We start from the raw sequence: 230686 nt of genomic DNA on the forward strand, positions 1-230686 counted from the left end.
GTTTTAAGAATTGATAAAGGAATATCTCCATTTTTAATGATTTCTTTGTGAAACTTTTTGAAGTTAAAATTTTTATCTCTTTTAGCTTTTTCAAGAAATTCTAAAAATAAACTGGCTCCATACTTATATGTAATTACTTGAGCTGGCCAACGTTTCATTCTATTAATTTCTCGTATTCCAATATCATCTTGATCCTTGATGTGTTGTTTCCAAAATTCTAAAGCTTTTTGATCGGACGATCCATAATAATTAATGGCTATGTCTAAAGCTACTCTAACTGAACGAATTAAATCCCACTCCCATTTACCATATTCGTCATATATCGTTTCGTATACTCCTAATTCATTACCCAAATATTCTACATATGCTCCCCAACCTTCAGCAAAACCTGGATACCAAAACAAATTTTGAATTTCTGTTCTTTTAACAATATTATTAACCATAAACTGATAATGATGACCTGGAATTGCTTCATGAATATAAAACCAACCTAATTGTCTTTTATTAAATGATTCTTCAAAAAAATTGAAATAAAATGTACTATTGTTATAGTATGCTGGAACTTGCGATAGTGAATTATTGGTGCCTCTTTCAATTCTTACGTCTGAAATGTCATTTATATAAGGAAACATTTTATCAGCTTTTACAGCAACCTTCTTTTTAATATTAACAAAAGCAGTTTTTACATCATCTGGATTTTTAAAAAAGAACTCATCATTACTTAAGTATGTCTTGAAATTTGATTTTGATAAACCCGATGCTTCTTGTAGCCTTTTCATATGTAACTTGACCTTTTCTATTTCGGCTAAACCAAACTTATATAACTCCTCTGGAGACACTTCTTTATCTAACCAACGCTTTAGTAAATATGCATACCATTGCTTTCCATCTTGTACTGTAAAAATACTTTTAGAATCATCCAGTTTTGAGTTATAATTCCATTTTTTTTCAAGTTCAATTCTTTCTAAGTTTAATTCAGTTTCATAGCTAAGTATATTATAGTCGACTTTTTGATTATCGGTTAGTTTAGACTCATCTATTTCTTTTAATTTCTCTTTCAGTTTAGTGAAAAATAGTTTTTGAATCGCAATGCTGTCTTTACTCTTTATGCTATTTAATGTATTCACATAGTTAATTTGCAAGTTTGGAATTCTTAATAAGGGATATTGCTTTAAAAAATCGTTTTTAACCCTGTTAAATTGTTGACGTTGTGAAAAACCAATTGTTGATTCATTTATAAAACCTCCATCAGACACAGTAAACTTTTTAATTACTGAACCAGTTTTTTGATTTTTGGTATAGTATAGTTCATTCGTAGAAGGCACAAATACACTGTTCCATTCCAAAAAGTTGGTAGAGAGGCTTCTTTTTACTAAAACCTGTGGAGCAGTAGTTTTTTCAAATTGTAAAAATGAGGAGTTATTGTTTGTACATCCTGTAAAAGAAATTAGTACTATTAAGGATAAGAATATACTTTTTATAGAATTTAGTTTTTTATCCTTCTTTGAAATTATAAAAAGCTTTTCTTTTTGACTTATTAAAAATTTCATATTGATGATTTATTTGTTGTTATTAATTACATTTTTGAAATAACTCAAAGAAGCTGGTTCAAAAACATATTTCTGTTTCTTTTGATTAAAATACCCCATTGAAACAATACCAACCAATTTACCATGTGTATCTAAAACAGGACCACCACTACACCCTCCATAATTACCTTTTGGTACATTTAAACTTAAACTACCTTCTTTAGTGTAATTAATAAATGTTCCTCCTACTCTAATTGGTTTTTCTTTATCATATGAATAGCCTAAAAAATAAAGCTTCTCTCCTTTTTTTATAGGTGAATCTCGAAGTGTATATACTGCTATATTTTTTGGTATTACACTGTTAACTCCAAAGATTAACCAATCTCCTTTAGGTGGCATTGTAATAGCTTCATCCGTATTTTCATTAATAAGCTTTCCGACTGTGATTTTATTTTTACTTTCTTTAGAATAGAGCGTCCAAGCTTTTAGTTCGTTACCAAAACTGATGTTTTTCATACGATTTGTTTTTGCAAAGAACAATACGTGTTTTGCAGTTATGGCATAGATTTTACTTTTGTAACGAAGTAAAAAACCACTTCCTGCATGAGCGTTATCAAACTTTGAATTTTTAAATTCAGCTTTACAGACTAGAACAGAATCTATTTGAGCAAAAACATTTGTAAATGTTATTAGTATACAAACAAAAAATATTTTTTTTAAAGACTTCATAATATTAATATAGGTAATTATTCAACTTTTAGATTTAAGTTATTCCATTTTATAGTTTCAATTTTTATCTTTCCTGAGGAATTTTTACTGTATTTAAGAAAAACATTTTCAATATCTGTAGAAAGAATGCCTTCTGACTGATAATATAATTCAGTACTGATTTCAAAAAAACTTCTTATTCGTCTAGACATTTTTAAATACAATTTTCCGTCTGTCTCTCTAATACGTAGTTTTCTTTTTTCAACTTTATATTTACCTTCAAGTTGCTTTCTTAATTCTTTAGGAATAGGTTTCTTCTTAGCCTCTATTGAATAAGCTTCTGTTGCCTTAATCCAAGGGTCAATGTTTGCTTTTTTGTCAGTAAAAGAATAATTAACTTTTAAATGTGGCAGCAATGTTTTATTAGAATCCTGTTTCCAACTAGTCGCCCACAATGTATGAGTAATCGATACTTTTAAACCAGAGTTTGGTAAAGTAATGTATTTAATGTCTCCAACGGTATTTACGCCTTCTGCTGTTGGTTCTCCTACAAGAATTGCCTTAGTATTTAGATTTAAAATTGATACCAATTCTAATAGAGCTCCTCTTGTTGCTTTACTTGTTAATACAAATAAATGGCCTTCTTTATTAATCGCTTTGGAAACTCTTAATAAATCTGTTAATCGTTTTAATTTAAAGCCGTTTCCACCTCCCCCATATCTAACATCAATAATAATTTTATCAGTTTTATTGGAAGTTATATTTTCTTCTATTTTATCGATAAAATTAGAAAACGAATATTCTTCTTTATTATTTACAACTGCTTGTAGCTGTACAAATAGGGTTTTAGTATTTGGTATAAAATCCAACCAATAGTTCTTTCCTTTATAATTTTTATTAGTGTAACTAAAAAACTCATCGTTTGGTAATTTTCTATTTAATTTTACATATTCATTAATTGATTCACTTTTTATAAGTGTTGTTTTCCCTGATGCAAACTCTAGTTTTACTTCGTTGTCGTTAATTCCTAAACCTACTGTCTTAAGTATAGAGGGCATAAATCCATACACCTGAAAAAGGTGTTTTTTATAATGTAGACTATCAGCATTTAGGAAAATTTTTAGCTTTTCAAACACTTTTTCAATAGGAGTATTATTGATTCTAATTACTTGTTTATCAATAATTTCCTTATAATTATTTGAAGCATCTAAAACATACAAACCATTTGAAAACCAATAAGTTTTAATAGGTAAAACTTGTAATTCAAGTCCTTTTTGAAATAGTGGCACATTACAACCTTCGTCATTTAGAGTGTTCATTAATTTTTGAATACTAAACATTGCTTCATAACCATTAAAATCTAAAGTCAATAGGTCGTTATAAACTGAATTGAAGTTTTTTTTGACTGCTTCATATTGATACATAGGTGCGATTTTCTCAACTCTTTGTTTTAAATATTTAAAGTCTTCTTGCCATAACTTTTTTTCAATTTGTAGGTTTATCTCTTGTGAATTTCCAGAGTAAGAAAATAGTAAGTAACAGGTAAATAGTAATATTTTTCTCATTAATCTACTTTTCGAGTTTAGATTTCATCCACTTTACAGTTTCTTTTCCTAAATCTGTACTGTAATTATTTATGGCGTGTCTTAAATAGTTACCACTACCAAGAGTTTCAACATTATGCTGCATCGAATTGAAGTTTACAAAGCCATGGTCTGCTTTATTAATCAAAATAAAATCCCCTTTACCCCCATTGTTATTTACTATTTCTGCTATTCTTTTGGCTCCTTTTGGACTTATAGCCTGAATATCAAATTCACCATGCATTGCTAAAACTTTGGTATTTACTTTTGACCATGCTCTAGGAATATCTACATCAGATAAGTTTTGCCAAAAATCGAAATGACGACCTATGTATTGGTTTTGTTTAAAATTAGTGATGTTTGCACTGAAAAAGTCTGCATAAGATTTGTTAGCCAATATTTCTTCACCTGATAGTTTATTGATTAAAAAGTCCTTGTTAAATTTTAAGTTAATTTTGTTATCTTCCTTGATCTGTTCATCAGATACTCCAAAATGCTTAGGTTGAATAGTATACAAGTCTACCATATAATCATACCAATTTTGAGCAATACTTCCATAGGTTACAATACCACGTGGTGATTTAAGTTCGTTTAAAAGTGGTGCGATGACACCTCCCATAGAATGCCCAAACATAAAGATGTTATCAGTATCAATAGATTTTTGTTTTAGCAAATCTTTATAACCTTCTTGAAACGCCTTTAATTCTTCATTAAAACTTATTTGCATACAATGTTTTTTACTTTTACTATCTCCAACTCCAGGCTTTTCAATACGGTAAATAGCAAACCCTGCTTCTAACCAATCATTCATTAATTTTTTCATAGGGTACTGGTCCGAAACTGTCTCTACAGAGCCACATGTGTAGCCTTGTAAAAAATATACAACTGGTGGATTTTTTATAATTTTTGGAGTAACCAAAATGGTTCTTAGCGCATTGTCTTGATATACAACCTCACTATATTTAACATTAGCATTTTTAAAGACTTCAATTGGTTTACCTAATAAAGATGTAGTCTTTTTCTTTCTTTTATTTTCTGAATAATAATCAGCTTCGATTTTATCACCCTCATAAAGCAATCTAGTAATTGCTAAAACATCTTGAACGGTTGTTACTGATATTCCATTTAACTTAGAAAGTACATCACCTTCCTTGACTCCTAAATTAAAAAAGGTTGAGTTCGGCATTACAGTATTAATTAGTACTCCAGAGTTGATTTTTAAATTTTCTTGTTTAACTATACTATCATTTAATGTTTGCATAGTGATACCTAGAAGACCTTTTCTTTTTAAGGTTTGTGCTTCTAAAATATTCTGTACCAATAACATTATAATTATTAGACTTATGTATCTTGTTTTCATCTTTTACTTTGGTTTTATTAAATATTAAAAAATGATAAAATGAGAAGGAACTCAAACTATTAAATGAAGAAAACATCAACCTTCTCTACCTTAGTCACTTCCGATTTAATTTTGAATAACTATATTAGTTTCTGGGTAATTTATATGTTCCCGTTTCAATCTCTTTTATAATTTCGTTCAATCTGGATTGAAATTGTTCTGGTGCTGTTTTTAGTACTTTTCTGATATCTTTTAACGCTGCTTTCTTATTATTCAAAAAATATTGGCTTATACCTCTATTCAACACTAAAAACCATGTATTAGGGTTTGATTCAAGTAAGTCATTGCAGTACTCTAATGCATCCTGATATAAACCATTTTGAATTAAAAACCTACTAAAACCATTTGCCTCATATAAAGTCGCGTTTATTTCCTTTGCTTCTGCAATGGTAGTTTTAGCTTCTTCAGTTTTATTTAGTTTTCTTAACAATCTTATCTTAGTTGACATATTCGTTAAATTCTTATCAGCCGCGTAACCACCATATCCGCCATTTATGGAACGGTTTGCCCATTGTAAAGCTTCTTCTAAATTGGTATTGTGATTTAAACACCATAAAGCAGCATCATTCCATGCTTGCCAATGGTAAGTATTAATACCTCGTAGTTCATTTCTAAAGCTTTCTACAACAGTTCTATTTAAATCAACTTCTACTTTAAATGGAATTCGTTTTTCACCCCATTCTAATCCAATAACCAATGAGTTTTCAGTTCTGTTTAAGAATTCATAGTCTAGCTGTTCTGACTTTGCGCAAGGCTCAGGCTTTACAGTTACTTTTAAGCTTACATCCTTATCTTTATCTAAGTAATAACTTCCCCATTGATTGTGATTATGAGCAAATAATAAAGTATATGTGTCATTGTCAGGAATAATATGAATCCCATAAATGCCTGCTTTTAAAGACTGCCCTTCAACTAACACATCGGTTGTGAATTCAATAGTTGTAGCCATATTGGCTCCAGCTCTCCAAGCTATAGGATTTCCACCCTGAGGTATAATATTAGGATTCTTCCAAACATCCCTATTACGTAATGCAGGACTTCCATAATCTAATGTAATCTCGGTTATCCCTAATTTTTGGGTTTCTTGAACTCTCGGACTCCCTTGAGGCATATTTAAGGTGTGAAATTGTGCCATTAAATTCTGCATTAAAAATGCTGCAAATAGTAAAGCTATTAACTTCTTCATTTCTTTTGTGTATTTTACTTTATTTATAATTAATTTTAAAATCGAGAAGAACTATTCAAGGCTCTCTATGCTAGATAGAATGAAATAGTAAATCTTGTACAAACCTAATTTTTAAAGCGTGTTGAGTCGTCCTAATACCTGTAAAAACAGAAATTAGTACTTACTTTTAAGAGTGATTTAACAAAAATTATCTACATCAACAGAAAGGAAAGTAATAAGTAGTGAAGATTATCCGTACATAGTAGAAATATAATTCTTTCTGTAATTAGATGGTGTTTGACCAACAGTCTTTTTAAAAACAGAGTTAAAAACAGACTTACTATTAAATCCAGATTCATATAAAATGGTTAGGATTGTCATTTCTTCGTCTCCATTTTTTAAAAGAGATTTTGCTTCTTCTATTCTATAGAAATTAATAAAGTCGTAAAAATTACCTTTATAATACGTGTTTATTAAAATTGAAATGTTTCGCGCAGATTCTCCTAAAGCATCTGATAAATCACCGATCTTTAAATCGGTTTTTTTATAGAGTTTTTTCTCTACCAACAAATCACAAAGCTTGTTATAGTTTTCCTTATTGATTTTAGAATTGACAGTTTCCTTTCGGAGTTTTACCATTAGGTTATTATAAAAAAATTCTGGATGATTTAATAGTTGAAATAAAGTAATATTAGACAATCCCAACAATAGTAATATTCCTATAAATGTAAAGGTATAAGAAATTTTCGGTAAGCTTTCCATTAACGAACCGATAAGAAACATCAACCAAATCATAATAAAGAAAACTAAAGTTTGTTTTAGCCATTTGGAAATTTTTACAAACCTTAGGTTGTCGCTCTTATGCTTGTATATCACCCAAAAAGAAATAAAAGTATAGCTAATAACTTGCACGAAATACAGTTTATCAAAAGAATTTCTAAGCCATAAAATGTTTGAAGTTACTTCACTATCTCGTTTCAAAAGAAACAGAAGAACCAGTAATATATTCAATACCAAAAATATTACAAAAGGTATAAAATGAATGACATGTTTTTTTATTGAGATGCTTCCTTTAATAATACTTAAAGCAAAAAGATATAAAATGGGAGCATAAAAAAACAGAAACGAATTAAGAAAGATACCTGCTAGAAAAACAACTTTACTTTCTGGAAAAATTGCTCTTGTAATAATTAGATTACTTAGTAAGGTTATTCCTTTTCCTAACAAAAAGAATGAAAAAACATAAACCGAAATGTCTAACTTTTTTCTAAAATACCATATGATAATTGAAAAAAGTAAAAAATTAAATACCGTTATTCCTTCTAAAAACTCTATGCTCCTCTGTTTTTTTTGGTAAATATCGTGAATTCAAAGCTTAAAATAAAGTTAATTATTCTTAATAAAAAATTCATTTTTATAATATTAAAAACATAAAAGCGAGATTAAATTAAAATTAATCTCGCTTTTTAAATTTATACTGTCTTTTGATTACTCCTATACCAAAACCTTATACTCCATAGTTTCATGTAGACGGATAAGAAATATAAAAAAAGAGATGTCTTTTGGGCTAATAATATTTGTAATTTTTTATTATTTGTTTTTTCTAAAAAATCAAACAAAAGAAAAACAAAATCTTCCATCTATAGGAGGGTATAAGATAATTGAAATTTATCTTTAGGTCTCATTTATTTCTAATGTAGTTTCAATAATTTTTGTCGTAAAAGTAATATTTTTATTTTTTATTCTAGTTAATAATAACTGTACAGAATTTTCTCCTATTTCTTTTGCATGTTGGTTAATTGTAGAAAGTTTTGGATAAGAATATTCAGATAAAACTCCTTGACTAAAACTAATAATGGTTAACTCTTCAGGAATTTTAAATGATACTGTTCTTGCTATGTTTAAAGTTATAATACCAGATAACTCATCCAATGCTAAAACGGCATCTATACGTTTATACTTAATTAATTTTAGAAACGCTTCTTCTAACTCTTCCTCTTTTTCAAATTCTAGTAATCTAATTTTCTTAGATGAATCAAAAGCTCCTCGCTTTCTTAATTCTCCTACACTCAAATGTTTTATTAAAGAAACAATTACTATTTCTTCTCTTCCTTCATTGATTAGATACTTTACCGTTTTTTTTGCAGAATCAAAATCATTAATAATTACTTTATCTGAATTCAATTTTTCTGAATATCGATCAAATAATACAAACGGAACCTCCTTTTGATGTAAGGCTGAAATATGCTTATAGTTCCCTAATTTTTCTGTTTCTTCTGAAGGTGCTAACAAAATTCCGTCTACACTTCCATTAGAGAAAAAAGAAATACCTTCTTTTTCTGAAGAAACTGTTTCATTAGATATCGATACAATAACTTTATAATTATTCTTCTTTGCCTCTTGTTCTATTCCTGAAAGAATTTTAGTATAAAAATGATTGAAAATATTAGGTATAATAACTCCAATCGTTTTTGTAGATTTCGCTCTAAGATTAACAGCTACATTATTTGGACGATAGTTGTATTTCCTAGCTAATGCTAGTACCTTTTTCTTGGTTCTTTCACTTATTTCAAAGCTATCACTTAAAGCTTTAGAAACAGTTGAAATTGATACTCCCAACTCTTTAGACAACTGTTTTAACGTAACCATTTTTAATACTTTAACTTTTCATTTTTATCCCAAATTCCCCAATATGCTCCTACATCTCCTTCATCTCCAACCTTCCAAGATTCATCAAAAGAAGAGAAATAGAACATCGGTATATTATCTTCTGAAGACCATTTTTGAGCATTTATCAAATACTTTAAAGCATTCTCATAAGAAGGGATTGCTCCTTCTAAACCTTCTCCCTTACTTGGCCAACCTGTTTCTGTAATAATAACTGGTTTTCCATTGGCCGCATCTAAAGCTTGGTAATACATTTGCTTCATATACATTAGAGAATAATCTATATGACAACCTTCCCAATAAGGATAACAGTTGGTAAGTATAACATCACAAGCTTGCGTAATTTTAGGTCTTTCAGTAAACTCATAATAGGCATCAACATAGCCCATAGGAATATTTGTAGGTAACTCTTTTTTTACTTGTTGCATGTACGCTAGTAATTCTTCTTCTGATAAATCTTTCCTATACATTACCTCATTACCCACCGCAGCAATATCAACATATCCTTCTTTTGCCAATTTTAACAGACCCTTAATCTCATTTTCATTGATTTCTAAATCATCTCCTAACCAAGCTCCCACTAAGGTCTTAATTCCCATTTTTTTAGCTATTTTGGGAATTAGCTCATTTCCTTCGGTACAAGAAAAAGAACGAATCCATTTAATATGAGGTTTCATAATGGCTAGTCTTCTTCTTATTTGTTCTTCGGTTAGTTGATCTCCTGGCTCCTGACCTTCTTCATAAAAACTGGCACATAAGCCATACATTCCATTCGTTAAAAAATCATTGAATAATTCCTTCAAATCTTCTGTAGATTTCCCCTCAAAAGATATTCCTGAACTTCCTGTTAAAGATTTTATTTTTCCCGTTCTAAATGACATTGCAATTCTTTGTTTTAATATTTTAACTTTTCATTCTTGTTCCAAATTCCCCAACGTGAACCAACATCTCCTTCTTGATGTACTTTCCAAGATTCATCAAAAGAAGAGAAATAAAACAACGGTATATTTTTTTGTTGAGACCATACAATGGTATTTATAAAGTATTTCATCGCATTACTTTCTGAAGGCTCTGCTTTCTCTGTATTATCTCCTTTATTAGGCCATCCAGTCTCTGTAATAACTACTTGTTTTCCATTAGCTACTTGTTCTGTAACTGCAAACATTTTTCTTAAATACTCTGAAGCTTCTTTAATAGAACTTCCTTCCCAGAACGGATAACAGTTTACCAAAATAACATCGCACACCTCAACCAATTTAGGCCTTTCTACAAATTGGTAATAAGCATCTACATATCCTATCGAAATATCTGGCAAGGCTTTTTTTACTTTGAGGATATTGTTTATGAGTTCTTCTTCGCTTAAATCTTCACGTAATAAAACTTCATTTCCTACCACGGCAACATCTACATATCCTTCTTTAGCCAATTTGATTAAATTATCAATCTCTACTGCATTCTTATCGCTATCACTTCCAATCCAAGCTCCCACCATTGTTTTTAAACGTCTACTTCTTGCTACTTTTGGTATGAGCTCATTTCCGTCTGTACATGAAAAAGAACGAATCCAGTCGGTATAAGGAGCAACAATATCCATACGTTGTTGAATTTGGTTTTCAGATAATTGATCTCCTATGTTTTGTCCTTCTAAATACGGACTAAAACACAATCCGTGCATTTTATTTTGCAATGTGCTTCTGAACATTGTTTTGATTTCTTCTGCTGATTTTGATTTGAAATCGATCTCTGTAGAATTATCAATATTCAAATTAGAAGAAAATAAAGATGCCAATTTATTTGTTTGATAGTATGAAGACCCTACTGGTTTCTTTCTACGATCTAGTTGTGCACGAATTTCATTAGCTCTTGCTTCTGAAACACTATAATTACGCATTACATACATCGCTGCTACTGTTCCTATAATTGGGAAAAAGCAAAAAAATGCATGTAGTCCATCTACTGAAGCTTGCTGCTCTACAGTTGGCAACTCTGCATTAAAACCAACCGCCCATATGATAACACCACTCAATGCTCCTGCAATTGCAAAACCAACTTTTACCATCCACCAATAAATTGCTCCAAAAATTCCTTCTCTACGTTTTCCTGTATTCAATTCATCAATATCTATTACATCGGCTGTCATTGACATCATAATGGTAAATAAACTCCCAATACCGAAAGAAAAGAATGGTAAGGCTATGATATACATCCAAGGTTTTCCTGGGATAAACAGAAAATACATCATAATATACCCTAGAATAGAGATTGTTTGGCATAACATAAAGGCCTTTTTCTTACCCATTCTTTTTGAAAGCCAGGCTACAACAGGTATTACTATAAAAGTGGTTCCCAAGGCTCCTAAAGCACCAAATAGGGATATCCATATACCCGATGCTTCTGCACTACCATTAAATAATTTATAGACTATTACAAAAAATGTTAATGAGGATACAGCCATAAAGGCATTGTAAATAAAGAATGTAGCAAGACATAACTTTCTAAACTCTTTCATTTGAAATGCTTCTACAAAACTCCTCAGTATTTTCTTTAAGCTACTACTAATATTTAAAAGGTTTAATGGTTCATAATCTTTATCTAAGGTAGATTCACTTTTAATAAACAATGCGGGTACAATAGCACAAATAGCACATGGGACGGCTACCCATATGGCTAACTTTCTGGCAGCTACATCTGCAGAAGGGAACCATTCTGGATCGTACATAATAATCCAAAATAAGGGTGCTATTACCCAAGCCCATTGCCCAATCCATTGAGCAATTGCCATAATATTTGTGCGTTCATGGAAATCATCACTCATTTCATATCCCATAGCTACGTAAGGAACACTAAAAAGCGTAAGTCCCAAGTAAAACACAACAGACCAAAGAAAGAAATACCAAAAATTGTATTGTACCGTATTCTCTTTAAAGAGTTGCCACATAAAAACGTATGCAATTCCCATTACAATTCCTCCTGCTAAAACATATTGTCTACGTCTTCCCCATTTAGATTTCGTGTTGTCTGAAATAAACCCCATTAAAGGATCGGTGATAGCATCAAACAATCTTGGGAATAAATAAATCATTCCCCACATAAGTCCTGTAAATTTTAAATCTTCTACCAAGACTACCATGAAAATACCCAATATTGCAGGAAACATTTGATTGGCAAACATACCAACACCAAAAGCGACTTTTTGACCGAATGGAACTTTTACTGATTGTGACATTGTTAGTTTCTTTTAATTAGTAATGATGATAGTTTGTATTGCTTGCTTTCCTATTGAAATGTTTTTCGTTTTATTATTTAACTCAATTGTGAACTGCTTCTTCTCTTGAGTAGGATTAAATAATATTACTGAAACGGTCTTATCAGGATTGAGTGCTGCGGTAACCATAACTTGAGCATCATTTGTTTGTGAGTCTATGATTACTGCCTTAGGACGAATGTATTTGCTGAAATGAGCAAGTGTATAATAAATTGGTGTTAAGTATACCTCATCTGCTTCTTCGTCTACTATAACCGGTGCTACGCACCAATTTTTAAACCAATTAGGGCCTCCTTTTTTATTTAAAACCATATTCCAATCTACCCAGCCATCTACCCAATTATTTAAACAACCAATGATATCTCTTGCGTAGCGGTATACAGGTACATACTTAGGATGCCAACTTTTCTGATGTTCTGGTGCCCAATCCCATCCCCAATCTGTAGCTTCTTTACTCCAATACCAAGCATCATCTTTCCATTTAGGAACTTCTGAATCTACACAAGCTTCTGTTTGAATTAGATACTTATTAGGAGCTTTCTTATGTGCATATTGCAATGCTTTTGGAAAATAGTCAACCGTACTCTCATACCAATGAATTGCAGTTCCTGCATAGTATTTAGAAGAATTTTCATCTTTATACATTTCATCTACCCATTCCTTTAAACCATCTCTATTCTGATCATATCCAAAGATTTTCACCTCTTCTAAGCCTTCTTTTTCTAGTTTAGGGCCTAGATGATATTGTACAAAATCAGTCATCTCTTTCGGTGAGAAATGCATACTCTCCCAATTGTTTCCATTTCCATGTGGTTCATTAACAACTGTTACTCCCCATATATCAATTCCTTCTTTTTTATAGGCTTTTAAATACTTAGAAAAGAACAGCGCATAGCTATCATTATATTTCGGTAACAGCTTACCCCCAACCCAATGGTTATTATCTTTCATCCAAGGTGGAGCTGTCCATGGAGATGCTATAATCTTAAACCCTTCATCAGAAATAGACATAGCATCTTTTATCATGGGTACCAAATCTTCTTTATCCTCTTCTATACTAAAATGTTCAAGCTCCATATCTTCAGCTACTGGAGCATATGTATAGTTACTTAATGAAAAATCACAGGAGCTTATATGCGTTCTTGTTAAGGAATAATTTGCTCCTTCCCTTCCAAAATATGCTTGTAATACTTTATCTCTATTTTTCTTACTTAGTTTGTTTAACAAATAGGCAGATGCTTCTGTAAAAGAGCCTCCAAATCCGGTTATTGTTTGATATTTTTTTTTAGGATTGATACTTATTTTCGATAAATTTCCTTCTATAGAAAATTCAGATATTGGTGTTAGTTTATTCCCACTAGCTGATGTTTCTAGTACTTCTAGCTTTAATTCTGAATTATTTTTACATTGAGTCATCATTATAAAAATTAGAACGAAAAATGTTAATCTCTTTATAAGTATCATAATCGTTATGGTGTTATTACCAGTTCCTTTCTTAAAGGAGGCATTAATACATCTACCAGAAGATTTTCTTTACTTCCGTTATAGGTTTTAATTATTGTATTTCCTCCTCGTTTTAATCCTTTAAAAACTCCTTTATCTACTAAATCCCACAAGGCATATTTTGCTTTTCCATCTACAGTAAATAAACCAAAGTGGTTTTCTGATCCTTCGGGGTTTTGAGCATCTTTCCAAGTTTCATCAAAAGCTTCAAAATAGAAACACGACATGCCTTCTTTAGCTGTCCAATCTCTCATATGCTCATAAAAAAGTGCTTCTTTATATTCATCTGTGGCTTTAGAACCTTTATTTCCATAAAACTCATTTGAATAACTAGCCCAACCTGTTTCTCCTATATGAATCGGTTTGTCAACTCCAATACTTTTCATATACCGTTCAACACCATGGTATTGAGATTCTGCATAGCGACGTGCACGAAGCATAGCGGCTTTTATTTTTTCTAAGCTAGAAAGTGTGTCTTCTTTTTGACTAACACCCCAAAATCGTGGGTTATAATGGGTATCGTGCATCGGATAGGTGTGCATAGAAATAAAATCTACAGCAGCTATCAGTTTATTTAAATCCTCTACATGATATTCATTACTTCCTCCTCCCCAAGAGGCAAAATTATCTGAACTTGTAATCCATAAATCTTTATCCAGTTTCTCTTCTCTTTTTAAGGTTTGAAGATGATTTACCCATTTTAAAATTACCCAAGGTTGTACATAATAACTCGTGGCCCACTTTACCATAGCTTCGTTACCAACGGCTATTATTTTTACTATATCTGGGTATTGATTTGCTAGTCTAACAGCTTCATCTATTTCTTTTTTATTTTGTTCGCTTTCTTGTGTATGGTCTACTGGTAAGCCTGTCCATGCGTTTTTACAATCTATCCAAGCACCTAACATGACATACATTTCAAAGCTTTCTTCCTCCTTCTTTAACTCGCTAATTGCTTGCAATAAATTTGAAGCATGTGGTAAATGCACATTATAGGTTCTTAATAATTTGACTCCCATTGCATGAAGAATTTTCATATCTTCTTTCAACTCATCAATTGTTGGTTGTATCTCTCTCGTATTCTTACGATATCCTCCGTAAGATATAGCTAGGTAATTAGGGTTTCCTAGTATGTCTTTCGCTTTCACTTCTTTATATGGTTTCTTTAAGGGCTTAGTATTTGTTTTCTCTTTTCCACAAGAAATCAAGAGGACAATGAGTAATATGATATGGCTTCTTGACTTCATATAATTACTTTAAATATTCTTCTGTTATAAACACATTAAGTTGTGCCACACTATTTGTTCTATTAAATATTTCTGAACTGGTTGTAGCATCCATACTCAATTCTTCTATAGTTCTGTAGTCTCCATTACTATATTGAATTTCTATTCCTATCTTTTTTGAAATGATATATACAATAGGTATTTGACAGTAAGAAAACAGTAAAGACTCTGTAGGTAATAACACCTTTCTTTTATTTCCTGAAACTGTTAAGAAGTTAATTTCTTTAGCTTCTTGTAAAAATTCGTTTCTCCTAAGTAAATTCGGATTAAAGTGTAGTTTTCCTTCAGAAGCATACACTCCTAGTTCTCCAAAACGGCATAAAATATCTTCTTTTACTTGACCCGTCATTCCAGGTTGCTGAGCTCCTTTACCTTCAGGTGTATGAGAATAAGGGTCTGTTGGGAACGCACCATACAATGTTGGTGATTTATGTACTCCAATGCCTTCATTAATTTCATAATAATGCTCTAACAGTCTTCCTATAATTTCTTTGCTTTCATTTTCTTTAATAGCTTTTAAACAACATTCTTGAACCGCTAATAGTAATTTAGAAACCATATGCCAATATATAGACCCTAAACCTTCGTACCCGTAAAAAGTTCCTGAACGTCCAGTAAATGCTTTGTGATTAAAAACTTCTTCAAAGATTTTGAATACTTCATTTTTATCTTTTTCTGAAATTTCCAACGAAAAATTATCCATAGCAATAGCCAAATCATTTGCATTTTTAAAATTCCCGTTAAAATGAAACCCTCCAAGAATATCTTTTTCTATGATAGTTGTTTTTCAGTTGATTTTCCTAAAGCTTCATTAGGAATAGTATTTCTTTCTATAAAGCCTTTTAATTCCTTATTTGGATATAATAAATAACTGTATTGATCTTCTCTAAAAAGACGACTCTGCTTTAAGGCATCTAATACTTGTAAAGCCTCTAATGAAGTTAAACTTCCTGAACTTAGTACAGCAACTTGTCCTTCTAACATTTCATCTAAATATGCTATTGAAACTGATTTTTCACTTTCTACAGTCATCAAATTATAGGCATGGTACAAATTGTCTGCTCTTTTATTAGCTTTTATCGTATGCTCTAGATAGGCCAAACTTAGATTTATAAAAGTTCTTAATGATTCTAAGCTAACCGAGGTTTTTCTGCCCGAAAAAGAGTTTTGATAAATATGTAATCTATATTCACTTGCTACTTGGCCCAAACCATCCAAAACCTGTTTCCTTTGTTGGTTTGTAAAACTATCTGAAAGGAAGTCTTTATGTGTTTCAAAAATATGTAAAACCTCTTCGTAAAAAGTTGCTAGTTCTTTTGAAACTTCTACCGATTTTAATTGAGAATTTTCAAAAATTTCTTGAAAGAAACTTAAAAATCGTCTTAAGTAACATAAGGTAACCAACGATACTCCGTTACCTACCAAGGCATTATTTGCATCATTCCATTCAGGTCGTTGTGTATTCATCCATATTCCTGCTTCTGGAATAAAGTTGGATAATTTAGCCAGTACTGTGGCTAGTATTTTTTCTATAAAATTGACTTTGTGTATAAACCTATTTTCATCACGTAGAAGCGCTCCATCGGCACCTAACTCATCGCGTTCTTGTCTTATTCTTAAATCAGAGTTTTCATCAAATTCAATAGTGTCTTTCGGATTTTTTAACAAATCCCGATAAGGCTTAATTCTATAAGGAACATTTGCATATACAAACAAATCTTTATTGAAAAAGCTTTCCAATTTTCTTGGCTCATAACTTTCTATAAGTTCTAAAAACTTTAGCAAGTAAATGATTTGATGATCTCCCCAATATCCTATATAACTCCAGGGGTCATCTGGTTCTATCGTTTCCCAATCGAAACCATCTTTAGTTACCCTGTAAGGGTTATAACCATCAAAAGTGGTTGCATTCAAAAACTTATGAATCATACTTTCAATAAAAGCCGGATAAGAATGTGCTAAAGCTTCCCAATTTTGAAAAATATCTCTCCAATTCCCTTCATAATCTAATTTCTTAGAACCATCTTCATTTCGTGTATTGATAGAAAACTTGTTCCATGGTCGACTAGGGTCTCCATGACGACGGCTAAACTTTAAGGGCATGTATTCTAAACACAATCTTCTAAAATTCTTATCCGTTGTTTTTGCAACAATCTCTTTTAGTTTAGAAACCATAAAGTTTTCAGGTAAATTATCTATAACAATCTCATTCTTTCTAGCTACTTTTTTATTTGCTTTTGTGATATATGCTTTAAAATCCCATTTTTCAATGGTATAATTATCATCAAAGATTCCTCCTCTCATGATATTGAAAAGCACATTTGAAAAATGACGTGTATTCCTTAATTTATCTGCTGAAACTTGTATACCATCTGATGCTGTATTTAATTGCACCAAATGCTCTGTACCAAGATTGATATCTTGTTTTACTTTTTTTAATAAATCCTTGTCTTTTTGAATACTTTCAGATAGCTTAATGATTTCTGAATGGTTTTGATTAACATTCGCTACTATATACCATTCTTTACTACTATTTGAAGCTAACTGCACTTTGGTTGTGATATAATAGGCTCCTTTTTCTCCTTTTATATCTGTTTCTTCAAATAAGCTTTCTTTTCTTCTGAAATTTCTTAACTGTTTTGAAGAAAGTAGATAAGTAGGATTTTCTATTCCCCAACTCCAAACAATATTTGATTTTAAAGCTTCACTAGGTTCTGCTTTGTCAACTATAATCGCACTTAACGCAAAAATTCCTAAGCCAGATTTCTTATCTAATTCATTTCGTTTATATGCATCTACAAGATTACTGCTTGCATTTTGTAAATCACTACCAACTCCATATGGTAACACGTTTTGAATTCCATCAAGAACGTCAACATTTACAGAGTGTAAAGAGTTATTTATAAGCTTACTAGTTCGTATAAATCCATATTTATCACTCGTATTCCATCCATATCTAAAAGTGATTTCTAAATCGTGATTAACCTCTTCAAATAATATCTTATTTCCGTAACTATTTTTATAAATATTTCTAGTGATGTTAAACATTCCTTCTCCACGTTCTGAAAAAGGCTCCCACAAATATGTTCTATCTTCTCTATGTACTTGAAAGATTGATTTGCTACCTGTAACCTCAATGCTTTCCGTTATTTTATCGTCTGTATAATACGGAAATAGAGCAAACTCACTGTTTTGTCTACCCGCAGTAATACCGCCATTGCTTGCAATAAACATCCAATGATTAGATGCACTTACAATACTCATAAAAAAAGGACGCATCTCGTCATTATTGCTAATCTTAAAAAAAGCTTCTCCTTCTATAAAAACCTTTTCTAACTTAACTTCTTTGACTGCTTCTTGTGCTAAAGTTAAATTCATTTTATTGTAACTAGTGTAACTTATAATTTTGTTTAAAAAGGTCAAGTAGTACCTCGACCTTTCTATTAATTCAAACTGAGGTGCTATAATTACTCGCTGAAGTAGATATTGTCTATTGTAATATTTACTCCTTGAGTTGTATCTGCTCTAGCTGCAGAAATTACTATTTGTGCGATTGCATTTCTTATTAAATTTTGAGGATCACTAGCAGCAACAAAGTCTGCTAAAGGAATAGACAATGAGTTTACATCTGTACTTGTTGGTACATGAGTATACTGAATTGCACTTGTTTCACCACTTCCGCCTTCATGGTTCGATAACTTAATGTTAAATACCTGACCTGGTAATAAAACGTCTACTTTATAATCTATATGGAATGTTGTAAAGCTCGTTGCATCAAATGCAGATGATGAAAAGTCAATTCCTGCAAATGTCTTGCCTCCTTCCATATTGATCACTTTCGCTGGACTACCATTAAGAGTTCCATCTACAATTCTAGCAGAAGAATCTCCCCAAAATGGTCCCCATTCATTTACTGAAATATCTGTAAAATCATTGTTATAAATCGAAACTACATTTCCTGAACTTCCTCCTCCTCCAGAACTTGCTTCTTTATAAAAGTAAAAGTTATCTATAAATACATCTCCAGAAGGAATACCATCTGAATCTATTAAAATTTGAGTGATTTTTTCTTTATTAGCTAAGTTACCTCCATCAAAACCAGACATATCTATGTCTATACTTTGCCAAGATCCGCTTACTGTTGTTCCTAGAGATTCGATATCTTCTCCTCCATCAATTGTATTTACAATTTTTACCAATAATTCATTGGTAACACCCGATGGTACCCAATAATCAATATGCAATTTTTCCATAGATGAAACATCTATACCTGTTGCATAATTTGTTACAATTCCTAAGAAATCTAAGTTAGATAGTTTCCATACATTATCACTACCTACTGTTGTAGCTTCAAAAGAGGTTGCTGACCATGAAGTTGGCAACTCATTTAATGTTACATCTGCATAAGCATCACTAAAAATAGAGATTACATCTCCTGCTTCTCTAGCTGGTGGAGTTGGCGCTGGATTCGTTGGTGCTGTAGGTGCACTAACTACTTCAACTGTTCTTGTCACTTCTGCTGCTGCATTGCCTGCTACATCGCTAACATTATAGGTTATTGTATAGGTTCCTAAGGCTGAAGTATCAACTGTATCTCCTCCCACCATAATATTTCCAGAAATATCACCATCAACATTATCGGTTGCAGTTGCACCTGGATCTGTAAATGTAGTTCCTTGAATAACCGACATTGAAGCATCTCCATTTAATGTAATTGTTGGTGGAGTTACATCAATTGTTGGTACTTGTTCAATATTGTCTATATAGAATTTTCCTGCGGTAGTTCCTGGACCATCAACAAACAAGGTTAGTCTATTATATTTTGCATCAGAATCAAATGTGAAAATTAATTGTTCCCATCCTGTTCCTCCATGAGTAACTGTTATTTCTATATCTGCCGAAGAACCTTGTTCAAGTTTTAATAATACTGGTACTTGTACATTAGACCAAAGATCCATTACAATAGTTTTATTTGTAGTAAAATCTATCGGAGCATCTAAGTCGTAAAAGAATCCTTCCCAATTAACTCCATTATTTGTTAATTCTGCCACCATTGAACTTGTAGCATTACTTCCTGAAGGATCTGGGTTTTCAACTAGTTTAAACGTTCCGCCTGTTGGAAATAAGGTTATCTCATCGTATTTAACATTAGCGGTATCAAAATTAATTGGTAATCTAACTGGTATTGGTATGTTTATATAAACTTTATCTTCAAAAGTTTCTGACGCTCCTGATACATTGGTTGATTTTAGTACCACCGTATATTCTCCCGTAGGATATATTTTTGTTGGATTAATTTCTGTTGAAGTAGTTCCATCTCCAAAATCCCATTCATAATTATCGGCATTTTCGGATATATTGATAAAAGTAACTTTTCCTAAATCTTGATTAACAGTGTACGTGAAACCCGAGGTTACTTTAGGTAAAGTAGCATCATTCTCTTCACATCCTATAAAAGTTATAATCAAAATAAAGATTGATAATACCTTAACGTTTTTAATTAATTGTTTCATCTTTTTAGTCTTTTGAATTAATTATTGTTTATACACTCTAACATAATCTACCAGCATACTTTGTGGGAAAACCGTTTCGCTATTTGGAGCCCCCACAAAACTTCCTCCAACAGCTAAATTTATGATGATATAAAAAGGATGGTCTAATACCCAATCTCCTGTTACATCTGCTTTAGTTATCTGATTATATAAAACATCATCTACATAAAAATTTACATAGTCTGGCGCCCACTCTATACCAAATACATGAAAACCTGTATCGAATCTATCATTTGTTAACTCGTAACTTTTGGTAATGGCATTTCCTGCTGAATACCCAGGACCATGAACACTACCGTGTATTTTTGTAGGTTCTTGTCCTCTGAATTCCATAATGTCAATTTCTCCGCAATTAGGCCATGTAAAACCTGGTTCATTGCAATTGTTTCCTAATAACCAAAATGCTGGCCACATGCCTTGTCCGTAAGGCACTCTAATTCTTGCTTCAAACCTTCCATAAGCTTCTTCAAATAAACCTTCAGTTTTTATTCTTGCTGAAGTATAACCTGAACCATTAAATGATTCTTTCCTTGCGGTTATGATAAGTATTCCATTTTGTACGGTTACATTTTCGGGTCTATCTGTATAGTATTGTAATTCACTGTTACCCCAACCATTTTGCCCAGTACCTATATCATAAGTCCAAAAAGAATTGTCTAAAGCTCCATCTACATTAAATTCATCATTCCAAACTAAATTAGAAAAGGTAGCCACCGTTTGTTCTTCACTTTTATTGCATGCAAAACACATTAGTATCACAACTAACAATACATACTTTGACAAATTCTTTTTAACTATTAAATGATTTATATGACTCATATACTTAGTTTTTATTTGTTATTTATAGAAGTAAATATTATCAACTGTAATATTCGAAATGGTACTCGAAACGAATGTAACCTGTGCCAAATTGGTTGTATTGGTTAACCCTGTAAAACCTGCTCCAGTTCCTCCTGTAAAGCTATTAATAGGTATATCTACGCTTAGCCATTGTCCTTCTGTAAAACCTGTAATTGGTGTTGCAGAACCTGCTGAATCATCTGAACCTACTCCTCCAAAAACTCCATCTCCTCCAAAGTCTCCCAACTCTATTGTAATAGCATCTCCTCCTGCAACCGATTCATCTACTTTAATATCTAAATGAAGTGTTGTCATTTGAGATACATCTACGGTAGGGTTACTAAACTGTACTGTTACAAAATTTAAGTTGGTATATCTAATTACATTTTCCGCTCCTAAATCAACTGCTCCTCCTTCTGTGGTTTGTCCTCCAAAAAATCCGTTATAGAAATCTATGTTTATATTGGCATAAGCATTACTAAAAACGGAAACAACATCTGCTGAATTTCTCGTTGGAGGTGTTGGAGCTGGTGTAAAATCTCCTGAAGAATTTAGTGTTAAAGATCCTTTTGCTGATACTCCCCCTAATTTTGCAGTAATTACTGATGTTCCTTGGGTAAGTATAGTAACTTTACCTAACTCGTTGACTATGGCTACATCTGGATTTGAGGATTCAAAACTAAAATATGACGGTGCTACATTTGTAGTTATATTTTCTCCCGAACTTACATTAAAGGTTTGTGTTCCATTGATCTGAATTGTAGAGCCATTAAAGGTGTTTTGTACAACATCTACCCCATTTAAAATCTTTGGTTGCGGTTGTGCTACAGTACCCAATTTTTCAAACTGTAATTCGTCAATCCAAAATGTATATCCTCCTTCATCAAATTGATTCTCTGCTCCTTCAGCATACCAAAACATTCCTCTTTCTTGATTCAATTTTGATGGATCTGGTATTGGAATAATATACTTCTTCCAAGCTGTTGATACCTGTAAATTTTGTAAAGTAACTTGGTATTTATTCTCTGTATCTCCATCTATACCAAATCCTATTTCGTTTATATCTGCTCCTTGAGAGGCTTTTGCCCAAAAAGTCAATGCATCATAACCTGATAAATCTCGAGGTCCTAAGCTTTGAAAAGTAGCACCTCCAAAACCTACTCCAAAAACAGGAATATCAAAACGCATCGAAGCTGTACCTAAATATTTTTCATTAGTATCTACTGAAAAAGCTTCTGCAAAAGATCCTCCGAAAGGAAAATAATCTAAACCTCCTACAAAACCATCAAAAAAGATTCCTCCATTTGTTGGATAGGTTGCAAACTCAGCTTCTTCCGACAAACCTCTTTCACAACTTGTTGCTGTAAATAAAATTACCCCTAAAACACAGGCAATCTTTGAATAAATATATTTCTTAGTCTTCATTATTTAGTTCTTTATTTTCCTATGTTGATATGTATATATGTTCTTATTTCCCACTCTGAACCATTACCAAATCCTACTGGACTAATAATTGGTGAATTTGCAAAAGGTAATGCCTCATTTGGTAAATATCTAGGAGAAAACTCGTCTAACGAACGCCATGTTCCTCTAATACCAATTTTTGTACTTGGTAGTATAAACCAATCTTGTTTTCCTACGGAAGTTGAAAAATCTAACATTAATTGAAGTGGGAATGTTAAGTTAAAATCTCTGTGATAATCAAAAGGTCCCCAATCATTTACTTTCACAGCTCCAGTTATCTTCATTTTTTTATAGATGACTCTTACATCTGTTCCAAAGCGGTCTATGGTACGTTGACTATCTCCATTTCCTTGTCCATTACCTGCATAAATATTAGCTATTAATCCGAAGTCTGGACTAATTTTAGATACCACTCTTGAATGTACTTCCCATAAATCTTCTGCGGGTGCAGAGTTATTAAAAGCAAAAATTGTACGATCGGCTAAAAAACCAACATGTGCATCTTGAGTCGTTGGTAAATGTCTGTATACAAACCCAAGGTTCATAGCAAATTTTGCATCTTCTTTTCTATCATTATCCCATTGATACATCCAGGTTCCTGGTGTTGGATCATAGGTAAATAATATTTCTCCTGCGGTGGTTTCTCTATTTGCTCTTACAACAAAAGGGTCATCTATCACATTTCTTAATCTACCTGGACCTGTTACATCATTCGGCATTGCATCTACAATTGGTTTTTGCCATAAAAAGTTGGGTGCTACTTGAAAGTCTCCAAAACTGTAGGTAAACCCAGATAAAAAGTTGGTTTGATTCCCGCTTCCATTGTCTCTCAATTTCCAACCAGTAAATGTTTGTGTTTGATCTGCTCCTCCATTAGCTACCAATCCCATAATACTTCCTTGGGCATACCAATTAAGGCGTCCTTTTTGATAGGTTACTTTTGCTTTACCTCCCCAATTATCATCTGAATTAACCTTATCTGTATATACTACGTAGTTTCCAGAAGTTCCTCTTACATCTTGAAATGAGCTTCCATTTAACGGACTACCTGCCCATATTCCTCCTAAGGTTACTCCTATACTTCCAAACTTCTTTTCTAATACTAAAGTGGCTCTTTCTGTTGGCCAAGGTGGTATAACACCACTTCGAACCTGATTATTATTTAAAATTCGTCTTCCAGTTTGATCAAATTCTAAATCAGTATTTACATCTCTATGATATATTCCCGTTACATCAACACCCGCTACATTCTTTGTATATTTAAGTAGCATTGTTGGATTTGCTCCCCACCATAGTTGAGGACCAGCTGCCACCTTCAATCCTTTAAGGGATCTCTTTCCATCAATTTCAACTCCTAAAATCTCTCCTCCATAAATATCTAAATTAGGTCCATAATTTGCTTCTGGATATAATCCGAAAAAATCTCCTTCATATCCCCAATGATAATGTCCTGTTCTATAAAATCCTCTTAAATTAAAATCTTGAGCATTCCATTCAAAAGATGCGTTGTATACATTTACTTTATTTACATCACCTAAAGTAACGTTTCCATTTGCGGTATTGACATCTTCCACCGGTCTCGCTCTATTTTCATAGAAAATTTCATCGATAGGATTCTCTGCAACTTCTCCTATAACGTTAAAATTAACTTCTGCTCTCATATTGTCAGAAGGTTTTCCTTCGACACCTATGTAATACGAATGCATAAAGTCAAACCCTGTCTGATTCGGATATCTATTCTGTGCTGTAGGATCTGGCATATCTGGTGTAGTTAATAAACTTCCTCCTGTATAAAAAGTAGTAAACTCTGCCCTTAATTGGCTTATTTTTATTTTTCCTCCTTCTTGTGCTTTTAAAGCTGCTTGATCTCCTCTTGCTTTCAAGACAGCATCCATTACATTAATTCCTTCAAAATAATTATTGAGGAAATCCAAAGTCATTCCTTTATCATACGGATTCAGTTTATGAACTTGTTGTAATGCATAGTAAGCAGCTCTCGGATATAATTGATATAATCCACGAGCATCGGTTGGTCCTTTTGCACAAATACCAAACCATTCTTCATTCATATTATTATCTCCTGGTTTTGCCATATCTCTTGCATATCCTCCATTACTCCAAGACGCATTATTATCATGTACATCTAAATTTTTAGTTTGACCGTATTTCCACCAACCATCACTAAACTGAAACGTAAATCCTCCTAGTGAATTCCCAGCTTTTCCCAAACCAGCAGCATTGGCATAAATATCTTTCCAGTTTTCTACGTCATAATAAGCTTGCATTCCCTGATCTTCTTTGCCATCTCTTGCATTATATGCATCTGACCCAAATTCAGCCAGTAAAACCGGAAGACCTAATTCTTTTTTAACTCTCTCGAAAGCATCGGTAAAGTTCTTACCTCTGTACATATTAGTTCCATAGATATCAATATCAGTACATTCTTCTTTAACGATATCTAAAAACCCTAAATCTCCATTACAAATAGCAACTGGATGTGATTGATCTATTTTTTTTACTTCTTTAACGGCATTATTAAACGCTCTATACAATGCTCTTGCAGCTACTCTAGTTTCTTCTCCTTTACTTTTTGGAATAGGTATATCTTCTGTCTCCGTTCCCTTCCATACTAAATGATAGTTGTTTTCATTTCCAATCATGTAAAGTAGTAATCCACGAGTATTTTTGTATTTATTCGCCATATCTATAGCCTCCTTCATTAATACCTTTTTGGTTGCTGGATCTGCATAATCTGTTTCTGGTACCCAAGCCCCATTTATGGTTAAACCATATGCTCCAAAAGTGATGTTTAACATGGTATAAATACCATACTTATCATATATATATGTAATCCACTTTGGTTGTAAATTATAGGTTCTTATTGAGTTGACTCCCATATTTTTAAGAAGTGACATTTCAGAGTCTAATGCAGCTTTAATGATATCATCGGATTGATTCCAAATTCCTGAATCTGTAATGGTGTTACCTATAGGTACATAATCCCAATTGACACCATTAACAATAAATGGTTTTCCATTTACTGTTAACATAATTCCTTCATTATTTTTTACAACAGCTACTTTTTGTGCCTGACTATAAAAGTTTAGTGTAAAAAGAAGTAATGTTAATTTTAAAATTACTTTCATTATATGTTGAGTTTTAATCTTTTCTGTGATTGTTACTAATGGTACTGTGATAGCAATTCCGAAACAGAATGTTACACAATAAAAGTACAGTTATAATTTACAGAATTGATAAAAAAGACCTCAACAAAAAATATACACATTAAAAAAAATAAAGTTTTTTTATGTTTTTAACAACAAAACCCATACAAAACCAAGAAACAAACAAACATCGCATTTTTCCTGAAAAAACAAGAAAAAACGACTTTGTATAGGTAATGTATAGGTGAAAACCGTATTAAAAACGAATGTGTAAAGTTTTTATAGGTTCAAAATATAATCAACTAAGTTGTTTTCGTGTTGAAGGTTCATTTTTTTACGTAGCCTATAGCGTTTAATTTCAACACTTCTTACAGATATATTAAAAAGTGGGGCTATTTCTTTAGAAGATAAATTTAAGCGTAAATATGCACAAAGTTTTAAATCATTAGGAGATAAATTAGGATGTAATTTCTTTAGGCGCTGTAAAAATTCACTGTCTGCGTTATTAAAGGCCTCTTGAAAGAACTCCCAATCATCATTGTCTTTTAAGTTTTGGTCTATCAATTTAATTACAGCCTTTAATTGTCCATTATCAACACTAACAATTTGATTTTTTATAGATGTTAATAATTCATTCTTTTTTACAACACTCATAATAGATGAGGCTAGTTCTTTACTCTTATCTTTAAAATCCTTCCTTAACTTTTCATTTCTAATTTTAATGATTTCTTTTTCATTTTCTATTTGTGCTATTTTCAGTTCTTTTTGATTTTCCTGTATAATTCTTCTTTGTTGTTTTTTATAATATCTTCTATACATCATATGCATTGCTATGGAAAATAACACAAAAGATATGACATAAATTACTAGCATAAAATTACTAGCATACCAAGGTTTTTTTATTTCAAATGAATAACTAGCTTCATTTTTAGACAACATATTTCCTACTCTACCTCGTACTAAAAAAGTATAGTTTCCGTTTGGTAGACTTTCAAAAGTTTTTGAATAATTAGTAGACCATTTACTCCATTCTTTTTCCAACCCTTTTAATCGATATTGATACTCTGGTAAAAAGAACTTATCAAATTCTGCAACATTATACGTAAAGGCTAAATTGTTTTGATGATTCTTAAAAACACCATTGACCTCATGGTCTATTTTATTCTCTTTCAAAGAAACTTTATTAAGTGTTACTTCGAACTCTTTTTGAGGTAACTTTGCTGTATTTATAACAATATATCCAGAAGAGGAACATAATAAATATCGGTTCTTAACAATTTTTAAAATATTCTCATACCCAACAACACTATTTCTTTTAATATTATCTAAAGGAATTTTCTTTACTTCAAATCCATTTGAAAGTTTACTTGGTGTTATTTGAACTAAACTAGATTGTGTAAAAGCCCACATTTCATTATCCTGAATAATTAATTTTCCTGAAATAAAGTCGTCCTTATAAATATTACTTAAGGTAGTATCTCTTACAAAAGATGCATTTTCTTCATTATATTCAAAAACGCCCTTTTTATATGCTAAATAAATTTTGTTCTGGAATGAGGCAATACTTGAGTGTACCCCCAAATTTACCGTGTCTTTTTTTATTTCAAATGTACTTGTAAAATCTTCATTAACCTTTAACTCATATACTCCCTTATATTCGTGATTCACAAAAATCTTATCAGTTTTAAAAATTTCAAACTGTTTAGATGAAATATTAAAACCTTCTATTTTGTTTCTTAAATTCCAATTATTGTTTTCTCTTTTTAAAACATATAATCCATCATAGTTACCTTGTAATACTAAAGAATCATTTATCTTCTTAAAATCCCAAGTTCCTTCTATATTCGATACTAAATTTATCTTTCCTTTGTTTACTGTAAAGGTTCCTAAATTATGTCCGCAAAAAAGTGTTTCATCAATTACTTTTAAACTCCATACTTGACCTTTTGTTCCTTGAATTAATTTAAAATCATCTGCCGAATTCATTCTTTTGAAAAACAAACCTTGATTTGTTCCTAAGTATAAATAATCTTTAAAAATTGCAGAAGCATAAATACTTCCTAAATCTCCTATAAAATCATTAAATAATATAAAAGGTGATTCTTCATTGACTAGGCTAATTCCGTTGTCTAAACCTAACCAAATATCATCATCTACATCCTCATATAAAGAAAGTACTGTATTATTATAAAGTCCTTTTTCTCTATTTAATTGGTATAAAAATTTACCATTTTTATCAAGAAGAATAAATCCATTAGATATGGTTCCTAAAGCATAGTTTTGATTTTTTAATCTTATAGCATTATATACACTTACGTCTTTAAAACTCTTATCTAAATCACTTCCCCATTTTTCTACATTTCCATTAAATAGCGTAAAAAAACCTTTATTTTCAGTTAAAACTAATAGTTTATCTTCCTTTTGAAATACATTAATAATCCTTTCATCAACAAAAATTTCGTTAGTAGAAATAAGTAACTCCCTCCCCTTATCTATTTTATAAAGTCCTTTATTAGATTTCTGAAAGAAAATAGAACTTGCTGTTTGATAGGTTTTAGTAATTAAATCATTACTACCTAAAATAATAAAATCTTTACTAGATAAATCGTAAATAAATATTCTATTTAAAGATTGAAAAACAACTTTGTTTTCAAAAGATAAAATATTCCAAAACTGTTCATCTTCAATAATTTGATTTTCTATTTTTTCTGATAATGAAGTATACTTTAATTCTTCTAAATTGTCTTTTTCCCAATAACCAAACTCCATGTAACACCCTGTAAAAATCTTGTTTCCTATTACTTTTACAGATCGAATTATTGTTTCATTAGGTGAATCATATAACCTCCAAGAAGCACCATTATAGGATAAGAGCCCCCTATTATTAGCTATGTAAATTGTTTTTTCTTTATCCTGAGAAATTGCCCAATTCTGTTTTTCTCCTGTATATATTTTTGGAGAAAAGTTAGTTACTGGAGGTAATTCTTGAGCAAAAAGACAAGAATAACTTAAAAAACAAAGAAAAAATGAAAGTTTTATAAATGATTTCAACTTGCAGTATAAAATAAAGTTATTGACTAAATGTACAAATAATACTTCTCTTATTACAAAAATGTAACTAAAGAAGATAATATCTTACATCTCTATTCCACCACAAATGTCTGTTCTCACTTATTTTACTAATATTATTATTTTCTGTATTCGGGAATAAATTTAAATTTTTAAACTACTATCACTGAATAATGATAAATTCTTTTCTAAAAACTAAACTTTTTTAGTCTACTAAAAACTACTCTTTATATATGAGCTACTACTCTTTATCTATTATTTCATAATGATAATGCTTTACAGTTTAAGTTTACTTTGTAATTAAACTGTTTATAAAACCTCATTTATGAAAAATAAAACTACCTCAATCTTATTGTTGTTTGTTACGCTATCAAGTATATTTAAAATAACGGCTCAAGAAATAAATGCAAATCAAAAGGAAGCAAACGAACTAGTACATCAAATTGTAACTGAACTTACTAAGCTCCCCACTACTCCTCCAGGAGTTTCAGTTGCAATTAGTAAAAACAACAGTATTGTTTACTCCAAAGGTTTTGGTCATTCTGACTTAAAAACTAAGAAAAAAGTTACTCCTAAAACACAATTCAGAGCTGGTAGTTTGTCTAGGGCTATTACTACCACTGCTCTAGCAAAGCTAATTGAGAAAAAAAGCATCAATTTTAATGATTTAGCTCAAAAATATTTATCAAACTATCCTAAAAAAGAGTATAAATTCACTGTAAAACAACTTGCAACGGGACTTTCTGGTATGGGGCATTATTCTAAAAATGATCAATTAGAAAATCGTTACTATACTAGTGTTAAAGACGCTGTGAATGTCTTTTCTCATATTCCTCTTTTACATAAACCTGGAGATAAATATCAATATAGTATTCATGCATATACATTGCTCTCTTGGGTTATGGAAAAAGCTTCTAATAAAGATTTTCTAACCTTACTTGACAATGAAATTTTCAAGCCTCTAAAAATGACTTCTACGGGTATAGAATTAACCAAAAAAATGACCAAACTATATAATTTTGATGCTAAAAAAGAGGGAGCTCATTTTTTAGAAATTGAAAAACCTAAAAACTACAGCTATAGTTTAGCAGGAGCTGCTTTGATTTCTACACCAACAGACTTAGTAAAATTAGTAAACGCTTATAATAATGGCTATATAAAAAAAGATATTGTTGATACTTTTTATGAAGTTCAAAAATTAAATTCTGGTGAAACAATTCGAGAAGGAATTGGTTGGGATAATAATTGGGATATGGCTGATAGAAAAGTATTTGAACAAGATGGTGCTGGGGAAGGAACTCGTTGTATTGTTAGTAGTTTTCCTAATCAAAAAGTAAGCATTTCTTTAATGACCAATGCTTTACGTCTTTGGGCTATAGAAGAAACTGCTCATACTTTGGCTATTCCCTACTTAACCAAGCCAATGGTTTACAAACAACCTAAAGGAAAATTTAAACTAATTGTTGAAGAAGATGTTCGAGGAAAGTGGGTAAAAAGAGATGGTTTTTTAGAACTTGATGGTAAAAATGATAAGCTTACTATTAACTCTAAAGAAAAAAATGAAGAAATATATAAATTAATCTATCTAAAGAGAAAAAACATATATGCCTTGATACACCCTGACGGTGTCTTGTATACTGAAATTGACTTTCATAACAATATAATTTCAGGCAAAGTAATGTATTATAGAGGTCCTAATATTCATAAAACTTCTACTGAGCCTCCTTACTTAAGGTTTAAAAGTAGCTTAAGCTAATAGGCAAAAACAATCAATTAAAACTCAACATTAAAAACCAACTATACTAACTAAAAGAGTTAAGATTTTAACTAATAAAATTTTAAAACATGAAAAAATTAATAATTATTGCTCTATTCTTAATACCTGTTAGTCTATTTTCACAATTAAATAAAAAGCAAAAAAAGTTACTTATGGTGGTAAGTAGCTATGGGAAAGATTTAGGAGCAACTAGACCTGGTTATGAATTTGACGAATTCTCACAGGCCTATCTAATCTTTAAAAACAACAATTTAACTATAGACTTAGCTAGTCCAAAAGGTCGAAAAGTTGAAGCTGACAAATTCAATAAAGAAAAACCGTACAACAAAGCTATTTTAGAAGATAAAATTGCTTTAAGTTTATTAGAAAATACTAAAACCACAGCTAGTATAAATCCTGAAAATTATGATGCTATTTATATTATTGGTGGCAAAGGCGCTATGTTCGATTTGCCCTTCGATCCTTCTCTTCAAGACATTGTATTAAACCTTTATAAAAGAGATAAAACTGTTATTTCTTCTGTTTGTCATGGTCCCGCATCTTTTGTAAATATTAAAAATAATGATGAATATATTATCAAAGGAGTTGAAATAACCGGATTTTGTAATGTAGAAGAAAATCTATTCGGTAAAAAATGGGTAAAAGAATTCCCTTTTAGTTTAGAAGATAAATTAACTTCAAGAGGTGCTATTTTTAAACAAACGGATTTTATGCTATCAGAAGTAGCTGTATCCGGAAAATTTATTACTGGTCAAAACCCCTTTTCAACAACAAAATCAGCTGAAGCTGTTGTAAAAGCATTAGGATTAACTCCTGTTAAAAGAACTTTATATAAAGATGAAAAAAGCGTGTATTTAATTCAGGATCTTTTAGATAAACGTAAAACTTTTAAATGGGCAGAGAATGAGTTAGCAAAAAATAAAGCTAACTATGATATACAAATCATTGCTGTTTATGGATATTATAAAATTTTAGCTGCTGAAAACAATAAAGAACAACTGGCAAAAGGAATAGAATTGGTAGAATTAACCTCTCCTCACTTTTTTAATGAGAACCTACAATTACTAGTTGCTCAGACTTATGTTAAATTAGGTAACAAAATTAAAGCAAAGAACATTTTAAATAATTTAATAGCTAAAAACTTAGTAAAAAAACAAGCTGAGAAATTATTAAAAGACCTAAATTAATTATATAATTCATATGAAAAGTAACCTATTTGAATTATCAAAAAGGTTACTTTTTTATCATTTCTAAAATACACTTACAAGGGCAACTATTCTATACTGTTAGTAACAACTTTCCTTTTACCAAACCAGTCTGTAGCTTTTCATGAGCTAATTTTGCTTCTTTTATAGGCATGGTTTCATAAATAGGACTGATTTTATCTTCAGCTAACCATTGAAATAGCTCTTTCATAGCACTGTCGACCATATCATATCTATTAGTGAATGTAGCATAGATTTCAGAAAATGAAATTGAAGGTGCTTTTCCAAAATATTTTACACTTTCTTCCATTAAGTTAAAGTTTCCTAGTCCTGCTAAGAATCCAAAAATTACGATATGTCCTAATGGTGCTAATAATTCTAAATCGTCTTTAATAGTATCTCCAACTACCGGATTAAACACATAATCAATACTATTTTCTCCAATAGTACTTTTTACTTGCTCTTTCCAATTCTCATTTGAAGTATTAAATGCATAATTAGCTCCCATACTCAAAGCATTTTTTACTTTTTCGTCTCTACGTTCTAATGCTATAATAGTTAGATTTAACAATTTTGAAATTTGTACTAACGCTGTTCCAACTCCTCCTGATGCTGCATAAATCAAAACAGTTTTTCCTGCTTCTACTTTAGCTACATTCTTTAACATATGGTAAGCTGTAAAATAGTTTACTGGCAATACTGCAGCCTTTAATAAATCGGCATTATCATTTAAAACAATCAATTTATCTGCATCTACTAATGCATATTCTGCATATACTGAAGAACCTATAACTCCTAAAAAAGCGACTTTACTCCCTTTTTTTAAATCAGTATTATTAGCATCTTCAATTATACCTGTTCCTTCTACACCTGGTATAAATGGCAACTCTGGCATCATTCCAGGAGGCATATTACCTTCTCTTATGATTGTGTCTATAAAATTTACTGGTGCTGCATGCACTTTTACTAATACTTGACCTTTCTGTGGTTTTGGGCAACTTACTTCTTTATATTCTAATACCTCTACTCCACCTGTTTTTGTAATTTGAACTGCTTTCATCTATATAAAAAATTATGATACAAAAGTAGTTTACATATTGAAATACACTCTAATACAAAAAAAGGTTATAATGGTACTTTTTACTGATTTACTCTAAATAATTTTGGTGTAGTTTGTGTGTGTTTTTTAAAAAATTTACCAAAATATGAAGGCTCATTAAATTGTAAAATAAAACTAATTTCTGCAACGTCCATATCTGTATACAATAACATATTCTTTGCTTCAAGTAATATTCTATTGGTAATATGTTCTTTCGCTGTTTTACCTGTATACTTCTTTATTCTATCATTCAAATAATTGGCTGTTAAATTTAATTTTTGTGCATAAAAACTAACCGATTTTTCTTGTATAAAATGATTTCTAACTAGTCTTTTAAATGAGTTTACTAATTGAATTTCAGACGAAATAGTTTTTTCTATAGCTTGATGTTTTTGTTGAATTAATTTGCTTTTCTCCAATAATGCTAACAGTAAATATTTACTCAATTCTTGATTTTCTTTTTCCTTTTTTATTAATTTAAACAACTCTTCAATTTCTTCTTTTTCATTTCTATCTAAATGATATATATTATTTTGAAAGCTATTAAAAAATGAGTATTCATCTACTACGTCTTTAATCTGTGGTAATAAGAATTCTGGCTTAAAAAAAAGTATAAAACCTTTCATTTCATTTCCTCTTACAAAACTGAAAATATGTTGTGATGATTGAAAAAATAAAACATCTTTTAAGTTTGAATGCACATCTTGGTTGATATGCATTTCTCCATCTTGCTGATTCTCTAAATAAATAATTGAGCAAAAATTCCTTCTGTGAGCTGAAACCATTTTGTAAACATCTGGATAGGTATCTTGATGCGTTAAAATATCAAAATGCTCATGACAAGGAATACGTTTTAGGCCAATAAAATCATACAATTCTGCTATGTTATTTATTGTTCTTATCATTTTTTACTGACTTGAATATTCTTTATTACATTGTTCTTTCTTTTATCAATTTTACATAGTCATTTGTTCTTTCTAACTCTGGAAAATGCCCACAATCTTTGAATTCTATTATTTCACAATTATTAATATGACTTTTAATTGATGTTTTATCCGTTTTACGATGTGTAAAATCTGATGATCCCCAAACTAACGTTGTTGGTACTTCGTTTAATTTCAATAAGGTATTACTATCTTTTTTTAATCCTTGTACCAAAGATGAAAGACAAAAACAGCCTCCTTTATGTATAGATGTTTGGGCTATTTCTGTAAAATTTAGTTGATGTAAACTCTCTTTTGGTAGTGCATATTTATACCAAATGCCAGCAAATTTCTTGGCATAAAAGGCATTGGTTAGTTGTCCTATAAATGGTGTTTTAATTAAACTCGGAATAGACTTTTCTGTCCATTTTAACAACCCTTCTGTTGATGGTGTTTGGGATAAGAATATATGATTAAACTTATCGGGGTTTTTCATAGCTGCTTGGATTGCATAGTAACCATTTGAACATGAAAATAACAATGAAACTTTTTCTAACTTCAGTATTTTCATCACCTGATTCAATAAATTGGCACCACTTTCAAATGAATAATCATACTTATTATTTGGAAATGAAAATCCCAACCCTGGATACTCAAAGCATATTACCCTATAATCTTTTGACAAACTTTTAATCAAATGAAACTGATGTTCTATAACATTTGGCCCATCTGGAACATTAATGATAACTGGAAGATTCCCTTTTGTATCAAGTACTCTAATCTTACCATAATCTGTATTTAAATAAAAAAAGTCTTCTCCAAATTTTGGAGGAGACTTCCATGTATATCTTAAGTTATCTATAATATTTCCTGTCATCTTATTTTAAGGAGATTATCTATTAAATTAAACTTTGTATTGAATGTCTAATCAACTTTAATTTTATTCACTGTAAATTCTAAATCTGAAATATCTCCTGATGCTTCATGAATTCTAGAGTTTGTATAATATAAATAACCGTTATCTAAACTAAATGTATCTGCCCATTTTACCTTATTTCCTGATAACAGGGTCGTTATTTTTTTAGTTTTCAGGTTATATGTTTGTATTAAATGTTGTTCTAAATCTCCGTAATATAAATTCCCTTTGTTGATAAGCATTCCATCTGGTGCTGCTGTTTTTGTTACTAATTGAACTGCTTCTTCAATCTCTTTTTCTGAACCTTTTATTAATGTTTCTACTGAAATTCCATATAAGTTATATCCTGTTAAAGCATGATAATACAATATTCCTGATGCTACGTCTAAAGCAATTCCATCTGAATGCACTGTATTATTCCATTTCTTTCCATTAATTGTTAAATAGGCTTGCTCGCTTTTTGTAGAAAAATGTTCGTCTAATACTCTTTTTATTTCACCTGTTTTTAAGTTCAATATAACCAATCCTGCCTTTCCTGAATCGGTACAATAAGCATAACCTCTTTGATTATCAATTCGAATATCATTGATATACGAATTCTTGTGAAATGCTTCTTTTGGTAATTTATAACTCTTTACTAGTTTATTAGTTTTTAAATCAAAAACAAAAATAATAGGCTGATCTATAACTCCTTCAAATAGTGGATTTCTTGTATCTACTACATATAATAAATCATTAGAGGCTACTACAGATTGTACTGCTACAAAAACAGAATCATTAACTGGTTGTCCTATATTCCATGTATTCCATTGTTTATTTGGGTAAGCTGAAAAATTGTTCTTCTTTACTTCTGCTACTGAAAACTTAACATTTTTTCTCCAACGTGGAAAATTGACTAATACTCGACTTTTGCTTACTGTTACTCCCGTAAGTTGTTGACCTCTGATTGTTGCTACTTGAGTTACTTTAGGCAATTGTTCTTTTTTTTCTTCTTTTTTTGATTTACTCTTACAAGCTACTAAAATGCTTAGCGCTAATAAAATGGACGCTATTTTTTTCATGATTACTAGTTTTAACTCAAAATTATCTAATTTACTTGATAAATACTACCTGATGTTTCAGATTCTATAGCTTGCAAATAAAGTTTTGCGAACTCTATAGCTGGTGTTCCTGATGAAGCATCTATTCCCATAAGCTCCATAGTTTCTTTTGCAAACGATGGACTTACCACATTTACATACTTATCTTTCATTTCTAAAGCTACTCCTCTAACAAAAGCTTCTATACCTGCGTTTATGATTCCTAAAGACAAACCACCTTCTATTGGGTATTGCGCTAATATTCCTGATGTAAGTACAAACATTGCGTTTGTTTTAGCATATTTTCTTCCAATCATTACCAAGTTAACTTGCCCCATTAACTTACTATTTAATCCATCGTGAAAATCTTGAATAGTATGTTCTTCAATACTTCCCCATTTTCCATAACCACTTGTTGCTATTAATACATCAAAACTTCCTATCTCTTTAAACATTTCCTCAACTGCATTTTCATCAGACATATCTAATTGATAATCGCCACTTGTTCTATTAACAGTAACTATTTCATAATTTTTTGCTACTAACTCTTTTACTTTACTTCCTATAACTCCTGTTGAACCGACTAAAATTAATTTCTTCATACTCTACTTATTATTAAACTTCTTGTACTTTATATTCTTGAATCTTTATTTTCTCTTCTTCTATTTTTACTTTCCAATTTTCCTTCACATTTAATTGAATTTTTTCATTGGTATAGGTTTCTGCTTTAAGTTTTACAGCTAAATCAACATCAAAATGATTCTTATTTTCCTTGATATGTAATGACTCTATTATATGTTCATTATTGGGTTTTATACTTTTTTTAATATTGGTATACCATTGATTAAATCCTATGCTTCCTACAAACTCTCCTTCGGGAAAGTTAAACTTTGTACTTTCTGAAATGTATTGAGTAAAATAGTTTTCCTCAGCTAATGCATCAAAATTCCCAAACCATTGTTTAACAAATTTTTGAATTGTCTTTTCTGGAGTTTCAATTTGTAACTCTGTAAGTACATTTACCAATTTTTCTATTTGTTTATCTGCTCTTTCCTCTACTATTTCCTTTGTATTATAAACACCAGGAATATATACTAAGCCATGTTCATAAATTGGTGGTAAGTAGTTCATTTGAGCTAAATAAGCTGTTTGTTCTAATGGTTTGTTAAACTCTTCTATTTTGAAGTGATTGTATCCAAGTGGTGTATATGATTCAGCTGGACCTCCTACAGTTATACTCTGTAAAAAGTTTTTTCCTTTAAGTTTATTTCCTTCTGCACCATAAGCAAAATTGTAACTAAACACTTCATCGAACCATAGTTTTAATATCGCTGGCATATTATACCAGTAAAATGGATATTGAAAAATAACAGTATCTGCTTCAATTAGTGCTTGTTGTTCTGCTTCAACATTAATTTTATAATCAGGATTTAATTCTAAGATATTTCTAACTTTTAAATTCTTAATATACTTAGGTAGTTTTTCTGAAATTCGTTTATTGGCCACCGAATTTTCTAAATTCGGATGTGCCACAATCATTAATATTTTCATTTAATTATTAGTTGTACATACAAGTTTATTATAATAAAAAAAAGTAGCTTTTTTTAACTACCCTTATTAAGCATTTCATTTGCCTTATGAATATCAGATGTTAATTTTATTGCAAAATCTTTTCCTAATACCTTACAATAGGTATCAAATAAATTTGATAATGCCTCATCTATTTTTGGTTTAAGATTAATTCCTTCCTCTGTTGGATATACAAATACGTTTCTCCCCTCTTGCTTACGTTCTACATAACGCATCATAATTAGTTTATCTATAAATCTTGTCATTGTAGAAGCTTTAACATTGATTCGTTTACTGAGTTCATTTTGACCTAAACCAGGTTCGTCTATCAATAATAACATTAAATGTGCATAAGAAGCTGACAATCCTGTTATTCTAAATGCTTCATCAGCCATTGTACTTATATACCTAGTTAAGGAGTTTGCTGTAAAATAAAGACAACATTCTTGATATGAAGGTTTTGATTTACTCATTATTAAATTTTAACATTACAAAGATATAAAATTTTTAGTTGTACATACAAGTATTATTGATTCAAAAAAAAACAACTATTTCTAGTTGTCTTAAAGGGGAATTGAAAGATCAGCTAGTAGTTAAATTATTATAAGGGGAAAATAACTTGTAAGCACCTATTATAATACACAATAGAGAACCAAATACTAGCTGTCTTTATTTTTTAATCAAATCCGCTTCCTGGATCGTCTGGACTTTGTGCTTGTGCTTTTTGTGGGTTTAATATCATATAGGTACCTAAAGCTGTTAATGCTGCGTATTTTCCATATTTCCCTAGCTTTTTTAAAGCTTCTTCTCTAGTTATTTTAGGATCTTGGTTTTGTATATTTTGATTTTTCATCGATGACTATTTTTTAAGAATTATCTTCTTATTCTTTGTTCCTTCAGTAGTTTCCAACTTTATTAGATATACTCCTGTTTCTACCTTTGGTAAGTCTATCTCATTTTTATTTATTCCTTCATATGTTCCTTTGAAAACTTCTGCTCCTAATAGATTATACATCGAGATATTAAAATTGTCTCCTAAAATACCTTCTACAATTAGTGTTCTATTTATACTGTAAATTTTGATATCAGCAACTGTATCCTCAGGTACCTTTCCTTGTACTTGTGTGTGTAGATAGAATCTTCCTATTCCATTTTCGGGCTTAGACATTGTTATAGTATAATTTTCTTTGCTTAAATCAATATATTTGTCTAATTCTTTATCTTCTAAAATAACCTTCATTCCTTCAGATGCTGTTGCTTTTGCTGAAATAGTAACTTCTAATCCTTCTTTAGCTTTTACTCCTACCGGAATTATATTCGCTTCTCCATTATTAGGTAATGATTGATAAGTAAAGTTCTTTTCTGATGAGCCATCTATAAGTTGAGTATAAATATCTAAACTTGCTCCATCAAAGTTTCCTACATCATACCCCATATCTAAACCTTTGGTAGCTTCATTTCTATAACTTACAACTGTATTTACTTTTACTCCTTTTGTAGCTATTAATAACTCAACTGCTGATTGACTCTCTCCTACTCCTTTGCTAAAGATTCCACCACTTGCTGGTTGAATTTTTCTTTGAGCTTCTTTAAATATGAGTGAGTTTGCACCTGCTGCTGTCTTTACAAAGAATCCTTGTCCGGGTGCTAATGAACTTTCTGCACTTACTAATGTATTGGCTTTGTATTTATTTTGTGAATTATCCCATACATAAGCTCCTACATAAGTTGGATCAAAATTAGCAAGATTATCATTGATAAAGTTTACTCCACTATTTTCATTAATTGGTAAAAAGGCTGTAAACGGATTTCCAACAGCATTCCATTCTGATGTAGCCACCGGTTTACTAACATCTATAGTTTCTACAGTCCCAGTAAAACTTACTTCACCATCTGTTGCTCTTGAAATTGCATAACTTCTTCCTTTTTCAAATACAATACTATTTGATGCTAAATCGTCTACTGTATAATATACCCATTTTGTTCCATCTGGTTTGCTATCATCATAATAACCTACTGCATAACGATTGGGAGTTACTGTAGTATTCACTCGAATATTATTGGCTGAATTTTCTACAAACTCTTTAATACTTTGTCCAGAAACTGGTGCCGAAACAATACTCCATTTACCAGCTTTTAATCCTCCTCTTTTGTAAGTAACTTCACCATTTGCTGATCCTTCTACTAATAAACTTGCACTATTAGAAGCTGTTGATGTCATTGTGAATGTTCCTGAATTATTAAAGTTACCATCAACCTTTACTGATCCATTTTCTGTAATATCAAATGATGAAAATTCTGCAATTCTCAAGTCATTTATTTGTTCTGATGAAGTTAATCTTGGAGTGTTTGTTCTGTAAGGTATAATCACATTACTAGTAGTTTGTGGTTTTGCATTTGCAACCCAGTTACTTGTTTCATTCCAATTATCGTTATTTGTCCCTAACCAAACTGTAGCATTACAATTTTCACTAAAGTTTGTTGTTGCATCTTTTTGCCAAGTTGCTAAATAAGCCGCAGCTGCATCATCTACTTCTATACAGGTTAAACTTGAATTATATAAGGCTACAAAATCTGTAATATTAGCATTGTTTCCATTTCTAACATCTAAAGACACTAATACATTTTGATGTACTGCTAACTCTTCTAATTGCGTACAAGCTGTTACATCTAAAACTGCTAATTTATTTTTACCAACTCTTAACTTTATTAAGTTTGGATTATTAGAAACAATTAAATTTTCTATTGAGTTTGATCGCAACTCTACTTCTTCCAAAGCTAAATAACCTGATAAATCCAATGATGTAAAATTATTTTCTGCCGCATCTAAGATTTTTAAATTTGTATTACTACTTAAATCTAATGAAGTTAAATTATTATAATCAATATTTAAGGATTCTAAAGCTGTAAAAGCCTCAATACCTGTTATATTTGAAATATTTTGACTACTAATATCTAATGTAGTTACATCTTTTATTTTTGAAGTTGCTACTTGATTGTCATTAGCGATTCCGTTCCCCATGCTTAAAACATTTCCTACAGCAACGGTATTTCCATTCGCATCGTGAGTTTCTAAATAGTTTTCAAAATTAGCATCTGGTATATTAGTAAGATCACAATACAAGGCATAATTTGCTGTAGCATCTTTATGCCATATACCAGAATCTGGATTAATATTATCAACAGTAATACAAGTTAAATCGGCATTTCCTTGAGCATCAAACCATGTAAAATTAGTATTGTTTCCATTAGCTACATTTAATGATGTTAATTGATTATTGACTATTCTTAATTGTAAAATACTTGGATATGTTGATAAATCTAATGATGTAAAACTGTTATCGTTAAGGTTTAATACTCTTAATAATGGGTTATTTGAAATATCTATACTATTAATTCCTGTACTTGAAACATCTAATGTATTTAATTGTGATAGCGGAGCTATATTGACGTCTCCTAAATTAGTATTATTGTCTAGATATGCTTTTTCTAAAATGGTATTTTTACTTAAATCTAAACTTGAAAGATTGTTGTTTGCTAAACTCAGTGTAGTCAATTTAGTATTCTGAGTTAAATCGATACTTGTTAAATTTGGATTGTTACGAATTACAAAATACCATGCATCTCTAAAGTCTTCAATTCCCGTTAAATCCGAAGCTGTTTTATTTTGGAAAACTATTCCTTCTGAAACTTCCACCAATGCTGTATAAACATAGTTGTCATTTGCTATTCCATTTCCATAACCATTGCTTTCTAAAAAAGCTTCAAAAACATCATCTGGAACATAGGTTAATCGACAATATTGAGCATAGCTTGCTGTAGCATCTTTTAACCAACCCGCCAAAACACTTGCTGAAGGATCATCAACAGAAATACACGTCAAATTTGGATTTCCTGTTACATCTACATTATCTAAATCTGAATTATTACCACTACGTAAATTTAACCTTGTTAATAAACCATTCTTACATGATAAATTATCTAGCGTATTCTGATTACTCAAATCTAAAGTTGTAAGTTGTGTATTATCACAAACTAATCTACTTAAGTTCGTGTTTTTACTTAAATCGATGGTAGCAATATTCGTATTCAAAAATGATAGATAGAATAAATCTGTTAAAGCAGTTACATCTATAGCTGTTAAGGAGTTTTGACCACATTCTAAGTTTTCTAATAAAGTATTATTTTGAACATTTAATGAAGAAATATTTGTGTTTTCGCAATACAATGATGTTAAATTAGTCTGGTTACTTACATCTAAAGTTCCTAACTGATTATTTGTAACTGTTAAACTTGTTAAATCATTATTACTTACATCTAAACTAGTCAAATTGTTATCTCCTAAATTTAAAAATTTCAGCCCTGTATTGGTTGTTATGTTTAGACTAGTTAAACTATTGTTTGCTGCTTCTAATGATTCTAAGGCTGTTAACCCTGTAACATCTATACTTGTAACTCCTGTATTCTCTAGGGTTAGACTTTCTAATAATTTATTATTTGTTAAATCTAAACTTGTATTCGTTAATGTATTGTTATCTATCCATAAACGAATTAAGCTAACAAAATCTTCAATCCCAGTAAAATCTTGGATTCCTTCATTTCTAGGTGTTAATAATTGAATCGTTTCAATTTTTGCTGTTGGAACTAAATTATCATCAATAACTCCATTTCCTAAACTATTAGAACTTCCTAAAGCCACTGAACCTCCATATTGGTTGTGTGTTTCTAAATACGTTTCAAAATTTGCATCTGGTATGCTAGTAAATCTACAATACTCTGCATAATTAGCGGTAGCATCTTTACTCCATCCCGATAAAAATGCGGCAGAAGGATCGTTTACTTCTATACATGTTAAATTTGGACAACTATCAACTTCAAATTCGGTAAAACTACTATTGTTGCCATTTCTTACATTTAGTTCTACTAATTCATTGTTATTTCTTGCACTAAACTCCTCTAAATTTGTGTTCTTACTTATATCTATTGATGTAATACTTGTTTCGTCTAAATTTATTTCTTTCAAATTTGTCAGATGACTTAGATCATAAGAAGTAAAAGGGTTTTTAGCCAAGTTTAATCTCTCTATAGCTGTGTTTTTCTCAAGATTTAATGTTGTAAATTGATTTAATGAAGCTATAATTCTTGTTAAATTCACGTTAGCACTTACATCTATAGTACTTAAAGTGGTTTCATGAATTTGTAAATCTTCTAGCAAGGGATTTTTACTTACATCTAACCCTGATAAGTTATTAGAAGAAATTATCAAGCCTTTCAAACCTGTATTAGTAGAAACATCAATATTCGTAAGACTATTACGGGGTACATTCAATTGCTCTAAGGCAGTTAAACCAGTAACATTAATACTAGTTATTCCCATATCTCCAGCATCAATTCTTGTTAACTTTGTATTACTTGTTACATCTAAACTAGTATTAATTACATTATTAAAAATGAATAATACTTCTAAATCGGTAAAGTCTTCAAGTCCTGTAAAATCAGTTATCCCTTGAAATTGAGCGAATAAGTTTACAACATTTTTAATCTTTGCTGTAGTCACATAATTATCGTTAGCTATTCCATTCCCCATACTGGTTGGGTCGCCAACAGAAACAAAACCGTTATTAGCGTCGTGAGTTTCTAAATAATTTTCAAAATTATCGTCAGGAACATAAGTCCAATTACAATCTTCTCCAAATGCTGTACTACTCTCTTTACTCCAACTACTTAAATAACTAGCTGATGCATCATCTACTTGGATACATAATAAATTAGAATTTCCTGTAGCATATAATTCTATGCTATTACTATTATTTCCATTTTTAAGATTTAAAGAAGTAAGCACTCCATCTTTACATTCAATATATTCAACATCTGGGCTATTGCTAAAATCTAAACTAGTTATGGAAGTATTGTTAGCATAAACCTCTATCAACTTTGTATTATTAGTTAAATCTAAAACTGTTAATCCTGTATTATTTACTCCAATGTCTTCTAAATTTAAATTATTAGTTACATTTAGTGTTGTAAGCGTTGGAGTATCATCAATAAATAAATCGGTTAAACTTGTTAATCCGCTAACATTAATGGATGTAAACTTGTTTTTACTACAATTAAGTGTTCTTAAAAGTGTATTATTTGAAACATCTATAGTCGCTAATAAATTATCGTCACAGTATAGGCTAGTTAAATTTGTATTGTTAGCTAAATTAAGTGTTGTTAACGAACTTTCTCTTACTCTTAAATCGACAAGAGCAGTGTTTGTACTTACGTCAATAGCGGTAAGATTGTTATAATCTAAATACAAATACTTCACCCCTGTATTTGTACTTAAATTAATAGTAGTAAAATTATTACTTCGTAATCCAACTTTTTCTAATTTAACTAAACCTGAAATATTAATAGAACTAAGTCCCATATCAGAACAAGCAATCTCTGTAAGGTTTACATTACCTGTTAAATCTAAACTTCCAGAAGTTACTGTATTATTAAAAGCACGTAACTCTTCCAATGCTTTAAATTCTTCAATTCCTGTAAAATCTGTAATTCCTTGATTAGAAATATTTAAATAAGTAATATCTTTAATTTGTTCAACTCCAACAAAATTATCGTTTGCAATACCATTCCCCATACTTGTTGGGTCTCCTACTGGTACCACTCCTCCTGTACTATTATGTGTTTCTAAGTATGTTTCAAAGTTATCGTCCGGCACGTTAACTTGTGTACAAGAAGTTTTATACACTGTATGTGCATCTTTATCGGTTAAATTAGCAGTAGCATAAGTAGGATCGTCTACAGAAACACAAGTAAGATTTGGGTTATTGGTTATATCAAAATCACCTGAGTCTAATATTGCATTATTTCCATTTCTAAAGTTTAAATACGTTAACTGATTGTTATAACAAGACAAATCTACTAAAGCTGTGTTTTTTGATAGGTCTAAACTAGTAATCTGATTATACTCTGCATAGAGTTCTATTAACTTAACATTATTACTAACATCTAAACTTGTTAATGAGTTTTCATACACTTGTAATTCTAATAATTCAGTATTTTTAGATACATCAATACTAGTTAATTGTGTATTTACACAATCCAAGTCTTGTAACAACAAATTTTTGGTTACATCCAGGCTCCCTAAAGGATTGTTATAACAAGATAAATTCAGTAAACCAGTATTTTTCGTAACATCTAAACTGTTTAATTGATTACTACTACAACCTAAAGTTTCTAATTGTGTATTTTGAGAAACATCTAAACTAGTAAGTTGATTTTTACTACAACTCAATTTAGTTAAGACTGTATTATTAGTTATATCTAAACTGGTTAAATTGTTTTTTCCAACATTTAAATCATTTAAGGCAAAGTTTTGTGATAAATTTATACTTGATAGTGCATTATTAAAACAGCTTAATACCTCTAATGAGGTAAAAGCTTCTATTCCTGTTGCATCTATAATTGTTAGGTTAGAAATATCTAAACTTACTATATTGGCTATTTTTGAAGTAGTTACATAATTATCGTTTGCAATTCCATTTCCCATACTTGTAGCTGCTCCTAAAGCGACTACATTTCCATTTGCATCGTGGGTTTCTAAATAGTTTTCAAAATTATCATCGGGGACTAAAGTTTCTTGGGCTAAGACTAAATTACTAAGGAATAAAAATAAAATAGTTAGTTGTTTTATTTTCATGAAGTGGAGTTTGAAAGGGTTTGTGTAAGTAGTTTGTTTTATGGTAATCAAATATACACTTACTCTTTCATTTCAGGTTGATTTTAGTGGTGGCAAAAAGTGGCAAAACAACACTAAAAACTGATTAACAGCGCTTTAACAAAATACTGTTTTAAAGTATTAAAATAAATTTTGAATGAATTTTTCAAGCTCTTCTCCTGAGTTAAGCTTTAATTTTTTGCGGATTCTATACCTTGCAGACTTTACAGAATCTAATGATGCATTCCTAACAATCATGATTTCTTTGATAGATAAATTCAAACGTAATAATGAACATATCTCTCTTTCTGTTTTTGTTAAAGTAGGATACAATTCTCTTAATTTTAAATCAAAACCTTTGTTTACTTCTGATATTTTTGTTTGAACCTCTGAAAGTTTATTTTCTGTTTGTAATTGAGCTTGTAATTCTGAAGTTAACGTGTTTATTTTTTGTTTAATTTCTTTAACTTCTCCCGATAATACATCTTCTTTTAATCGACTTAAAAGTTCTTGTTTAAACTCCAAACGCATTGTATTATCAGCTATCAAACCTTTTATTTCTTCTTCGTTTACTTTTATTTTTTTGTTAAGCTCCTCTTTTTGTTCTTTCTCTTTTTCTACTTCATTTTTTAGGATAACCGTTTTATTCTTATAATTTTTATTCAATAAAAACCCTATAAATAGCGAACTCAATACAATTATGAGTAAAATAATAGTATACAGTTTATTTTTTGCCTTTTCTGACTCCGCTAATAATTCTATTTCTTGTTTTTCTTGTTTAAACTGATAATTAAGCTCTAATGCTTGAATCTTTTTAATATTTTCTATGTTAAACAATGAATCTGAATATCTATTAAATTTTTTATAATCTTCATAAGCATTTTTATAATTTGACAATTTAGCTGATAAAAAACTTTTTCTAAGGTATCCTTTGGCTATTAAGTCTTTAAATTTCTCTCTTTTGGCTATTTGTATTGACGAATCTATATAAGCTAATGATTTTTCGTATTCTTTTGTTTTTTTATAAATATTTGAAGCATTTCTATAAGCGGTACACAATGAATATATTTTGTTGTTTTTCTTGGTAAAAGCTATATTTTCATTTACTAACGCTATGGCTCTATCGTACTCTTTTCTACTATGATATAGTATCGCCATGTTATTATATACTCTTTGTATATTTTTTATACTTCCAACTTTACTAAATAATTCTTTTGCTTTTTGATAGCAAGTTAAGGCTGAATCTAATCTTTTCGATTGACGATACGATACTCCCATCATATTATAACTAGCTGCCATACCATGATAGTCATTTACCAATTCTTTTCCTTTGATTGATTTTTTATAAAACGATATTGCTTTATCATGCTCTTTTTGATGCCTAAACACCATTCCCATATTATGATATACATCAGAAACTTTCTTAAAATCTTTTTGCTCTTGGTATATTTTTTTGGCTTTGAGGTAATATTCTATGGCTTCTGGATGATTGGCTTCTCTCCTTTTTACTATCCCTTTGAGTACGTATGCTTTTCCTAATTGTTGCTTGCTGATACTATCATCTTTGTTACCTATTAATTCTATAGCTTCCTCTACTCTTTTCTCTGAAAAATTTAAATCGTTTTCATACTGATTTTCTGCTAGAAGTAACAATAATTTAATTTTCTCTTGATCGTTGATAGCATTTCTTACTTTTTCATGTAATTGAACTGCATTTAATACTTCCTCTTGTGAAAAACTTTTGGTAATTATTAAGGCGAAAAAAACGGTAACTAAATATCTCATAATTGAAACAAATTTAATTAGAATTTTGTTAGATATTTTTATTGTTTTAGGTTAAAAAAAATTAATGTTATCCAATTTCTATTTTATTAAAATCTTTGGAGCATTAAACATAGCTTACTGCTCTCTTTAAATGATAAAAATATTTTTTGGAATATTCATTCCAACTGATATATATTTGCAATATGAATAAAAAGGAAAATATTTTGAATGCAGCTCTTGAACTTCTTGTTACAAAAGGTGTTCATAATACTCCAATGTCAGAAGTAGCTAAAAAAGCGGGAACTGGTATGGGAACCATTTACAATTATTTTCCTAACAAAGAAGCTTTGATTAATGAAATCTATATAGGCATTAAAGAGCAAGAGGAAACCTTATTTTTAAAAGTAAATACTGATGCTACTATAAAAAAACAGTTTGTAGATTACTTAAAAGTTATCATCAATTTTTTTATTCATAATCCATCTTATTTTAACTTTCTTCAACAACTAGAAGCCTCTCCTATAATTACGAAAGAGAATAAAGTGAAAGGACAAAAATCTGTAGAAATTGTAGCTATCCTCTTAGAAAAAGGAAAGCTTAATAAAATAATTAAAAACATTAGTACACAAGAGATACTTGTTTTTATAGGTGGAGGTATTTCATCTTACTTAAAACAAAATCTAAATAATTCAGAAAATACAACGACATCCTTAAAAAATCACATACAAATGATTTGGGATGGAATTAAAGAATAAAATTTTTTACAATTAATTTGGAATGAACATTCACTCTATAAAACAATAAACCATGATAAACTTAAAATTTAAACGAAATATTAATAAACCAATTCAAGAAGTTTGGAGATTTATTATTGATGATTTTTATGATGCTCATTTATGGGCAGCAGGAACTCCAAAATGCAGAAAGGCTAAGCCTAACGAAGACTTTGATAGAGTTTGCGAAACTGAAAGCGGTAGACTTATGGATACTATTATAAAAATAGATGATGAAAATTATGAATTACAATTTTCTGTAAAAGGTTTGCCCTTTTTTGTTCGTTCTGTAGTTAGTACCTGGAAGTTAAAAAAACTAAGTGATACTAAAACTGAGATTACACTTGGTCCACGTATTGAAGTAAAACCTCTAATTGGAACTATTGCACAGATTCCAATGAAAATGGCATTGAAGAAAATATATCCAGGTATATTAGATGATTTAGTAATTTATGCTGAAACGGGACAACCCTCTCCGAGAAAACAAAAAGAAATAAATAGTAAACAATAAATTAATTTATATTTTAATTATACCACAGCGATTTATTCTTTTCTAAAGCTTTTTTACTCTTTCTTTTATAAAATAAAAAGACAGCTAAAATTAGCTGTCTTTTTTTGTGTAAACTAAACCCCTAATTTTAGTTTACTAAAACCCATCCCCTGGATCCTCTGGGCTTTGTGCTTGTGCTTTTTGTGGATTTAAAAGCATGTAAGTTCCTAAAGCTGTTAGGGCTGTATATTTACCATACTTTCCCAACTTTTGCAATGCTTCTTTTCTAGTGATTACTTCTTTTTGTGATTTTATATTGTTTTTCATGATTTCTACTTTTTAATAATAATCTTCTTACTCTTCTTACCTAATTCTGAAGTTATTCTTACTACATAAACTCCTGTTTCTAAATCTGGAAGACTTATTGTGTTTCTTCCTTTTCCTTCAACTGTTTTACTTAGTACTGCAGCTCCATGAATAGCATATAAAGTCATATCAAAAGTACCTTTAGAAATTCCTTCTATAATTAAGGTATTACCTGATGTATTGTAAATCTTAACATTATTAATGTTTGTATTTATTTTGGCTTTCTGCTGAGTGTGTAAGTAAAAACGACCTACTCCATTTACTTTCTCTGTAATTGTTACCGTATAAAATTCATTCAATTCAGAACTTAACTTTGTAAAAGTATTTTCTTCTTTATCTTCAATAAATACTTCTACTCCTTCTGGTAAATTATTATAGTTTACAGTAAACCTTACCTCAGCTCCAGCTGTAGCACTTAAACCTATTGGAAGAACTGTTCTGTCAATACTCTCTACTGGTAAAGATTGAATTGTAAAGTCTTCTTCTTTATCATTTCCAACAAATCTTGTAAATACATCAAATGTAGCTCTTGCATAGTTTCCTAAATCATAACCTGGATCTAAACCTTCAGTTGCATTTTCGAAGTATTTGATATTCGTATCAATTGTTACACCTTTTGATGTTGCTAATAATTGAATGTTTGGAACTACCGCTCCGCCTTTACTAAAGTTTCCTCCTGTTAATGGTTGTACTTTTCTTTGTGATTGATTAAAAGTAACATTTGATACTCCTGCTGCTGCTTTTACAAAAAATCCTTGTCCAGGTGCTAAAAAACTTTCTTCCGTAATTAATGATTTCCCTAAATACTTAGCTTGTACGTTATCCCAAACGTATACACCAACATTTGCTGGATTGAATTTACTTACGTTACCATTGATAAAGTTAGTTCCTGCATTTTCATTGATTGGTAAAAATGCTGTATATGGATTTCCTATAGCATTCCATTCTGAAGCCACAATTGATTTTGCTACATCTGTAGTTTCTACAGTTCCAGTAAATGTTACACTTCCATTCGTTACTCTAGATATTGCATAGCCTCTACCTTTTTCAAAGGTTAAAGTATTTGTAGCTAAATCATCAGTTGTATAATATACCCATTTAGATCCAGTTGGTTTACTATCATCATAATATGCAATAGCATATCTATTTGGTGTTACGCTAGTATTTAAGTGAATATCATTTGCTGGATTTTCAACAAAATCTTTGATACTTTGCCCTGATACTGGAGCAACTATAATACTCCATTTATTAGCTACCAAACCTCCTCGTTGGTAAGTAACCATACCATTTGAAGCTCCTTTTATCAATAAACTTGAACTATTATTTACTGAAGAAGTCATCGTTACTGTTCCATTATTATCAAAATCAACATTTACGATTAAACTACCTTCAATGTTCAAAGAAGATGAGCTATTTAAGGTCAGATTATTAATTTCTGCATTTGTAGCTGCGGCTATTAATGGTGATACAGCCACATTAGGTATAGTTATATCACTTCCTGAAGATGGCACTACACCTCCATCCCAATTCGTTTCTTCTGCCCAATCTGCACTAGTACTTCCATCCCAGGTAATTGCTAAAGGGTTTAAAATTGTTAAATTATTAGAAACAAATGATATATTATAATTTTCATTACTTAAAGTACCTAAATTAATAGCATAGCTACCTGCCATTTCTCCTGACACTCTGCTTAAGCTCCCGGAAAACGTATCTCCATTAATAAGAGCTCCTGAAGTAATAGTATAGGTAAATTCAGGGTCAACAGCACCTACATATTTGTTTTTTGCATCTGCTGTAATTTCAATAGGTAATGTATTTACGGTAAGTGTTTGTGGTACATCTATAGCTCCATTAAAAATGGTATTACCAGCTTGAGAGGCTGTTATTGTAGTTGTACCTGCACCAACTATAGTAACCGTATTTCCTGAAATAGTTGCTACAGATGTGTTAGAGCTAGTATATGCTACTTCTAAACCAGAAGATGCTGTAGCTGTTAAATTAAAATTAGCATTACCATATGTAACATCTGAAAGAGCATCAAAAGTAATTGTTTGGTTTTCTACTGCATCAATAAAATTACTTAAGGTACCATTTAAATCAAACTGTTTTAGTGTTCCATTATTACCACTAGCAGAACTATCCATTACTTCAGTTATACTTGTGTTATTTCCACCTGCTGTACCTTGATTATATTTATAATATAATACTAACCCTGATTCACTCCCTGTTAGTTCGCTATTCATACTACCTTTAATTTCAGCTTCTGATCTAGCATAATTCCATAAACGAGTTTCTTCTAGAGTTCCATCTAAAGGATATGGATCCCCTCCACCTGTTGATCCTGCTCCAATTTGTAATGGATTGTTATTAGGATTAACACTTCCACTAGCTGCCGTTTGAGAAGCTACTTCAGAACCATTAATATAAATGGCCGTTTTTGTTCCATTAAATGTTACAGCGATATGGTACCAAGTATTTGCAATTAATGAACCTGTCCAATTATAATCTGTATGCCCTGTCCCAAATCCATTATGGTAGAATCGTAATATTTTAGTTCCTTCTGTTAATAACATTAGCCCATACGATTCTGTATATCTAGATTTTGCAAACAAACACTCCCAATCCCATCCGTCACTAAAACGAGTAATATGATCAAAGTTTACCCAAGTTTCAAAAGTAAAACTTGTTGTAAAATCTAAACTTGCATCATCGGGTACTTCTATATAGTCATAGGTTGAATTAACCGGCCCTTCAAAATTTAAGGCGTTTTCTTGTGCAGAAATAGTAGTTATTCCCACAAAAAGTAGCATCATTAAATAACATGTTTTCATGTTAAGTTTACTGGTGTAAATTTGTTTCATTGTTTATTTTAATAGTTAAAAATTTGAATATTTATACATTGTTTTTTACCTGTATATATTTTAAAAAAAGTACAAGCCAAACAGCTCCTTTTGTTTGACTTGAACTATATATAAACTTGATTTTTATTGTTTAAAAATTATTTCCTGGATCTTCAGGACTTTGAGCTTGTGCTTTCTGTGGGTTCAAAATCATATAGGTTCCTAAAGCTGTTAAAGCGGTATACTTTCCATACTTACTTAACTTCTTTAAAGCTTCTTTTCTGTTGATTTTATTTCCTTTAGTGTCTAAATTTTGAGGATTCATTATTTTTATTTTTTAAGGATGATTTTCTTAGTTTTTATTCCAACATTCGTAGCAACTCGCACAATATAAACTCCTACCTCAACAGCAGGTAGATGAATGCTGTTTTTACCAGTTCCTTCAAAATTATCTTTGTATACTAATATTCCTGCAGTGTTGTACATCGTAATTTCAAACTGTTCTCCTTGCACTCCTTCCACAAACAGTCTATTATTTGTATTGTACAGTTTGATATCTGCCAATGTTACTTCTGGAATTTCAACTTGTGCTTTGGTATGTAAATAGAATCTTCCTACTCCGTTGATAGCTTTATCTATTGCTAACGAATAGTTTTCTTCATTTAAATTGATAAACTTCCCTAATTCTCTATCTTCTAAGTATATTTCTATACCCATTGGTAATGAAATTCCTTTTCCTGAGATAGTTATTGAAGCTCCTTCTTTTACCTTAATTCCTACCGGAATAATAATAGCTTCTTTTGAATCATTTGGTAACGATTGATAGGTAAAGTTCTTTTTTGATGAACCATCTAATAATCTGGTATAAATATCTAAACCAGCTCCATCAAAGTTTCCTATATCATATCCTGCATCCAATCCGTTGGTAGCAGTACTTCTATAGCTAATTGTTGTGTTTACTTGAACTTTTTTAGATGCTATTGATAACTCAATGGTTGGAATACTTAATCCTTTACTAAATGTTCCTCCTGTAGCAGGTTGTACCATTCGTTGAGCTTGTTTGAAAGTCATACTACTTCCACTATTTGCTGTTCTTACAAAGAATCCTTGCCCAGGTGCTAACGAACTCTCACCGTTTACTAAAGTTTTAGCTATGTACTTACTTTGTGTATTGTCCCATACATACACTCCTACATATGTTGGATCAAAACTAGTCAAGTTATCATTGATAAAGTTAGCTCCTGCATTTTCATTGATTGGCAAAAATGCTGTATATGGATTTCCTACCGCATTCCATTCAGATACTACTACTGATTTATCTACATCTGCTGTTTCAATAGTTCCTGTAAAACTCACGGAACCATTAGTTGCTCTTGAGATGGCATAACTTTGTCCTTTTTCGAAAGTAATGCTGTTTGAAGCCAAATCGTCTGCCGTATAATACACCCATTTGTTTCCTGTTGGTCTATTATCATCATAATATCCTACTGCGTATCTATTTGGTGTTACCGTAGTATTTACACGGATATTATTAGCTGGGTTTTCTACAAAATCCTTTACACTCTGACCTACTACTGGTGCAGCTACAATACTCCATTGATTTGCTACCAAACCTCCTCGTTCATAAGTTACTTGTCCGTTTGACATTCCTTTTATAACCAAAGCTCCACTTGAACTTGAAGACGAAGTAATAGTTACCGCTCCACTATTATCAAAATTGTTCTCAATAACAGCTGCTCCATTCGAAGAAATAGTTAATGCTGATGAGCTTTCAACTGTTAAACTGTTCATTTGTGCAGTTATCCCTGAAGTAATATTTGGAGTTGTTGTTACATTCGGAATTATATAATCATCTGTAGCTATCGGTGTTATATCATCTTCCCAGTTGGTTGCTATATTCCAAGCTGAACTTGTAGTTCCATCCCATCTTGCTATTGCATCTCTATTAATAGTAAATGTATTTCCAATATAAGTAAGTGTATAATTTGAGTTTAATGCTAAACTACCTTGTGTAATTGCATAATCTCCAAAAGTCTCACCTGCAACTCTTTCTAAATTCCCTGTAAAAACATCACTTCCAACTAAACTACCGGAAGTAATTTGATAGGTCAACGCTGGATCTATTGCTCCTTCAACCTTAGTCTTTGCATCTGCCGTTACTTCAATAGGTCTTTCGTTTATGACAAAAAAACCTGGAAGGAACGTAATATTATAATTTGGACCAGCTGTAAGTGTTCCTTGATTAACCACATAATTTCCAATATCTTCTCCTACTGCTCTTGTTACTGTACCTGAAAATGAGTCTCCAGCTACTAAGGCAAAAGGTGGAGCTAATGAAGGTTGTATTTCTGGATCGGCTTCTCCATATGTCTTCGAGCCACTTGCATTCACAAATAATGTTCTTTGTGAAACTTGTAACTCCTGACTCACATTCTTAGCGGCAACAAACATTCCATTTCCAACTTGACTAGCAGTTATATTGGTTGTTCCAGCACCAACAATGGTTACCGTATTTCCACTAATAGTAGCTACGGAAGTGTTAGAACTTACATAAGTAACATCTAAACCTGAACTTGCGGTAGCAGTTAAATCGAAACTAGTATCACCATAAGTTTTGGTACTTAAAGCATCAAACATAATCGTTTGTCCCTGCACATTTGTAATTGTTAGGTTTGCTCCTACATAACTAATATCATAATTAGAGTTATCTAAGGTTCCTTGATTAATAGCATAATCTCCAGAAGTTTCACCTGTACTTCTTGCCAAACTTCCTGTGAATATATCACTGCCTATCAAGTTACCTGAAGTAATTTTATATGTAAAGTCTGGATCAGCTTCTCCTAAGTTTTTGGTTTTAGCATCTGCTGTAACTTCAATAGGTCTTTTTGCAATTGTAAGATTTCCTGTAAATATGTTTAAGGAATAATTATCATTAACAGCTAATGTACCTTGATTAATTGTATACGTACCTACACCTTCTCCTGCTTCTCTTACTGCATTACCTGTAAAACTATCTCCTGGTAATAAACTTCCAAATCCAATTGTAATAGTAAATTCAGGATCTACATCTCCATAGATCTTTGTTTTAGCGTCTATAAAAACTAATAAACTTCTTTCCGTAATCGTAAGATCATTGCTTACATAAGAAATGACATAATTATTGTTCAAAGCTAAAGTTCCTTGGTTAATTGTATAAGTTCCTAACACTTCTCCCGGTTCTCTAGTCAAGTTTCCTATAAAAGCATCTGTTCCCACCAAACTACCTGTAGTTACTTTATAAGTAAACTCAGGATCGGCTTCTCCAAACTGTTTGGTAAGGAATTCATCTACGGTAACTGTAATAGCACGCGTAGTAATTGTTAAATCTTTAGAAACAAATGTGATATCATAATTAGATTGACTCAGTGTTCCTTGATTAATAGCATAATTCCCTATGTTTTCTCCTATGACTCTAGATAAACTTCCCATTAAAGCATCGCTTCCAAATAAACTTCCTGATGTAATTTGATAGGTAAAAGCTGGATCTGTTTCTCCGTATACTTTAGTTTTTGAATCAGCGGTAATGGTCAAAGGTGCTCCATCTATTGTGAAGGTACCTGTTGCTTCCGATGCTGTATAATTGGTCTCACTTGCATCCAAGTTTACTCTAACATCATAAGTCCCTGCATCTATTGGTAACGTAGTACTAAAAGTTCCAGTACCTTGTACGCTATATTCAGTAACTAGCGTTAGTGTTGGATTACTACTTAAATCATTAGCCGTTGGAGTAATTCCCTGTCCAGATCCTGTATACGTTGGATTGCTACTAGGTAAATTCAATGAAATGGTTGTATTGAACGGATCAACAGTAAGTGTTTGATCAACATTAATAGCAGGTAAATGAGTATTTGTATTTCCTGTTTGAGAAGCTGTTATTATCGTGGTACCAACTCCAACAATAGTCACTGTATTACCTGAAATAGTAGCTACCGATGTATTAGAACTTATATAAGATACGTCTAGTCCAGAAGAAGCTGTTGCTGTTAAATTGAAGTCTGCATCTCCCAGATTACTATTTGGTAGCGCTGCGAAATTAATGTCCTGAAAATTCATCGTTTGTGAAGGTCCCGCCGCATTCGCTGCTCCGGTACCCGATGCATTATCGGCTGTTCCTGCTGCTATACTTATACCTATATTTCCATTACTTCCTGTAATATTTGATAATGTAACCGTTCTAGTATTTGTTCCAGTACCTGAAACTGCAACGGAGGCTGAGCCATCTCCGCTTGCATTCACTGTAATATCTGAAGATGTTAACGATATGGTGGATGCAAATGTGTAAGATACTTCATAGGCAATGGTCGTTCCATTATAAGTAGGAGCGCCAATTTGAGCGATCACAGTAGCATTCGGATCACATACATCTCCTATTCCGTTCATATTGGCATCTGTTTGATCTGAGTTACTTGTCAACCTACAGTTATCAGTAGTATCAGGTACTCCATCTCCATCATCGTCTGTATCCACATTATTGAGAATACCATCTCCATCAGTATCTACTCCATGAAAACGTACTTTACCAAGACCTATAAACCCTGCTCGGTTAATGATCATTCGAATAGATTTTACCTTTTCTAAGACCGTACCAAACATCTTCGCTTCTGGTGCAAGAGTCCCTACTCCTGTTGATTTGGTTAATGAATAATCCCCTATATTATTCCAAACACCTGGATTGTCTATAGTTTCATATTCTAATGTAAAATCTTCTACTCCAAGAGATGAACCACCTGGATCACTTCGGTGATAATTCCAAAAGAAAGCTCCATCTATATCAACTCCTTCTGCTCCAAAACCAAAAGTTACTATTACTTGACCCGCATGCGTACTTGAAGAGACCCATTGAAAATTAAGATTTGGATACGAATTATACGTTCTATAAAGAGGTAAACTACCCGACTCTACAGCATTCAAATTTTGATCCGTAATTAAGTAATCAGCTATTGTAGCACCATTTAAAACACTATTAGCTGTTACCGTAGTTGCATTAACTAATTTATCAATCGGTTCCGAACTAGCATCTAATGGATTGGTTCCTTCTGTAATCTCAACAATATCAAGAAACCCATCATTATCATCATTGTCATCACAAGCATCTCCTCCGTCATTGGCTCCATCTGTATTCAATTGATCAGCATTCGCTATGGAAGGACAATTGTCATTATTATCTAAAATTCCGTCTCCGTCAGTATCTTGCAAGCTAAATGTAGCAGATGGTCCTACTGCTACTGCTAGTCCATTTCCAGTAGCATTGTTTGCTGTTCCAGTATTTATACTAATGCCTAATGTTCCTGAACTTCCTGTTATATTGGTTAAAGTTACTGTTCTAGTTGTCAAACCAGTACCTGTAACTTCAATAGTAGCTCCTGCATCTCCTGTTTTTTGTAATACAATATCCGATGGCATTAAGGTAATTGTTGCAGCATTGGTATAGGTAATAATATAAGAAATATCCTCACCTCCACTGGTAACTGCACTTGGAGCACTAATCGCTGCAACTACATTTACAATTGCATCGCAAACATCGCCGATACCATCATTGTCAGTATCAATCTGATCTGCATTAGCATTAGATGGACAGTTATCCACTTGATCCCAAAGTCCGTCACTATCTGTATCTGTTAAGTTGAATGTTAAAGAAGGCCCTGCTGCATTAGCTAAACCATCACTCGTACTATTATTGGCTGTATTTGCTGCAATGCTGATACCAATAGTTCCATTAGTTCCTCCAAAAGAAGTTAGTGTAATTGTACGTGTACTTAATCCTGTTCCGCTAATAATAGCTGTAGCTGTTGCATCTCCCGTAGTATTAATCGTAATATCTGAATCCGTTAAACTAATAGATCCAGCATTTTTATATGTAACAATATAAGAAATATCCGCACCTGTAGTACCTGCTGCACTTGGAGCACTTATTTCTATTGAAGCATTCACTATTGGGTCACATACATCTCCAATACCGTCCAAATCTGCATCGGCCTGATCTGTATTAACTGCAATAGGACAATTATCTGAAATATCTAATACGGTATCATTATCATCATCTTCATCTAATACCAATCCTCCAGTACAAGTACCTCCAACACAATCATCTGGCATACCATCTGAATCCGTATCAACTGATGCTGATGCATTTAAAGGGAATGCATCATTTACATCTAATACTGTGTCATTATCATCATCAGTATCTATTATCAATCCTCCAGTACAAGTACCTCCAACACAATCATTTGGCATACCATCTGAATCCGTATCTATTGATGCTGATGCATTTAATCGAAAAGCATCGTTTATATCTAATACTCCATCATTATCATCATCTGTATCGATACTATTAATTGTACCATCTCCATCGGTATCTACTCCATGAAAACGCACTTTTCCAAGTCCAATCCATCCTGATCTGTTTATAATCATTCTAATAGACTTTACTTTTTGCAAAGTGCTACCAAACATCTTAATTTCTGGTGCAAGATCTCCAGTTCCTTGTGATAAAGTTAAAGAGTAATCTCCAATATTATTCCAGACACCTGGGTTGTTAATAGTTTCATATTCTAGTGTAAAATTTTCTACTCCTAAGGTTGAGGCTCCATCACTTCGGTGATAATTCCAAAAGTAAGCTCCATCAATTTCAGCTCCTTCAGTTCCAAAATTGAAGGTTACGATTACCTGACCTGCATGATTATTTGTAGAAACCCATTGAGAATTAATGTTTGGATAAGGTCTGTAAGTTCTATAAAGAGGTAAACTACCAGTTGCTACTGCATTGAAATTCCCTTCTCCAATTAAAAAATTAGGTGATGTAGAACCATTATAAAAACTGTTTGCAACAACACTTGTAGCATTTATCAATTTATCAATAGGTTTAGAACCTGCATCAAGAGGTGCTGTTCCTTCTAATAATTCTATAGCATCATTAACTCCGTCATTATCATCATCCATATCCAGTACTAATCCTCCTGTACAAATACCCCCAACACACTCGTTTGGCATACCATCAGCATCCGTATCAACAAAAGCAGAGGCATTTAATGGGAAAGCATCGTTTATATCTAGCACACTATCATTATCATCATCTGTATCTACTACTAATCCTCCTGTACAAGTTCCGCCAACACAATCATCTGGCATTCCATCTGTATCTGTATCAATAGAAGCAGAAGCATTTAAAGGAAATGCATCATTTACATCTAATATACTATCATTATCATCATCTGTATCTAATACCAATCCTCCAGTACAAGTACCTCCAACACATTCATTAGGCATTCCATCTGAATCAGTATCAACGGAAGCGGAAGCATTTAGAGGAAATGCATCGTTTATATCTAGTACCCCATCATTGTCATCATCTGTATCTAACACTAATCCTCCTGTACAAGTACCTCCAGCACAATTATCGGGCATTCCATCAGCATCAGTATCAACGGAAGCGGAAGCATTTAGAGGAAATGCATCGTTTACATCTAATACTCCATCATTATCATCATCTGTATCAATACTATTAATAATACCATCTCCATCGGTATCTACTGCTTGAAAACGGACTTTCCCCAATCCTGTAAAAGTTGTGGTACCAGCGTGGTTACTATTCACAGTCATTCGAACATAACGTACTCCTTCAATAGGACTAAATGTGATGGTTTCAGCCTGAATATCAACTCCGCCTGGAGCTACTGGAAGCGTATAGTTTCCAATACTAATAAAATTGGTAGGATTTGCTACTGTAGCATATTCCAAATCAAAGTCTTTTGACCCCCATGCAGTGGTAAAACCGATTCGATTTAAATTCCATATATACATACCATCTATTTCAGTACCCGAAGCTCCTAAATCAAAAGTTAACGTGTAAGGAACTGCAAGCGCAAGAAATTGATCAAAATTATTAGGCTGTGGAGGATATTTTCTATACTTAGGAAGGCTTCCTGTCTCAGTAGGTTTTAGTGTTGAATTGAGTCTTAAATTCACTGGAGGTGATTGCGCAAAAACACTAGAAGCTGTAACATCTACTGCAGTAATCATTTTATCTACTGGAGTATCATTAGGATTATTAGGATCTGTTCCTTCTAATAGTTCAATAGCATCATTAATACCATCCATATCAGTATCCGTTTGTGATACTAAACTTATAGATGTAAGGAAAAATAATAATAAAAATATCTTTCTTAAAATTGAGATTGAATAGTTTTGTTTCATTACATAAAGTTTGATTATTTAAATAAGGGCTACATAAATTGTATGAGTAACTTTTATCTTACCACATTTTTAGTTTGAAAAAATTATGATTTTTGAATACTGATAATCATCATTCTATATCCATTAAATGCTTTTTCTAATTTTACATTAGACAACCAATGGAGTTTACCTCGATGAAGAATAGGTATTAGTAAAAATTTTTTTACTTTTTTTCTAACAGTAAACTTTTTAGGCCTTTTATACTTAAGTAACATCATGGTTAAATTTAAGGGTTACAACTATTGTACAATTAACCTTATCATCACCCTATTTTTTTTTACAAAAACTATTTTCCGCCTCTACAAAACACCTTACAAAATTCTATACAAAACCCTATACAAAAACTCGAAAACACACTAAATAACAACCTCTTAAATACAACTCCATTGATATAATTAAGGATTTGATTTCATAAAAAAAAGAGCAATGTATGCTCTCTTTTTTATCTAAGTATTTTATTTGGATTTTTACATCTAGAACAAAAACCTTCTCTCTAAATCCATTCTTTTATTAAAAAAAACATACACTATTCCATAATAATTTGGTTATTTTAATATTATACAGCCTTAGCTTTCCTAGTAGTTTTAAACTTTCTATTTTACTCTCAACAATCTAAATTGCTCTTGAAAGAATCAACTTTAATTTTACTTTGAATCCAATATATTTTAAGTAAAAACCTTATAAAATAAAAAAAGCGCAAACCGTAAGACTTGCGCTTAAAAATTCTATTGTTTTTTGAAAATTACTTCTTGAATTTTCAGGACTTTGAGTATTTATCTTATGTAAGCTTCTAAGGTTATTAATGTCGTATATTTCTCATACTTACCTAACTTTTTTAAAGCTTCTTTTCTATTGATTTTGGTTTATTTATGCTTCATATTTCATTTATTCATTATTTTAATTTTTTAAAGATGATCTTCTTACTCTTTATTCCAACATTGGTAGTTACTCGTACGATATAAACTCCTACCTCAACAGATGGTAAAGTAATACTGTTTTTACTAGTTCCTTCAAAACGATCTTGGTATATTAATATTCCTGCAGTGTTATACATCGTAACTTCAAACTGCTCACCTTGTAGACCTTCTATAAATAAGGTATTGTTTGTATTGTAAAGCTTAATATCAACTAATGATATTTCTGGAATTTCCACTTGTGCTTTATTATGCAAGTAAAATCTTCCAGCTCCATTAGTTGTTTTTCCTATTGTTAATGAATAGTCTTCTTCATTTAAATTAATGAACCTTCTTAATTCTCTATCCTCTAAATACATTTCTACTCCTACTGGTAATGAAAGTCCTTTTCCTGAGATTGTTACAAAAGTTCCTGCTTTCACGTTGACTCCTACTGGAATAATAGAAATCTCTTTTGAATTACTAGGTACGGATTGATAAGTAAAGTTCTTTTTTGAGGAACCATCTAAAAGTCTGGTATAAATATCCAATTCAGCTCCATCAAAGTTTCCTATATCATATCCTGAATCTAATCCTTTTGTAGCATTATTTCTATAGCTAATACTTGTATTTACTTGAATTCCTTTAGAAGCTATAGATAATTCAATAGTTGGAATATTTAATCCTTTATTAAAAGTTCCTCCACTAGCTGGTTGTAACATTCGTTGTTCTTGTTTGAAAGCCATGTTATTTGCACTACCTATTGTTTTTACAAAGAATCCTTGTGCTGGTGCTAATGAACTCTCTCCACTCACTAAAGTTTTAGCAATGTATTTACTTTGTGTATTATCCCATACATACACTCCTACATAAGCTGGGTCAAAGCTAGCTAAATTATCATTGATAAAATTGGTTCCAGAGTTTTCATTGATTGGTAAAAATGCGGTATAAGGATTTCCAACCGCATTCCATTCCGATACCATAACTGATTTGTTTACATCTACTGTTTCAATAGTTCCTGTAAAGGTTACGCTACCATTCGTTGCTCTAGATACTGCATAACTTCTACCTTTTTCAAAGGTTAAAGTATTCACAGCTAAATCATCAGTTGTATAATATACCCATTTAGAACCAGCTGGTTTGCTATCATCATAATATGCAATAGCATATCTATTTGGTGTTACACTTGTATTAATTCTAATATCATTTGCTGCATTCTCTGCAAACTCTTTAATACTTTGTCCTGCTACTGGTGCAGAAACGATACTCCAAACATTAGCTTTTAATCCTCCTCTTTCGTAGGTAACTTGTCCATTAGAAGTTCCTTTTACTATTAATGTGCTACTATTTGTACTTGTAGAAGTCATTGTAAAGTTTCCGTTATTCTCTAAATCAGATGTTATTGTTATAGAGCCTCCAGATTGAACATCTAATATTGACGAATTATTTATCCTTAAATTATTTATACTTACATTAGTATTTGCTTCAATTTTAGGATTGTTTATCGTATTTTCAATTAACACATCACTCGTATTTATTGGAACACTATTATTTTTCCAATTAGTTGTTTCTAACCAATTAGAGTTAGTATTTCCATTCCATATCAATTGATTTTGTCTCGTATGTAGATAAAATCTACCTATGCCATCTTGAGCATTATCTAAAGAAACAGTATAGTTTGTAGTTTCATCTAACAACACATAATTTTTCAATTCTTTATCTTCAATAAAAATTTCAAGATTTGCTGGTAAATTTGTCTTTTTTATACTAAAAACAACTTCTTTTCCTGCATTTGCTTTTAATCCGATAGGAATTACCATAGCATCATAATTTGAATTTGGTAATGCTTGATATGTAAAGTTACTTGTAGAAGATCCATCAACTAAATGAGTATATATGTCAAAACTTGCTCCATTAAAATTTCCTACATCATACCCAGGATCTAACCCTAAAGTAGCTGTATTTCTGTAAATAATTGTAGTAATTACAGTTACTCCTTCTGAACTTATTTTTAATTCAATTGTTGGACTACTAGATTTTCCTTGTTGAAAACCTTGTGCTAAATTAACCGAATTGTTAGTTAATGTATTTATCATCAACTCTCCTATTGTAAAATCTAAAATTGTAGTTCCATTGTCTAGAGTTCCTCCTCCATTCCCTATAACATTACTTGTAATTGATTGTCCTATTAACAATAAACTACTTCCTAAAAAAAGTACTATAAATGAGTATAAACTTTTCATTTTTTTTATTTTGGACTAACTTAATAAGTTTCTTTAATAAAATTTATTGCTCTTCTATTTTTTTAATCTACTCTAAACGAAATTCCATCTAAAGAAACCCAATTTTGTCCTCCATTAAAATTAAGCCCATTAAAAATTACATTTCCATTGGCAGCTATATCAACTCTGACAATTCCAGCCTCTGTAACCACTGAAAATATTCTTTGCTTTTTAGGCCTATATCCTATTGGTAATGTAAAAATTATTTCTCCTTGAGTTATTTCTGAAGTTTTACGAACTAAACCGCCTAAATACACCCTATTGTTATCAATATAAAATCTTCCATCTTCAAAAGCACTTCCATTATTTATACTATAATTTTCCCATCCCGAATTAAAAGTAAGAGTAGAAACTGTTTCTAATCCGTAATCTTTCCAAGTCATATTTCCTAAGCCATCTGTTATCATCACTTGATTTGCACTACCATCTTGAGCTGGTAATGTATAAGGTTTCCCATTTCCTCCATTATCTCCGTCTAAAGTTAGTTGCCCGTTTAAAGTAGTATTTCCATTTTTTAACATTACTAAAGCATCACTTCTTACCCCGGTAGAAGTACCATTCCCTATTACAAATAATCTATCATTTGCAATATAACTAATGGCATTACCTACCTTTGGTGTATTGTAAATTCCAATTGAAATCTGTGCATGACTTTCTGCTAAAAGTGATCTTCCAATTGCTGAAGCATTTTGCCCTTCCACAACATTATTATACCCCATTGCTATTCCATAAAATTTATTTACTGTATTAAAACCTCCTGATATAAATGTTTGTGGTCCAATAGCTTTATTTTCAAACCCAAAAGCTGCAGAATAAAAACCTACATTTTCATCACTCCAACTTGATGAATCATTCGTTGCTCCTGCTCGAAAAGCTCCTTTACTTTTATCAAAAAACATTCGCCTATTATCATTGCCATTATTGATATCATCATCCAATTGTGTACTACCAAATACAAAATCATCAGTAGCTAGCATACCTAAAGCATTACTTGTTACATTTCCTGCTGTTGAAAAAGCCCCTCCAATATTTGACCATGAAAGATTTCCTGCGCCATCTGTAATCATTACTTGATTTATATTTCCATCTTGTGCAGGTAACGTATACTCTCTTCCTACACCTGAATTATCAGCATCTATAGTTAATTGCCCGTTTAAAGTAGTGTTTCCGTTTTTTAACATTACTAGTGCATTACTTTTAGTTAAAAATGTTCCATTTCCAATTACAAAAAGTCTATCAGTATTAATTACCGATGTAAGATTTCCGTTTACTGTAGCATTATTATATCCAATAGTAGTTTGTCCATAACTGTTAGATTCATTATTTAATCCAAAAACTAAAGAAAATTCTGCTTTTGATTTATTTTCAGCTCCAAAAGCACCTGCATAATTACCTGTAACAATATTTCTATTTCCAATAGCATAACCTGTCTCACCAGTTACCTCACTATATCTACCTATAGAAACCGATCCTTCTGTTGTTGCTTTTGTAGAAACTCCCATAGCTACAGAACCATATCCTACATTTGCATCATCCCATTGGTTTCCAATATTTCCTTCTCCAATATCATCAACTGTTATACCCGCTCTAAACGCTGCTTTACTCTTATCAAAAAAGAAACGGCTATCATCATCATTTATAGTACTATTATTTGCTAATTGGGTGCCTCCAAAAACAAAATCATCAGCATTAATTCTTCCAGATGCATTGCTAGTAACATTAGCTGTGGTTGAAAATACTTTATCTCCACTCTTTGTTGCATAATTTGAATAGGGAACACTCTGTAATTCTGAACTTCCAATTACTGCATAGTTAGTTCCTCCCGCTATGTCAACAGCTACTTGAAGCCAATATTTATTGGCCCAATTAATTGTTGAAAAATTACCTGTAGTTGTTCCAGTTCCTATCGAAAATGATATTACTCCTTGCTCATTAGAAGTAACATTATGTATTTCTTCATATACGTTTGTTCCTGACACACTTCCTTGTAGTAAGCTAATTTTTACTCCAATGGTTTTATTTTTTATTTCAATACCTAAGTTATTTCTAATTACTGCTTGATAATTAAAAGTATTAGATGATTGTCCATAAATGACTGTAGTTATAAAAATAAATATAAAAAGACTAAAGATTTGTTTCATTATTAGTGTAGTTTTTTATGAAGCGGATTTTAGATTCTTTGGTATGTATGTATAATGATACATTCTAAAATAAGATAACCCTATTTGAAAAAGCGCAAGCCATATGACTTGCGCTAAAACCTCCATTTGTTAATCAAAATTACTCCCTGGATCTTCAGGACTTTGAGCTTGTGCTTTTTGTGGATTTAAAATCATATAAGTTCCCAAAGCTGTTAGAGCTGTATACTTACCGTATTTTCCTAACTTTTGTAATGCCTCTTTTCTTGTGATTTTATTTTTGTTGTTTTCTATATTTTGATTGTTCATTATTTTATTTTTTTAAGGATGATTTTTTTACTCTTTATTCCAACATTCGTATTAATTCTTACTATATATACTCCTGCCTCAACGGACGGTAAATCAATGCTGTTTTTACCAATTCCTTCAAAACTATTTTTATAAACTAACATCCCAGCTGTATTATACATGGCAACTTCAAAAGAATCTCCTTGTACTCCCTCTACAAATAATTTATTATTTACATTATACAACTTGATATCTGCTAATGTTACTTCTGGAATTTCCACTTGTGCTTTGGTATGTAAGTAAAATCTTCCAATATCATTTGTCCCTGTTATTGTTAATGTATAGTCTTCTATATTTAAATTAACAAACTTTCCTAACGCTCTATCTTCCAGGTACATTTCTACACCTATTGGCAATGAAATACCTTTTCCTGAAATTGTTATTAAAGCTCCTTCTTTTGCTTTAATTCCTACTGGAACAATAGAAGTTTCTTTTGAATCGCTTGGTAATGATTGGTAAGTAAAGTTCTTCTCTGATGAGTTATCTATTAGTCTTGTATAAATATCTAATTTTGAACCATCAAAATTTCCTACATCATATCCTACATCTAATCCTTCAGTTGCATTTTCTCTATAACTGATATTTGTATTTACTTTGACTCCTTTTGAAGCTATAGATAATTGTATAGTTGGAACAACTGCTCCTTTATTAAAGGTTCCTCCTGTAACTGGCTGTAACATTCTTTGTGCTTGTTTGAAAACTATGTTATTTCCACTATTAGTTGTTTTTACAAAGAAACCTTGTCCTGGTGCCAATGAACTCTCTCCACTTACTAAAGTTTTAGCAATGTACTTGCTTTGTGCATTATCCCATACATATACTCCAACATAAGATGGATCAAAACTAGCCGAGTTTTCATTGATTAAATTAACTCCTGAGTTTTCATTGATTGGTAAAAACGCTGTATATGGGTTTCCTACAGCATTCCACTCAGACACCGCCACAGGTTTGTTTACATCTCCTGTTTCTATAGTTCCTGTAAATCTTACAGAACCATTAGTTCCCCTAGAAATAGCATAACTCTTTCCTTTTTCAAAAACAATACTATTTGAAGCTAAATCATCTGCAGTATAATACACCCATTTATTTCCAGCTGGTCTATTATCATCATAGTATCCAACAGCATATCTATTAGGTGTTACACTAGTATTAATTCTAATATCATTTGCTGCATTTTCAACAAACTCTTTAATGCTCTGTCCTGATACTGGTGCAGAAACTATACTCCAAACATTAGCTTTTAATCCTCCCCTTTCGTAAGTAACTTGTCCATTAGAAGTTCCTTTTACTATTAACGTACTACTTTTTGCTGTTGTAGATGTCATTGTAAAGTTCCCACTATTTTCTAAATTACCTTCGATTCTTATACTTCCATTTTCATTAATATCAAATGAAGAAAGTGATTCAACTGTTAAATCATTAACCTGTACCGCAATACCTACCATTGGAGTATTTACTACATTAGGTATTAATGCATTTTGAGTACTTGTTGGTGCAGTATTCCCACTCCAGTTTGTTCCTTCTATCCATGTTGTATTGGTACTTCCGTCCCAAATAACCTGATTTAAAGCTGGTGTAATACTTAAAGTATTATTTACAAAACTTAAGGTATAATTATTATTTAATGCTAATGTACCTTGGTTAATAACATAAGTTCCTACTGTTTCTCCTGAAACTCTTGTTAATGTCCCTGTAAAAGCATCACTTCCTACTAAACTTCCATTGGTTATTTGGTAAGTCAATGCTGGATCTGAATCTCCATAAACCTTTGACTTTGCATCAGCAGTTACTTCTATTAACCTTTTACCAATAGTTAAATTATTTCCTACAAAACTTAAGGTATAATTATTATTTAATACTAATGTACCTTGGTTAATAGCATAACTACCTAAAGCTTCTCCTGAAACTCTTTCTAATGTTCCTGTAAAGGCGTCACTAAATTGTAATGCTCCATTCGTAATTTGATAAGTTAAAGATGGATCTGAACTTCCATATTCTTTTGATTTGGCATCTGCAGTTACTTCTATTGCTCGTGGATTAATAAGAAGACGTGCAGATCCTGCATTCGTATAAGTAATTGAATACGAAGATTGACCTCCATTTGTTGATGTTATTAATGAAGTTAAACTTCTTATTTGATAGTTTCCAACATTCTCTCCTCCATCTCTAAACCTTCCAAACACTTCAATAGCATCATCAAACGCTAATGAACCTTGTGTAATTGCAAAAGGAAAACTTAACTTAGATGGATCTGAATCTCCATAAACTTTTTGTATTGCTGCAGTTGGTACAACACGTATAAATCGAAAGTCTATATAAAAATTAGCTCCAACAAACGTAACATCATAATTATTATTTAAAACTAAAGTTCCTTGGTTAATTCCATAGTTACCTTGAGCTTCTCCAGTAGCCCTTGCTAAACCTCCTGTAAACGCATCACTTCCTACCAAACTTCCATTGGTAATTTGATAAGTCAATGTTGGGTCTGAATCCCCATAAACTTTTGTTTTAGCATCTGCAGTAATTTCAATTACTTTTTTTCCTACTGTTAATGTTTGTGTCACATTAGCAGCTGCATTATAATTTGTATTACCTCCTTGAACTGCTGTAATTGTCGTTGTACCGGCTCCAACAATAGTAACTGTACTTCCTGATATTGTTGCTACAGATGTATTAGAACTTGTGTAACTAACGTTTAAACCAGCATCTGAACTTGCAGTTAAATTAAAATCTGCATCTCCATAAGTTACATTTGCTAAACTTCCAAATGTAATCGCTTGATTTACTTTGTTTATTGTTAATGTTTCAGTAGCTGTTCCTTGGTAATTAACTTCATTAATTGTTCCTATTACTGTATACGAACCGGCATTGGTTGGTGCTGTTGTTCCACCATTATAAGTATAGTTTACTGATAAACCATTTGGAGTTGTTGTAGAAGATACAGGCTTAGCTGTTCCATCATAAGTTTGTGTAAGATTATTAATTACAATTGAAGCTGTTGCTTTTGTTATTGTAAAATTATCTGCCACAAAAGATAAATCATAATTGGCTCCTAAGGCTAAACTTCCTTGAGCAATTGGATATACACCAACATTTTCTCCTGTATTTCTAGTTAATGCTCCTGTAAAGACATCGCTTCCAACTAAATTTCCATTAGTTATTGAATAAGTATATGTAGGATTAGCTGTTCCAAATACTTTTGATTGATTAGCATTTACCGTTACTTCTATTGCTTTTTTAGTAATTGTTAAATCATTAGAAACGAATGAAAGTGTATAATTATTACCTAACATTAAACTCCCTTGATTTACAGAATAATTACCAACATTTTCTCCTGTATTTCTACTTAATGCTCCTGTAAAAGTATCACTTCCTACCAAACTTCCATTGGTAATCTGGTAAGTCAATGCTGGATCTGAATCTCCATAAACCTTTGACTTTGCATCAGCAGTTATTTCAATAGCTCTTTTTCCTATAGTTAAATTACTAGATACAAATGATAAAGTATAATTACTATTTAAAGCTAATGTGCCTTGATTAATAGCATAAGTTCCTACTATTTCTCCTGAAGCTCTTGTTAATGCCCCTGTAAATGAATCACTTCCTATTAAACTTCCATTGGTTATTTGGTAAGTCAATGCTGGATCTGAATCTCCATAAATCTTTGACTTTGCATCAGCAGTTATTTCAATAACTCTTTTTCCTATAGTTAAATTATTAGATACAAATGATAAAGTATAATTACTATTTAATGCTAATGTTCCTTGATTAATAGCATAAGTTCCTACTGTTTCTCCTGAAACTCTTGTTAATGACCCTGTAAAAGCATCGCTTCCTACTAAACTTCCATTGGTTATTTGGTAAGTCAATGCTGGATCTGAATCTCCATAAACCTTTGACTTTGCATCAGCAGTTATTTCAATAGCTCTTTTTCCTATAGTTAAATTATTAGATACAAATGATAAAGTATAATTACCGTTTAAAGCTAATGTGCCTTGATTAATAGCATAAGTTCCTGCTGTTTCTCCTGAAACTCTTGTTAATATCCCTGTAAATGCATCACTTCCTACTAAACTACCATTAGTTATTTGGTAAGTCAATACTGGATCTGAATCTCCATAAACCTTTGATTTTGCATCAGAAGTTATTTCAATAACTCTTTTTCCTATAGTTAAATTATTAGATACAAATGATAAAGTATAATTACTATTTAATGCTAATGTTCCTTGATTAATAGCATAAGTTCCTACTGTTTCTCCTGTAACTCTTGTTAATGACCCTGTAAAAGCATCGCTTCCTACTAAACTTCCATTGGTTATTTGGTAAGTCAATGCTGGATCTGAATCTCCATAAACCTTTGACTTTGCATCAGCAGTTATTTCAATAGCTCTTTTTCCTATAGTTAAATTATTAGATACAAATGATAAAGTATAATTATTATTTAATGCTAATGTGCCTTGATTAATAGCATAAGTTCCTACTATTTCTCCTGAAACTCTTGTTAATGACCCTGTAAATGAATCGCTTCCTACTAAACTTCCATTGGTTATTTGGTAAGTCAATGCTGGATCTGAATCTCCATAAATCTTTGACTTTGCATCAGCAGTTATTTCAATAGCTCTTTTTCCTATAGTTAAATTACTAGATACAAATGATAAAGTATAGTTACTATTTAATGCTAATGTTCCTTGATTAATAGCATAAGTTCCTACTGTTTCTCCTGAAACTCTTGTTAATACCCCTGTAAAAGCATCACTTCCTACTAAACTTCCATTGGTTATTTGGTAAGTCAATGCTGGATCTGAATCTCCATAAATCTTTGACTTTGCATCAGCAGTTATTTCAATAGCTCTTTTTCCTATAGTTAAATTACTAGATACAAATGATAAAGTGTAATTACTATTTAATGCTAATGTTCCTTGATTAATAGTATAAGTTCCCACAGTTTCCCCTGAAACTCTTGTTAATGACCCTGTAAATGCATCACTTCCTACTAAACTTCCATTGGTTATTTGGTAAGTCAATGCTGGATCTGAACCTCCATAAATCTTTGACTTTGCATCAGCAGTTATTTCAATAGCTCTTTTTCCTATAGTTAAATTACTAGATACAAATGATAAAGTGTAATTACTATTTAATGCTAATGTTCCTTGGTTAATAGTATAAGTTCCCACAGTTTCCCCTGAAACTCTTGTTAATGCCCCTGTAAAAGTATCACTTCCTACTAAACTTCCATTTGTAATTCTATAAGTCAATACTGAATCCGAATCTCCATATATTTTTGACTTAGTATCTGCTGTTACTTCTATTGTCTTTTTACCAATAGTAAAATCAGTTCTTACATTACCTGTATAATCTGCATTGGTCCCTTTTACAGATGCTATTACTGTATAATCTCCAGCATTTGTTGGTGCGGTTGTACTACTTGCATATGTAGTTCCATTTCGACCTTCATATGTTATATCTATATCTCCTGCTGAAAGTGCAGGACTTAAACTAACATTTGGAGTCGCTGTGTAGCTTTTTGATGTTCCATCATATATTAAATTTGCTGGTGCATTAAAAGTAATATCTGAAGCTGTAATTGGTGTTTTATTGATAATTGATAATGTTCCTGGTATAAATTGAATGGTATAGTTTCCTGTTCTCCCTTGTCCATTAAAAATACCACCGCCAAAAGCTTGTGATGTATAAATGCATGTTCCTCCACTACATGCTGGAAAACCAGATCCAAAAAGGTCCGTTGGATTAGGATTAGGAAGAGCTGTAGCATCTATTGTAATAGCATAATCACCAACAGTAGTACCTGAAGCTCTTATTAACGGAACAAAAATTAATTCTCCTGGTGCAATTTGTCCTTTTGTAATCTTATAAGTTAAAGTTGGCTCCGCCTCTCCTACTTGAATTGTAATATCGTCTGCCGTAATTTCTAGTATTGTTGGTGTTACATTAAATGTTACATTAGCTATTCTTGTATTATAAGTTGTTTGATTATCGGGTGTAAATTGACAATAAATTGTATTAGCTCCAAGAGTTGTTACTGCAGAGACTCCAGAAGTAATTTCATTTAGTAAAGATGCGTCAAAATAATACTTAAAACTTCCTGGTACATCTGCCATTGCATTCAATTGGGTTCCATCTAGTACTGATGCCACTTCAACATCAGCTGGTGTACCCCAAGTGATTATAGGATTAACTTTATTCACTGTAAGGGTAATATCTTTACTAGCAGCTACATAATTTGGTTCTGTTACTGTTACTCTTATTGTTTCTGTTCCTGAAGTACTTCCAATAGAAAGCACTTCATTATTTGTTCCGCTTAAACTTGTTCCAGTATTTGAAGTTAACAATTGATAATTAACAGCTACTCCAGGAGCAGAAGAAACACTTAAAGTTACATCTGACTGTAAGAGAGTTACTGCAAAGTCAGTAAATCCAGATAAATCTGCAATTCCATTACCTATATTCAATTGAAAATCAAAAGTAGCAGTATTAAAATTAGAAGTCCCCGCTAATGTAGCTCGTATTGTTTCTGTTCCTAGTGTTCCCAACGCTAATATTTCTCCAGAAATAGTACTACTGGTATTGAATCCTGTAGTTGCAAGGTTATTGGTATTTGTTGGATCTACAAATTGATACGTTACCGATCCTCCTTTATAATTAGTTGCATTTGGTGCCAAGGTAATGTCTGGGCTTCCAAATGTTGTACTTATATCAGCAATCGTAAATGATGGATTGGTTTTATTAATCGTAATTATAGCATCTTTGGTTGCTGCTTCAAAATTCTCGTCTTGAGCGATTGAAGCTCTAACCGTTACAGTACCTGCATTACCTGCTGTGAACTCATTCCCATTTAACGCAGATGCGGTAGTATCTCCAATTAATGCATATGTTACTGAACTAGTAGAGTTTGTAGTAGCCGACAAAGTACTGACACTCAAATGATCAACTGTTTGATTATTAAAATTAATCGTTGGTATCAATCGATCTTTAACTATTATAAAAGCTCCTTCACTTGGAGTGACAGTATTTGCTAAAATCTCTTGATAACCTGTACCATCCGTTTTAATCTTATAAATTGTTCCAAAATTGTTTGTGCCACCGGTAGTTGTACTTCCAAAAAGAGTTCCTCCATCAATTGTTAAAGAAGAAAAAGGTAATCTAGCACCTCCACTAAAAGGCCAATCATACAATGTAGTATAATTAGTTCCGTTATCATTAATTCTAAAAAGAACACCAGCATTATTGGCACCTCCTTCTCTCCAAACACCAAAAAGTTGATTTCCAACAGTTGTTAAAGTACTTAATGATTCTCCTCCACTAAAGCCAAAACGATGTACTAAGCTATAGCCTGTACCAGCTTGTATTATAGTTGTTGGATCTATGGTAAAAATTCCTCCTCCATTAGAACTTGCTGTTCCCCATAATTTGTTATTTGCTAATGTTAACTTAACCCTTGGTTGTCCTGGCGATCCACTACTCGGAAATAAGTAAACCTCTGTATACCCTGTTCCATCTGAATTGATGCTATAAACACCTCCTGCAAAGGTGTGTCCTCCAAATTGTGTTACTCCCCAAAGTTTTCCGTTTGCTTCAGTAAGTCCTCCAATAGGTGCAGCTAACTCTGAAAGTGTAAAATCTGTAAAAGAAAAACCTCGTACCACGGTAAAATTGGTTCCATCTGTATTGATGGAAAAAATACTTCCACCTGCTGACCCACTACCTGACCCTGGTCCTCCAGTAGACAATACTCCCCAGATTTTACCATTACTAAAAGTTAAAAAACCTGAAGGATCGCTTCCTTCCGTCGTAGCATTGAAATCATGAACTTTGGTAAAACCAGTACCATCAATATTTAAATTAAAAATAGTTCCTTTACCATTAGCTCCTCCTGCATTGGTTACTCCCCATAATTTACCGCTTGCTTGGAGTAATTCTCCTTTACCATCAGAACCAGTTGCTATAGCATTTGCTGTAAAATCTACCAATGTTGATATGGTACTTTCATTTACAACTTTATATACTCCATTTGCATTGATACTTATTATTTCCGAAGGTGCAGAAACAGAAAAGAAAATGTCTTTAGTTGCTTCATTAAAATTTGCATCAGCTGCAACCGTAGCACGTACAGTTACCGTTCCTGCATTTCCAGGTGTTAAAATCTCATTATTAGTTCCAGAAAGTACATTACCATTTGCACTTCCAACAAAACTATAAGAAATAGTTCCAGTTGAATTGGATGTTGCTCCTAATGTAACAGCACTACTTCCAAAAGGAACTGTTTGATTATTAAATGTAATCGTTGGATTGGCTTTATTAATTGTAATTGTGGCTTGCGCTGTTCCTGAGTTAAAATTAGCTGCAGCTTCTTGATCTACACGTACTAAAACTGTACCTACGTTACCTGCTGTCATTATATTATTACCTGTTCCAGATAATGCATTTCCTCCAGTAGATGTACCTCCTGGTATAATAGTATAGCTTCTTGCTCCAGGAGAAAGTGATGATGTAAGATTATTTAAATCAAATGCAGCAGCTCCAAAAGTAACACTAAAGTCATTAAATGTTAAATTTGAAGGTGTGTTCACGTTTTGTCTTGAAAAACTATATCCGGTTTGTTCATAAAATAAAGAGCCATTACAATCGGTATAAGAATAAATGGTAAAATAATACGTAGTTGCAGCACTTAATCCAGTAATACGAATATCTGGATTTGTGGATGTTCCTGCATAAATTATTTGTTCTCCACCAGTATAATTAGTATTCGAGACTGGTAACGTATTACTTCCATCTATTGGTGCTGAAAATGTATTAACAGTATTCATTTTTACTACATATCCTGTTACACCTGCAGCAGGTGAAAAAGATTTGAAATCCATAAAAGAATTTCCTACTTCAAAAAAAACAGCATTACTTGCAACGTTTTGTACAGCACCACAAGTTGTAGCATTTGCTTTTACCCCAGTAGCTTCAAAATAAAAATTACTTCCACATGGATTGTATGCATACGATTTAAAAAAGTATTGTGTACCTCCATTAGAATTTGTCAAATTACTTACAGTTACAGCGGGATTTACATCGCTACCTCTATAAATTACTTGTTGTCCTGTTCCTGAATATACAGTATTTGCTGTAGGTAATGCTCCTGGTATTGGAGGTGTAAAAGAATCTACAGTATTTATTAAGATTACTTGTCCTATAGCTCCACCTGCTCCAGAAGTAGAGTTTACTCTCATAGAACTATGACTTATCTGGTCTATGGATAAAGCTGAAGGCACCACTGTTGGTGCACCATTACAAATAGCTTGTGTCCTTGTAGTTCCTATATTTTCGAAAAAATTTCCTCCTAAACAAGTATTGTAGGCATATATTTTTACAAAGAAGTTTGCTCCAGCAGTAATTCCGGTTCCATTAATAGTTATGTTAGGGTTAATGGAAGTACCTGCATATACTACTTGTTCTCCTGCTCCTGCATTATATGTCGTACTTGCGCTTGTTAAATCCGCATCAGTTGGAGCTGTAAAACTATTGGTTGTATTTACTTTTATTACATATCCATTTGCACCTCCATTTGGAGCTGTAAAAGATGTAATACCGAAACTATCTATGGTATTATTTACCGTAGCAATATTCGAAACTTGATTAGGTGTAATTAGAGCTGGATCACAAGCAAATGTAGCTCCACTCACAGTAACCCCATTACCAAAACTAAAATTCCCATTACATTCATTTGCAGTAGTGACTCTAAAATAATATGTAACGTTAGGTGCTAAACCAGTAATAGATAGATTTCCTGGCACTGTTGGCACTTCAAAACCTGAAATTAATCTATTAGGTTTTGGAGAAGCATATATAACTTGTTGTCCTGATCCAGAATAAACAGTTGATGGCGTAGTATCAGTGAGTTTATCAAATTGTGGACTTGGTAATGGAGTAAACGTTGGACTATCGCTAATTTCTATCACATACCCTCCTGTAATACCGTTTACTGCTGAAAAAGCATCAAATTGCAAACTATCTCCTCCTGTAGTTGTAACATTTAAGCCTGTAACATCTGCTGGAGTTGTACAAGTTGGAAAATCTTCACTTTGTAATGTTAAAGAGTAATTTACTGGCGTTACAGAAGCTGTAGTAATCCTAAAAACTACATAATTATCTGCTGTATCTAGCCCGAAGTTATTTAAATAGTACCAACCTATTTGAGCAGAAGGATACTCTGGAAATGAACTTGTAAGTAATACTAAATCTCTAAATGGAGACACAACTGTCCCACTATAACTTCCACTTCTTACCTCATACTCTATCTTCATTTTACTTGTATCATACCCATTACTAAAAAATAAATGTATAATTCTTTGTGGATCAAATCCAGGAAGTTTAGATACATTCCAATAATCTGGATCTGTATTTGTTACTGTTCCTGAAATAGTAGTTGGGCCATTCCAAACGCGTTGTGTACCAGTTTGATTTGCTTCATTATTTGGTTCTACTTCTGTTTGTGCAAAAACAGAGGATACCATCATAAAGTATAAAAGCAACACATAATATATGCTTTTATTTACGAGGTTTTTGTAATTCTGTTCCATAAGGGATTCATTAAAATTATAACTTCTATTTGTATTGTATTTTTTGTAAAGGCAACCTATAAATTACCCTATTAACTACTGTTCAAAACTACCCGATAAACAATCAAAAACAGTGTTTTTTACCTATACAAAACCCTATACAAAAACACACAAAAAACAATCTAACCAACTAAAAAACAAGCACTTAAATGCAATGTGAAAAAATCTACAATTTAAATATTCTTTACAGTTGTAATTTTTTGGCGTAAATGATAACAATCTGCAAAAACACTATTTAATGAGGTTTCAAAAACATTTACTATTGGAGTAGTATTTAAATCTAATTTTCCTTAAGCAATCAAATATTTTCATTTTATGAAATGAATATTTTGCTATTAAATTGATCTAAAAAGTAGAAAGGAAACTTGATTAAATTTTTCTTTGAAAACTATACAAGCTTTTTTTAATAAGTTTTTTTTTTAGCTGTTATATCATGTAAATTTTTAATTCACTTATTAGCTCTGAAAAAATATTTTACGCTCATTAACTAGACGACAAGTTTTTGACGACTTAATTAAGCGTAATTTCTTAATGAAAAAAATAAATTTTTATTTATATATTTTTTTTATTAGGAAATTATGCAAGATTGTTAACCATAATTCACTTTAAAATTATAGCCAATAATATATAATGGTTTGATTTATTATAAGTATTTCTGTACTATTTCTTGCTTTTGGTTTTCTTTTTTAAAATACATTCTACATTTTATAAAAGCGCATAGTTAAGTATAGCTATTAATACTTTTATTTTACACTCAACTATATTTGAAAGTATATCATTTTTTTTTTTGAGAAAATCAATATTTAACCAAAAGCTATTATTTAAAACAATAAACAATAGTTACTATTTAAAAATGTACACAGTTTACAGCAAAAATATACGTTTGCATTGTTAAACTATTAAAACAAACTATACAATTTACTATACAAAAACTAACCAATTAGCTTAAATACTCTATAATAGAAACTTCTTTAGGAGCAGTTATCTTTTTACGTAATCTATATCTACTCATAAAAATTGTGTCTAAAGAAACACCTAACATATTTGCTATTTCAGAATTATCTAAACCTAGTTTTTCAAGAGATACTAATCGTTCTTCTGCTTTAGTTAATTTGTAACCTTTATTCTTTATATCTAAGAAGAAGTTAGGATATACACTGGTAAACTTTTTCTTGAATGTATACCAATCTTCTTTGGTTAAAATTTTTGTTGCTATTAAATCTTGAATAGAAGACACTGCTTCTTTTTCTGTTACTTTTTCTTTTAACTCTGCTAGCTGTGATTTTAACTCATCCTGTTCTTTACGTTTTTGAAGTAATTGATGTGTAAACTCGGTGAGTTCTTCTTTATTTTTCTCTATCTTTTCTAGTAATTGTTTTCTTTTCTGTTTTCCTTTCCACCAAATTCCAAATCCTATTAAAATTATTGAAAACAGAATTGCTATTAATGTATTTCTCTTCCCCGCTGCAATCTTTTTCTCTGCTTCTAACTGTTGTATTTCACTTTCTTGTTTTAAAATCTCTTTTTCTTTTTGTGCCGTTTCAAATCTTGTTTGATGAAAAGCCAATGCATTGGTTAGCGATAATTTGTTTATAGAATCTTTTAAAATTATATAATTATTTTTATGTATTAATGCTTCCTTTTCTTTCCCCAATTTCTCATACACAGTTCCTAATAATTTTTCAACATTTAATAAATTACTATTTTTTTTGGAGTTCTTTTCAGCAAATTCTTTAGCATTTTTCAATAAACTTAATGCTTCATTTATTTTTCCTTTTTTTAATAAATAATTAGCTTTATACAGTTTAAACGACTCTATAAGTTTCACATGCTTGTTCTTCACTTCAAATTGTAAAACTGAATCATATATTTTATCAGCAGCTTTTAAATCATTTTGCTCTGTTTTTAAACGTAATTCCACGTTTTTTAAAGTTAATTTATTGTAACTCTTAATCGAAATATCAGTTATATACTCTTTATAATATTTTGCTGAATCTAAATACTCTTCAGCTAATTCTAATTTTTTATCATCTATTTTCTTACTTGCTAAAGACAGATAAAAAAAAGTCAAATTTGAAAATGATTTATATGCTTTACTTTTATCAATTAGTTTCAAAAGCTTTTTATTGGCCAGATCAGAAAGTCCATTTCTTCTATAAATTAAATCTAGTTCTTTATTCACTAAAAACATGTAATGGTAATCTTTCAATGTTTCATAAAGTGTTACTGCTTTTTCTAATTCGTCAATTGCTTTAACAAAATTTCCTGTGTTAGAATATGCTTGACCAGTAAAAAAATATGCATCTGCAGCAAAAATAGAATCTTTAGATATCAAAAATAAATTTGCTGATTTTTGATAATCTTTTATGGCCTTCTTATAGTTTAGTTCTGAAAAATTTACTCCTCCTCTTTTTAACAAAAGATGTGCTTCTGAGTTTACTTTTTTAAAATATGGTTTGTAGGTCAACATAGAGTCTATTAAACTCATTGCTTCTTTGTTTTCTCCCTTAATTAAATACTGTTGAATTAAGAATCTTGATTTGGAAGCCATTAAATCGTATTCTTTTAATTCTTTAGCTAAAGACATATATTCTTCAAGCTTTGGAATTAATTCTTGATGATTCTTTCGAATCATTTGCTTTGTTATTTTATTTAAAACATTTAATTTTTCTTTTCTATCTCTGGTATTTTGATAGACTGTTTGAAGAGAATCTAATTTTGTTTGTCCAAAAAACTCAGAAACAAAAAATAGATTTATCAATATCAAAAAAACAAATAACTTACTAAAATTCATACATTTAAACATTTGATTCAACATTCTATTACTTTTAGTACAGCAAAAATACATCTTCCCCTATTCTTTAAATCATTTTTTTTAGATTTGTCCTACTATAATTTTGTCAATGTCTGAACAAAAAAAATCTGTTTGTGAAGAAAAGAATTTCGATTCTTTATTTAACACCTACTACGAAACTGCCACAAAGTATATTTATTACAAATGTGGTAATTTACAGCAGGCAGAGGACATTGTACAAGATGCTTTTGTAAAGATTTGGAAAAAGTGTGCAGAAGTAATTTATGAAACAGCAAGAGCTTTTTTATACACTATTTGCAATAATGCTTTACGCAATGAGTTTGCTCATAAAAAAGTAGTTTTGCGTCATGAAGCAATCCCCAAAAGCGATAAAGATCATGAGAGTCCCGATTTTATTTTAGAAACTGAAGAGTTTAGAAATAAACTGGAAAACGCTATTTCAAACTTATCAGATAAGGAAAGAGAAGTTTTTTTATTGAGTAGAATTGAAAAGAAAACCTATAAAGAAATTGCTGAAATTACGAACATTACAGTGAAAGCTGTTGAAAGAAGAATGAGCAATGCTTTTATCAATTTAAGAAAGACTTTAGGAAAAGATTTAAAATTTTAATAGGGTAATTAAATATATAACGGTACAATAGATAAGAGCACTAAATAAAAGACATGAAAAAATACGAAACAGATAAATCTTTTTTAGCACGTTGGGCTGCAAATGAATTGAGTGAAGACGAACTTACTGAATTCATGCAAACTGACGCATACAAAGATTTTAATCGTATTAATGAATTTGCTCAACAGTTTAAAGGACCTAAAATTGACAAGGAAGCTGCTTTGTTAAGTACAAAAGCTAAAATGAAAAGAGGAAAAGTAAAAACACTCAATAAAAGCTTTTGGTTTTCTGTAGCAGCCTCTATTGCTATTCTTATTTCTGGTTACTTTTTAATAAATTCTACTAAAAACTATGTTACAGGTATTGGAGAACAATTAGCTATTGTTTTACCTGATGGTAGTGAAGTACAATTAAATGCAAACTCAAGCTTAGAACACAAGCGCTTTTTTTGGACCAACAACCGTCAACTAAACTTAGAAGGAGAAGCATATTTTGAAGTAGAAAAAGGGAGTGATTTTAAAGTAATTACTAATTATGGTAATGTAACTGTATTAGGAACTAAATTCAATGTAAAATCTAGAACTCATGTTTTTGAATTAAACTGTTATGAAGGTAAAGTTCGATTTGATCAAAAAGACAGCCAAAACCAAAGGATTTTAACTGCTAACGATAAAATTATTATTGAAAAAGAAGTAATTTCTGAATTAAAAACTCAATTTAACAAACCAAATTGGATGGAAGGAATTAGTCTATTTAAAGACCGTCCTTTACAAGATGTTTTAAATGAATTGAGTAGTATGTATAAAATTTCTTTTAAAACTAATAAAATTGATACAACACAACGTTTTTCAGGAAGTTTTACTCATAACAATTTAGAAAATGCGTTAAAAACTACCCTTACTCCAATGGGGATAGTTTACACATTATCAGAAGATAAAACAATTGTATCTTTGCAATAATTAATTTTTTTCCCTTAGAATGATTAAAAAATCAATACTAACTATAGTATTTTTATTTCTCGTTAATTATACTTTTTCTCAAGAAAAGTTTGATGTTTCTTACAAACAAACTTCTCTTCAACAAGTTATTGCCGATTTAGAAGCTAAAACAACTTTCATTTTTTCATACTCTAAAGAAGTAATTCATAAAAAGGAAGTTACGTTTACTAAAGAAAAAGTAACTATTAAAAATATTCTTCCTGAGTTAACAAAACAAACAGGTTTACTTTTTGAAGTTCTTAGCAATAAGCAAATCATTATTAGTAAACCTAGAAGAATATGCGGTTATATTGTCGATGCTAACACTAACGAAGCTTTAGCGTATACCAATGTAATTATAAATAGTAAACTATATACTACCACTGATGAAAGTGGTTTTTTTAGTTTTGAAAATCCTCCGAAAAATTCGGAAAAAATCTCGCTAACTTTATTAGGTTACCAAGACAAAAAAGTTACTTTAAGTACTAATGATGATTGTAAAACACTACACCTTCATCCGCAATCTTCTCAACTTGATGAAGTTGTCGTTTTAGGATATATTACTTCTGGTATTGATAGAAACAAAGACGGCTCTATTTCTGTAGATTCAAAGAAATTAGGAATTCTTCCTGGATTAGTAAGCCCTGATATCTCACAAAGTATTCAATTAATACCTGGTATCTCTACTTTAGATGAATCTGCTACAGGAATACAAATTAGAGGAGGTTCTCCTGATCAAAATCTAATTTTATATGACGATATAAAGCTATACAATACTGGATATTTATATGGAATGTTTTCACTTTTTAATCCTTTTGCTACTGAAAAAGCAACTATTTTTAGATCAGGAACAAGTGCCAGTTATGGTGATAGAATATCAGGAATCATAGATATTTCTAGCGGTACTGATATTCCTAAAAAAACTGAAGGAGGTTTTGAAATTGACGGTTTATCTGTTAACGGATATGTAAAAACTGCTCTTTCCGATAAGTTAGCTGTATATGCTTTTGCTAGAAGATCTTATAACGACATTGTAAAAACTCCAACTTATAACAGTTATGAAGATAAAATCTTTACCAACTTTGGTGTTGTAAAAGATATAAATGGTACTTCCTTGGTTTTGGAAACTGATGATGATTACAGCCCTGAAACCAGCACAAATGATTTTTCTTTTGCCGACTTCAATTCTAAAATAATTTATAAGCCTAATGAAAAAAACACTATTTCTTTAAGTGGTTTATATACTAGAAATCGTTTGGATTTTAACTTTACTGGAGGTAATGAAAAGCTCATAGATTCACTTAAAACTCAAAATAAAGGCTTAAGTTTTAATTGGACACATATTTCTAATGAAAAACAAAAAGAAAAGCTTACAGCTTACTATTCTGAATACAATTCATTGTATCAAAATAACGAAATCAAAGATGAAACTGGTAACGGTATTTTAGACTTAGCTGAGATTAATATTCGTAAAAATGATATCATCGATTTTGGTTTAAACTTCACTTCTACAACTCAAATAAAAGATTTTCAACAACTAACTTTAGGTTATCAACTCTCTTATACTGATCTAAATGTATTGATAAGCAAGGAAAATCCTGTAGAAAATAAATTAGAACAATCAATACAAGACGATACCAACTTAAAAAATGCTTTATTTGGAGAATATACTTTTAGTTTTAAAAATAAAGGATTTGTAAATGGTGGACTTAGATTTGTGCACTACAGTTCTTTAAATAAATTCTTGGTCGAACCTCGTATCAATTTAGAATATCCTATAACTAGTAGTTTACGATTTAAAACCGCTCTAGAAAAAAGAAATCAGCCTATTTCTCAATTGGTTGAGTTTAATCACACAGAACTTCGTTTAGAAAATGAATTATGGCGGTTATCTGACGGGGAGCAGTTTCCTTTATTAAGTAGTAATCAAATATCCGGTGGATTATTATATCATCATAAAAATTTAAACATCGATATTGATACTTATTATAAAGAACTAGATGGCTTAACTACGTTTACTAGTGGATTTAGTAATCCGTTAGAAAATCTTGAAAAAGGTGAAAGTAATATTAAAGGTTTAGATCTTCTTTTAAAATATAAGTGGAATCATTATAAAATATGGGCTGGTTATACTTTTAATGACATTACTTTTAAGTTTCCTAACTTAAAAGATACTTCTGATAACTTCCCAGGAAATAACGATATAACACATCATTTTAGAATTTCTAATACTTTACAACTTAAAAACTGGCAGTTTTCTCTTGGATGGCAGTTTAGATCAGGAAAACCTATTACACCTGTAAATAGCTATGTTATAAAAATAGATGCCGATGGTGAACCTGCTGGTGTTGTTAATTTTGGTGCTATTAACAGTGAGCGCTTGCCTGATTTTCATCGTTTAGATGCTTCAATTTTACATGATTTTAGTATCAATACTAGAAATAAGAAATTAAAAGCTCAATTAGGTATTTCTTTCTTAAATATATACAACAGAATTAAGCCTTTAAACCTGATTTATAAAGCTGAACGTAAGCCTTTAGACGATGGTGGTATTGCTATTGAAGGAACTACAGGTAGTACTCCAGAGGAATTAGAGGTTATTTTAGAGCAGGTTATTCAACGATTCTCTTTAGGTTTTACTCCTAATGCCGTTTTTAGAATTTACTTTTAATTTTTATAACTATATACAAACACAAAAGCTTAGAATAGAATTCTAAGCTTTTTTATTTTCTAAAAGTTTTGTTTCTTTAACAAGAGCAGCAATTATCTGATGCTGTAGTTTCTTTAAAAGAGTCATCTACTCCATTATCAATAGCACTTTTTAATTGCTGAAATGCCCTTTGAATTATTGAAAATGGCGAAGCTATATTCATTCTCATAAATTGTGTATGTCCTTTTTCAAACCAATCACCTGGAGTTAAAGCTAATTTTGCTTGATTTACAACTAAATATTTCAATGCTTTATCTGACAACTTCAACTTGCTAAAATCTAACCAAATTTGATAGGTTCCTTCTGGTTTGTAAAGAATAACCTCAGGTAATTCTTTTTGAATATAACTTTCAACCCAATTTAATGTTTTCTCTAAATAAACTAATAAATCATTTAACCACTCCTCTCCTTCTTTATAAGCTGCAATAGTAGCATGTGCTGAGAGGATATTTCCATGATCTAAATACAAGGATGCTACACTTGCTTTTACCTGTTCTTTAAAATTCTCATTAGGAATATATAAATAACCATTAGAAATACTTTGCATTCCAAATGTTTTGGCTGGAGATCCTATAACTGCGATATGTTTTTCACTGTTTTCTATAGATGCAATACTATTAAACTGAGAGTTTGAATACACAATATCTGAATGAATTTCATCACTAATAATAGTTACATTATGCTCATTTGCAAGGTTTACCAGATTTTGTAATTCCTCCTTAGTCCATACTCTTCCCACTGGATTATGCGGATTACAAAGTATAAATGATTTTACATTTAACGTTTTAAACTTGCGTTCAAGGTCTTCAAAATCCATTTCATAACGCCCGTTTACTAGTTTTAATTTGTTCTGAATTACTTTTCTACCTGCCGATTCTATTAGCTTAAAAAATTGATGGTATACAGGTGTTTGAACCATAATACTATCGCCCTTTTCTGATAATTCTCTAATTAGAACTCCAATTCCCGTTAGTACACCAGAAACTTGTACAAATGATTTTGGATGTAACTTCAGGTTATTGCGTTTGAGATTCCAATCTGAAATAGCTTTAAAAACTTCTCCTGTATTGAATTCGTATGCATATACGTTTCTATTCATTAATTTTTTCAAAGCTTCTTGGATGGGTTTTGCTACTTCAAAATCCATATCTGCTATCCATAAAGGCATAACACCTGTTGCTCCAAACATTGCTTTTAAATAACTTGAATTACTCTTTGTAAAGTTATTTTCTACTGTGTGTACTGTATCAAATTGATTCATTCATTTTGATTTTTATAGTTAAGTAGACTTATCAATTTAAATATGATGTGCTTTTTATCATATAAAATATAACTCTCTTGAAATGAGCTTAAAATTTAAGCTATTATATATTAATTTCAAATTTTTATTATATGATTTTAGCCTGTAACATTCAATTAAAAAACTACCTATTTTATATTTCTTATTTTTACTTTATGATTGAGATAAAATCCATAATTATATCTATTACCGTATTCATAATTGCTATTTGGTTTACACGATTCTTAAAAAAGAAAAGAGATAATTATTAACTTCTATTTTTTATGAACTCCAACAATAATACGTTCAACTATTTGTTTTGCAGTAGTTAGTGTTGATAAATCTTTAAATAATTCTCCTGTTTGACCTGAATGGTGACCACGTCCTATTAACTTCATCAAATAATACTGCTCTTTATTAAAGTTTAAAAGAGTTTCAAATACTATTGATGGTTGCCCCAACTGTCCTGTACCACTATGATATGTTTTATCGTTTGGAAAATTAAACTCAGAATAAAACTCATTATCATCAAAAGCTACATTCAATTCTATTTTTAGTTTTAAACTAGAAAACTTGTTTATTGAAGTTATTAATTTAAAATTATTGGTAATTGTTTCTCCAGTTATTGCATCTGGAAATATGTCATTACTCGAAGGAACGTACATACCATCGGAATACTGAACTCCTCTTTTATGAGACCAAACTGGTAGTGCATTAACCCTTCTATAGTTTCCTACTGCATTCTTAGTTTCATCAAAACTTTTAAAATTATCTTTACTTCTTCCTCCAAAGAAAAGCCCTTTAGCTGTTGCTTTAGAAACAAATAAAGTTTCTAAATAATTGCCATTTTTATCTTCTAACCATATTGCCATTTGGGGATGCCAATAATGCTCTGATTTTAATAAATCAATAGATAATTTAACATCTCTATCCATATTCATTTCAATGATTTCATACTCAGACAAATTCATTTTTTGCTGTGATGTTGCCTTTTGCTTTGCACCAAAATCCATCATAGAACTAAAAGGAAACATTTGAAAGTATGCTGCTAATACAAAAATGAAAGAAACAATAGACACTACTAAAAACACTCTTCCTTTACTATACATTTTAAGTGAACGAAAGTTATTTTTTAAATGAAATATCGCGCCAATTGTAAATAACAATCCAAATCCTGTATGTAATGTTGCTACTACTCTAGAATACGCATTAAAATATGATAAAACACCTGTAATTAATAATACAATAAAGCTTAGCCCAATTGATAAACTGATGATTTTTCTAAAAGTCATGAAAATTGATATGGAAATTAATAAATAAAGAACCTTCTCTTATTGAAGATTCTTTATCTCAAAAAAGCATTGATAAGAGCTTAAAATGAAGATTATAAAAGTTTGTTTAATGATGCTATTCTTTCACTTAAATAAACGATTTGTTGTGCCTTATTTTTAGGTAAAGTAAAACCTTTCATTTTATAATTTAACTTTTCTGAAAATGCTCTTTCAACAATATTTACTTCTTTCACAATAATTTGTAAGCTTTCTTCATCAGATTCCCCTACAATTCCATGTATATCATAAGACCTTGAATCAAACTTAGGTTTCGTAGACTTTTCCATGTTGGCCTTTAAACCAATTAATTCTTTACGTAAATTAGTTATTACTTTAGCTTCTCCAAACTTTGTTTTTGCTCCTCTGCAAGCTGAAGGAGTACAACCAGAAGTAGCAGCTGTTGCTTTTACTTCTTTACAAGAAGTTTTTTTATTCTTTGTATTATCTTTAGTACAAGTAACTTCATCGCTCTTCTTTTCTCCACAACATGAAGATTGAGCTATAGCATTGGTACTAAATAACATTCCTATTACAAATAAGGAAAACAACATAATTGATTTAATTCTTGGTCTCATAATTTTAGTTTTAATTATCTCTCATTCCTTAAGAGATCTTGTTTATAAATGATGTACAAAGTAAAAGAAGAACTCGCCCTATTTGAGTTATAGCGAGGTTATATCAGGTTAAGACGAGGTTAAAATTTAAGACTCAGAAAAAATTATATATACATTTGTTACTGTGAAAAACAAAAAATTATATTGGTTTATAGCTGTTGCTTTTATTCTTTTGATTAGTCTATTAATCAACCAGTTACTTTATGTTTATAACGCAGCTATAACACAGCAAGAGTATTTTAATCAAAAAGCAGAAGTTATTTTAGATAGCATCGTTTCCAAAGTTTCTGACGATTACGATGTATGTAAAACTGTTAAAGAAGCTTTTAACACCAACGGTAAAGAGCCTTGCTTTAAAACTTCAAATAGCCATTGCAGTAGAGAGTTTAAATCTAAAAAAGAATGGCATAGTGTAGACTCTATTATTAAAACTGAATTAATCGCTAATAATTTAGACTTAAATTATAAATTTGATTTTTGTCAGATTTCTACAATCCCCAATAATAAAAACACCTACACTAAAAAACTAGACCAAACTATTAATAGATCTGGTTTGGCAATGCAATTGGAGTTTCCTTCCAAATCAAATTTTTTATTTAAACAAATCAGTCCTGTATTTATCTCTTCTGTTTTAATTATCTTATTTATTAGTGTGGTTATTGTTTACCTTTTTCATCATTATAAAAAAGAAAAAAGAAACGCTGAAAAGACTAAGGAATTTTTAAATAACATGACTCATGAGTTTAAAACTCCTATTGCAAATATTGCTTTTGCTAATAATTTTTTAAAGCGTAAATCTAAAAACATAAGTCCTGAAAATATTAGAAAATATACTGAAATTATTGATTTTGAAAGCAAAAAAATCATGATTAGCAGTGAAGATATTCTTGAATTAGCGAAACAAGAATATAATTTTTCAAAACTAAAATTGAATTCTGTTGATATTCATAAAATCATTTTTAACCTTCAAAAAAGCTTTAATTCTTCTAATCAGAACATAAATATATCTCTGAATTTAACAGCAGAAAACTTTATTATCAAAGGAAAAGAATCCTTTATTCAAAATGCTTTATCAAATATTCTAGACAATGCTATCAAATACTGCAAACAGCAACCTAATATTAGTATTTTAACAGTAAATAAAGAGAAGCAGTTAATTATTTCTATTGAAGATAATGGGATTGGAATTCCTAAAAAGGAAATCGATCTAATTTTTGAAAAATTTTATCGTATTTCTACAGGAAACCTACACGATGTAAAAGGTTTTGGACTAGGATTATCCTATGTAAAAATGGTCGTTGAACAAATGAGTGGCACCATTGAATTACAAAGTAAAGTAAATGTAGGAACAACTTTTATAATTAAACTTCCTTTAGCATATGAGTAATAAAAAAAGAATTTTGTTAGTAGAAGATGATGTAAACCTAGGCTTTATGTTATTGGAATACCTAGAAGAAAATGGTTTTAATGTTAAGTTGTATAGAGATGGAGAATCTGGCTATAATGCATATACAAATGGTTATTATGACTTTTGTATTCTTGATCTAATGCTTCCAAAAATGGATGGTTTTACACTAGCAAAAAAGATAAGAAAACATAAAATTAAAACTCCTATTTTAATGCTTACGTCTAGATCAATGAATGAAGATAAATTAAAAGGTTTTAAAATTGGTATTGACGATTATGTAACCAAGCCCTTTAATGAAGAGGAACTTGTATGTAGAATTAATGCAATACTTAGTAGGTATGAAATAAATAAATCGCAGTTTGTAAAAGAATATACTATTGGTCAGTTTGTTTTTAACAGAGCTAATCTAAGTTTAAATGGTTTTAACGACTCTAAAAGACTTACCAAAAAAGAGGGACAGATTTTAGCTTTATTATCTAACTCAAAAAATGAAATTGTTGAAAGGTCTGAAATACTAAACAATGTTTGGGGAGAAGACGATTATTTTACAGGACGAAGTTTGGATGTTTTTATTAGTAAACTGCGTAAATATTTTAAAGAAGACCCTTCTATATCTATAGAATCAATACCAAATGTTGGATTGATTCTTAAAGTTGAATAAAAAATTCTCTTTCTTTAATTAACTACTAAATCACACGCTCATCTGCTTTATAAGCTCCACGACGATGTAATATCCACTGAGCTTCATCTAAAGGATTTACTCCTTTATATTCTCTAATCACTCCTTCTCCTTCTGGACAAGTATCGTAGCCATAAAATTGTAATCGTAGCCTTAATTTACCTCCTGTTATAGCATTAAGTTTAATGCTTAAATCTAAGGAAGTTGCTACAGGAATGGTTCCTTTTAAACTAAAAATATCGTCTTTAAACTCTGGAGAATCAAAAATAGCTCTTCGAGTACTTAATTCTGAAACTATTTTTCCTAATAAAGCTTCTTTTGCTTTGATTTCAAAACTTAAGATGGGTTCTAATAAGTGAGTTCCTCCCGCCTGTAATCCCTTCATAATTCCCATAGGAGTTGCTAAATTAAAATCACCCGGTCTTGAATGCACATTATGATCCTCTCCTTTTATTAAGGTAATCTTTACATCGGTTACCTCCCAACCCAATATTCCCTGTGCTAATGCTTTTGGTACTGTACGTTCTACTTCATTTTGATACTTAATATGCACATCGTTCTGTGATACAATAGAACTATAACTCACCCCTGAATTTAAAGGTGCTGGCTCAATTAAAAAAGTCATGATTGCCCAACAAGGTTTTGGCATCCAATACCTAATATAGCCTTCTGCTTTTGTACTAATTGTTTCTTTATATACCACTTGTGGCTCTGTAAAACTTGCTTTGATTGAAAACCTGTCTTTTAAAACATGTTCTAAGATTTCAATCTGCATTTGCCCCATTAACAACAACTGTAATTCCTTTTCTGCTTTAAACCATTTAAAATTTAAAGAAGGATCTTCTCTATCTATTTGCTGAAGTGCTTCAGCTAAACTATTATAATCGGCTTTATTTTCTGGAACTACTTGAACACTTAATACAGGTATATGCAATTGTGGAAGCTTAGGAATACCTTCTGGACTACCTAAAATATCTCCCGACTTTGTTCCTAAAACTCCAGTAATTACTCCTATATCTCCCGATTTTAAAACTACATTATCAATATACTTGGTGTGATGTAGCTGTTTGGTTTGATTAATTTTAGTTTCTAATTGCTGTGTATGGTTGTAAATTGTTGTTTTTGAAGATAATTCTCCCGAAAAAACTTTTACATGTGCCATGGTACCATACACCTTATGATGTTCTAACTTAAAAACAAAGGCTGATAACTCTTCTTTTGCTATTACTTTAGAAGTAGGACAATAAGCTATAATTCCATCTAATAAATCAGTTACTCCTATGTTATTTTTGGCTATTCCAGTAAATATTGGAACTATTTTATGCTCTTTCGTTAGTTTAGAAATACTATTTAAATATTCTTCATCTGTTATAGCTTCTGAATTTAAAAAGCGTTCTAATAAATCCTCTTCCCCTTCTAAAATATGTTCAATCGATTTTTCTTTAACTGTTGTATGAGCATCCGTATTAAAAACAGGAATGGTTGTAGCATTGGTTAGCCCATCGTTTTCTGACGCATACAATACAACTGGTTTAATTTTTAAATCCTGCTCTAATTGCGCTACGGTAGCTTCTGTATCTGCTCCTTGGCGATCAATTTTATTAATAAAAATAATAGTCGGTATTTTCAATTCTTGTAAAGAATCCCAAATATTTAGCGTATGCGCTTGTACTCCTTCCACTGCCGATACTACTAGTACTGCGGCATCTACTACACATAATGCTCGTTCTACTTCACTAGAAAAATCTACGTGCCCTGGTGTATCAATTAAATTGATTTTTGTTCCTTTCCACTCAAAAGAAGTAGTTACTGCTTTTATAGAAATGCCACGTTCTTTTTCAAGATCTAAACTATCAGTACTTGTCGAACCTTTATCTACACTCCCCAAAGTTCTAATGGCTCCTGAATTATATAAAAAATGTTCAGTAAGCGTTGTTTTTCCTGCATCTACATGAGCCAATATCCCTATATTGATTGTTGGTTTTGTCATTATTTGGAGTGTTTTATCAACCTTTTTAATTAAGTAGGTTCACTAGAAGTAATTACTACTATCTACTCTACAAACTTACTATATTTAATACTTCTTTGTAATACTGAGTATCTTTTATTTCAAGCTGTATTTTAAATTAATTTTAAAAGTGAGGTAGATCACTTCTTTTTTATTCATAATTCCTCATTTTTGTTTTTTAATACTATTTGTAATGCACCCACTTAGACAACATATAGAAGAAATTATTTCTCTTTCTGATGATGAGTTTGACTTTGTTTTAAGTCATTTCGAACATACAAAGAAGCGTAAAAACCAATATATTTTACAAGAAGGCGAAATTGCTAATAAAGAATATTGGGTGCTTAAGGGATGTTTAAAAAGTTGTTTTTTTGATGACAATGGTAAAGAACATATCTTACAATTTGGTATGGAAAATTGGTGGATTACTGATTATGAATCATTTGTTAAACAAAGTCCTACCAAACTTTCTATTGATTGTATTGAAGATTCTGAACTTTTATACATTACCTATGAAAATAGAGAGAAACTAACTCAATCTATGCATAAAATGGAGCGATTTTGGGCTAAAAAAAGCAAATATGGTCGTATTGCTTTACAAAATAGAATATTATCTCTCTTAAAAAACTCGACTAAAGAACGTTACGAATTACTTTTAAAACAATACCCTAAACTTTTTCAACGAGTTCCTAAAAAACTAATCGCTGCCTATCTAGGTGTTTCAAGAGAAACTCTAAGTAGGTTAAAATCATAATTGTTTTAATGTGATGTTTATCACTCATTAATCGTGATTTACCTCCTATTAGATGTCTCTGTTTTACTTGAATTTTGTACTGATATTAATTCTCAAAATTTTAAAACATGAACATCTTAGAAAAAATTCAAAACAAGGAAATAGGTATTCTCATTCAAAGACTTAGTATAGGATTACTTATTCTTTTTCATGGTATCGCCAACACAAGTGCTAACTATTCTTTTATCAAAAGTTTATTAAGTAGAATAGGATTACCTGAATTCATTGCCTATCTAGTTTTCATTGGAGAAATCGTTGCCCCCATTCTTATTCTTATTGGTTTTAGAGCTAGACTTGCTAGTTTTATTCTAGCTTTTAATATGCTTATTGCCATTTTAATGGCACATGCTTCTGATATTTTTGCTCTGAATAAATATGGTGGTTGGGCTATAGAACTACAAGCCTTATTTTTATTTGGAGCTACCTCTATTATATTCTTAGGAGCTGGTAAACACGCTATTTCTACAAGTTCTAAATGGGACTAATTATTATTTCAATTACAACATATTAATCTTAATTCATAAAAACATGCCATATATTAATTTTAGAATCACCGACGAAAATGTAACTCAAAAACAAAAAAGACTTTTAATTGAAGGAGCTACCCAATTGGTTGTAGATATTTTAAATAAGAAACCAGAAACCACTCATATAGTTATTGATGAAGTTCCTATGGGAAATTGGGGCTATAATGGGAAACAGTACTTAGGTAGTAAAAAGGAGTAAAGTTAGTAGGAAGTAATGGCTTGAGCTATGATTATACTAACACATTACTTCCTCTACTTTTTAGTTTAGCTTTTCTATGGTTATTGTTTTTTTAGTAAAGAAGAAGATTCTATTTTCAATCTGATCTATGATAAAATCATCCTGATCTTCATTTAACTTGGTTACTAGTTTTTCATCTCCACTATCAACAAACAATCGTATTATTTTTTTGGTATCATCCTTATCATTAGCTACAGTTACCAATAAACTGTTGTTATTCTCTTGCCCTTTTTTATAACGACTAAATATTTGCATTAAACTCGAATTGAAGTCCATAACATTCAATTTCGTTAGTTTTCCTAATGTTCCTTCGTAAGATTGATAGGTTCCATATACATCAGAAGCCATCGTACTCAAAAAACCTAGGTCTTTTGTAACTAATACGTTTTTAAATGTTTGATTTAATTGACTTCCAACAAAACCTATAGCTGCTGTATACACACCTAGACCATCTTGTACAAATCCAAAAGCTTTTTCAAAAAATGATCGGTGCTGATTTGATGGATATTCTCTTTCGTAAATTAAGTTTCCTTTAAAATCGAACAGGTAAAACTTATTATCGTAATGCATAAAATATCCTTTTTTACGAATATCTAAATCTGGAATTTGTCCTTTAAAATTAAACTTGAATGATGATTTTGGTAAAGAATCATTGATGTTGAATACGTACAACTCATTTTCGTTATACACAGGAAACTGTTGCTTTTTTTGGTCGTACCAAATTCTAAAAAAATGCTTTTTTAATCTTAAGTTTCTTACAATAAACCCTTCATCGTTTAAGGCGATTTCTTTATCCAAAGCTTTCCCAGTAAATAAATCAATAATATTTGCCTTAGAAGGTGTTATGTATAACACTTTGTCTCCTTCATTAAATAAATGTATTGGATTTTCATTAGGCATTAGTGAAATTCTTACAGACTTTTTCCACTGCTTTTTCCCTTTTGTGTTAACAAAATTCAATTCCTTTTCTTGAACAACTAAATATCCTTTTTCTATTGGAACTATCTTTCTTATTAAGGGTAATAGCTCAGGTTTTTCCCATTGCTTTTGGCCTAAACTATCTATTACATTAAATCCTTTAGATGTAATAACCACCATTCTTTCATTATCGACAATTGTATTCTTTATGTTACCTACAATTTTTATAGGGGCTTCCCATACAGGTTCCATAGAATTGGTGTGCTTAGCAAAAATTGCAGTTTCTTCGTTTAGCTTTTTTAAAGCTATCTTATCTGTAAATACAAAGACTACATCTTTTTCTCTATTCATCTCTATAGTATTCACATCCTTTTGGTGAAATACTATTTCTCCAGTAAGCTTATTTATTTTTAGGAGCTGTTTATTATGTAACCAAAAAATATCTCCTTGCTTATCTAACATTATTTTTTCAGTGTCTAGAAAAGCTTCTTTAACTGCCTTGAAAAAACCACTTTTAGTTAGATCATTTTCCCAAATAAGTTTTCCATTATCGTAATTGTAAAGAGCCAATACTACTTTCTTCTTTTTTAATCCATTGACCAAAATAGCATCTTGCTCTGGTATTAATAATGTTTTATTTACAGCTTTAAATCCGTGTTTTTCTGAGTTAAAAAGTATTTTACCATTGATACTATTTAAGATAATTCTAGAAACACCTTTTGTTCCAAATGCATTGGATAATAGTTTAGAGCTAATTAAAGGATCTTTTTCAAAAATAACGATAGGTGTAAAAGGAATTTCTTTGTAGGAATCCATATCTACCTTCTTCAACTCCTTATTTTTCCATGCTACTTTCTTACTTTCTGGATTGACTGCTAAAACTTCTTTCTTTGTTTTTACTATTAACATTCCAGTATTAGAGTTGACTACTTTTCCTTTTATTTTAGCTTTCGTAGTTATTACCTCCTGTGCTATAGAAGATTGGATACTAAAAATAAATAAGAGAATAATTACTTTTTTCATATTATATAAACTGAATATTTTGTGCTGTTAAACTGCCAACTACTACTAACTGCGCATTAAAAATACATATAATTAGCAGTTAACAACATGCTACATTATTCTTTTATATATAAAAAACAAATAGAATATTGTTATTTCATTTACCCCCTAAATTTTAACTGTTAAAAATCAATTTTTATACTAAGCTTAACATTTTATCAATATTTTAAAAATCACCTTTGTTTTCTTTTATATCAACCCCCAATTGCTATGCATTCTTTCAAAAAATATATTGAAAGGTTTATCAATTTTAAGGATGATTAATTCTATTTAGCTTTCGTTTTTTCCCTTCTACAAAAAACAAATTATGGTATAAACCATATTCACCTAAGCTATAAAAGAATTAAACATGTATAATGTTTGTAAACCAAAATCAGAAATTCTAAAAAAATATATTTCTGAGTTCACGCTCCTTAAAAAAGAAAATTTTAAACTTATAAATTACCTTGCGTTCCCCCACAACAATAGTGCTATTGTTTTTCTATCAAAAGCAACCGTAAACTACAATGATTATAAAATAACGGTAAATCAAAATCCAAATAACGTACAATCTGTCGTTGCACTAGGAAAATATTTACATCCTGTCCATTTATTTTATTTAGATGCTGTAGATGAAATTTGTATCAATTTCACGCCCACTGGATTGAACTATTTTTTCAAACAAAACTTTGAACAAGTTGCAGGAAAACCTTTCCAGTTTGTAGATAATGATATTTGGACCAATTTTTCTCAAAAACTCTACAGTCATCCTAAAGAAGAAAGAATTGAAGTACTCGAAGACTTTCTCTTATCGCAACTACAAAAGAAGGATTTAAGTACCATTGAGCAAATAATTAGCATTTTAAAAAGTGATTTATCTATTAAAATCAAAGACTTGGCGGCTAAAGCACATGTATCGCAAAGAACAGTTAATCGTTTATTTCATACTTACTTGGGATGTTCTCCTTCAGCATTCAAAAAAATACAACGCTTTAGAAATGCCATCGCTATGAAAAATAACCACAATTCGTTAACAGAAGTCTCTCTGTTAAACGAATACTATGATTCTGCTCATTTCAACCATGAATTCCAGGAACTTACTAATACAAACCCAACATCATTCTTCAATCAAGTATCAAAAGTTGGCAATAAAAAATTTCCATACATTTTTAAATAATGTCCGTTTTATACAATTTTTCATTTTCTTTTTTTTAGAATTTTGCTGGACAAAAATTTAAGTAAAAGGATAGTCTTCCTCCTATTTAACTAAGTAAAAATAAAAAAGTTAAACACCTATGATTAGTAAAAAGAAAAAGCTTACCGCTATTATTTGTTCATTTGTTTTGTTCCTAATAATACAATCGTGTAGCAGCGATAGTACGGGAAATTTAGTTGAGAATGACACCACACCCCCTGTAATCAAATCATTTACAGTAAATGATATTAGTAATGATAAAATTAAGAACCCAATAGTTATTAGTAATACTATTGAAATTGATGCCATAATTACCGATAATGTAGAAGTAAGCAATGTAGAAATTTTTATCGACGATATTAAAGTTATCAATACTACCAAAACTCCTTTTGAGTTTGACATTAATGTTTCAAAGTACGAATCGGGAGACCACAAATTAAAAATCAAAGCTCATGATGCCGCTGGAAATACAGCTATTTCTGATGCTATTCCGTTTATTATAGACAATGATTTACCTTCTATTACAGAAGTTTCTATTAAAGAAGCATCTATTATTAAGGGTACAAATACGCTAACCTTTAAAGTAAGTGATGATAATGGTATAAATAATGTAGCGGTGCTTTTTGACAATACACCGATTGCCAACATAACAGATGGAAAGTATAAAGTTAACTTACATACTGCCAATGTAATCGATGGTAAGCATACTATAGAAATTATTGCTACTGATTCTAATAACAATGTATCTAAAAAGCTGATTAATTTTACCTCTGATAATTCAGGTCCAAAGATTACCATTACAGCAATTAACGAAGGAAAAGTGATTTCTGAAGTTATTCAGTTTGCTCCGAAAGTTGTGGATGAATTTTCTGAAATCGCATCCTTTGAAGTATTGTACAACAACAAACGTATTCAATATTTTGACAACGCTACCATCAATCCTTTTGACTTCAATCCTAATGCCTATACTACTGGGAACGGCGCTTTTAAATTTATAGCAAAAGATGCTTTAGGAAATACGAGTGAATTAGCGATTAATACCAAGATAGAACATCTTTATGCATTAATTACTATTAAAATTCCTAGTGATTATTTTGCTTCAAACATTGCAAAGTCTTGGGTGTTTGCTTCAAAACCTGACGGAAGCCCTATCAACACAGTTAAAATAGAAACTGGTACTACAGAAGTAACCTTAAACTCAACAGAAGCATTTAGTGATACAGATGAGTTTATGCTAACTTTTTTCGATGTGTTAACCAATGGAGCTAATCGAATTTCTACCATTCAGAATTTAACTACAAGTTCTCCTGGTACTATGGAAGTACCTTCTAAAAATCCGTATACAAAAGATTCTGAAGAAACCTATGAATTAAAAAACTTTACAGCAAATCACAATATCTATTCAGAAGGAATCGATTATAAAGGTAGAAAACTAGGTAGTACGCAGTTTAAGGTAGACTATTTAGCTCCTAAGAAAACAAACCGTATGTATTTCTATTCGTATAATATTGGCGATCCTGCAACGAGTTATACTTACCAATTTGTAAATAGTCCTGTTAACAACGGTTTTAAAGTAAATAGTACCGATTTTGATAACCAAAACATAACTGTGAATCAATTTACCTTAAAGGATTATTTACCAGGTGCAGACCTTAGACCTGTATTAACTATCCAAGGTTTTGAAAACCAGAGTGATTATACAAACAATGTGTATCACCAAATATTTAATGCAAAACTAGGAAGTAGTACTTTGGGAACAAATAAGCCAAATGAGTATCCTTTAAACACCAACTTTGATGCATACAGACACCGTTTAGTTTCTAGAAATTATATTACTGAAAGAAAAGGAACTCCCTTAGCTAATTTTGAAAAGCCTAATTGGAATGTAAAATACAACACAGTTACTGGGAATACAGTTAAAATTACCACCAGTGGAGCTGCACATAATGTTGGTAGACTGTGGTTAAAAAACAAAATCTCTATAGGTGCTACCTACGATTATAGTTGGACTTTTGTATACGACAGTCAAAAAAACAGTAATCAAGTTATCATACCTACACTACCAGAAGCCTTAAAAAACTTAGATTTTTATAACTATAGTAAAAACACATTTTGGCAAACAAAACAAATAGAATTAACACGTTATGATAATATTGCTACTTATGAAGACTATGTAAGCACGGTTATTAAAAATAACGATCCTTATTATAAATCTTCAGATTTTGTAGAATCTGTATACCATGTAATTAATTATAAAGAGTACCCCGTATATTTAAAAGACTTATTCAATTAAGCAACACAAAAGGCAGCTAGTATTTAGCTGCCTTTTTTTATTAGTACCATACTCACACTAATTTTCTATTACTATACTTCATTTAATCTTATTACACTCCTTTACATGCTTTCTAAGTGATTTCCCTTATAAAAAAACAGGAAAATAACTTACTTAAAGTAAGGTTTTCCATAATCTTAACTCCACTCCCAACCTTAACTTCGGAAAATCAAACACTTAACACATAAATCAGTTATTTAACTGTTCAGGGAAGCCCATTAAAAATAGTCTTATTAGAAACTATAAGAAAAACAACAATCCATATATAAATTAGAGCAAATTAAAATCAACTATTATGAATAAACAATTATTATTAATCTTTACATTTTTAATAAGTACAAATTTATTTGCAGGTAGCTATTACTTTAAATTTAATTTAGGAATAGGGACATCAAATGCTAATGAAGTACTTATATATTATCAAATTACAGACAAAAATGGCAGTAAAGGACATTTAACACCATATTCTATAAGAAACCTTAATTCAATTAAATTACTGAAAATCAAGTTAAAAAAAAGAAAAACTAAATTTATAAACTTCGAAGGTTTTATTATTGAAGCCGATGGTACTAAAAAACCAATTCTTAAATTACAATCAAAAATAGAGAATATCAAAACTGGAAAATCAAATTTTACCCTTCTTGATTTAAATGCTGTAATACCACGGAATATAGCTCCAAAACCTATAACTGAATTTATTTCTGAAATCGAAAGAAAAAATTATTTAAGCATTCTAAAAAAGGAAAAAGACAAAGCTTTTAACTATAACAACTTCTTTCCTCTTGGAAAATTTATTTTATATGACCCTATCGGAAAAAAAAGTCTAGATGCTATTACTGTTAAAACAAATTCTCCTGAATTTATAGAGTCTTCAAAAGGTATTAAAGATCACTATTTCTTAAGGAAAAAAGCTGGTGGAAATTTAGATGTAAAATATACAAAACTGTTTAGTACTTCTTTAAATAGTTCAAAACAGCAATATATAGAATATTTAATAGAAATTAAAAAAATGCAAGTCCTTCATTGGCAATCAGATAAATCCGAAGCTGAATATTTATATGAAAGGTATGAAAAGAATAATTTAGGTATTTTAGCTAATAGCTTTGAGTCTAATCCTAATTATAAATTATATTTTGTAAGTTCATGTGTTAAGATTAACGATTTCAAGATTGCTACAGCTGTACATGATAGTATATCAACAGTAGCAAAAGTAAACGTAAATATATCTGCAGCCAACAATCCTTTTATAACAGTTAATGGAGGTGTAATATATTCGAGAGATGAAGTCGCTTCAACTAAAGATTCTACACAAGTTTATTATACCGGTTTTCGTGTTAGGGATTATACAGATTATGTAAAAGGTTTAATCTTAAATTTAGACCTTACAAATAAATTGGATAAAACTAAAAGTAAATTCAACAACCAACGACAAAACGTAATAAGTAATTTTAAAAACTTGAGGGAAATCGATAATAGTTTCATAGAATTTAAATCAGCTAGTGCTATAGCACGTTTTTTTGAAAACATTGCACCAAAAGAATTTACAATTAATGAAGAATTGAGTGATGATTTAAATAAAATTGAAAAAATAAAAATCGACTCTTATAACACTTTGTTAGATGAATTAAAAGAATCTATAATTGAATATAAAAACATTAAAAATTATCTGAAATCATTAGAAACTGCTGACATTAATGATTCTCAAATTATAAAAACTAACCCAAAAGAAAAACGGATTGAAGATGAAGTTATTGAATCAATAGCTAACCAATAACTTGATATAATATTGTATAAAAATAATAACGGATTTTTACTTAATTAAAATTTAGTTCGTAAAAATCTGTTATTATTCTTATAATAGAATGTTACATTCTTATGAAAACAGAATTTATTGAAATATCTCCTGTGTTGCCTAGTCAAGATATTGACAGGGATATAAACTGGTATCAAACAAAGGTTGGATTTAAACTCTTGCATAAAAACAGCATGTATGCGGTGATGAGACGAGAAAATCTTTGTATTCATTTGCAATGGCATGCCGATACGGAAGACGATCCGCTTCTTGGTGGTTCTGTGATTAAAATATTTGTTAGAAATCTAATGCCAATTTTTAACGAACTAGTTGAAAGAGGAACCCTTAGTAAAGATAAGCTAAGACTCAACACTCCTTGGAATACTAACGAATTTGGTTTTTACGACTTAAATAAAAATGCCGTGTTTTTTGTAGAAGGTATATAAAACAACCTCTCACCTATTCTTTAATAACACTTACTCCTTCACTTTCTTGTAAAACCTTCAGCTTGTTTTCTGATAGAAAAACTAAGAAAATCATATTCTTTTTTATGCTATATTCGAAAACTAAAAAAATTGTGAATATTTTGAGTTTTATTAAAACATCTAAAAGTTCTGCATATAAAGAAGTTGCTAATAATATTGAGAAACAGAAATTAAATGAAAATAATCATGTATAAAACTATATTACTGATTTTAATTTCAACTTTCGCTTATTCCCAAAAGACCGAGAAAAAAATGAATGAAAATGTCCCAAATAGTGTTGAAATAATTGATAATCATTTAGATCATTTTTTTGACGAAAACGCAGACATAAAAGTATTTGACGAAATAGAATCTGAAATAATTCATAGAGATGTTTATTTCATAAAAGCCACTAAAAATAGACCTTATCATATTTTATTAAGTTGTGGAATGAGTGCTTTACCTATGAAAATACCAGAAGATATTGAATCATCTGAATTTGCCGAAGTAATGATCTTATTGCCAAAAGAATGGAATTTGGAATATGAATCTTTCAGTAACGAGAGAAATTATTGGCCAATTAGAATTATGAAACAATTAATGATGCTTCCCCATCCAAATAAAACATGGTTAGGGTTTGGACACACTTTTGGACATGAAGATAACGAAGAACTTGCTGATGGAATTGGTTTTAATTCTGTAATGTTGGTTCATTCAATGGAATTATCTGACGAGTTTACTCAAATCGAATTGGATAATAATAAGATAATTAATGTTTATTCAATTATCCCTCTTTATAAAGAAGAGTTGGAATTCAAAAAGAAAAATAGCGCAATGGATTTACTTGAAAAGTTTGACCAATTCGGAATAGAGGAAATTGTAAAAATTGGAAGAAAAAATGTCTGTAAATAAGGTACTATTAGCAACAATTTATAACCATAATTACGGAGAGTTTGACTTCGTCCGAATTCACTTGGAATTGCAAACATCAATCCTAAACCGAAAATTAATGCATAACTAACGCTTGTACAAAACGCTATAAGCATTTAAAAATAACAAAATGAAATATTATTCGATTATAGCAATTCTCATTTTCCTTATGTCTTGTACAAATAAGCGAACTGAAATAATATTGAATGCAGAAAATGTTGATGGACTAACTACTAAAGCAAACATAACTCTAAATGGATTTGAGATTGGAAAAGTAGAAGACTTGAATTTAACCTCAGAAGGAACAATTGATATAAAGTGTAAATTAAAATCTGACATTAAAATTCCAGTTGATTCTAAATTTACAATTGAAAGTATTAATTTACTTGGCACTAAAGGAATCTTCGTCAAATTAGGAGAAAGTCCAGAGAACTTGAAAAATGGAGACAATATCAAACTTTCAAAAATTGAACCAACAAACTTGGAAGACTCTTTAGCAATTAAAGTTGGAGATTTCCTAGAGAGTATAACAGGGAAACAAAAACAAGATTCAATATTGATTGAGTTACACAGACTTAATGATAATCTTGAAAAACAGCATAAATAAAAAGTAAAAGGAGGTTTTAAGGAACTATAACATCTTCTTTATTTATATTGTATGCTATAAAATTGCAAAAAATAAACGGAACCTATTTTTTTTAAATTCCGCATATAAATAAGTTGAACAGCATTTGAAAAAAGTACTTTACATATCATTAATTCTAGCTCTTACGTCAAGTTGTTTCTTTGATGAACAGAACTTTTCAAAACCTTTGGTTAAAGATTTGAAATTAGAATGGTGGGGAGATCAAAAAAACCAAACAATAACATTTGGAATGGTTCGTGGAAGTTTTGGAGGTTTATTGATTATTCCTGAAACTGTATTTGCTGTTGGTTACAATGATGAATTTCTAATTGCTAAAAGTTATCCGAACAAAGAAAAAGAAATACGAAATCGACTTTTCAATTACGACAAGAAAACTGAAGACTTTTTACTTACCGAACCGAGTGACACCATTTACTTGAGTTCTGACGATAGATATTATGAAAAAAACGGAAAGTGGTATCATAAAAGTAATGGATGGAATCCACCAAACGGACTTTTTCCTTACAAAGACTCAATTTACTATCATATAATTGATTTGCGAAATTGGGAATCTTCAAAAAAATGGAATACCGAAAATCTACATCGATTTAAATCAGAAGAAGAGTTTAATAAAAAACGAAATGAATTAAATATTCCCAAATCAATTGATTTTGAAATTGTATACAAAGAATTAGAATAAAAAAAGATGTACAACATTTAACTCACCTCCTAAAATTGAAGTCAGAAAAAGAAAAATTTGAATTTGTCTATGTTGAAAACGACGGAACAGTACGTGAATTAGATAATGACGAAATAGAATATTTAGAAACGAAGTTTGAGCCAAGTTACGGAGCAAGACCATACGTTAAGAGTAATTATGACCAATTGACACCTGATAAGAAGATTTTAGGCTTTCTTCATAGAAGTAAAGTCCCAAAAGATATAGAAATTATAAATACTGATTTGAGATATGTAGAAATGAGATTTCCAATCAGTATCTATGACAAAAATAAGGCTATTGAATTACCAGTCGGAATATATAGTATTAAGATTCTTGCAGGTTGGAGTGTTTCTCTTGGAAATTTTTCGATTGAATTAAAGAACAGAGAAAACGGAAAAATAATTACGCCAAAAGCTACGAATTGGAGTATTCAATCCTACGAATTGGGAGGAAGAGCAAAAAAAATTATGAGTTTGGATATCCCAAAACATGGAATTTATTTAATCGAATTTAAAAATCAAAAGGATTTAAAAGTAAGACGTTCGAATTTGTTTTTGACTCGATTATTTGAAAAGGAATTACCTAATGAAAAGTTAGAAATATGGATTGAATAAAAAATAAATAACGTTTTACAACAATATAAAACCACAACTACAACGGAATCAACTACATCCGAATCCACTCGGAATCACTAAAATCTGTACCAAACCGAGAATAAGTAACTTTAAAACTTTAACCTACGGTTATACGAGACCGTTGTAAGTCATTTGAATTAGAATATGGGACATAATATTTCCGCCATAGTATTAAAAGGTAATTACGATAAAGATAAAGCTGAGGGTTTTGACCTGATTGGTGTCGATTTAGGTTTTAATTTAACTATGTTTCACATTGACCACTACTATTCAGCTTGTTGGCAAGCAAAACTTGGAACTCAAGGTTTTCTGAACACCAACAATGCGGAATATATGCTATATCCATCGGAATTTGCTATTTCTGAATTAATGACAAAAATATCATTAGACAAGAGCCCTGTATTTGCCATAATCTCGACTGATTATTTTGGTGGAAATGGAATACAGTCTGCAAATGTTTACCTAAAAGATAAAATTGCTGATTTTGAAATAAAAACGATAAATCAAGCATTAAAATATTTAGGTGTAAAACGCGGAAACAAAACTGACGAATTTGATACTGTTCGATTATCTGAACATCGTACAACACCAGAATATTTAGACAAGTATTATGATTTAGCAGATGAATTAGGAGTTTAAAAAACATACTACAAACCTTATAATAAACACGCTAACAACAACCAACCAAAGCACCTAAACAAACTTCTTCCTTAGCTCTTCTTAGGCTATTTTAAACCTACCACTCAATTATTCTTTAATAATACTACTTATAATTCTTGCGAAATCATCAGCGGGCTTCGTAAATAGAAAAAACTTATGAAAACCATATTCTTTTTTATGTTATATTCGAAAACTCAAAAGTTTAGTGAATATTTAAGTTTTATAAAAATACCTAAAAACTTATCATATAAACAAATTGCTATCAACATGAAAAAATCAATAATATTACTTATAACTTTATTCTTGACAGTATTAACTTATTCTCAAAACAAATTTGTTGTAACCGCTGAAAATGGTTTGTTTTTAAGGCAAGAACCTAACTCAAAAGGTAAGAAAATAGGAAAGCTATATTTTGGTGCTGAAGTTGGTATAATTGAGAAAACCGAAAATAGTCAAACTATAATAGATAACGGACAAGAAATAATAGGTAATTGGGTAAAAATAAATTTTAAAAACTTTCCCACTTTCATTTCTAATGCAAAATATGGATATGTATTTGATGGATATTTAAAACCGAAAAAAGAAAGTATTGAAGAGATTCAAAATGAAATTAACAAATACCCAGAATTCGATAAACTTACTTTAAACACTAGTATTACTCCTTTCTATTTGAAAGGTGATTTTTTCGGAGATAAAAAAAATGATCTTGTAATCTTATTAAAAAACTCTGATGGAGAAACAAAAATAGGATTTATCAATAAAGGAACTAAAACTAAAATATACATATTAGGAAATGAAAATGACCCTTTCAATATGACAGATTATAGTTGGATTGGTATATTTGAAAAGGTTAAGAAAGGAGAGGTTTTATGGTCAAATTACGAAGATGATTTTGTTGACTTTAAAGATGTCCCTGAAAGTAAAAAAGTTAAATTAAATTACAACTCTTTATATATGCATGCTTCTGAAAGTTGTGGAGGTGGTTTTGTCTTTTGGAAAAATGGGAAATTTAATTGGCTACAACAAGAATAAAATACTAATGGTAACACTATTTTATAAAAAATTCCGCATAGCCAAGCAAATTAGGCAAATAACAGGAACAAAGTTCCGCTTATAAACAAGTTGTACACAATTATCTCACTCAACAGCAAACTTTTCTCATTCAAAATTAAGGTTAACTAAATCTAGATTTTAAATTTATTAAGCTATCTATAAATTTGAGTAAATTAATAGAATTATGAAAAAAGTAAAACTTATAATTTTTCTCTTATTTCCAATATTAATATTTGGTCAAAAAATAAATTATAAAGAATATCAAAAAGAGAATTTTATAAAAGCGGAAAAAGCTCTTAAAGATTCCAAAGGATTTGAAGCCTTATTCTACTATCACGGAGTTTGTTTTTTAGATTTAAAGTCAGATATAGAAATTAAAGCAAAAGCTAAAATAGATTCTTTACTTCCTATTTATCAAAAAAAAGAATCAGAAAAATGGAAAGGAAGCTGGAAATTAAAACAACTAAAGACCAATCGATTTGACTATGAAAAAATTATAATTACTGAAAAAGAAATCTTATTTTACAAAAAAGAAAACGATACTACTTACTCTAGAAATGAAATAATTAAGCACAAAAAATACGACCCTAATGATTTAATAGTTGATATTCATAGTGTAGAATTTAAAAATAAAGAAATTTGGGAATTTAGTTTAAAAGAAAAAAACAACGAATTAAGACTTTTTCCATACTTAAAAACACAATCAGATGGAACGACTTGGATTCTTTTAGATGAACGTTCAATGATAAAAAACAAAGAAGATAGAGAAAAAGCTTTAGCTAAAGAAATTAGGACTTATTATACAAAAATAAAATAACTGTGTACAACAAAGTGTATAGTTAATTGCTATTTCTTGCTAAACCAAAGTTAAGTGATTTTTTTAAAAGTTAGTGTTAATAGAAAAATAAAACAAATGGAGGAACCACCATTTAGATGTTCGACAAAAAAAGCATTGGATGAATTAGAAATTGAGCTTAATCTCATAGAAAAAAATCCATATTGGGAATCAATGGCGGGTTATTCATATACCCCAGGAAATCCAAATGACATACAAGAATATCTTGATTATTATGAACAATTGAAGGATCTCGATAAAAAATTTACCTTAATGGAAATGATTTTAGATTCACTTTCAGGACAGGATACAGAATATGATTTTTTGAAATATTGGAAAAAAACTAAGCCAATATTGATAAAGGATTATTTAACTCATGAATATACAATTCACTATTGGAAGCAAATGACGGTAGAATTTGAAGGGAACAATATTATGACACCTTTAATTCAAGAATTAATATCAGAAATGAATTCAGACAAAAAAGTTAAATAGTAGAAAGAATATGAATCACTAACACCATTTAAACTGCATTAAAATGCACTACTCACCTATTCTTTAACAATACTAGTTATACTACTTTCGAAACTATCAGCAAGCTTCGCTAATAGAATAAACTTAAGAAAATCATATTCTTTTTTATGCTATATTCGAAAAATCAAAAGTTTGATGAATACTTGAACTTTATTAAATCACCTAAAAGTTTCGCATATACATAAGTTAGCTATAATTTGAAAATGAAAATAATATACCTTATATCTCTGATTATTTTTGTGACAGCATGTAGCATAGGAAAACAAAATATTTCGAAATCTAAAACTTTAAGCCAATCAGACAAACAACATTTAAAAGAAGAAAAGAGTAATCTATTTACTGATAACAATAGTAGTCTTGTGCATAAAATAATAAATGAACCACCTGTTAAATACTGCCAAACTGAACATTATCATTTTGTAGACATTATTGCCAAAAAAAAAAATCGATAGTTTAATAAGAGAAAATGTAAAAAATATTCTTTTTTACAGAGATTGGATAGGAACTAATGGGTTCAATGGATACGGAAAATTGGCATGGTCACAAAATGGAAAATTCTTTCAGTATCAATATAATTTCGAAAATCATGATGGTCGTTATGGTATTAGTTCAATTGATAAAACTGAACATCAAACCTATGATGCTATAAACTTTTACGATAATATGAAAATAGATACAGTGAAAACATCTCCTAAAGAACCTGAGTTTTGGATGTCTCATGCAGCTGATCATTTTGTTTATCGATATATAAATGGAAAAGAAAATTGTTTTAACGTTTCGGGATTAAACTTAATGGAAGATTCAACCCATTTAAAATCTCAATTGATTAATAAATTAAAAATTCCATCTTCTAATTATTTTGATATGCTTAAAGAAAGAAGAAAATAAAAGTAGCTAACAACAACCAACCAAAGCACCTAAACAAACTTCTTCCTTAACTCTTCTTAGGCTATTTCACCCCACTACTCACCTACTCTTTAACAATACCACTTATAATTCTTACGAAATCATCAGCGAGCTTCGCTAACACAATAAAAACTTTGCGAAATCATCAGCGAGCTTCGCTGACGCAATAGAAACTTTGCGAAACCTTCAGAGAGCTTCGCTGATGCAATAAAAACTCTGCGAAACCTTCAGAGAGCTTCGCTGATAGAAAAAAAAACAAAAACACCTCATTTTTAAACCATTATCCCCTCTCCAAACACTCACTAAGTGTTTCTCCTGATAAAAAAAGAGGAAAAAACCCTACTTAAAGTAAGGTTTTCCGCAAAGTCAGCTTCTTTTTTTAAGCTATATTAGAAAATTCGAAAATTTAGTGAATCTTTTAAATTGTATAATGGGAGATAAAGTTTCGCATATAAACAAGTTGGTTTCAATTAAAAAATTATGAGAATAAATAAACCTAAAGGATATGTCGATTGGCTAAAAACAACACCTATTTTTAAAAAAGGAGAGTTGGATAACCTACCTGAATATTGCATAATTATTCATGACTCTTTGATATTGGAACATTTGACCTTACTTGGATACAGTTTAAGAAATTATAGAATTTATATAATTGGAGCTACAGATCCAATTCATTTTTACTTAGTAAGGGAGGTTAATACAGAGTTTGAATTTATTCTAATGAATGGGCTTCCCGGTGCTGGAGGAATTTGTACTCAAGTTGGTGAATTATCAGCACTTGGTTGTAAAAAGTTTTTTCATATTGGAACATGTGGACTTTTCAACGAGAACTTATCTGCAGGTAAAATAATTTTATCTAAAGGCTCATTAAAAGACCAAGCAGCGCATTTGCTTTCTGAGAATAATGATTCTATATCGAAACCAAATTCTAATTTCAGAAATGATTTCAAAGACTTCCTATTGAATCAGGAAATTAAATTTCAAGAAGGGTTAGGTGTAACGATTCCAATATTTTACAACCAACCATCAAATTTTTTAATCCCATTAATTAAGGAAAAAACATATCACTTCATTGAAATGGAGCAAGCTGCCTTTTTTGAATCTTGTAAAGTTAATGGGGTTATAGGTTTGAGTCTAGTTACTGGGTCAGATAGATATACTCTCAAAAATGAAAATTTAAAACATGAATACTACGATTTAGACCAGAATTTGATAAAAAATAAAATATTGAAAACCTGCATTAATTATTTTAAGTTTATCAATAAATAACAGATTATTAACACTTTAAACTTTACAACAATGGATTTTAAAACAAACATTAAAGAATTCTTCAAAACTGATAATCGCTCAATGATGGGTGGATGGACAATAGAAGGCCGTAAAAAAGCAGAAGCAGAAGCTGCTAAACTTAAAGGTAAAGAACGTGAAGAAGCTGAAAAAGCAATAAAAGAAAGAATTGAGAAAGAAGCAAAAGAATCTGATAACTCGAATGAAAAATAATCATGAGAGTATTAAGCTTATCTCATATTGAAAAAAATAAAAATCGTTTAATTGAAAGTACTTTAAAAAAGGAGGATTTGTTGATTGCAGATTCTCCTACACTTTATAGAAAATCAATATCAATTCTACGAGGATTTCAATCAAAATCAAATGGAATAAATATTCATTTTAACAACCCAGTAATTACTGAACTAGCAATGTCACAAGGTGTTTTTTCTGAACTTTCAGGAGAAGACTTTAATGATTTTGAGAAAAATAAATGGTTGTCAATGTATAATGATTCTTGTGAATTAATTGATTCAATTACACCCAAGCTACTAGACTTAATTAAATCAATTACAACAGATATTCTTTTTGTAAAATCTACAAGAGTTGGTGGAGGAACTGGTTCTCATTTACCTGGTCTTATATGCATTAGTCCTGACGAGCGTTGGGACAAAATAGATTTGGCTCAATGTTTAATACATGAGGCAACTCACCTTACCACCTTTCTTTGTGATATGGTATTTAAATTATATTCAAAACCATCTTCTGAGCTTGAAGCTAATGAATACAGAGTTCTCTCAGCAGTTAGAATTGGTGAGCTTCGTCCTTTAGATAAAGCCTTACATTCTGGTTTAGTAGCTGTTCCATTAATGTATTTTGAAGATAAACTTGGTAGAACAGCTTTAGTTTCTCAGTTTTCTGAATCCATCAAAGACTGTTCTAAAGGTCTAATAGAAAAAAAAGAATACTTTACTAAATATGGAAATAAAGTAGTAGAGGATTTTAATTACTTCTGTAACACCTTAGATTATGATTTTGTAGAAAATTCATTGAATTGGGATGATGCCTATTGTCTTTGTTAAATGAATTAAAACTGCAACCAACAATGTATAAGAAATAATAGTAGCTGAAATACTAAAACCAAACATAAAACATATAAAATAAAGCTCAATACTAAACTGAAAAGTAGTGCTTGTAAACCCCACTATTATTTTTATATTAGACCGTTATACATAAACAAGAAAAAACTACAAAAGGCAGTCCAACAGCTGCCTTTTATTATATCTATTCATACCCTATCCCTACTTCCAAACCTTTAAAAAGTCTAATTTATAGGTTTCGCTTATTGGGAACAGTTCCCCCTTAATATGTACTCTGCTGCCCTCTACATAGGTTATATGGGATAGATTTACGATATAGGATCTGTGAATTCTATAAAAAGTGGTTGCGGATAAATCGTTTAACACATCTTTTAAGGCTCCATGTACCAATAATTTCCCATGATTTTGGGTTACATACTTTACATATTCGCTTTCAGATTTAATATACAGTATTTCAGCAATAGGCACTCTATATTGTTTTTTACCAGAACGAATCAATAAGGTTTCATCAGTTGTTTGAGAGTTTGTTTCTACTACTTCTCTTTTCTGGTACAACTCTTTTACCTTTTCAACAGCACGTACAAATCGGTGGAACTCTATGGGTTTGAGTAAATAGTCAATCGCGTTTAATTCAAAGCCTTCCAAGGCATAGTCTCTATAGGCAGTGGTAAAAATAACTTTGGTATGATTGGGTTTGAGTAGTTTTATAAAATCAATTCCAGAAATATCAGGCATCTGAATATCTAAAAATAAAATATCAATTCTATTCTCATTCAACGTATCAAGGGCTTCCAAAGGAGATTTATAACTTCCTACTACCTGCATCCCTTTAATTTTAGTACAATAATTTTCGAGCAATCTCCTTGCTGGCTGCTCATCATCTATTATGACACAATTAAATACCATTTGTTTGTATTTTTAAACTCACTTTATACACTTGGTTCTCGTTGGTTATTTGTAAAGAATGTTTTTGAGGATACAATAACATCAATCGCCTCGTTACATTCTTAATACCAATCCCTCCTACTTTATCCACTGTTTTTCCTTCAACAAAAGAACTCACACAGCTAAAATTAATCTCGCTTTCGTTAGACGAGACTTCAATATCTACATACCCCTTGTCTACATCTTCTATATTCCCATGCTTAAAGGCATTCTCAACAAAAGGCAATAATAACATAGGTGCAATGCTGCTTCGCTCATCAACTTGATCATGTGTAAATGAAATCCTGTGAATACGGTCGTCTTTTAACTTAAATAAATCGATAAAGTTGGTAATATAGGTTACCTCACTCCTTAAAGACACATACTCGTCCTTGTTGCCATACAAAGAATAATCTAACATTTTCGACAACTGCAAAATGGCTTCAGGACCTTTAGGATTGTTGTCAATAGTTAACGAATAGATATTATTCAAGGTATTGAACAAAAAGTGTGGATTGATTTGCTGAATTAAGAAATTCTTTTCCGCTAAAATTCTCTTCTTCTCTTTCTCTTCTCTTTTCAGTTCCTGATGATAGTTATGGAGGATTAACGCCACAAAAACACCTATAAAAGCAGGTACAGAATGTGCCATGAGGGTTTCAAAAATATCGTAACCACCGCCAAAAATTTCCTCTGCACCTTCCTCTAAAAGCGTATTGATAAAGGCAGCTAAAATGATTAAAACTAGGTTAGACAGTATAAAAAGCAGATATTTTTTAACATCTAGTAAAAAAGGAAACAGCAGCTTAGTGTTCATACAAAAAGCAGCTAACTGAATTGTAAAGAAAATAGCAGTATGCTTTAAAGGGTTTTCAGTTTCTATAATAAAAGAAAACAAAAGGTATAGTAACAAACTATAACCTGCCCATGCCAACATATTTTTAGTAAAAAACTTCATTTCTTTATCAAAAGTACTCTAAAACCATCAGTCTTTATTCAAATTTCAGCGAAACAGCCGAAAAATTCAGCGAAATTAAAGTTAACTTAAATTAAGCAGCTATTCATCACTTTACTGACAAAAAACCGAGTTCCACAGAATTAGCGCTCACAGTTATTGAATCTTTTTTCTCAGTCTTTTGAACCTCTCGTTATTTGCACTTAATTAAAACAAGTCTAAATAAAAACTAAATGAGGTTTCTAAAAAACATCCTTTTTGTGTCCATAGCACTTACACTATCCGCAAATGCACAGGAGATAAACATTGACAGTTTAAAACAACAAATAAAAAAAGAATTAAGAGAAGAAGGAATTACAAAAAGCTCAAAAAGTTTGCTACGATGGCAGAACTTTAAGCTACGTGGTTATGGAGCAATTAACTACTACAACAATAACTTCGATACCAACCCCAATGAAAAGAACAAAGTAGATCCTGAGCGTTTAAACGTATACTTAGATTATCATTTTACACCAAAAATTGCTTTAAAAACTGAGATAGAGTTTGAACACGGAGGAACAGGTAGCACTTTAGAACTAGAAACCTTTGAAGAAGGTGGTGAATTTGAACACGAAGTAGAATCAGGTGGTGAAGTGAAGTTAGAACAGGTATATATCAACTTTAATATCAACGAAAACCTAAACGTTAAGGTCGGACGCTTTAAAGTACAGTTTGGATTGGCACAAAACTTAGATACTCCAGACGAATATTTTACATCGTACAGACCAGAAATGGAAAATCAGTTATTGCCTTTAGGATGGTATGAAACTGGTATTGATGTATACGGATCTTTCTTTAAAGGGAAACTACGCTACCATGTTGCCTTGGTAAACGGATTGGACGGTACTGGATTCAACTCTCAAAACTTTATTAGAGACGGTCACCAAACACGTTTTGAAATGATGAATGCCGAAAACTTCGCCATCTCAACTCGTTTAGACTATAAGTTTGGAAAACACAAAAACACCTTTGTTGGTTTTTCTACTTACTACGGAAACACAAGTGGCAACAGACCAAAAACAGACATTGATGTTGATGCTTTCTTAACCATGTTAGAAGGACATTTCTCTTATAACGAACATCCTTTACGAATCGCTACCACTGCCATTTGGGGGAACTTAGGAAACTCGGAAATTGTAAGTTTCTTTAATTCAAACCTATCAAACAATCTTGGTCTTAGAAGAACTCCTGTAGGAAAAAATGCTTTAGGTTTTGCTGCTGAAGTTGGGTACGACATTTTACCATTTTTCACCAAACAAGCCAATCAAATGATGTTATACCCATTTGTTCGATATGACTACTACGATACCATGCAAACAGTTGCCAACGGAATTACTGACAATCCTAGATGGGAACGAAATGTAATTACAGGAGGATTCAATTGGTTTGTACATCCAAAAATTATCATCAAAGCTCATTATTCAGAAAGAAAACTAGGCTCTAAAAATATTGATCCTGTTACGGGGAATCAACTATCCAACAACCAAATAGACAAAATATTTTCAACAGGTATTGGATTCACTTTTTAAACATTAAAAAAACGCGAAATGAACACACAATTTGTAAAAAAAACATCCATTTTATTAATCGCACTTGGGCTATTTGCCTCATGCAGCAGCGATAATACGAGTAATGCTTTTAACAACCAAAAAGACTATGCTACAGAAATAACAAACATTACCAACAATGTAATTATTACTACGTATAACAATTTAAATAACAAAGCGCAAGCCATGGTAACGTTAGCACAAACATTTACCGTTGGAAATGCTACAGGTTTAGAAAGTTTAAGACAATCGTGGAGAGATGCCAGAGAGCCTTGGGAGCAATCGGAAGGTTTCTTATACGGTCCAGTAGACACAGAAGGAATTGATCCAGCTATAGATTCTTGGCCATTAGATTTAACATTTTTAAATACTGTTTTAGGTGGTACCGATCCTATTACTGATGCATTTTTAGCGAGTCAGAATAACAACGCCAAAGGTTTTCATACCATTGAATACTTATTATGGGGAATAGATGGAAACAAAACGGCTGCTGACTTTACAGCGAGAGAAATTGAATACTTAAAAGCGGCTACTAAAGACTTACAGAACAATACACAAGCATTATACGACGGATGGACTGCTTCTTCTGGTAATTTTTCAGCACAATTCTTAAAATTACCGTCAACCAATTATGCATCTCAAAAAAATGTATTACAAGAAATTACTGACGGAGTTTCTATTATTGCTGATGAAGTTGCGAATGCTAAAATTGAAGTTCCATTAAACGGAAACTCAGGAAGTGCAGCTCCAGACCAAGAAGAGTCGCGTTTTGCACACAACTCAAAGGCTGATTTTGTAAACAATATGAAAAGTATTCAAAACATCTACTTAGGAGGCTTGTCTACTGTAGTTGCTGCTTCTAATAGTGCTTTAGATACTACGATTAAATCACAAATAACGGATGCAATTGATGCCATCAACGCGATTCCTGGAACTTTTACAGATGCTATAATCAACAACAGATCGGCAGTACAAAATGCACAAATGAAGGTAAACACATTATTCAATACAACTGAAAATGAGTTAAAGCCTTTTATTAATTCATTGAATTAATAAAAAAGAGGAGATTCATTTCTCCTCTTTTCACAAAAACTAACAAAAACAAGTGAAAAAATTATTATTAATTACATGTATAACGCTTATTATTAGCTGTTCTGACGAACCCGCTACTAATGAATATACACCTTTAACAGATTTGACTGAAAGGGAATTGGCAGGAGGAGAAACAACAATCTTTTCTTCAACATCCTTCGCTTTTGAGAATCCTGCAGCCAATCTTACTGGGTTAAATTTAGATTTACACCTAGCCGGAGATGCTGAATTTGAAAATACATTTGTTACCGCTGGTTCGCCAATAAATCCAGGTTTAGGACCTCGATTCAACAATACCAATTGTGTTGCTTGTCACCCAAGAGATGGTCGTGCTGCTTTTCCTACAAATGTAAATGCAGTTAGCGGATTACTTTATAGAATCTCATTAGGTAACGATCCTGCAACGGGACCTATAGCCGTTCCTAACTATGGAACACAAGCACAAAACCAAAGCGTGATCGGTTTTGTTCCTGAAATGGATTATAAAGTAACTTGGCAAGAACACAACGAAACCTTAGCAGACGGAACTGTAGTAACGTTGAGAAAACCTACATTTAGCTACGAAAACCCGTACATGCCTATACCATCAGGAATTAAAATTTCCGCTCGTATTGCGCCTCCTGTATTTGGTTTAGGACTCTTAGAAGTCATTCCTGAAAATGACATACTAACCTTAGCCGATGAAAATGATGTGGATGGTGATGGTATTTCTGGAAAAGCAAACTATGTAATCAACCCAGAAACTGGCGCAAAAGAATTAGGGAGATTTGGTTGGAAAGCCAATACTTCTAACCTAAGAATACAATCGGCAGCAGCCTACCATGAAGATATGGGAATTACCAATGAAATCTTTTCAAAAGATATTCCAGAAGATGGTTTTGCCGATGATCCAGAAATAACTCCAGAAGTTTTAAATCAAGTAACTGTCTATTGTCAAACCTTGGCAGTTCCAGCCGCTAGAAATATAACTGACGAAAAGGTACAAAGAGGTGCTACTATTTTTAATCAAATCAACTGTGCTTCGTGTCATACCCCTAAACAGCAAACACAGTCAGCATCCATAAGTGCTTTGGCTAATCAAACTATATGGCCTTATACAGATATGTTATTGCACGATATGGGAGATGGTTTGGCTGATAACCGCGGAGACTTCTTAGCAAACGGAAAAGAATGGAAAACACGCCCTTTATGGGGAATTGGTTTAACTCAAGTAGTTAACGGGCATACGAACTTTTTACATGACGGTAGAGCTCGAAACATTACCGAAGCCATACTTTGGCATGATGGAGAAGCAAAACAGTCTAAAGAAGCATTTAAACAATTAACTAAAAAAGATAGAGATGAGTTATTAGCATTCATTAACTCGCTTTAATCGTAACTTTTTATTTTTATTTAGATTTGGAAGAGGTTCACGTTTATTTGTGGCCTCTTTCTTTTATTTACTGAAAAATTAAAGCAACTCGTTGATTTTATTTGAAATCCCAAAACTCAAGTAGGTATTTAGCTAAAAAATAAAAACCATGTTAAAGTATCTATTTGTAAAAGTATTCGTTTTTTTCAGTCTTATCTCATTGGTATCGTCTTGTTCAAGTGATCCTGGGTATATTCCAGCTCCTGATACAGTAACCTTTGGTCAGAAATTATCCGATTATAATATTTATCAAGGTACTATAGTAGATTTAACTCCTACCGCAGATTATCATTTAATCGAATTGTCTTCTTCTCTATTTGTAAACTATGCTGAAAAACAACGTTTGGTAAAGCTTCCAGCGGGAACTAAAATTACCAAAGTAGACAATGGAATTCCTAATTTTCCTAATGGTACTATCTTAGTTAAAACATTTTACTACTATAAAGACAAACGTAAGCCTAGCTTAGGGAAAAAGGTAATTGAAACCAGACTTTTAATTAAAGAAGCAGACATGTGGAATGTTGCCACCTATGTTTGGAATGATGCACAAACAGAAGCTGTTTTAAACCTTAATGGCGTGAGTAAAAACGTATCGTGGATTGATGCAAATGGTAATAGTAAAACAGTAAAATATCAAGTACCCACAGAGCAGAACTGTACTACTTGTCACCAAAAAACCTCAACGGTAGCGCCTTTAGGGCCTACATTAAGCAATATGAATATTGAAGTTACTAGAAACAATACTTCTATAAATCAATTACAACATTTTCAGGATGCAGGGTTAATGGATAATTTCAATCATACACAAATACCAACATTACCCGATTATTTTAATCTGTCATATACTATTGCAGAAAGAGGAAGAGCTTATTTTGAAATGAACTGTGCCCACTGTCATAATCCAGCAGGTTTTCCAAAAGCAGCAAAAAAGGGATATGATTTCAGGTATACTACTCCCCTTTCTCAAACGAGAATTCCTTCTAAAAAAGGAAAAATCAGCGGTGTAATTGCTTCTGGTGAAATGCCTTGGATTGGTACTACAACCTTAGATGTTGAAGGATACGATGTCGTAAAACAATACTTAAACAGCTTATAAACAACAACTAATGAAACATTTATTAAAAATCTTTTTATTCCTAGTTACAACGTCGGTTTTAACCTCTTGTAATACTAAAGAAACCTATAAACCAGTGCAAGGACAGTGGATTAAAGGTACTGATCAAGAAAAGTTAAAAACCATAGAATCGCAATTTAGAGGCTTCGACAAGGCTATGGTTGAAGTCGGATACCGATATCAAGAATTGTACTGGGCAGGTCAAGATGAAAACTGGGACTATGCCAACTACCAGCTAAACAAAATTAATAAAGCTATTAAACTAGGACTTATACGCAGACCCAAACGAGCTGCTTCAGCTGAGAACTTTTTAAACTATGTAATTCCTGAAGTTAAAAAATCTATCACAGCAAAGAATAAAGAAACGTTTAATAAAAACTTTGAAATGATGCGTACCAATTGTACCAGTTGTCATATGGCTGAAAGAAAACCTTCTTTCACCGTTCAAATTCCAACGGATAGGCAATCTCCTATTAGAAAAGAATAATAGTTCGTTAAAAATCAAAAGACAGTGATCATTAGTTCACTGTCTTTTTTACTACTGCTGCTTCTTTTGTTTTCTAATTAAATTCAACTGTAATAGTATTTTACTGAGGTACTTTTGCTTTGTAAATTACCGCAGTGTCTGTTGTTTTTATTTTGTACTTACTGCCTGCTTTGAAAAATACAGACTCTCCTTTTTTAAGATATAATGACGATTTTTCTTCTAAAACATCTACTTCTCCACCAATCACAATTAAAATCTCTACTGTTTTAGCTTCTGACTTATAAACTTCACCTTTAGAAAGATTGATCTTACTCAGTTCAAAATCTTTTGCTTCTGTAGTATACACGCGCTCTAAACCATCTTCTTGCAAGTCTCCCAATAATATATTTGGAATTGTTTCTTCAAAAAGTACATGCTTTAAAAGTTCTGGAACATCCACGTGTTTCTGTGTCAACCCACCTCTTAAAACATTATCAGAATTTGCCATCAATTCAATGTTTTGCCCTTCTAAATAAGCATGTGGCATTCCTGCTTTCTGATAAATAGCTTCTCCTTCATTTGCTTTAACGATATTGAAAAAGTAGATTGAAAAAATCCCTCTATCTAAATCGTTCTTATCTGTTGAAGTCGCTACTGCCTTAGCAGCCCAATAATCTGGCGAACTTTTTTCTAATTTGTTTTCCTTATACAAAGGCATTATCCTGTCAATTAAAGGAGCTAACATTGTATTAGTTTCCTCTTTTGACTTTTCCATCACATTCTTGTACAAACCAAAATATCCTTGGTTTTCAAAAATGCTAACTAAGTCGGCAAACTCAGGTGTTGCTTTTAATACTTTCATCAGTTTTTCTTCTGATAAAAAACCGTGCAACAACCAAAATTCACTCAAAGCAACCATAATTTCTGGCTTATGATTATCGTCTTTATAATTTCTATGAGGTGCTGTTAATGGTATACCTAATTCGTTTTCATATTTAAATCCTTTTTCTGCTTCAATTTTACTAGGATGTACCTGAATTGACAACATCTTATTTACATCCAATACTTTGAATAAGAAAGGTAGTTTCCCATAGGTATCCACCGTTTTTTTGCTCAAGCACTTTTTTAAGTTTGCTTTCAAATACTCCCTTAATGATAAGTTTCCTTGCGATGTTTTAATTACCGAAGGTGCTTTGATATGAGCGCCTAGCCAATATTCGGCAGTTTTTACATTGGAGATTTTATTGTTTAATAATGTTGAAATATACTTTTTTCCTCCCCATGCATAGTTTTGTACTTTTCCCTTAAGGGCAAACATGTTAAACGATTGTGATGTATTACTTATCATAACACTATATGCTTTTTAAAGCTCAGAATTTCATCTATTGAGAAGATATCTCTTAAAATTCTACTTTTCTTTCTATTCTTAAATAAATCAGTTCCTAGTTTAATTTGAGTTTTCAATGCTTTAAAATAGCTTAGCATGTTGGGTCTCATATAAACTATATAATCAATATCTGTTCTGCTAAATAAATATCTAGCACCAGCTTTAACAGCCGCATTGATACCTTTATTCTTTTTAATATCTAAAATTGATATGTCAATTTTCGCATCATCTCTAATTACCTTTAAGGCTCTTAGTGTATTGTCTTTACTTCCATTGTTTATAAAACATATTTCGGAATCACTTTTTACATTAAATAACTTTGCCATTTCATACTCAATAATTTCTTTTTCGCTATTACAAAATAATATCAGGATTCCTACTTTCATATATTCTACGGATTTTAAGGATTAAAGAAAAACGACTTAATGCTAAACTTAGGCTGCGTGACGTTTTTCGTGTTTTTTATGTTTTTTTTTCTGTAGGACCAGGCTATTTGCCCTAATTGCCCTATAATTCTAATTGAATCTCTCATTGATAATTTAGAACCATCAGCATGTACCCACCTTTTCAACGGTTGCTCACACATCATTTCTCTGGCTTTATCTATTTTGTAGTATCTCTTTACTCTTAAAAAGATTTCTACATCAAATAACCACTTGGTAATAAATTTTTTATCGAACGCTATATTGATTACATCTCTGTGGAATATTTTTGCTCCACACTGAGTATCTTTAAAGTTCATTGATAATATCTTTCTTATAATATAGTTTATCGTTAAACTTATAATTTGTCTCGCTGATTGCTTCGTAATGTTAGCTCCCATTCTACTAATTCTAGAACCGCTAACAATTTTAAAGTCTGAATTTTCTATCGTGGTTACTAAATCGTCAAAATCAGATAAGTCTGTAGATAAATCTGCATCTAAGAAACCTATATAATCTAAACCTTCATCTTCTGCCAAATGCAACATTCCCAATCTTACGGCTTCTGCTTTCCCTCCGTTCTTTTCACAGTCGTAAACGCTAATAAAATCTTCTCTTCCTTTTCTAAGATTATTTAATACATCTAATGTTTTATCGGTACTACCATCATTGACAAAACATAATAAGTATCCAGTATGCTTATCTATAAAGTTGATAAACTCTTTACTTAATAACCTTTCTTCTTCGTTATAACAAGGTATTACCACTCCTACACATCTTTGCTGAATAATGGTATCGTTAAATACTTTTTTATCAGCTCCTTTTTCTGGTACTCCTATTAATCTTTTAACTCTTGCACAAACCTCATTTAAACTTAAAGGCTTTTTCATATAATCGTTAATCCCTAAGTCAAAACCTTCTGTTATGACATCATCATCAGTATTTCCAGATAGCACCATTACAGGGACATCGGATTTTTTTACTTCTCTAATATGCTTTATTACTCCCAATCCAGAAATTGTAGGCATATTCATATCAACAATTACTAAATCTGGTTTAAATGAATCAAATAATTCAATTCCCTTCACAGCACTAATTTCAGTTTGAATTTCGTATCCTAACTCCTTTAATCTATTTTCTAGAGGAATCAATACTAATCTTTGATCATCTATAGCTAAAATCTTCATATATAATAGGTTGTTTGATGGTTATAGTCAAAAATAGCTTTGATTGCAATAAAAAAAGTTTATTTTTACTTAAAGAGACAGTTTCCTTAGATGAATGGTTCTTTACTATAGATGAATAAAAAAATAAAGCGTTTAAATTCATTTATATTTACATAATTGCAAATGATTAACCCGCTAAATGAGAGGTACTTCTAATAAATTTTTAATTATCGCCATACTGCTTGGAGTAGCGTTCCATGGTACAGCTATTTTCTTTACTTTAGAAACTACTTACGATGCTCTAATTCATTTATTTTTTGCTGAACATTATGCCAATAGTTGGTTTGAACCTTGGAATTATAAGTGGTATACTGGTTTTACTGTAATGAGTTACCCACCTTTGGTTCACCAAACCATGGCTGCATTATCCTATATTGGTGGATTAAAGTTTGGGCTTTTTACACTCGCCATCATTGGAGTTATATTATTTGCAACAGGAACCTATCGATTTTCCTATTTAATTACTTCAAGTAAAAAAGCAGCTGGATACGCTTGTATTTTAGCCATGTTTTCATCTTCTTTTGTAGAAACGCTTCATATTTTCGGACAGTTGCCTAGTATTATGGGAATATCCATTCTAATGCATGCAATGCCCGAAATTTATCAGTGGTTAAAAACTGGTCGATATAAATATTTATTTACTTGTTTATCTTTAATTTCGGTTACAGTTACTTCCCATCATGTTACCCCTATTTTCGGAATGGTTTTTTTCATTTTTCCTTTGATAGGTATGGTAGTAATGGATGCGTGTAGAGAACGTGTAGAAACCTCAAAAGAAATAACCTTTAAACTCTTTTTAAAGGTGTTTTTAGAACTCTTTAAACGAATTATTGGTTTTGGTTTTCTTTCGTTAATGACCATTATTTGTTGTTTACTACCTTATTGGATTAACTCTAAGAAAAATCCGATAACTCAAGTGCCAATTCCACATGGATCTAGAGATAATTTTTTAGAAGTAACTTCTTCTGGATTAGTATTTTTTACCATTCCTTGGGGAGTTTTACTTTTTATTTTGCCTTATATCTTTTATCGCTATTATAGTAAGCGATATTTATTCTTTGGAATTTCAATTACTATGCTAACGATATTAGGTACTGGAGGAACTACCCCACTTCCTAAAATGATGTTGGGTGATAATGCTTTTAATATTCTTACGCTAGATAGATTTACCTTATGGGCATCTATAATGTCTATACCCCTTCTTGGAGAATTTACATACCGATTTGTTGAAGGTGATTTAAAAGAACTCATTCAAAAAAAATACGGTCCTCTTTATCATAGACTTATTGGCGGATTTCTAGCCAGTTTATTTATAGGAACTGTGGTTTTCACCATGAGTTTAGGTTACTTTAGACCTTCACAACCGCAAAAAATTAAAATGCTGCCTATTGTTAACTTTTTAACGCAAGATCAGCACGATCAATGGCGTTATTTAACCTTAGGTTTTGGCGATCAAATGGCTTGGCTTGGCGCACAAACAAAAGCCTTAACTGTAGATGGAAACTATCATTCAGCTAGACGTTTGCCTGAATTAACCACAAGACCAATAGAACGTTTAGAAAACTCAAAATTTAAAGGAGTCGCAGGGATTGGATCTTTACAACAGTTCTTAACAACTCCTGCTAAATATAACTTGAAATACATTTTTTCTAACGATAAATTTTACGACCCCATTTTATATTTCTGTGGTTGGCAACGTTTACCTCAGTTAGAAAACGGTATTATGGTTTGGGAGCGTTTAAATATTCCACCAATGTCCTCCATCCTTCCTAAAGAAGATGTAGGTACTTGGCAAAAAATATTATGGGGTAGTGTGCCTTTTTTAACCTTTATTATAGCACTATTTCTTAATACTAGATTGTTTTTTTCCAGGTATATAAATCCAAGAAAGTATATTCCTTCTGACTATTTAAAATTTAAGAACGATTATACAAAATTTTCAAACAATCTTCTACGAGTATCTCATGTTTGGGCAGTTATTTTAATAATCATATTCGTTTATGGGTATTACATATTCCATATGAAAAATGATTCGCAACGTTCTCCCCAAAACGTAGTTGCTGCCTATTATGATCATTTAGACTTTAAACGATTTATAAAAGCACATAAACTTATTAGTCCCAAAAGTAATGTTGCTCTAGACCAATACATGTTAGAAATTTCTGTTACTGATGGTTTATTAAGTTCTTACGCTAAATTGGATGCCTTAGAATCTACTGTTATTAAAAGTACTGACAGCTTAGCTACCTTAAAAGTAGACACCAAATGGATTACTCCTTTGGAAAAGGTTAGCCTGACTGATTACAAAACCGCGGTAAAAGAAAATGGGAAATGGTATTTAAAACCTGAACCTATAGATTTAGACTTACCTCCTGATCAATTATATTCTAATAATAAAACTGCTTATTTTAATCAGGGAAGAAAAAGGATTACTACAGAGCAAACACATCACGAAGATGTTTTAAAACAACCTGTATTAGAAATTATAGAAGCTAAATTGGTGAAGTATAAAGACCAGTATTCAATAATTGGTGAAGTACAAAACATTGACAATGTTCCTGCCGATGTTGTTTTAAAAGGAACTTTGTATAACGATGATAATAAAGAGCTTGCAATATATGATGCTAAATATCATATGAAACATAAACTGATGCCTAAAGAAATTACTTCATTTAGAATAGATTTTGAAGGGATTGCTTGGACAAAAATACAGGACTCAATTCCTAAAACATTTAATCCAGATGAGTTTACTCCTATTGAGTTAGAAGAGCAACCTACTAAGTTTAACATACAAGCTGCTGGTAATGTTTCGGGTTCTGATTTATTTAAAAATGTGGTATTAAGTGATCTTTTTATTGAAGATCAAAAAGTTAGTGGAAGTTTATTTAATAGTGGTATTCAAGAAATTACAATACCTCAACTCATTATTACTTACTACAATGAAAACAAAGACATTGTATGGGTAGATCAAATGTTTGTTGATGCTGGTATTAGACAACAACGAAAACAATATTTTAAATATAATTTAGTTGACGATTCTGAAGTAGAAATTATTAGTACCGATATGGACTACTGTTATGTAAATGGATTACCTAACAACAACATTGCTGATGAAATAGTACCTAATAGAATTGAAAAACATACAGTTAAGGAACTTCAAAAAATTGATCATCCTGTTTTTAGTTTTGTTAAAATTGAAATGAATATTTATATTGGAGCTCCTAAATGATGCCTATAAAAAACATATACTTTTTACTACTCAGTATTCTTATACTTTCCTTTAATGAAAGTGTAAAAAAAGAGAATGGGCCAATAACATTATTAACTACTTTAAAAGAATTTAAAGCAGGTAGTAAAATTTCTTTAAGCTTTTCTGGTATTGAAAATGATTCTATTAAGTTATACTGTTCTAATAGTTATGGTACTACTCTATTAACATCATCTAAAACAGAAAATAATCAAACCCAATATATCTTTCCTGAATATATTAGTAATAAAATCGGTACGGTTAATTGGAAACTTTTAACCGATGATACAACGCTTTCAGGAAAGTTTATGATAACTCGTAAGCAACAACCCGTAAGTTTAGAAACTTACCTTGGTCCTCCAAGTATTGAAGCTGGAGGAAAAGATTACGCCATGATGGTTACCATTCCTACTGATGTTTTAGACAATCCTATTAAAAACAATACTAAAGTAACCTTACAATATCAATTTTTAGCTTCGGAAAGAAAAGAACAAGTTTTTACTAAAAACTTAATTGCTTATAAAAACATTTATTCTCCTAAAAAAAGTGGAAGAATGTTATTATCTTCAAACTGCTTAAACTTAGATTCAAAAGAATATAATTTAAGCATTATGCCAGCTATATCTGTAAACTTTGAAATTTTTGCAGAAAGACACCATGAATATGCCGATGGGAATCAAATTACCACTTTTACTACTTCTATTTTAAAGGATAAACATGGTAATGTTGTTAGTGATGGAAGTTTTGTTGAATTTTTTATAACCAATTCTGAAGGAAATATTTTAAAAACAACAGGAACTACAATTAGAGGAATTGCTACCGCTCAAATGATTCATCCAGATCATGAAGAAAGTTGGTCGATAAAAGCCTATGTAATTGGTATTTCTGAAAGCAATGTATTAAAAATTAGGTATAAAAAAATTATACACGATTTTAATGTAACTTTTTCTGAAAATAATAGAACCATAAAAATAGGCCCTATAAAAAGCTTTATGAATCAAATGATTCCAGATGGTTTAGAAGTACGTTTAGAAATTTACAGAGGTGATACAATTCTAGACGAATATTTAAAGGAATCTCGAGAAGGTTATGTTCGCTTCCATTTAAACGAAAATATATTTAAAAATGGAACCTACAACTTAAAGATAAAGTCGGCAGGTATTACTCAAAATTTTAAAGATAAAAAGCTATGGTAAAAATTGACAAAAATATTATGAGAGGCATTATTGTATTATCGTATACACTTAGTGTTTCTGTTTTGATATTTCTTATCAGTTCAGCTTTTACTTATCTAAATACGGGTGCTGACAGAAGTAAGCTTCTACATACCGAAGTAAGAAAACTCGATCAATATTTACCTAAAACCATATGGAAATCTGATGGAAATGAGGGACGTTATGTAGATCCTCAAACACTTGGTGAAGTTGAAAATGATTATTTAGATGCTTGGTATGTACGACACGTAGCTTATAAATCAAATAAAACAGTTGGTATTGACGATTATTATACTGATAATGCTAGAAAGAACTTATTCAGTTTTATTGAACAAAACACAAAGAATAACATTTCAATAGAATCTACTACAGTTGAACATCATCCTGATATTCTGTTTTTTAGTGAAGACGGACAATTAATTGTTTTAAAAGATGAAAATGTAGTTGAGTACAAGAAAATCTACCATAATAAAAAGTTGATTTCTGAAATTACAGAAGTATCAAGTTATAAAATGATTTTACTGCTAGAAGATGGTTTTTGGAGGATTCGTCATTTGGTGAGAGAGAATACTAATACTTATAACGAACCTAAGAGTATTGCATCTTTAAAATATGCTAACATAAAAGGTATTAACTATTACCCACAAGCAACACCTTGGGACATGTTTGGTAAAAAGTTTGACATTGAAATCATAAAAAAGGATTTTAAAATTATAAAGGATGCTGGATTAAACACCATTAGAATTTTTGTTCAGTATGACGATTTTGGCAAGGCAAAAGTTAAATATGAAAAGCTCGATAAACTAAAACAAGTATTGGACAATGCTGAAAAAGCTGGTATTGATGTCATTGTTACTTTATTTGATTTTTATGGAAATTATAGCACGCTTGATTGGACTTTAAACCATAGACATGCGGAAAGAATTGTTTCAATGTTTAAAGACCATAAAGCAATTATGGCCTGGGATGTGAAAAACGAGCCTAATTTAGATTTTAAGTCCAGAGGAAAGAAAAATGTTATTGCGTGGCTTAAAAGCATGATTACACTTATAAAATCTATAGATACAAAGCATCCGATTACCATTGGGTGGTCTGATGCCGATAGTGCTCCTATTTTACAGGATGAAATCGATTTTATTTCGTTTCACTATTACAAAGAGTTGAATAAATTTGAAAATGAGTTTTTAAACTTAAAAGAAAAAATCAAGAACAAACCTATAGTACTTGGAGAGTTTGGAGTTTCTTCTTACGGTGGATTTTGGAGACCTTTTGCAGGCTCTGAAAAGAAGCAAGCACTATATTACAAAAAAATGCAAGAAGTCTTGAAAAAGCATAAAATTCCTTTTATTTCATGGACTTTGTACGATTTTAATAAAATTCCTGCTTCGGTAGTTGGAAGACGTCCTTGGAGAGTATATCCTCAAAAGAAATTTGGTTTCATAAATAAAGATGGCCAAAAAAAGCCATCTTTCGCGCATATATCAGAATAACATATTTGTTATTCGTTTTAAACAATTAAATCTCTAACGTATACTTCTTTTTTAGCCATAATAGACTCAAATTCTTTCATATACATGTCTGTTATCCTTTCCATAGGAAAAGCAGTAGCTGCTTTATAATTAGCTTTTCCTAATGCAACTCTGTATAAATCATTGGTAACTATTGTTTTGATTGCATCGGCTAAACTCACAACACTTTCAGGAGCAAAAAACTCTCCCAAATAACCTTCATCTTTTACTAAAGAAGCTAAATCTCCCAAATCTGGCATTACAACAGCTTTACCATAACTACCTGCTTGGTGTAATACTCCAGAACTTCCCGTAGTAGATGTATATGGGAATACTACCACGGCACTATCATTAAAAATACCTTCAACATCTTCTTCTTCTACATAACCTGTAAAAGTTAACTGTGGTACATCCTTGTATTGATTCTTTACTCCTTCTAAATAACCTGGCACATTAGGATTATCTGTTCCTGCTATTACTATTTCTAAGTCTAAACCTGTAGCTTTTCTTACTTTCACCACTGCTTCAATCATATTCTCTACTTTTTTATAAGTTCCGAATTTTCCAAAACTCATAATTTTCATAGGTCCTTCTGGTAATTCATAAGAAGGTTTTTTAGCTACTTCAAAAGTTCCATGTGGTATATTCATTACATTGTTAGTTCCATATTTTGAGTCTAAAATATCTACATATTTTTTCATGGTAACTGCAACTGTATCTGCCTTCAAAATTAATTTTGTTAGCGTTTTGCCTATAAGATTATAGGTTTTTTGTAAAATTTTGTTTGAAGTAAAACCAGCACTTTCCAAATCAACTTGCTCCAAAATATTATGCAACAAAACTATGGTTGGTATTTTCTTCATTTTACATATCCAAGGTAGCATTAATCCTAAAGCTGCTGCTACTTTTTTATCTCCAAACTTCATAAACTGAAGATTGAATAAAATAGCATCTGGCTTTGTCTTGTTAATTGCTTTTACAACCGAGAATATATTTCTATAACTATTAAATTTCCAGCATTCTTTTACTGTTATTTTACATCCTTTTTCTGTAAAATTTAAATCTTTCTCTTTCGGAGTCTCATCTACCAATAAAATCAACTCTGTAATTTTCTCTTTCTGACGAAAACTTTTAACTAAATGATAAGCATACTCATTTAAAGTTACTTTACTTGGCGGGTACGAAGTTACAATGGCTAATTTCATCTAATTTAGTTTTAAGTTATTATATAAATTTGGCTTTTAAATATTAGAAATAATGGCATAACCAGTTTAAATACCATTAAGTGTAGATAAAAGGAATAAAAGCTTAGATATTCTGTTGATTTAGGAATCCTTTTCTATTTTCCAAAAAGAAGAAAAATAGCTGTACAAATAGTAGTAAAAACATAGCTATAATCTGTACATGTACCACCTGGGCTAAGTCTTTATGAAAAAGGACTACTAATACTATTTGTAGCATTCCAAAAATACCTGACAATACTACTGGAATATATTTTTCTAACGATAAATAGTAGTACGCAAATATATTGGACAATGCAAAAATACCTGTGGCTAGTGCATACTTCCATAATAGTGGTGTTACGCTTAAATAATCACCTCCAAATAATATCTGAATAATTACAGTTGGGAATAAAAAACAAGCAAATATTATTGCTGCAGAAATTACTGAAATATATCCCACATATTTTAATAAAACCGTATGAGTAGACTTTCCTTCTTTTTTTAATTGAACTACTGTTGGTAATAACATCATTACAAACATCCAAGCTATAAAATATACTACTCTACCAATTAATGCTAACGATGCATATAAACCTGCTTCATAAGATTCAAAATAATGTTTAACGAGTAATATATCGCTATTGTTAATAATGATTTGTGTTAGTTCATAAAAAGCTGTGATAATAAAAAAGTTACGTACTAACTTCTTCTGTGAATCATCTAAACTTACAGATTTGAAAAAAGATATATTCTTTAATTTATATGGAAATAATCCAAAAACAAACGAACATAAAATTCCCAATGCAATTATGATAGACGATTCTATATTGAGTATATATAATAACCCTAGAGTAATTAACAATCTACTTATCATTTCTGATTGATAAGTTATTGCTAAAGAATTGAATAATTTTTTTCCTTGAAAAACACCTCTATTTATACTCATCATAAAATAAAAAGGCACTCCTATTCCAAACACAACAAACATATTGCTTGTTTTGGTTTTGAAAAAAGCTTGAAGTTCTGGGGAAAAAATTACGATGAGTGCTCCAAAAATAATCCCTGTAAAACAGGCACTCTTATAAACATTTGATATAAACGTATTAAAAGCATCTCCTTCAAAAACGATAGCAAACTTGGCTGTTACCAATTGAAATGTCATAGCTATAAATGAAAGCACTAATAAAAAAGTGATCATAATTGCTGCATCTGCAAACATTTCAGGTCCTAATATTCTACCTAATAATAAATTATATAGATAATTTCCTCCATTTACAAAAAGAGCACTTATCATAAATAAATGCTCTTGGGAAATTTTTATTTTTACTTTTTTTGATAATACAATCAACATTCTTTTTCAATTTATATTACTATGATATACCAAAATTGTTCAGATGTTTGAAAGCACCTTTGTATCCAACTGTTAGGAATTTTTTTCTCTTTTTTAATGCAATAGCCATCAGTGTTTTTATTGCATCCATACCAGCCATATCAATCTCTTTTACTTTATCCATGTTTAGGGTTATACTTTTACTCTTCGATATGTAATGTTCGAAATAAATTATAAAAGATCTAACAGTAGAACAGTTTATTCTTCCATTTAAATAATAAACCCCTTTTCTTTCTAAAATTTGTAAAGCCATAATAAAAAAGTTTAATTGGTTAATAGTGAAACAAATATCTTTCTTATATTTAAAAAAAAATGTAATTATCGTTGAAAGGTAATTTCCTTTCGATGAATGGTCAATAACAAATGCTTAAAGCGCATTTATTAAAAAAAGGTTATGATTTTAAAAAAAGTCCCCCACATCATACTTCTTTTAATGAGTATTTCTGTGGTTTCACAAAATATGAAAGAAGGTTTTACTTACTTAGAAACTGGAAAATACAAACAAGCCGAAACTTTTTTTAAAGAAATTTTAGGAGAACATCCTACCAATAAAACAGCCAGACTTTGTTATGGTAGAGCTGTAGGTTTGAATGGTGATGCTAAAAAGGCTAAAACCATTTTTATCAACTTATTAAAAGATTATGAAAATGATTTTGAAGTAAAGTTAAACTATGCTGAATCTTTACTTTGGGACAAAAGTTTTTCAGATGCAAAATCCTATTATAAAAAATTAATTGATGAAAATTCTAAAAGCTTTTCTGCATTATTAGGTTATGCAAATACCTTATCCAACTTAAAAGAATATGAAGATGCTATTGTATATATAAATAAAGCTTTAGCGGTTTCTCCAGGGAATCCGAATGCTTTAACTTCTAAAAAGTTTATTTACTTAGGATATGCTTATCAGCAACAACAATTACAAGACTACTCTAAAGCTGAAAGTATTTTAAAGAAAAACTTAACCTTTTTTAATAACGATCAACAAACTTTATTCAACCTAGCCAATCTTTACCTAATTTCAAATCAATTAGATAATGCTAAAGAAACCTATACGCTTTTAGAAAAAAAAGAAGAAAGTAAATTAGCAGCTTTAAATGGTTTGGCATTAGTTTCTCACTTAAACGGAAAAGAGTCTGATGCTTTAAATACTAGTAAAAAAGCTTATGATTTATTATCAGATTCCTCTTCTCCTACTATAATCCAACAAACAAAAGAGCGTTATGTTCAAGCTTTAATTTGGAATAAAAAATTTAAAGATGCTGAAAGTTTAATTAATAATTTAATAAAGGAATACCCTAATGAAAACTGGGTATTATCTTTAAGAGCAACTCTTAATATTTATAGAAGTGATTTTGAAAAAAGTGTTGCTGATTACAATTTGATTTTAGAGAATGATAGCTCTTCTTTTGATGGAAACCTAGGAAAAGCTAATGCTTTAAAAGCGCTGGGTAATTATGATAATGCTTATAAAAGTGCAGAGAATACTTTAGTTTTTTATAAAAATCAAAAAGATGCTAGTAACTTTATTAAAAAATTAGATGAAAGCTTTACTCCATTTATAGACAACAAAGCTTCATATTCTTTTGATAATGGTGATAACGAGGCCTATTCTTATACTGCAAAAATTGAATTTCCTTTATCTACAAGATTCAAAGTTTTGGGTAACTACAACTTTAGAACCACAAAAAATACCGTTAGCAATATTAAAGCTACTTCAAATAACTTTTTAGTAGGGATTTCTTATGATTTATTAGGCAATTTAAATTTTAGCGGAAGTGTAGGAATTACTTCTTCTAAAGCAGAAACGAAAAGCTTTAATCAGATTTTAAGTGATGTTTCTTTTAACTATAAACCTTTTAAGCTTCAAAACTTAAAAGTAGGTTATAAAAGAGAAATTCAAAATTTTAATGCGGAGCTTATCAATAGAGAAATTGTTCTAAATAACTTTTATGCTAACTATAGTTTAAACACAAATTTTAATGTTGGATTATTCTCTCAGTACTTTTACACAACCCAAAGTGATGACAATGCTAGGAATTTACTTTTTGCCTCTTTGTATTATAATATTATGAATAAACCTTCTATAAAAGCTGGTTTCAATTTTCAAAATATATCATTCAAAAATCAAGTTCCTGCTATATATTTTAGTCCAAGTAAGTTTAATGCTTATGAAGTTTTTGTAAACATTATACGAAATGAAGTTGCGATTAAAAGTAAGGAATGGTTTTATGAATTAACTGCCGCTACTGGTTTTCAGGTTATAGAAAATGATCCTAAGCAAAGTACTTATAGAGTTCAAGCTAAACTGGGGTACAAATTATCAGATCGTAGTTTAGTAAATATATTTGCTTCTCAAAGTAATATTGCCTCTGCAACTGCTTCGGGATTTCGTTTTACAGAAATTGGAATTCGTTTTAAATGGTTACTCTTAAAGAAACCTATATTCAAGAAAAAAGAGCAAAAGAATTAACTTTTGCTCTTCAAAACTTAAACTACTTTGGAACTAATATCTCATTTTTAATTAATGAGTAATTTTAATGTGCTATACTTTTTAGAATCGCTTTCAATTCTGCAGATATACATTCCTGACATTAAATCTTTTCTTCCTATTGGAATTAAATTCTCTCCTACTTTTGTAGTATAATTTGTTTTATAAACCAATTGGCCTAAGTAATTATATATATTTAACTTTACTTCTTCGTTAATTTCTGATGTGAAGTAGATATTACCTGAATTGTTTATTGGGTTTGGTAATGCTAAAACCTTGTTATTGAACTCAACTACTTCTTCTGCTATTTGCTCAGCTTTTAATCCGAAAGCTACATCATTTACATTCATTTCAAACGGAACATAAGTACTATAATCTCCTTGTAATGAGAATACAATTGTTTTTACATCTGTAATATCTCCTGGCTTTCCGCTTTTGTCAAGAAAATCATTAAATGAAATGCTGTATTCTTTTTCAAACTCGTTTGCTGGTATTTTAATTCTCAAACGGTTATCCCAATCTGTTAATCCTTCCTGTACTAATATTACTTCTACTGACTTTGTATTTTGGATTTTAAATTGAATAGATTCATACTCTGATACATCTAATGTTTGATCTCCCGGTAATACATGTCTAAATAGATTAATGGTTCCTTTTACTTGCCCACTTACTGAAGGCTCTCTTTCTATTTGATAAAGATTTTCATCATAATCTTCATCATTGTTCTCTACTAAAAAAGAACTCACATTTACATATTCTTCTAAGTAATCAATTCCCCAAGGACCGTCTGCTAAATATAAAGCATCTTGCTGTTGTGATAAGCTAGTACTTAATGAAAATCCAACATCAAATAATTGACCAGTAGGAATAACTACCTCATCTTTCCAAGTACCTTTTAAGCTAATTACTTCTGACATGTTCGTTTTATCTGCCACTTCTGTTTTTGATAACACTGCTTCAAAATTCATAGAACTAGCTTTAACTTTATTAACTATATTTAAATGCAAGTTTCCATTTTTATAGTATCCTGAGCTAACAAATACTGGAGGTACCACATCGTCTAATGATGTACTAAGTAAAGGTTTAATATTTGTGAATGTATCTAAGATATGGTTACTCAATGTAAATACTTGTGAAAAAGAACTACCCCATACTTGAAAATTATAGTAATCACCATTAGGATATTGTTCTATATTCCAAAAACTATATAATTCATTTGCTGCATCTCCTAACTTCACAGAAAATCCTAATGTATACTCTACTTCACCTGTAGCTCTTTTTATTTTTGAACTTATTACTTGGTGTCCTCTAACTTTTACTGTTCTAATATCTTCTAAAACCGAGTTATTTAACCTATCACATATTTCTTTTGAATGATCATATACCTGTCCTTCTGTTGCTGTTGCTAAAACTGCTGATATTCTTTCTTCTCCTGTATATAAGTCTACTGAAAATACTTCTTTAGCATTCGTAATCCCTAATAAATCTGTTGGTGTTGATACATATGCTTTTTCCGAACCATACATTCCAGTTTCTGGTAAAAAAGCTTCAATACTTGATGGATTTACTCCTTTTGCAAATAATACTTCTTTCTTTTTGTATCTTTTTTGTAATGCTTTTTTATTTAATATAGTCCCTTCTTTCTTACGCTTAAAGTTTCTTTTTGCGATTAAACTTGCTAAACTACCATTACTTTCTAGACCTCCATCGTTTGCTGAAGTTACATCTGTTGCACTAGATACATCTGCAAAGTTTGTTGACGTAATTGCTGAATATGGATTTGCTGTTACATAAAAAACTGCATCGTTAAAATCGTTATCACAAGAACCATAATCTCTTCTAATATCTTCAAAACCTAAGATGATTCTTTCATTATCTGGATCATTTAATAATACATTATGGTGTCTTAAATTTTCATCTGCTTCAGGGTTATAATCTGGATTAGAATATACTTTCCAATATCCGTTCATAACTGTACTGTAGTTTGCACTCCATGCATTTGCTAATAATACCCAACCAATACCAGTTCCTGCTGGAAATGTTCCTATTTTTACTTTATCTCCTACTTGAAGTCCACCTCCACTACCCAATGCTGATGCATTTGGAAAAATAATCGTGATATCTTCTGCTGCTGGTGCTGTTGGTGATGGATTGTTTACATCATATGTATAAAATCCTAATACATTTCTGTATCCTGCCCCTTCACTAACAAAAGTTACATAAACATCTGCTTCTGCTGTTAATTTTAAATCTGTATCATAACCTGAAGAAATATAATGTGGATTGTAATCTGGCACAGGGTAACTTTCAGGAATTGAGTTACTAATCATTTCTAATGTTTCTACTGATACATTATCTCCTGGACTCTCTAAGTAAAGAGGTGTTCCATTTGATGTAAACTCACCTAAGTATTGGTAGTTTTGTGCGTAGATATTTGCCGTCGTTATTAGTATTAATAATGTAAGTAATATTTTCTTCATAGTGCTTAAGTTTTAATGTTATACTGTAAAATTAGGCACTTATTAGACTGTTTTTTTAAATCTTCGGTATATTGAACTTAAGAATAGTTTAAATACAAATTACTATAGGTTAAGGCTTTTTAATACCATTCGTCGATACTAAGCTGCTTTTTAAAGCTAATAATCATTATGTATACTCTTCTAAAAAAATTCCATAAAAAAATATCCGCTTAACTAAGCGGATATTTTTATTTATATGTTTATAATTTTAACGAGTGTTAAACAACTTAAAATTATTAGTGCACCATTTCTAATGCACTAATAATTTAACTGGCTTAAATGTATGTTTTTTACTTATTATTTTACAGAAATACAATCCTGTATGTAAAGATTGACGATTGAAATCAATTTTATTAATTCCAACTTCTGCTTTGTAATTAGCTTTATACACTAGCTTCCCTAATTGATTATACACTACAAATTCTAGATCTTCTTGTTCTTGTGCTTTAAAATATAAGCTTGTACTTAATGTTACTGGATTTGGTACAGCAGTTACTAATCCACCCTCATATTCAATTAATTCAGTAAAATCTATTTTAGAAAAACGAATATTGGTTAAATTCATTTCTTTGGTTGTTACTGAACCATCTTCTGAAACCATTTTAAAAACTATAGTTGCAATATCATCTAATACTAACTCTCCTCCTTTTTTAGAAACAAAACTTGTAAAAGGTATCACATAATCTTTAAAAGAATCAGATAACGCTATAGTAGTTTTATATTGGTCTTCAAAAGAAGTAATACTTTTCTTAACAAAAGTAATTTCTAACTTTCCTGTTCCTTTTGCTTTTAGTTTAAATCCGTTGTAGTCCGATAAATCAACTGGCATAAAACGTGGAGTTAATGCTCTGTATGCTGCTATAAAAGTACTTGTTGTTGCTGTTAACGCTACATTTCTTTCAACTGGAAAATCATTTGCCTCAAAAGTATAATCATTTGGTGCTATTGCATAGTTTGACACTACTGTATTTGCTCCAGAAGCATCTACACCCCATGGTCCATCTGACATAAATAAATCATCTGGTGTGGCAATACCATCTCCTAACCTGAAACCTATGTCAAATAAATTTCCTGTAGCTACTTTTAGGTTTGTTATATAGTTTTGTTCTAGATTTATAGTTGAATTTGATTTTTTCAAACTACTTGTTTCTGTTTCTCTATACCCTGCATCAAATTCTATTTCACCACTTCTATTTCTGTTTATGATTTGTAAATCTAAAGACCCGTTATTATACTTTCCTTTTCTTACAAATACTGTAGGTGGTTTTGATGTTTTATAACCAGATATAGGCTTCTCTGCATTTAATAAACTTACTAATTCATTTGCTAAAAGATATAAGTCATCTAGTGAATTTGACCATATTTGGAAATTATAAAATCCTACATTATTCTCATATTTATCTAAATTCCAATGACTTTCTATTTCGAAATTTGCATCGTTATTAACTGCTTTTGCTGAAAGACTTAATGAGAATTCTACAGTGTTGTCTGCATTTTTAATTAACGATTTTATAAATTGATGTCCTTCAATTTCTATGGTTGATACTGATATCAACTCTGCTCCAAGCAAACGATCGCAAATGTATTTGGTGTGTTCATATACTCCATTTTCTGTTTTTAGAGCTAATATTGAAGCTACTGGAGTTCCTTGTTCTACATAATCAACAGCATATATATCTGTTGCATTTGTAATAGCTATTAAATCTGTTGGTGATGATTCTACTACTTCATCTTCCTTAATTACATCTAAAGGAATAAAATCTTTTAACTCTAAGGCTGCTCCTTTTTTCTTTTTATAATTTGAAGATTTTTGTATTCTGGCTGCTTTACTTCGATCGAACTTATAATTAACCTTTGCTCTGTTGTAATTACGTTTGTTAATTTGTTCTGATAATCTGTTATTACTTTCCAATCCTCCTTCGTTTCCTCCTGAAGTTGGTGCCAATATTACACTACAATTTCCATAACCAGAACATGATGGATCATCACAATCTACTAAACCATCTCCGTCATCATCAATTCCATTATCACAAATTTCTTGAGGTACTGGTGCTGTCGGGCATCTTGCTCCATCATTACTTGAACTAGAAGGTCCGAAGGCAAATAGATTAGAATCTATTGCATTAGAACCTGTTAAATCTTGAACTGCTTGTATTACATAAATAGTACCTGTTTGGTTTGCAGATACATAAAATCGACCAGAAGCATCAAAATATACTGCTCCATACGTATAATTCAATCCTGACATAATTGGTACTTCTCCTAAAGATTGTATTACACCATTAGAAGGATCTACTCTATATAATATGTTAGTCTTTTTTTCTACAGTGTATAAATTACCATCTACTGCATTAAAAGCCCAATCATGAATATTGATATTTGCCGATAAAGTTTCTGTTGCTAAATGTTGCCCGTAGGTTGGTGAATCTGGATCTAAATCTATTTTATAATAAGTTGTTCCACCTCCCTTAAGATAATACACACCGTCTGGATTAATTCCTCCAATGTATCTTCCAGTTGTAGGTAATTCATCAATGTAATAGGTAGTTACTTGAAAATCATTCCCTATTCGAACAATTGTTTTTGAAGGTGTACTTAATGATCCCCATATAAATCCGTCTTGCGGATTGTAAGCAGCTGCATTGATACTACCTGGAGTAATATCTTCTGCCACTAAGTAAGAATTTCCTGATGCTAAATCAACTGAATAAACATCATTGAATTGAAATAAATAAGCATTGTAAACACAATTGAATGGCGTGTTTTGGGAAACAATACTTAAACTAAAAAATGCAATAAATATGCATAATAGTTTTCTTAAAAGAGTAATAGTTTTAATCATAATATAATAGTGTAAAATCACTATTAAAAATAATTAACTATTAACTCTCCTCTTTAAAAGCTCGTTAAGTTGTAGCTTAAGTGTAGACGAAATGCAAAATTCCTTAGATTAAAAACTATAATAAGTCCAAACGCTTCATTAATTCAGGTCTTTTTGATCGACTCACAGGAATAACATTTTTCTTTATTAAAACACTATTATCCTCTATATCAATTATTTTCTTAACATTTATGATGTACGATCTGTGTATTTTTAAGAACAATGATTCTGGTAGTTTTTCTTCTATTTTTTTAAGTGTAGAATGCACTACATAATCTTTTTCTTCGGTTTTTATATTAATATAATCTCCTTTTGCCTCAACAAGATAAATACTTGGCAAATCAATTTTTATTAAGCGCCTATCAATATTCACATAAAAATCGTTATTGATCTCTTGCTCTTTTGAAGAAGAAGATTCTTTGACTTGTGCTGCTTCAATACTTTTTTTACTCTTTGCTTTTTCTATAGCTTTATCAAAACGTTCTGCATCAATAGGTTTTAATAAATAATCTACAATACAATCATATTGAAAAGCTTCAATTGCAAACTGAGGATCTGATGTAGACAGAATAATTAAAGGAGGATTCTTTAACGTTTTTACAAAATCAAATCCCGTAAAATCAGGCATATGAATATCTAAAAAGATAAGGTCCACTTTATTCTCATTTAAATACTTAATGGCTTGAATTGCATTAGGAAATTCCTCAACAACGGTTATACCTTCCTTTTCATTACAAAGTGCTTTTATAATTGACCTTGCTAGTTTTTCATCATCAATAATAATACTGTTCATAAAGTTTAAATAGTTTTCAAATATTCAGAAATTGTTTGTAAAATTTTATCAAATCCTTCAGCTCCTTCTATATTATCCTCTCTAAGATTATGTTCATACTTATTAGCTTCTTCATAACTCTTAGTTAATCCTAAAATACTAATTTTATGTTTAATTTTATGAACATTTTCTTCAATCTTTTTATATTCTTTTTTTTCGAAGCTTTCTATATATTCTTGCTTTTCACCGGGAAACTCTGATTTAATAACATCTATCAATGTATTTTTTACAGACTCATCTCCTCGAGCTAATTGATCTATGTATGATAAGTTTGGTTGTTCCATAATTTATTTTTTTAATGTAAAATAAAATGTTGTTCCTTTTGTTAGTTCAGACTCAATCCATATTTCACCTTCGTACTGTTCAATAATTTTTTTTACTATAGATAATCCTATTCCTGCTGATTTATAATCGTTCTCTAGTTTTTGGAATGCTAAAAATATTTTATCAAAGTATTTTTCTTCCATTCCTTTTCCATTATCCTTAATACTAAATTCCCAAAAACCTTTTTTATCAGTATAATTAATTGTTATCTCTCCTTGTTCTTTGTCATTAAACTTAACCGCATTATCTAAAATGCTAAAAAACAATTCTTCTAGTCTAAAATTATCTCCTTGTACCATTGGTAATATCTCAGGAATACTAAGCGTAATATTATTGGGTACTGATATTCTCTTTATTACCTTATTTACTGTTTTATTAAGGTCTACTTCATAGGTATCTTTAATTAATTTTCCTATGGTTGAATATTTAGCTATTCCTTTAACCAATTCATCCATTTTCTCAACATTCTCTCTAATCAAATTAATTTTTTCTCTTCCATCTTTCCCTAAAGCTTCTTTATAGTCGTCTCGTAACCAAAACGTTAATGCATCAATACTTTGTAACGGCGATTTTAAATCATGCGTTACTAAATGTGTATATTCATTTAGTTCTTTGTTTCTGCGCTCTAAGTTTTCTAACAACCTATCTCGTTGTTTATTTATTTGAAGTATCTCTTTAGTCTGATTATCAATAACATCCACTAATTTTGAAGAATCTAATTCAGAGATTTCATCATTTTCTTCTGTTAAATCGTATGAGTTTAGTGTACTAATTACATTCTTCAGTTTTTCTATTACTTCTTTTTGAGATTTCGACTCTTTTCTAAGTCGCTCATTTGCTTGATAAAGTTCTTCGGAACTTATGGCTGTTGCTCGTTGCAACATACTAAACTGCTCCTCAGAAGTATTATAGGATTTACTTACCGCTTCAACAAGACTCTTTACCTCTTCATTCTCTTGTAAAGAAGGGCTTAGGTATTTTCGCAACTGTCTTTTTATTAACGGATTCATTATTCACTAATTAACGTAATTGTCATTGTTTGATTATGCAATTGGCAGTTCGTTTCATTTCTAAAAGGAGCTATTTCTCCATATGAATACAAGCCACAAATAGTTGTGTCTTTTCCTACTACTTCTAACACTTCTTCTACTTCCTCTTCTACTCTTTGATCTAAAACTAATTTTCTTCCAATACAACTCACCAAAATGGCTAATTCTGGATCTGTTTTTCTTAATTTTAAAGCGTCTGAAGCTGCTTTTTCTGATGCATTAACAATACTGTCTACATTAGTCATCATCAATTGAACTCTAGAGCCCTCTAAAATATCTCCAGCTAAAATCATTGAGTTCTTTTCTTCATCAATATTTAAAATAGTTCTTACTATTGATTGCTTATCGTTTGTCGATTTTACTTTTAAGGGGTATAATAAAGCTGCTCCTGGCAGTTCTTTTGATTTATCTCCCAAGTATTTTTTATATAAATCTAAGGCTGGTAAATCATCTAATTCGTATAAAATATTAGCATCAGATTTTGTTACAATTCGTTCGGGACCAAAAGGAGTCCAACCTCCATTAATTGAAAAACTTACATCTAAGGTTTCTCCATATAATCCTATAGCTACTATTTCACCTTTTTTAGGCTGTTCATTATAAGAAGCAATCGTTTTCTCAAAACGTGCTGCATCTCCACATAAAGCTCCTGTAATTAGCAATTCATTATCCGTAGCTGCATTCATTCCTCTTGCTAACTGACTTCCATTTATAAAACTTCCTTCTGAAACAATAAATACATGTTTTAAGCCTTCACTTGAAAACTGTTTAATTAAGTTTTCTCCTGTTACAAAACTCTTCTTGTTAGAATCATCATTTAATACATTGGCCGTTTTTATAACATATGTACTTTTTTCAAATTCTATTGCAGTAATTGTTACACTTTCATCATCTACATATTTTGACGTGATATCTCCCGACGTAGATCCAAAAACAATATGTCCATCGTCAAATAATCCTCTTACTTCATTATAAATATTTTCATCTTCTAATAAATATCTATTCCCAAACACCAATACTAAAGGCTCTTTTAACGAATTTTTTTCACTTATGTATTCCCAATCGGTATTCTTCGTTTTTTTTAATTGTACAGTCTTCATATGTTGTTATTTTTTAATGGTAAAATAAAAGGTAGTTCCTTTGTCTACTTCACTATCTAACCAGATTGTCCCTTCATATAAGTCAACTATTTTCTTAACTATTGAAAGTCCTATACCTGTAGATTCTTTACTTTTATTTAATGAATGGAAAATTTTAAATATGCGATCATGGAATTTTTTTTCTATTCCTATTCCATTATCTTTTACATAGAATTCATAAAATGAAGGTTCTTCTTTAAATCCAATATCTATAATTCCTTTTTCTTTATTTCCAAACTTTATAGCATTACTAATTAAGTTTTGAAATAATTGCTGGAACTTTGTTTTATCTCCTTTTACTATTGGTAAACCATCCTGTATATTTATAGTAGTATTTTCTGGTATGTAGAGCATTTCCTTTAAATCATTTAAAACCACATTCAAGTCTACATCTTGTGTTTCTGTAGTTACAGAATCTACACTTGAGTAGTTTAAAATATCTGAAATTAAACTCTCCATTTTTTCAAGAGTATTCTCTATTAAATCGAAATTTTGAAGTGTCATTTCGTCTAATTTCCCTTCATTATCTGCTTTTATCCATGAAGTAAGTGCGTGTACACTTCTTAGAGGTGATTTTAAGTCATGAGAAACGATATGAGCGTATTCGTTTAGCTCATTATTACTCTTTTCTAGTTTATTAAGTAATTGAATATTTTTCTTTTCAGCCTTTTCTCGTTCTCTAATATTCATAGCACTCTTTAGTTGCATTGAAACTAAACTTGCTATGTGTTCTAAAGTATCAAGGTGATCTTTTCTAAAAAAGTTTTTATCAGGGTGCTCAGAATCTATAACTCCTATTACCTTTCCTTCACTAATAATTGGTACTGATATTTCAGAAAATCTTTTTTGTCCGTCAATAACATAACGATCGTCTTTAGAAGTATCTTTGATAATCTCTGCTTTTCCTGAATTTGCTACGTGCCCTACTATACCTTTACAAATAGGTAAGGAAAATTTATCTATAATTTCTTTAGCCTCACTTACTTTTGCTCCATAGGATGCTATTTTTTCTAGCGTATTGTCTTCTCTATTTACTAAATAAATAACGCAATCGTCAGTTCCTAAATATTCCGCAATTTTCTGAGTCATTTCCCATGCTATCTCAAAAATATTATTTTTCCCAAGGATAGATTTTGCCAAATCATTAATCATATCTATAATTAATGTTCTTTCTCTCTCATGAGTAATATCTTCTATTATAGCAACTTGAAATTTGATTTCCTCTTGACTATTTCTAACTGCATTTACATTAGTTTTCGCCCATAAAACTGATCCGTTTTTTCTTTTATATCTTTTGTTTAGCACAAAATTATCGATCTCTCCAGAGTTCATTTTATCAATTAATTTTTTAGACTCTGGATAGTCTTCTTTAAAAGAAATATCGGCTACAACAAGCTTAGAGAATTCTTCTTTTGTATATCCTAATGCTTTTTGAAAAGATTCATTGGTTCTTAAGATACTTGTACCTTCTGTAAGCACAATTCCAAACGGTGAGTTTTCTACAATGATATCAAGTTCCTTCTTTTGTTCCTCTATTAATGCTGAAGTACGTTTAGTTTCTGTGATGTTTCTGATAATTCCCTGTGCAGCAACAGGTTTATTATCTTTATCATACACTATACTTGCATTAATTTGCACCCATTTAACTTGCTTATCTTTACTAAAAATTCTTGCAGTGTAATTTGAAAAGGTACCTTTATCCTTTAACTCCGTAAAAGATTTAAATGCATATACTGCATCTTCTGGATATATTAAGTTAACTACGTTTAGTTTTTCTTTTTCTATATCATATCCAAAAATATCAACTGCAGCATCATTCATTCGAAGCACATTTCCTTTTAAATCCATTATGAGGTATGCATCGATGAAGTTTTCAAAAACCCCCTCTAGTTGAGAAGATTTCTCGTTCAGTAAATTTTCGAGTTTAGCATTCGCGGCCTTTAACTCTTCAGACATCAAGTATAGCTCTCTTGATTTGTCTTCTAAGATTTTTTCAGCAGCTTTTCTGGCCGCTTTTTCTCTCGTTAAAGCGCGCTGCAATAGATCTGTCGTTGGGGGACTCATTTATTTTTCTTTTTAAAAACCCTTCTTAATTTTTTATCTTCTAAAAGAACAATAGCTAAGTATTTTTAAAAGTGCTAAATGTTACATTTTATCAGATATTAAATTCAGTATAGTTAATTAGCGTCTGTACCAAATCTAACATTTTTTTTTGATTTTTAAAAATTTTCACACAAGTTTTTTCACTCAAAACCAACCATTTATAGCTTTAAATTAAATTACGAGGTACTAAAACACCTCCAACGACCTGATTATTTATTTACTTCTATTTTCGAAATAACTTTAATTTTTATTAATAATAAACTTTACTTCACTACCATCTTTCTTTGTTCTCTCTAACACAATAGTAGCCGTACTGTTAAAGTATTCAAACGTTTTGTTCATTAAACCTAAGCCAAAGTGATGCATTGCTCTACTCGACTTATAGATTAAAATTAACGAATTCTTCGTTTTTTCTTCTACAATAAATGTAGGAAGCTCTGCTTTTGGGTATATTTTACGCACCTCTACATGAATATGATTCTCAATTGATGCCAATAGCTCTATTGGATCAGTATAAGTGTTTAAAAGCCCTGGATAACTTTCTTCTAAGACGCTAAAAAAATGCTCTCCATATACCAAAAGTAAATTGTCTGTCGAAATCCCAGTATTATTACTCAAATTTCCCAACAATTGAAGCATCTCTGAAAAACGATATGTTCCAATTGCAGTATAGGCCCCTCCAGATTCCAATTCAGATTGTGATATAATTTTATCAACCATTTCTAATCCAAATTTACTTTCTACGAGGTCCAAAAACTCTGTAAAAACTATCCCTTTCAAATGTTAACTATTCTTTAGTTCATTTATTGACCAATATGCTAGGGTTGCTTTTATTTTTTCCACATAATCATCATACTTTAATGGCTTTAACATATAACCAGATACACCTATTCTATAACATTCGTGAATGTCTTTTTGGTTATCTGATGTTGTTAAAATCACCGTAGGTATGTGTCTTAGATCTTCATCTTTTTTTAAGATTGATAAAAATTCTATACCATTTATTTTTGGCATATTTAAATCTAATAAGATTAGATCTGGTAAATTCTTTTTTGTTTCTAAAATGACCAAAGCTTCTTCGGCCGTTTTAGCTTCTGTGATATTATGTTTTAGTTCTAATAATGAAACTGTTCTATTCATTTTCATTATTTCTATCATATTATCCTCAATTAATAGTACATCTAATATTTTTGCCATCGAATTATTACAAATAAATTATGGGTACAATTTAAGTTTAATTATCAAAAATTAAAGATAGATTGCGTCTAAATTAAAATAAGTGTCGATAAACGGTAAAAAAGTGTCGGTAAACAAAATTCAGTTTCCTTTAACGGTTCTTTAAAAATTTGCTAATGAATTAATATTACCTTAAGTTTTTGTAAACATTATTAAATGTTAAAGTATATACAAGTTAACAATATCTAATAATGAGTTTATTCCTAAAATTATTATTAAGAATAACGCTTGAAATCCAGCTAAAGGAACGTTTTTTTCTTTTAAACTTGGTTTTAGTATTATAAATAATATATATGAAAAGATTAATGATACTGAAAAAAGAACAAAAAAACTGATAATTGGAAAACTTACTGCTAAAACTCCAAAAAAGAAAAAATCTCCTAAACCTATAGCTTCAAAAACACCTTTCTTCATCTTATAATTACTATAAATTTTAAGAATAAAAAATAACAGTAAGATGAATAGTAAATTGATACTAATATTAATTAAATATACATATGGTGTGGATTTCAAATAATAAATTATACCTCCTACAATAGCTGTAAGCATAAATAAAAAGATATAAACCTGCCTATCTTTTAAGTCTTGTATAAAGATTACTGCTAATAAAACTAAAAATATGAGAAATAAATACACCAATTTTTTATTTACAAAGCTACTATAGTTTCTTTATAAACAATAGAATTAATTTTGATTTTATTCCAACTAACTTAATTAAAAATATAGTTATATCCTTGTTTTTAAATTTCATTACTTAAATTTGCAAGGCTATAATTTTATTGCATGGAAAAGTTTTTAACAGATATACCTACTGAATTTTTACAAAAAATTAGTTCCGATATAGCTTACGGCTATCGTATTGTTCCTTTTGATTACCAAAATGGGACTATTCATGCTGTTACTGATGCCGATAATTTATTGGGTATTGCTTCAGAATTAGAGATCTTGTTAGGTCAAAAACTTCATTTGGTTACCGAAGACAAAGAATCTATAAACTTTTTATTACAAAAAAATTATAGAAAAACGAATAGTTCTACCATGAGTTATTCTGAAGATTTTCTTCTAAATTTAATTCATGAAGCCAAACAAATTGGAAGTAGTGATATTCATTTTGAAGTTTTTGAACATAAAAATAGAGTTCGTTTTAGAATTGATGGTAAACTATTAGAAAAGTATATTATTTCTAAAAGTGAATATCCAAAAATTGTAAACCGAATAAAAATAATGGCTGGCTTGGATATTTCTGAAAAGAGATTGCCTCAAGATGGTCGTATTAATCTTTCAAATGCGCAAGAAGATTTTGACATCCGTGTATCTTCTTTACCTACATTACATGGTGAAAAACTAGTACTCCGTATTCTTTCTAAAAACAGTTTAACTGTTCAATTGGAGAATTTAGGTTTTTCAGAAGAAGAGCTTAGTACTTATAAAAACTCAGTTAAAAGACCTAATGGTATTGTTTTAATTTCAGGTCCTACAGGATCAGGAAAAACAACTACTTTATATGCTACCCTTAAGCTTTTAAATACAAACGATACTAATATTTTAACTATTGAAGATCCTATTGAATATACATTAGAAGGAGTAAATCAAGTACAATTAAAAGAAAGTATTGGATTGGATTTTGCTAGTACACTACGTACTTTTTTACGTCAAGACCCAGATATTATTATGGTTGGAGAAATTCGTGACGTAGCTACTGCTAATATGGCTATACGTGCCGCATTAACTGGTCACTTAGTCCTTTCTACAATTCATACAAACTCAGCTTGGGCTACAATTTCTAGGTTAATTGACATGGGAGTCCCTCCTTTTTTAATAGCTAGTACTTTAAATGTAAGTGTTGCCCAACGATTGGTTCGTAAATTATGCGATAACTGTAAAACTAAAGTCACTACTGATAAAAATGCTCTTCCTAAAGAAGCTCTCTTAAACCAGGAAATAGATACTCATTATAAAGCTGTAGGCTGTCCTACTTGCTACCAAACTGGTTATAAAGGAAGAAAAGCTATTTATGAAATAATCCCTATTACAAAAGAATTAGTTGAAAATATTCAACAAAAAGATTTAGATATCACGGATTACTTAAAGGAAAAAAAGATTGCTACTTTAAAAGATAATGCTATTAGTATGGTTAAAAATGGTATTACTTCTTTAGATGAAATTTATCCTTTGCTAATTAATTAATTGCCTACTCACATCTATAATTATTACTATGAAAAAATTATTTTTTATTTACCCGTTGCTGTTTTTAAGCTTTTCTATTTTCTCTCAAACTTCTGATAAAGTAAAAGTATTAGATACTAGAAACACAAATGAAACTCCTTATTTTTATAATCATGAGGTCAAATTTGAGTTTAAAAACAGGCATGTTATTAACTCTCCTGGTTCTGGAGGATATACAGGACTTTTTACCTTTGCCCCATGGTCAGATAATTCTGGTGGATCAAAACATCAATTAAGTTTTAATACAGGCGGTATTTTTTATAGAAGAGGTTCTATTGGAGTCGGTTGGAATGATTGGTATGAATTATTGACCAAAGATGCTGATGGTTCAATTTCTAACAAAGCTCCTATACGAATTACCACTAATTCAGATAGTCCTTTAAGCTTTATCAACACTGATAATTCGTGGCAATATATACAATTCATCCAAAGTGGAAGCAGGAAAGTATATGTGGGGCTAGATACTAATAATAACTTTGTTATAACTAAAGAAAATGGAGGTAATATAGCACTTAGAGGAGCAAAAGTTGGAATCGGTACTGTTTCTATACCTTCTGATTATACATTAGCAATCGCAGGTAAAACAATTACTGAAGAAATAAAAGTACAACTGAAAACGAAATGGCCTGATTTTGTTTTTAACAAAAACTATGATTTACCAACTTTAGAAGAAATTGAAAAGCATATTAACGAAAAAGGTCACCTTAAAAACATTCCAAGTGCTAAAGAAGTAAAAGAAAATGATGGTATAGAGTTAGGTGAAATGAATAGAAAGTTATTACAAAAGATTGAAGAACTTACTTTGTATACTATTCAACAACAAAAAGAGTTACTGAAACAAAAAGAAAAAAACAGTACTTTAGAAGCCCGTTTATTAAAGCTTGAAAAACTAATTTTAAAATAAATTGACTAAACAACAAAAAACATATTTATTATTAGCTGCTGTAATCCTTATTTGGGGAATTATTGGTTATCAGTTTTTTAATCAGTTTTCTTCAAATACTCCAGAAGTAACTACAGCTTCTTCTTTTGAGTTTGTTCCAAAAAAAATAACCAAACAAGAAGCTTATACTGTAAAAGCTGATTATCGTGATCCTTTTCTTGGAAAATTACCTTCTGATAAAAAGAAAAAAGTAATTGTTAGAAAAAAAGCACCCAAAACCAACATTCCTTTCCCAAATATTATATACAATGGGGTTATTGAAGGTGGTTCAAAGTCTTTTATCCTTACAATTAATGGTATGCAAGAAGAAATGTCTATTGGACAAACCTTACATAAGGTTACCTTAAAAAAAGCAAATAGCTCAAAAGCAGTTGTTGTTTTTAACTCGGTTTCAAAAACAATTCAATTGCTAGAATAATGATTTTTTTCAAAAAGCTTAAAGCGGGTGCTTTGCAATATGTATTAGCTATATCTACTATTATAGCACTCGTTTTATTTGCTTTTATTTCTTTAGTATACCTACAACAAAAACTACAAACAAAAAACGCTTTTTTTAAAGAAGCTGTTCTTAATGTTCAATTCGGATTCCACTCTTTAGCCAACGATCAACTTTCGTATAACCAAGTTAAAGAACTTCAAGTTTCTGATAATATTCAAGAAAAAACAAGTATTGTAAAAAAACACTGGGGTGTTTTTGATGTTGCTACTGTAAATTCTAACGTAAAAAACGAACATTTTTCTAAAACTGCTATTTTAGGAAATCACAATTTAAAAAGAGAAGCCTTATATCTTAAAGAAACTTATGCTCGTCTTATATTGGTTGGTAATTCTAAAATTGTAGGTAACGTATCCTTACCAAAACAAGGTATCAGTACTGGTAATATTGCTGGAACTTCGTTTAATGGAGACAAACTGTTTTATGGAACTAGAAAAACGAGTACTAAAACATTACCAGAAATTGCAAACAAAGAGTATTTTAAAAACTTACTTCGTTTAAATTTCTTAAATGATAACACATCTTTTTTCGAATTAAGTGATGGTCTTCAAAAGCATCAATCTTTTACTGAAGAAACATTAGTAAATACCAATAATGGTCATTTATTTTTAAGTAATATTACACTAAAAGGAAACATTATTCTCCATTCTAGCACTAAAATCATAGTAAACTCTTCAGCTGTTTTAGAAGACATTATTTTAATTGCTCCTGAAGTAGAGATTAAATCGAATGTTAAAGGGAATTTCCAAGTGTTTTCTTCTAAAAAAATTCATGTAAATAAAAACTGTCATCTTGCCTACCCTTCTGCTTTGGTTTTACTTAATAAACAACAACAAAACACCAATTCTAATAATAAAGACAAAGTATTAATTCAAATAGATGCTAATTCTTATGTGAAAGGAATTGTATTATTTGAGCAAGAATCGTTAAAAACCAGTATCAATTTTACTCCACAGATAAAAATTTCAAAAAATAGTATTGTTACCGGTGATGTATACTGCAATAAAAACTTAGAATTACTTGGTACCGTTTATGGTTCTGTATATACAAGTAGTTTTATCACATTACAGTTTGGTAGTACCTATACAAACCATATTTACCATGGCGTAATCAACAGCGATAAGCTACCTAAACAATATTGTGGACTGTCATTTAAGAATCCAAAATTAAAAGTTGCAAAATGGGTTTATTAAAGCGTTTACATACATATATCAACCAAAAGGTTAAAGCATCTTCTTTAACAGAAGTATTGGTCGCTACTACCCTAATTTTATTGATTTTTGGAATCGCTACAGCAACTTTAAACAATATTCTACATAATATTACCAGAGTAAATAATCAGGCTATTGAAACTGAGTTAAACGAACTACAATACCAATATTTAAATGGTGCTTTGCAAGTTCCTTTTTATGCTGAAGATGATGAATGGAAAATTGAGGTTTTAAAACATACTGAAAACAATCATAGCTTTATTATTTTTGAAGCGACTCATATACTGTCGAAAAAGAAACGTACTAAAAAACTAGTTGCTATTGAAAATAACTAAAAAAATACAAGCCATAACTTTAAGTGAAATGCTAATAGTATTGGTAGTTTCTAGTATAGTTATTTCTTTAGCCTTTGTTACCTTAACATTGGTACAAAAACAAGTATCCTCTATTAAAAACAATTTTCATACAAGACAAGAAACTCAGTTTTTAGAACGTATATTATGGCAAGATTTTAATAAGTATCATTGTAAATACAATGCACCAATAAACAGACTTGAACTTATAAATAGTATTGATACTGTTTTTTATAGTTTCCAGAATGATTTTGTGATTAGAAATAACGATACTTTAGAGGTACAAATACAAAACAAACAATTGTTTTTAGATGGTGTAACAGTTACTAACGGAACTATAGATGCAATTCGGTTAGAAACTAGTGTCAGTTTTAGAAATAACAAATTGTTTGTATATAAAATTAAAGACGCATCGTATTATTTAAATAATAATTAATGGCTTTTCAATTAGATAACATCCCTAATCAAACCAAAGAAAAAAAAGAAGGTTTTGACATCGATTCTTTACTTAAGAAAGAGATAACACTGTTTAGCAGTTTTTCTAATAAAAAGAAGGAAGCCTTTTATATTGAACTAGCTGTATTATTAAAAGCAGGATTAGAACTTAAAGATGCCCTAGAGCTTATTGCTAACGAACAAAAAAAAGAAATAGACTCACAACTATTCAAAAACATAATAAACGACTTAATTGCGGGTAAAAACCTTTCTGAAGCTATTAAAGCTCAGAATAAGTTTTCTGAATATGAATATTACTCTATTCAAATAGGAGAAAGGACAGGTACTTTACAAAGTGTTGCCGAAGAATTAGGTAATTTCTATAAACGAAAGAACGAGCAACGTAGAACTGTAATTAATGCCTTAAGTTACCCTATTGTAGTTTTATGTACTGCCTTTTTAGCTGTTTTATTTATGCTACAATTCGTTGTGCCTATGTTTGCAGATATTTTTAAACAAAACAGAGTTGAACTTCCTTGGATTACTCAAAAAATTATTGCCATCTCTAATAGTTTTACCAAATATTATTGGGTTTTCTTTTTATTCATTGTTTTAATATTTGTGTTTATCAAAGTTTTTAAAAACAAGGAATGGTATAAAAGAATTAGTTCTACCATTCTTCTTAAAATTCCTTTTGTAGGTGGGTTTGTTCGTAAAGTTAAACTAGCACAGTTTACTCAAGCTATCTCTTTACTTGTTGGGGCTAAAGTTCCTTTATTAAATGGAATTCAGCTGACTAAAAACATGATTGAGTTCTACCCACTTCAAAAAGCTTTAGACAAAGTAGAAAACAATATTTTAATTGGTAAAACCTTGCATGAAAGCATCTCCTTAGAACCTTTTTTTGACAAGAAAATGAGTTCATTGATTAAAGTTGCTGAAGAAACCAACCAAACAGAAACCATTTTTAATCGATTAACCTACCAATACAACCAAGAAGTTGAAAATAAATCTAAAATGATTAGCGCTACTGTTGAACCTTTAATTATTGTAGTTTTAGGAGGTATTGTAGCAGTTATTTTAGTAGCTATGTATTTACCTATGTTTAAGTTAAGTACTGTTATGGGCTAGTTATATATAACTTATATCAACTCTAACTTATCATTTTTTCTATTACACTCAACAATTTTACGAGGACTAAGCCAAAATTTATTTGATATCATCAGTGAACTCCACTGACGCAATAAAAAACTTTGCGAAACTATCAGCGAACTCCGCTGACCAAATAAAAGCTTTGCAAAACCATCAGCGAACTTCGCTGACATAATAAAAACTCTGCAGAATCATCAGCGAACTTCGCTGAAAGAAAAAACTACCTTAATTAATTAAAATTAAGGTAGTTTGTGTATTTATTGTTGATAACTATTTATGCTTACTCATGCTTGCCACTAGTTATAAACTAGCGGGAGCGGGGGAATTATAAACCTGTGCTATTTTGAGCGTATATCTAAAACTTTATGTAATTTTATTTCTCCAATCATCTCTTCACCTCTATATACGTTATAGGATTTTTTTAAAACAATTTCTCTTTTAATTAAATCAAAATTTATAAGACTTATTCTTACTTCAAAGAATTTATCATACGTAGCTTCATTTTTTTCAATAATATCATAAATAAAAGAATAATTAATACCATTGACATTTAATGAAAACCATTTAACAACATCATCTTGTGGCTTTTCTTCTTTAGATATTAATTTACTCCTTCTAATTTTTAAACTTCCTAAATAGTTATATTCTCTATTTTTTATTTCAATTGGCATAAATAAATCATAATTATTTTATTATCGTAATACCTCCCATATTAGATAATTGAGATCCAGGTATTATATATGCCCCCATACCATCAGTATAAGGACTCCAATAAGCACCAGCAGTTCTTACTCCTATTCTAGCACTAATAACTGTATAACCGTTAGGATATAGGAATTTACCAAATTTGTGTGCATTGCTTAGAGAATTTGCAAAATACTTTGCTTCTGTACCTCCTTTCTGTACCGTTAATTTATTAGTAGCCTTTATATTTGCTAGTTCAACATTATCAACTGCTCTATATACAGTAACTCTAGTAGTCGGGTTTAAATGACCTCTAGAATTAAAACTCATATTAGTTCTTAATTTCCCTCCCCCAAAAGCTCCTGCCGCTAAAGGTGCTGCAGTTCCAACATAGTCTGAGCCCACTTTATACTGTGCCCATCTATCTCCATACCACATCCTTAAATTATAACCACTTAAAGGTTCAGGAACACCACTAGATAAAACTTTTCTTACCTGCTGTTTTATTACATTATCTGGTCCATTTAAAACATCAATAGCTACTCTTAAATCTCTTTCGTTAAATTTATATGCCTGACCTCCTTCCCAAAATTGTGGACCTAATCCTTTATAAAAATCATTTTTAGATAATAATTTTATATCTTTTGACGTATGAATATCATCTAATATATTAGTGTGTTCAGATGCTCCTCTGTAAGCATCAAAAAAATCTCCTTTTGGACAAGGTATTTTTTTTCCTTGAGCATCATAACAATATCCTCCATCAGGATCGACAAAGTTAACTCCATTATTCCCCATCGCTAAATATGGGCTATAAAACTGTCCATAAGGATCTGGACTTAACCATCTATTAATTCTTGGATCATATAAACGTAATTGAAAAGCTTGTTTTCCTGTTTCTGAATCTGTTTCAGAAAATTCTCCTTGGTAGCCATACCTATAAGGTTCACCATTAACAAATTGTCTGTTAGGCATTACCATTCCACCAGGGTAATAATCTGTTTTACTCATCGCAATAGCCTGGTCTCCACTTTTAGCTATTACTGTACGTACATTTCCTAAATGATCAGTTAACTGATATACATTAGTATTAGTTGTTTTTTTATAAATACCTAATCTATTCTCACTATAAATTGGTAGTTCTATTTGGGTATTATCATCATAAATGGCTATAACATTTCCAGAAGCATCCCTTAGGTAATTTGTAATTTTATTAATGGTGATACCATCGACTTTATAACTTATCTTTTGTATTCTATATCCTTTGTCATTGTAAAAGAACTTAATCAAAGATACATCATTTTTAATTACCTCTGTAACTAACCCACTTCCATTGTACTTGTATTTAACTCCTTCTCCTTTATTTTCTATCAACTGTCCAATATTATTATATACATAATTTCCAGCTTCTTGAGTGTCTATATCTTGTACTCCAACATTACCTACATTATCTATAACACGATCCAATCTATTGGATTTTCCATTCTTATAAGTATAACTTAACTCGTCCATTTTATTGGAACCAGATTCTGTATTCTTATTTCGGTCTAAACTTAAAATATTTCCATTAGCATCATATGTAATATTACTTACATTATAATCTCCAATTCCATAAACCCCACCTGAAGTTGACCCACCAATTTTTGCAGTAAATGTAAGCGAACTTGATGCAGTAACAGAAAAACCTTCTTCTAAAGTAATAGAGTTTGTAGCTAATTTATCCTGACTACTTAGTACTGGAAATTTTAAATATAAGTTCTCAGGAGTTCCTGCTTGTACCCCTCCCATTCCATCAAATATCGCTGAAGTTAACCAGTTATTACGATCATATGAATATTTGTATTGTGATGGAGTGCTCGTATCCTCCTCTGAATTACTCTTTGAACCCCAAGTAAATGCTTTGATATTTCCGTTGTACTGATTTACAGTTCCAGCTGTTGGAACAACAAATTTATTATTACGGATATAATCTCCTGTATGATAGTCTAAGACCATTCCAAACAAATCATTTCCTTCTGGATTAATCTCTGAATCTTTCACCAGATCAGGATGGTTAATAGCTTTTAACTGTCCAGCCAAATTATAAACATAATCTATATCCTGAAGACCTTCTGCTAAAGTAACTCTTTTTATAGCTCCTGTTTCATAATAGTCATAACTCGCATGTAAGGTAAAAGAGTTATCATCATCAACGGTAGAAGTCTCTACTGTTTTCAATTGCTGAGTATCTTGATCATACGTATATCTATGAATAAATTGTTCCTCTACATTATTTTTTTCAAAATATATTTTGCTTACCTGGCTTGTAATAGGCTCATATACATAATCTATCGTCTTTGCTTCTGTTAGCCCTTTACTTATTTGAAAAATCCATTTTACTCTACCATGAACATCGTAACTATAGTAAGTTTTTGATATTATTGTTCCAATATCATCTGTATTATATGTATGTGCTACACTTCCTGATAAAAATGTTGGATTTGTATACCCAGAAGTTAATGCTGTCTTTTGAGTATCTGTCAGAAAATCATACTGAGTAAAACTTTGTTCTTTACATCTACTATTAGGTAATCCATCATCATCTATACTGATGTCATCCAAAAAATTTTCTAGTAAATCATCTACTTTTTTAAAGGTAATTCCCCCTATTTCTTCTTTATAAACCCCACTCTCAACTGAACGTCCTAATCGATCATAATTTGTATATGAAAACTCCTTAGCTAATACCTGCTTAGAATTTTGAGAAAATCGAATTTTTCCATCTTTTCGGTACTTAAACCATGCCTCTCCTTCATCTGGACTTTTTGTATAAGTTAATAGTCCTAATGTATTATATACAAAAGTACTCTTCAAACTTTCATTATGAGTTACTATAGGTTTTAACTCATTTAAACAAGTTGAATCGAAACCTAAAGGTTGTAAACTTTTTATCAATTGCCCAGCTTTATCATATTCATTCAAACTAAAATCATAATAATTTACTTTATAGCGTATTCCTACAGCATCTATCTTTACAGGATTAATCGTTTTTCCTATTTTATCTATATAAGTAAGTGCATGACTTGGAGTTAGTATTGTTTCTCCAACATATTCAATTCTGAAAAAACCAGAATATTTTAAAGCTGATACAGATACAATTTTTTCTGTTTTTAAATCATAAATTTTATAATTACTTGAATCTCCAATTAATTGAGCTGAATTATTTGAAGTGCCTTTTGGAATATGAATATCCACATATTTTTGTTTCCCTATTAAAGATAACACTTCATATTCTTTATTTCCTCCTGAACGGGCTGTTCCTAAAATTTTACCTTCTGAGTCGGTAAATGCTACAGATTCATTTCCATGTGCATCTTGTACTACTGTTTTTCCTGCCTTTAACCAAACAATCTGATTGTTCCCATTTCCTAAAATATTTGATATATTTTCATAAGTACTTGCTTCAGATGGATTACTTTCAAAAGCATTATATCCAAACACATAGTATAGTTCCTGTGCTGCTGGCATAGAAAAACTATAACCTCTTTCCCATTTATCATTTGCATCATCAATTGTTCCATTACCATTTGTATCATGCTTATTTCCTCCAACTACTTGCTTAACCCTCCCAGATAATAAACTACTATAGATAGTGCGAGAATAAGGACGATCAGTCTTATCTTGAAAAGGCTCTGAAGTATTAGAATTACTATAATACCACCCTAAAGAATTCAATTCATCTCCTATTTTAGGTGAATTTTCAGGTAATACTCCATCAAAATCGGTTCCTTTATAAACAGTTCCATCTGGTTTCTTAACAAAATCAGATTTAAAAACTAAAGTCTCATTTGAATAAGCTGGGCCACTTAATGTTTGTACAGATAAACGTCCTTCTGCATCATAAAAAGTATGAGCTCCCCAAACTTTTTTAGTTTTTATATCTAAACTCAAGCCTTGTTCTATCTTACCTAAATCGTTATAATAAGTTTTAGATTCGCTTGTAACTTTCTTGTTAATCAAATAACTCTTCTCATACAAAGAGTTTCTTGCTTCAATAACAAACCCTTCACCAACTGGACATCCTGAATTTGCCGAACTACCCGCATTCAATGGACACTTATCATCCTTATTAGTCACATATCCCTCCGCTTCACAAACACTAGTAAACGTACTATTATTAGCATAATGTGGTGTATTTGGATCTCCCAATCCATCATTATCTTGGTCCCTATACAATTTTATAACTCCTACACTTGAATTAGAATCATTGCAATCACCTTTTTCCAAAGACCAGCCGGATAATACATTTCCTAATGCACATACCACCTTTGACTCACTTCCAATTCCTATTCCGTCTCCATCTGCATCTCGATACCATGTCAATGGTTTTATGTCAGCCTCAGTATCATCACAATCTCCTATTACCAAAGACCATCCTGTTAAACTATTGCTTAATACACATTCTATTTTAAATTCACTATCTAATCCAAATCCGTCTCCATCTGCATCTCGATACCAAGTTCTAGGCTTTACTTCCGCATTATTATCATTACAATCACCATTTTTAATCGAGTATCCAGGTGTACCAATTGTTAATCCACAAATCTGTGAACCCGCACCATAGCCATCTCCATCTGCATCTCTATACATACACACTGTAGTGCTTCCTCCTCCTACATCTGGATCTTCAATCTTAATCTGTGCTTTAACTGAAAATACACCTACCAATATGAAAACTAAACTTACTATAAACTTATTCATTTTTCTTAGCTTTTATTGTTCTTCAATTTCTTTTATATCTCCATCACCATCGCCACATGTTCTAATATGTGTACCTATTGCCTCTCTAATAGCTCCCGTAACCTTATCTTTTACTTGGCATCTGTAATATTTTCGTTCATCGCAATCTAAGTACATAGGTATTTCACTAAGGGTATCACTCCATGAACTGTAAGTAACATTTGTACTTGATGAATTAGGTAATACCCATCTATACTCAAAATCTCCACTTCCGCCTGAAACATAAGCCCTAACAACGTAACTACCTGTACCTGAATTCAATAAAGAAGCTCCTAAACTTAAATTTATTGTAGAATATACTTCACTTAATTCTAACTCTCCATTTCCATTTGTATCCATTTCTACAAACTTCTTATATGTATACCTATACTCTTTTATCTTTACTTTACCTTCAGTTATCCCTGTATCATTAGTAACCTCAGTCCAAACTTCAGACAACTTCCCTACTGCATCATATTTATAATGTGTATATAACCCATTAGTTCCTATTATGTGTGTTACTTGATCCCATTCGTTATATACATAACTCATCATACCCGAACTCATTGGGTGTAACCTAAAATCATCTAACTGCACTTGTACACTTGGACTCTTAACACTAACTGTAGTTCCTTCACTTGGAATTGTAATATAACCTTGCTTTTTTACCCAATCCCCAGCTCTAACATCTTCTCCATCTTCAAAATCTAAATCTCCTGTAGAACTTCCAATATTTATTTTTAATGTTGGAATAGTTCCATTACTTAATTTTTTAACCCACACCGAAAGCTTAAAGCGTTGATAAATTGCCTTATTTCTTTCTTTTCTTTCAGGCACTAACGTTTCAAAAGCAGGAATATTTGCTCCAACCTCTACAATACCTCTTCCTGTATGCGCTTCTGATTCTAAAACAGTTTTATACCCAGTAGCCTTTATTCCTCCATCGAAATAAGCTCCGTCAACATATTCCGCACCACTATAGTATACATCATCATAATTTGCATTAGCTGTTGCAATTACTTTAGAATACGAATCTCCCATCTTTGTAGTGACGTAATTACCATTAATATCTTTTACCTCTATTGGCTGAGAATAGTGATCATAACGAGTAGTTTCATTAAGTAGTTGCCAATTATCACTTTGATCAATTCCAATAGTCCAATTAAAATCAACTTCTCCTTGTGTTTCAGTAAAGCCTAAAGTTCCATCTTCATTTTTAAGTCCTTTCCAAACATAACTGCGATGTTTTCTCCAAATATCATTTGTTGAACTAGTTGTCCTATTATTAAGAATGTAATCCCAAGAATTCTTCCAAGTAGTAATTCCAACTCCTAGAGCTTTCCATGTATTATCTCTAAATATATAACTGTAATTAGCAGCTTCCTGAACAAGCATGTTTTTATTGGTTTCATTGTCAACTTTTGAACCCATTTTTGAGTAAGCACCAATTGTATGAGCTGGAACTTTTTTGGTTTTATAAAGTTCTCCTTGGCTCATATAAGATTTAGTTTCAAGTAATTCTCCAGTATTAAAATCATATTTACTAAAAACATCTCTTCTTAATTGACCTCCTTCGGTAATCACAGTTTCCTTTAATACTGACGGAAATACTGATTTAGACGTAATACTTAATTGATATGTTTTGTAAATTTTGTTTACATCCCAATAATCTCCAACTACTGAGTACGTATTAAAAGATTCGCTTTTAACACCTTGTTTAATTTCACTTAAAGGCAAATATTTATTTTCATGTTTACTTAGTAATTGTTCTTCTTTATTATAAACATTGTGTTCTAATAATTTACCAAGCATTGAAAAATTATTTTTTATTTCATACTTCCCTTTATTTAATTTATTAATAGAAGTTTTTAAGTGATCTCTGTTATAATAAGTAACATCAATTGGAAGGTTTTTTTCATCTTGTACTTTGCTGATTTGAAGTACATCTCCTAAACTATAACTAGTACCAGATTCAACTTCTTTAGCTAGTGTTTTAAACTTATAATTATTTATAAATTCATCACTCTCAACAACTACATTACCATACAGTACAGAAGGTGCAGGTAATTCTGACATATATTTAATATTCTTATTATATTTAGAAGGAGCGTATGATGTTACTCCAGATGATTTATAATTGATATCATTCTTGTTTTTATCAAAACCTTCTTGATTATAATAATAATTTGTAGTATACGTTTTATTATCTCCTTTAACCTTAATTTGTTTAACTCTTACACCTCCACCGTTTTTATTTTCTTCAGTTATATTAGAAGCAATATTATAATAAAAAACGTGTTTTGTAGCATCAGGACAACCTCCACCCATGTCAGGACAAAGACCTCTCTTTCTTAATTGTAAATCTTTCATATCATAAGAAAACTCTCTACCAAATAAGTAACTATCTCTACCACTCCTATGATCTTTAGATAAATTTAAATCTGTTTCAAAAACTACTTTATTATTAACAACACTAACTACATCTACAAGTTTATCTTCAATATTTACCTTTCCCCATCTCACTTGACAATCCCAATCTCGATATTCATGTCTCGTACAAGCCCAAATATTAACTTTTGCTTTTAAGTTCTCCTTAAAAAAATTTAAGAAGTTTACGTTATTTGGATTATTTGAATATAAGTTTGTCACATCAAACCTTAACTTCCCATTATAGTTATAAAAAACAAACTTCAAACCTTCCTTAAAAAAAGTCTCATAATTGACTGCTTCAGAATAATCATCACTTTCATAGTCAATTATTACTTCTGAACCTATTGGATCAATAATTTTATTCATACTCCAAGCCGCCGCACTATATTTTTGATACCCCCAATCATCTATATCTTTATAACTATACGAGTAATTAGCTCCATATTCAAACTGATAAGGAGGAACCAATCTAATGCCATTCCTTCCTTTCAATTGTACTTTCTTTAACGTTAATCTTCCACTCAATGTATTATTTGCATTAGGTGTTCTCGTAGCTAAGCTATAGTCTTGTATTAACTCTATGGTGTTACTAGATAAATTATCTATGTTGGGTATATGATGTAATAAATCCTCTTCCTCTAACACATTTTCATGGTACTCACCTTTCCAACTTTTATCATGAATTGTAACTGGTGCTTTATAATTATCCCAAGAAGATACTGCTCCCCAATTATCTTCAGATAAAGTTATTTGTTCTACTAACTTTATCTTTGCCTTAATCTGTGAAGTTGACTCACTTGGATTTGAATAGTTAAAATCACTTGGTATTAACTTATTCTTTAATACTACTATTTTACTAAGTCTTAATAAGTCATGATTATATCTATTATACTCAACGTTAACTTTATGAACAGTTCTGTATTTACCAGCACTAAAAGTTCCATAACCTTTAGGTAAAGTTTCTCCTAAACCTTTAAAATAATAGCCATCATCTTCAGGATTATACTCAAACTTTTTTATAACATAATTATTAGCTTGATAGTTTTTTGAATTCAACTTAGCTATTGACTTATTGTCTCTTCTTTTTCCTTTAACAAACAAAGCTGTATGCGTCCTTGTCTTAACTGCGTTTAAATAGTATACTTCTCTTACACCCCACTCATAAGTTTTAGAAGTAGGTGTCGTTCTAAGGTCACTTCCTCTAGGTGTTCTCCATGTATATCCATCACTCCATTTCCCATAATCAAACATTACCCAATAACCTAAATCATTTTCTGACAATTTACCATCTCCATCATCCACATAGTCTGATCCAGTAATTGCAGTTAATAACCAATGAGTAGCATAAGGGGCCAACTGAAACTCTTCATAAAACTTTTCATTAATATTCTCATCATACTTTGCAAATCTTGAAAATCGTTCTCTTTGATAAACTGGTACAGAATAATGATATGTTTTACCATCTGCCGTGGTTATTTTAAATGCTCCAATTCCATCCTTTGGAACTTCAACATGATTCCTATTAAAATTTGTAGGACTATAAACTAATGAAGGGTTATCAATTAGTTGCTTATTTGTATATGTTTCTATAAAATCTCCTTTTTTCAATCTTTTGGATACTTTATTCAAATTATCATATTCAACTCCATCAATAGTTACTTTGGAACTTAAGGTAGATGTTGGTGAAGCAATATCTGAAAACTCATAAACACTTGCTGGAGTAGTTCCCCATTGATTTGCATTAATATTTAAATATGAAGAATTTTCATTGTTAAAATAAAAATATATATTGTCACTATTATTACTAATCTCCTTAGTAAAAGAATCTCTAATATATGACTCTGTCATATATCTTACTCCTTTCAAATTAAAGTCTCTCTTCTTTGGTGTTAAAGAACCGTATTCAAACAAATTAGGGCTTATATTACCTGACACTCCTTGACCAGATACTGAATAAAAATCATAAGAAGGCAAATAAATTTCTTTATTAAGTACAGACTCATCTGTTTGGTCATACGTACTAGAATAAGTATCAAAACCTACAAGGTTTCCAAACATCTCACCATCTCTTACCTTTTTATTATTACCAGCATACAATGTACCAATACTTTTATAGGCTTTAGAATCAAAATGCCAATATCTAATTTTACTACTTGAAAAATTAATATTCAATAAAAAAATAGAAATATTTAAATTAAAACTATCCCCTGCAGGTGCAATACTCATTGAAGAATTTAAATCTCCACTACCTCCTCCTAAAGAACTTAAACTACTAATACCCACCGAACCTTTGAATTTGGATTTAGCATTTGCTCCTGTTCCTGTTCCTGTACTACTATTTTTTTCTACTCCATAATCTGCTGAATAAGCTATAGAAAAAGCTCCTTTCTTAAAGGAATAACCTATACCAATAGCACCTCCTGCACTAACAGAAGTATTTTCATTCTTTGAGTTATATCTTTTGCCAAAAGCTAACCCTACACCATCAGTACCAGCTCTTCCTTGTAAATTCCCATATCCACCAGAAACCCCTAGATCAAAACTATATGTAGTTTCTCCTCCAAACGCTTTATTTTCAGCATATGAAGCATACAACCCTACTGAATATTTACCTTTTCCCCAACCTACTCCAATACCAAAATCATGACTAGTAACCGTACCTCCTATATCATACACTAATGAAGAGAGCTTTTCTTCTTTCCAATCATCTGGAACTCCATTGACAGATCTATTAATTGCTCCAGGATTAATATTCCAACCTAGACCAACCCACGAAGCTTCTTGATCTACAGCAATTCCTGCATGATAACTTAAAGTTAATGGATAACCTCCTTCTGGACTTGGCACATTTAATATGGGTAAAACATAGGATAAATCTCCAGTTACCAAATTTACCATATCCATTGCATCTACTGGTTCAAAAGTTGCAGCCTCAGGTGCTACTGGACCTTGTGCTCTTACTCTCCATGAAAACAATACCAATAAACTAACAACAATAGCAATTCTTCTAGTTTGTTTATTCTTTATCATAATTTTAGTATTTTCTCTTTTATATGTTTATAGTTAATTACTAACTAGTAATTAAACTTTATTTAAAATTAAGTGTAGGTTCTTTCTTTATTAATTTTGTTGGTATTTTAAACTTTACCTCTCCAGTGTAAGTTCCTAAATCACCTATTGTTAAGTTTAAATACTCTTCCTTTAAATATTTCTTGTCTCTTGGATACACAAACAACATTATTGTTGCTCTACTCATTCCATACATTCTTGGATATACGTAATCCAACAAGCCTAATGTATCTTTCTTTGGTGTAAAAACATGTACTTTTTTATCCATTCCAAAGGCTAGCTCATTCACCATCCGTCCAAACTCTTCTCTATTTCGTGGTGTAGTACTCAATAATTCTTTGTTGTTTCTAGACATCGATAAAGTGAAGTACAAATACTGACTGTATTTATCTCGAAGTTTTTTTATTTTTTCTTTATCCTTTACATCGCCTAATTCTTGTAGTACCAATAAATCTGTAGGTTTATATAACAACGAAAAATCATAGTTATTTACATTTTTCTCTTGTAAATAACCATGATCTATATCTTGTAAGTAGCTCCACATCTCATCTTTTGTGTCAAAAGACTTTGTTCTGCAACTACTTAACAATAGTATACCTATAAGCAATACATAATAACGATTCATAGCTTAATCGTGTTTGATTCTTTTATTTATAGCAATATTTAAATTCTATTTTACTTTCCTTGAAACTCTTTATTTAAGCCTTCTAATACTACAGCTGTTAAATCTGAACTTTCATCTGCATACATTATATTACCAGATCCACTTGCTCCAAAGATAATTTTATAACCTTTTTCTTTTCCGTATTCTTTTACATAGTCGTTAATATCATTCACTACAGTTTGAGTAGCTTTTTTATCTGCCTCTTGAATTTGTTTCTGAATTGCTTGCTGATAATTATTTATTTGTTGTTGCTTATTTCCTAACAACTCTTGCTTTAATTTCAACTCTTTCTTAGAATATCCTGAGCGTTCCTTTTCATATAACTTTAACTCCTTTTGCCAATCTACTACCAAACTATCTACATTCGATTTTAACACCTTGGCTTTTTTCTCAAACTCCGCACGTACTACTTTAGTTCTCTTATAACCATCTAAGAGTTTATTCACATCTACATATACCAATTCTGATGAGTTCTGTGATAAAAAAAAGGTCAGTATTGAAAATATTAGAGCCAAAGCTGCTAAAGGGAAAGCTAGTTTCTTCATGCTTGTTTTTTAATTATTTTATTGATTGAATTTGCAATTTTTTGAAAAGCAAATGTATTACTTAATTTTTGTTAAAAAAAGCTTAATTTATTTATTCTTTAATCTTCTTAAATAAATTTTGGCTGTTAAAAACTCTTTTCTTGTTCTATAATTTTTTTTCTTTTCAAAACTCACAGAAAATAGTTCTCCTAAATTACTTTTTTCTATATAGTTGATGAGTTTTAATATTTTCATATAACTACCTTTTACCTCAAAAGAATAGGTTTCTAATACTGTAGAATTGTTTTTCTGTATATGAGGTTTATTAAAAGCTTTTATTTCTACTTTGTCTTCTAAAGAAAACTGTGTTATTTTTTGCAATAATATTTGCTGAAACGAACTATTTACAGATATTTTATTTTCTTTTAAAAAAGCATCTAAATGTCTTTTCTTTTTATTCAAGTAATTAATTTCCGCTGTAGCATTATCTAACAGCTGTTTCTCTTTCAATAACTCAGAATATTCCGATTTTAATTCTAATGTATTTTTTATTGCTAGCTTGTACACTATAAATAAAGCTACTAAAAAGATTACTGGTATCAATATTTTTTTCTGAGAGCTATTCATCTGCTATATGTATTAATAATTCAAATAATGAATTAGCAGTTTTTTCTTTCCCATATTTAATAATGGTAATATTTTCTATCCAATCATTCTTTTTTAAATTTGATACTAAAGTCAAAAAGTCTTCATTGCTTTTTGTAATCCCTTTTACCAAAATATTCTTTTCATCAGCTAATATTGGCTTATCTTTTTTTACCTGCGATTTTATTGGCTGATATTTTAGCTCTTTTAATAATATTGTATTAGGAATTTCTTGAGCTATAATATCTAAATATCTTGATACATTTGATAATGATGCTGTTTCTAAACTTTTAACTACTTTTTCTTTTTGAGCTATTTCTTTTTTTAATCGTAATAAAAATTCTTTTTGAGTTTTATTCAGAACAACATGCTCATTTAATTCATTTACTTTTGAATTATAACTACTAAATAACACGAAGTTTATCAACAAAATAACAAACAAAAAACCTAGACCTGCTTTCAGGCTTATATCAAATAGTTTTTTAGATGTAAAATCTTTTAATAATCTTGAATTTTGTTCCTCTAGGCCTTTTTGAAATATACTTTTATCAAAAAAAACGCTTAATACACCTGCTAATCCTAAAACCTCATTATTAGCAATATTTAAATCATTAATAGAATACGTTTCTTCTTGAACTTCTATCTTATTTATCTCTTCAATTTGCTTATTATTAATTGTAACATAAGCATTAGAAGTATATAAACTTCTTTCATAAAAAGGTAATAATTGTTGAACTAATAAATTACCTAATGAAAAACCTATAATTGATATTTTCAATTTTTGGTATTTTTTTATCAACTCGTCAACATAGTTCTTTCTACATATAGCTATAAAAGTACTTTCTTTATTAGAATACATTTCATAATAAAAATCATCTAATACTATATTTGGAAATGTGTTTCTTACAACTAACCTTTCGTCTTCATCAACAATATTTACCTTTTTTGATAATACTTGCTGATTATTTATTACTAAATATGAATGCTTTTGTGTTTTAAAACTAGTTAAAACTTCTTCTGGTGTTTTATATTGATTCCTATCTGTTATTACTAACTCATTCTTTTTTTTGGAAACACTCAAAACATTTATTTTCTCTGAATTATCAGAAATAAAATGTTCTATAGTGCAATAACTATTCTCATAAAACAACCTTTGTTTTAACTTATTCATCTTTCTGCATTTTTAATACTAACGTATAATTGTAGGTTTAATTAATACTGAAAGCTTGGTTTTTGAATCCGTTCGAGTTTTTTTACTAAAAAGCCATTTTATTACTGGCACTCTTGATAAAAACGGCACTCCTCTCCCTGAATCATTCTTTAAGTTTTCTTCTAATCCTCCTAAAATGATTACATCTTGGTCTCTTACTCTAATAGTTGAATTAAATTCTCTAGAATTCATTCCTGGAGGTGCTTCTGGCTCTATACGTTCTCCATTAAAATTAGACTGCACTACATTTATACTCATTGTAATCTGCTCATTTCCAGAAACCATAGGTTTAATCGCTATTGATAAATCTGCATCTATTGGAACATAATTCTTAATTTCAGACGTTTGTGGATTTTGAGACCCTATAATATCTCTTCTTGTTACCGCATAGTATTTACGCTGTCCGTTAGATAAAGTAGCTTGGTGTCCATTTAATGTTGATAATTTAGGTGTAGATCTAATTTTCACATTACCGTTAGATTCCATTGCTTGAATCTTAGCATAAAAATTAGGTACCACTCTCCCTATATTTTTAGACCCAAATCCTTTAAACCCTCCAATAATTTTATTAATTGAAGTTGCACCTAGTGTTAAATCAGTTGCTGAAAACAAGGTTCCTTGATCAGTTGTAGGCTCTTTTCCTAAACCTAACTCTACTCCAGCAGAAACCGTAGCTGATTTCTGTACTTCTAAAATCATAACTTCTATTAAAATTACAGGAACAGGTTTGTCTATTTTCTTTATAAAATCTTTAAACCTTTCTACTTTTTGTGAATCTCCAGTTACAACAAAACTATTCAACTCCCTATCTGTTTGAACCTCTAAACCATTAGTTATATCTTTTGGTATAATATTAATTAGAGCTTCTGACTTTGAACTATAATCACCAAAATTGCTGTTTTGAGTAGGTACACTTCTTCTATTATTATTGAAATTATTGCTATTATTATTAAAATTTCTATTTCCGTTAAAATTCTGATTTTGGTTATTGAAGTTATTCGTATTAGACGTATATATTCCACCAGTATTGTAGCCTGGACTAAAACTATTTCTATTAGTCCTACTTTGCATTGGCTGATTCATAACTTCTATTGAACGATGCATTAAGGAAATAATAGCTGTTGTTTTTAATGAGGGTTGAGTGTCTTCACCAAAATAATAAATACCCTCTTTCTTTTTAAAGGTAAATTTTTTATCTTCTAATAACTTTTCTAATAACTTATCGAAAGTGATATTATTAGCTTTTACTGAAGCCATCCCAATGTTATTTAAAGGTGCATTGGTAAACATATTTACCTTTAATTCATTCGCTATATCCTTTATAACAGAACCTGTCTTTATATTTTCAAAATCGACATCTAAAAGCTGTTTTACACTATCTTTAACTTTAAAAAAGAAATTAGACTCTCTATATCTTTTAGGTTTAATTACCCCTCCATTTCTTCCATTTCTAATCCTTTGAGAATTACTAGAAGCTATCTCCCCATCACTTTCAAATAAATAATAATCGTCTTTTGTTTTTGTTACTCTTAACTGATTTGAAAAAGCTAATTTATCTACAGCGCTTTCAAAAGATTTATTTTTTATATATCCTGAAAGTTTCTTTCCACCTAAACCAGGAGAAAAAACTAGGTTCTTACCAGTTACATCCGTTATTTTTTTAAAAGCTACTGCTAAAGAATCATTTCTTAAATCTATTGAAAATAAATCTCTTCCCTTATCATACTCTACTAAAATATTTCTCGGAATATAACTTGGTTTTTCTGGAACTGGTATAAATTTCCTTAATGAAATAATATTACCTGTTACATTAAACGTTAACTCATACTCTTTACATAAATATAAAACTATATCTCTAACTGAAGCATTTGTGAAATTATGGGTTAATACAATATTTGTAATTCCTTCCAGGCGTGTGCTTAAGTTTACCTTAGACTCTTTACTAAGCGTTTTGATGAATAATGGTAATTTTAAATTTGTAATATTAAAATTTACTTTATTCTCTAAGTTTGGTATGGTACTCTTTAATGTATTTAAAGTTGTTTCTAGTTTGTTTATTCTTTCAAACTCTGTTTCTTTTTGTGCAAAAAGAACACCTGAATAGACAAAAAATAGTACTATGAATATTTTTTTTATCAAAATAATTTATTTGTTTTTTAAAAGAAGATTCACTTTTTCTTCTAAGCGATTTAATCTTTCTTTATCTTTTTCTAACTCTTTTATCTTCTTTTCTTGTTGAATAGTATACAATGTTAATTCTTCGATTTTCTCTAGTAATTTTCTATTCATTTCTCCAAGATCAACTCCTTTATTTTTTTCAACTTCTTCTGCTGATGGAATATCTTTCAAATGCCCTTTTTCTTGAATATGTTTTTCTACTTCTTTTAAGCTTGGCAATTTATAATTATTAGTAAAAACATAATCTGGCCAAGGACTGTTTATCTCTACTTTTACCTCTTTAGCTCCTATTTTACCATTTACAGCCAATTTATAACCAAAAGTATCGGCTGTACCTATACCAACATCACCATTTGCTTTCACTTTTACTCTTTCAATACCCCCAGCTCTTATGCTCAAATCTTTTCCTGATTGAGCTCCCATAATTGCTGTATTATTATCCCAAGACAATAAACCATAATCAGAATTTATTCCCCAAGATAACACTCCATCTCCTCTAAATTTGAATCTGTTATTTATTTGAAAAGAGGTTACTGAAGCTAACCCAGAATCTGTAATATGTAATTTTGCATTAGGATTTGTTGTACCAATTCCAATATCTCCTCCTGATGAAATAAACATACGATCTACCCCATTTGTTTGAAATTTTATATATTCATCTGCATTCATTATCAATCCGTAGTGACTAGGTCCATCTGTACCAAAATAATGACTAGATGTTAATCCAGTCGATCTCGCTCCTTGAAAAATAATTCCAGCCATATCGGTAGTAGAATTTGTTTTCAACTTCATTCTTGTAATACCGTCACTTTCTATATGTAATCGCTCATATGGATTTGTAGTTCCAATACCTACTTTTCCTTCAACAGCTAATCCATTTCCTGTAACTGAATAACCTCTATAACCAGTTCCTATAGTTGTTCCTCCATTAATATGTAATTTTTTACCACTTACATTTGAACCGTCTCCTCCTATTGAAAAAGTCCCATAGGTTCCATTATAAAAAATAAAATCTCTTCCTTTAGAGTCTTTAAAATCTATTCCTGCCCAAATATCATTACTATATAAAGAAATCTGAGTATCTGAAGCATTTGTAAAAACTCCTCTTCCATAAGAACGTAACAAACCCGATAATTTCATATTACCAGCAACATCTAATTTTTCTGTTGGGTTAACTCCAATTCCTAAATTCCCATTATTTTTAAAATAAAAACGATCTACTACTGGTAAACCAAATCTAAAAACTAGGTCCCCTCCATCTGTTTTATCTAAATAAGAAGAGAAATTTCCACTTCTATCAAAATGAATACTATTACCACTAAAATAAGTGTTATAAGTTTCTGTAGAATTTGATGACTGTATATGTAATCTTTGATTTGGAGTTGTGGTCCCTATACCTACATTTCCTGTGCTTTCTATTTTATTATTTTGTCCAAATGAACTTATGGATATTAATCCAATGAATATTAGATAAACCTTTTTCATAACTATAAATTTTACGTTATTTCACTTCTACAGTAAACGTGCTACTTTTTTCACTTTTGTTACCCGCTTTATCAAAAGACTGCACATACCAATGATATGTATTTTTTGCAACATTATCTTTTGTAAAAGCTTTGTTTGCTCCTATTCCTTTAAAACTTAATGTTGATAAACTAGCATCTGTAAATACATAAATACTATCTACCTCTTCTGTCCCAACTATATCAGTTCTTTTCCATGTAAAATTTATTGAAGTCTCCGTTTGTGAAGTACTATTCGCTGGAGTTAAATTTTCTGGAGTATTTGGTTTTTTTGAATCTATACTAATAGATCTTGAAGAATATTTACCATTTTGTGACGCACTTTGTGGTCTTACTTTCCAAACAAAATCACCTTCTGTAAAATCAAAAGTAAATGAATTATCTGTTACTATTACATCCTTTATATTGGTTCCTTGGTCATTTGGTTCCCAAATTTGCAATCTGTATTCTATAGCACTTGCTAACTCTTTCCAACTTAATTTTTGAGTTACTTGATTACTTACAGCTTTATCTATTGGCAATAACAACTCAACTTCTGCATTGGCTAAATCAGCATTTATTACTTCCATTCCCTGAGTTGTATAGCCTGTTTCATATTCTGAATTCTTTGCTTTTACTCTCCATTCATACATTCCAATTTTTAGAGTATGCGTAAATGAATTTTTAGTAATAATTGTATCCAAAACAATTTGTGAAGCTTGAGCAAATGTTGGTTTCGCTATTTGTAATTGATATGATGATGCATCTGCTATGCTTTCCCATATAAAGTTTACTGCCCCCTCTTCAACTTGAACTTTATCTGTTGGTGCTACAATTTCTACAACACTATCTGATATATCTTCTAATAAGATTGCTTCGCATGCAAAAAAAGCAAATACTAAAAGTGCTAAGCTCTTTTTTGCTATTCTCTTTATTTTATTCATAGCTTTTAAAATTTAAAAGTACTTTTTGTTAATTCTTTTTCTAATTTCTCTACATTTTTATTTGTAGCATTTTTGCAAGTCTCTCCTTCTTCGAGAATCGTTGCTAACTTTAGTTTCTTTCGATCAGTAACCATCCAACAAAAAGACGCTTTTTTATAAGCAAAAACATCATTTTTACTCATATCTATTTCTCCAACTTTACTTTGGTTTTTATAGATATATAAACGTTGTTTTTTCTGATTATCTGTTGTCAAATAAAAAGCATCTGCACTAAGTAATTTATTACTTAACGATTTTGGAGCAACAAAACGTAAACTTGTTACAATTTTTGCTTCTGGAGTCTTTTTTAGATAATTAAATAGTAATGAATTACTATTTATTGCATTTATCACTTCTACTTTATCATTAAGATTTATTTCAAAGTATTTAGGTTTATTTTCTATACTATCGATATATTTAACACTATTCAATACTTTTTTGTTTTTAATAGCTTTTAAATATTGATTATAAATCTTTTTAGTAAAGTTTTTTTCTATCAAGGAAATTTTAATGAGGTTTTCATAGTTAGGTATTCCTATTTCTTCAAAATCTGTTTTATGTACTGATTTCTTCTTAACTCCAATAACTCCTAACTCAACATTCTTTTGTGTTTCGTAAAAATTATTTTTGTGAGGCAATACTCCACAGGACATAAATATACTCACCATGAATAAGCATAGCAATTCTCTTATTTTCATATCTTTTTTTATTTTCTAAATAATCCCAGCAAACAAAAGTAGTATTTTTTTTTATTTTTGTCTCTCAAAACAATATCTATGAAAAATAAAAATATAGTATTCAAAAAAACTGATGCCTTTAACTTACAAGAATTATTAGTTGTTTTAGTTATTATTGGAATCTTAATACTTATTGCATTACCTAACTTAATGCCTTTAATAGCTAGTGCAAGAAGAGTTGAAGCAAAACAACAATTGAACCATATTTATAATATGCAACGTAATTATTTTTATATGAATTCTAAATATTCTGATAATTTTAATGTTGTAGATTTTATTCCCCCTAAAAACATTAATCAAGGAGGGACTGCTAATTATAACTATGAAATAATACAAGCCTCAAACAATTCCTTTAAAGCCAGAGCAACTGCTATTACAGATTTTGATGGTGATGGTGTTTTTAATGTTTGGGAAATTGATCAGGATAAGAATTTAATTGAAGTTGTTAGTGACTAAATTATTTATTGGAATAAAATAAAAAACCAAGCATTGAGCTTGGTTTTTTTTATGTTTATTATTTCTTTACTAATATTTTGTATTCCCATGGTTCTAATGAGATTTCTTCTCCGCTTAACTGAACTTCTTCTCCCGACATATAATCAACAAAACTCCCTTCATATTGAATACTTTCTTTAATTGGTTGCTTTGATAGGTTTCCTATAAACACCACTTCTTTATTATCTTTTTTTCTAGAGAATACTAAAGCTTCTTTTGTTGTCTTAAATAAATCATATGATGCTGCTACTTTTCCTCCATTTAAAGCTACATTAGTTGTTTTAAGCTCTCCTAATTTTTTTAATAGGCCCCACTCTTTTCCTTTTGTATGTGGAATAGAATCTTTTTCAAAAAACTTTAACCTGTGGTCTAACCCATATTCTTGACCTGAGTATATTAATGGCATTCCTGGAGCTACATAAGTTAATGCTGTAAAAAGCTCTGCTGCATCTCCCATTCTTTCTTTAATTGTACCATTCCAAGAGTTTTCATCATGATTGGTTACAAAGTTCATTAGAATATCATCTTTTTCATACAATGTATCTATTTGTATCATTCTTTTATTCCAATCTTTTACACTTTCTTCTCCTTTTGCAATATGATTCATTCTATGGTGTGTATCCCATCCATATCCCATATCAAACAAACCTTCTTTCATTAATTCTGGTTCCCAAGCTTCTGCTAACATAAAAATGTCTTTTTTAGCTCTTAATTGTGGAATTGCCTCTTGCCAAAAGTCAGTAGGTACTGATCCTGCAACATCACAACGGAATCCATCTACTCCTTCTTTTGTAATCCAATATTGCATGTCTTTTACCATCTCTTTACGTAACTCTTTGTTATCGTAATTTAAATCTGCTACATCTGCCCAACCTACTGGTGTTCCATCTTCATTTAAAGGATCTGTAATTTCTCCTTTATCATTTTTAGTATAAAATTCTGGATTTGTTTTTAACCATGTATGATCCCATCCTGTGTGATTTGGTACCCAGTCTAAAATAACATACATATTATTTTCGTGTGCTGTTTTTACTAACTTTCTAAAGTCCTCTATAGTTCCAAACTCTGGATTTATCTTAGTAAAATCTGATACGGCATAATAACTTCCTAATGCTTTTGCTTGTTCTTTTGGATCGGTTAATTTTGATGCAAAATCTCCTCCTGTTGCTTTTCTTTTTGTTTGTGAAATTGGAAAAACTGGCATTAACCAAATAATTTTCACTCCTAATTCCTTTAACTGAGGAATGTCTTTTGTAAACTGCTCAAATGTCCCTTCTTTTGAATATTGACGAATATTTGCCTCGTATATAATAGCATTCTCCATCATTTCATTTGTAACTGGAGCTATTGAAACTTCTTTTGTTTCTTTTACCTCTTTTTTAGCTACTTCTTTTTTCTCTGTTTTACAAGCAAACAACATTGCTGCTACTAAAAAAATACTAATTGTTTTTTTCATTCTTTATTGTTTAATAATACTCATAGCTACACCCCCACCTGAAGCTAATTTTATGTTCATTTTAGTTTTATTGGTTACTTCTATTGTTTCTATTTCTAAATCTAATGGATTGTTGTTCCAATGCGCATTTTTACCATCTTTATAAATGGTTACTTTATAAGTTCCTTCTTCTAAAAAATTAAAATCTAATGGTATCTCTCTTGATTTTTCGTTTGTAATTGCTCCTAAAAACCAATTATTGGTATTTCTTTCCTCTCTTGCGATCGTTACATATTCTCCTACCTCTCCATTTAAAACTTTCGTTTGTTGCCAATCTACTCCTACCTCTTTTATAAACTGTAAAGCTTTTGGATTTGCTTCATAATGTTCTACTAAATCTGCCGCCATTTGTACTGGACTATAAATAACAACATATAAAGCCAATTGCTGTGCTAAAGTGGTATTTACCTGATTATCTTTTTTAAACTCATCAAACTTTATATTGAAAATCCCTGGTGTAAAATCTATTGGCCCTGCTAACATTCTTGTAAATACAACTATTGGTAAATGCTCTGGTGGATTTCCACCATCAGAAGCCCAAGCGTTGAACTCTTGCCCTCTCAATCCTTCTCTCGATATTGTATTTGGATATGTTCTTCTTAATCCTGTTGCTTTAATTGGCTCATGCGCATTAATTGCTATTTGATATTTTGCTGCTTTCTCAACTGTATTATTGTAATGATTTACCATTTTTTGCCCATGGTGATACTCTCCTTTTGGTAATATTTTACCTACATAACCTGTTTTTACTGCATGCATTCCGTACTTTTTCATTAATGCAAAAGCAGTATCTTGTTGCTTTGTATAAGTAGCTGTTGCTGCTGAAGTTTCATGGTGCATTATAATATCTACTCCTTTTTCTTTTCCATAACGAACTATTTCTTCAATATCATAATCTGGATATGGCGTTACAAAATCAAAAACTCCTTCTCTATCTTCAAATCCTATCCAATTTTCCCAACCTGTATTCCAACCTTCTACTAATACTCCTTTGATATTATTCTTTGCTGAAAAATCGATAAACTTCTTTACATTTTCTGTTGTCGCTCCATGTCGTCCATGAGCTTTACCTGTATCTACCCATTTTCCATTTTCATCTTTAGTCATTCCGTAATCCCAAGACGATTTACCTAAATGCATTTCCCACCAAACTCCTGTATACTTCATTGGTTTAAACCAAGAAACATCTCCTAATTTATTTGGTTCATTTAAATTAACTATCAAATTAGATGCTATTAAATCTGGAGCATTATCTGTTATTTGAATTGTACGCCAGGGTGTATTAAACGGTAGTGTTCTTTTTACTTTATAATCATTGTTTTTTGAGCCTACCAAAATACTCTTCAGTTTTAATTCTTTTTCATCTACTCCTAATGTCATACCTGAGTAATCTACTAATGCAGCCTCATGAAAACTTAAATGCAATCCGTTTTTACCAACCATAGTTACTGGTGTATTAACGGCATTATGTGGTATTTGTGTTTGTGCTAAATTTCCGTGATTTGCTTTTGCTAATGCATCTATTTTCGACAATGGTGTTGTATTGTATAAATGCTCATAGCTATCCCAATCTCCTGGAATCCAAAAAGTTTTATAATCTTCCGTTAAATTAAATTCTGTATGTTCTTCTGTTATTAAAACTTCTGATAATCCTTCTTGTTTTGGAAACTCGTATCTGAAGCCTATTCCATCATTATAAACTTTAAATACTACAGAGAACTTACGTTTTGAACCGTCTTCTTCTAAATCTACTTTTAATTCATTGTAATTATTTACAACTTCTTCTTGCTCTCCCCAAGGCATTTGCCAAGTTTCATTAAAAGTATTTGTTTCTGCATTTAATACTTTTAAATTTTCTTTTAATGCTTTTGCATTTTTAAACTCAAATCCTAAATACGATGTATCTATTACTATTTCGTTTTTTCTTTTAACGATATAGTATGATGATTTATTCTTATCTAAACCAAACTCTACTTTTAATTGCGTATCTGGTGAAGTTATTTCTATATCTTTTTTACTCTTACTACACGAAAATAAGAGTGCTGTAACTGCTAATAAGGCTAGTTTTTTCATCTTTAATTTATCTTTTCTAATAAAACTACTGGCTGACTTCCTTTTACCGCTATTTTCCCTTCTTTTACTTCGTAAATTAGATTTGAAAAAGTATCTTTCAGTTTATCTCCATCTTTAAATATTGGAGAAACCATAATTTCATTGGTTTCATTAGCTAAGTTTAATCCAACCACGACTTTATCTGTATAATCTCCTTCATTATAAACTCTAGAAAAAACATAAGGTTCTTTAGTTATCATCTGATGTTTTCCCGCTCCTACTGCTGGATGATTTTTACGAAACTGTCCTAACTTTTGCCAGTATTCTAATACTTTTTGCGTTTGTTTATTATTCGTTATTTCCTCCCAATTCATAAATGAACGTAACGTTGCATCTCCTTCTGTTCCTTCTATGACTAAAGAACGTGCTGACTCATCTCCATAATAAACTTGTGACGTTCCTAATCCTAATAACAATCTATTTGCTGTTTCAAATGGCTTTTCTCTCTTTGGATCAAATGGCTGACCATCATCATGTGAACTAACATAATTTAAAGTTCCATAACCTTTTAATTTTTTATTTAAAATACTATCGTACTTCACATTCGAGTCTTCATAACTCAATTGTTTTGCATTCCATTTAAATTCAAAATTGATTAAACTAATAAATGCTTTATCAAAATAGTTCACTTTTTTATCGCCAAAATCATAGTTCTTTTCTCCACTTATTCCATATCCATATACTTCTCCTACTAAATAAAATGGCGTTTTATCTAACACTTTCTCTGGGTGATCTTTTTTCCATTTTTCAAATGCATAATCGCATTCTTTTTTAAATTCTTGCCATACATTTTCTTCTGTATGCTTTACTGTATCAACTCTATACCCATCTATTCCATATTCCGTAATATAGTCAGTTAACCATTTTATAATATAAAATCTTGGTGCTCTTGGGTAACCTGTTCTAGCAAAAAACTCATCTAATTCTTTTACTTCTTCTTCATATCTACCTTCTTGCTTCCATTTTTCTACCAGTTGTGATGGTAATTCTACATTTTCATTGCTCTCTGTTTTTATATCTGGTAAATTTTTAACCAATGTGCATGTTACTGTATTTTTATAATTATTATATACGCACTGTGGTTCTGTTCTTACCCATTCTGATGGCCATACTGGATCTTTTTCTGTAACTGGACCTGTATGGTTTATTACAGCATCTAACAAAATTCTAATTCCGTTTTTATGTGCTATTTCTACTAGTTCTTTTAAGTCTTCTTTGGTTCCATAATTAGGGTCTATTTTTGTCCAATCTTTTGTCCAATATCCATGAAAACCATAAGTTACTCCTGTTCCTTCATCTGTTCCTCCATGTATTTGTTCAACTATTGGAGTCATCCAAATAGCATTGATTCCTAATTTGGTAAAGTAACCTTCTTTTATTTTTTGGGTAATTCCTTTGATGTCTCCTCCTTCAAAACCTCTTAACTTCCCTGGTTCTTTTGTTCTATCAAAATTAACATCATTGGCTGTATCACCATTATTAAACCTATCGGTTAATAAAAAATATAAGTTTGCTCCATTCCATACAAAAGGTGTTTTTTGTTCTTTTTTTATTGGTTCCTGCACTTTTGTTTTACAAGCTACCATACTTACCACTAGAAGAATTACAATTGCTAGTTTCCTCATTTTTTAAAACTTTATTTTTATGTTTTTTGAAGTTGTTGTTTTCAAAGTAACTGGTATTCTTAAAACTTTTGTTTTAGCATTCCAGTCTATTTTTTCTTTCTTTTTCCCTACTTTAATTCTTGTAGGTTTAGCTTCAATATTGTGAATTATTAAACTAATTTCTTTTTCAGAAATAGCATATTCTTTTCCTTTTTTGGAACTTAATTTAATATCTAAACCTTTTTTGTTTGATTGACTTTCAAAAGTGATCAATTCAAATTTTCCTTTTTCAAAAGCTTTTACTGTTCTTCCATCGTCATTATATAACTCTCTTTTACTTTTTTCTACTGAGGCATCATGATAATAATGAACATTTATCTTATTCTGATTGTACTCTTCTGTATTTTGAATTGTTTCTGTCATCGGAATAAAAGCTCCTGCTCTTACATAAGTAGGTATTGATGTTTCTTTTACCTGTACTTTTTGTGCCTTACCTCCTGTAATTTTTTCATCTGTATAAAAGTCAAACCAAACATTGTTTTTTGGAAAATACACCTCTTGTTTTCTAATTTTTGATTTTAAGATTGGTGTTACTAAAAAATCATTCCCCCATAAATAGGTAGTTGATTTTCCTTGTAAAACTTTGTTTTCTTTTTCCTCAAAAAACAGTGGTCTCATTAATGGCTTTCCATATTGATTATTTTCAAAAACTAAGTGATAATTATAAGGTAATAACTGATATCTTAATTCTATCGATTTTTTTGCTAATGCTTTTGTTTTTGGCTCTCTAAATACTGGTTCACTCGCTACTTCTTCTTGTGCGTGTGGTCTGTATATTGGCTGAAACACTCCATATTGTAACCACCTAGTATATAATTCGTCATTTAAATTTGCTCCTGCAAAACCTCCTAAATCTGAATGCATATACCCTAAACCTTGCATTCCCATTTGTAAAGCTATTTCTGGCTGACTATGTAATCCTCCCCAAGTTCTATTTACATCTCCAGACCATGGTACCATTCCAAATCGTTGTGATCCTGAATACCCTGCTCTCATTAATATAAATGGTCTTTCATTTGGATATTCTTTTTGGTAACCTTCAAAAATTAATCGTGCCCAATCATGTCCGTAAATATTATGTACTTCATCTGCACTTCCTGTTGCATGTTGTACCCAAGTTGGATGTACTTCTGGTTCTCCTAAATCTCCCCAAAAACCTTGTATTCCTAATGATTTAATATCTTTATAAATATTCCAAAACCATTCTTTTCCTTGTTTACTGTAAATATCTACTATTCCTGTATTACCAAAATAGAAATCATAAGTAGCGGGATTTCCTATAGAATCTTTTGCTAATACATTATTGGCTACAGCATCTTTCCATTTTTTTGATGTTGAAACTATAAATGGCTCTGTTATTAAAACTGTTTTAACTCCTTCTTTTTTAAAATCTGAAACCATCTTTTTCATATCTGGGAAAGAGTCTTTATATACCTCTAAATTCCCCATTGTTCCTTGAATATCTTTACCAAACCAATATAAATCAAGGATTACTGCATCTACAGGTATTTTTTCTGACTTAAATTTTGCTATGGTATTTTCTGTTTCTTTTTGTGAATGATATCCAAATCGACTCGAAAAATTTCCTAAAGCCCAACGTGGTAACATTGGTTGTTTCCCCGTTAAATCAGTATAATTATCTATTAAATTCAACCAAGAATCTCCTGCAATTATCTGATAGGTTTTTCGTCCGGAAATAGTTTCATAAGTCAATGTATTATTTTGTTTACTATCTAAATCTAAATAACCAATTGGTGCATTGTCAAAATGAATAGCATACAGATTTGAAGAGTATACTAATGGCATTGTATAGTTCATTAGTTTCGATTTCTCTTCATAACCATAATGCGCTCTATTATACAAACGTAAACGATTCCCTCTTCTATTCATCCCTAAGGCTCTGGCTCCTCCTCCATATAAAACTTCGCTTGGTTGTAAGTTAAATTGTAGCGTTTCAAAATCGTCATTTCTTTGATAACCATTTTTCTCTGAAACTAACTCTTTTCCTTTGTACCAATACGAAATATTAAATGGTCTTTTTTGAATGACTACAGAAACATCTTTTGTACTAAACTTTATTTTTTCTTTACTTTCTTTAAACTTAACATCTTTATATACTGAATTAATAACCACAGCATGTGATGCTTTTTTTGCTTCTTTTTGATCTTTAGGAACAAAGGTTGTTTCTACTATTTGAGAGTTTAAAAATTTAATCAAATAAGAACCATCAGAAACCTTTATTTTTAATTCATCTTTTACAAATTGTACAGAATCAAATTTTCTTTCTTCTATTTCATTTTTAAATAGCCATAGAATAGTTTCTTCAAAATTTGTTCTCCATAATTCTTCATTATGCTTTCCTTCTGGAACAACTTTTACTTTTATATTTTCTGATGGAAAATTCTGTTCTTTAAGAACATCTACCATCAAATTCATATCTCTTACTGTCTTACTTATTTCATTAAAAGCTGTATTTCCACCTTCTTTTCCTCCTGCTAAAAAATACATTTTTGTATCTGATAGATTTCCTTGTTTTTTTGAGAACTCTACAACTTCTGGAGCAAACCAAAAAGAAGGAGAATACACTCCTATTTTACCAAATACTTTTGGATATTTTAATCCTGCATAGTGAGAAATTAATCCTCCCATAGAACTACCAATAATTCCTGTATTTGATTTATTCTTTAAAGTTCTGTACTTGCTATCTATATATGGTTTTAATGTGTTTACAATAAATTCTAAGTAAGCCTCTCCTTCTCCTCCTCCATATCTATTATTCTTCCATGGCGAGTACTCATCTAATCGTTTAGAACCTCCATTGTCAATTCCTACAACTATAAGCTGTAAGTTTTTATCCTCATACAATTTATTTAACGCTTCGTCAACTTCCCATTCTCCTGAAAAAGAGGTTTGTTTATCAAAAAGATTTTGTCCATCGTGCATATACACTACTGGATAAGATTTTTTCGATTTTGTATAACCTGGTGGTAAATACAGTCGAATTTTTCTTTTCCTATTTAATTCTGGAATTTCAAATTCTTCTGATATAACTGTTACGTTTTTAGAAGCTGTTGAACTTTTCTCTGAACTTGTTAAATGAGACCAACCGGCTATTTTGATTTTTAAAGTATCATTTGCTTTATTGAACTTGTATGATCTATTATCTATACTTGTTCCATCCGCTGCCGATTCTGCAGTTTTCCAAGAACCTTGCGTAAACTTGAATAAAATGTTTTTTGATTGATGCGGAAGTGTTATGCTATAAACTCCCTCTTTATTGTCTAGTTGATATTCTTTTTTACCACCAGACCAACCTTCAAAATTCCCAGAAATGAATATTGGAGTATCTTTTGAAGTTCCACTTGGTAATTCATCTATTGTAATAGTTACCTGTGCTAATAAATTGTAACCTATAAATAAAAATAATATACTTAAAAGTTTTTTCACTTAGTTTTATTGTTTTGTAGTTAATAACAAGCTTCCTTTTTTATTTAAAAGAAGACTATCTTGCCATACAGTAGTTTTGTTTGTAATTATATTTTTAAACGCTTTTCCTTTAAGATTCATTTCTTTAAAGCGACTCAAGTCTAATATATAAGGTTTATCGTTCTTATTTAAAATCAGCACTACTACTTCATCTTCATATTTTCTAAATAAGACATATACTCCTTCTTTTGGAGCAAAATGCACTGTTTTTCCATCTTGAATTGCTTTACTCTTCTTACGATAAGTTAATAGTTTTGCAACAAAGCTTTGCATTTCTATTTGTTCTTTAGACAAACCGTTTTTTGTAAATGCATTTATTTTATCGCCTTCCCAGCCTCCTGGAAAATCTGTTCGAATTAATCCATGATCTCCTGGTTTAGCTGTATCGTCCATTAAAATCTCAGTTCCGTAATATACTTGTAATATTCTTGGTAAAACTGCATAAGTAGCTAATGCCATTTTTGTATTTACAACATCCTCTTTAAGCTGCGTGTAAATTCTACTTTTATCATGGTTATCTGGAAAAATTAAAATGTCTTTTGGTGTTTTATAGTGAAAGTCGTTGGCTAAACCTTCATATATTTTAACTAGTCCTTTATCCCATTTTTCTGGTTCATTTAAAGCATCTACAACATTTTTTTGCATTGCAAAATCCATGGTAGACTTTAAATTTGATTGATAACCATCTCTATTATTTTTTCCTTTCTGCCAATATCCTATTAACAATGGATTATAACTCCACTCTTCTCCTACAATTGAAAAATTCGGATATTCATTCATAATAGCATTTACCCAATTTGCCATAAACTTTTTATCAGGATAAGGGTAGGTATCTTGTCGAATTCCTCCTAAACCTAAGGTTTCTATCCACCAAATTGAATTTTGAATGATATAGGTAGCCATAAAAGGATTACGCTGGTTTAAATCTGGCATATCGGAAACAAACCAACCTTCAGTATTTTCTTTCGCATCTATTTCTGAAGCATATAAATCTTGATTTGTTGTTCTTTTATGATTTGAATGCTTTACAGTTTTCCATGACCAATTTTCTTTATTTTTTTCATAGTGTGATTGATAATTAACCCAATTATCAAAAGGTAAGTCTTTCATCCACCAATGCTCTAATCCACAATGATTAGCTACCTGATCCATTATTAATTTCATTCCTTTTTTAGACAATTCTGATGATAATTTTTCATAATCATCTAAAGTTCCAAATCGAGGATCTACTTTATAATAATCGGTCATAGCATAACCATGATAAGAAGCATTCGGCATATCATTTATTAAAACTGGAGTTGGCCAAATAGCCGTAAAACCTAAGTTTTCTATATAATCTAAATGATTTATAATTCCTTCTAAATCTCCTCCATGTCGTTTATAATCATCATTTCTATCGACATCTGTTTCTTTAAGATTTTGAAAACTATCATTCTTTGAGTTTCCATTTGCAAAACGATCGGGGGTTATTAAATAAATTGCATCTGAACTATTAAAACCGATATACTCATCTGCTGATTTTTTTCTTGGTTTTAATTCGTACGTATGTGTTTTTTTTGAGTTATCATTTAAAGTAAAAACGATATCAAACTTTCCTGGTTTTGTGTTTTTATTAATCGTTAAATCGATGAATAAATAGTTGTTACTTTTTGCCTTATGAATCTTGTTTATAGTTATTCCTTTGTAAGAAATTGCAGGTTTTGAATTTCCTATATTTTCTTCTTTCACTAGTAACTGAAGTGTATCATTTGTAAAACCCACCCACCAGTTTGGAGGCTCTACACGTTCTAAAAAAGTGTTAGAAACAGCTACCTGAGTTTCTTTTATTTCACCTTCTTTTTTTTCAGAGTTACATGAAATAAAAACTAATAAAATAATATATAAACCTATTTTTTTCATAAGAATAAAACCTCACAGAAATTCATCTGTGAGGGATTAATTTTGATTACACAGTAATCATACTATTAGGGGATATTTTTATGCTTTTTGATTCGAATAAAACTTCTAATTCTTCAGTTCCTTCTAATTCAAATTCAGTCTTTTCGTGATTTACAGATACTTTTAATATTTGATTTCTAAAGTTAACTTTAAAAGAGTATCCATCCCATTGCTTAGGAATCTTTGGTTCGAATGAAAGTTTATTTTCTTTAATTCTCATTCCTCCAAAACCTTCAACAATACTCATCCAAGTTCCCGCCATTGAAGTAATATGTAGCCCTTCTTCTACTTCTTTGTTATAGTCATCTAAATCTAAACGAGAAGTACGTAAATAGAACTCATATGCTTGGTCCATTCTATCTAACTTAGCTGCTTGAATACTATGTACACAAGGCGACAATGAACTTTCGTGAACTGTAAATGGTTCATAAAAATCGAAGTGTTTCTCTAATTGCTCTTTTGAAAAATGATCTTCAAAGAAATAGAAACCTTGTAATATATCTGCTTGCTTAATGTATGGTGATCTTAATATTCGATCCCAACTCCATTTTTGGTTAATTGGTCTTTGCGACTTATCTAAATCTGCTACTGACACCAATTCTTTATCTAAAAATCCATCTTGTTGTAAGAATACATCATGCTTTTCCGAATACGGGAAATACATATTATCTGCTACTTTTTTCCAAGCTTCTAACTCTTCATTAGTTATTTGAGTTTTTTCTAAAATTCGCTCGTAATCTTTAGCATACTCCTTAGCTACTTTAGCAATGCTTTCTAAAGCATATTCTATACACCATTTGGCAGTATAATTTGTATACCAGTTATTGTTTACATTGTTTTCGTACTCATTTGGACCTGTTACTCCAAGAATTACATACTTATCTTTTGCAGTTGAGAATGTAGCTCTTTGCTGCCAAAAACGCGCAATTCCAATAAGTACTTCTAATCCTTTTTCTGGTATATATGAATAGTCTCCTGTATATCTGAAATAATTGTAAATAGCAAACGCTATAGCTCCATTTCTATGAATCTCTTCAAAAGTAATTTCCCACTCGTTATGACATTCTTCTCCATTCATTGTTACCATTGGATACAATGCAGCTCCATTGGTAAATCCAAGCTTTTCTGCATTTTCTATGGCTCTATCTAAATGGTGGTAACGATATTCTAACAAGTTTCTTGCTACTTTTTCATCTTTTGTGGCCATGTAAAATGGTATACAATATGCTTCAGTATCCCAATAAGTACTTCCACCATATTTTTCTCCTGTAAATCCTTTAGGTCCTATATTTAATAAAGGATCAGTACCTAAATAAGTTTGATTTAATTGAAAAATATTAAATCTAATTCCTTGTTGAGCTTTTACATCACCAGAGATTGTTATATCTGCAGTCTCCCAAATCTTTGCCCAAGAATTTTTCTGTAGTTCTAGCAAGTCATTAAATCCTAATGATGTAGCTTTTATTAAAACTGATTTTGCTGCTAAAACTAACTCGCTTTTATCATGATTTCTATCAGCAGTGTATCCAGCAAACTTAAATATGGTATAACTTTCTTTTTCTTTAACCTCAGTTGTATAATTAAAAGAAACTTTCTTTTCAGATTTTACTACTTCTGGCTGAATACTTAGTTGTTTTCCATTCAATTCTAATTGAGACTCCATGAATGTACAAGTATGGAACTCAGTTTTCATTGTATGCGCCTCTATAAATGCTTGATTTCCTTCTGTTGATACATTTAGAGTGTTCCAGAATTTCGCATCCCAGTTTGTATCTTCATTAGTAATTCCACTATCTAAATATGGTTCAAAACTAATTGTGGCATCAGAATTTAATGGAGTTATTGTATACTTAATAGCACCTACTTCATCTAACTCTAAACTTAAAAAACGTTTTGCTTCTACAGAAATTTCTATTCCATTTTGTAAAGTCGCTTTGAAGGTTCTTGATAACCAACCTTCCTTCATATTCAACTCTCTTCTGAATTCTGTAACTTTTGAACAGGTATTTAAATCAACTTGTTCATCATTTACTTTTACGTTTATTCCTATCCAGTTTGGAGCATTTAAAACTTTTGCAAAATACTCTGGATAACCATTCTTCCACCATCCAACTCTCGTTTTATCTGGGTAATAAACCCCTGCGATATAACTTCCTTGAAAAGTGTCTCCTGTATATGTTTCTTCAAAATTGGCGCGTTGCCCCATAGCCCCATTTCCAATACTGAAAAGGCTTTCTGATGATTTTACACGTTCTGCATTAAATCCCTCTTCTATAATACTCCATTCGTTGGATTTGATATAATCTTGATTCATTTTAAATCATTCTATTTTTTAAAACTCTACTTAAGTTTTGTATTCTATTTCTCTATTAACTCTTTTAAAAAGGCGATGCTTATCTCAGTAAAATCATTAAAAACATAATCTGCTTCTTTTAAAACATCTTTATCTCCAATACCTATTGATATCATGTTTGCATTGTTAGCAGCTTGAACTCCTGCTAAAGAATCTTCAAATACAATACAGTTTTGCGGAATCATTTCTAACGATTTCGCTGCATTTAAAAATACTTCTGGATCTGGTTTTGCTTTTGATACATCATTACCATCAACAATAGCATTGAAGTCTGAAATTAAATTCACCTTTTTTAAAATTTGTCTAGCATTTTTACTTGCTGACCCCAGCGATATTGGCTGGTCTTCTTTTTTTAAGTAATTCAATACTTTAGGAACATCTGGCAAAATCTCACTTTCATCCATCTTGGCTATATAACTCAAATAATCATTATTTTTTTTTGCCATGAGTTCCATAAATTCATCTTCTGGGATTGTTTTATTTCCCCAAGACAATATTTTTTCTAAAGATCTTACTCTACTTACTCCTTTTAATTGTTCGTTTTGAGTTTCGGTAAAATCTATTCCTATATCATTTGCTAATTTTTTCCAAGCTAGAAAATGATATTTTGCGGTGTCAACAATAACACCGTCTAAATCGAAAATAAATCCTTTCTTCATTTTTATTCTTCTACTGTTTGGTAAGTAATTGCTTTAGGGTTTGTTATTAAGAAGTTTGCTAAACCAGCTAATAGTAAACTTACCCCAGCTACTGTCATTGCATTAATAGCTTCTTCGCCTAATAAACCAGAAATAAAATTAACTCCTCCTAAAGCAGCAACTATTTGAGGTATCACAATAAACATATTGAATATCCCCATAATTACTCCCATCTTTTTAGGATCAACGGAACTTGACAACATTGCATATGGCATTGACAAGATGCTTCCCCAAGAAAATCCTATTAAAACAAACGAGATTGTTAAATATTCTGGCGATGGTATAAACTTCATCATTAAGAAACCTAATCCCCCAAGGATTAAAGAAACCATGTGAACATACTTTCTATTAATTCTTCTTTTTGATGTATATAACACTAATAATAATGCAAAAGCCATTGATGATAATCCATATGTCCCCATATAGGACCCCACCAAATTTGATGATTTTTGAAAAGCTGTATTCGCTACATTAAATGCTTCTGCTTGCGCAGTCACAGCCATATCATAGTTCGCTTCAATTGGTGCAGGCGTTTTAAATACGTGTTCTGTAAGTGCAGGGTTTGCCATACTCCACATAGTAAAAAAAGCAAACCAACTAAAGAATTGTATTACACCTAACCTCTTCATTGTTGAAGGCATACTTCCTACATTATTTAAAATATCTGGAATAAATTGATTCTTTTTAGCTTTTTCTTTTTCAAAAGCTTCCATATCCTCTGGAGGATACTCTGAAGTAGTAAAAACTGTGTAAAGAATACTTACTAAGAAAACAAATGCTCCAATTGCAAAGGCAACTTTTACCGACATTGGCACCACTCCTGAAGCAGCAGAATCACTTACTCCAAATTGTGAAACCATCCACGGTAAATTACTTGCTACCCAAGTTCCAATACCTATAATTAATGTTTGTACAACAAACCCATAAGAACGCTGAGATTCTGGTAACTTATCTGCCACTAAAGCTCTAAATGGCTCCATAGACACATTAATTGAAGCATCTAAAATCCATAAGAAACCAGCAGCAATCCATAAAGCTGGAGAATGCGGTACTAAAAATAATGCTAGGGAACTTAAAATAGCTCCTATTAAAAAATAAGGACGCCTTCTCCCCCATTTCACACTCCAAGTTCTATCACTTAGATATCCAATAATTGGTTGAACTAATAGTCCTGTTAATGGAGCGGCAATCCAAAGCATGGGAATGTCATCCTTAGCAGCACCAAGAGTTTGAAATATTCGAGACATAAAGCCTCCTTGTAAGGCAAAACCGAACTGAATCCCTAAGAAACCGAAACTCATGTTCCAAATTTCCCAGAAACTTAATTTACGCTTTTTCATTATCGTAATTAATTAGTTTATACTACGATAAGCGCTATGACTTATCTATTTATTTGTGGAATAAAAATTATTGATAAGTCTTTTTGTCGTGATAAAGATATAACTTAGATTGTTAACTATGAAAAAAAGTTACTATTACGATTTCGTAGATTCTCTAATCTTCAAGTTGCTGGAAATCACTTTTGTTTGAAATCTTTTTTTATCGTCTCCATTTTCTATTCTATCTATTAGCATTTCCGCTGCTTGTTTCCCCATAGTAAACCCGTGTTGAACTACCGTAGTAATAGATGGTGATGAATATTCTGATATTAAACCATCTGTAAATCCAACTATTGAAATATCTTCAGGAACCCTCAAACCTTTTTCTTTTGCTATTCGTATAGCGATAGCTGCATAAATTTCGTTTACAGCAAACACAGCATCTACCTCATGCACAAACAATTCTTTTATTTGAGTATAAATATCCTTTTCTTCATCTACCTCAATAATTAAATCCCTATCAATAACTCCTCCTTGTTCCTTTAGTGCTTTTTCGTAACCTTGCTCTCTGTGCAAACCTACTGTTACATGCTCAGGTGTTGTTACAATTGCTATTTTTTCACAACCTAAATCCAACAAATGCTTTGTTGCTTTATATCCTGCTCCTATATCATCCACAATTACCTTATCACAGTTTATAGATGCATGTGTTCTATCAAACAATACTAAAGGTACTTCATTTTCGGTTAATCTTTTAAAATGAGAGAAAGTGTTATTCTCTAACGTCTCTTTTGCTATAGAAACCAACAACCCATCAACACTTCCGTTAGTTAAAACATCTATGGTTTCTGCTTCTTTCTTTTCATTATTATTAGAAAAGCAAACCATGATATTATACCCTCTTTTATTCGCCTCGTCTTCAATACCTTTAATCACTGTTGAAAAGAAGTGATGTACAATTTTGGGTAATATAATACCAATAACTTTTGTTTTCTGATTTCTTAATTGTAATGCTAAATTATTAGGTCTATAATTATAGTAATCGGCATATGCTTTTATACGATCTTTTGTTTCTTTACTAATTTCATAACTGTCTCTCAAAGCTTTAGAAACTGTTGAAACTGATACACCTAACTCTTTTGCTATTATCTTTATGGTAATTTTTGGCTTCATATTTTACAAAACTGATAAATTTTTCGGTTAATATTATCGATATGTTAAGTTAAAGTAAAAAAGTTATTAACACGAAAACGTTTTCGTAGCATTAATAGTAGCTAGAAAGATATTTTAATGACTACCTTCACGGAGTGGAATTTAAATTATTGATTGCTTATAGATCAAATTTACAGTTATTATTTAATAATTTATACATGAAAAATTTAAAATTATTGTTCAGTGGAATTCTACTACTTTCCTCTATAACAATGTTTGCCCAACAAACTGTTACAGGTAAAGTTACAGAAAAAGACACAGGGGAACCTTTACCCGGTGTAAGTATTATCATAAAAGGGACAATTAAAGGTATTGATACCGACTTTAATGGTAATTATAGTATTCAAAATGTTAAACCTACAGACGTTTTAGTCTATTCCTTTATAGGTTTAAAAACAAAAGAAGTTTTAGTAGGTAACCAAACCACAATTAATGTTTCATTAGAAAACGACAACCAAAACTTAGATGAAGTTGTTGTAGTTGGTTATGGTACTACTACGGTAAAAGATGCTACAGGTTCAGTAGAAGCTATTACTGCTAAAGACTTTACTAAAGGTAACGTTGTAACTCCTGAAAACTTATTAAGTGGTCGAGTTTCTGGTGTAGAAATTAAAACAAGTGGTGCGCCAGGTTCTGGTTCTCAAATAACCATTCGTGGAGGTTCATCTATTACTGCATCTAATTCTCCTTTAATAGTAATTGACGGTTTACCAATTGAAGAAAATAGTGTAGCTGGTTCTCGTGGTGTTTTAGCAAACATAAACCCTAATGATATTGAATCATTCTCTGTATTAAAAGATGCGTCTGCTACTGCTATTTATGGATCTCGTGCCTCTAATGGTGTAATCATTATTACAACTAAAAAAGGTAAAAGAGACTTCACATTAGATTTAGACTACCAATTTACTTATGGTGAGATTAGAGATAGAATTAATGTTTTCTCTGCAGATGCTTTTAGAAGCTTAATCCAACAAAGAAGACCAGGAGATGTTGGCTTATTAGGTACAGCAAATACAAATTGGCAAGATGAAATTTTTAGATCTACAGGTTCGTCTCTAACCAACTTAACTGCTAAAGGTCAAATTTTTGGAGCTATTCCTACAAGATTATCTTTAGGTTTTGCTAATCAGGAAGGAAACATCTTAACTTCTAATTTTGATAGAAAAACTATATCGTTATCGATGAACCCTTCTTTGTTAGATGATCACTTAAAAATTAACTTAAATTATAATAGAAACTTCGAGGATAGTAGGTTTGGTGATGCTGGTCAAATTGGAGCAGCTTTACGTTATGATCCTACTCAACCAGTATACGATGCTAGTTCACCTTTTGGAGGTTTTTATCAACACAGAAATGGAAATTTAGTTTTAAACGGTACTCAAAACCCTGTTGCTGCATTATTATTAGCTAACAGTAGAGGTAAAGTATTTAGACACTTTGGAAACTTAAATCTTGATTATAAACTTCATTTCTTCCCTGACTTAAGAGCAGTTATTAATGTTGGTTTTGATAAAGCAGAAGGAACAACAACTTATACAAACCCATATGATATTGGAAATGCTGATGAAACATTGCGTTTTGCTGGTATTAGCTCTTCAGGATATTCTGAAAGAAGCAACCAATTATTAGATGGTTATTTAAACTATACCAAAAAATTAGAAAAGGTAAACCTAGATGTTACTGCTGGTTATTCTTATCAGAAGTTTAAAAACTTTGGTGGTGACTCTGGAAACACATTAAACCCTACATCTTTTGCTACCACTTTTGCCGACCCTAATGTTGTAAACATCGGTTTCTTTGGTAGAGTAAAAGTTGATTACTTAGACAAATATTTACTTACTTTAAACTACCGTAGAGATGGAACTTCACGTTTTAGTAGTGAAAATCGTTGGGGTGATTTTGGTGGAGCTGCTTTAGCTTGGAAAGTAAGCGAAGAAGACTTCTTAAAAGATTCAGAAATATTATCTAACTTAAAATTAAGAGTTAGTTACGGTTTAACAGGGCAACAAAACTTACCTGGAGTAAATGATGTTTATTTGAATAGATATCGTTTCGGAAATCAAAACTCTCAATTCCAATTTGGAAATAATGTTATTAAAGCAACAATTCCATCGGTTATCAACCCTAACTTAAAGTGGGAAGAAACAGCTACTTTAGAATTTGGTATTGATTATGGATTATTTAACAATAGATTTGATGGTTCATTAAATTACTTTAATAAAAAATCAACAGATTTATTATTTAACACAGGTTTACCTGATGGAATTAACTTTAGTAACCAAGTAATTCAAAATGTTGGTGATTTAGAAATTAACGGTATTGAATTCACTTTTAACGGTGATATTTTAAAAACAGAAGATATCAACTGGAACTTTACTTCTAACGCTACATATCTTGACAGAAAAATTACTGCTTTAGCTAACAATAGCGATATTAGAACTGGAGGTACTGCTGGAGGAACAGGAAATACTATTCAACTTTTGAGAGAAGGATTTGCTCCAAACTCTTTTTACGTATTCAAACAATTATATGATAGCGCTGGAAAACCTATTGAAGGTTCTTATGCTGACTTAAATGGTGATGGAATTATAAATGATAATGATCGTTATTTAAAAGAAAATCCAGCTGCTGATTTAATCTTTGGTTTCCAATCAAACTTTAACTATAAAAACTTTGATTTATCTTTTAACTTAAGAGCTAATATTGGAAATTATGTTTATAACAACGTAAATTCAGCAAGAGCTCAGTATGCTTTATTACAAGATAATGCTGTATTAGGAAATGTTCCTACTTCAGTTTTAGCAACTGACTTTGTAAATACTTCAGATGTTTTAAACTCTGATATCTTTATAGAAAATGCATCATTCTTAAGAATGGATAATATTACTATTGGTTATACATTTGATAGACCTATTAAAAAGTTTTCAAAAAATAGTATTCGTATTTGGGCTGGAATGCAAAATGTATTTACCATTACAAACTATAGTGGTTTAGACCCTGAGGTATTTGGTGGAATTGATAATACTATTTATCCAAGACCTAGAAACTTCCTTATCGGTACTAATATTAAATTTTAATACTTAAAAAATGAAAAAATATATTCAATCAATAAAGTTCATAGCTTTCTTAGCAAGTATAGCTTTGGTTGTTTCTTCGTGTACTAAAGATTTAAATATTACACCACAAGATGACCAAACTGTATTAAGTGAGGAGTTATTTAAAAATGAAAGTGCCTATAAAGAAGTTTTAGCGGGTGTTTATGCTAACTTATCTTTAACAGGTGTAGATGGTGCAGGAAGCTCTAACGTACAAGGTTTAGATGCTGGTACAAGTCAATACGGTCGTGTATTAGTATACTTACAAACTTTATCTGCTGATCAAATGATCTGGTCATACGAAAACGATCCAGGTACTAGAGAAATTCAACGTAACATATGGACTGCTCAAAATCCATTATTATATGGTTTCTTTGGTAGAGCCACAGTTTCAGTTTCTTTTGCAAACAGCTTTTTAAGAGAAACTACTGATGCTAAATTAGATTCTAGAAACGTTTCTACTGCGACAAGAGCAGATATCAAAACTTTCCGTGCAGAAGCTAGATTATTAAGAGCTTTATCTTACTATCATTTAATGGATTTATTTGGAAAAGCACCAATGGTAGTTGAAACAGATCCTGTTGTTAATTTTAATCCACCACAAGCAGATAGAGCTACTCTTTTTAATTTTATAGAGAGTGAATTAAAAGCAATTGAGGGTGACTTATTAGATCCAAAGACAAATGAGTATGGACGTGCTGATAAAGCTGTTGCATGGATGATTTTAGCTAAAATGTATTTAAATGCTGAAGTATATATTGCTCAAGATAAATACACAGAATCTTTAACGTATCTTAATCAAATAATTAACGGTGGTTATACGTTAGCTCCTGATTATTTAAACAATTTCATGGCAGATAACAATACTAATCCTGCTACAAATGAAATTATCTTCCCTTTAATTTCTGATGGTCTTACAACACAAAACTTTGGTCCAACAACTGTTATGGTTAACGGAGAAGTTGGTAGTATTGAAGCAAACGGAGTTTCGTTAGGTGTTGGTGCCGGCGGATGGGGAGGCGCCTTAAGAGTAAGAAAGCAATTTGCCGACCTATTTAATGGTGGTGTATTTAACAATGATTCTAGAAATACATTAATCACAGCACAAAGAGATGTAAACATTACTGATATTTCAGATCAGGATCAAGGATATATTATTACTAAGTATTCTAACCGTACTTCAACTGGAGCACAAGGTAGCGATCAAACGTTTGTAGATACTGATTTCCCTTTATTTAGACTTGCAGATGCATATTTAATGTATGCTGAAGCAGTTTTAAGAGGTGGAACAGGAGGAACAAATGCTGATGCTCTTAACTATGTAAATCAATTAAGAACACGTGCAAACAATCCACAAACAATCACAGCTGCTGAGTTAACTTTAGATTTCATTTTAGATGAAAGAGCTCGTGAACTACATTGGGAAGCTCATAGAAGACAAGATTTAATTCGTTTTGGAAGATTTACAGGAGGTAACTACAACTGGACTTGGAAAGGTAACGCTAGCAACGGTATTTCTATTCCTAATCACATGAGTGTATATCCAATCCCAAGCAACAGTTTAGCTTCAAATCCTAATTTAACTCAAAATACTGGGTACTAATATTTGAAAACATTAATTATGAAAAATAAATTTTTAAAACTAACAAGTTTATTCATAGCAATAATAACGCTTAGTGTATTTAATGCTTGTGATGATACTTCAGATATATTTACTGTATCGGATGGAACTGCATCAGTATTAGCCGATGTTAGTATAAATAAAATTACATTAGACCCTGTAAATACAAGCACTCCTGCTTTAACATTAAACTGGTCTGATGCAAACTATGCTCAACAAACTGCTATTAATTATGCAGTTCAGTTTTCTAGTGATGAAGCTTTTACATCTCCTGTAACAGCTACAACATTAACTGGAAAAAACGATGTAACTTTTTCTATGGCTGAATTAAATTCTGCTGCTGGAAATTCTGGTTTAAATCCATTTGAATGGAGTACTATTTATGTAAGAGTCGTTTCTTCATTAGGAACTCAAAATGGAAACCCAGTAAACTCTAACTCAATTAATTTAATGGTTTATCCATACTTTAACTATGTGTTTAAAGATTATTATTTAGTTGGAAATGCTACTGCTGCAGATTGGAATAACAATAATAATAACCCAGCATTATTCCGTAACCCTAATGATGAAAATGAATACACTTATACAGCTTATTTTGGTGCAGGTGAATTTAAAGTTCTTGAAACAAAAGGTTTATGGCAACCTCAATGGGGTACAAACGATGGTGTATTAGCAGGTGGAGAATATTCAGGTACAATTGAAGTAAATCCTGGTGGAGGTACTGATCCAGGTACATTCCCTGCCAATAACAATGGTATAACAGCTGGTTTTTATACGTTTACAATCAACTTTGCTAGCAAGAAATATTCTTTTAAATCATATGATGCATCAGGAGCAACTAGCCCTGCTTCATTAGCTTTACAAGGTTCAGCTGTTACAGCCTCTACTCCATTAACTGCATTAACTTTTGATGGACATATTTGGAATGTTAGCAATGTTCATTTAACACCTGGTAATTTAAAGTTTGTAACTGGAGCTGGAGCTTCTTGGGGAAGTAATACTTCATTTTCAGGAACTGCTACTAATGGAGGAGCAGATATTCCTGTAGTTGTTGAAGATGATTACGATGTTTGGTTTAATGATTTAACAGGAGAATACATCCTTGTTCCATTAAACTTATAAAAAATAGATTTTAACATAATCACAATAAAAATGAAATATTTACATAAATTAAGTCTGATATTAATAGCTTTTACGCTAATATTCAGCTCTTGTGATACAGAAGAAAGTTTAAATATTGTTACTCCAGAATCTAAATTTGTATTAAATACACCTGGAATTTCAAATGTGTTTTTAAACTTTTCTTTACCAGATAACCCTGCCTTTACTATTACTTGGATTGACGAAATTACTGGAAGTTCGGAATACATGGTAGAAATGGCTTTAGAAGATACTTTTGCTAGTCCAATCCTTTTAGGAACTACAGATAAGAATAGTTTTACTATGACAGTATCTGAATTCAATACTGTTTTAAGTAACGCAAATATTAAATCATTTACAGAAACTGGTGTTTATATCAGATTAAAAGCTGGTAGTACAACTTCTAATACCATTTTATTACAAGTATCTAAATTTGCTGTAAAAGTTCCTGTAATTACTAGCCCTGATAATTCTTTTACTAAAGTATTATCTGATGCAGATCCTAGTTTAACTGCATTAACAATTAACTGGGATGACCCAGAAGCAGCTGATAATAGTAGTGTTAAAATTACTTATGAAGTAGAAATGGCACTTGGAGGAACTAATTTTGCTACCGTTAGCAATATTGGATCAACAGAGAATAAATCTTTTGATATTTCTCATGAAGCTTTAAATGATGCTGTAATAGCTGCTGGTGGAGTTGCTAATACTGCTGCTAATTTTGATTTCAGAATAAAAGCAATTGCAAAAACAGCTTCAGGAGATTTGTTTAGAACATCTCAAATGATTACTATTTCATTAACTCCATACAAAGGTGCAGTGCCAGACAACTTATTTATGGTAGGTTCTCATAATGGATGGAATAATGCAGATGCTACTCAACAATTTTATAATGATGGAAATGGTGTATTCTCAAGAGTACAAATGTTCAATGCAAATGATGAGTTTAAAATGTTACCAACTTCAGGATCTTGGGATGGAGACTGGGGAGAAGATCCAACTAATGCTGGTAAAATAGTACAAGATGGTGAACAAAACATTAAAGTTACTGATGCAGGAAACTATATCGTAATTATCGACTTTAACACATTAAGTTTTAAGCTTTCTAAAATAGATAACTTATACATGGTTGGAGCTCATAATGGATGGAATAATGCAGATGCTACTCAACAATTCAACACTTCAGGAAACGGAGTATTTACAAGAATCCAAACTTTCTCTGCAGGTGATGAATTTAAAATGTTACCAACTTCAGGATCTTGGGATGGTGATTGGGGAGAAAACAAAAACTCTTCAGGAAAAATCATCCAAGACGATGAGCAAAATATAAAAGTAGCTGATGCTGGTACTTATATGGTGACTGTAGATTTCAATGACTTATCATATTCATTAGTAACAGTTCCTGCCGCATTACATTTAGTAGGATCAATTAATGGATGGGATAATACTACTGCGGCTCCATTTACAAAAGTTTCGGAAGGAGTATTCGAAATTAATCAAGTATTAACTGCTACTGATGAATTTAAGTTTTTACCTATGCAAGGATCTTGGGATAACGATTGGGGTGAAAGCTCTAAATATCCAGGAATGATTGTTAGAGATGGTGAAAGTAATGTAAAGTCACCAGGAAATGGTACATATAAAATTACTGTAGATTTTAATAAAGGTACAGTAACTGTTGAATAATATTTTGAAAAGACTGGTTTAGTTGTAAACCAGTCTTTTCTTTTTCTACCAAATTACAATGAAAAAAATCCTACTATCCCTTTTCACATTTATAACATCAATAGGTTTGTTTGCTCAGCAACAAAATATTGATTTTGCTATAAATCCAAATACGTTTAATGAAACAGATGATATAACAATTACTTTTTCAAATATAAATCCTGCAACATGGGGTGTTACTGATTTATATTTATGGAGCTGGTCATACGATACAAATGATTTAAATTCAATGGATGCTCCAAATAATGGTACTTGGACAAACTCTAATGAAGCTCAAAAACTAACAAACAACAACAACGGAACATATTCAATTACATTAAAACCAACTACATTTTACAACAGAACTGGTATTGGTAAAATAGGTTTTTTAGTAAAAGCAAAAGATGGTTCTGGAGATAAAAAATCGCAAGATATGTATGCTGAAGTTGGTGCTGCAACACCAGACCCAACTGTAACTGAAGCAACATTACCTAGTGGAATGAAAGATGGACTAAACTTAGATCCTAATGACAACACTAAAGCTACTTTTGTACTATATGCTCCGCAAAAAAAGTTTGTAAATCTTATTGGAAGCTTTAATAATTGGCAAAGAGACGATGTAAACTACCTATTAAAAAAAGACAGTGCTAAAGACCGTTTTTGGATTGAAGTAACAAACTTAACTCCTCAAACAAATATCACCTATCAATACTTAGTAGATGGTGATTTAAGAATAGCTGACCCCTACTCTACCACAATATTAGATCAGAATAATGATTCTGGTATAAATGCTACAACTTATCCGAATTTACCAGCATATCCAACAGGAAAAACAGAACATGCTGTATCCTTATTCAAAACAGGAGAAGCTGCTTATAATTGGCAAATTACCAACTTTACAAAACCAGCTAGAACAGATTTAGTAATCTACGAATTATTAATAAGAGATTTTGATCAATTACATAGTTTTGATGCTGTAAAAAACCGTTTAGATTACATTCAAAATTTAGGAGTTAACGCAATCGAATTAATGCCTGTTAGTGAATTTGATGGAAATGAATCATGGGGGTATAATCCTTCTTTTCATATGGCATTGGATAAATACTATGGAACAAAAGAAGCATTCAAGCAATTTATTGATGAGTGTCATAAACGTGGAATTGCTGTTATTTTAGATGTAGTTTATAACCATGCTACAGGGCAAAATCCATATTTCAGAATGTGGAATACAAGTAACGGTGGTTACGGAGGTCAACCAGCAGCAGATAGCCCTTTCTTTAATGTTTCTGCAAAACATTCATTCAATGTTTTCAACGACTTTAATCACAGCAAACAAGCTACAAAAGATTATGTAAAAAGAACCTCTCAATACTGGATTGACGAATTTAAAATTGATGGATTCCGTTGGGATTTAACCAAAGGTTTTACTCAAAATTGTTCAGATGGTAACGATTCTTGTACAAATGCATATCAAGCAGACAGAGTTGCTGTTTTAAAAGAATATGCCGATTACCAATGGGAAAAAGATGGTGATTTCTATGTTATTTTCGAACATTTAGGAACAAATCAAGAAGAAACCGAATGGGTTAATTATCGTTTAAACGAAGGAAAAGGTATTATGTTTTGGAGCAATTTAAATCATCAATATAATGAAGCTACATTAGGATATCATGATAGTGGAAAATCAGATTTTTCTTGGATAGATTACCGCAAAAGAAACTGGACTACTCCTGCTAACATTTCTTATATGGAAAGTCATGATGAGGAACGCTTAATGTATAAAAACTTACAGTTTGGTAATTCGAACGGAAGTTATAGTGTTAAGAATTTAGCAACTGCATTAGAAAGAATGAAATTAGCTGGTGCGTTTTATTTTACCATACCAGGTCCTAAAATGATTTGGCAATTTGGTGAATTAGGTTATGACATAAGTATTGAAGAAAATGGTAGAACTGGTAACAAACCTATTCTTTGGAATTATGAAAACGAACCTAATAGAAAAGCTATTTATGATACTTGGAAAGATTTAATCAAATTAAAAAATGGAGAACCTATTTTTAAAACTGGAGATTTTACTTTAGACGTTTCCGAAACTACAGGTTTAAAAACTATCCATTTAACACAAGGTTCTGCTACAGGTAATGAAGTTAAATATGTTACTATTATTGGTAACTTTGGAGTTACAACACAATCAATAAATCCCAAATTTCAAGAAACTGGTGATTGGTATGAGTTTTTAAATAACAACTTAAAAACAACTATTACTGATGTTAATGCTTTAATTTCACTGGCGCCAGGAGAATTTAAAATCTATGGAAATAATCCTTCTAGTTTATTTACGAATAATGATACTGATGGTGATGGTGTTCTAAATAGTGATGATAACTGTCCAAATACTCCTGCAGGAGCTAAAGTAGATGTTTTTGGATGTGAAATATTTACCTTACCTGCAAACAACTTTTCTTTACAAGTTTTAAGTGAAACTTGTAGAACTAGTAACAATGGTAGTATTATAATTTCTACTCAAAAGAATTTAAACTATACTGCAACTCTTACTGGTAATTCAGTTTCTTTAACTAAAACATTCAATACAACACACACTTTTGAAAATCTTTCAGCTGCAACTTATGAAGTTTGCATTACTGTAGATGGGCAACCTAATTATAAAATATGTTTTAATTCAGTTATTACTGAACCAGAAGATATTACGGTTGTTTCTAAAATTGCAAAGGAAAGTAATACTGTGGAGCTTAAATTAGACGGTAGTAAAAACTATAATATTACGCTAAATGATGAAACTTATAAAACATCAAACTCGTTTATAGAATTACCTCTTTTACAAGGAAAGAATACATTAAAAGTTGTGGGGGATAAAGATTGTCAAGGAATTTTTGAAAAAACAATTTATTTAGGTGAAGAAATTAGCACTTTCCCTAACCCATCAACTACTCATATTAATGTTTATTTAGGTACTTTAAAAGAAAAAGCATCAATAGATATATATGCGTTGAATGGAAGTTTAATTTATCAAACATCAGCAAATTCTGAAACAAAAAGAATCGATATTTCGGATTTAGCTAAAGGAATGTACATCTTATATGTAACAAAAAACAATGAAAGTAAATCGTTTAAAATAATTAAAGAATAATGACTTTTCGTAATATATATTTTATCCTTTTTTCAGGTTTAATTTTAACTTCTTGTGGAGGTGGTAGTAGTACGGAAGATATTCCACCAGCTGCTCCAACTAAAGCTACATTAGTTTTTCCTGAACAAAATTCTGAATGCAACGAAGGAACTATCATTAGTGATACTAAAAGTTCAGTAACGTTTAATTGGTCTGATGCGACAAACACAACTAATTATGAAATCTTTGTAAAAAACTTAGACACTGACGTTACTTCTACATATACAAGTAGCGATTCTGAAAAGATTATCACTATTAACAGAGGAACTCCATACTCTTGGTATGTAATTTCAAAAAACTCAGGTACACAGGTAGCACAAAGTGATACGTGGAAGTTTTATAATGCAGGTAAACCTGTTTCATCACACGCTCCTTTTCCTGCTGATCTAGTTAGTCCATCTATGGGAGCTAACTTAGCTAGTACTACAACAACGGTAAATTTAAAATGGACAGGTAGTGATGTTGACAATGATATCAGTAAATATACAATTCAATTAAATACAACAAGCCCCCCTACTAGTTCTATAGGTACAGTAACGACAACTTCGTTAGACACCAATGTAAGCTCTAATACGACATACTATTGGAGAGTAATAACTGAAGATTCTAAAGGTAATACATCAACCTCAGAAATATTTCAGTTTAAAGTTAACTAGAAAAAAGGCATTTACTAAGTAAATGCCTTTTTTATTTCCTTCCTTTATAGGTAAACACTAGCCCTAACCTATTATTTTTCAAAAAATTAAAAAAGAATAGCATTAATTCAAAAAAAAGTATACATTTGAATCGATGTTAAACAACAAAGAAAATATTAATTCTTTACTAGTCGTAAACTTTACGACTTCTTTTGTTGGCACTACTACAATTACTACTATCATTACGGGTACCCTTTAGGGGGTTCATTTTTTACATATCATCTTAGGTTATAGTTATATTTTTGAAAGACTCAAAAAAAGATAACTCATTCAAAATCAATTTATAAATTTACACATTAAACAATGAAAGTTTTAAAATTTGGTGGATCATCAGTTGCCAATCATCAAAACATCAAAAAGGTTTTATATATTGTAAAACAAGTATCTAAACACGAAAAAGCTGTAGTTATAGTCTCTGCTTTCGGAAAAACAACCGATAAATTATTAGCAACAGCACAAGTAGCTTTAAAAGATAATAGTACCGTTAATCAATCAATTACAGAATTAGAAGAGTTACATTTTTCTGTAATTGAAGAATTAATTTCTAAAGAAAAACAACCTAAAGTAATTCAAGAAGTTCGGTTTTTATTTAACAGGTTAAAAGCTATTTATGAAGGTATTTTTCTCTTACAAGAGCTTTCTCCTAAAACCCTAGCTAAAGTAGCTAGTTTTGGTGAAAGACTGTCATCTTATATTATTGCCAATGCTGCAAAGGAATTAATAAATGCAACATATAAAGATAGTAGAGAACTTATAATTACCAATAGTGATTCTTTAAATGCTCAGGTAAATTTTGAACTAACTAATAAAAACTGTAGCAGCTTTTTTAAAGAAAACTCTTTTGATGCTGTTATCTTAGGTGGGTTTATAGCTTCCAATGTAAAAAATGAAACAACTACCCTAGGACGTGGTGGTTCTGATTATTCTGCAGCTATTTATGCTGCTGCGCTTAATGCTAATGAACTTCAAATTTGGACAGATGTTAGTGGAATGTATTCAGCAAATCCTAGCATAGTAAAACAAGCATTTCCAATTACTCAAATTTCATATGAAGAAGCAATGGAATTATCGCATTTTGGAGCCAAAGTCTTGTACCCTCCTACTATTCAACCAGTATTAGAAAAAGAAATTCCTATTCGAATCAAAAACACATTTGATCCAGAAAATGAAGGAACTCTAATTTCTAAAGAGTCTATCAATCATAAGCCTGTAAAAGGAATTACGCATATAGAAAATATAAACCTCTTAACTCTTGAGGGAAGTGGCATGATTGGTATTCCTGGTTTTTCAAAGCGAATGTTCGAAACATTATCGCAGCAAAATATCAATGTAGTATTTATAACACAAGCTTCTTCTGAGCATTCTATTTGTATTGGAATTTATGAAGAAGACGCTTCACTAGCGAAAGAATCATTAAATGAAACTTTTTCTTTTGAAATTCGACAGCATAAACTTAATCCAGTTTTAGTTGAAAACAACCTTGCCATTATAGCTTTAGTAGGTGATAAAATGAAAAATCACCAAGGTTTGAGCGGGCAAATGTTTAGTGCTTTAGGAAAAAATAATGTAAACGTAAGAGCAATTGCACAAGGAGCTTCAGAAAAAAATATTTCGGCTGTTATAAATAGTTCAGATGCAAAAAAAGCGCTGAATACATTACATGAACAGTTTTTTGAAGAAAAAGTAAAACAATTAAACCTGTTTGTAACGGGTGTTGGAAATGTAGGTGAACGATTTTTAGCACAGGTTTACCAACAAAAAGAGTTTTTAAAAGAAAACTTAAAATTAAACATTCGAGTAATTGGAGTTTCTAACTCTAGAAAGATGATATTTCATGAAGAAGGTATCGATTTATCGAATTGGAAAGAACAGTTAAAAAATGGCGAAGAAAGCTCGATACAATCATTTTTTGAACGTTCAAAATCTTTCAACCTTCGTAATTCTGTTTTTGTTGATAACACAGCCAATCAATCGGTTTCTGAAGTTTACGAAAACTATCTACGTAATAATATTGCAGTAGTTACTTGCAATAAAATAGCTTGTGCTTCAGATTTAGAAAATTATAAAAAACTAAAGAAAGTTTCCAATAAGTATAATGCTCCGTTTTTATTTGAAACTAATGTTGGTGCTGGACTACCAATTATAGATACTTTAAAAAATTTAATCGCTTCTGGAGATAGAGTTCATAAAATACAAGCTGTTTTATCTGGAACTTTAAATTTTGTATTCAATAATTTTAATAACAAGAATACTTTTCATGATGTTGTTGCTGATGCACAAGCACAGGGCTATACTGAACCAGACCCGAAAATTGATTTAAGTGGAATTGATGTTGCTAGAAAAATATTGATTTTAGCTCGTGAAAGTGGGTTTAACTTAGAATTATCAGACATTAAAAACAATGCGTTTTTACCTGAAAAAAGTTTAAAAACAACCAATAATGATGAATTTTACGCTAGTTTAACTGAATATGAAGCTCATTTTCAAAAAATATTCAAAGAAGCTAGCGATCAAGATTGTCGTTTAAAATATGTAGCTGAATTCGAAAATGGTAAAGCTAATGTTGGTTTACAGCATATTCCTTCTGACCATCCTTTTTACAATTTAGAAGGTAGCGATAATATTGTGTTATTCTTTACAGATAGATATCCTGTAAATCCATTGCAAATAAAAGGTGCTGGTGCTGGTGCAGATGTAACTGCTTCAGGAATTTTTGCTGACGTTATTAGAATAGCTAATAATTAAAATTAAATGGTGAATAAGTATCAACATATCATAGAAACTTATAATAAAGTATCACAGCAATACCATGATAAATTTATGGAAGCAACTGTATATCATCATAGCTACGATAGGCTTTTAAAACATTGTAAAAATAGCCATAAAACAATCTTAGATGTTGCCTGTGGTCCTGGAAATATTACTAAGTATTTACTTAATAAAAGGAGTGATTTTAAAATTCTAGGGATAGATGCCGCAGAAAATATGATTCAATTAGCAAAAGAACATGTTAAAGATGCTAGTTTTAAAGTTGAAGACTGTAGAAACATTAAATACTTAAATCAAAAATTTGATCTTATTATTTTCGGTTTCTGTTTTCCATATATCTCAAAAGAAGATTGTATCCAGTTAATTGAAGATGCTTATACTATCTTAAATGAAAATGGATTATTTTATTTAAGTACAATGATAGGTAATTATAATACTGACTCTGGATATAAAACTAGTTCAGATGGAAAAAATAGCTTATTTATTCACTACCATAATCAAGAATATTTAGTTAATGCTTTACAAAACAACAAGTTTCAACTATTAGAAAATTACACAAAAAAATATCAAGAAGGTACTACTATTGGTGATACCGACTTATTTTTAATTGCAAAAAAATGAACTATATAAAAATATTTGCTCCAGCAACAGTTGCTAATGTTTCTTGCGGATTTGATTCTATGGGATTTGCCGTAGATACTATTGGCGACGAAATGACTTTTACAAAAACTGTAGAAAAAGGGGTTAAAATAACACAAATAACTGGCGCTAAAGGTTTGTCTTTAAATCCAAAAGAAAATGCGGCAGGAGTAGTTGCTTTAGCTATGCTTAAAGAACATTCAGTAGACTTTGGTATAGAAATTACTATGCATAAGGGATATTCACCTGGAAGTGGATTAGGAAGTAGCGCCGCTAGTTCTGGAGGTGCTGCTTTTGGTGTAAATGAATTATTAGGAAAGCCATTTTCTAGCTTAGAACTTACAAAATTTGCAATGTTAGGTGAAAAAGCTGCCTGTGGGACTCCTATAGCTGATAATGTAGCTTCAGCTATTTTTGGAGGTTTTGTCTTAATAAGAAGTTATGAACCTCTAGACATTATAAAGCTTCCTGTTCCTAATGAATTACAATTAGTTGCTATACATCCACAAATAGAAGTAAAAACTAAGGACGCTAGAGATGTATTACCTCAAAAAGTATCTTTAAAAGATGCTACTACTCAATGGGCCAATGTTGGTGGTCTTGTAAGTGGATTGTATACAAGTAATTATCAAGTAATAGCCAATTCATTAACTGATGTTATTGTAGAACCAGCTAGAAAGCATTTAATTCCTCATTTTGATTTAGTTAAAAATGAAGCTATCAAAGCAGGTGCATTAGGAGCAGGAATATCTGGTTCTGGCCCTACAATTTTTGCATTATGTAAAGGTGAAAAAACAGCTAATAATGTATATGAAGCTATACAAAATGCATACAGTGATAAAAACATTGATTTTAATCTTTTTACATCTAAAATAAATACACAAGGAGTTAAAATATTAGAGACAAAATAAACACAACACAAAATGAAATATTACAGTTTAAATAAAAAATCACCAAAAGTTAGTTTTCAAGAAGCTGTTGTAAACGGATTAGCTCCTGATAGAGGTTTATATTTTCCAGAAAATATTACTCCTTTAGACAAAGACTTTATTGAAAATATTGGAGAATATTCTAATGAAGAAATTGCACACAAAGCTATTCAACAATTTGTAGGAGATGAAATACCTACCGAAACTTTACAAGAAATAATTAAAGAGACATTGTCTTTTGATTTTCCTGTTGTTTCAATTGAAGAAAATATTGGAACCTTAGAATTATTTCATGGTCCTACCATGGCTTTTAAAGACGTAGGAGCTCGTTTTATGGCACGTTGCTTAGGATATTTTAATAGAAACAACAACAATAAAGTAACTGTTTTAGTAGCTACTTCTGGCGACACTGGAGGTGCTGTTGCTCATGGATTTTTAGGGGTAAAAGGTGTAGAAGTAGTTATACTCTACCCTAGCGGAAAAGTAAGTGATATTCAAGAAAAACAATTAACTACTTTAGGACAAAACATTACAGCTTTAGAAGTTAACGGAGTATTTGATGACTGTCAAGATATGGTAAAAACTGCTTTTCTAGATTCAGAAATAAATCGTGTTTTAACCTCAGCAAACTCAATTAATATTGCTCGTTGGTTACCTCAAATGTTTTATTTTTTCTTTGCTTATAAACAGGTCTATAAACAGCAAAAAGATGTTGTATTCTCTGTTCCTAGTGGAAACTTTGGAAACATTTGTGCTGGTATTATGGCTCAAAAATTAGGACTTCCAATCAAACATTTTGTAGCTGCTACGAATGTAAATAATACTGTTCCTAACTTCTTAAAAGATGGAAACTATAACCCAAAACCATCAATAGCTACAATTTCTAATGCTATGGATGTTGGAAACCCTAGTAACTTTATACGTATTCAAGAATTGTTTAATAATGATTTAAATGCTTTAAAAAGTACTTTTTCGTCCTATTCTTTTACAGATGAAGAAACACGTAGTGCAATGAAAGCAATACACAAAGAAAGTAATTATATTGCCGATCCTCATGGAGCTGTTGGGTACTTAGGTGCTAAAGAATATCAAAAAGAAAATCCAAATTCTATAAGTTTATTTTTAGAAACAGCACACCCAGTAAAGTTTTTAGATGTAGTAGAAAATACATTAGACATTCAAGTAACTATTCCTGAACAAATTCAATCGGTTATGCATCGAAAGAAAAGTGCAATAACCATAAACTCATACGAATATTTAAAGACTTTTCTTAATTCTTAAAACTAAAAAGCCTCAATAATATGAGGCTTTTTCTATTTAATTACTTTCCAAATTTTAACCGTTTTGTCTTTACTAGGTATAGCTACAAACTTTCCATCTGAGCTCACATCCATACCTAGACCGATATCATTATTATTGTTTGAAAGTGTTTGCAAAATGGTTTCATTTTCAACATTCCAGAGTGTCGCGCTTATAGGTTTTACAAATCCTTTAAACCCTAAATGATACTCTAATAATTCTCCTAAAACTTTTTTATCTGTACCTCCAGCCAAAACATTTTTATTATCTATAAAAACTACCGAATGTATGGCTTCATTTTCTCCTTTTAAAGTATGCAATAACTTCCAACTTTTTGTATCCCATATTTTTATTGTCTTATCATCTCCTCCACTAGCCATTAATTTACCATTTGGACTAAAACTCATTGATAAAGGAACTTGTGTATGTCCTAAAAGAGTATTCAATAATTTACCAGATTGCATACTATACACTCTAATAGCATTATCACTTCCCGATGCTACTAAAAACTCACCTGAGGGATGAAATAATACTTCCCAAATGTTATGCTTAGCTTCTCTAAATTCGTAAAGTATTTTACCTGTATGAACATTCCAAACTAAAACTATATCATCATTACCTCCAGCTGCAATTAATTTTCCATTTGGGCTAAAATTTACCGACCATAATGTTCCTACATTCCCTTCTAAAACACGAATCATTTTTCCCGTATTTACATCCCATAACCTCATTTTCCCATCATAAGACCCTGTACAAACTAACAATCCATCAGGACTAAAATCTATTGCGGGTGTTCCATACTCATGTGGTAAATCATGTATTACTTTTCCAGTAATTCTAGACCATACTTTCACCTTTTTTCCTAATCCTCCACTTATTATAAGTGAATCATTTGGACTAAACTTTACTTCCCAAACCTCATCTGTATGGTGCTTGTACGTATTAATTAATTCTAAATGATTTCCTTCAACTAAAGTTGGTTGATCAAATAATTGTGAATACACAAAATAAAACAAGCTTAACAATAATAATAGAAATATAAACTTCTTTTTCTTCATCTCATTTTAGATTTTCTAACTTCTGAATCATCTTTTGGGCAGATACCAAACTAGGGTCTAACTCTAGAGCTTTTTCATATGATTTTAAAGCATTTTCTTTATCCTGTTTCATAAAATATGCCTCTCCTAAACTATCCCATGCATTTGCATCGTTAGAAAATAGTTTTGTATTTTCCTGAAATACAATTAAAGCTTCATCTATCAATCTTTCTTGTAAAAATGTGTAGCCTATATTATTTAAGATACTATTCTTTTTCTTTTTAACTGTTTGGTTTATTGCTTCAATATAAGCTTTAACAAAAGCATCTTTTTTGGTTGTTTTTATATTAGGTATAACACCTACTCCTTCCCAATTAGTTTTAGTCTTAGGATGTATTGGTTTGATATATGGAACTGATATTGTAAACTCATCATTTAAATTAATTCGTTTTGTTCGATTAGCTCCTCCTTTAGTAACTTCTCCTACAACAGTTACTTTACCTAAATATTTTAACGTATAGGTGAAGGCTTCTGCTGCAGAAAATGTATTCTTACTTGTTAAAACATATACTGGTTTTTTATATCTATTTCCTTTAAGGTTTGTTAAAGAATATAACTGCGTTTTGGTATTGTTTTTTCTTTCATAAAAATTACTCAATAAAACTGGTTTTTTATCAAAAAAATAACTTGATAATAATTGCATCATACTAGGGACTCCTCCTCTATTATTACGTAAATCTATAATCATAGCATTTGTATTATTTAAAAAAGTCATAGCAGAATTTACAATATTTTTTGAATGTTTAGTGTCAGCAAATAACTGTAAATTTAAGTATCCTATATTTCCATTTAATATTTTCAATTCTTTAAATCCATAATTTATCTCTCTCATTTTCATCATCTTTCTTCTTTGTATTTCTTGTTGCATTCCTTCAGAAACCATAAGTTTTTTTTGAGCAATACGCTTAGGTTCAAATCGAACTTTAAGATGATAGTCTTTACTTATATTTTGTAAATCTTCGGTTAAAGTTCTTGAAAAGACAAAAGGATTAATTATTTGAGAATACTTTTTAGCCTTTATATTCTTACTCAACTCAGCTATCATTTTGTACGATAACTCTAGATCAACATAGCTCTCTAGTAAATTTTCTTGAATTGATTTAATAATTTCTTTTCGAACCTCTTCGGTTAAAGTGTTCTTCTTTTTTTGGGCTTTTACATTTAGTGAAAAAAACAATAATAAGCTTAGATACATAATATTTAAACACGTTTTCATTATGATATTATTTTAAATTTTCATCAAACATATTCTAAAAACAAACTTCTTTAAAGTAAGAATCACCAACTAGTATAAAACATATATGTATAATGAATTTGAATACTTAAACCCTTTTGATGAAAAAAAAATAATGTTCATGCAATTTTTATCTATGTATATGAATATAATACCAAATAGTCAGTTATTATTTTTAGCTTTGATTCATGATTACATTCTTAAAAAAATATAGCGCTTTTATTTATGGTCTAATATTATTTAGAGTTCTTGTTTTTATCTTAAGTCATTTTGATATTATATATATTGATAACTCAGAGATTTTAGCTAATATTTTAAGTTTTGTTTTTAGCTGGGGATTAATATCCTTACCAATCTATTATTATTCTTTTATAAAAAAGCACAAGATTATAAGCATAAAACTATTTATTTTAATATTACTTTTTCTAGCTATTATTATAAATGATATATCTTCAAAAATAATAGACAACCCAATTACTTTTATTGGATTAATTAGTATTGGTTTAAGCTTTTTCTCAATTATAGCTCCTTCCTATTTCAAAAAATATTCTTTAATTATTATTGGTTTTTATCTTTTAGCTTTTGGATATTTCTATTATATAAGAATTTATATAGATAATTTTAATATTTATTTACAAGAAGAGAAAGAGATTAAAATCATTTTAACACTTCCTTTTTTTTTACTAGGAATAAATTGGATTTATCAACAATGGAAATTGTTTAAAACCATTGAATTGAAAAAGACTAAAGCTGAATTATCTTTATTAAAAAGTCAGATAAATCCTCACTTTTTTTTCAACACTTTAAATAATTTATATGGACTAACGGTAGAAAAATCAGATAATGCGCCTAATGTTGTTTTGAAATTATCTGATATGATGCGATACACAATTTATATGGGAAAAAAAGATGCTGTTTTATTGAAAGATGAAATTGAATATTTAAAAAATTATATCGAATTACATGAAATACGTTATCAAAAAAAAGTAGATATTCTTTTTAATTATTATAATGAAGTGGATTATAAAATTGCTCCGCTATTATTGATTATCCCTATAGAAAATGCTTTTAAACATGGTGTAGAGCGTATAACTGAAAATGCATTTATTCATATAAATTTAAGAACTAATAACAATACAATTTATTTTGAAATTGAAAATAATTTTGACGTACAAGAACCCCACCACAAAATTGGAATTGGATTAGATAACTTAAAACAACGTTTACAACTATTATATCCTAATAAACATAATTTACGGATTGAAATTAATAACTCAATTTATAAATTAGGTTTAAAAATTGAAACTATATGATACATTTTTTAATTATAGATGATGAACCAATTGCTCATAGAATCATTGAGGGGTATTCCAATAATTTACCCCATTTAGAAAAAAAAGGGAATTGTTACAATGCTTTTGAAGCTATGAAATTTTTAAATGAAAATAGTATAGATTTAATATTTCTTGATATAAACATGCCTAAATTATCTGGTTTTGATTTTTTAAAAACATTATCAAACCCACCAAAAATAATTGTTACCACTGCTTATAAAGAGTTTGCTTTAGAAGGTTATGAGCTTAATATTTCTGATTATTTATTAAAACCCTTTAGCTTTGAACGCTTTGTAAAAGCTATTAATAAAACTATTAATAACTCTAAATATAAAGAAATTAATTATTTACACTCACTAGCACTTATAAACCCTACAAATACAAGTTTTTTCTTAAAAGGCGATAAAAAACACCATCAAGTTCATTTTGATGATCTATTGTTTATAGAAGCATATGGACATTACTGTAAAGTATATTTAAAGGATATAATGATTCTAAGTCATCAAAAAATATCCGCTTTTGAAAATCAACTACCAACCTCTAGTTTTATTAGAACTCATAAATCTTTTATTGTTTCAAAAAACAAAATAAGTGAAATTGAAGGTAATCGAATATTAATTAAACATCATAAGATTCCAATTGGACAGACTTATAAAACAAATATCAATAGACTTTTCAATTCATAATTTTATTTAATTTTTCCTTAGCTTTTTTCATTCCATCTTTCATTAACTTATCAAACTCAGATTTAGGGTATTTTTTTATACCTACTTCAAAAAACTTAACAGCATTTTTATAATCTTTATGCTTTAAATAGAATTGAGCTAACCTGTTTTTCCAATAAGCACTATCATATCTTCTCGTGTCTAAAACATCTTTAAACTCTTCCATAAAAAAACTAAAGTATTTAAAATTATCACGCCTCCATGCTAACCATATCAATGAATTTTTAGTACTATCATCTATTTTACCACTACCCCCAAAACGTTTAGCTCTTTCTTTAAAAAAAGATTTTAAATACGGAATTCCTCCTGCTTTTTCATAAGCTTCAATACTTTCAAAGACTAAGGAATCATAATTATGATAATAATACATAATCCCTTTGTACATTGCTAAATGTGGCATTGTTTCATGTACTTCTTCATTAAATAATTCATATTTCCAAAGTAAATTTTCGGGATTGTGCTTTTTCAATTCTTTACTAAACGCTTCTGTTGAAGCTATATAATAAATATCTTTCTTAGAATTCGCTATATACAGATATACATCTTTAGCCGATTTAAAATTTTTAATAATCTTCTCAGGTGCAAAACCTCCATCAGTTATAATAGCACCATTAAACAATTCGCTCTTTTCTAAAATAAGTTTACTAACATAATATGCAGCTGCTTCCCATCCATATATGATTCGTTCATTTGTAGTTCTAAAGTTACCATCTATGAAACTAATCACTTCTTTCTCTAAAAATGATGTAAACTTTGTTCGCTCATTATTAAACAAGGTTCTTCTTAATGGGTTTTTATTTTTAATTCCAATAATAATCATTTCTGGAATGGCTCCTGGAGTCCTTAATGATTTTTGAATTCCCACTCCATTTGTAAAAAACCACTGCCCATCCAAAATATACATTACTGGATACCTTTCTTTTGAGCTATCATAACTATCAGGTAAATAAACTTGAATTTCTCTATTTTCATTTAAGATAGTTGATTCAATTATATAATTAGTACCAATGGTTATTTCATTTCCTTTCTTTTGAGAATAGGAATGAAATGTAACCAATAACATTAAAATTAAGATTGTTTGTTTAAACATAGTTTGAAAAGTTTTTTCTCAAATTTAAAAATATAGTTATCATATAATTAACGTTTTAGCTTCTTTATAAATATTTTAACTAAAACTTAAAAAACATTGATAATGCTTTATATAATTAATTTTTAACAATTAACTCTTTCACTTTTTTTTCATAGATTTATGGCAAACCGCTTACATTTATGCAAAAACCTACAGAAATTACTCGCCTTTTTGATTTCCCTTATTACCAGTTACAAACATACCCACAACAAAAGTGCTTAGTTTACAAAGAAGAAAATGTTTGGAAAAATATCTCTACTCAGAATTATATAGAACAAGCCAATCAAGTAAGTAGAGTTTTATTAAATTTAGGAATAAAAAAAGGAGATAAAATAGCTGTAATAACATCTGTAAATCAACCAAAATGGCATATTTTAGATATAGGTGTTATGCAAATTGGAGCCATAAATGTACCGCTATATCCTACATTCTCTGAAAAAGATTATGCATATATTTTAAATCATTCTGATAGTGTATTCTGTTTTGTTTCTGATAATGAATTATATCAAAAAGTGATTAAAGTTCAAGATCAAACGCAAATTAAAAAAGTATACACTTTCGAAGAAATTGATGCTGATTATAGCTGGACTTCTTTCTTATCACAAGGAAAAAATAATGAATTACAATCAGCTGTAGAAAGCTCAAAAAACAATGTACAACCAGAGGACTTAGCTACTATCATCTATACATCAGGAACTACAGGTACTCCAAAAGGAGTTATGCTTTCACATCAAAATGTCGTAAGTAATATTTTTGCTGTAGGTAATTCTTTAGATTTACACGACAACCAAAAAAAAGCTATTAGTTATCTTCCTATCTGTCATATTTTCGAAAGAGCAGCGTCCTATTACTGTCAATATATGGGCTTTGAAATTCATTTTGCCGAAAGTATTGAGAAAATTGGAGATAATTTAAAAGAAGTTAAACCTAACTTTATGGCAGTAGTGCCAAGGTTATTAGAAAAAGTTTTTGATAAAATTGTAGATAAAGGAAGTAACTTATCAGGTATAAAAAAACGTTTATTCTTTTGGGCACTTAAGCTGGGGGAACAATACAAACCATATAAAGCAAATGGTTGGTGGTATGAATTTCAACTAGGAATAGCTAGAAAACTTATTTTTTCTAAATGGCAAGAAGCTTTAGGTGGTCAGTTAGATTTTATGTTAGCAGGAAGTGCACCAATGCAGCCAAGACTAATTAAAGTTTTTACAGCAGCAGGAATCCCAGTTTTTGAAGGTTATGGAATGACCGAAACATCTCCTGCAGTTTCAGTAACAGATATGCGTAATAATGGATTTAAAATAGGTACTGTTGGAAGAATCATTAAAGATGTTGAGGTTAAAATTGCTAACGATGGAGAAATCTTGGTAAAAGGTCCAAATGTAATGATGGGATATTATAAAAATAATGAACAAACCAATGAAACCATTAAAAATGGTTATTTACATACTGGAGACATAGGAGAAATTGACTCAGAAGGCTTTTTAAAGATTACAGATAGGAAAAAAGAAATTTTTAAAACATCTGGTGGTAAATACATAGCTCCTGCTGTATTAGAAAGTGAATTAAAAAAATCACGTTTTATTGAACAAGTAATGGTTATTGGAGAAAGCGAAAGAATGCCTGCAGCACTGATCCAAGTATCCTTTGAATTTGTATACGAATGGGCTAAAAGACATCATCATACAATTACCGATGTTTCTACTGATCAAAAACTGATAAATCGTATTCAAAAAGAAATTAATTATTACAATAAAAAATTTGGTAATTGGGAGCAAATTAAACGATTTGAAATTACTTCAGATGAATGGACTACCGATGCTGGGCATTTAACTCCAACATTGAAAATGAGACGTAAAATTATCTTAGAAAAATACAACGATTTATATAAAAAAATATATAATTCACAATAAATCAACCATTAAGCTCAAACTTGTGCAATCGGTCTATTTTTCATAATTTGCAGAGCCCAAAAATTTGAACATATGTCGATTGAAATTACTCGTCTTTTTGATTTCCCTTACTATCAACAAGAAACTTATAATTTAAAAAAAGCTTTTACAACGAAATATAATGGTAAATGGCAATCAATATCAACTCAAGAGTATATTGATCAAGCGAATGATATTAGTAGAGGTTTACTTCGTTTAGGTGTACAGCCAAACGATAAAATTGCAGTAATATCAACAAACAACAGAACTGAATGGAATGTTTGCGACATAGGAATTTTACAAACAGGTGCTCAAAATGTACCTATTTATCCTACTATTTCTAAAGAAGATTACGAATATGTTTTAAATCATTCAGAAGCAACTTATTGTATTGTTTCTGACAATGAAATTTTAGAAAAATTAAATCAAATTAAAGGCAATACAAAACTTAAAGATGTTTATACTTTTGATGAAATTTCTGGAGAAAAAAATTGGAAAGAAATTTTAGAATTAGGTAAAGATAATAGCAATCAAAACGAAGTAGAAGAGCGAAAAAATAATGTAACTTCTGATACACTAGCTACGCTAATTTATACTTCAGGAACTACTGGAAGACCTAAAGGTGTAATGCTTTCACATGGAAACATTGTTTCTAATGTTTTATCTAGTGAAAAAAGAGTTCCACTTTTATACGGAGAGGAACGTGGACTTAGCTTCCTACCTGTTTGTCACATTTTTGAGCGAATGATATTGTATTTATACCAATATTGTGGAGTTTCAATTTATTTTGCCGAAGCAATTGATAAATTAAGTGAGAATGCTCAAGAAGTAAAACCTCATGTAATGACAGCCGTTCCGAGGTTATATGAAAAAATATATGATAAAATCTATGCCAAAGGAGCTGATTTAACTGGAGTAAAGAAAAAATTATTCTTTTGGGCTATTGAATTAGGACTTAAGTATAAGCCATATGGTGCAAATGGATGGTGGTATGAAAAACAACTAGGTATTGCACGTAAATTAATTTTCTCTAAGTGGCAAGCTGCTTTAGGTGGAGAATTGAAATTAATGGTTTCTGGTTCTGCTGCTCTTCAACCGCGTTTAACAAGAGTATTTGCTGCCGCTGGAATGCCAGTTATGGAGGGTTACGGTCTTACTGAAACTTCTCCTGTAATCTCTGTAAACGATGTACGTAATGGTGGTTTTAGAGTTGGCACTGTAGGTCGTATGATAGATGGTGTTGAGGTTAAACTTGCAGATACTGGAGAAATATTAGTAAAAGGACCTAATGTTATGAAAGGATACTATAAAGATCCTGAAAAAACAGCTGAGGTACTAAAAGATGGATATTTCCATACAGGTGATAAAGGAGAAATTTGTCATGATGGATTCTTAAAAATTACAGGACGTACCAAAGAGATGTTTAAAACCTCTGGTGGTAAGTATGTTGTTCCACCTTTATTAGAAGGTGAATTAAAACAGTCTCGTTTTATAGAGCAAGTAATGGTTATTGGTGAAGGTGAAAAAATGCCTGCAGCACTTATACAACCAAATTTTGAGTTTATTAGAGAATGGGCAGTAAGACATCATGTAACTCTAGGCGATAATGAAAATTTAATTAAAAATCCTAAAGTTATAGAGCGTATTCAAGAAGAAGTATCTCTTTGTAATTCTAAATTTGGAAAATGGGAGATGATTAAAAAGTTTGAATTAACAGCAGAGGAATGGTCTATAGATGGTGGACACCTTACTCCTACTATGAAAATGAAACGAAAAATAATTAAAGAAATTTATAAAGATTTATACGATAAAATTTATAATAACTAATTTTACTAAAGTGTTGTGTAAGCAACACTTTTTTCTTTTTAATATATGACTAAGTTTATTCATTTTACATCTAGTATAAATGCTATTTCATTACCTCAAAAATTTGATTATCCTCATAACTATTCCCCTCACAAATTAGCTATAATAGCTGCAAATGAATTACAAGAGTATTTAAAAAAACAAACAGATTTTGAGCATAACTTTGGAATAGAAAACAATACAGCTAAAGATGCTTTAGGTAAAATGTTTGGTGTTTTAGTAGTAAAAAACTCAAACGAAGAAATAGGCTATTTGGCAGCTTTTTCAGGAAAAATTGAGAATAGTTCTGTACATCAACATTTTGTTCCGCCTGTTTATGATATACTAGATAAAAATGGTTTTTATATACAAACTGAAAATAAACTCAATCAAATTAATCAAGAGCTTTTTGAACTAGAAAACAATACTCAGTTCATAAAAATTAAAAATGATTACAATACACTTTCGTTAACTAATGAAAAACTTTTAAACGAAGAACACTCTAAAATAAAAACAAGAAGAAAGTTAAGAAAACAACTAGGTAAACAAAACAATCAGTTAAATATTAATGAAGAGTTTTATTTACGAGAGTATGAAGTTTATTTAAAGGCTAAAATTCTTCCTTTAGAAAAAGAATTTTTAAGCTATCAACAAAAAGTTAATCAATTAAAAAAACAACGAAAAAAACTTTCTGCTTGGGTACAAACTGAAATTTTTAAACACTATCAGTTTTTAAATCAAGAAAAAGAAACTCAAAATCTTTTAGATATCTTTAAAAACTCAAAGCAAAACATTCCTGCTGGAGCTGGTGACTGTTGTGCCCCTAAACTACTTCAATATGCTTTTAAACATGGTTTAACGCCTATTTGTATGGCAGAATTTTGGTGGGGAAAACCTTTAGCTACTTCAGTAAGAAAGCATAAAAACTTTTACCCAGCTTGTACTGGAAAATGCAAACCTATCTTAACACATATGTTAAAAGGTATGTTAGTAACTGAAAATCCTTTATTAGAGCAATTATCAGTCAATAAAAAGGAGATTACAGTTATTTATGAAGATGATGCTTTAATGGTTATAAATAAACCAGAAGAATTGCTTACAGTAGCTGGTAAAGAAATACAAGATTCCGTTTATCAACGTATCAAAAATAAATACCCAAAGATTACTGGCCCAATAATCGTACATCGTTTAGATATGTCAACTTCAGGTATTTTATTAATTGCTAAGAATGAAGAAATATATAAAGCTTTACAAGCTCAATTTATAAATAAAACTGTATGTAAACGCTATGTAGCTTTACTTGATGGAACTTTATCTAAAAACAATGGTTCCATAAACCTACCTTTAAGAGTTGATTTAGATGATAGACCCAAACAGTTGGTTTGTAATGAACATGGGAAACCTGCTTTGACTAAATGGGAAACAATAGAAATCAATGATGGAAAAACAAAAGTACATTTTTATCCAATTACAGGACGTACACACCAATTACGCGTGCATGCTGCTCATAATTTAGGTTTAAATACTTCTATTGTTGGTGATGATTTATACGGTGAAAAATCTAAGCGATTGCATTTACACGCAGAACATATTGAATTTATACACCCAATAACCAAAGAAAAAGTGAGTTTTACCTCAGCTTGTCCTTTTTAAAACTATTCTACATACTTTGTTTTCTTAAGAGTACTTAAGATAATAAATGATATTAAAAAGAAAATAGCCAAACATAATACACTCCACTGCATTGAGTTTGTAATTGCATATAAAGCACCATAAACAGCGGTTCCTAATACGATTGCTATTTTTTCAGTAACATCATAAAAACTAAAGTAAGTAGCATGATCTTCAGTTTCTGGTAATAATTTAGAATAGGTAGATCTTGTTAACGATTGAATAGCTCCTTGTACCAAACCTAACAAACCTCCTAGTCCATAAAAATATAATTCAACATTCTCTTGACTTTTGTCTAGCATAAATGCTGAAAAACAAACTAGCATCCATATTCCTATAGTAACTTTTAAAGCTGTAAAATTTCCATATCTATCAGAAAATCTTGAAAAGAAAAAAGCTCCTACAATAGCTACTACTTGAACCAATAATATGGTAATTATCATGTTTGTTGAAGGTAACTCTAATTCAGTAGAACCAAAAATGGCTGCCATTAAAATTATGGTTTGAACTCCAATACTTAAAAAGAAAAAAGCTACTAAAAACTTCTTTAAAGTAGGATAATTTAAAACCTCTTTAAAAACAATTTGCAACTCTCTATATCCTTTCCATATGTAATCATTGTCAGGTTGTTTATTATAAATATCATCTGGTAGTTTACGAAAAGTAATTTGTGCAAAACCAATCCACCAAATCCCTACCATTACAAAAGAAAGTCTCGAAGCCATTCCTGTGGTAATTCCTAAAGCATCAGGAAACATGATCATTCCTAAATTGATAATTAATAAAATTACAGATCCAATATAACCATATATAAAACCTTTTGCGCTTGCTCTATCCTGTTGCTCTGGTAGTGCTATTTCTGGTAAATAAGCATTGTAAAACACCCAACTTGCCCAAAAACCAATACTTGCTAATATGGTAAACCAAATTCCAATCCATACAGTATCTACTCCATCAAAAAAGTATAATGATGCTACAGACAAACCTCCTAACCAACAAAAGAACTTCATAAACTTTTTCTTACTCCCTGTATAATCAGCAATACCCGATAAAATAGGTGAAATAAAAGCAACTACTAAAAAAGAGAAAGATAAAGCATAACTATACAAACTATCTGGATGCTCCCAATCCATTCCTAAAAAACGAACTGTTTTACCTTTGGTTACAGCACTATAATACAATGGAAAAACGGCTGTACTTATTACTAATGAATATACTGAATTAGCCCAATCGTAAAATGCCCAAGCATTAATTAGCTTCTTATCTCCTATTTTATACATATTTATTCTATTCTTTATACAAAAAAAACCGTTCAAAAAAATGAACGGTTTGCAATATAATATAAATTATTGAGTGCTATTATTTTTTAGCAGGCACATTGTATTTTGCTGCTAAACTCCTTGCTTCAGGTAAAAATGCTCTCAATGTTTTAATACGCTCTTCATTTGAAGGGTGTGTACTTAATATTTGTGCAGGCTGTTTACCTTTAGATCGTTGACTCATTCGTACCCATACTTCAGCAGCTTCTTCTCCATTATATCCAGCCATAATCATAAAAACTAACCCTAACTTATCTGCTTCCGTCTCATGCTTTCTGCTAAAAGGTAACATAACTCCTACTTGAGAACCTATACCATATGCCATATTCCAAATTTTAGCATTCTCACTATTTTGAGTCCCTAAAGCCACTGCTGCACCACCTAATTGTTGTAACTGTCCAGTAGACATACGCTCTTGTCCATGCTTAGCAAAAGCATGAGCTACCTCATGTCCCATAACAGCAGCTACACCATCTTCATTTGCACACATTGGTAAAATTCCTGTATAAAAAACCACTTTTCCTCCTGGTAAACACCAAGCATTTACTGTTTTGTCTTCTATTAAATTAAATTCCCATTTATAAGCATTTGCTTCTGCTACCATTCCATTAGCTCTCATAAATCGATCAACAGCTGCTGAAATTTTCTTCCCTACTCTTTTTATCTGATTTGATTTAGCTACATTTTTAGACAGTTTATTTTTTTCTAAAAATCCTTTATACTGAGCAAAACTTGCTGGAAGCACCTGAGAATCACTTACAAAATTAATACGTTTCCTTCCTGTAATTGGCACCGTGCTACACTGTATTAAGAATACTGTTAAAAAAGCTAAGGCTATACTTCTTTTCATTATTAATGTTTTTATTTGTTTGAGTTATATAATTATGACACATCATTCAAAATAATGTCACAATTTTAGAACGCTTTATATCATTTAAAATTACAAATTCTATCTTTATCCAAAAAATCAATTTCATGAATTTTATGAATTCAAATATATTTCCTCCTAGTTTAACAATTCCTAAACCAGTTATTGCTATCGCTAAGTTTACACAATTTTTTTCAACTTCTTTAACTGCTAAACTTGCTTCAAAACTTTTTATAACTCCTATTGGTTTTTCAATACCAAAAAGAGAAAAAGTAATGTTGGAAAGTGCTCAAAAGAAAACGATAAATGTACCTTCAATAAATCAAAACATTCAAGTTTTATCTTATGGATATTCCAAAAAGAAGGTTTTATTAGTTCATGGTTGGGCAGGTAGAAGTACACAACTATTTATGATTGCCGATAAACTTTTAGAAAAAGGATACATGGTAATTTCGTTTGATGGACCAGCACATGGAGCATCGACTGGAAAAACTACTATGATGCCTGATTTTTTAGATACTATTAGTGAAATTGATCAACAGTTTGGGCCTTTTGAAGCTGCTGTGGGACATTCTTTTGGAGGAATGTGTTTATACAATAGTATTGATAGAGACAGTTTTAATATTAAAAAACTAGTTACTATTGGTTCTGCTGATAAAATTTCAGATGTGATTCTAAATTTCACCAACAACTTAAAAGTGAAACCAATAGTTGCTAAAAAGATTAAAGCTAAATTTGACAAACAATGGCAAACTAATATTGATAAACATTCTTCAAGTACTGTAGCAAAAAGCGTTTCAATTCCAACTTTAGTTATTCATGACTCTCAAGATGGAGATGTTCCTGTAAGTTGCGCACAAAACATTCGTCAAAATTTAAAAAGCGGAAAATTACTCATTACACAAGGTTTAGGGCATACTAAAATTTTGCGTGATAAAAATGTAATAAACCGTGCCGTTAATTTTATTATACAAAACGAATGAAACAATTATTAGCTATCTTATTTTTAGGACTTTTTATTAGCTGTGCAGGAAATGCTCAAACTAAAAAAAGTAAAAAAAAGTACAAAGTTGAAAAAACAGCTTCTGAGTGGAAAAAAACACTGACTCCAAAACAATACTATATACTTAGAGAAGCTGGAACAGAACGCCCATTTAGTAGTAAATTAAACAAAGTTTATTCTAAAGGAACTTATGTATGTGCAGGTTGTGATACTCCTTTGTATAAATCTGAACACAAATTTGATTCTGGTTCTGGTTGGCCTTCTTTTGATAGAGAAGTAAAAGGTAATGTTGAACTGGATGTTGATTATAAAATAGGATATGCTCGTACTGAGTTAAAGTGTAATACTTGTGGTGGACATTTAGGACATTCTTTTAACGACGGACCTCGAGATACTACAGGAAAGCGTCATTGTATTAATGGAGCTGCTTTAAAATTTATTCCAAAGAAATAAATTCAAAAAAACAACGTAAATTAGAGCTAATTAAACTAGCTCTTTTTTTATGGATACATCTTACTTAACTAGCGTTAAAAAACAATTTGAATACTATAAAAGTTTAGGCGATAAAACTTTTATTCAGCTTACTGAAGAACAATTTTTTTGGCTTCCAAATGCTGATGATAATTCTATAGCTATTATTGTAAAACATATAGCTGGAAATATGCTTTCTAGATGGACAAATTTTTTAACCGAAGATGGTGAAAAAGAATGGCGAAATAGAGATGATGAATTCATCAACTCTTTTACCACCAAAGAAGAAGTTATTGCTTATTGGGAAAATGGATGGCAATGTCTTTTTAAGGCTTTAAATTCTATAACTGAAGAGAATTCTGACACTATTGTTTATATCAGAAACCAAGGACACACAATTACTGAAGCTATAAACCGACAATTATGTCATTATTCATATCATGTAGGACAAATAGTATTCTTAGGAAGGTTACTTCTAGGTAAAAATTGGCAATCATTATCTATAGCAAAAAATGCTTCTAAAGATTATAATGCAGAGAAATTTTCAAAAGAAAAATCACGTACACATTTTACCGATGATTTATAAGTAAAATTATAAATTTGTCTTATGCAAAACTATCTTTTTACTTCAGATCGTTTAGGTTTTAGAAATTGGACAAATTCTGACCTTGACGCTTTACATGAGATTAATTCTAATCAAGAAGTTATGCGTTATTTTCCTACTATTTTAAAAAAAGAGCAAACGCTAGACTTTATTCATCGAATGCAAAAACAATTTAATGAAAAGGAACTTTGTTATTTTGCTGTAGAAATAATAGAAACTAAAGAATTTATTGGTTTTATTGGTCTTTCTGAACAAACCTATGCTGCCGATTTTAATCCTTCTATTGATATTGGCTGGAGATTACATCCTAGTTTTTGGGGCAAAGGTTATGCTACTGAAGGAGCTAAAAGATGCCTTGAATATGGTTTTTCTCAACTAAAACTTAAAGAAATTGTTTCTGTTGCTCCTATAATTAATACTCCTTCAATTATAGTGATGGAAAAAATAAATATGAAAAAAGTAAAAGAATTTAAGCATCCTCTTTTAGTTAACTTTCCTAAAATAGAAGTTTGTGTTTTATATAAAATTAGTGATTAATTACCTTCAAACCAGCTTTTAAAATCAGATACTTTTTCTCTACTTACAATAATTTCTTTCTCTACATTTACTTTAGGAGTTATTTTTAAACGACTATTTGAGTATACTATAACATCTTCAACTCCATTAAGACTTACAATAAAAGTTCTATTTACTCTAAAAAATTCTGAGGGCTCTAAAACTTTAATTAAGTCTTCAAGCTTATAATCTAAAATATACTTTTTGTTTTCTTTAGTTACTAAATAAACTGTTCTTCCTTCAGCATAGAAAAGCAATATATCTGTAGTTTTTATAGAATGAATATGATTACCTAAACGAACTAAAAATCGATCTTTTGTTTTTAATTTTGTTACACTACTTTTTACTTTATTGATAGCTTCTTCATTTACAAACAAACTTTCCATTGTTTTTAGTTTCACCATTGCCTTAGATACATCGGTAAATGTTATTGGTTTTAGTAAATAATCAATACTATTTACTTTAAATGCATCTATTGCATATTCATCAAAAGCGGTAGTAAATATTACTGGCTTCGTTATTTTTACTTGATTAAATATCTCAAAACTCAAACCATCTGTTAATTGAATATCCATAAAAACAACATCATAATCAATTCCTTTTTCAAACCAAGTTACTGCGTCTACTATACTACTTAGTTTTATTAAAACAGATACATTTGAATTATACTTTAGTATATATCGCTCTAACTTTTCTGCTGCTAAATGCTCGTCTTCTACAATTACTATCTTCATCTCTTTAAGCTTTTTCTATAGTTAATTTTGGTAGTAAAATTTTTCTCATTGCACTTGTTTCTTCTATTTGAATCTCATAAGTACTATAAATACTAAAAACTCTTTCTATTTCTTTTAAATTTTCAGGTTTAAACTGTGTTGTAATCTTATCATTCGGACTATATTCAATAACCCAATAGTTTTCCTCTTCTTTAAGAGAAATCTCTAATATTAAAGAAGAAGTTATTGTTGTTCTTACAATTTGTTCTATAACAAACAACAAACTTTTAGGTACTGTTAGAAAGTTAGACGCTATTTCATTTATTAAAACTATATTTCTATAGGGTAAATAATTAAACAAATTAATTAATTCGTTTACTATTTCTATTTCCTCTTCAATAGCTACTAATTGTTTTTTGTTACTTGATAATATGTATCTATAAATAGTTGCTAAATAATCTATGAAATCGTCTGCTTTATTTTTTTCTTGTTGTATAAGAATTAACAATACCTCTAAGCTTTCAAATAACAATTTAGGGTTTATACCTTGTTTAAAATCTATAAAATCGGCCTCTATAATTTGTTTTATTTCCTGCTCTTTAAATAGTTTTTCTGTATTTGTTTTATGTAAATACTGATTGCTTATAAATAATAAAATATAAATAAGTGTTACTACACTGAAAACACTATTAAAAAGCCATAATTCTTCTGAATTTGGTGAAAAACCTAATACTTGTTTATAGTACACTGTAATAGACACACTAACTATTATAATGCATAAAAACAGTGAAACAATTATTTGCAATCCTATATTCAATAAGATACTTTCTAACTTAGGTACTTTTTTAAAAAGGATAAGTAATATTCTAGAAAACTCTTGAACAATGTATGATAATCCTATGCATACATACAGTTCTTCTCCTAAAAATTGCTCTTGTAATTGTGATACATTGTTATTTACTAGCAGTATCAGTAAATAAATAACGGCCCCACTAAATACTGGACTTAGTAACCTAAATAAAGGTTTATGGATAAATAATTTTTTCATCGTATGATAGGTATTTTAACAACAAAATTATTTCCATTGGTTATGATAATTCCTTCACCATGTAACAATAAGTATCTAGAACTAATATTTTTCAATCCAATTTTAAAAGAGCTTACCTTATATGGCATTGAAGTTATATTATTTTGAATAGTAATATGTTTTTGATCTGAAGTAATATGAATAGACAATGGTTCTTCATTACTCATAGTGTTATGTTTTACCGCATTCTCTATCAACATTTGCAATGTTAAAGGTGGAATTTTAGTTTCTAATAAATTATCATTTATTGAAATTTCACAACTAAATTTATTTTCAAAACGAGTTTCAACTAAATAAATATAAGAATGTACAAACTCCAATTCTTCTCGTATTGTTATTAATTTTGAATGATAACTTTTTAAGGTATAATCGTACATTTTTGCCAGCTTACGAATAAAAAGCTTAGCTCTAGTTTCATCTTTATAAATTAATGATGAAATTGTATTCAAACCATTGAATAAAAAATGAGGACTCAACTGAGATTTTAAAGCATTTAATTGTAATTCTACTTGCTTTCTCTCCTGCTTTACTTCTTCTACCTGTAAAGAAGCATAAGAATAATAAGAATAAAGAGCAAAATATATTATTTGATATATAATAGTTAGTATAAATAAGAGTATTCCTAATTTTATAAATACTGGTTGATATTTACTTAATATACCTTCGATGTCAGAAAGGTTATAAATACTAAAAAGAATAAAAAACAACGAAAAAGACAATACAAAATGCGTTATAATTCCTAATAACAATCGAGTTCCAACTTGCTTTTTCCAAGGAACACTTTTATCTAAAAGTTTTGTTATTAGATAACAACCATACCCTATAACTACACCACTAAGTGCTGTTAGAAAAAATTGAGATAGTGTAAAATCTTGCTGCTCACTAACTAGTAAATAATACCCTAGTAAAGCTCCAATTAAAGCTCCTAATAAAGTTATGAAAAAATGTTTTTTCACTTTAGGTTGATTGATTAGCTGATTGATTTTTTGCATGAAACTAAGGTAAGTAAATTTCGTTCTGAATATTTACTTACCCCAGTGAAGTTTTTAATAAATAGCCTTCATAGCTCTTCCAAAATAGGTATCAGAACTTATTGATTTAGCTACATTCATGTAAGCATCTTTTACTCTTTGACTACTATTCTTTACTTGAGAACCGAAAGCAACCAAAGAACTCGATAGATAATTATTTGAACTCATGCTCTTCTTCATAGATTCAAATGTTTTTATCAATTGACTTTCTGTTAATCTCTTCTTTGCTAATTTTTTATAAATTCCAGAAGCGTAATAATCAGAACTCACATTTTTAGATATTAATTCTAATAATTTATCTAATGATTTATTATCTAAATCTTTTTTTAGTAATTCTTTTATAATGTTTGATGCATAATGATCAGATCCCACATCGTCCATAGAAGAAATAAAAGTATCATAGTTTTCAGAAGATAAATTCTTCTTTTTTAAAGCTTTCTTTAAAACTTGCGCTTTATAATAATCAGAACCAATACTTTTTGAAAGTTTCATAATTTTATCCATATTCGACTTATTCAACTCTCTATTTTTTAGAATATCTGATAAAACTTGCGATAAATAATAGTCCGAACCAATACTACTTGAAATTTGTAATAAATCTGTTAATTGATTATCTGAAATTCCATCAGTTTTTATAGCTTTTCTTAATACTTGCGATAAGTAATAATCAGATTTTATGTTTTCTGAAGCTCTGATATAAGCCGATAACGTTTGTGAATTACTTAAAAATGCTTTTTGATTTTTTTGCAATGTTTGCGATAAATAATAATCAGACTTTATATTCTTTCCTGCCGACTGTAATACTTTAACTAAAGCATCATTATTTAAATCTTTTTCTAGTAAGAATCCGAAGTATTTAGACTGCACAAAATCACTTTGTAACTCTCTAATTTCAGCCAATACAGCATCTACTCCTCCTTTATTATAAAATCTATTTACCCTAGACTCAGCCGCTATTGCTGTAGTTCTTACTATTTCTGGTAAAATTTCAGCTAACCATGCTTTTCCTTCAGGATTATATGCTTTTTCATTCCACCCTACATAATATCTTTTGTTCAACTTTCCACTTTCAGCTTCGATAACAATTTTTCGTTTTTTACCAAAACTCGATTTTTTTATTTCAATAAAACCTCCTCTTGAAATAGCTATAATATCTTTATCGTCATCAGATAAAGTAATATCTCCTTCGTATTCTACACTAAAGTTATTTTTATTATTCTTTACATTTATTTTATGTACTCCATTTTTTGTTGAAGTAACATGTGTATAGTTATCCGAAGTACTTCTTTGTGCAAAAACAAAAGTAGTACTAAACACAAATAAGAAAGCTGCTAAACTTATTGTTCTTTTTAAATTAAATATTGATTTCATAATGTTTATTTTTCATTTGGATACTTCAAAAGTATTTCCTCATTGGAATAAAAAAAAACTCAATGTAGTGAACTGCAGAATTTATGTATTCAATTGTATTTCTTTTTAAATTTCATATTTTTAAACCTCTAAATAATGTTATTTATGAATAAAGAAGGTATAGTTAATTTACTAGAAGAAAAGCATCAGGAATTATTTAAATGGATAGAAAACCAATCAGAAGATAGTTTTGAAAAAGGCCCTGAAGGTAAATGGACTTTAGGACAACATACGGTTCATTTAGTAGATTCTATAAAAAAATTAAACACAGCTCTAAGTATTCCTAAATTTATTCTCAAATATAAATTTGGCGTTTCAAATCGTGCACTTCGTTCATACGATGAAATCTCAAAACGCTATCAAGAAAAACTTTCTAAAAATCTTGATAAAGCTAGAGAATTTAATAGTTCAGTAAAAACACCAAGCAAAAAAAAGTTTCAACAACTACTTACTACTCTTCAAGTTCAAAACAAAAAATTACAGTATAAAACACAGCATTGGAAAGACAAAGATTTAGATAATTTAATTTTACCACACCCCCTAATGGGAAAAATGCCTGTTCGTGAAATAATTATGTGGACAGCCTATCATACTGATCATCACCTGAATATTTTAAAAGAGAAACATTAATTTTAATTTTTCTATTTAAAATTAAAAATATTCAGATAAACTGCTTATAAAAACCTACAGTCCTAACAACTAAATTATTATATTTGTGCCTCTAAAAATGAAGTAGACACATGTTTAATAATTTAAGCGAAAAGTTAGATAAAGCGTTACATACGCTGAAAGGACACGGAAAAATTACCGAAGTTAATGTTGCTGAGACACTAAAAGAAGTTCGTAGAGCTTTATTAGATGCCGATGTTAACTTTAAGATAGCCAAAGAGTTTACTAAAAGAGTACAGAAAAAAGCCATAGGACAAGATGTATTAACTACATTAAATCCTGGTCAGTTAATGGTAAAGTTAGTTAAAGACGAATTAACTGAATTAATGGGTGGAGATACTGTTGGTATCAACTTAAAAGGTTCTCTTACGGTTATTCTAATGTCTGGTTTACAAGGTTCGGGTAAAACAACCTTCTCTGGTAAATTAGCTAACTTCTTAAAAACAAAGAAATCTAAACAAGTTTTATTAGTAGGATGTGATGTTTATCGTCCAGCCGCTATTAATCAATTACAAGTTGTTGGAGAACAAATTGGTGTTGATGTTTATGCTGAAGAGGGGAACCAAAATCCTGTAGAGATTTCATTAAACGCTATTAAGCATGCAAAAGCAAACGGTAAAAATGTAGTTATTATAGATACCGCTGGTCGTTTAGCTGTTGATGAAGAAATGATGAATGAAATTTCTAACATTCATAAAGCTGTAACTCCACAAGAAACATTATTTGTTGTAGATTCTATGACAGGTCAAGATGCTGTAAATACAGCAAAAGCATTTAACGATGTTTTAAATTTTGATGGTGTAGTACTTACAAAATTAGATGGTGATACACGAGGTGGAGCTGCATTATCTATTAAAACGGTAGTAAACAAACCAATAAAGTTTATCGGTACAGGTGAAAAAATGGATGCAATTGATGTATTCCACCCTGATCGTATGGCTGATCGTATTTTAGGAATGGGAGACGTTGTTTCGTTAGTAGAACGTGCTCAAGAACAATACGATGAAGAAGAAGCTAGAAAATTACAAAAGAAAATTGCTAAAAATCAATTTGGTTTTGATGACTTTTTAAGTCAAATACAACAAATCAAAAAGATGGGTAGCATGAAAGATTTAGTAGGAATGATTCCTGGTGCTGGAAAAGCATTAAAAGATGTTGATATAGACGACAATGCTTTTAAAGGGATTGAAGCTATTATTCAATCCATGACACCTCTTGAAAGAAGTACTCCTTCTACTATAAATGCAAGCCGTAAAAAAAGGATTGCTAAAGGTTCGGGAACCTCTGTACAAGAAGTAAATCAACTGATGAAACAATTCAACCAAATGAGCAAAATGATGAAAATGATGCAAGGTGGTGGCGGAAGAAAAATGATGCAAATGATGAAAGGTATGAGATAATATAAAGAGAAGTTACGGCTTCTCTTTTTTTTATATACAACTTAACAACAAACCCACAACACACTAAAAATGATTTTACTAGACGGTAAAAAAACATCCGCCAACATTAAAGAAGAAATTGCTCTAGAAGTATTAGAATTAAAAAACCAAGATAAAAAAACACCTCATTTAGCTGCTGTAATAGTAGGTAATGATGGAGCGAGTTTAACCTATGTAAATGCTAAAGTAAAAGCTTGCGAGCGTGTTGGTTTTGAATCGACTTTAATTAGATTACCTGAAGAAACTACTGAAGAAGAATTATTAAACGAAATAAATATTTTAAATGTTGACAATGATATCGACGGTTTTATAGTTCAACTTCCTCTACCCGATCACATTGATGAACAAAAAATAATAATGGCTATAGATCCTAATAAGGATGTAGACGGTTTTCATCCAACTAATGTTGGAAAAATGGCTTTAAACTTACCTACTTTTATCTCTGCTACACCTTTTGGTATTTTAGAATTATTAGATCGTTATAATGTAGAAACTAGTGGTAAAAATGTAGTTGTAATTGGACGTAGTCATATAGTTGGAAGTCCAATGAGTATATTACTATCTCAAAAAAGAAAAGTAGGTAATGCTACAGTTACTTTAACTCATAGTAGAACTCAAAACTTAAAAGAAATAACTTTACAAGCTGATATTATTATAGCAGCTATTGGTATTCCTGAGTTTTTAAAGGCAGATATGGTTAAAGATAATGTAACTGTAATTGATGTTGGAATCACTCGTGTTGCCGATCCTTCTAAAAAAAGAGGTTTTCGTTTAGTAGGTGATGTTGCTTTTGATGAAGTTTCTAAAAAATCAGATTTTATAACCCCTGTTCCTGGTGGAGTTGGACCAATGACTATTGCTATGTTATTAAAAAACACCTTACTATCAGTAAAAAATAAACAAGCTTAGTTTTTAAACTACTATATAAAATATAATGGAGATGTTATTAAAAGTAACACCTCCATTTTTTATTTATTTATTTAAAGTTTAATCTAAAAAGTAAATATTATATAATAATGAAATTCTATCATATTCACCTCCATAATATCCATCAATAGAATTTAAGAATTCAAACTTACTACCATTATTTGTATTTGGTACCGTAATTCTTTTATTACGACTATCATGACCAACCCATTCTTTACTTTCAGCATTATATTCATATATAATAACTGCAGTACCTCCATCATCTTGAACTACATATCTAGCATCAGCTTCACCAGCTACGGAAACAATTCTAAAACGTTCACCATTAATCTCATCTATTTCAAAATCTATAAACTTACTACGATTCCAAATGTTTTTTGTCGTATTAAAACCGTAAAAATCTCTTACTGAATGTTCTCTACCAAACCCCCAGTGGATTGAAGAATCTACATTATACCAAGTATTAGTACTTTCATTATATTTTTGCACACTGAATGATCCAAATAATTCTAATCCCGAAGTACCATGATCATATCCCCAATAATTAGTTGAAACAGTTAAAGGATTAAACCTTACCTTTCTTCTAGTTACTAATTCGCAGTCTCTTTGGGTATATTTAACATTACTAGTAACTTTAAATGGAGCGTTATTTGACACATAATTAACCTTATATGAAATTGGGTATCCTGGGTTTGTTCTCGATACATTTGCTCCTTTTTCTAAGAAAGAATTTATAGCATTTAAATCACCTGCCATGGCTCTTAACCCTGCAGTTATACCAGGTTGAGCGTCACCTCCTATTTGTTTAACCTTTACTGTAGTATTTTGCAATGTTTGACTATATTTTGTAGAAGCGTCAGCCGTTATTGAACCTATAGCACCTTTATATGCAAAATTTAATGCAGCCGATACATTTCTTGCACTTTCAGATGATTCATAAATCAATGTGAATAATCTACCATAAGTTACCGATTCAACATAACCAGCTGGGTTTATATCTACATTTGAAACATCACTTTTAAAATCAGTTATATAAGGAGCTAAATCGTCTGGTGTTACATTAGTATTATACCAACCTCTTTTACCAATTAACTGTGCTTTAGGAGTAACTGTTGCTGTAAAAAAGCGTTGTTTTAATGTTACAACATAACGAGTTTTTTGTTCATTAAAATTGATTCCTAATTGTCCCGCAACATCTACTCCATATCCTGAGTATCCAGCTTTTAAAGCAAATTGTAAATCACTTGCATTGTGAACTCTTTCTATAGAAACTTCAAACGCCGCTGGAAAGCTAGCACCAGAGTCATAGTAATTCCCCAGAATTCTATTTAACTCATTTCTAACAGTACCAGGAGAAGGGCTTCCCACTACTGTAGAAGTTGATGCAGCTGTTCCAGAAATGACGTCTAAACCTATTTCTATTGAGTTTCTATCTTGATCATAAAAAGGCACAGATGTTGGCGCTCCATTTTGAATTGATCTAAGAGCGACTATATTACCAGGCCATAATAAACTACCATTAGGATTGATTAAGAAAAAATCTGAATCGGTTTTATCAAAACTTACCTCTTTTTCTACACAGTTAGCTTCTACTTCAGATCTTGAGGCTCCATTACTTTTTATTTCTTTAATTTTTACGTTACTTATTCCATCTGGAATGTCATCGTTTAAAAATTGTCCTTTTGACAGTTCTAAGTTTTTTTCTACTAAAACTTCATCATTTTTACATGATACAACCATTGCTAAACACAATGAAAGTATTGTATATCCAATATATTTTTTCACGTTGAAAAATATTTTTTTGTTAATTATAATTTTGATTTAATAAAAAATAAGGGAAACAAATCAGCCAAACCGTTTGTTCAAAAAGGTATTCCTACCGAAGTAATTAATCTCTTTATGCTATATTTCTAAGAAATGAAATATTTTCATAAGTAGACTTTACACAATAATGAAGTTATATAGCTTCATTATGTAATTCAATTGCATCCGGGGGGCTATGCTATCGCTTATTTTTTCAATAACCAACTATAATTTATAGATGACTAGTATACTTAACTAAAGTTTAATTATTGGCTGCCAAAACTACAGCTTTATATCTAAAAAACAACACTTTAATGAAAATTATTTATTTTTTTTCTAAAAAAATTACAAATCCCCTATTAAAACAAGGGTTTCCATAAATTAATTTTAAATAAAATATTTTTAATTTTTTGATATTTTAATTAAAAAAATTCTATAAAAACAAAAAAACAGCTAAAATGTATGCATACATTTTAGCTGTCTTTAATTTAAGTTTAGAATTATAATTATTCTGTTACTTTTACTTTAATCTCTTTTCTTTCTTCCGATTTTATAACATTTTCCCCTAAGATAGATTTGAACTTTCCAAAATCTAAATTCTTTTCATCTAATTTAGACTTTTTCATCATATCCATAATTTTTGCAGGATTCATATTATCTCCTAAAAGACGAGCAATTCCTACTCCCATTTCTTTGCTATACCCAAAAGCAATAATTTCATCAATAGCATCTGCTTCACCTGTGTAATAAATCACTGCTGTTGCTCCATCTTTTTTGAAATTTATTAACCTTTTATAATCAGAATTCTTAAAAATCTCTTTTAGTTTATTCTTTTCAGCTTCATAAGTAGCCTCATCGGTATCTTTAAAAGGTAATCCTGTAACATTTATTTTACGAATACTTTCGTAAGCTTTTTTATCTTCCTCTGATGCGTTATCTGCACTTAACTGTAAAAGACTAGCAGGTAAATCAAGAGAAATAAATCCTTTTTTGTCTTGGCTTTCTACTAAATAACCTTGTAATGATTGTTCTTTTTTACAGGAAATAGTAGCAAATGCCACTAATAATAATGAATATATAAATAGTTTTTTCATCAGAGTATTTTTATTGATTAGCAAATAGAAGTTGAGATTTTCTCAACTTCCATTTTTGTTATTTGGTTTTAATTATTTCTTTTTATCAGAATATTTACTAGCTATTTTAGATAATTTATTTACATCAATATCACCAGTTAAAGAAATAATAGTTGAGCTTAATTTACCATTTTTATTTCCTTTGTTAGAGTTTTTTACAAACATTAACACTTCACTAACAATATCTTTATTTTTAGTAGCTTTCACGTAAATTTTCACTCTAGATCCTTTGTCTTTAACTCTCATTAATTGTGTTAAATTAGATCCTTTAATTGCCGAATTCACCATGCTTTCCATTCTTGAAGCAATGTTAGAATCTTCCGTTGAAAACACTTTTAATTCGTTTAATCCTTTTGCAGTATTAAAAATTTCCATGTCTTCAGATTTAGCATCTGGGAATTTTTTAATTAATTCAAAAGCATCTTTTGTTATAACAACTGATGACACTTCATCAATATCTTCTAATTTATCAAACAATGATTGTCCAAAACTAAAATTTGCTGTGATAACAAACGCGAATAATAATATTATTTTTTTCATGATTTTCTTAATTTAAAAGTACTTGGTTTACTTGTGGTTTACTTAATAATTTACTTTGTTTATAACTTTGTTTACAGTTTCTCCGTAGGTATTCAATTGTTCAATGGCTTCATTTCCTTTGTTTAAGTTGTTTGAAACTGCATACAATGCTTCGTTTCCTTTGTTTAAATTGACTGAAACCATTTGCAACGCTTTTTTTACTTCCGTAAACTGTGCTAGCAATTGTTTCTCTTGTTGATGCTCATCATACCTTTGTTTTCCTACAAAAACACTAAACAATAAGACTACTGACGCTGCTACTGATAACCATTTCCAGTTCTTCTTAGTTTTCTCAGGTTTTAACTGAATGGTTTTTGTAAAGGTTTCATCTTTGCTTTGTTTAAAATACCCGAAAAGCATACTGTATTCTTCTAAATGTGGTGCCACATTTCCTGAAGTAAAGTAGTCTTGTAATACTTGTTCTTCTTGAAGAGTTGTTTCTGCCTCTAAGTATTTATCTACTAATTTTTCTATGTTAGCTAACTCCATAGTTATGTTTTTTTATTAGTTCTTGTCTTATTGTTTTTCTTGCTCTTGATAAGGCTACTCTAACAGCGGTTGGTTTCATGTCCACCATTTTGCAAATCTCATCAAAATCGTATTGTTCTATATCTCTTAACTGAATAATTATTTTCTGTTGTTCAGGTAATTTTTCAATTAGTTTATGTACTTGGTTTACACTATCATTATGTTCTACTCTCTTGTCTAAAGACGTATCTTTTTCTTTATAATTACTATGAACTAGTGTTAAATTACTAGCTTGCTTTGATTTTAATCGATCGTAGCAATAATTTTTCGTCATCGTCATAGCAAATGCTTCGACATTTTTGTAATTAGACAATTTCTCTTTGTTTCTCCACAATTTAAAATACAATTCTTGCGTAGCATCTTCAGCTTCCTCTCTGGAAACCAAAAGTCTTTTTGCTAATCGAAAGACTTTGTCTTTAAATGGTAGTACAACTTTTAAAAAGTCTGATTGGTTCATTGTTTAGTTAATTAGTTTAATGTAAAATCCTATAAATTCGTTTATTATTTTAAGGTTTACATAACTACGACGACGTAGTTAC

At 30.5% G+C, this 230686-nt stretch carries 160 protein-coding genes and 1 pseudogene (1 of these 161 cut by a window edge); 67 read left to right on the plus strand and 94 right to left on the minus strand.

Going from position 1 to position 230686, the window contains the following annotated elements:
* From ACOQN8_RS16040 to ACOQN8_RS16120, 17 genes and pseudogenes are all read right to left on the minus strand, one after another.
* Nucleotides 1-1550: the 5' portion of a DUF885 family protein gene (locus tag ACOQN8_RS16040; protein ID WP_420553438.1), read on the minus strand. The gene continues 22 nt to the left of window position 1, outside the view; only the first 1550 of its 1572 coding nucleotides appear in the window; the start codon lies at nucleotides 1548-1550; its stop codon lies off the left edge, out of view.
* Between the two features lie 9 nt (nucleotides 1551-1559).
* Entirely contained in the window at nucleotides 1560-2258 is a 699-nt protein-coding gene (locus tag ACOQN8_RS16045; RefSeq protein WP_420553439.1) for a S1 family peptidase, read from the minus strand.
* A gap of 17 nt (nucleotides 2259-2275) precedes the next feature.
* A complete protein-coding gene (locus ACOQN8_RS16050; protein WP_420553440.1) occupies nucleotides 2276-3802 on the minus strand; it encodes a S41 family peptidase in 1527 nt (508 codons plus the stop codon).
* A 4-nt stretch (nucleotides 3803-3806) separates the two neighbouring features.
* Nucleotides 3807-5180, minus strand: a complete 1374-nt coding sequence (locus tag ACOQN8_RS16055) for a serine aminopeptidase domain-containing protein (protein ID WP_420553441.1) — start codon at nucleotides 5178-5180, stop codon at nucleotides 3807-3809.
* A gap of 124 nt (nucleotides 5181-5304) precedes the next feature.
* A complete protein-coding gene (locus tag ACOQN8_RS16060) occupies nucleotides 5305-6405 on the minus strand; it encodes a DUF2911 domain-containing protein (protein ID WP_420553442.1) in 1101 nt (366 codons plus the stop codon).
* Between the two features lie 228 nt (nucleotides 6406-6633).
* Nucleotides 6634-7146: a helix-turn-helix domain-containing protein gene (locus tag ACOQN8_RS16065; protein ID WP_272149726.1), complete on the minus strand. Its 513-nt coding sequence runs from the start codon at nucleotides 7144-7146 to the stop codon at nucleotides 6634-6636.
* A 912-nt stretch (nucleotides 7147-8058) separates the two neighbouring features.
* A complete protein-coding gene (locus tag ACOQN8_RS16070; protein WP_420553443.1) occupies nucleotides 8059-9033 on the minus strand; it encodes a LacI family DNA-binding transcriptional regulator in 975 nt (324 codons plus the stop codon).
* A gap of 2 nt (nucleotides 9034-9035) precedes the next feature.
* Nucleotides 9036-9932: a glycoside hydrolase family 17 protein gene (locus tag ACOQN8_RS16075; RefSeq protein ID WP_420553444.1), complete on the minus strand. Its 897-nt coding sequence runs from the start codon at nucleotides 9930-9932 to the stop codon at nucleotides 9036-9038.
* Nucleotides 9933-9946: 14 nt separating this feature from the next.
* On the minus strand, nucleotides 9947-12277 hold the full coding sequence (locus ACOQN8_RS16080; protein WP_420553445.1) for an MFS transporter: 2331 nt from the start codon (nucleotides 12275-12277) through the stop codon (nucleotides 9947-9949).
* 12 nt (nucleotides 12278-12289) lie between these two features.
* On the minus strand, nucleotides 12290-13735 hold the full coding sequence (locus ACOQN8_RS16085) for a glycoside hydrolase family 30 protein (protein WP_420553446.1): 1446 nt from the start codon (nucleotides 13733-13735) through the stop codon (nucleotides 12290-12292).
* A gap of 50 nt (nucleotides 13736-13785) precedes the next feature.
* Nucleotides 13786-15066: a glycosyl hydrolase family 17 protein gene (locus tag ACOQN8_RS16090; RefSeq protein WP_420553447.1), complete on the minus strand. Its 1281-nt coding sequence runs from the start codon at nucleotides 15064-15066 to the stop codon at nucleotides 13786-13788.
* Between the two features lie 4 nt (nucleotides 15067-15070).
* Nucleotides 15071-18483 (minus strand): annotated as a pseudogene (locus ACOQN8_RS16095) (hypothetical protein).
* Nucleotides 18484-18572: 89 nt separating this feature from the next.
* Nucleotides 18573-20618, minus strand: a complete 2046-nt coding sequence (locus ACOQN8_RS16100; RefSeq protein ID WP_420553448.1) for an immunoglobulin-like domain-containing protein — start codon at nucleotides 20616-20618, stop codon at nucleotides 18573-18575.
* 21 nt (nucleotides 20619-20639) lie between these two features.
* On the minus strand, nucleotides 20640-21476 hold the full coding sequence (locus tag ACOQN8_RS16105) for a glycoside hydrolase family 16 protein (protein ID WP_420553449.1): 837 nt from the start codon (nucleotides 21474-21476) through the stop codon (nucleotides 20640-20642).
* 18 nt (nucleotides 21477-21494) lie between these two features.
* Nucleotides 21495-22922, minus strand: a complete 1428-nt coding sequence (locus ACOQN8_RS16110) for a hypothetical protein (RefSeq protein WP_420553450.1) — start codon at nucleotides 22920-22922, stop codon at nucleotides 21495-21497.
* A gap of 11 nt (nucleotides 22923-22933) precedes the next feature.
* Nucleotides 22934-26107 (minus strand): glycoside hydrolase family 2 TIM barrel-domain containing protein, encoded by a 3174-nt coding sequence (locus ACOQN8_RS16115; protein WP_420553451.1) that lies wholly within the window; start codon nucleotides 26105-26107, stop codon nucleotides 22934-22936.
* A 297-nt stretch (nucleotides 26108-26404) separates the two neighbouring features.
* Nucleotides 26405-29176 (minus strand): helix-turn-helix and ligand-binding sensor domain-containing protein, encoded by a 2772-nt coding sequence (locus tag ACOQN8_RS16120; protein WP_420553452.1) that lies wholly within the window; start codon nucleotides 29174-29176, stop codon nucleotides 26405-26407.
* A gap of 343 nt (nucleotides 29177-29519) precedes the next feature.
* Here ACOQN8_RS16120 and ACOQN8_RS16125 point away from each other — a divergent pair, with 343 nt between their 5' ends.
* Together ACOQN8_RS16125 and ACOQN8_RS16130 are read left to right on the plus strand one after the other, a co-directional pair.
* On the plus strand, nucleotides 29520-30950 hold the full coding sequence (locus ACOQN8_RS16125; RefSeq protein WP_420553453.1) for a serine hydrolase domain-containing protein: 1431 nt from the start codon (nucleotides 29520-29522) through the stop codon (nucleotides 30948-30950).
* A gap of 89 nt (nucleotides 30951-31039) precedes the next feature.
* The gene (locus ACOQN8_RS16130) at nucleotides 31040-32158 is read left to right on the plus strand and encodes a type 1 glutamine amidotransferase domain-containing protein (protein WP_420553454.1); all 1119 of its coding nucleotides are present in this window, start codon (nucleotides 31040-31042) and stop codon (nucleotides 32156-32158) included.
* Between the two features lie 91 nt (nucleotides 32159-32249).
* Here ACOQN8_RS16130 and ACOQN8_RS16135 read toward each other — a convergent pair whose 3' ends face one another.
* From ACOQN8_RS16135 to ACOQN8_RS16180, 10 genes are all read right to left on the minus strand, one after another.
* Entirely contained in the window at nucleotides 32250-33236 is a 987-nt protein-coding gene (locus tag ACOQN8_RS16135; protein ID WP_420553455.1) for a quinone oxidoreductase family protein, read from the minus strand.
* Nucleotides 33237-33316: 80 nt separating this feature from the next.
* Nucleotides 33317-34180, minus strand: a complete 864-nt coding sequence (locus ACOQN8_RS16140; RefSeq protein WP_420553456.1) for a helix-turn-helix domain-containing protein — start codon at nucleotides 34178-34180, stop codon at nucleotides 33317-33319.
* Nucleotides 34181-34205: 25 nt separating this feature from the next.
* Nucleotides 34206-35075, minus strand: coding sequence for an alpha/beta fold hydrolase (locus ACOQN8_RS16145; RefSeq protein WP_420553457.1), 870 nt, complete (start codon nucleotides 35073-35075; stop codon nucleotides 34206-34208).
* A gap of 47 nt (nucleotides 35076-35122) precedes the next feature.
* Nucleotides 35123-36175, minus strand: coding sequence for an L-dopachrome tautomerase-related protein (locus ACOQN8_RS16150; RefSeq protein WP_420553458.1), 1053 nt, complete (start codon nucleotides 36173-36175; stop codon nucleotides 35123-35125).
* Between the two features lie 26 nt (nucleotides 36176-36201).
* Nucleotides 36202-36795, minus strand: coding sequence for a short chain dehydrogenase (locus ACOQN8_RS16155; RefSeq protein ID WP_420553459.1), 594 nt, complete (start codon nucleotides 36793-36795; stop codon nucleotides 36202-36204).
* A gap of 13 nt (nucleotides 36796-36808) precedes the next feature.
* Nucleotides 36809-37744 (minus strand): NAD(P)H-dependent oxidoreductase, encoded by a 936-nt coding sequence (locus tag ACOQN8_RS16160; RefSeq protein WP_272149695.1) that lies wholly within the window; start codon nucleotides 37742-37744, stop codon nucleotides 36809-36811.
* Nucleotides 37745-37797: 53 nt separating this feature from the next.
* Nucleotides 37798-38235 (minus strand): MarR family winged helix-turn-helix transcriptional regulator, encoded by a 438-nt coding sequence (locus ACOQN8_RS16165; RefSeq protein WP_420553460.1) that lies wholly within the window; start codon nucleotides 38233-38235, stop codon nucleotides 37798-37800.
* 203 nt (nucleotides 38236-38438) lie between these two features.
* On the minus strand, nucleotides 38439-38615 hold the full coding sequence (locus ACOQN8_RS16170) for a hypothetical protein (RefSeq protein ID WP_272149693.1): 177 nt from the start codon (nucleotides 38613-38615) through the stop codon (nucleotides 38439-38441).
* 6 nt (nucleotides 38616-38621) lie between these two features.
* Nucleotides 38622-45452 (minus strand): T9SS type A sorting domain-containing protein, encoded by a 6831-nt coding sequence (locus ACOQN8_RS16175; protein ID WP_420553461.1) that lies wholly within the window; start codon nucleotides 45450-45452, stop codon nucleotides 38622-38624.
* 159 nt (nucleotides 45453-45611) lie between these two features.
* Nucleotides 45612-47255: a tetratricopeptide repeat protein gene (locus ACOQN8_RS16180; protein WP_420553462.1), complete on the minus strand. Its 1644-nt coding sequence runs from the start codon at nucleotides 47253-47255 to the stop codon at nucleotides 45612-45614.
* A gap of 182 nt (nucleotides 47256-47437) precedes the next feature.
* Here ACOQN8_RS16180 and ACOQN8_RS16185 point away from each other — a divergent pair, with 182 nt between their 5' ends.
* The gene (locus ACOQN8_RS16185; protein ID WP_420553463.1) at nucleotides 47438-47989 is read left to right on the plus strand and encodes a TetR/AcrR family transcriptional regulator; all 552 of its coding nucleotides are present in this window, start codon (nucleotides 47438-47440) and stop codon (nucleotides 47987-47989) included.
* Nucleotides 47990-48041: 52 nt separating this feature from the next.
* A complete protein-coding gene (locus ACOQN8_RS16190; RefSeq protein WP_420553464.1) occupies nucleotides 48042-48518 on the plus strand; it encodes an SRPBCC family protein in 477 nt (158 codons plus the stop codon).
* A gap of 135 nt (nucleotides 48519-48653) precedes the next feature.
* On the opposite strand, the gene ACOQN8_RS16195 is transcribed toward ACOQN8_RS16190, so the two are convergent.
* The 10 genes from ACOQN8_RS16195 to ACOQN8_RS16240 form a co-directional block, all read right to left on the minus strand.
* Nucleotides 48654-48824, minus strand: a complete 171-nt coding sequence (locus tag ACOQN8_RS16195) for a hypothetical protein (RefSeq protein WP_235274876.1) — start codon at nucleotides 48822-48824, stop codon at nucleotides 48654-48656.
* A 5-nt stretch (nucleotides 48825-48829) separates the two neighbouring features.
* Complete coding sequence (locus tag ACOQN8_RS16200; protein ID WP_420553465.1) at nucleotides 48830-51724, minus strand: LamG-like jellyroll fold domain-containing protein; 2895 nt, start codon at nucleotides 51722-51724, stop codon at nucleotides 48830-48832.
* Between the two features lie 130 nt (nucleotides 51725-51854).
* Nucleotides 51855-52028, minus strand: coding sequence for a hypothetical protein (locus tag ACOQN8_RS16205; protein WP_420553466.1), 174 nt, complete (start codon nucleotides 52026-52028; stop codon nucleotides 51855-51857).
* A 5-nt stretch (nucleotides 52029-52033) separates the two neighbouring features.
* Nucleotides 52034-59935 carry an MBG domain-containing protein gene (locus ACOQN8_RS16210; RefSeq protein WP_420553467.1) on the minus strand — a complete coding sequence of 2634 codons (7902 nt, stop codon included), beginning with the start codon at nucleotides 59933-59935 and terminating at the stop codon, nucleotides 52034-52036.
* Nucleotides 59936-60018: 83 nt separating this feature from the next.
* The gene (locus ACOQN8_RS16215; protein WP_420553468.1) at nucleotides 60019-60192 is read right to left on the minus strand and encodes a hypothetical protein; all 174 of its coding nucleotides are present in this window, start codon (nucleotides 60190-60192) and stop codon (nucleotides 60019-60021) included.
* Nucleotides 60193-60866: 674 nt separating this feature from the next.
* The gene (locus ACOQN8_RS16220) at nucleotides 60867-63110 is read right to left on the minus strand and encodes a T9SS type A sorting domain-containing protein (RefSeq protein ID WP_420553469.1); all 2244 of its coding nucleotides are present in this window, start codon (nucleotides 63108-63110) and stop codon (nucleotides 60867-60869) included.
* Between the two features lie 62 nt (nucleotides 63111-63172).
* A complete protein-coding gene (locus ACOQN8_RS16225) occupies nucleotides 63173-65290 on the minus strand; it encodes a hypothetical protein (RefSeq protein ID WP_420553470.1) in 2118 nt (705 codons plus the stop codon).
* Nucleotides 65291-65419: 129 nt separating this feature from the next.
* Nucleotides 65420-65596 (minus strand): hypothetical protein, encoded by a 177-nt coding sequence (locus ACOQN8_RS16230; protein ID WP_175578720.1) that lies wholly within the window; start codon nucleotides 65594-65596, stop codon nucleotides 65420-65422.
* The gene (locus tag ACOQN8_RS16235) at nucleotides 65596-76221 is read right to left on the minus strand and encodes an MBG domain-containing protein (protein WP_420553471.1); all 10626 of its coding nucleotides are present in this window, start codon (nucleotides 76219-76221) and stop codon (nucleotides 65596-65598) included. The genes ACOQN8_RS16230 and ACOQN8_RS16235 overlap by 1 nt, the downstream gene beginning before the upstream one ends.
* Nucleotides 76222-77200: 979 nt before the next feature.
* Nucleotides 77201-79054 (minus strand): tetratricopeptide repeat protein, encoded by a 1854-nt coding sequence (locus ACOQN8_RS16240; protein ID WP_420553472.1) that lies wholly within the window; start codon nucleotides 79052-79054, stop codon nucleotides 77201-77203.
* A 109-nt stretch (nucleotides 79055-79163) separates the two neighbouring features.
* Between ACOQN8_RS16240 and ACOQN8_RS16245 the strand changes: the two genes are divergently transcribed.
* The 3 genes from ACOQN8_RS16245 to ACOQN8_RS16255 are packed head-to-tail and all read left to right on the plus strand — an operon-like array spanning nucleotide 79164 to nucleotide 83333.
* Nucleotides 79164-79685, plus strand: coding sequence for an RNA polymerase sigma factor (locus ACOQN8_RS16245; protein ID WP_420553473.1), 522 nt, complete (start codon nucleotides 79164-79166; stop codon nucleotides 79683-79685).
* Between the two features lie 53 nt (nucleotides 79686-79738).
* Nucleotides 79739-80644, plus strand: a complete 906-nt coding sequence (locus ACOQN8_RS16250) for a FecR family protein (protein WP_420553474.1) — start codon at nucleotides 79739-79741, stop codon at nucleotides 80642-80644.
* A 19-nt stretch (nucleotides 80645-80663) separates the two neighbouring features.
* Complete coding sequence (locus ACOQN8_RS16255; protein WP_420553475.1) at nucleotides 80664-83333, plus strand: TonB-dependent receptor; 2670 nt, start codon at nucleotides 80664-80666, stop codon at nucleotides 83331-83333.
* 76 nt (nucleotides 83334-83409) lie between these two features.
* On the opposite strand, the gene ACOQN8_RS16260 is transcribed toward ACOQN8_RS16255, so the two are convergent.
* From ACOQN8_RS16260 to ACOQN8_RS16270, 3 genes are all read right to left on the minus strand, one after another.
* Nucleotides 83410-84633: a MalY/PatB family protein gene (locus ACOQN8_RS16260; RefSeq protein WP_420553476.1), complete on the minus strand. Its 1224-nt coding sequence runs from the start codon at nucleotides 84631-84633 to the stop codon at nucleotides 83410-83412.
* Nucleotides 84634-84926: 293 nt separating this feature from the next.
* Complete coding sequence (locus ACOQN8_RS16265; RefSeq protein ID WP_420553477.1) at nucleotides 84927-85943, minus strand: hypothetical protein; 1017 nt, start codon at nucleotides 85941-85943, stop codon at nucleotides 84927-84929.
* Nucleotides 85944-86035: 92 nt separating this feature from the next.
* Entirely contained in the window at nucleotides 86036-86557 is a 522-nt protein-coding gene (locus ACOQN8_RS16270) for a hypothetical protein (protein WP_420553478.1), read from the minus strand.
* A gap of 163 nt (nucleotides 86558-86720) precedes the next feature.
* Here ACOQN8_RS16270 and ACOQN8_RS16275 point away from each other — a divergent pair, with 163 nt between their 5' ends.
* Nucleotides 86721-87983, plus strand: coding sequence for a sensor histidine kinase (locus tag ACOQN8_RS16275; RefSeq protein ID WP_420553479.1), 1263 nt, complete (start codon nucleotides 86721-86723; stop codon nucleotides 87981-87983).
* A complete protein-coding gene (locus tag ACOQN8_RS16280; protein WP_150899499.1) occupies nucleotides 87976-88665 on the plus strand; it encodes a response regulator transcription factor in 690 nt (229 codons plus the stop codon). Before ACOQN8_RS16275 ends, ACOQN8_RS16280 begins: the two co-directional genes overlap by 8 nt.
* Before the next feature lie 25 nt (nucleotides 88666-88690).
* Here the strand turns inward: ACOQN8_RS16280 and ACOQN8_RS16285 are convergent, their stop codons facing one another.
* Nucleotides 88691-90673: a GTP-binding protein gene (locus ACOQN8_RS16285; protein ID WP_420553480.1), complete on the minus strand. Its 1983-nt coding sequence runs from the start codon at nucleotides 90671-90673 to the stop codon at nucleotides 88691-88693.
* Nucleotides 90674-90884: 211 nt separating this feature from the next.
* Here ACOQN8_RS16285 and ACOQN8_RS16290 point away from each other — a divergent pair, with 211 nt between their 5' ends.
* From ACOQN8_RS16290 to ACOQN8_RS16300, 3 genes are all read left to right on the plus strand, one after another.
* Complete coding sequence (locus ACOQN8_RS16290; protein ID WP_235274863.1) at nucleotides 90885-91445, plus strand: Crp/Fnr family transcriptional regulator; 561 nt, start codon at nucleotides 90885-90887, stop codon at nucleotides 91443-91445.
* 107 nt (nucleotides 91446-91552) lie between these two features.
* Nucleotides 91553-91969, plus strand: coding sequence for a DoxX family protein (locus tag ACOQN8_RS16295; protein WP_420553481.1), 417 nt, complete (start codon nucleotides 91553-91555; stop codon nucleotides 91967-91969).
* A 43-nt stretch (nucleotides 91970-92012) separates the two neighbouring features.
* Nucleotides 92013-92210, plus strand: coding sequence for a tautomerase family protein (locus tag ACOQN8_RS16300; protein ID WP_150899503.1), 198 nt, complete (start codon nucleotides 92013-92015; stop codon nucleotides 92208-92210).
* Nucleotides 92211-92270: 60 nt separating this feature from the next.
* On the opposite strand, the gene ACOQN8_RS16305 is transcribed toward ACOQN8_RS16300, so the two are convergent.
* Nucleotides 92271-94190, minus strand: a complete 1920-nt coding sequence (locus ACOQN8_RS16305; protein WP_420553482.1) for a hypothetical protein — start codon at nucleotides 94188-94190, stop codon at nucleotides 92271-92273.
* Between the two features lie 388 nt (nucleotides 94191-94578).
* Between ACOQN8_RS16305 and ACOQN8_RS16310 the strand changes: the two genes are divergently transcribed.
* The 16 genes from ACOQN8_RS16310 (at nucleotide 94579) to ACOQN8_RS16385 (ending at nucleotide 109238) form a co-directional block, all read left to right on the plus strand.
* Nucleotides 94579-95385, plus strand: a complete 807-nt coding sequence (locus ACOQN8_RS16310) for a helix-turn-helix domain-containing protein (protein ID WP_420553483.1) — start codon at nucleotides 94579-94581, stop codon at nucleotides 95383-95385.
* A 118-nt stretch (nucleotides 95386-95503) separates the two neighbouring features.
* A complete protein-coding gene (locus ACOQN8_RS16315) occupies nucleotides 95504-97696 on the plus strand; it encodes an Ig-like domain-containing protein (RefSeq protein ID WP_420553484.1) in 2193 nt (730 codons plus the stop codon).
* 334 nt (nucleotides 97697-98030) lie between these two features.
* Entirely contained in the window at nucleotides 98031-99509 is a 1479-nt protein-coding gene (locus tag ACOQN8_RS16320) for a hypothetical protein (RefSeq protein WP_420553485.1), read from the plus strand.
* Between the two features lie 101 nt (nucleotides 99510-99610).
* Nucleotides 99611-99973 (plus strand): VOC family protein, encoded by a 363-nt coding sequence (locus ACOQN8_RS16325; RefSeq protein WP_420553486.1) that lies wholly within the window; start codon nucleotides 99611-99613, stop codon nucleotides 99971-99973.
* 291 nt (nucleotides 99974-100264) lie between these two features.
* Complete coding sequence (locus ACOQN8_RS16330; protein ID WP_420553487.1) at nucleotides 100265-100903, plus strand: suppressor of fused domain protein; 639 nt, start codon at nucleotides 100265-100267, stop codon at nucleotides 100901-100903.
* 148 nt (nucleotides 100904-101051) lie between these two features.
* Entirely contained in the window at nucleotides 101052-101528 is a 477-nt protein-coding gene (locus tag ACOQN8_RS16335; RefSeq protein WP_420553488.1) for an MlaD family protein, read from the plus strand.
* Between the two features lie 124 nt (nucleotides 101529-101652).
* Nucleotides 101653-102246 (plus strand): hypothetical protein, encoded by a 594-nt coding sequence (locus ACOQN8_RS16340; RefSeq protein WP_420553489.1) that lies wholly within the window; start codon nucleotides 101653-101655, stop codon nucleotides 102244-102246.
* 35 nt (nucleotides 102247-102281) lie between these two features.
* Nucleotides 102282-102881, plus strand: coding sequence for a hypothetical protein (locus tag ACOQN8_RS16345; RefSeq protein WP_420553490.1), 600 nt, complete (start codon nucleotides 102282-102284; stop codon nucleotides 102879-102881).
* A 165-nt stretch (nucleotides 102882-103046) separates the two neighbouring features.
* Complete coding sequence (locus tag ACOQN8_RS16350) at nucleotides 103047-103541, plus strand: hypothetical protein (RefSeq protein WP_420553491.1); 495 nt, start codon at nucleotides 103047-103049, stop codon at nucleotides 103539-103541.
* Between the two features lie 288 nt (nucleotides 103542-103829).
* Complete coding sequence (locus ACOQN8_RS16355) at nucleotides 103830-104594, plus strand: SH3 domain-containing protein (RefSeq protein WP_420553492.1); 765 nt, start codon at nucleotides 103830-103832, stop codon at nucleotides 104592-104594.
* 205 nt (nucleotides 104595-104799) lie between these two features.
* Entirely contained in the window at nucleotides 104800-105432 is a 633-nt protein-coding gene (locus ACOQN8_RS16360) for a hypothetical protein (RefSeq protein ID WP_420553493.1), read from the plus strand.
* A 54-nt stretch (nucleotides 105433-105486) separates the two neighbouring features.
* Complete coding sequence (locus tag ACOQN8_RS16365; RefSeq protein WP_420553494.1) at nucleotides 105487-105945, plus strand: hypothetical protein; 459 nt, start codon at nucleotides 105487-105489, stop codon at nucleotides 105943-105945.
* Between the two features lie 468 nt (nucleotides 105946-106413).
* Entirely contained in the window at nucleotides 106414-106872 is a 459-nt protein-coding gene (locus ACOQN8_RS16370; RefSeq protein WP_420553495.1) for a hypothetical protein, read from the plus strand.
* Nucleotides 106873-107370: 498 nt separating this feature from the next.
* The gene (locus ACOQN8_RS16375) at nucleotides 107371-108159 is read left to right on the plus strand and encodes a phosphorylase family protein (RefSeq protein WP_420553496.1); all 789 of its coding nucleotides are present in this window, start codon (nucleotides 107371-107373) and stop codon (nucleotides 108157-108159) included.
* Nucleotides 108160-108189: 30 nt separating this feature from the next.
* Nucleotides 108190-108390, plus strand: a complete 201-nt coding sequence (locus ACOQN8_RS16380) for a hypothetical protein (RefSeq protein ID WP_420553497.1) — start codon at nucleotides 108190-108192, stop codon at nucleotides 108388-108390.
* 2 nt (nucleotides 108391-108392) lie between these two features.
* The gene (locus ACOQN8_RS16385; protein WP_420553498.1) at nucleotides 108393-109238 is read left to right on the plus strand and encodes an aKG-HExxH-type peptide beta-hydroxylase; all 846 of its coding nucleotides are present in this window, start codon (nucleotides 108393-108395) and stop codon (nucleotides 109236-109238) included.
* A 219-nt stretch (nucleotides 109239-109457) separates the two neighbouring features.
* Here the strand turns inward: ACOQN8_RS16385 and ACOQN8_RS16390 are convergent, their stop codons facing one another.
* Nucleotides 109458-110162, minus strand: a complete 705-nt coding sequence (locus tag ACOQN8_RS16390) for a LytR/AlgR family response regulator transcription factor (RefSeq protein ID WP_420553499.1) — start codon at nucleotides 110160-110162, stop codon at nucleotides 109458-109460.
* On the minus strand, nucleotides 110152-111138 hold the full coding sequence (locus tag ACOQN8_RS16395) for a sensor histidine kinase (protein WP_420553500.1): 987 nt from the start codon (nucleotides 111136-111138) through the stop codon (nucleotides 110152-110154). The genes ACOQN8_RS16390 and ACOQN8_RS16395 overlap by 11 nt, the downstream gene beginning before the upstream one ends.
* Before the next feature lie 230 nt (nucleotides 111139-111368).
* Between ACOQN8_RS16395 and ACOQN8_RS16400 the strand changes: the two genes are divergently transcribed.
* The 5 genes from ACOQN8_RS16400 to ACOQN8_RS16420 all read left to right on the plus strand — a co-directional run bounded on the left by ACOQN8_RS16400 (nucleotide 111369) and on the right by ACOQN8_RS16420 (nucleotide 116825).
* The gene (locus ACOQN8_RS16400) at nucleotides 111369-112703 is read left to right on the plus strand and encodes a porin (protein WP_420553501.1); all 1335 of its coding nucleotides are present in this window, start codon (nucleotides 111369-111371) and stop codon (nucleotides 112701-112703) included.
* Nucleotides 112704-112721: 18 nt separating this feature from the next.
* Complete coding sequence (locus tag ACOQN8_RS16405; RefSeq protein WP_420553502.1) at nucleotides 112722-113774, plus strand: imelysin family protein; 1053 nt, start codon at nucleotides 112722-112724, stop codon at nucleotides 113772-113774.
* 52 nt (nucleotides 113775-113826) lie between these two features.
* A complete protein-coding gene (locus tag ACOQN8_RS16410) occupies nucleotides 113827-115185 on the plus strand; it encodes a di-heme oxidoreductase family protein (RefSeq protein WP_420553503.1) in 1359 nt (452 codons plus the stop codon).
* A gap of 148 nt (nucleotides 115186-115333) precedes the next feature.
* The gene (locus tag ACOQN8_RS16415; RefSeq protein ID WP_420553504.1) at nucleotides 115334-116320 is read left to right on the plus strand and encodes a hypothetical protein; all 987 of its coding nucleotides are present in this window, start codon (nucleotides 115334-115336) and stop codon (nucleotides 116318-116320) included.
* A gap of 10 nt (nucleotides 116321-116330) precedes the next feature.
* A complete protein-coding gene (locus tag ACOQN8_RS16420; RefSeq protein ID WP_420553505.1) occupies nucleotides 116331-116825 on the plus strand; it encodes a hypothetical protein in 495 nt (164 codons plus the stop codon).
* Between the two features lie 100 nt (nucleotides 116826-116925).
* Here ACOQN8_RS16420 and manA read toward each other — a convergent pair whose 3' ends face one another.
* Genes manA through ACOQN8_RS16435 form a run of 3 tightly spaced genes read right to left on the minus strand, consistent with a single transcriptional unit; the run spans nucleotide 116926 to nucleotide 119800 of the window.
* On the minus strand, nucleotides 116926-118122 hold the full coding sequence (manA, locus tag ACOQN8_RS16425) for a mannose-6-phosphate isomerase, class I (RefSeq protein ID WP_420553506.1): 1197 nt from the start codon (nucleotides 118120-118122) through the stop codon (nucleotides 116926-116928).
* A gap of 26 nt (nucleotides 118123-118148) precedes the next feature.
* Nucleotides 118149-118577, minus strand: coding sequence for a glycosyltransferase (locus ACOQN8_RS16430; RefSeq protein WP_235274833.1), 429 nt, complete (start codon nucleotides 118575-118577; stop codon nucleotides 118149-118151).
* A 14-nt stretch (nucleotides 118578-118591) separates the two neighbouring features.
* Nucleotides 118592-119800: a response regulator gene (locus ACOQN8_RS16435; protein ID WP_235274832.1), complete on the minus strand. Its 1209-nt coding sequence runs from the start codon at nucleotides 119798-119800 to the stop codon at nucleotides 118592-118594.
* Between the two features lie 178 nt (nucleotides 119801-119978).
* Here ACOQN8_RS16435 and ACOQN8_RS16440 point away from each other — a divergent pair, with 178 nt between their 5' ends.
* Genes ACOQN8_RS16440 through ACOQN8_RS16450 form a run of 3 tightly spaced genes read left to right on the plus strand, consistent with a single transcriptional unit; the run spans nucleotide 119979 to nucleotide 125790 of the window.
* Entirely contained in the window at nucleotides 119979-123068 is a 3090-nt protein-coding gene (locus tag ACOQN8_RS16440; RefSeq protein WP_420553507.1) for a hypothetical protein, read from the plus strand.
* A complete protein-coding gene (locus tag ACOQN8_RS16445; protein ID WP_420553508.1) occupies nucleotides 123065-124282 on the plus strand; it encodes a hypothetical protein in 1218 nt (405 codons plus the stop codon). Before ACOQN8_RS16440 ends, ACOQN8_RS16445 begins: the two co-directional genes overlap by 4 nt.
* Entirely contained in the window at nucleotides 124276-125790 is a 1515-nt protein-coding gene (locus ACOQN8_RS16450) for a DUF4434 domain-containing protein (protein WP_420553509.1), read from the plus strand. The genes ACOQN8_RS16445 and ACOQN8_RS16450 overlap by 7 nt, the downstream gene beginning before the upstream one ends.
* A 17-nt stretch (nucleotides 125791-125807) precedes the next feature.
* Here ACOQN8_RS16450 and ACOQN8_RS16455 read toward each other — a convergent pair whose 3' ends face one another.
* From ACOQN8_RS16455 to ACOQN8_RS16465, 3 genes are all read right to left on the minus strand, one after another.
* Nucleotides 125808-127013 (minus strand): glycosyltransferase, encoded by a 1206-nt coding sequence (locus tag ACOQN8_RS16455; RefSeq protein ID WP_235274828.1) that lies wholly within the window; start codon nucleotides 127011-127013, stop codon nucleotides 125808-125810.
* A 103-nt stretch (nucleotides 127014-127116) separates the two neighbouring features.
* A complete protein-coding gene (locus ACOQN8_RS16460; protein ID WP_420553510.1) occupies nucleotides 127117-128382 on the minus strand; it encodes an oligosaccharide flippase family protein in 1266 nt (421 codons plus the stop codon).
* Between the two features lie 19 nt (nucleotides 128383-128401).
* Nucleotides 128402-128674 carry an STAS domain-containing protein gene (locus ACOQN8_RS16465; RefSeq protein WP_420553511.1) on the minus strand — a complete coding sequence of 91 codons (273 nt, stop codon included), beginning with the start codon at nucleotides 128672-128674 and terminating at the stop codon, nucleotides 128402-128404.
* Between the two features lie 141 nt (nucleotides 128675-128815).
* Between ACOQN8_RS16465 and ACOQN8_RS16470 the strand changes: the two genes are divergently transcribed.
* On the plus strand, nucleotides 128816-130891 hold the full coding sequence (locus tag ACOQN8_RS16470; RefSeq protein WP_420553512.1) for a tetratricopeptide repeat protein: 2076 nt from the start codon (nucleotides 128816-128818) through the stop codon (nucleotides 130889-130891).
* Between the two features lie 47 nt (nucleotides 130892-130938).
* On the opposite strand, the gene ACOQN8_RS16475 is transcribed toward ACOQN8_RS16470, so the two are convergent.
* The 10 genes from ACOQN8_RS16475 to ACOQN8_RS16520 form a co-directional block, all read right to left on the minus strand.
* The gene (locus ACOQN8_RS16475; RefSeq protein ID WP_420553513.1) at nucleotides 130939-133389 is read right to left on the minus strand and encodes a DUF4114 domain-containing protein; all 2451 of its coding nucleotides are present in this window, start codon (nucleotides 133387-133389) and stop codon (nucleotides 130939-130941) included.
* 289 nt (nucleotides 133390-133678) lie between these two features.
* The gene (locus tag ACOQN8_RS16480; protein WP_420553514.1) at nucleotides 133679-136270 is read right to left on the minus strand and encodes a DUF6923 family protein; all 2592 of its coding nucleotides are present in this window, start codon (nucleotides 136268-136270) and stop codon (nucleotides 133679-133681) included.
* A 115-nt stretch (nucleotides 136271-136385) separates the two neighbouring features.
* A complete protein-coding gene (locus tag ACOQN8_RS16485) occupies nucleotides 136386-137102 on the minus strand; it encodes a LytR/AlgR family response regulator transcription factor (protein WP_150899552.1) in 717 nt (238 codons plus the stop codon).
* A gap of 5 nt (nucleotides 137103-137107) precedes the next feature.
* Nucleotides 137108-137425, minus strand: a complete 318-nt coding sequence (locus tag ACOQN8_RS16490) for an Hpt domain-containing protein (RefSeq protein ID WP_150899553.1) — start codon at nucleotides 137423-137425, stop codon at nucleotides 137108-137110.
* 3 nt (nucleotides 137426-137428) lie between these two features.
* Nucleotides 137429-138475, minus strand: coding sequence for a sensor histidine kinase (locus ACOQN8_RS16495; RefSeq protein WP_420553515.1), 1047 nt, complete (start codon nucleotides 138473-138475; stop codon nucleotides 137429-137431).
* The gene (locus tag ACOQN8_RS16500) at nucleotides 138475-139614 is read right to left on the minus strand and encodes an FIST signal transduction protein (protein ID WP_420553516.1); all 1140 of its coding nucleotides are present in this window, start codon (nucleotides 139612-139614) and stop codon (nucleotides 138475-138477) included. The genes ACOQN8_RS16495 and ACOQN8_RS16500 overlap by 1 nt, the downstream gene beginning before the upstream one ends.
* Nucleotides 139615-139620: 6 nt before the next feature.
* The gene (locus ACOQN8_RS16505) at nucleotides 139621-141717 is read right to left on the minus strand and encodes a PAS domain S-box protein (protein ID WP_235274818.1); all 2097 of its coding nucleotides are present in this window, start codon (nucleotides 141715-141717) and stop codon (nucleotides 139621-139623) included.
* A 279-nt stretch (nucleotides 141718-141996) separates the two neighbouring features.
* Nucleotides 141997-142536, minus strand: coding sequence for a heme NO-binding domain-containing protein (locus ACOQN8_RS16510; protein ID WP_420553517.1), 540 nt, complete (start codon nucleotides 142534-142536; stop codon nucleotides 141997-141999).
* A 3-nt stretch (nucleotides 142537-142539) separates the two neighbouring features.
* Complete coding sequence (locus ACOQN8_RS16515; RefSeq protein WP_150899558.1) at nucleotides 142540-142953, minus strand: response regulator; 414 nt, start codon at nucleotides 142951-142953, stop codon at nucleotides 142540-142542.
* A gap of 198 nt (nucleotides 142954-143151) precedes the next feature.
* Complete coding sequence (locus ACOQN8_RS16520) at nucleotides 143152-143541, minus strand: hypothetical protein (RefSeq protein WP_420553518.1); 390 nt, start codon at nucleotides 143539-143541, stop codon at nucleotides 143152-143154.
* A gap of 234 nt (nucleotides 143542-143775) precedes the next feature.
* Between ACOQN8_RS16520 and ACOQN8_RS16525 the strand changes: the two genes are divergently transcribed.
* The 7 genes from ACOQN8_RS16525 to ACOQN8_RS16555 are packed head-to-tail and all read left to right on the plus strand — an operon-like array spanning nucleotide 143776 to nucleotide 149787.
* Nucleotides 143776-145179 carry a GspE/PulE family protein gene (locus ACOQN8_RS16525; protein ID WP_420553519.1) on the plus strand — a complete coding sequence of 468 codons (1404 nt, stop codon included), beginning with the start codon at nucleotides 143776-143778 and terminating at the stop codon, nucleotides 145177-145179.
* A 28-nt stretch (nucleotides 145180-145207) separates the two neighbouring features.
* Nucleotides 145208-146122 (plus strand): cell wall anchor protein, encoded by a 915-nt coding sequence (locus ACOQN8_RS16530; protein ID WP_420553520.1) that lies wholly within the window; start codon nucleotides 145208-145210, stop codon nucleotides 146120-146122.
* Nucleotide 146123: 1 nt separating this feature from the next.
* Complete coding sequence (locus ACOQN8_RS16535; protein ID WP_420553521.1) at nucleotides 146124-146579, plus strand: hypothetical protein; 456 nt, start codon at nucleotides 146124-146126, stop codon at nucleotides 146577-146579.
* Nucleotides 146579-147850 carry a hypothetical protein gene (locus ACOQN8_RS16540; protein WP_420553522.1) on the plus strand — a complete coding sequence of 424 codons (1272 nt, stop codon included), beginning with the start codon at nucleotides 146579-146581 and terminating at the stop codon, nucleotides 147848-147850. The genes ACOQN8_RS16535 and ACOQN8_RS16540 overlap by 1 nt, the downstream gene beginning before the upstream one ends.
* On the plus strand, nucleotides 147838-148203 hold the full coding sequence (locus ACOQN8_RS16545; protein WP_420553523.1) for a PulJ/GspJ family protein: 366 nt from the start codon (nucleotides 147838-147840) through the stop codon (nucleotides 148201-148203). The genes ACOQN8_RS16540 and ACOQN8_RS16545 overlap by 13 nt, the downstream gene beginning before the upstream one ends.
* A complete protein-coding gene (locus ACOQN8_RS16550; RefSeq protein WP_420553524.1) occupies nucleotides 148190-148657 on the plus strand; it encodes a hypothetical protein in 468 nt (155 codons plus the stop codon). Before ACOQN8_RS16545 ends, ACOQN8_RS16550 begins: the two co-directional genes overlap by 14 nt.
* Entirely contained in the window at nucleotides 148657-149787 is a 1131-nt protein-coding gene (locus ACOQN8_RS16555; protein ID WP_420553525.1) for a type II secretion system F family protein, read from the plus strand. The genes ACOQN8_RS16550 and ACOQN8_RS16555 overlap by 1 nt, the downstream gene beginning before the upstream one ends.
* Before the next feature lie 359 nt (nucleotides 149788-150146).
* Here the strand turns inward: ACOQN8_RS16555 and ACOQN8_RS16560 are convergent, their stop codons facing one another.
* The 11 genes from ACOQN8_RS16560 to ACOQN8_RS16610 all read right to left on the minus strand — a co-directional run bounded on the left by ACOQN8_RS16560 (nucleotide 150147) and on the right by ACOQN8_RS16610 (nucleotide 169153).
* On the minus strand, nucleotides 150147-150479 hold the full coding sequence (locus ACOQN8_RS16560; protein ID WP_420553526.1) for a hypothetical protein: 333 nt from the start codon (nucleotides 150477-150479) through the stop codon (nucleotides 150147-150149).
* A 13-nt stretch (nucleotides 150480-150492) separates the two neighbouring features.
* The gene (locus ACOQN8_RS16565) at nucleotides 150493-155232 is read right to left on the minus strand and encodes an RHS repeat domain-containing protein (protein WP_420553527.1); all 4740 of its coding nucleotides are present in this window, start codon (nucleotides 155230-155232) and stop codon (nucleotides 150493-150495) included.
* Between the two features lie 12 nt (nucleotides 155233-155244).
* Complete coding sequence (locus ACOQN8_RS16570) at nucleotides 155245-160710, minus strand: hypothetical protein (protein WP_420553528.1); 5466 nt, start codon at nucleotides 160708-160710, stop codon at nucleotides 155245-155247.
* Between the two features lie 58 nt (nucleotides 160711-160768).
* On the minus strand, nucleotides 160769-161374 hold the full coding sequence (locus tag ACOQN8_RS16575) for a hypothetical protein (protein ID WP_420553529.1): 606 nt from the start codon (nucleotides 161372-161374) through the stop codon (nucleotides 160769-160771).
* Between the two features lie 50 nt (nucleotides 161375-161424).
* Nucleotides 161425-161958, minus strand: coding sequence for an OmpH/Skp family outer membrane protein (locus ACOQN8_RS16580; protein ID WP_420553530.1), 534 nt, complete (start codon nucleotides 161956-161958; stop codon nucleotides 161425-161427).
* Nucleotides 161959-162045: 87 nt separating this feature from the next.
* Nucleotides 162046-162564 carry a hypothetical protein gene (locus ACOQN8_RS16585; RefSeq protein WP_420553531.1) on the minus strand — a complete coding sequence of 173 codons (519 nt, stop codon included), beginning with the start codon at nucleotides 162562-162564 and terminating at the stop codon, nucleotides 162046-162048.
* A complete protein-coding gene (locus ACOQN8_RS16590; RefSeq protein WP_420553532.1) occupies nucleotides 162557-163753 on the minus strand; it encodes a hypothetical protein in 1197 nt (398 codons plus the stop codon). The genes ACOQN8_RS16585 and ACOQN8_RS16590 overlap by 8 nt, the downstream gene beginning before the upstream one ends.
* Before the next feature lie 18 nt (nucleotides 163754-163771).
* Nucleotides 163772-165931: a type II secretion system protein GspD gene (locus ACOQN8_RS16595; RefSeq protein ID WP_420553533.1), complete on the minus strand. Its 2160-nt coding sequence runs from the start codon at nucleotides 165929-165931 to the stop codon at nucleotides 163772-163774.
* A 6-nt stretch (nucleotides 165932-165937) separates the two neighbouring features.
* Complete coding sequence (locus tag ACOQN8_RS16600; protein WP_420553534.1) at nucleotides 165938-167455, minus strand: hypothetical protein; 1518 nt, start codon at nucleotides 167453-167455, stop codon at nucleotides 165938-165940.
* A 16-nt stretch (nucleotides 167456-167471) separates the two neighbouring features.
* The gene (locus tag ACOQN8_RS16605; RefSeq protein ID WP_420553535.1) at nucleotides 167472-168416 is read right to left on the minus strand and encodes a fibronectin type III domain-containing protein; all 945 of its coding nucleotides are present in this window, start codon (nucleotides 168414-168416) and stop codon (nucleotides 167472-167474) included.
* A 5-nt stretch (nucleotides 168417-168421) separates the two neighbouring features.
* The gene (locus ACOQN8_RS16610; protein WP_420553536.1) at nucleotides 168422-169153 is read right to left on the minus strand and encodes a hypothetical protein; all 732 of its coding nucleotides are present in this window, start codon (nucleotides 169151-169153) and stop codon (nucleotides 168422-168424) included.
* A gap of 78 nt (nucleotides 169154-169231) precedes the next feature.
* On the opposite strand from ACOQN8_RS16610, the gene ACOQN8_RS16615 reads away from it, so the two are divergent.
* Nucleotides 169232-169648 (plus strand): type IV pilin protein, encoded by a 417-nt coding sequence (locus ACOQN8_RS16615; RefSeq protein WP_420553537.1) that lies wholly within the window; start codon nucleotides 169232-169234, stop codon nucleotides 169646-169648.
* 58 nt (nucleotides 169649-169706) lie between these two features.
* Here ACOQN8_RS16615 and ACOQN8_RS16620 read toward each other — a convergent pair whose 3' ends face one another.
* The 9 genes from ACOQN8_RS16620 to ACOQN8_RS16660 form a co-directional block, all read right to left on the minus strand.
* Nucleotides 169707-171143 carry an alpha-amylase family glycosyl hydrolase gene (locus ACOQN8_RS16620; RefSeq protein ID WP_420553538.1) on the minus strand — a complete coding sequence of 479 codons (1437 nt, stop codon included), beginning with the start codon at nucleotides 171141-171143 and terminating at the stop codon, nucleotides 169707-169709.
* A 3-nt stretch (nucleotides 171144-171146) separates the two neighbouring features.
* Nucleotides 171147-173255, minus strand: a complete 2109-nt coding sequence (locus tag ACOQN8_RS16625; RefSeq protein WP_420553539.1) for a glycoside hydrolase family 97 protein — start codon at nucleotides 173253-173255, stop codon at nucleotides 171147-171149.
* 2 nt (nucleotides 173256-173257) lie between these two features.
* Nucleotides 173258-174919: an alpha-amylase family glycosyl hydrolase gene (locus ACOQN8_RS16630; protein WP_420553540.1), complete on the minus strand. Its 1662-nt coding sequence runs from the start codon at nucleotides 174917-174919 to the stop codon at nucleotides 173258-173260.
* 3 nt (nucleotides 174920-174922) lie between these two features.
* The gene (locus ACOQN8_RS16635; RefSeq protein WP_420553541.1) at nucleotides 174923-178405 is read right to left on the minus strand and encodes a TIM-barrel domain-containing protein; all 3483 of its coding nucleotides are present in this window, start codon (nucleotides 178403-178405) and stop codon (nucleotides 174923-174925) included.
* A 6-nt stretch (nucleotides 178406-178411) separates the two neighbouring features.
* Entirely contained in the window at nucleotides 178412-180343 is a 1932-nt protein-coding gene (locus ACOQN8_RS16640; protein WP_420553542.1) for a glycoside hydrolase family 13 protein, read from the minus strand.
* A 46-nt stretch (nucleotides 180344-180389) separates the two neighbouring features.
* Nucleotides 180390-182696, minus strand: coding sequence for a glycoside hydrolase family 65 protein (locus tag ACOQN8_RS16645; RefSeq protein WP_420553543.1), 2307 nt, complete (start codon nucleotides 182694-182696; stop codon nucleotides 180390-180392).
* A gap of 44 nt (nucleotides 182697-182740) precedes the next feature.
* Complete coding sequence (gene pgmB, locus ACOQN8_RS16650) at nucleotides 182741-183394, minus strand: beta-phosphoglucomutase (RefSeq protein WP_420553544.1); 654 nt, start codon at nucleotides 183392-183394, stop codon at nucleotides 182741-182743.
* 2 nt (nucleotides 183395-183396) lie between these two features.
* Nucleotides 183397-184773 carry an MFS transporter gene (locus tag ACOQN8_RS16655; protein WP_420553545.1) on the minus strand — a complete coding sequence of 459 codons (1377 nt, stop codon included), beginning with the start codon at nucleotides 184771-184773 and terminating at the stop codon, nucleotides 183397-183399.
* A 135-nt stretch (nucleotides 184774-184908) separates the two neighbouring features.
* The gene (locus ACOQN8_RS16660; protein ID WP_420553546.1) at nucleotides 184909-185925 is read right to left on the minus strand and encodes a LacI family DNA-binding transcriptional regulator; all 1017 of its coding nucleotides are present in this window, start codon (nucleotides 185923-185925) and stop codon (nucleotides 184909-184911) included.
* A 197-nt stretch (nucleotides 185926-186122) separates the two neighbouring features.
* Here ACOQN8_RS16660 and ACOQN8_RS16665 point away from each other — a divergent pair, with 197 nt between their 5' ends.
* The 10 genes from ACOQN8_RS16665 to thrC all read left to right on the plus strand — a co-directional run bounded on the left by ACOQN8_RS16665 (nucleotide 186123) and on the right by thrC (nucleotide 203024).
* Entirely contained in the window at nucleotides 186123-189041 is a 2919-nt protein-coding gene (locus ACOQN8_RS16665) for a SusC/RagA family TonB-linked outer membrane protein (RefSeq protein WP_420553547.1), read from the plus strand.
* Nucleotides 189042-189051: 10 nt separating this feature from the next.
* Nucleotides 189052-190662, plus strand: a complete 1611-nt coding sequence (locus ACOQN8_RS16670) for a RagB/SusD family nutrient uptake outer membrane protein (RefSeq protein WP_272149590.1) — start codon at nucleotides 189052-189054, stop codon at nucleotides 190660-190662.
* 18 nt (nucleotides 190663-190680) lie between these two features.
* Nucleotides 190681-191802, plus strand: coding sequence for a SusE domain-containing protein (locus ACOQN8_RS16675; RefSeq protein ID WP_420553548.1), 1122 nt, complete (start codon nucleotides 190681-190683; stop codon nucleotides 191800-191802).
* Between the two features lie 30 nt (nucleotides 191803-191832).
* Complete coding sequence (locus ACOQN8_RS16680; protein WP_420553549.1) at nucleotides 191833-193506, plus strand: SusE domain-containing protein; 1674 nt, start codon at nucleotides 191833-191835, stop codon at nucleotides 193504-193506.
* A gap of 58 nt (nucleotides 193507-193564) precedes the next feature.
* On the plus strand, nucleotides 193565-196672 hold the full coding sequence (locus ACOQN8_RS16685) for an alpha-amylase family glycosyl hydrolase (protein WP_420553550.1): 3108 nt from the start codon (nucleotides 193565-193567) through the stop codon (nucleotides 196670-196672).
* On the plus strand, nucleotides 196672-197367 hold the full coding sequence (locus ACOQN8_RS16690) for a hypothetical protein (RefSeq protein WP_420553551.1): 696 nt from the start codon (nucleotides 196672-196674) through the stop codon (nucleotides 197365-197367). The genes ACOQN8_RS16685 and ACOQN8_RS16690 overlap by 1 nt, the downstream gene beginning before the upstream one ends.
* Nucleotides 197368-197709: 342 nt before the next feature.
* Complete coding sequence (gene thrA, locus ACOQN8_RS16695) at nucleotides 197710-200151, plus strand: bifunctional aspartate kinase/homoserine dehydrogenase I (protein ID WP_420553552.1); 2442 nt, start codon at nucleotides 197710-197712, stop codon at nucleotides 200149-200151.
* Nucleotides 200152-200157: 6 nt separating this feature from the next.
* Nucleotides 200158-200796 carry a class I SAM-dependent DNA methyltransferase gene (locus ACOQN8_RS16700; protein WP_420553553.1) on the plus strand — a complete coding sequence of 213 codons (639 nt, stop codon included), beginning with the start codon at nucleotides 200158-200160 and terminating at the stop codon, nucleotides 200794-200796.
* Entirely contained in the window at nucleotides 200793-201725 is a 933-nt protein-coding gene (locus ACOQN8_RS16705) for a homoserine kinase (RefSeq protein WP_420553554.1), read from the plus strand. The genes ACOQN8_RS16700 and ACOQN8_RS16705 overlap by 4 nt, the downstream gene beginning before the upstream one ends.
* 12 nt (nucleotides 201726-201737) lie before the next feature.
* On the plus strand, nucleotides 201738-203024 hold the full coding sequence (thrC, locus tag ACOQN8_RS16710) for a threonine synthase (RefSeq protein ID WP_420553555.1): 1287 nt from the start codon (nucleotides 201738-201740) through the stop codon (nucleotides 203022-203024).
* A gap of 32 nt (nucleotides 203025-203056) precedes the next feature.
* On the opposite strand, the gene ACOQN8_RS16715 is transcribed toward thrC, so the two are convergent.
* Nucleotides 203057-204100, minus strand: coding sequence for a WD40 repeat domain-containing protein (locus tag ACOQN8_RS16715; RefSeq protein WP_420553556.1), 1044 nt, complete (start codon nucleotides 204098-204100; stop codon nucleotides 203057-203059).
* Nucleotide 204101: 1 nt separating this feature from the next.
* A complete protein-coding gene (locus ACOQN8_RS16720; protein WP_420553557.1) occupies nucleotides 204102-205355 on the minus strand; it encodes a S41 family peptidase in 1254 nt (417 codons plus the stop codon).
* Nucleotides 205356-205561: 206 nt separating this feature from the next.
* Between ACOQN8_RS16720 and ACOQN8_RS16725 the strand changes: the two genes are divergently transcribed.
* Nucleotides 205562-206686, plus strand: a complete 1125-nt coding sequence (locus tag ACOQN8_RS16725) for a sensor histidine kinase (RefSeq protein WP_420553558.1) — start codon at nucleotides 205562-205564, stop codon at nucleotides 206684-206686.
* Nucleotides 206683-207393 (plus strand): LytR/AlgR family response regulator transcription factor, encoded by a 711-nt coding sequence (locus ACOQN8_RS16730; protein WP_420553559.1) that lies wholly within the window; start codon nucleotides 206683-206685, stop codon nucleotides 207391-207393. The genes ACOQN8_RS16725 and ACOQN8_RS16730 overlap by 4 nt, the downstream gene beginning before the upstream one ends.
* Here ACOQN8_RS16730 and ACOQN8_RS16735 read toward each other — a convergent pair.
* A complete protein-coding gene (locus ACOQN8_RS16735) occupies nucleotides 207383-208522 on the minus strand; it encodes an alpha/beta hydrolase-fold protein (protein ID WP_420553560.1) in 1140 nt (379 codons plus the stop codon). The two genes, ACOQN8_RS16730 and ACOQN8_RS16735, sit on opposite strands and share 11 nt — an antisense overlap.
* 179 nt (nucleotides 208523-208701) lie before the next feature.
* Between ACOQN8_RS16735 and ACOQN8_RS16740 the strand changes: the two genes are divergently transcribed.
* The 3 genes from ACOQN8_RS16740 (at nucleotide 208702) to ACOQN8_RS16750 (ending at nucleotide 213990) form a co-directional block, all read left to right on the plus strand.
* Nucleotides 208702-210474, plus strand: coding sequence for an AMP-dependent synthetase/ligase (locus ACOQN8_RS16740; protein WP_420553561.1), 1773 nt, complete (start codon nucleotides 208702-208704; stop codon nucleotides 210472-210474).
* Between the two features lie 72 nt (nucleotides 210475-210546).
* Nucleotides 210547-212319, plus strand: a complete 1773-nt coding sequence (locus ACOQN8_RS16745; RefSeq protein WP_420553562.1) for an AMP-dependent synthetase/ligase — start codon at nucleotides 210547-210549, stop codon at nucleotides 212317-212319.
* Between the two features lie 45 nt (nucleotides 212320-212364).
* Nucleotides 212365-213990: an RluA family pseudouridine synthase gene (locus ACOQN8_RS16750; protein WP_420553563.1), complete on the plus strand. Its 1626-nt coding sequence runs from the start codon at nucleotides 212365-212367 to the stop codon at nucleotides 213988-213990.
* 2 nt (nucleotides 213991-213992) lie between these two features.
* On the opposite strand, the gene ACOQN8_RS16755 is transcribed toward ACOQN8_RS16750, so the two are convergent.
* A complete protein-coding gene (locus tag ACOQN8_RS16755) occupies nucleotides 213993-215288 on the minus strand; it encodes an MFS transporter (RefSeq protein ID WP_150899587.1) in 1296 nt (431 codons plus the stop codon).
* Nucleotides 215289-215367: 79 nt separating this feature from the next.
* Nucleotides 215368-216177, minus strand: a complete 810-nt coding sequence (locus ACOQN8_RS16760; RefSeq protein ID WP_235274762.1) for a M48 family metallopeptidase — start codon at nucleotides 216175-216177, stop codon at nucleotides 215368-215370.
* Between the two features lie 125 nt (nucleotides 216178-216302).
* Here ACOQN8_RS16760 and ACOQN8_RS16765 point away from each other — a divergent pair, with 125 nt between their 5' ends.
* From ACOQN8_RS16765 to ACOQN8_RS16780, 4 genes are read left to right on the plus strand one after another with little or no spacing between them, the layout of a single operon-like run.
* Nucleotides 216303-217178 (plus strand): alpha/beta hydrolase, encoded by an 876-nt coding sequence (locus tag ACOQN8_RS16765; protein WP_420553564.1) that lies wholly within the window; start codon nucleotides 216303-216305, stop codon nucleotides 217176-217178.
* Entirely contained in the window at nucleotides 217175-217651 is a 477-nt protein-coding gene (msrB, locus tag ACOQN8_RS16770) for a peptide-methionine (R)-S-oxide reductase MsrB (RefSeq protein WP_420553565.1), read from the plus strand. The genes ACOQN8_RS16765 and msrB overlap by 4 nt, the downstream gene beginning before the upstream one ends.
* 49 nt (nucleotides 217652-217700) lie before the next feature.
* Nucleotides 217701-218255 carry a DUF1572 family protein gene (locus ACOQN8_RS16775; RefSeq protein WP_299122957.1) on the plus strand — a complete coding sequence of 185 codons (555 nt, stop codon included), beginning with the start codon at nucleotides 217701-217703 and terminating at the stop codon, nucleotides 218253-218255.
* 21 nt (nucleotides 218256-218276) lie between these two features.
* Nucleotides 218277-218810 carry a GNAT family N-acetyltransferase gene (locus ACOQN8_RS16780; RefSeq protein ID WP_420553566.1) on the plus strand — a complete coding sequence of 178 codons (534 nt, stop codon included), beginning with the start codon at nucleotides 218277-218279 and terminating at the stop codon, nucleotides 218808-218810.
* Here the strand turns inward: ACOQN8_RS16780 and ACOQN8_RS16785 are convergent.
* From ACOQN8_RS16785 to ACOQN8_RS16800, 4 genes are read right to left on the minus strand one after another with little or no spacing between them, the layout of a single operon-like run.
* A complete protein-coding gene (locus ACOQN8_RS16785; RefSeq protein ID WP_420553567.1) occupies nucleotides 218807-219562 on the minus strand; it encodes a LytR/AlgR family response regulator transcription factor in 756 nt (251 codons plus the stop codon). The two genes, ACOQN8_RS16780 and ACOQN8_RS16785, sit on opposite strands and share 4 nt — an antisense overlap.
* Before the next feature lie 4 nt (nucleotides 219563-219566).
* Nucleotides 219567-220589, minus strand: a complete 1023-nt coding sequence (locus ACOQN8_RS16790) for a histidine kinase (RefSeq protein ID WP_420553568.1) — start codon at nucleotides 220587-220589, stop codon at nucleotides 219567-219569.
* A complete protein-coding gene (locus ACOQN8_RS16795; RefSeq protein WP_420553569.1) occupies nucleotides 220586-221620 on the minus strand; it encodes a sensor histidine kinase in 1035 nt (344 codons plus the stop codon). The genes ACOQN8_RS16790 and ACOQN8_RS16795 overlap by 4 nt, the downstream gene beginning before the upstream one ends.
* A gap of 54 nt (nucleotides 221621-221674) precedes the next feature.
* The gene (locus tag ACOQN8_RS16800; protein ID WP_420553570.1) at nucleotides 221675-223030 is read right to left on the minus strand and encodes a hypothetical protein; all 1356 of its coding nucleotides are present in this window, start codon (nucleotides 223028-223030) and stop codon (nucleotides 221675-221677) included.
* Nucleotides 223031-223174: 144 nt separating this feature from the next.
* Here ACOQN8_RS16800 and ACOQN8_RS16805 point away from each other — a divergent pair, with 144 nt between their 5' ends.
* The 3 genes from ACOQN8_RS16805 (at nucleotide 223175) to folD (ending at nucleotide 226086) form a co-directional block, all read left to right on the plus strand.
* Nucleotides 223175-223699, plus strand: coding sequence for a DinB family protein (locus tag ACOQN8_RS16805; RefSeq protein WP_420553571.1), 525 nt, complete (start codon nucleotides 223175-223177; stop codon nucleotides 223697-223699).
* Nucleotides 223700-223809: 110 nt separating this feature from the next.
* Entirely contained in the window at nucleotides 223810-225138 is a 1329-nt protein-coding gene (ffh, locus tag ACOQN8_RS16810) for a signal recognition particle protein (protein WP_150899598.1), read from the plus strand.
* A 69-nt stretch (nucleotides 225139-225207) separates the two neighbouring features.
* Complete coding sequence (gene folD, locus ACOQN8_RS16815; protein ID WP_150899599.1) at nucleotides 225208-226086, plus strand: bifunctional methylenetetrahydrofolate dehydrogenase/methenyltetrahydrofolate cyclohydrolase FolD; 879 nt, start codon at nucleotides 225208-225210, stop codon at nucleotides 226084-226086.
* A gap of 78 nt (nucleotides 226087-226164) precedes the next feature.
* On the opposite strand, the gene ACOQN8_RS16820 is transcribed toward folD, so the two are convergent.
* The 5 genes from ACOQN8_RS16820 to ACOQN8_RS16840 form a co-directional block, all read right to left on the minus strand.
* The gene (locus ACOQN8_RS16820) at nucleotides 226165-227889 is read right to left on the minus strand and encodes a thiol-activated cytolysin family protein (RefSeq protein ID WP_420553572.1); all 1725 of its coding nucleotides are present in this window, start codon (nucleotides 227887-227889) and stop codon (nucleotides 226165-226167) included.
* A 524-nt stretch (nucleotides 227890-228413) separates the two neighbouring features.
* Nucleotides 228414-229001, minus strand: coding sequence for a DUF4252 domain-containing protein (locus ACOQN8_RS16825; RefSeq protein ID WP_272149561.1), 588 nt, complete (start codon nucleotides 228999-229001; stop codon nucleotides 228414-228416).
* A gap of 72 nt (nucleotides 229002-229073) precedes the next feature.
* Nucleotides 229074-229580 carry a DUF4252 domain-containing protein gene (locus ACOQN8_RS16830; protein WP_150899602.1) on the minus strand — a complete coding sequence of 169 codons (507 nt, stop codon included), beginning with the start codon at nucleotides 229578-229580 and terminating at the stop codon, nucleotides 229074-229076.
* Nucleotides 229581-229622: 42 nt separating this feature from the next.
* Entirely contained in the window at nucleotides 229623-230108 is a 486-nt protein-coding gene (locus ACOQN8_RS16835) for a hypothetical protein (protein WP_235274748.1), read from the minus strand.
* On the minus strand, nucleotides 230095-230604 hold the full coding sequence (locus ACOQN8_RS16840; protein WP_150899604.1) for an RNA polymerase sigma factor: 510 nt from the start codon (nucleotides 230602-230604) through the stop codon (nucleotides 230095-230097). The genes ACOQN8_RS16835 and ACOQN8_RS16840 overlap by 14 nt, the downstream gene beginning before the upstream one ends.
* Between the last annotated feature and the right edge of the window lie 82 nt (nucleotides 230605-230686).

The sequence above is a fragment of the Tenacibaculum aiptasiae genome, assembly GCF_965221665.1.
In the GTDB taxonomy this organism is placed as follows: Bacteria; Bacteroidota; Bacteroidia; order Flavobacteriales; family Flavobacteriaceae; genus Polaribacter; species Polaribacter aiptasiae.

Coding starts and splice junctions, on each gene's coding strand:
- ACOQN8_RS16045 (WP_420553439.1), bottom strand. CDS start 2,258: ATGAAGTCTTTAAAAAAAATATTTTTTGTTTGTATACTAATAACATTT.
- ACOQN8_RS16050 (WP_420553440.1), bottom strand. CDS start 3,802: ATGAGAAAAATATTACTATTTACCTGTTACTTACTATTTTCTTACTCT.
- ACOQN8_RS16055 (WP_420553441.1), bottom strand. CDS start 5,180: ATGAAAACAAGATACATAAGTCTAATAATTATAATGTTATTGGTACAG.
- ACOQN8_RS16060 (WP_420553442.1), bottom strand. CDS start 6,405: ATGAAGAAGTTAATAGCTTTACTATTTGCAGCATTTTTAATGCAGAAT.
- ACOQN8_RS16065 (WP_272149726.1), bottom strand. CDS start 7,146: ATGGAAAGCTTACCGAAAATTTCTTATACCTTTACATTTATAGGAATA.
- ACOQN8_RS16070 (WP_420553443.1), bottom strand. CDS start 9,033: ATGGTTACGTTAAAACAGTTGTCTAAAGAGTTGGGAGTATCAATTTCA.
- ACOQN8_RS16075 (WP_420553444.1), bottom strand. CDS start 9,932: ATGTCATTTAGAACGGGAAAAATAAAATCTTTAACAGGAAGTTCAGGA.
- ACOQN8_RS16080 (WP_420553445.1), bottom strand. CDS start 12,277: ATGTCACAATCAGTAAAAGTTCCATTCGGTCAAAAAGTCGCTTTTGGT.
- ACOQN8_RS16085 (WP_420553446.1), bottom strand. CDS start 13,735: ATGATGACTCAATGTAAAAATAATTCAGAATTAAAGCTAGAAGTACTA.
- ACOQN8_RS16090 (WP_420553447.1), bottom strand. CDS start 15,066: ATGAAGTCAAGAAGCCATATCATATTACTCATTGTCCTCTTGATTTCT.
- ACOQN8_RS16100 (WP_420553448.1), bottom strand. CDS start 20,618: ATGAAACAATTAATTAAAAACGTTAAGGTATTATCAATCTTTATTTTG.
- ACOQN8_RS16105 (WP_420553449.1), bottom strand. CDS start 21,476: ATGAGTCATATAAATCATTTAATAGTTAAAAAGAATTTGTCAAAGTAT.
- ACOQN8_RS16110 (WP_420553450.1), bottom strand. CDS start 22,922: ATGAAGACTAAGAAATATATTTATTCAAAGATTGCCTGTGTTTTAGGG.
- ACOQN8_RS16115 (WP_420553451.1), bottom strand. CDS start 26,107: ATGAAAGTAATTTTAAAATTAACATTACTTCTTTTTACACTAAACTTT.
- ACOQN8_RS16125 (WP_420553453.1), top strand. CDS start 29,520: ATGAAAAATAAAACTACCTCAATCTTATTGTTGTTTGTTACGCTATCA.
- ACOQN8_RS16130 (WP_420553454.1), top strand. CDS start 31,040: ATGAAAAAATTAATAATTATTGCTCTATTCTTAATACCTGTTAGTCTA.
- ACOQN8_RS16135 (WP_420553455.1), bottom strand. CDS start 33,236: ATGAAAGCAGTTCAAATTACAAAAACAGGTGGAGTAGAGGTATTAGAA.
- ACOQN8_RS16140 (WP_420553456.1), bottom strand. CDS start 34,180: ATGATAAGAACAATAAATAACATAGCAGAATTGTATGATTTTATTGGC.
- ACOQN8_RS16145 (WP_420553457.1), bottom strand. CDS start 35,075: ATGACAGGAAATATTATAGATAACTTAAGATATACATGGAAGTCTCCT.
- ACOQN8_RS16150 (WP_420553458.1), bottom strand. CDS start 36,175: ATGAAAAAAATAGCGTCCATTTTATTAGCGCTAAGCATTTTAGTAGCT.
- ACOQN8_RS16155 (WP_420553459.1), bottom strand. CDS start 36,795: ATGAAGAAATTAATTTTAGTCGGTTCAACAGGAGTTATAGGAAGTAAA.
- ACOQN8_RS16160 (WP_272149695.1), bottom strand. CDS start 37,744: ATGAAAATATTAATGATTGTGGCACATCCGAATTTAGAAAATTCGGTG.
- ACOQN8_RS16165 (WP_420553460.1), bottom strand. CDS start 38,235: ATGAGTAAATCAAAACCTTCATATCAAGAATGTTGTCTTTATTTTACA.
- ACOQN8_RS16170 (WP_272149693.1), bottom strand. CDS start 38,615: ATGAAAAATCAAAATATACAAAACCAAGATCCTAAAATAACTAGAGAA.
- ACOQN8_RS16175 (WP_420553461.1), bottom strand. CDS start 45,452: ATGAAAATAAAACAACTAACTATTTTATTTTTATTCCTTAGTAATTTA.
- ACOQN8_RS16180 (WP_420553462.1), bottom strand. CDS start 47,255: ATGAGATATTTAGTTACCGTTTTTTTCGCCTTAATAATTACCAAAAGT.
- ACOQN8_RS16185 (WP_420553463.1), top strand. CDS start 47,438: ATGAATAAAAAGGAAAATATTTTGAATGCAGCTCTTGAACTTCTTGTT.
- ACOQN8_RS16190 (WP_420553464.1), top strand. CDS start 48,042: ATGATAAACTTAAAATTTAAACGAAATATTAATAAACCAATTCAAGAA.
- ACOQN8_RS16195 (WP_235274876.1), bottom strand. CDS start 48,824: ATGAAAAACAATATAAAATCACAAAAAGAAGTAATCACTAGAAAAGAA.
- ACOQN8_RS16200 (WP_420553465.1), bottom strand. CDS start 51,724: ATGAAACAAATTTACACCAGTAAACTTAACATGAAAACATGTTATTTA.
- ACOQN8_RS16205 (WP_420553466.1), bottom strand. CDS start 52,028: ATGAATCCTCAAAATTTAGACACTAAAGGAAATAAAATCAACAGAAAA.
- ACOQN8_RS16210 (WP_420553467.1), bottom strand. CDS start 59,935: ATGAAACAAAACTATTCAATCTCAATTTTAAGAAAGATATTTTTATTA.
- ACOQN8_RS16215 (WP_420553468.1), bottom strand. CDS start 60,192: ATGATGTTACTTAAGTATAAAAGGCCTAAAAAGTTTACTGTTAGAAAA.
- ACOQN8_RS16220 (WP_420553469.1), bottom strand. CDS start 63,110: ATGAAAAGTTTATACTCATTTATAGTACTTTTTTTAGGAAGTAGTTTA.
- ACOQN8_RS16225 (WP_420553470.1), bottom strand. CDS start 65,290: ATGAAACAAATCTTTAGTCTTTTTATATTTATTTTTATAACTACAGTC.
- ACOQN8_RS16230 (WP_175578720.1), bottom strand. CDS start 65,596: ATGAACAATCAAAATATAGAAAACAACAAAAATAAAATCACAAGAAAA.
- ACOQN8_RS16235 (WP_420553471.1), bottom strand. CDS start 76,221: ATGGAACAGAATTACAAAAACCTCGTAAATAAAAGCATATATTATGTG.
- ACOQN8_RS16240 (WP_420553472.1), bottom strand. CDS start 79,054: ATGAATTTTAGTAAGTTATTTGTTTTTTTGATATTGATAAATCTATTT.
- ACOQN8_RS16245 (WP_420553473.1), top strand. CDS start 79,164: ATGTCTGAACAAAAAAAATCTGTTTGTGAAGAAAAGAATTTCGATTCT.
- ACOQN8_RS16250 (WP_420553474.1), top strand. CDS start 79,739: ATGAAAAAATACGAAACAGATAAATCTTTTTTAGCACGTTGGGCTGCA.
- ACOQN8_RS16255 (WP_420553475.1), top strand. CDS start 80,664: ATGATTAAAAAATCAATACTAACTATAGTATTTTTATTTCTCGTTAAT.
- ACOQN8_RS16260 (WP_420553476.1), bottom strand. CDS start 84,633: ATGAATCAATTTGATACAGTACACACAGTAGAAAATAACTTTACAAAG.
- ACOQN8_RS16265 (WP_420553477.1), bottom strand. CDS start 85,943: ATGACTTTTAGAAAAATCATCAGTTTATCAATTGGGCTAAGCTTTATT.
- ACOQN8_RS16270 (WP_420553478.1), bottom strand. CDS start 86,557: ATGAGACCAAGAATTAAATCAATTATGTTGTTTTCCTTATTTGTAATA.
- ACOQN8_RS16280 (WP_150899499.1), top strand. CDS start 87,976: ATGAGTAATAAAAAAAGAATTTTGTTAGTAGAAGATGATGTAAACCTA.
- ACOQN8_RS16285 (WP_420553480.1), bottom strand. CDS start 90,673: ATGACAAAACCAACAATCAATATAGGGATATTGGCTCATGTAGATGCA.
- ACOQN8_RS16290 (WP_235274863.1), top strand. CDS start 90,885: ATGCACCCACTTAGACAACATATAGAAGAAATTATTTCTCTTTCTGAT.
- ACOQN8_RS16295 (WP_420553481.1), top strand. CDS start 91,553: ATGAACATCTTAGAAAAAATTCAAAACAAGGAAATAGGTATTCTCATT.
- ACOQN8_RS16300 (WP_150899503.1), top strand. CDS start 92,013: ATGCCATATATTAATTTTAGAATCACCGACGAAAATGTAACTCAAAAA.
- ACOQN8_RS16305 (WP_420553482.1), bottom strand. CDS start 94,190: ATGAAAAAAGTAATTATTCTCTTATTTATTTTTAGTATCCAATCTTCT.
- ACOQN8_RS16310 (WP_420553483.1), top strand. CDS start 94,579: ATGTATAATGTTTGTAAACCAAAATCAGAAATTCTAAAAAAATATATT.
- ACOQN8_RS16315 (WP_420553484.1), top strand. CDS start 95,504: ATGATTAGTAAAAAGAAAAAGCTTACCGCTATTATTTGTTCATTTGTT.
- ACOQN8_RS16320 (WP_420553485.1), top strand. CDS start 98,031: ATGAATAAACAATTATTATTAATCTTTACATTTTTAATAAGTACAAAT.
- ACOQN8_RS16325 (WP_420553486.1), top strand. CDS start 99,611: ATGAAAACAGAATTTATTGAAATATCTCCTGTGTTGCCTAGTCAAGAT.
- ACOQN8_RS16330 (WP_420553487.1), top strand. CDS start 100,265: ATGAATGAAAATGTCCCAAATAGTGTTGAAATAATTGATAATCATTTA.
- ACOQN8_RS16335 (WP_420553488.1), top strand. CDS start 101,052: ATGAAATATTATTCGATTATAGCAATTCTCATTTTCCTTATGTCTTGT.
- ACOQN8_RS16350 (WP_420553491.1), top strand. CDS start 103,047: ATGGGACATAATATTTCCGCCATAGTATTAAAAGGTAATTACGATAAA.
- ACOQN8_RS16355 (WP_420553492.1), top strand. CDS start 103,830: ATGAAAAAATCAATAATATTACTTATAACTTTATTCTTGACAGTATTA.
- ACOQN8_RS16360 (WP_420553493.1), top strand. CDS start 104,800: ATGAAAAAAGTAAAACTTATAATTTTTCTCTTATTTCCAATATTAATA.
- ACOQN8_RS16375 (WP_420553496.1), top strand. CDS start 107,371: ATGAGAATAAATAAACCTAAAGGATATGTCGATTGGCTAAAAACAACA.
- ACOQN8_RS16380 (WP_420553497.1), top strand. CDS start 108,190: ATGGATTTTAAAACAAACATTAAAGAATTCTTCAAAACTGATAATCGC.
- ACOQN8_RS16385 (WP_420553498.1), top strand. CDS start 108,393: ATGAGAGTATTAAGCTTATCTCATATTGAAAAAAATAAAAATCGTTTA.
- ACOQN8_RS16390 (WP_420553499.1), bottom strand. CDS start 110,162: ATGGTATTTAATTGTGTCATAATAGATGATGAGCAGCCAGCAAGGAGA.
- ACOQN8_RS16395 (WP_420553500.1), bottom strand. CDS start 111,138: ATGAAGTTTTTTACTAAAAATATGTTGGCATGGGCAGGTTATAGTTTG.
- ACOQN8_RS16400 (WP_420553501.1), top strand. CDS start 111,369: ATGAGGTTTCTAAAAAACATCCTTTTTGTGTCCATAGCACTTACACTA.
- ACOQN8_RS16405 (WP_420553502.1), top strand. CDS start 112,722: ATGAACACACAATTTGTAAAAAAAACATCCATTTTATTAATCGCACTT.
- ACOQN8_RS16415 (WP_420553504.1), top strand. CDS start 115,334: ATGTTAAAGTATCTATTTGTAAAAGTATTCGTTTTTTTCAGTCTTATC.
- ACOQN8_RS16420 (WP_420553505.1), top strand. CDS start 116,331: ATGAAACATTTATTAAAAATCTTTTTATTCCTAGTTACAACGTCGGTT.
- manA (WP_420553506.1), bottom strand. CDS start 118,122: ATGTTTGCCCTTAAGGGAAAAGTACAAAACTATGCATGGGGAGGAAAA.
- ACOQN8_RS16430 (WP_235274833.1), bottom strand. CDS start 118,577: ATGAAAGTAGGAATCCTGATATTATTTTGTAATAGCGAAAAAGAAATT.
- ACOQN8_RS16435 (WP_235274832.1), bottom strand. CDS start 119,800: ATGAAGATTTTAGCTATAGATGATCAAAGATTAGTATTGATTCCTCTA.
- ACOQN8_RS16440 (WP_420553507.1), top strand. CDS start 119,979: ATGAGAGGTACTTCTAATAAATTTTTAATTATCGCCATACTGCTTGGA.
- ACOQN8_RS16445 (WP_420553508.1), top strand. CDS start 123,065: ATGATGCCTATAAAAAACATATACTTTTTACTACTCAGTATTCTTATA.
- ACOQN8_RS16450 (WP_420553509.1), top strand. CDS start 124,276: ATGGTAAAAATTGACAAAAATATTATGAGAGGCATTATTGTATTATCG.
- ACOQN8_RS16455 (WP_235274828.1), bottom strand. CDS start 127,013: ATGAAATTAGCCATTGTAACTTCGTACCCGCCAAGTAAAGTAACTTTA.
- ACOQN8_RS16460 (WP_420553510.1), bottom strand. CDS start 128,382: ATGTTGATTGTATTATCAAAAAAAGTAAAAATAAAAATTTCCCAAGAG.
- ACOQN8_RS16465 (WP_420553511.1), bottom strand. CDS start 128,674: ATGGCTTTACAAATTTTAGAAAGAAAAGGGGTTTATTATTTAAATGGA.
- ACOQN8_RS16470 (WP_420553512.1), top strand. CDS start 128,816: ATGATTTTAAAAAAAGTCCCCCACATCATACTTCTTTTAATGAGTATT.
- ACOQN8_RS16475 (WP_420553513.1), bottom strand. CDS start 133,389: ATGAAGAAAATATTACTTACATTATTAATACTAATAACGACGGCAAAT.
- ACOQN8_RS16480 (WP_420553514.1), bottom strand. CDS start 136,270: ATGATTAAAACTATTACTCTTTTAAGAAAACTATTATGCATATTTATT.
- ACOQN8_RS16485 (WP_150899552.1), bottom strand. CDS start 137,102: ATGAACAGTATTATTATTGATGATGAAAAACTAGCAAGGTCAATTATA.
- ACOQN8_RS16490 (WP_150899553.1), bottom strand. CDS start 137,425: ATGGAACAACCAAACTTATCATACATAGATCAATTAGCTCGAGGAGAT.
- ACOQN8_RS16495 (WP_420553515.1), bottom strand. CDS start 138,475: ATGAATCCGTTAATAAAAAGACAGTTGCGAAAATACCTAAGCCCTTCT.
- ACOQN8_RS16500 (WP_420553516.1), bottom strand. CDS start 139,614: ATGAAGACTGTACAATTAAAAAAAACGAAGAATACCGATTGGGAATAC.
- ACOQN8_RS16505 (WP_235274818.1), bottom strand. CDS start 141,717: ATGAGTCCCCCAACGACAGATCTATTGCAGCGCGCTTTAACGAGAGAA.
- ACOQN8_RS16515 (WP_150899558.1), bottom strand. CDS start 142,953: ATGGCAAAAATATTAGATGTACTATTAATTGAGGATAATATGATAGAA.
- ACOQN8_RS16520 (WP_420553518.1), bottom strand. CDS start 143,541: ATGCTTACAGCTATTGTAGGAGGTATAATTTATTATTTGAAATCCACA.
- ACOQN8_RS16525 (WP_420553519.1), top strand. CDS start 143,776: ATGGAAAAGTTTTTAACAGATATACCTACTGAATTTTTACAAAAAATT.
- ACOQN8_RS16530 (WP_420553520.1), top strand. CDS start 145,208: ATGAAAAAATTATTTTTTATTTACCCGTTGCTGTTTTTAAGCTTTTCT.
- ACOQN8_RS16540 (WP_420553522.1), top strand. CDS start 146,579: ATGATTTTTTTCAAAAAGCTTAAAGCGGGTGCTTTGCAATATGTATTA.
- ACOQN8_RS16545 (WP_420553523.1), top strand. CDS start 147,838: ATGGGTTTATTAAAGCGTTTACATACATATATCAACCAAAAGGTTAAA.
- ACOQN8_RS16555 (WP_420553525.1), top strand. CDS start 148,657: ATGGCTTTTCAATTAGATAACATCCCTAATCAAACCAAAGAAAAAAAA.
- ACOQN8_RS16560 (WP_420553526.1), bottom strand. CDS start 150,479: ATGCCAATTGAAATAAAAAATAGAGAATATAACTATTTAGGAAGTTTA.
- ACOQN8_RS16565 (WP_420553527.1), bottom strand. CDS start 155,232: ATGAATAAGTTTATAGTAAGTTTAGTTTTCATATTGGTAGGTGTATTT.
- ACOQN8_RS16570 (WP_420553528.1), bottom strand. CDS start 160,710: ATGATAAAGAATAAACAAACTAGAAGAATTGCTATTGTTGTTAGTTTA.
- ACOQN8_RS16575 (WP_420553529.1), bottom strand. CDS start 161,374: ATGAATCGTTATTATGTATTGCTTATAGGTATACTATTGTTAAGTAGT.
- ACOQN8_RS16580 (WP_420553530.1), bottom strand. CDS start 161,958: ATGAAGAAACTAGCTTTCCCTTTAGCAGCTTTGGCTCTAATATTTTCA.
- ACOQN8_RS16585 (WP_420553531.1), bottom strand. CDS start 162,564: ATGAATAGCTCTCAGAAAAAAATATTGATACCAGTAATCTTTTTAGTA.
- ACOQN8_RS16590 (WP_420553532.1), bottom strand. CDS start 163,753: ATGAATAAGTTAAAACAAAGGTTGTTTTATGAGAATAGTTATTGCACT.
- ACOQN8_RS16600 (WP_420553534.1), bottom strand. CDS start 167,455: ATGAAAAAGGTTTATCTAATATTCATTGGATTAATATCCATAAGTTCA.
- ACOQN8_RS16605 (WP_420553535.1), bottom strand. CDS start 168,416: ATGAATAAAATAAAGAGAATAGCAAAAAAGAGCTTAGCACTTTTAGTA.
- ACOQN8_RS16610 (WP_420553536.1), bottom strand. CDS start 169,153: ATGAAAATAAGAGAATTGCTATGCTTATTCATGGTGAGTATATTTATG.
- ACOQN8_RS16615 (WP_420553537.1), top strand. CDS start 169,232: ATGAAAAATAAAAATATAGTATTCAAAAAAACTGATGCCTTTAACTTA.
- ACOQN8_RS16620 (WP_420553538.1), bottom strand. CDS start 171,143: ATGAAAAAAACAATTAGTATTTTTTTAGTAGCAGCAATGTTGTTTGCT.
- ACOQN8_RS16625 (WP_420553539.1), bottom strand. CDS start 173,255: ATGAAAAAACTAGCCTTATTAGCAGTTACAGCACTCTTATTTTCGTGT.
- ACOQN8_RS16630 (WP_420553540.1), bottom strand. CDS start 174,919: ATGAGGAAACTAGCAATTGTAATTCTTCTAGTGGTAAGTATGGTAGCT.
- ACOQN8_RS16640 (WP_420553542.1), bottom strand. CDS start 180,343: ATGAAAAAAATAGGTTTATATATTATTTTATTAGTTTTTATTTCATGT.
- ACOQN8_RS16645 (WP_420553543.1), bottom strand. CDS start 182,696: ATGAATCAAGATTATATCAAATCCAACGAATGGAGTATTATAGAAGAG.
- pgmB (WP_420553544.1), bottom strand. CDS start 183,394: ATGAAGAAAGGATTTATTTTCGATTTAGACGGTGTTATTGTTGACACC.
- ACOQN8_RS16655 (WP_420553545.1), bottom strand. CDS start 184,773: ATGAAAAAGCGTAAATTAAGTTTCTGGGAAATTTGGAACATGAGTTTC.
- ACOQN8_RS16660 (WP_420553546.1), bottom strand. CDS start 185,925: ATGAAGCCAAAAATTACCATAAAGATAATAGCAAAAGAGTTAGGTGTA.
- ACOQN8_RS16665 (WP_420553547.1), top strand. CDS start 186,123: ATGAAAAATTTAAAATTATTGTTCAGTGGAATTCTACTACTTTCCTCT.
- ACOQN8_RS16670 (WP_272149590.1), top strand. CDS start 189,052: ATGAAAAAATATATTCAATCAATAAAGTTCATAGCTTTCTTAGCAAGT.
- ACOQN8_RS16675 (WP_420553548.1), top strand. CDS start 190,681: ATGAAAAATAAATTTTTAAAACTAACAAGTTTATTCATAGCAATAATA.
- ACOQN8_RS16680 (WP_420553549.1), top strand. CDS start 191,833: ATGAAATATTTACATAAATTAAGTCTGATATTAATAGCTTTTACGCTA.
- ACOQN8_RS16685 (WP_420553550.1), top strand. CDS start 193,565: ATGAAAAAAATCCTACTATCCCTTTTCACATTTATAACATCAATAGGT.
- ACOQN8_RS16690 (WP_420553551.1), top strand. CDS start 196,672: ATGACTTTTCGTAATATATATTTTATCCTTTTTTCAGGTTTAATTTTA.
- thrA (WP_420553552.1), top strand. CDS start 197,710: ATGAAAGTTTTAAAATTTGGTGGATCATCAGTTGCCAATCATCAAAAC.
- ACOQN8_RS16700 (WP_420553553.1), top strand. CDS start 200,158: ATGGTGAATAAGTATCAACATATCATAGAAACTTATAATAAAGTATCA.
- ACOQN8_RS16705 (WP_420553554.1), top strand. CDS start 200,793: ATGAACTATATAAAAATATTTGCTCCAGCAACAGTTGCTAATGTTTCT.
- thrC (WP_420553555.1), top strand. CDS start 201,738: ATGAAATATTACAGTTTAAATAAAAAATCACCAAAAGTTAGTTTTCAA.
- ACOQN8_RS16715 (WP_420553556.1), bottom strand. CDS start 204,100: ATGAAGAAAAAGAAGTTTATATTTCTATTATTATTGTTAAGCTTGTTT.
- ACOQN8_RS16720 (WP_420553557.1), bottom strand. CDS start 205,355: ATGAAAACGTGTTTAAATATTATGTATCTAAGCTTATTATTGTTTTTT.
- ACOQN8_RS16725 (WP_420553558.1), top strand. CDS start 205,562: ATGATTACATTCTTAAAAAAATATAGCGCTTTTATTTATGGTCTAATA.
- ACOQN8_RS16730 (WP_420553559.1), top strand. CDS start 206,683: ATGATACATTTTTTAATTATAGATGATGAACCAATTGCTCATAGAATC.
- ACOQN8_RS16735 (WP_420553560.1), bottom strand. CDS start 208,522: ATGTTTAAACAAACAATCTTAATTTTAATGTTATTGGTTACATTTCAT.
- ACOQN8_RS16740 (WP_420553561.1), top strand. CDS start 208,702: ATGCAAAAACCTACAGAAATTACTCGCCTTTTTGATTTCCCTTATTAC.
- ACOQN8_RS16745 (WP_420553562.1), top strand. CDS start 210,547: ATGTCGATTGAAATTACTCGTCTTTTTGATTTCCCTTACTATCAACAA.
- ACOQN8_RS16750 (WP_420553563.1), top strand. CDS start 212,365: ATGACTAAGTTTATTCATTTTACATCTAGTATAAATGCTATTTCATTA.
- ACOQN8_RS16755 (WP_150899587.1), bottom strand. CDS start 215,288: ATGTATAAAATAGGAGATAAGAAGCTAATTAATGCTTGGGCATTTTAC.
- ACOQN8_RS16760 (WP_235274762.1), bottom strand. CDS start 216,177: ATGAAAAGAAGTATAGCCTTAGCTTTTTTAACAGTATTCTTAATACAG.
- ACOQN8_RS16765 (WP_420553564.1), top strand. CDS start 216,303: ATGAATTTTATGAATTCAAATATATTTCCTCCTAGTTTAACAATTCCT.
- msrB (WP_420553565.1), top strand. CDS start 217,175: ATGAAACAATTATTAGCTATCTTATTTTTAGGACTTTTTATTAGCTGT.
- ACOQN8_RS16775 (WP_299122957.1), top strand. CDS start 217,701: ATGGATACATCTTACTTAACTAGCGTTAAAAAACAATTTGAATACTAT.
- ACOQN8_RS16780 (WP_420553566.1), top strand. CDS start 218,277: ATGCAAAACTATCTTTTTACTTCAGATCGTTTAGGTTTTAGAAATTGG.
- ACOQN8_RS16785 (WP_420553567.1), bottom strand. CDS start 219,562: ATGAAGATAGTAATTGTAGAAGACGAGCATTTAGCAGCAGAAAAGTTA.
- ACOQN8_RS16790 (WP_420553568.1), bottom strand. CDS start 220,589: ATGAAAAAATTATTTATCCATAAACCTTTATTTAGGTTACTAAGTCCA.
- ACOQN8_RS16795 (WP_420553569.1), bottom strand. CDS start 221,620: ATGCAAAAAATCAATCAGCTAATCAATCAACCTAAAGTGAAAAAACAT.
- ACOQN8_RS16800 (WP_420553570.1), bottom strand. CDS start 223,030: ATGAAATCAATATTTAATTTAAAAAGAACAATAAGTTTAGCAGCTTTC.
- ACOQN8_RS16805 (WP_420553571.1), top strand. CDS start 223,175: ATGAATAAAGAAGGTATAGTTAATTTACTAGAAGAAAAGCATCAGGAA.
- ffh (WP_150899598.1), top strand. CDS start 223,810: ATGTTTAATAATTTAAGCGAAAAGTTAGATAAAGCGTTACATACGCTG.
- folD (WP_150899599.1), top strand. CDS start 225,208: ATGATTTTACTAGACGGTAAAAAAACATCCGCCAACATTAAAGAAGAA.
- ACOQN8_RS16825 (WP_272149561.1), bottom strand. CDS start 229,001: ATGAAAAAACTATTTATATATTCATTATTATTAGTGGCATTTGCTACT.
- ACOQN8_RS16830 (WP_150899602.1), bottom strand. CDS start 229,580: ATGAAAAAAATAATATTATTATTCGCGTTTGTTATCACAGCAAATTTT.
- ACOQN8_RS16835 (WP_235274748.1), bottom strand. CDS start 230,108: ATGGAGTTAGCTAACATAGAAAAATTAGTAGATAAATACTTAGAGGCA.
- ACOQN8_RS16840 (WP_150899604.1), bottom strand. CDS start 230,604: ATGAACCAATCAGACTTTTTAAAAGTTGTACTACCATTTAAAGACAAA.